The sequence below is a fragment of the Arthrobacter sp. ISL-69 genome, from assembly GCF_018613775.1.
Taxonomy (GTDB): Bacteria; Actinomycetota; Actinomycetes; order Actinomycetales; family Micrococcaceae; genus Arthrobacter.
Genome location: NZ_JAGGPO010000017.1, coordinates 56872 through 237035, shown reverse-complemented (window position 1 = coordinate 237035; position 180164 = coordinate 56872). Strand labels below are relative to the sequence as shown.

Sequence of the window (180164 nt, the reverse complement as noted above, 5' to 3'; positions counted from 1 at the left end):
CGGGCAATGTGTGGCTGGTGAAGCAGAACATGCAGCTGGTCAACAACTGGGACGACGTTGTCCCGCCCAAGAACCAGTCCAATGACCAGGACCAGGAGTCGGCGGACAACAACACCATCAACATCCTGCCGGACCGCACCAAGCCCAACCGGCCGCCGGAAACCAAGCCCGACGCCGTCGGCGTGCGGCCGGGGCGCACCACCATCCTCAGCATCCTGGACAACGACTCCGACCCCGACGGCGACGTTTTGACGGCGTCCGTCGGCAGTTCCGGGCCCACCTCGGGCACGCTCCAGAACATATACGGGGGCACGGCGTTCCAGATCACCGTGCCGGCCGACGCCAAACCCGGCACCGAAACGTTCAGTTACAACGCGGCGGACGGCCGCGGGCTCTCCGCCGGCGGACAGGTCGCCCTGAACGTGGTTGGTCCGGACCAGAACAAACCGCCGGTCTTCAAACGCGGCGATCCCACCACCATGCTGGTGGAGCAGGGGAAAACCGTCAGCCAGAACATCCTCACTGACTGGACCGACCCTGACGGCGACGACCTGGTGCTCCTAGACGCCAAGGCCGATAACGAACAGGACCAGGTCAAGGTCCGCCGCGACGGGCTGCTCACCTACCAGGATTCCGGGGCCGCGCCCGGCAAGAAAACCGTCACCGTGTCGGTTTGGGACGGCCGCGACACCACCACCGGCAAAGTAGTCGTCAACGTGCAGCCTCCCGGGGCGCTGGCGCCGGTGGTCAACGCCGACCACGTCACCGCCGTCGTTGGCCAGGATCTTGTGATCGCACCGCTGAAGAACGACGTCGATCCCAACGGCGGCGCCCTGCGGCTCGCCCAGGTGGAAGCATCCGGACCTGCCGAGCTCGGCCCCGTCACCGACGGCGGAACGTTCACCTTCCGCAGCGAAACCGCCGGCCCCGTCTACCTGACCTATATCGCCAGCAACGGTCCGCAAAGCAGCCAGGGCCTCATCCGCGTTGACGTGGAATCCGGCAAGGACACCGGCGATCCCGTGGCGGTCCACGACGTGGCGCTCATGCCGACGGGCGGAAGCGTCCTCCTCGACCCGCTGGTCAACGACTCCGATCCCTCCGGAGGAGTGCTGGTCCTGCAATCGGTCCAGCTTCCGGAAAACACCACCGCATCGGTGAGCGTGATCGACCACAGCGTGCTGCGGATTACCGACGTCCTCGGGACGAAGGATCCCTTCACCTTCCAGTACACGATGTCCAACGGCCGGAAGTCCGCCACCGGCAGCGTTTCCGTGGTGCCGGTGCCGGCACCCGCCGTCGTCGAGGCGCCGCAGCCCAAACCGGACGAAGTGAACGTCCGCGTCAACGACGTCGTCACCATTCCGGTGCTGGCCAATGACACCCACCCGCAGGGTGAAAAACTGACCGTGGATCCGGTGCTGCCGCAGGCAGTGGCGGAAGCGGACGGCAAGAGCTTCGTCTCGGAGAACACCCTCCGGTTCATCGCCGGACCGCAGCCGAAGACGGTCCGGGCCATCTACAACGCCGTTGACCCGCAGGGCCAGAAGAGCGCCGCGGCCGTCACCATCCACATCCTGCCGTTGGAAGGTGCCGAGAACTCCCGGCCGCAGCCAAAGAACCTGACGGCGAGAGTGGTGGCAGCCGGCTCGGTCCGCATCCCGGTGGAACTGGACGGCATCGATCCCGACGGCGACTCGGTCCAGCTCACCGGCATCGACAGCACCCCCAACATGGGCACCGCCACCGTCGGCAGCAACTTCATCGACTTCACCGCGGCGGGCGACGGCGCGGGCACGGACACCTTCCGCTACAAGGTGGTGGACCGGCAGGGCGCCGTCAATACCGGCACGGTCACCGTGGGCATCGCGCCGCGCGGCGACGCGAACCAGAAACCAACACCCGTTGACGACGACGTCCAGGTCCGTCCGGGACGCCAGATCGCAGTGGACGCCACCGGAAACGACACCGACCCCGACGGCGACCCCATCGGCATCGCGGGCGACGGCATCGAGGCGCCCGCGGAACTCCAGGCGACCGTGAGCAAGGCGAGCGGACGGATCATCCTGCAGGCTCCGGCCAGCGAGGGCACCGTCAACGTCCGTTACACGGTTGCCGATGACCGCGGCGCCTCGGCCCAGGCAACCATCCGGATGAAGGTCCGGAACGACGTGCCGCTGCAGGCACCGATCGCCAGGGATGACCGCGTGACCTCCGCCCAGACGATGGGCAAGACCGCCGTCGACGTTCCCGTGCTGAAAAACGACGAGGATCCTGACGGGGTGGGGGAGAACCTCAAGATCGCCACGGACGCCACCACCGCCCGGCCAGGCGCCGACGGCAACATGATCGTGGAACTAACGGAGCAGCCCCAGCTGATCCCGTACAGCGTCGAGGATGTGGACGGCCAGAAGTCGACCGCCATCATCTGGGTGCCCGGCGTCGGCCAGCAGGTGCCCACGCTGGCCAAGGACGAGGTCCTTGAGGTTATTGCCGGACAGTCGGTAGCTGTGGACCTGAAGGAATGGGTGAAGGTCCGCGACGGCCGTTCGCCGCGCCTTACCCAGACCGACCGGATCAAGCTGATCGGCGCCGACGGCGGTGACCCCGTGGCCGGAAACGGCACGGCGATCAACTACACGGCCGGCCGGGACTACGTGGGCCCCGGCTCCATCAGCTTCGAAGTCACCGACGGCTCCGGCCCGGACGACGCGGACGGCCTGAAATCGACCCTGAGCATCCGGACCAAGGTGCTGCCGGACCCCAACCGGAACAATCCGCCAACTCTGCTGGGAAGCGCGGTGGACGTTCCCAAGGGTGAATCTGCGGACACCGACCTGGGCCGGCTGACCGCGGACCCGGACCGGGACGATGTGGACAACATGAAGTACGAACTGGTGGGGGACAGCCCGACCGGCTTCAACGCCCGCATCGACGGGAAGACCCTGAAGACGTCGGTCGACGGCTCAACGGCCACCGGCACGTCCGGAGCGGTCCAGGTCAAGGCGAAGGATCCACGGGGGCTGGAAACCACCGCGACATTCCAGCTCGCCGTCACCGCGTCCAACCGCCCCAAGCCGGTGGCCAGTGACGATATCGAGCCCAACGCGGCCGCCGGCAAGACGGTGTCCGTGGATGTCCTCGCCAACGACGCCAACCCGTTCCCGGAAACACCGCTGAAGATTATTCAGGCCAGCACGGAGACAGGCAGCGGCAACGTGGAAGTCTCCGGCGGCGACCTCAACATCACTTCTGCCGCCGGTTTCACAGGAACGCTGGTTGTGGCCTACACGGTAGAAGACAAGACGGGGGAGACGTCCCGGCACGCCACGGCGAGGGTCCGGCTGACGGTGAAGGACAAGCCGCTGGCACCCGCCACGCCGCAGGCCCAAAGCGTCGGTGACCAGACGGCCCTGCTGAACTGGACTGCACCGGCGGACCGCGGGTCACCCATTACCAAGTACACGGTGTACGGCGAGGGCGGCTACCAGCAGGACTGCCCGGCCAACTCCTGCACCCTGAACAGCCTGGTCAACAACACCAAGTACCATTTCCAGGTCACGGCCACGAACGAGTTCGGCGAATCGGACAGGTCTCCGGTTTCCGGCGAGGTCCGCCCGGACGTCAAGCCCGACACTCCTGTTGCCCCGGCGCTGAAGTTCGGCGACAAGCAACTCACCGTTGCCTGGTCCGCGCCGGCCAGCAAGGGCTCGCCGGTCAAGTCCTATGACCTGGAGATCTCCCCGGCACCCGCCGGGCAGAACGCCCAGATCCAGAACCTGACGTCCCTCAGCTACGTCTGGAAGGGCCTGCAGAACGGCGTGGCCTACAAGGTCCGGGTCCTGGCGCGCAACGATGCCAAAGAACCGTCCGAGTGGAGCGCCTATTCCGCGGCGGAAACGCCGGCCGGAGTGCCGGTGACCCCGGCTGCGCCAAGCGTCTCCGGGGCCGGATCGGTGGGCAACCAGAGCCAGCTGCAGGTCAGCTGGAAGGCCCCGAACAACAACGGTGACGCCATCTCGGCCTACACGCTGACCACCTACCTCGGCGGTGCCGCCGTGGCCACCCAGCAGGTGACGGCCGGAACATCGCAGAACGTGACCGTCAGCAACTCTGAATCGAACTACACGTTCACGGTGTCGGCCACCAACAAGGCCGGCACCAGCGGCACCAGTGCGCAGTCGGCCCCCATCCGGGCTGCCGGAAAGCCGGGTTCGGTCAACAGCGGCACGGTGGCGGAAACCGGCGTCAGCGGCCAGCTGAAGGTGACGTTCACCGAACTGACTGCAGCCCAGCGCAACGGCTCCACGGCCGATGAGATTCGTTACAGCTACAGCGCCTCCAGCGGCCAGAAGGGCGCCATCAACCCCGGCGGCGGGAACATCAACGGGCTTCCCAACGGAACCAACGTGACCATCAACATCATCGCGACATCCATCAAGAACAACACCGCCGGCGATGCCAAGGCCATCGGCACGGCCAGCCCCTACGGTCCGCCGAACGCCCCGAACGTCAGTGGTGGGACTTCGGCGAAGGGCGATGGCCAAGTGCACTGGACCTGGAACAACCCGCTCACCAACGGCCGGCCGCTGGACCACTACCAGGTCAGAGTTGACAGCGGCGGCTGGCAGAACGTGGGCAAGGCCAACAACTTCGACGCCGCTGGCGGCGGCTGGAGCAACACTAGGACCCTGGAGGTACGTGCGGTGACCGTGGTGACCGGCCCGATAGGTTCTGCCAGGGCAACCTCCGGCGCAGATCCCGCTCCGCCGCCCGCGGTCTCCGAGATTCGGGCACACAACAGCACCTGCCCGGGTAAACCAAATCAGCCTGACTCATACAACCCGAGCGGTCCCTCGTGTGGTGTCGGCTGGGTGGAAAATTCGTGGGGCTGGCTGAAGGTTGACTGCACCAAGGAAATCTATGGCAACGGCACCGACTGGTACCGCCTGACGGAATCCGCGAAGAGCGGCTGGTACGTAAAGTCCACAACCGTGGACTTGAGGGGACCAAGGCCCGGCGGATGCTAACCCGCAAAACTGAAACAAATAGACTAATCGCTGGACGAAGCGGGCAGCGGCCCGAAGTTTCACCCGAACCCGGAAGAGGATTCACCCATGACTATGACAACTGAGCAGGCCGCCTGGTTTGCAGGAACATTCGAGAAGCTCGTTGCCAATGTAGGGCAGGCCGTGCTTGGCAAGGCCCACGTCATCCGCCTGACCTTCACGGCCATGCTGGCCGAAGGGCACGTCCTCTTCGAGGATGCGCCCGGAACCGGCAAGACCTCCCTGGCACGCGCCCTGGCCGCTACCGTGCAGGGGTCCAACAACCGCATCCAGTTCACTCCGGACCTGCTGCCCTCCGACGTCACGGGCGTAACAATCTACGACCAGAAGACGCAGAAGTTCGAGTTCCATAAGGGTCCCATCTTCAACAACATCGTGCTGGCCGACGAAATCAACCGGGCCTCGCCCAAGACGCAGTCCGCCCTCCTTGAAGTCATGGAGGAATCGCGGGTCACTGTCGACGGCACCACGTACGAAGCAGGCCGCCCCTTCATGGTGATGGCCACGCAGAACCCGATCGAGCAGGCCGGCACCTACCGCCTCCCCGAAGCCCAGCTGGACCGCTTCCTGATCAAGACCTCCATCGGCTACCCGGACCACGCATCCACTGTGAAGCTGCTCGGCGGCGCCAACCTCAAGGACCGGTCCAAGGAGATCACCGCCGTCATCACCACTCAGGCAATCGGCGACATGGCTGACCTGGCCGCAACCACCCACGTGGACACCGCTGTCCTGGAATACATCTCGCGGCTTTGCGAGGAAACCCGCAGCGCGCCCGAGACCCGGCTCGGTGTCTCTGTCCGCGGTGCCCTGGCCATGGTCCGTGCCGCCAAGGTCTGGGCGGCAAGCCAAGGCCGCAACTTCGTTCTTCCGGATGACGTGAAGGACCTGGCCAGCGTGGTCTGGACCCACCGCTTTGTGATGGACCCGGAAGCAGAATTCTCCGGCGCCACCGCCGAAGCGGTGCTGGCCCGCGTCCTGACCGAGGTCGCTGCCCCGCAGCAGCGCGCCGGCGTCTAAGCGGTGCCCGCTCACCATTCCGGCAAGACCCACGCGCGAACAAAGGCACAGATATGTCCAGCAGCACTCCGTTGACCCGGCTTGCTGAACGCCTGAAGAGGCCGTTTTCCGGTGAAGGGGCGGCGTCCCGCCTGCGCCCGGCCGCCATGTGGTCCGAAGCCGTCAGCACGGCAGGCCTTGCACTGGCACCCGCCCGGTCCAAAGTCCGCTGGGTCTGGCTTAAGTACGCCTGGCCGGTGCTCTCGGTGGTCAGTGTCCTGGGCTGGTCCGTCCTGGCCGCGTCCATCCTGCTTTGGAGCGTCGGCCAGGCCTATGGCTGGCAGGAGGCGAAGGCCGCCGCCGTGGCAGCCTTCGTCCTGTTCGTCCTCGCCGTCGGCTTCATTTTGGGCCGCTCCTCTTATGGCGTGGTGCTGGACCTCGCCAGGACCAGGGTTGCAGTGGGGGACAGCGCCGTCGGCAGCATCGCGGTGTCCAACACCTCCACGCGTCCCCTCCTGCCGGCAGCGCTTGAGCTCCCCGTGGGAGCCGCGACCGCCGTCTTCCACCTGCCGCGGATGAAACCGCAGCAGGTCCACGAGGACCTGTTCACGATTCCCACCGCCCGGCGGGCGGTAATTATGGTGGGTCCGGTGCGGTCGGTCCGCGCCGACCCCCTGCACCTGTTGCGCCGCCAAGTGTTGTGGACTGAGCCGGAGGACCTCTACGTACATCCGCGGACCGTTGCCCTGGCCGGTTCCGCCGCCGGTTTCATCCGGGACCTTGAAGGCATGCCCACCACGGACCTGTCCAGCGCTGACGTGTCGTTCCACGCCCTCCGCGACTACGTGCCCGGTGACGACCGCCGCCACATCCACTGGAAAACCACAGCGCGGACCAACAAGCTCATGGTGCGGCAGTTCGAAGAGACACGCCGCGCCCACCTTGCCATCTCGCTCTCCATCAACACGGACGAGTACGAGACCGAGCATGAATTCGAGTTGGCCATATCCGCTGCCGCGTCCATCGGCCGCCAGGCAATCCGCGAGCAGCGCGAACTCGATGTCCTCACCCAGAAGGGCCCCCTCCGCTGCGAGACCGGCCGGAACATGCTGGACGATATGACCCGGATCGTGGGTGCACCGCTGCGGAAGACCGCTGTTGACCTGGCCCGGTCGCTGGCGGACACCATTCCGAATGCTTCGGTGGTCTTCTTCGTTGTGGGCAGCCGGGTTACCCCCGCCCAGCTCCGCTCGGCGGCCGCCTCGGTAGCGCCGGGAGTGCGCAGCCTCGCCGTCCGCATACAGGCGGGGGCAGCACCGGCCCGCGCCAACATCGCGGACCTGACAGTCCTGACGCTCGGGGACCTGTCCGACCTCGCCATCATCCTCAGAAAGGCGGCTGCATGAGCTCCGCACCCGCTTTCCGGCCACGCAGGCATCCCGCGCAGCCGCAGCCGTCCGTCTTCAGCGACGGCCAGCCGGCCTGGCACTTTGCGCTCGACGCCGGTGCCCTGGTTGTCCTGCTGGGGCTCGGCGTCCTCGGGTTCAGCCTCAGCTTCGGCGGCGACCCGTATTATCTGATCGCCGGATTCGGCGGCATCCTGCTCGGCCTGGGCACTGCCGCGGCCAACGCCCACTTCAGGCTCGGGACGCTGATCACCGCGGCCGCCACGCTCGGCTCGTACCTGGTTCTGGGCACCCTGCTTGCCGTGCCGGATGCCGCCATCGCCGGTTTTGTGCCCACGCTGGAGTCGCTGCGGACCCTCCTGCTGGGCGTCGTCTTCTCCTGGAAGGACATGCTCACTGTCGGTGTCCCGGTGGGAACCGCCGGCGGGATGCTCATTGTCCCGTTCCTCAGCGCACTCATCACGGCGCTGGCCGCAGGGCTGATGACGTGGCGGCTGAAGAGCCCGTACTGGCCGCTCCTGCCCGTCCTGGTGCTCTTCGTTACCGGTATCGCGTTCAGCACCAACGCCGGTTTCCTCAACGTGGAGCGCGGCATCTCCCTGACGGTGGTGGCCGTGGCCTGGGCCACCTTCCGCCGGGACGCGCACCGACGCCGCGACACCCGCAAAGTGTCCGTCAACCGGCCGGAGTCGGACGCGGCCACCGCGCGCCGCGCCAAGGTCCGCCGGCTGGGATCCGCCGCCGGGGTCATCGCTGCCTGCGTTGCCATTACGGCCGTGGCGTCGCCGCTGGTCACCGCCAGCGACGACAGGACGGTCCTCCGCAACACGATCGTCCCCCCGTTTGACCCGAAGGACTACATCACCCCGCTGGCGAGCTTCCGCAACTTCGTCAAGGACAAGAAGGACGACAACCTTTTCGTCGTCAAGGGCCTTCCCCGGGACGGACGGGTCAGGCTTGCGGCGCTGGACGCCTTCAACGGCACCAACTACAACATGGACCCGGACAGCTCAGGAAACTTCAGCAAGGTGGGGGATGCCAAGTCCCTCAACACGCTTGCTGACTCCGACGGCATAGTCCCCAGCAACGACTACACGCTGGACATCACCATCGAGGACTACCAGGGGTACTTCCTGCCCGGTGGCCGCCGTACCACCGGAATCAGTTTCACCGGCGACTCTTCCAGTGCTGCGTCGGGGCTGTACTTCAACTCCGGGACGGACACCGCGGTCACCACCAAGGGCCTCGCGAAGGGCGATGCGTACAGCGTCCAGGTATCCGACCCCGCAAAGCTTGAGCATGGCCAGCTGACGCAGTACGACTTCGCCAAAGTGGCGCTCCCGGACGCTTCGGAAGTGCCGCCCGTGGTAGGTTCACAGGCCAACGATTTGTCGGCCGATGCTCCCACGGCGATCGACCGGGTCCGGCAGATCGAGGCCCATTTCCAGAAGAAGGGGGCCTTCAGCAACGGACTGATCGACGACGGTCAACTGCCAAGCGTGTCCGGGCACGGTTCAGCGCGCATCCGCAGCCTCCTGACCGCCAAGCAGATGCTGGGCGACGATGAGCAGTACGCCGTGGCGATGTCCCTGATGCTCCGGCACCTGGGTATTCCGTCACGGGTGGTGATGGGCTTCTACCCGGATCCGAAGAGCCCGGAAAACGGCGCCGGAGAAGTGAAAATCACCGGCAAGGACGTCCACGCCTGGGTGGAGGTCGCCTTTGACCGTGTCGGCTGGGTGTCCTTCGACCCCACACCGCCCAAGGACAACGTCCCGATCCCGCCGGACCCGGAGAACAAGTCCAAGCCCAAGCCCCAGGTCCTGCAGCCGCCGCCTCCGCCGCAGGAACCGGCCGACCTTCCCCCGGACTCTTCCCCGGACGCGCTTGACGCTGACCAGAAGAAGAACAACCCGTGGCTGTTCTGGGGACCCATCCTCACCGCAATCGGTATTGCCCTGATCCCCATCGGGATCCTGGCGTTGCCGCTGCTGCTCATCGCGCTGCTCAAGAGCAGGCGCCGCAAGGCCCGGTTCTCCGACGGGCACCCGGCCGAACGGGTTGGTGGCGGCTGGAACGAAGTAGTCAGCCTCGCAACGGACATGGGCGCCGCAGTGGACGCCCGGGCAACGCGCCGGGAGTCCGCCGTCGTCCTTGGCGAGGCATTCCCGGGAACGGTGGGCACCACCACGCTGCTGGCGCACCGTGCCGATGCCTCCATTTTCGGGGCCGGGCAGCCCAGCGAAGCGGACGTTCAGGAGTACTGGACGATCGTGGACGGCTCGCTCAGGGAAATGACCGCCACCGTGGGTTTCTGGGGTCGGCAAGCTGCCCGTTTCTCGCCGCGTTCCCTCCTGTCGGACGGCAGGACCGCACTCAAACTGAGGGGACTCCGGCCTGTCCGGCCGGCGAAAACGGACCCCGCGGGTAGGGTGAATGGCGGTCCGGCACCGTTGGGCCAGCCACCGTCGGGCCCGGCCGCGTCCGGGACGGACGACGAACAGACCGTGCTGCGGCGCGATTTGAGAGAGAACCGCAACGAACCATGATGCACGACGCCGAGCGCTGCCAGCGCTGCCAGCAACTGATACGTCCCGGAGCGACGTTCTGCCCGGCCTGTGGTGCCCCTCTGACCAACAGGGCCGCCCGTAACGTCCGGAACATCGACCACTCGCAGCGGGAGCTGATGGAGCGGGCCGCCGCGCATGGCGGCCCGATTCCCGGTAGTATCCCCGTAGCACAGGCGGGGGCGGACGCCGCCGGACCGGGCGCCTTCGGGCAAGCAGTCCACGGTCGGGGGATCCAGGTACAGGGAGCCCACGCACAAGGCGCCGACGTACAAGGGGGAGGTACCGGAATGGGTGGCAAGCTGGACTTGGTTCCCGCGGCGGCCGGCAGACGCCTTGGCGCCGCCGTGCTCGACTGGGTGGGTCCGGCCGCGTTGCTGGTGGTGATGCTGACCATCGGGTTCACCACGGTCACCCGCACCCAGAGCGGCGGCTTCATCGTTTATGACACGGCGATGCTGGTGCTTCTGGGCGGCATCGCCGTTGGCGTCACGGTGGTCTACATGCTGGTGCAGCTCGGGATCGAAGGCCGCTCCGGCAACACCATCGGCAACCGGCTCATGGGCATCCGCAGCACGGACCAGGACGGCTACGCCCCGGGCGGCGGAGCCGTGTTCCTGCGGGGCCTCATCACCGGGGCAGGCCTCCTCCTGACCGTGGTCGCAGCGGTGCTCGTGGTGGTCTTCAAGTGGTTCGAAGCCGCCCTGTGGATCCTTGCGCCCCTGGGCCTGCTCGGCATCGCCTGGGCATTCGCGGTAGTGGCTTCCAACTCCTGGGACAGGAACGGCAAGCTCAAAGGCTGGCACGACACTGCGGCCAAGACCCTCGTGTTCGACGTCAACGCCGGCCGCAACCCCATCACAACGGGGGGAATCCAGGGCCCGTACAGCTTCGCCCCGCTGGACCTCCCTCCCGTGCAACAGGTTTCCTCACCGATTGCGGGCGCGGCCAGCAGGCCGGCCCAAGGAATGCCGGCGCAAGCACCCGCGCAAGCACCCGCGAGTGGCCAGGTCATCAACCCCCAGGGCGCGCCGGTGCAGGGCGTCAACGCTCCTGTGGCACTTCCGCCGGCTCCCCTGAACCCGAACCAGTGGCAGCCTCCGGCAGCGCCCCAGCCGTGGGCCGGCCCTGCCGCCGCTGCGCCTGTTCCACCGGCGGCGCCTGCCGGACCCGCCCCGGTCCAGACCAGGCCGCTGCCGGACCTGGACGTCCAGGGCCCGGCTGCGCAGCCACTGCCGGCCCAGGATCTGACTGCGCGGGCACCGACAATGCAGGACCCGACAGCGCAGGACCCGACCATGCAGGCACCAGCGGCTCCGGCACCGGCCGTTCCGGCGTGGGCTTTCCACCCGGACGACGACCACGACCGGACCCAGATGCGCGGGCAAACCGTGCCGGCCCCGGTGGCTGTGCTGCGGATCAGGCTGGACGACGGCCGCGACTTCCAGCTTGACCGATCCGTCCTCATCGGGCGGAATCCGAGCGGCCTTCGGGGCGAACAGATCTCGCAGCTGCTCGCCGTCGCCGACCCCGGCCGTTCCATCTCCAAGACCCACCTGCACCTGCTCGAGGACAACGGCGGCGTCTGGGTTACCGACCGCAACTCCACCAACGGCAGCGCCGTCACCACTCCGGACGGCATCCGCACTGCTTTGCAGGCCGGGGAACCCGCCTTTGTACGCCCAGGGTCCACCGTGCATTTCGGTGACCGCACCTTCCACCTAGGACAGGCATGAATTCCCAGCCGGCAGCCGCCACCTCTGACACGGGCCGGGAGCCCGGACTCCAATTGAGCTGCGGCTACGGCACCGACCGTGGCCTGCGCCGGGAACTCAATGAGGATTCGTTCATCGCCTCGGATCCGGTGTTCGCCGTCGCGGACGGCATGGGAGGCCACGAAGCGGGCGAGATCGCCAGCGGAATCTGTGTCCGGACACTCGCCGGCATGCCGCAGCTGGCCACGGGGGAGCGGACGGCCACGGCCGCCGTCGTACAGCAATACCTGGTTAGTGCCGATGAACGCATCCGCACTGCAACAGGCTCGCGTGCCGGCACCACGCTCTCCGGTGTTGTGGTCGTGGAACAAATGGGGGTCCCGTACTGGCTGGTCATGAACATCGGCGACTCCCGGACCTACCGGTTGAGCCAGGGCGAATTCGTGCAGGTCAGCGTTGACCATTCCGAAGTGCAGGAACTTGTCGACGCGGGCGAAATCACCAAGGAGCAGGCGGCAGTCCATCCCCGCAGGCACGTCGTGACCCGCGCCCTGGGGACCGGCGGCGAGACAGAAGCCGACTACTGGCTGCTGCCCGTCGAGGAAGGGGACCGCATTATGGTCTGCTCGGACGGCCTGAACGCCGAGCTCACCGACGACCACATGTTCCGCATCCTGAGCACGGTGGGCCACCCCCAGGACGCCGTGGACGCCCTCATCCAGGCGGCGCTCCGCAGCGGCGGCCGTGACAACGTCACCGTGATCGTCGTGGATGCCAGGAATGTCATGAACGACGCCGGAACGGACACCGCGCCCCGCCCGGCGGTCGAAGACGAGGACACATTGCCGCGCACCGAAGTGCTCGACAGCGCCGCGGTGGACACGGAGGAACTTCCCGAGGTTCCCGGTTCCGCGCACCCTGCCGATGCGCCGGGCCCTGCGGACCAGGCTTCGGCCGGGGACGCTCCGGATGCCGTAAACGAAAACGAGGACCGCCACGATGGTCTCAAGTAGCTACACCCCGGGAACCTGGCTTGGGGTGGTCCGGTCCGGAACCGCTGTGCTGCTGGCGCCCGCGACGCCGCCTGCGCTTGTGGACTCGCTCTGGGAGTTGCTGGCCCGCGAGCCTGAAGTCCACGAAGTATTGCACGCGGTAACCAGTGCCTCCTCCGGTTCGCTGGCACGGATTCCGTGGTTCGGCATCGTGGAGTTCCGGGATTCCCTCCGGGTGTTCCTTCGCGGTGACATTGAGCTGACAGCCCAGCTTGCCGCAGGACCGGTGGAGCTGAACGGCAGCGACGTGACCACCTGGACCGAGCGCAGGCTCAGCGCACCGGAATCGTATAAGGTCTCGGTTCCCGGCGATGCGGCCGGGGCAGCCGAACTCCCGCTGGGGGATGGCGTTGTGCTGTTGCAGAGCCTTACGGTGGGACGCGTCGCCGCGGCCCTGGCGCCGATGCCGGAGACGCCGGAAATGTCCGGAACGGAAGCGGGCGGGCCGGCGGAAGTCCCACTCGCTGAAGTTCCCGTCGCGGAAGTCCCGATAGCGGAAGTACCGGTGGAACCTGTGCACGTCCCGGAACCCGTTCGCGAAGTGCCTGCCGAACATGGTGCGTCCGCCGAAACCGTGATGGGTCTTCCCGATGACGACCTCGAGTACACGAACGACGGAATGGCCGGCCTGCCGGAAGACGCCGGCACGGAAGACGCCGGCACGGACGACGCTGGCATGGAAAACGCAGGCATGGAAAACGCAGGCATGGAAGACGCAGCCGCGGAAGTTGCCGACGCCGCCTCCGGAATGGAGGCTCCGGACGCGGTTCCCGCGAACGAGCTGACGGGAAGTTACGACCATCTGTGGGACAAGACCGTCATGCGACGCATTGAGGACGCCGCGGTGCGGGATGAGCCCGAGGAGGAGCCGGGGGACCAGCCCGGTGTGGAACCGGCCGGCCCGGAGGAACCTGCCGACGGGCACGGCGATCAGCAGGAGGCAGCAGCGCAGGAACCGTCGCAAGTCGACGCCCAGCCGTCCTTTCGTGCACAGCTGCCCGTGCCCGCACACCCAGGCATGCCTGCTGCGCCACTGATCCCCTCCCAGCAGGGCGGGCTGATCGACTCTGTCCCGTGGAACACCGGCGGCGACATGCCGGCCCGGCCGGCCGGACCGCCGTCGTTCGTTCCGGAGTCGTTCGTTCCGCCGTCGTCAGGCGAAACGCCGGTCTGGCAAAGCCCGTCAGCGGTGCCCGCGCCGGAAGGCGACCACGACGGCGAAACGATCATGAAAAGCGACCTCGGGCTCGGAACCGCCCCGCAGGTGCCGGCCCCTGCCGCTGGAAGCGGCCCGGCCACCGGCCCCATGGTCCTTGCCCGTGTCTGCGCGCAGGGCCACGCGAACCCGCCGACGCACGCGCAGTGCACCGGCTGCGGCCTGGCCTTGGCTTCCGACGCCGTGCAGGTGCGGCGCCCACGGCTGGGGCGCGTTCGGGTGTCCACCGGTGAACTGATCGACCTGGACCAGTCGCTGGTGATCGGCCGCCAGCCTTCGGTGTCCCGGGTCCAGGGCGGCGGCATGCCGCGGCTCGTCCAGGTGGCAAGCCCCAGCGGCGACATTTCCCGGTCACATGTTGAAGTGCGCCTTGAAGGCTGGCACGTGATGCTGTGCGACCTCAAGGCCACCAACGGCACCGTCCTGGTCCGGGAAGGCCAGCCGCCCAGGCGTCTTGCCCAGAACGAGATGGCCATCCTTCTAGACGGCGATATTGCAGAACTCGGCGACGATGTGTCGCTGCGGTTCGAGGAGATTCTATGAGTTCCAAGCGGCCCGTAGCCCCGCCGCCGCCCATTCCCGGCTTCACGTATATCAGCCTGCTTGGTTCGGGCGGGTTCTCCGACGTCTATCTGTACGAACAGGACCGGCCTCGGCGCAAGGTTGCCGTCAAGGTGCTCCTGTCCGACCTGAAGACCGAGGGTGCCCGGCGCCGCTTCGAATCCGAAGCGAACCTCATGGCCCAGCTGTCCTCGCACCCGTACATCGTTACCATCTTCGAAGCCGAAGTCACCAAGGACGGCCATTCCTACCTGGCCATGGAGTACTGCTCCCGGCCAAGCCTGGACGTCCGCTACCGCCGGCAGCGGTTCAGCGTGGATGAAGTCCTGGCGGTCGGGATCCAGGTGGCATCCGCCGTCGAGACCGCCCACCGGGCCGGCATTGCCCACCGGGACATCAAACCGGCCAACATCCTGGTCACCGACTACAACCGTCCGGCGCTGACGGACTTCGGCATCTCCGGCACCCTCGGCAGCGATGCGGACGAGGACGCCGGGATGTCGATTCCGTGGTCCCCGCCCGAACAGTTCCGGGACGGCCCCGTGGACGGCGTGATGGTGGACGTCTGGGCGCTCGGCGCCACGCTGTACACGCTTCTGGCCGGACGGTCACCGTTCGTCCTGCCGGGTGCCGACAATTCGCAGCGCGAACTGATTTCGCGGATCACCAACTCACCCGTGCCCCAGCTGGGGCGGGCGGACGTCCCCGAATCACTTGAGCTGGCGCTCTCGACGGCGATGGCCAAGTCGGCCGTCTCCCGGTACTCCTCGGCCCATGCCTTCGCCCTGGCATTGCAGCGCACGCAGGCGGAGCTCAACCTTTCAGTCACCCCCTTCGAGGTCCTGGAGGAGGCTCACGGCGACGACAGCCACCCGGACGACGGCTTCGAGGAAACCAGGGTGCGGAGCATCGCCTCCGTGGATCCGGACCAGACAGGACACGCCCCGACATTCCCGGCCAGGGCACGTCCTGTGTCCCCGTCCGGGTTTACGTCCGTCGTGCCATCGGCACCTCCGGCAGGTCCTGCCCCGGGGCCCGCCCCAACATCACCGGGGCCGGCCGTACGCCCGGATCAACACGATGACTGGGCGCAAGGCACCATGCTGCGGGGCAGCCTCGCCGCAGCCCCGCAGGCCGGCGCCGGGAATGATGTCACCGATGACGCGACAGTCCACCGGGGTTCCCCGGCGCAGCAGGGAGGCTGGCAGGGCGGTCCGGCGGGCCGGGACAACCGCAGCGACGCCGACATCGCCGCCACGGTCAACAGGCCGCAGCCGGCGCGTGAGGTAACTGCGGAGGCCTCCGTTGACCACCCCAAGCGGAACCTCTGGTTGTCAGTGGCGGGCGCTGCCGTGCTGGCCGTCGCCGTCGTCGTGGGCATTGTCCTGGCAAGTTCCGCCGCGCCGAAGCCGGTCCCCACCGAAGCGGTGAGCAAGCCACCCGCGGATCCGCTGGACAGCGGCACTGTTCCCGAAGTCGAGGGACTTGCCGCGGAGCGTGATGAACCGGATGGGAGATTCATCGTCTTCAGGTGGTCGAACCCGCAGCCCAAACAGGGCGACACCTACAAGTGGCGGACCAGGACGGCCCAATCCGAAGGCACCTATGAGACCACACTCGCTACGAACACCTTTGTTTCCGGGCTTAAACTGCCCGTCTGCGTCCAGGTCATCATCGTCCGCGCCGACGGTTCCGCTTCACCGGGAGGGCCAGACTCCATTGCTTGCCTTGACTCGTAACCGGCACATGAAACAAACACACAGCCGACTAAGGGGGCACGGAAAATGGGGGATCTAGCAGTAGATTTCTGTGGCGAATGGTACGAGCCGTCGGACGAGGACGTCTTCAGCATCGGACGCGAGGGCGACCTGGAAGTCGACGACAACCCGTACCTGCACCGGCGGTTCCTCCAGATTGCCCGGTACGACGGCATCTGGTGGCTCAGCAACGTAGGAAGCATGCTGTCCGCCACCATTGCGGACGGCACCGGCGGGATGCAGGCATGGCTTTCGCCCGGCGCCCGGATTCCGCTTGTTTTCAGCCACACCAACGTGATCTTCACCGCCGGCCCGACCACATATGAGTTTGCCGTCCACCTAAAGACTCCCTCCTTCCGGCAGGAGGCCCCCGGTGAGGAGAGCGGCGGGGACACGACCATCGGACCGGTTGTCTTCACCGATTCCCAAAAAGCGCTCATCGTTGCCCTCGCCGAGCCCATGCTTCGGCGCGACGGCACCGGCTTCAGCGCCATCCCGTCGTCGGCGGCCGCCGCCAAGACCCTGGGCTGGGCGCTGACCCGGTTCAACAGAAAGCTGGACAACGTGTGCGACAAACTGGACCGCGTCGGCGTAGCCGGGCTCCGCGGGGGAGTCGGGAAGCTGGCCACCAACCGGCGCGCGCGGCTGGTTGAACACGCCGTGACGTCGCACCTGGTGACGGCGGACGACCTGGACCTGATCGAGCAAATGAGGGGGGTCGACGAAGGGTGAAAATCCGACTGACACTGCGCCGGGATCCGGCCGAGGCCAAAGACCTCGCCGTAACCGTTGACGGCCTGGCAACCGTGGCGGACATCGCCACCCAGCTGTGGGCCGCAGATCCCGAGCGGCGCGGGACCGAGCCGCCGGAGAACCTCTCGCTCTGCATCGATGAGGCATTCGTGGCCGGCGGGATGCGCGGCAACATCCTCAATCGCGCGGACAACCTGCTGGAATCGGGGCTCCGGCCCGGGTCCATCGTCTCGCTGACACAGGTCAGCGAGCAGTTTGCCGCGCCCGGAGCCAGCCGCGGACCCGCCGCGGCGACACTCCGTATTTTGTCCGGGCCCGACGTCGGGCAGGAATTTTCGCTGCCGTCCGGCACCAGCTACATCGGCCGGGACCGCGACGTCGACATCCGGCTATCGGACCCCATGACGTCCAAGCGGCACGCCCGCATCACGGTGGGGGAAACCGTGGAAATCGTGGACACGAATTCCGCCAACGGGCTGATCATGGACGGGCTACCAGTCACCCGCGCAACCCTGAACTCCTCGGACACAGTGACGCTTGGCGACACGACCGTTTCCGTTGTGGGGCTTGGCCACCATGGGGGTGCGCCGACGTCGCCGTTGGTGGACTTCAACCGTTCGCCCCGCGTCGTGCCGCGCTTCGCCCCACCCAAGCGCGTGCTCCCGGCCGGACCCAAACGCCAGGACCACCACCCGTTCCCTTACATCATGCTGATCGCGCCGCTCATGATGGGCGCTATTTTGTTTGCCGTCACGGGCAACGTGCTGTCGGTGCTGTTCATGATGATGATGCCGCTGTTCATCATCGGCCACTACGTGGACCATAAGATGCAAAGCAAGCGGGAACGCAAGGAGCAGCTGAAGCAGTTCCGCGAAGCGATGGCAGTGTTCCGCAAGGACATCACGGAACTTCAGCACATCGAGCGCTCCGTGCGCCTCCAGGAGGCTCCCTCCGTCAGCGACACGGTGGATTCCATCTACAAGCTGGGACCCCTGCTCTGGACGCACCGGCCCGAGCACAAGGGGTTCCTGGGCCTGCGCTTCGGGCTGGGTACGGCGCCGTCGCGCATTTCGTTTGAGGAGCCCGGCAACAACGAAACCGAAGCCGAGTACATGCAGGAAATCCAGGCCTGCCTCAAACAGTTCCAGGACATTGAAGGTGTTCCCATCGTGTCCCAGCTCCGCTCCTCCGGCGCCTTCGGGCTCGCAGGCGGCCGCGGCCTCGTGGACGATGTGGCGCGCGGGATGGTGCTGCAGACCGTGGGGCTGCATTCCCCGGCCGAAGTGGTGGTAACGGCAATCACCTCCGCCCAGTCCAGGGAGCGCTGGAACTGGCTTCAGTGGCTGCCCCACGTCGGCTCGGGGCACAGCCCGCTCAGCGGCGACCACCTCGCGGCCGGCCCTGCCGGCGGGTCCTCGCTGCTCGCCCGGCTGGAGGACCTCGTTGACCAGCGCGAAGCGGGCGCGCAGTCGCCGCGTCCCGCGCCTCGGCCAGGCGTCGACAGCGAGAACGGCGACATCCCCGCCCCCGTCCTGCCGTCCGTGCTGGTGATCGTCGAAGACGATGCTCCGGTTGACCGCGGCCGGCTGACACGGCTCGTGGAACGCGGGCCGGATTCCGGCGTCCACGTCATGTGGGTGGCAACCAGCGTCCAGTCGCTTCCTGCCGCGTGCCGCGACTTCATGGTGGTCGACGGCGACCATGGAACCACCACCGGGCAGGTCCGGCTGGGCCGCCACACCTACCCGGTCAGCTGCGAAAGCCTCGACGCCGAACTGGCCACCCAGCTGGCCCGGATGCTGTCCCCGGTGGTGGATGTGGGCAAGCCCGTTGACGACGACTCCGACCTGCCCCGCGCTGTGTCCTACGTGAGCCTGATCGGCAAGGACTTCATGGACAACCCCCAGGCGGTGGCGGACCGCTGGAAAGAGAACAACACGGTCCGGGCCACCGCCGTCGCCAACCGCAAGGACAACGGCACGCTCCGTGCCCTGGTGGGATCCAAGGGCGTCGAACCGCTGTACCTCGACCTGAAGAACGAGGGCCCGCACGCACTCGTGGGTGGCACCACGGGCGCCGGAAAATCCGAATTCCTCCAGTCCTGGGTCATGGGCATGGCGGCCGCGTACAGCCCGGACCGGGTGAGCTTCCTGTTCGTGGACTACAAGGGCGGTGCCGCCTTCGCCGACTGCCTGCACCTGCCTCACACCGTGGGCCTGGTAACCGATCTCTCGCAGCACCTGGTGCGCCGTGCCCTGACCTCCCTCCGGGCCGAACTGCACTACCGGGAGCACCTGCTCAACCGGAAGAAAGCCAAGGACCTCCTGGGCCTCCAGCGCGAGGCGGATCCCGAGGCTCCGCCGTACCTCATCATCATCGTGGACGAGTTCGCGGCCCTCGCCACCGAAGTCCCCGAGTTCGTGGACGGTGTGGTGGATGTGGCAGCCCGCGGCCGGTCCCTGGGCCTCCACCTGATCCTCGCCACCCAGCGGCCCGCCGGCGTCATCAAGGACAGCCTGCGCGCCAACACCAACCTGCGGGTGGCGCTCCGCATGGCCGACGAGGAGGATGCCACGGACATTCTCGGCGTCCCCACCGCGGCCTACTTCGACCCCTCGATCCCGGGCCGCGGTGCCGCGAAGACCGGCCCCGGCCGGATCCAGGGCTTCCAGACCGGCTACGCCGGCGGCTGGACCACGGAAAAACCGCAGGCCCCCCAGATGGACATCGTGGAAATGGCCTTCGGATCGGGGCCCAGCTGGGCCGCTCCCGCGCCTGAGAAGCCTGTGCGTGAGGAACCTGCCGGCCCCAACGACATTGCGCGGATGACGGCCAACATCATCAAGGCGGCCGAGGTGCTTTCCATCGCGCCGCCACGTAAACCGTGGCTCAACGAGCTGGCCAAGACCTACGATTTCTCCAAGCTGCCCAACCCCAGGACGGACGAACGCCTCCTCCTGGGTGTTGCCGACGACCCCGCCCACCAAGACCAGCCCACCGTCTTCTACGAGCCGGACAAAGACGGCAACATGGCCATTTACGGAACGGGTGGATCGGGCAAGTCAGCCGCCCTGCGGGGCATCGCCATCGCCGCGGCAATCACTCCGCGGGGAGGCCCTGTTCACGTCTACGGCATCGACTGCGGTTCCTCCGGACTGAAGATGCTCGACGGCCTGCCGCACGTGGGCGAGATCATCAACGGCGACGACGTCGAACGTGTCGGAAGGCTGCTCCGGTGGCTGCGCGACGTGGCCGACGACCGCGCCGCCCGCTATTCCGAAGTCCGCGCCTCCACCATTGTGGAATACCGGAAGTTGGCCAACGACCCGGAAGAGAAGCGAATCTTCATCCTGGTGGACGGCATGTCCAGCTTCCGCGAAGCCTACGAATACAGCCGGCTGTCCGCGCTGTGGGACATTTTCCTGCAGCTGGCCACGGACGGCCGGCCGTTGGGCATCCACCTCGTTGTCAGTGCCGACCGGACCAACTCCGTGCCGACCTCCCTGCTGGCGTCCATCCAGCGGCGCCTGGTCCTGCGGCTCTCGTCCGAAGATGATTACATTTCGCTCGATGTACCGAAGGACGTCCTGAGCCAGTCGTCACCCCCGGGCCGCGGCCTGCTCGGAGCCCATGAGGTCCAGCTTGCCGTGCTCGGCGGCGACTCGAACCTGGCACTGCAGGCGCGCGAGGTGCACAAGCTCAGCGAGGCCATGCTGCGCCAAGGCGTGGAGAAGGCGCCGCAGATCGAACGCCTGCCCGAACAGGTTGACCTGGACATCCTTCCGGCCGGCAGCCAGGACCTTCCGGTCATCGGTGTGGACGACGAAACGCTCCAGCCGGCCGAGATCATGGCCAAGGGCCCGCTGCTCGTTGCCGGTCCGCCAGGGGCTGGCCGGACAGTTGCACTGGTCACCATGGCCTACGCCCTGCGCCGGTCCAACCCCGGCGCCGAACTGATCTACATCGGCTCCCGCCGGTCCGCCGTGGCGTCGCTGAAGGTATGGAACCGGTCACTCGTGGGCTCTGATGACGTCGAAGAAGCCATTGACGGACTGGTGGACTACTCCGCGGAGAACCCCGGCAGGCTTGCCATCTTCATCGAGGGTCTCACCGAGTTCACGGACACCGGCGCCGAGTCCGGCATCGAGCGGCTTGTCACCACGTCCATCAAGTCCGATCAGTGGGTGGTGGGAGAGTCTGAAACCTCTACCTGGTCCTCCGCCTGGTCCTTGTCGCAGCCGTTCAAATCCGGCCGGCGGGGACTGCTGATCAATCCCGGCGACATCGAAGGCGACAGCCTACTCAACACCTCACTGGGCAAGATCAGTTCAGACTTCATTCCGGGACGCGGTTACATTGTGGGCCGGGGCAAGGTCCGCAAGCTGCAAATCGCGCTGCCCCCTGAGAACCGCAACCAGACCGAACCGGACCTGGGCCGTGTGGGAGCGGCACGGTGAGTGGTGCATGGGGAGCGGTGCCCATCGACGGTGGGTTGGGCCGCGGGATAGGTTCTAGGTAATGGATCTTCCGGATGAGCCGGGGGCCGCTGGGGAGCCGATCGGATCGGGTCCGTTGACTAAAGGAGATAACTAATGGCTATGTGGGGCGCAGACATTGCTCAGCTCAAGGCACTTGGAACCAAGCTTCAGGCTGGTTCGTCCGAGATTGAGAAGCAGAAGTCGCAGCTGTCGAAGGCTCTTGACGGCACTGACTGGAAGGGCCCGGACGCGGACAAGTTCCGCAGCGAGTGGTCCGGTTCGCACGTGACGGCCCTGGCCAAGGTGGCACAGGCGCTGCAGGAAGCCGGCAAGCAGGCTACCAAGAACGCTTCCCAGCAGGAACAGGCTTCCCACTAGGGAGGCCTCCCACAGGGAGAACATGCCGGATGCCCCGGACGCCACACAGCGTCCGGGGCATCCGGCTGTTAACCCGGCATTCGCCTTTGAGGGTGCCAGACAATGTCAGTGATCTAAGGCAGGATAGGTCTGTGAGCACAGGAAACACGGCAGCAGACACCGAAACGCAACGCAAGAATGACGCAAGCCCTGCCGGGTCAGCGCCGACTGAGGCAACAACAGCCCAGGCCAGCGCCGCAGGGGAACGGGTGCCGTCCGGTGCCGTGCGCGGGGAATACGAAAACCTGGTGGAAGAGGTGCGCAAACACCGCTTTGCCTACTACCAGGAGGACACGCCGACCATTTCTGACGCCGAGTTCGACGAACTCTTCCGGCGGCTCGAAACGATCGAAGCGATGCACCCCGAACTGGTATCCAACGATTCACCCACCCAGGAGGTGGGCGGCGAGGTGTCCGCCGCCTTTGCCGCCGTCGAACATCTCCAGCGGATGTACAGCCTCGAGGACGTCTTTTCCCTCGAGGAACTCGAGGCCTGGATCGCCAAGGCCGAGGCAGGCGTGGCCAAGCTCGGCAATGGCGCCGCCGGTCCCACCTGGCTCACCGAACTCAAGATCGACGGCCTGGCGGTCAACCTCCTCTACCGCGACGGCAAACTGGTCCGGGCCGCCACCCGCGGGGACGGCTACACCGGCGAGGACATCACCCACAACGTCCTGACCATCAAGGAAATCCCGCAGCAGCTGACCGGCGAGAACTTCCCGGCCGAAATGGAGGTCCGCGGCGAGGTCTTCATTCCGTCCCAGGCCTTCGCCGAATTCAACGAGGCGCTCATCGAGGCCGGCAAGGCGCCGCTGGCCAACCCGCGCAACGCCGCGGCCGGCTCCCTCCGCCAGAAGGACCCGGCGGAAACGGCCAAGCGCCCGCTGCGCATGTACGTGCACGGCATCGGTGCCCGCGAAGGGCTGGAAACGGCCAGCCAGTCGGACACCTACCGCCAGCTAGCCGCCTGGGGCCTGCCAACGAGCCCGTACTTTGAGCTCCTCGGCAGCCTCAAGGAAGTGCTCGCCTTCATCAAGCGCTACGGCGACAAGCGGCACAGCCTCACGCATGAGATTGACGGCATCGTGGTCAAAGTGGACGACTTCGCCACGCAGCGCGCACTCGGGTACACCTCTCGGGTGCCGCGCTGGGCTGTCGCCTACAAGTACCCGCCGGAGGAAGTCCACACCAAGCTGCTGGACATCGCCGTGAACGTGGGGCGCACCGGCCGCGTCACCCCGTACGGCGTGATGGAACCGGTGAAGGTGGCGGGTTCCACGGTGGGTATGGCCACCCTGCACAACCAGGACGTCGTCAAGGCCAAGGGTGTGAAGATCGGCGACATCGTGGTGCTGCGGAAAGCCGGGGACGTCATCCCGGAGATCGTGGGCCCGGTGCTTGCGCTCCGGGACCAGCAGGATCCGCCGGTACGGGATTTTGTGATGCCCACGGATTGCCCGTCCTGCGGGACGCCGCTTGCTCCCGGGAAGGAAGGCGACGTCGATATCCGTTGCCCCAATTCACGCTCCTGCCCTGCGCAGCTGCGTGAACGCGTCTTCCACGTGGCCAGCCGCGGCGCCTTCGACATCGAGGCTCTCGGCTGGGAAGCCGCCATTGCCCTCACCCAGCCCGCTGAGCCCGAAACTCCGCCGCTGGCCAGCGAAGCCACGCTGTTCCGGCTCACACGCGAAGACCTTGCAGATGTCCGCATCCGCCGTGAGAAGCGGTCCAAGGGAGTGGGCACCGGCGAATTCGAACTGGTGCCGTACTTCTTCAGCAAGGGCACGGCCAAGTCGCCTTCGAAGCCGACGGCCACTACCGAAAAGCTCTTCAGCGAACTGGAGAAAGCCAAAACCCAGCCGCTGTGGCGCGTCCTGGTGGCGCTGTCCATCCGGCATGTCGGGCCCCGCGCGTCGCGCGCCCTTGCCACGGCCTTCGGTTCGATGGAGGCCATCCGACAGGCCTCCGAGGAAGATCTGGCCCATGTCGACGGCGTGGGCCCGGTGATCGCGGCGGCGCTGAAGGAATGGTTCGCCGAGGACTGGCACCGCGAAATCGTGGAGAGCTGGGCTGAAGACGGTGTGCGGATGGCGGATGAGCGGGACGAATCCACCCCGCGGACCCTGGAAGGGCTGACCATCGTGGTCACCGGAAGCCTCGAAGGGTTCAGCCGGGACGAGGCCAAGGAAGCCATCCTTATCCGCGGCGGCAAGGCTGCCGGGTCCGTCTCCAAGAACACCAGCTACGTCGTGGCGGGTGAGAACGCCGGAACAAAACTGGACAAGGCCGAGCAGCTGGGCCTTCCGGTGCTGGACGAGGACGGCTTCCGGGAGCTCCTGGCCAACGGGCCCGCCGGCGGGACCGCCGGCGCTCCTGCCGGCGCTTCCGACAGTGCTCCCGGGGACGCGTCGGATGAAGCCGCCACCGACGGCGACGTTGCCGAAGACCACCAGGAAGAGCTGCGGGAATGAGTGTCACACCGGCAGACCTGCTCGAGGTGGCCAAGGAGGCGGCCGCAGCCGGGGCCGCGGTGCTCGCCACCCGGAACGCCGCGGAACTGGACATCAGCAACAAGGGAGACTCCGGGGACTGGGTCACGGCGTTCGACGTCGCCGCCGAGAACGCCGTACGTGCAGTCATTGCCCGCGCCCGGCCGCAGGACACCGTGACCGGCGAGGAACACGGCACGCTTAGCCGGGACAATCCCAGCGGGTACCGCTGGTCAATCGACCCGCTGGACGGCACCACCAACTTCATCCGGAACATCGTCTACTACGGCACGTCCGTGGCAGTGGCGGATCCCGACGGCGCCTGGCTGGCCGGCGTCGTCAATGCCCCCGCCCTGGGCCGCGTCTACTACGCATCCCGCGGGCAGGGCGCGTGGCTGGAGGAGCGCGGACAGCGGACCCAGCTCACCGGTCCCGTTCCAGGCCGCGCCGGGCAGATCCTGGCCACCGGCTTCAGCTACGATCCCGATGTCCGTGCCGAGCAGGCCGAGGCCCTGGGCGGCTTCATGGACGGTTTCGCCGATGTGCGCCGGCTGGGGTCCGCTGCCCTGGACCTGTGCCTTGTGGCGGACGGAACCCATGACGCCTTCGGCGAACGCGGTCTCAATGAGCATGATTTCTCAGCCGGTGCCCTCATCGCCGAGGAGGCGGGATGCTGGGTCCGCCGCCCGCGCCTCACCAGCCCGGTCGACGGCGGACCCTCCGACGAGGAACGCCTCGCCGCGTGGACATGCGCCGGGACGCTGGAGCTGTCAGGGAAGTTTCCGCTCTGACGGGCGGCGGGCGACGAGCGGCAGGGGCTCAGGCGCGGCTCAGGCGTGCGCGGCAGCCAGCCCGGCGGCACCGGAGTAACGGTTGAGCGGCCGCTCGAGCCCGTAGTGACCCCGCAGCGTATCTGCCGTGTACTCCGTGCGGAACAGGCCGCGCCGCCGAAGGACCGGCACCACGTGGTCCACGAAAGCCTCCAGCCCTGAGGGGAGCACTGCGGGCATGATGTTGAAGCCGTCCGCGGCACCGTTCTCGAACCAGAGCTGAATGGCATCGGCTACCTGCTCGGGCGTTCCCGAGAACGTGCGGTGGCCGCGGCCGCCGCCCAGCCGTCCGATCAGCTGGCGCACCGTGAGCTGTTCGCGGCGGGCAAGCTCCACGATCAGGGTGTAGCGGCTCTTGGCGCCCTGGACGGAATCCTCATGCGGAAGGTCTGCCGGCAGTTGCCTGTCCAGGGGCAGGTCGTCCGGGCTGACGCCCAGGGTCTTCGCCAGTTCGATGCGCGCATACTCGGGCCGGATCAGATCGTCGAGTTCGCGTTCCAGTTTCTTGGCCTCGGCTTCCGTGCCGGCCAGCACGGGCACAATGCCGGGCAGGATCTTGATGTCCTCCGGGTCGCGTCCGGCGGCTGCGGTGCGGGCCTTGAGGTCGGCGTAGAAACCCTGCGCGTCTTCGAGCGTCTGCTGCGCAGTGAACACAGCCTCCGCGTAGAGCGCCGCCAGGCCCTTGCCGTTTTCGGAGGATCCGGCCTGGACGATCAGCGGGTAGCCCTGCGGCGACCGCGGTACATTCAGCGGACCGCGCACCCTGAAATGCTTGCCGACGTGGTCGATCGGCCTGACCTTGTCCGCATCGGCCCAGACTCCGGCCTCCTTGTCCGCCACCACGGCGTCGTCATCCCAGCTGTCCCAGAGCTTGCCGGCGACGTCCAGGAACTCCGCAGCCCGTTCATAACGGGTGGCGTGCGCAGGCTGGTCATCGACGCCGAAGTTCCGCGCGGCGTCGGGCCCCGCAGTGGTGACCACGTTCCAGCCGGCACGGCCGCCGCTGACGAAATCGACGGAGGCGAAGCGGCGGGCAAGGTTGAACGGATCGTTGTAGGTGGTGGAGGCCGTGGCAATCAGGCCGATCTTCTCGGTGGCTGCGGCGATGGCGGTCAGCAGCACCGTCGGTTCGAGCTTTCCGGCCGGCCGGCGGCCCACGTTGCCGAAGATCACGGGCGAGTCCGCGAAGAAGATGGAATCGAAAGTGGCGCGCTCGGCAATCTGTGCCAGGTTGCGGTAGTGGCTGATGTCCGTGCTGGCCCGGGGGTTGCTCTCGGGCAGCCGCCACGAGGCTTCGTGGTGGCCGGTGCTCATGAGGAAAGCATTAAGGTGCAGGGTGCGCTGGGACGGTGCCATGGTGTGATCCTGTCGGTCGGGTTGTTGTCCGGGCGGCGTGTTGGTGATGCAAATCAACCACAGCCGCACCTGCCGCTGCCAGCCCCGCCGACCACTGGAGAAACGGCGCGAAACAGCGGGAAATGCCCGGAAATAGAGGGAAACACCCGGCAACGCCCGGACACGCGGCGCAACACAAGGCCATCCGGGCCCACTGATAGTTCAGTCACGGAAACAGCCATTTTGCGGGCTGCGGGACGCGCGCGCAATTAGCATGGATAAGTGCATCCGCAGATCCTCATTCGCCCCGCCATCCCGGCAGATTACGACGCCGTGGCCCGCATTACGCGGGACGCCTACCTTGCCGCGGGCTACTTCGCGAATGCCGACCACCCGTACATGCTGCAGATCCAGGACGTCGCAAAGCGGGCCGCCCAGGCCACCATCTGGGTTGCCGAGCGGGCGGGCCGCGTCGTCGGTTCCGTGACACTCGCCGTCGCCGGTGAGCCTTTCGCGGACATCGCGCTGGCGGACGAACTCGAATTCCGCATGCTGGTGGTGGACCCCGCGGTCCAGCGCAGCGGCGCCGGCAGGGCCATGGTCGATGCGATTATTGCCCACGCCAAGGCGCTGGGAGGCGTCAGGGCCGTGTCCCTCACGACGGGCCTCACCTGGGAAAGCGCGCACGGGCTGTACCGCAAGATTGGCTTCCAGCGCGTACCCGAGCGCGACTGGTTCGTGCCGGATACCGACATAAAGCTGCTGGTTTACCGGCTGGACGTCTAGCCGCCCTAAAGTGGTGCCGACTCAAGGCACCATCGGAAGGCAGACCATGCGCAAGACATTCGGCTCCGGCTCCACGTGGGAGCAGACCCTCGGCTATTCCCGTGCGGTGCAGGTGGACAACACCCTGTACATCTCCGCCACCGCGGCCAGCGGTGAAGACGGAATCGTGGGCGAGGATTTCTATGTCCAGACCAAGTCCATCCTGGAAAAGCTGGGCGCAGTCCTGGCCGAGGCAGGGTTCGAATACGGCGACGTGGTGCAGTCCAAGCTGTACCTGACCGACATCAGCAAGTGGGAAGACGCCGGCCGCGCCCATGGTGAAGTGTTCGGCGAGATCCGGCCCACCCTGTCCCTGGTCCATGTGCTGCCGTTCCTCGACCCCAAGATGCTGGTGGAGATCGAACTCGTGGCTCAGAAGAGCGCCAGCTAGCTGGCCGGGAGGCCGTAGCGGTGTTCGGGGCGGCCGGTGGTTCCGTAGCGGAGCTGGATGTCGACGGCGCCGTCATCCGCCAGCGAGGACAGGTATCGCTGGGCGGTGGCCCGGGAAACACCGACCCGCCCCGCCACCTCGGCCGCCGAATACTGTTCCCCGGGCACCAGGGATTCCAGCACTGCCGCCTCGGTGGCGGAGCGCGGCTTGGCCGATACCGTGGCGTCCCCGGGAATCAAGGACCTTTTGGCCCGCTCCACCGTGTCCTGGTCCAGCGCGCCGGGCTGGGCCAGGATCCGCCGGTACCGGGCATAGGAACGGAGCTGCTGGGACAACGACTCGGCCGTGAACGGCTTCAGCAGGTACCCCAGGGCGCCGCGCCGGAAGGCGGCGCGCAGCGAAACGGCGTCCGACGCCGCGCTCAGGATCATGGTGTCCACATCCAGCTGGCGGAGCAGGTCCAGGCCCGAGCCGTCAGGCAGGTACACATCCAGCAGCACCAGGTCCGGGCGCAGGCTGTGGATGGCCTGCAGTGCCTGGGACGCCGAACCCGCGGGCGGCAGCGCGAGGAAGCCGGCCACCGAATCCACGTAGGCCGCGTGCAGCTTGGCGACGTGGAAATCGTCGTCCACAATCAGCACCCTGAAATCCTCAGACATCCCTTTCCTCCCCGATCAAACTGTCGTTCCTGATGAGCTTGTCCTTTCCGGGCAGGTCGGCTGTGGTCCGCGGCAGCGTTGCCATGAAGACTGCGCCGGGGCCGCCGGGGGAGCCGGGCTCCAGGACCCGGACGTCCCCGCCGCGGCGGCGCGCAAGCTGCCGGGCAAGTGCCAGTCCCAGGCCCTGCCCGCCGGCGGCACGTGCCGGCCGTGCCGCCGTCGTGAATCCTTCGCCGAACACCGCCTCCGCCCCGCCGGCCGCCGTTTCGGGAGCCAGGCCGTCGCCGGAGTCCGCGACGACGACGTGCAGCGTCCCGCCGTCGGGCCCCGGTTCGTCCAGCAGTTCCACTTCAACCCAGCGGTCCTCCGCGGAGCCGGCGACGGCGGCGTTCACGGCGTTGTCGATCAGGTTCCCCAGCACCGTGGTGACGTCCTGCGGTTCGGTGACTTGGCCGCGCACCAGCGTTTCCGGGCCGATGCGCAGTGTCACGCCGCGTTCGTCCGCCTCCACGCCCTTGGCGCCGACGAAAGCCTGCAGGTACGGGTCCTGCAGGAGCTCGGCCTGGTCCACCGGGAACTTGAGCGGGCCGGTGGCGGCCAGGCGCGCCAGGTAGTCGCGGGCCTGCTGGTGCTGCCCGATGCTCATGAAACCGGCGATGGTGTGCAGCTGGTTGGCGAACTCGTGGCGCTGGGCGCGCAGCGCGGTGGACATGGTGCCCACGGCATCGAGCTGGCGGGTGAGCTGCTGCAGTTCGGTGCGGTCGCGGAGCATCACCACCCAGCCCAGGTCCTCCCGCCGGTGCAGCGCCTTGCGGGCGCTGGCCACCAGAACGCGGGCGCCGGCGATGATTTCGACGGCGTCTGCTTCTGCCGCGTCCGGCCGGGTCAGAGCCTTCAGCTGCTCCGGGATCGGGGCCTGTTCCCACGGTGTTCCGGCGAGATCGGGCTGGGCGAGGAGCCTCTGCGCGGCGGCGTTGAAGACGCTGATCCGGCCGTCGGCCGCTACGCCGATCACGCCGTCGTCAACGCCCTGGAGGACAGCCACCTGGTCATGGACCAGGGTGCTGATCTCCTCAGGTTCCAGGCCCAGCGTCAGTCGCTGCAGGCGACGGCGCAGGAGGAATGAGGCCAGGGCTCCGGCCAGCAGCGAACCGGCCGCGGTCAGTGCGATGGGCGTGATGTCGCGGGCCAGGCTGTGGACGATGCTCTCGGTGGAATACCCCACGCTGACCTCGCCCACCACAGTGTCCGAGTCCGGGCCGAAGACGGGCACCTTGGCTCCCGCCGAGGGTCCCAGCGTGCCGGTGTTCCGGGTGGTCACTTCCTTGCCCGAGAGGGCATCGGAGGGATCCGTGCTGACTTTTTCGCCGAGCCGGTCGGCGTCCGGGTGCGCGAGCCGCAGGCCCGTTTCATCCGTGATCACCACGAACAGCGCCCCGGTGCGGGTCCGTGCACCCTCGGCCGCCCCCATCAGGGGGCCGGTGAGCAGAACCGATGCCGGGGGAGTGCCCGCCTCGCGGCTGATGGCCTGGACCTCCCGCCGGACCGTGGGATCCGAGGCCACGGTGCGGGCCAGGGTGAGTGCCTGGTTTTCCGCTTCCCGGCCAAGCCGTTCGTACGTCAGCCAGGCATGCACGGCACCGCTGAGCAGCACAACGAGCAAAACCACTCCGAGCTGGAGCAGGAGGGTCTGAGTGGAAAACCGCAGGGGCTGCCTCGGTACCGGACGCTTCATTGCCCTCCTGACGGGGTTTTGGCCTGCTGAGCTAAATGAGCAAAATGCTCCCAATAAGCAGTATGCCAATCAATTGAGCCAAAGGCACTGCCGTGACGCGGGCCACTCTAACGTCTGTAGTACGCATCACACCGGGGTGGTGCTGAACACATAAAGGAGCCGGCCGTGCTGGTATTACTAGGATTCGCCATGATCGCGGTATTCATGGTGCTGATCATGACGAAGAAGTTGACGCCAGTGCTGGCGCTGATCATTGTGCCCACCGTCTTCGGGCTGTTCGCCGGGGCGGGGCTGGGTATCGGGGACATGGTGCTGGACGCGATGAAGTCCATGACCTCCACCGCAGCCCTGCTGATGTTCGCCATCATCTACTTCGGGCTGATGATCGACGTCGGGCTGTTCGACCCGTTGGTGCGGTTCATCCTCCGCAAGCTGGGCAATGACCCGGCCAAGGTGGTGCTGGGCACCGCCATCCTGGCCGCCGCCGTGTCCCTCGACGGCGACGGCTCCACCACCTTCATCCTCACCACGGCCGCCATGCTGCCCATCTACCTGCGGCTCAAGATGAGCCCCGTGGTCCTGACCTGCGTGGCCGGCCTCGCCAACGGCACCATGAACATCCTGCCGTGGGGCGGCCCCACCGCCCGCGCCGCCACCGCGCTCAAGCTCGACGTCAACGACGTCTTCGTTCCCATGATCCCGTCCCTCATCGCCGGCCTGGTCGTTGTCCTCGTCTTCTCCTGGCTGCTCGGCCTGCAGGAACGCAACCGCCTCCGCGCCACCGCACCGGAAATCTGGGGCATGCCGGATTCGGCAGAAGCGTTCTCTGCAGAGCCGTTCGACGGCGGCACGTCCGGCAGCGCCGGCGGCACCTCCCGCCGCGGTTCCGGCAGCGGTGCCGCACCTGTTCCCGCAACGGGCGGCCCCGCCGGCCTCTCCCCGGAGGGATCCTCCGTTGCCGTGCTGGAACGCACCGGCACCTTGGTTGAGGGAACAGTTGACGACCGCGACTCCGCCATGGCGGACACCGCCCTGGACCCAAACCGCAAGACCCTGCGCCCCAAGCTGCAGTGGTTCAACCTCGGCCTCACCGTCTGCGTGATGGTTATGCTCGTGGCCGACCTGGTGCCCCTGCCGTTCGTCTTTATGGTGGGCTCGGCCATCGCCCTGCTGGTGAACTTCCCCAAGGTCAAGGACCAGGGCGCCCAGCTCATCGCCCACGCTCCATCCATCGTGGCCGTCGTCAGTATGGTCATGGCTGCAGCAGTGCTCACCGGTGTCCTGAAAGGCACCGGCATGGTCGAGGCCATGTCCGCGTGGCTTGTGCAGATCATCCCCACCAGCATGGGCCCGTTCATGGCCGTCATCACCGGCGTCCTCAGCATCCCCATGACGTTCTTCATGAGCAACGACGCCTTCTACTTCGGCGTCCTCCCCGTGCTGAGCGAGACGGCCGCGCACTACGGCATCAGCGCCGCCGAAATGGCCCGGGCCTCCATCACCGGCCAGCCGTTCCACCTGCAGAGCCCACTGGTGCCCGCCATCCTGCTGCTCGTCTCGCTCGCCAAGGTGGACCTCGGCGACCACCACAAAAAGGTGCTGTGGCGCACCGCCGTTATCTCGCTGGTAATGCTCGGAGTCGGAATGCTGACGGGAGCCATCGGCATCGGCTAGGGTGAAGCTGCCTGCGGCCGCACGCTGCTTGCAGATGCGCTGTGGGCCGGTGCTGCCCGTCTGACGCCCGCTGGGGGTCGTCAGGCGGGCACACTGTTGCAACGTAGACTATTGGGGAAACCAAAACTACATTGCAGGGGAGATCCATGGCTGCGATCAACCGCGACGACGTCGCGCATCTCGCGCGTCTCGCGCACATCGAGATGAGTGCTGAAGAGCTGGACCGGATGGCCGGCGAACTGGCCGTCATCGTCGATTCAGTGAAGTCCGTAAGTGAAGCCGCCGGTGATGATGTCCCGGCCACGTCCCACCCGATCCCGCTGACGAATGTGTTCCGTGAGGACGTCGTGGGCCACACCTTCACAGCCGAGCAGTCCCTGAGCGGTGCACCCGACGCATACGAGGGCCGCTTCAAGGTTCCGGCCATCCTGGATGAGGACTGATAAATGACTGAACTGAACAGCACCGGCTCCAACGGCGCAAGCTCCGACAGTACAGCCCTGATCCGCCTCTCAGCGGCCCGGCTCGCCCAGAAGCTCGCAGCCGGCGAGGTCACCTCCGTCGAGGTCACCCAGGCTTACCTGGACCGCATCGCAGCGGTCGACGGCGGCCCGCGGGGAGTGCACGCCTTCCTGCACGTCAACACCGAGGAGGCGCTCGCCGTCGCCGCGGAGGTGGACGCCATCCGCGCCGCAGGCGGCGCCGCGGCAGCAGAACTCCATGAACTCGCCGGCGTTCCCATCGCCGTCAAGGACCTCATCGTCACCATCGGCCAGCCAACCACGGCCGGCTCCAAGATCCTCGAAGGCTGGCACAGCCCGTACGACGCCACGGTGGTCAAGCGCCTGCGCGACGCCAAGATGCCCATCCTGGGCAAGACCAACCTGGACGAATTCGCCATGGGCTCCTCCACGGAGCACTCGGCCTACGGTCCCACCCGCAACCCGTGGGACCTGGACCGGATCCCGGGCGGCTCCGGCGGCGGCTCGGCTGCCGCCGTCGCCGCCTTCGAAGCGCCACTTGCCCTGGGCACGGACACCGGCGGATCCATCCGCCAGCCCGGCGCCGTCACCGGCACCGTGGGCGTCAAGCCCACCTACGGCAGCGTTTCCCGCTACGGCGCCATTGCGATGGCCTCCTCGCTGGACCAGATCGGCCCCGTCTCCCGCACGGTCTTGGACTCGGCCCTCCTGCACCAGGTCATCGGCGGCCACGACCCGTATGACTCCACGTCCCTGCCGGACCCCCTGGAGGACCTCGTTGCGGCGGCAAGGCTGGGCAACGTGGACGGCATGAAGATCGGCATCATCAAGGAGCTCCACGGCGAGGGCTACCAGGCCGGCGTCGAGAACCGCTTCAACGAATCGCTGGAGCTGCTCAAGCAGGCCGGCGCGGAAATCGTTGAGGTGTCCTGCCCCAACTTCAAGTACGCGCTGGGCGCCTACTACCTGATCATGCCCTCGGAGGCTTCCTCCAACCTGGCCAAGTTCGACGGCGTGCGGTACGGCCTGCGGGTCCTTCCGAAGGATGCGCCGCTCACCATCGAACGCGTTATGGGTGCCACCCGCGCCGCAGGCTTCGGCGACGAAGTGAAGCGCCGCATCATCCTGGGCACCTACGCGCTCAGCGCTGGCTACTACGACGCCTACTACGGCTCGGCCCAGAAGGTCCGCACGCTGATCCAGCGTGACTTCGAGGCCGCGTTTGCCCAGGCCGACGTGCTGATTTCCCCGACGGCCCCCACCACGGCCTTCAAGCTGGGCGAGAAGCTGAACGACCCCCTGGCCATGTACCTCAACGACGTCGCCACGATTCCGGCCAACATGGCCGGCGTTCCGGGCCTGTCCCTGCCGGGCGGCCTGGCGGATGAGGACGGCCTGCCGGTCGGCATCCAGCTCCTGGCCCCGGCCCGCCAGGATGCGCGCCTGTACCGCGTGGGCGCTGTCCTTGAATCCCTGCTCGAGGCTAAATGGGGCGGACCGCTCCTGGCCCAGGCCCCGGCTCTGACCACCTCGGTGGCCGGGCCTGTCGAGAGCCTTGTCGAAGCCCAGGAGGCAAAATAATGAGCGTTGACGCAACCCTGAGCTTCGAAGAGGCCATGGAGAAGTACGATCCCGTCCTGGGGTTCGAGGTCCACGTGGAACTCAACACCAAGACCAAGATGTTCTCCTCCGCCCCGAACGTCTTCGGCGACGAGCCGAACACGAACGTCAACGAGGTGGACCTGGGCATGCCTGGCGTGCTGCCCGTGGTGAACAGGACGGCGATCGAGTCCTCCATCAAGATCGGCCTCGCGCTGAACTGCACGATCGCCGAGACCTGCCGCTTTGCCCGGAAGAACTACTTCTACCCGGACACCCCGAAGAACTTCCAGACCTCCCAGTACGACGAACCCATCGCCTACGACGGCTACCTGGACATCGAACTGTCGGACGGCACCGTGTTCCGCGTTGAAATCGAGCGCGCCCACATGGAAGAGGACGCCGGCAAGCTGACGCACATGGGCGGTTCCGCAGGCCGCATCCAGGGTGCCGACTACTCGCTGGTGGACTACAACCGGTCCGGTGTCCCGCTGGTGGAAATCGTCACCAAGCCGATCCAGGGCGCCGGCAGCCGCGCCCCGGAACTGGCTAAGGCCTACGTGGCCGCGGTGCGCGAGATCGTGAAGAACCTTGGCGTCTCGGACGCGAAGATGGAACGCGGCAACGTCCGCTGCGACGCCAACGTTTCGCTGCGCCCGCACGGCCGCGAACGCTTCGGCATCCGCTCGGAAACGAAGAACGTGAACTCGCTGCGCGCCGTCGAACACGCCGTCCGCTACGAGATCCAGCGCCACGCCGCCGTCCTGGACTCCGGCGAGCCGGTCATCCAGGAAACGCGCCACTGGCACGAGGACACTCGCTCGACGACGTCGGGCCGGGCCAAGTCCGACGCCGACGACTACCGCTACTTCCCGGAACCGGACCTGGTGCCGATCGTCGCTTCCCGCGAATGGGTCGAGGAACTGCGCGCCACGCTGCCCGAGCCGCCGGCCGAGCGCCGTAAGCGCCTGCAGGCCGACTGGGGCTATTCGGACCTGGAATTCCGCGACGTGGTCAACGCCGGTGTGATGGACGAGATCGAGGAAACCATCGCCGCCGGCGCCGCCGCCACGGTGGCCCGCAAGTGGTGGATGGGCGAGATCGTCGGCCGCGCCAAGAACGCGGACGTCGACCCCGGCCAGCTGGGCGTCAAGCCCGAAACCATCGTGGAACTGAACAAGATGGTCGAAGCCGGCAAGATCAACAACAAGATGGCCGCCGAAGTCCTCGACGGCGTCCTCGCCGGCGAAGGCACACCGGCGGAGATCGTGGAGAAGCGCGGCCTGGCCGTGGTCTCCGACGACGGCCCCCTGCTGGAAGCCATCGACGCGGCACTCGCCGCGCAGCCCGACGTCGCGGACAAGATCCGCGCCGGCAAGCTGCAGGCCATCGGCGCGATCGTGGGGGGCGTTATGAAGGCCACCCGCGGCCAGGCCGACGCCGGCCGCGTCAAGGAGCTGATCCTGCAGAGGCTCGGCGTCGAAGGCTAAGTCACCCGTTTTAACCCAACTGGGTCGCAGTTAATGTCGTTTTGATCGCTCATAACGACATTTACTGCGACCCAGTTGGGTTAAGGGGATACCAGGCCGGCCATGATGTCCTCCAGTGCCTCGCAGACCATCATCACTGAGGTCCGCTTGAGGTTTTCCGGGCGGGCCAGGATGTCGATGCGGCGTCGGGTGCTTATGCCCTGCAGCGGCCGCAGGACAATCTCCGGATTCAGCACCGGCCGTGCGGTATGCCGCGGCAGCAGCCCGATCACGCTGCCGGTTGCCACCAGTCCCGCCACGGTGGAGTAGTCGTTGATCCGGTGGACAATGTTCAGTTCCCTGCTGGACACGGCCGCGACGGCGGACAGCACATCCGCGGGGGAGTAGCCGGTGTGGCTGGTCACCCACGGTTCGCCGACGACGTCGTGCGCCGTTAGGATTTCCTTGCCGGCCAGCCGGTGCCCGGCGGACAACGCCACGTCCAGCGGCTCGTGTGCCAGCGGGATGACGGCCACCCGCTCCTCCGGCCACCGCGGGCTGTGGTCCATGCGGTGTGCCAGCACCAGATCGTAGCGTGCAGTGAGCGCCGGGAAGTCCTGCTGGGCCACATCCTCGTCCGAGAGCAGCACCCGGGGTTTGTCGGGTGAGTCCAACAGCCGGGCCAGCGGTGCGAACAGTGCCTGCCCGGCGCTGTGGAAGCCGCTCACCGTCACGGGGGCCACCGTGGAGCCGTGGTACGCACCGATCGCCATCCGGGCGTCCGCCATGGCGCTCACGACGGCGGCACCGGCGTCGGCCAGTGCCTGGCCGGCCTCGGTAAGCACCAGGTTCCGGCCCTCCTTGCGGGTCAGCGGCACGTCGACGCTTCGCTGCAGCGCCGCCAGCTGCTGGGAGACGGCGGAGGGCGTGACCAGGAGTGTTTCGGCGACCGCCTTGACGCTGCCCAGCGCGCCGAGTTCCCGAAGCATTTCGAGCTGATGGATTTCCATCCACCGATTCTATTGCTTAGAAATCTCTAAATCGTCGATTGAGAAAAATTCGGTTGTGCTAATGCTTCTTTGTGGTTCTAATGAAGGGAGTCACCCGCAACACCGAGAGTAAGGAAGCCAATGAAGGCTCTGTACAAGGCCGGCGCACACGCCGGATTTGAGCTGGTGGACCGCCCCGAGCCGGAAACCGGCCCCGGCGACGTGAAGATCCGCGTGATGACCACCGGGATCTGCGGCACCGACCTCCACATCCAGTCCTGGGACGCGTGGGCGCAGGGCATCATCCAGGCACCTTTGATTGCCGGCCACGAATTCTATGGCGAAGTGGTGGAAACCGGCGAGGCCGTCATGGACGTCAAAGTGGGCGACCGCGTCTCCGGGGAAGGGCACATCGTCTGCGGCATCTGCCGGAACTGCCGTGCGGGGCGCAAGCAGATGTGCATCCACACCGTCAGCGTCGGCGTGCAGCGTGACGGTGCCTTCGCCGAATACGTTGTTATCCCCGAGACCAACGTCTGGGTCCATCAGGACCCTTCAGTCACTCCCGAACTCGGAGCCATCTTCGATCCGTTCGGCAACGCCGTCCACACCGCCCTGAGCTTCCCGCTGGTGGGCGAGGACGTGCTGATCACTGGCGCCGGGCCCATCGGACTCATGGCTATTGCCGTGGCCCGCCACGCTGGCGCCCGGAAGATCGCCATCACGGATGTTTCGGCGCCGCGGCTGGCACTGGCCCGCCAGCTTGGCGTGGACCTCGCCATCGACGTGTCAAAGATGCGCGTCAAGGATGCCCAGCGCGAACTGGGCATGCGCGAGGGCTTCGACATCGGCATGGAAATGTCCGGGCACCCCACCGCCCTGCCGGAGATGATCGACAACATGAACCACGGCGGCCGGATCGCGATGCTGGGCCTGCCGAGCCAGTCCATCGACATCGACTGGGGCAAGGTGGTCACGCATATGCTGACCATGAAGGGCATCTACGGCCGCGAAATGTTCGAAACCTGGTACGCCATGAGCGCCATGCTGTCCTCGAACCCGGTGCTGCACGCCAACATCTCGGCGGTGGTGACGGACACCCTGCCCGCCACGGACTGGGAGAAGGGCTTCGAGGTTGCCCGCGCCGGCGTGGGCGGCAAGGTTGTCCTCGACTGGACCGTCTTCTAGCAGTTCCGCCACCGGCCGCCGTGCCGCCACCACCCGCATACTTCCACTTCCGCTGAGGAGCGCACCCATGTATTCAGCCATCAAGGACCAGCTGCAGAACGAGCTGGACGAGATCCGCACCGCAGGCCTGTTCAAGACCGAACGCCACATCGACTCGCCGCAGGCCAGCCACATCACGGCCGGCCAGATCGGCGAGGCGGGCGCCAAGGTACTGAACTTCTGCGCCAACAACTACCTGGGACTCGCGGACCACCCTGACATCATTGCCGCCGCGAAGGAAGCCATGGACGAGCGCGGCTTCGGCATGGCAAGCGTGCGCTTCATCTGCGGCACCCAGGACCTGCACCTGGCCCTGGAGGCGCGTGTTTCGAAATTCCTGGGCACCGAGGACACCATCCTGTTCTCCAGCTGCTTCGATGCCAACGGCGGCGTGTTCGAGTCCCTCTTCGGTCCCGACGATGCCATCATCTCGGACGCACTGAACCACGCGTCCATCATCGACGGCATCAGGCTCTGCAAGGCACAGCGGTTCCGCTATGCCAACCGCGACATGGCGGACCTCGAAGCCAAACTGATTGAGGCCACCACGCAGGAGAAGCCGGCCCGCCGGAAGATCATCGTGACGGACGGCGTCTTCTCCATGGACGGCTACCTGGCTCCGCTCGAGGCGATCTGCAACCTGGCCGAAAAGTACGATGCCCTGGTGATGGTGGACGACTCACACGCCGTGGGCTTCATGGGTTCCACCGGCGCGGGCACCCCTGAGCACGCCGGCGTCAGCCACCGGGTGGACATCTACACCGGCACGTTCGGCAAGGCTCTGGGCGGCGCCTCCGGCGGCTACGTCTCCGGCCGTGCCGAAGTGGTGGCCATGCTCCGCCAGAAGGCACGCCCCTACCTGTTTTCCAACTCCCTCGCGCCGGCCATCGTGGCCGCCACGCTGAAGGCCCTGGACCTGGTGGAGAACTCCGCCGAGCTGCGTTCGAAGCTCTTTGCCAACGCCCGGCAGTTCCGGAGCCGGATGGCGGCGGAAGGCTTTGAGCTTCTCGACGGCGAGCATGCCATCGTGCCGGTGATGTTCGGCGATGCCGTGATGGCCGCGAAGGTGGCCGACCGGATGCTCCACCATGGAGTGTTCGTGACCGCGTTCAGCTACCCGGTGGTGCCCAAGGGCGCCGCCCGGATCCGGGTCCAGCTCTCCGCGGCGCACAGCGCGGACGATGTCGAAGCCTGCGTCCGCGCGTTCGTCGACAGCCGCAACGCGGTGAGGTCCTCAGGTACTGACGTGACGTCCTGACGGGTGCAAGGATGGAGGCATGTCAGCAAATTACGATGTGGTGATTGTGGGCGGCGGCATTGCCGGGCTGTCCCTCGCCTCCGCCCTGGCCGGTAAATGCAGTGTGGCGCTCGTCGAGGCCGAACAGTCCCTGGCCTACCACACCTCAGCCCGGTCGGCCCGGCAACTGATCCCCAGCTACGGGCCCGTGGTGGTGCAGGAGCTGACCCTCCGCACGCTCGGGCTGATCGCGGCACGGGACGCGGAGCTGCCGGAGCCCGTCCTGTCGCCGCGCAGCTTCATGCTGATCGGCGACGAGGACACGGTCCGGGAGGAAGCCAGCGGGCACATGCACCGGATCCCGCATGCCGAGGCCCTGGAGCTGTGCCCGGTCCTGGATCCCGGATTCTTCACCGCCGCCGGCCTGGACACCGGTTCGTTCGCCTGCAACGCCCCCGTGCTGCTGGAGGACCACCGGCAGCGGGCCGAAGCCGGCGGGGTGGACATCATCACCGGGGCCAAAGTCCATTCCGCCCAGCGGCTCGGATCCGGCTGGGAGCTGGGCGCCGGCCAGGAGGCCTTCCAGGCAGGCATCGTGGTCAACGCGGCCGGGGCCTGGGCCGATGAACTCGCCGTGATCAGCGGCGTGGAGAAGCTCGGGCTCCAGCCGTACCGCCGCACGGCGGCGATTGTCGACGTCGAACGTTCCCTCCCCGACGCCTGTCCCATGGTGGCGGCTGCCGACGAGTCCTTCTACTTCCGCAAGGAAGGGGACGACGTACTGATTTCGCCGTCGGAGTCCGTGCCGAGCGGTCCGGAGGACGCGAAACCCTACCCCGGCGACGTCGAGGCGCTGGTGGCGCGGCTCAACGCGGTGACCACGATGGGCATCAGGGGCGTGAAGTCTGCGTGGACCGGCCTCCGCACCGAAGCCGCCGACGGCGTCCCGGTAGTGGGGTTCGACGCCGAAGCCACCGGATTCTTCTGGCTCGCCGGCCAGGGCGGTTACGGTTTCCAGACCTCGTCCGGCATTGCGGAACTGGCCGCGGAACTGATCCTGGCCGGCCCGTCCGTGGGGCAGCGTGCCTGGGACGAGGAAACCGGGCTAAGTCCGGCATCCCGGACAGCGGCGGCCCTGGCCGCAACCCGCTGGTCCATCCGGCACTGAAGAATGGACTCATGAGCACCCTCATCACCAACATTGCCGAGCTGATGACCCAGGACGCGGAACACCGCGTCCTCAACGACGCCGCCGTGGTGATCGAAGGCGAACGCATCTCCTGGATCGGGCCGGCCGCCGCCGCCCCTGCAGCCGACGACGCCGTGGACGCCGGCGGCCGGGCGCTGCTCCCGGGCTGGGTGGATTCGCACACGCACCTGATCTTCGCCGGCGACAGGACCGCGGAGTTCGAGGCCCGGATGGCGGGGGAGAGCTACAGCGCCGGCGGGATTGCCGTGACCACGGGAGCCACCCGGAGCACAACCGACTTCGACCTCACCCGGCTGGCGCTGGGCCGGGTGGCCGAGGCCGTCTCGCAGGGAACCACCTACCTGGAAACCAAGACCGGCTACGGCCTGGACCTGGAGAACGAGGCACGGAGTGCGCGCATTGCCTCCACGGTGGCTGACGAAGTGACCTACCTCGGCGCCCATCTGGTCCCTGCCGGCGCCGATGCCGACGAATACACTGACCTGGTGTGCGGACCCATGCTGGCGGCCGCCCGGCCCTATGTCAGCTGGGCGGACGTGTTCTGCGAGCAGGGGGCTTTCAACGAAGCGCAATCCCGCCGCGTCCTGCAGGCCTGCAAGGACGCCGGCCTGGGCCTGCGCGTCCATGGCAACCAGCTCGGCGAAGGCGCCGGCGTGCAGCTGGCCGTGGAGTTCGGTGCGGCCAGCGTGGACCACGTGAACTACTTATCCGCCGCGGACATCGAAGCGCTGGCCGCCAGCTGGGCCGGGTGGCAGGGAACAGGCGTTCGGGGAACCGTGGCCACGTGCCTGCCGGCCTGCGACCTCTCCACCCGCCAGCCGCTTGCCCCCGGCCGCGACCTCCTCGACGCCGGGGTGCCGATAGCCCTGGCCTCCAACTGCAACCCCGGCACTTCCTACACCAGCTCGATGGCATTCTGCGTCACCACCGCCGTGCTGCAGATGCGCCTCAGCGTCCACGAAGCCGTCCGGGCGGCCACCTACGGCGGCGCGCTTGCGCTGCGGCGCGAAGTGGGGAACGACGCCGACGGCGAACGGGCGGTGGGTTCGGTCGCCGTCGGCCACCGCGCGGACCTGCACCTGCTCAACGCCCCCTCTGCCACGCACCTGGCCTACCGGCCGGGCATCCCGCTGACCCACGCCGTCTGGCGGGCGGGCGTCCGCGCCCGCTGACAGCAGGGTCCGCGCTGGCGTCGGCGCGGCTAGAAGACCATGGGCGGGGCGTCCAGGACCGTCTCGTCCACGCGGCGGTCCACCCACTGGCTGAACGGCTTGTCCAGCTCATACTTGCCGACGTCCGTGCGCACCAGGGTCCGCACCTCGGCATTGTCCGGGTTGTTGAGGGACTCGAAATACTCCACGGACCAGTGGAACCAGCGCATGCAGAACAGGCGCATGGTGAGCCCGTGCGTCACGAACAGCGCGTTGGGGGCGTAGTTCGGTTTGGACCAGTGCCGGTGGAGTGTCTCCATAAAGGAGGAGATCCGGTCGTAGACGTCCGAGCCCGATTCACCCTCGCGGAACCGGTAGAAGAAGTGGCCGTAGGCGTTCCGGAGTTCCTTCTGGTCCTCGATCTCTCCGGCGATCTGGAAGTTCGCCCAGTCCTGTTCGCGGAGCCGGGGTTCCTCGATGACCCGCTCCACGAGGGATCCCAGGTTGAGCGCTTCGAGGCTCTGGTAGGCCCGGAGATAGGGCGAGACGTAAACACACACCCGCCGCCCGTCCAGTTCCCGCCGGACCTGCTCACCGGCGGCCTTTGCCTGTTCCAGACCGAGCTCCGTCAGCGGTATCCGGTAATCGGGCACCCGGTTATAAATGGAGGTGTCGGCATTGGCGGCGGACTGGCCATGCCGGATCATGATGATTTTTCCGGGCGCACTCATAAACTCCAAGCATAGGCCCGGCAGGGGAGCGGCCGCGGAGGGTCGGCACGCCGCGGACAGGAAAGAACCAGAAAGTGGAGGCAAGATAGGAACATGCTGGTTCCCTCCCGCCGTCGTCTGCGGATTGAAGTCTGGATTGTCCTGGGTCTGTCGCTGGGGCAGTCCGCCGTGTATTCGGTGGTGCAACTGCTGGACAAGCTGACGCGCGCACCCCTGGCGGAGGGCACCTCCACCCTTAACCGCTCGCAGAGCACCCGCGAATACTTCGACCTCACGTACCAGCTGTTGGACATTGTGTTCGCGCTGGTGCCGGTGCTGCTGGTGATCTACTTCCTCACCGAGCACCGGCCGGCAGGGGAGTCCGGTGCTTCGGCCTTCCGCAGACTGGGTTTCAACTTCGCCCGTCCCGGCAAGGACCTGCTGCAGGGGCTGGGCCTCGCCGCGCTGATCGGCATTCCGTCCCTGGGGCTCTACGCCGCCGGCCGGGCGCTGGGCATCACCACCGCCATCATTCCCAGCGCACTGGACGCCTACTGGTGGACCATCCCCGTGCTGATCCTGTCCGCCGTACGGCACGGCATCGTCGAGGAAGTCATCGTGGTGGGGTACCTGCTGGACCGGCTCGGCAAATTCGGCTGGAGCATGCCATTGGCCATCTTCGCCAGCTCCATGCTCCGGGGCAGCTATCACCTCTACCAGGGCTTCGGCCCCTTCATCGGCAACGCCGTGATGGGCGTCGTGTTTGCCTGGATCTACACCAAGACCCGCCGCGTTATGCCGCTGGTGATCGCCCACGCACTGCTGGACATCGTGGCCTTCGTCGGCTTCAGCCTCTTCGGCAAGGCCATCGGGCTGGGCTAGCCGTCCGTTAAAAGGATTCGGCCGCTATCGGTGGGTGACGTCCTTGGCACCCGCTGATAGCGGCCGAAGTTCAGGGGCAGCACGCTGCCCGTGGCCCGTAACGGACCACACGGTGGATCAGGATCAGATGATTACTGCCCCGGAGGCGGTTTCGAAAGTGACGGAGAGGATTCCCGGCGTCCCGTGCGGGGCGACCCAGTTCACTGCGACATCCTCCAGCGGCCTTTCCACCGGTTCGCCCAGCCACTCCGTGACCCGCTCCGCAGAGCCGGCAATGGTGAGGCTGGACATCTTGACGTTGCTTGGGTAGGCGTTGGACGGGTGAAGGTCCGGATCACCTTCCCACTTGAGCATGTACGGCACCTGCGGGTCCGCAATGAGGCCCAGGATGCCGATCTGCTTCCAGACGAGTTCGCGGCCGTCGGGGAACTTGCGGTTGCCGTTGACGGCTGAACGGCCCAGGCGTTCTTCGAACGGTGCCAGGTCGTCCACTTCGACGCACCAGCCCATCCAACCGCCGCCTGCTGCCGAGCGGGCCCGGACAGCCTGTCCGAAGGGAGCCTTGTCGGATGCCGGGTGGTCCAGGACCTCCACGACCTCCAGGTATTTGTGCCCGGCAAGCGGGATTATCATGTTGCGGGTGCCGAAACGGGGGTGCACCCCGCCCTTTACGGCTTCGACGCCGAGGGCGGACGAAATACGTTCGGTGGTGGCTGCCAAGCCATCCTGTTCACAGGCGTAAGAGACGTGATCCATGCGCATGCCCTCATCTTGGCACTTTGTGATGGAGCTCTCAGCTAAGGTTCCCCTAACCTTGATGGGATGTCCTCCCGGGCCGGCCTGAAGCGCACGAAATCGCACGGCTGACGTCCTTCGTCACAAAGCTGTTCGCGCATATTCACGTTCCTAGACTGGGCCCAGGTCATGAGCGCCAGCATTGAGCCCCGGCTTGCTGGCCGGCAACCCTCGTTCCGCGGTGGGGTGCCCCGGGTGAGGACCTGGCCCTCCGGCATCCGCCGGGCGGCAAGCGTGCCACCGGTGCCAGGGCGCTGCCGATCTACCAGACGACGTCGTTGGTGTTTCCGAGCGCCGAAAGTGCAGCCAACCGCTTTGCGCTGGCCGAGCTTGCGCCCATCTACACGCGGATCGGCAACCCCACCCAGGACGCCGTCGAACAGCGCGTGGCCAGCCTCGAAGGTGGCCCTGCAGCCCTCCTGCTCAGCTCGGGTCAGGCTGCCGAAACGTTCGCCATCCTCAACGTCGCCGAAGCCGGCGACCACGTGGTGGCCAGCCCCAGCCTCTACGGCGGCACGTACAACCTGCTGGCCCACACCCTGAAGAAGTTCGGCATCTCCGTGACGTTCGTGGAGGATCCGGACAACCTGCAGCAGTGGAAGGACGCAGTCCGGCCCAACACCAAGCTGTTCTTCGCCGAGGTGGTGTCCAACCCCCGCCAGGACGTCCTGGACATTGAGGGGGTCTCGCCCGCCGCCCATGAAGCCGGCGTGCCGCTGATCGTGGACAACACGCTGTCCACGCCGTACCCCATCCGGCCGCTGGAGTGGGGCGCGGACATCGTGGTCCACTCGGCAACGAAGTACCTTGGCGGCCACGGCAGTGCGATTGCCGGAGTGATCGTGGACTCGGGCAACTCACGTTGCCAACGCAGTGAGCGTCGCCGAATGGCTCGAAGCCCGGTCCGACGTCGAATCCGTCGCCTATGCGGGGCTGCCGTCCAGCCCCTGGTACGAGCGCGACCGCAAGTACGGGCCCATGGGCACCGGCGCCATCGTCTCGTTCAACATCGCCGGCGGGGCCGAGGCAGGCAGGCGGTTCGTGGACGCCTTGGAACTTCACTCCCATGTGCCGAACATCGGTGACGTGCGCTCCCTGGTCATCCACCCGGCGTCGACCACGAAAAGCCAACTGACAGCCGAACAGCAGGCCGTGGCGGGCGTGACGCCGGGTCTGGTCCGGCTCTCCGTGGGGCTGGAACACATCGATGACATCATCGCTGACCTCGACGCCGGTTTCCGCGCCGCCAAAGGCGCCTAAGGGAACGGCGGCGGCTGCGCGGGAGGGCCCGCCGCCGCAGTGCTGACCCCGTATGACTCCCGGCGCCTCGACGCCGGGAGTCATATTGGTGTCACAATCTTCGCCATTGCCGGGACGCATTTCGTAGACTCACTACAGGTCATGAGTGCCAGCGACAGCCCCGGCTTGCTGGCCGGCAACCCTCCTTCCGCGGCGGGGTGCCCCGGGTGAAGACCTGGCCTGCCGGCCAGTTGGCGGCGGGCAAGCGCGAAGAAGAGGTCCTCAGATGACGATTGCCGTCACCCGCAGCGGTGTACCCGAAACAAACGTTCACGAAGTGAAAACCAACACAGTTCCTGATGGCACCGTCAAGTTCCTGAGCATCGGCGGCCTTGACCTCGAAGCGGGAGGGCACCTGCCCGACGTTACCCTCGCCTACGAAACGTGGGGCACGCTGAACCCGGACCGCTCCAACGCCGTGCTGGTGCAGCACGCGCTGACCGGCAGCACCCACGTGACGAGGGGAGCCAGTGACGAGGAAGGCTGGTGGGAGCAGCTTGCCGGTCCGGGCGCGCCGGTTGATACCGACAAGTACTTCGTGATCTCCATCAACATCGTGGGCGGCTGCTACGGCTCCACCGGCCCCTCCACTCCTGCTCCGGACGGGAAGCCGTGGGGCTCACGCTTTCCCTTGGTCACCCTGCGGGACACGACGGCGGCCGAGGCGCGGCTGGCAGACGCCCTGGGCATCGGGAGCTGGTACGCGGTACTGGGCGGATCGATGGGCGGAGCCCGCGCCCTGGAATGGGCCGTCAGTTACCCGGACCGGGTCCGGCGCTGCGGCGTGATTTCCATTGGCGCCAGCAGCACCGCCGAGCAGATCGCCTTTGCCCAGGCACAGACCCTCGCCATCCGCCAGGACGTCAACTTCAACGGCGGCGACTACTACGGCGGCGCCGAGCCGGAAGCCGGCCTGGCCCTTGCCCGCAGGATTGCGCATATCACGTACCGCTCCGCGAACGAGTTCGAGACCCGCTTCGGCCGCAGTGCCCAGGGCGGCGAAGCGCCGCTCCAGGCAGTCTCGCTGGGGGATCGCGGCCGCTACCAGGTGGAGAGCTACCTGGACCACCAGGGCACCAAGCTGGTCCGGCGGTTCGATGCCAACAGCTACATCGCCATCACGGAAGCGCTCATGAGCCACGACGTGGTCCGGGGCCGCGGCTCGCTGACGGAGGCGCTGGCACAGTCCACGGCGGAGTTCTTCATTGCAGCCGTGGACACTGACCGGCTGTATTTCCCCGCGCAGTCCCACGAACTGGCAGCTGCGCTCCCGGGTGAAGTGCCGGTGCACGTGATCGAGGCGCCCATCGGCCACGACGGATTCCTGACCGAGATCGGCCAGCTCAACACCCAGCTTCGGCAGAACTTCTTCGCGTAGCCCGCCGGCTCAATGTGCATTTATGCAGAGCTGTCCTGCAGAAAAGGGCGTTGAGCCTGCGGCAATGTGAGCCCATACTCTAGGGGACCGACGCGTTGGTGGTGCACATCACACGCGTCCCTACGGAATGGTCCACATGGTGTCGACGGAGACGCCGAAGGAGTTCACAATGAGCACACAAAACTCTGCCGCAAGGCGCACGGATGAGACTGACGTCAAGGCCTCCGGGCTGAAGAAGGTGGTAACGGCCTCGATGGCCGGCACCGTTGTCGAATGGTATGAGTTCTTCCTCTACGCGTCCGCGGCCACCCTGGTCTTCGGCAAGATGTTCTTCCCCAATTCCGGCACGGAACTGGACGGGATCATTGCCGCCTTCGTCACGTACGCGGTGGGCTTCGTGGCCCGCCCCATCGGCGGCATCGTCTTCGGCCACTTCGGCGACAAGTTCGGCCGCAAGCAGCTGCTCCAGCTGAGCATCATCCTGGTGGGCGTCTCCACCTTCGCCATGGGCTGCCTGCCCACCTTCGCGCAGATCGGCTACTGGGCTCCGGCCCTGCTGGTGTTCCTGCGCTTCGCGCAGGGCTTCGCCGTCGGCGGTGAATGGGGCGGCGCCGTCCTGCTCGTAGCCGAACACAGCCCCAGCAAGTCGCGCGGATTCTGGTCCAGCTGGCCGCAGTCCGCCGTTCCCATGGGCAACCTCCTGGCCACCGGCGTGCTGTTCACGCTTTCCTCCACGTTGTCCTCCGCCGACTTCCTCGGCTGGGGCTGGCGCGTGGCCTTCTGGCTGTCCGCGGTGATCGTGATCGTCGGCTACTACATCCGCACCAAGGTCCAGGACGCCCCCATCTTCCTCGAGGCCCGCAAGGAAGTCACCGTGGAAAAGAAGGGTTACGGCGTTGCCGAAGTCTTCCGCCGCTACCCGCGCGGTGTCTTCACCGCCATGGGCCTGCGGTTCGCGGAAAACATTCTCTACTACCTTGTTGTCACGTTCTCCATCACCTACCTGAAGGTCGTGGTCCAGACTGACACGTCCAGGATCCTCCTCCTGTTGCTCGTGGCACACTTCATCCACTTCTGTGCAGTGCCCATGGTGGGCAAGATGTCGGACGCATTCGGACGCCGCCCGGTGTACATGGCGGGTGCGATCCTCGGCGGCACCTGGGGCTTCTTCGCCTTCCCCATGATGGACACCGGGAACGACCTCATCATCCTTGCCGCCATCACCATCGGTCTGCTCTTCCACGCGCTGATGTACGCCGGCCAGCCGTCCATCATGGCCGAGATGTTCCCCACCCGGATGCGGTATTCGGGCGTATCGCTGGGCTACCAGGTCACCTCGATCGTGGCCGGTTCGCTGGCTCCGATCATCGCCACCGCCCTGCTGAGCAGCTTCAAGTCCTCCACCCCGGTGGCGCTGTACCTGCTGGGCGCCTGCATCGTGACGGCGGTTTCCGTGTACTTCCTCAAGGAGACGCGCGGCATTTCCCTGCACGACGTCGATGCCGCGGACGCCCAGGGCACGGCGGACCTTCTTGCCTCCGGCAAGAAGTAAGAGCAAGGAAACAGCCTCCATGCGAGCGGCAGTCCTCTACGCCACGGTTCCCGCCGGAACCGGCTACACCGCAGCCCGTCCGCTGCTGATCCAGGAACTGGACCAGCCCGAACCGCGGCCGGGCGAGCTCGGCGTTGCCATCACCTACTCCAGCCTGTGTCACTCGGACCTTTCGGTGGTGGACGGCTCCCGCGTCCGGCCACTGCCGATGGCGCTCGGCCATGAGGCCGTGGGACGGGTGGTGGCCGTCGGCGAGGGCGTCGACGACGTCTCCGAAGGCGACCACGTGGTGCTGGTCTTCGTCCCCAGCTGCGGAAACTGCCGGGCGTGCCGTGCGGGCCGCCCGGCCCTGTGCCACCGCGCCGCGGAGGTCAACGGCTCAGGTGACCTCCTGCACGGTGAGGCACTGCTGCGGACACCGGCGGGGGAGCGGATCAACCACCACCTCGGGGTGTCAGCCTTTGCGGACTATGCCGTGGTGGCCCGGGAATCCGTCGTTGTGATCGGCGACGACGTCCCGGACACCGTTGCGGCCATGTTCGGCTGCGCCGTGCTCACCGGAATGGGAGCCGTGCTGAACACCGCGGCGGTCACCGCCGGACAGTCAGTGGCCGTTTTCGGACTCGGCGCCGTCGGGCTCTCCGCCGTGATGGCCGCGTCCCTGGCCGGCGCCGCCGCCGTCATTGCCATCGACCCCAACGAAGGCAAGCACCAGCTCGCCCTGGACTGCGGTGCTACGGCTGTGGGAACCCCGGGTGACGCCGCGCGGCTGGTCGCTGAGGCGACCGGCGACGGCGTGGACGTCGCCGTCGAGGCCGTTGGGTCCGCCGGGGTGATCGCATCGTGCCTGGACCTCGTAACGCGCGGCGGCGCCGTCGTCTCCGTCGGCCTGCCGAAACCGTCCGCGGAACTGACGGTGGGGGCCTTGCAGTTCGCCGGTGCCGGGAAACGGCTGCTCGGTTCCTACATGGGAGATGCCGTCCCCGAACGGGACATTCCGCTGTATCTTGACCACTGGCGGGGCGGGCGGCTCCCCGTGGAACTGCTGCACACGGACACCAGGCCGCTGGCCGAAATCAACGAAGGCCTCGATGCCCTGGCAGCCGGCGAAGTGGTGCGCCGGCTGTTCCAGGCGTAGGTAAGTGTCAGGCTGCCAGGATTGCCTGTCGGCCTGACACTTCCGCCTTGAGCGCATCCACCACGGCCCGGACGGAAGCCGAGCGCAGCGACTCCGGACGCGCCACCGCCCAGATGGGGAGCTGGCGCTGGAACAGCTCGGGCAGCACCGGCACGAAGTCCGGGTTGTCCGCCACCATGAAGTTCGGCAGCAGGCCGATGCCCGCGCCGCAGCGGACAGCCTCCACCTGGGCGAACACGCTGGTGGCCTGGAAGCTGGACTTGGGGGCGGGCAGCTGCGAGGACCGGTGCCCCAGCTCCGCGACCTGCAGCGCCGACTCCACGTAGGACACAAAGCCGTGATCCCGCACGTCGTCCAGGGCCGCCGGCAGCCCGCGGGACCGGACATAGTGCGGGCTGGCGTAGAGCCGCAGGAAATAGTTGGTGAGGAAGATGGGCTGCGCGTTGGTGACTTCCATCCGGCCCACCACCACTTCCAGGTCCACGCCGGACCTGTTCTGGCTGACCTTGCGGGTGGCGCTGAGCATCTCGACGTTCAGCAGGGGATTGGCCTGCTGCAGGCGGACCAGCGCCGGCGCGACGAATTCCGCCCCGAATCCGTCGGAGGTGCTGATCCTGACCAGGCCGGAGAGCGAAGCGTCGCCGTTGCTGAGGGCTCCGGCCAGCGACCCCAGCGTCGACTCGATCGCCTCGGCGGCTGCAACGGCCTGGCTGCCCAGTTCGGTCAGTTCCCAGCCGTGCGGGCTGCGCTCCAGGGTCCGTCCGCCCAGCTGCTTGTCCAGCGCCAGGATCCGGCGGGAAATCGTGGTGTGCGTGGTGCCCAGCGTCTCCGCGACGGCGTTGAACCGGCCCAGCCGGGCAACGGTCAGCAGGATCAGCAGATCATCCGGACTCGGCAGCCGGTTCAAATCCATGGTTCAGCCTTTTCGGATCATTGTGCATCAATGCACATGCCGTCTGTAATTTTTCCCCTTGATTGCACTGTAGCAGGGTGTGATGGTGGACACGGAACGTCGGCCGCATCGGCCGGCACACGAAGCAAAGGAGCTTTCGCCATGGCAGTAGTCGCTTGGATCGGTCTCGGGAACATGGGTGGGTCCATGTCGGCAAACCTGGTCAAGGCCGGGCATGACGTCCGCGGATTCGACCTCAATCCCGAGGCGGTGGCAGCTGCCGAAGCGGACGGCGTGAAGCCCGTGGCGAGCCTTGCCGCTGCGGTGGACGGGGCCGACGTCGTATTCACCATGCTGCCGAAGGGCGAGCACGCCCGTGCCGTGTACCTGGGCGAGGACGGCGTCCTGGCCCATGCCGATACCCGCACGCTGCTGGTTGATTCCTCCACCATTGATATCGCCTCCGCCCAGGCGCTGCACGACGCCGCCGCTGCCGCCGGCTTCCGGTTCGTCGACGCCCCGGTCTCGGGCGGCATGAGCGGCGCGAAGGCCGGAACGCTCACCTTCATGGTCGGCGGCGAGGCGGGCGCCGTGGCCGAGGCCACCGAATACATCCGGCCCATGGCCGCCAACGTCATACCCACCGGCGGCGCCACCACGGGGCAGGCAGCAAAAATCTGCAACAACCTGATGCTCTTCATCAACCTTGCGTCCACTGCCGAGGGAGCCGTGCTCGCCGAGCGCCTGGGCCTGGACAAACAGGTTTTCTGGGACATCGCCTCGGTGTCCTCGGGTGACAGTTGGGCCCTGCGGACCTGGTATCCGGTAGGCGGTGTGGTTCCCACCGCCGCCTCCAACAACGACTTCGCCCCCACTTTCACCACCGAGCTCGCCAACAAGGACATCGGCCTGGCCATCAGCGCCGCCCGCGACACCGGCACCCCGCTGGAAATCGGCGAGCACGTGCAGACCCTCTTCCAGCGCCTCATCGATTCCGGCCAGTCCGGCAAGGACTGCTCGATGATCATCAAACTCGTCGACGGCTCCCTCGAGACCTCCAACTAGCCCCAGCCGGCCTTACGAAAAGGACTTTTCCATGCAACGCATTCCGCACTTCATCAACGGCGCCCTGATCAGCGACGCTGACCGCTTCGGCCCAGTCTTCAACCCCGCCACCGGCGCCCAGGAAAAGGAGGTGGCCCTGGCCTCCGCCGCCCGCGTGGAGGAAGCCATCGACGCCGCACAGGCCGCCCTGCCGGGCTGGCGGGCCACCAGCCTGGCCAAGCGCACCAACATCTTCTTCCGCGTCCGCGAAATCCTGACACAGCGCAAGTCCGAGCTGGCAGCCATCCTGACCAGCGAACACGGCAAGGTGCTCTCCGACGCCGAGGGCGAGATCTCCCGCGGCCTGGAAAACATCGAGTTTGCCACCGGGCTTTCGCACATGCTCAAGGGCGAACGCTCAGAGCAGGTTTCCAGCGGCGTGGACGTCCACTCGGTTCGCCAGCCCGTGGGTGTGGTCGCCTGCATCACCCCGTTCAATTTCCCCGCCATGGTGCCGCTCTGGATGATCGGCAGTGCGCTGGCCTGCGGCAACACTGTGCTCCTCAAGCCCAGCGAGAAGGACCCGTCGTCGGCCGTTTTCATCGCGGAAGTCTTTGCCGAAGCGGGCCTGCCGCCGGGAGTCCTGAACGTGGTCCACGGTGACAAGGAGGCCGTGGACGTCCTGCTGGAGCACCCGGGCGTGAAGGCTATCAGTTTCGTCGGATCCACTCCCATTGCGCAGTCCATCTACAAGCGGGCGGCCGACCATGGCAAGCGCGTCCAGGCGCTGGGGGGCGCCAAGAACCACATGGTGGTCCTGCCGGACGCGGACCTGAACATGGCGGCAGACGCCGCCGTCTCCGCGGCGTACGGCTCCGCGGGGGAACGGTGCATGGCCGTCTCCGTGCTCGTGGCGGTGGGCAATATTGCCGACGACCTGGTGAACGCCATTTCAACCCGCATGGCGGATCTCAAGATCGGTCCCGGTACGGACCCGGCCTCGCAGATGGGTCCACTCATCACCAAGGAACACCGGGACAGGGTGGCTTCCTACGTGGCGGGGGCAGCCGATGAAGGCGCCACGGTTGTGGTGGACGGTCGCGAGCAGGTGTTCGACTCGGACGGCTTCTTCATTGGGGTCAGCCTGGTGGACCACGTGAAGCCGGGCATGAAGGTGTACGACGACGAAATTTTCGGTCCTGTGCTCTCGGTGGTCCGCGCGGACAGCTACAGCGACGCCGTCAGGCTGGTCAACGAGAATGAGTTCGGCAACGGCGTTGCCATCTTCACGCGCGACGGCGGGGCTGCCCGCCAGTTCGAGTTCGACGTCGAAGCGGGCATGGTGGGCGTCAACGTGCCCATTCCGGTGCCGGTGGGGACGTTCTCCTTCGGCGGCTGGAAGAACTCGCTGTTCGGCGACACCCACATGTACGGCCCGGACAGCATCCGCTTCTACACCCGCGGCAAGGTGGTGACCACGCGCTGGCCGGATCCGTCCACCTCCGTGATTGACCTCGGCTTCCCGCAGGTCGACTAGGCGCCAGGCAGGGCCGCTATTTTGTCAGTGCCTCTTGGCAGACTTCAGTCATGGAAGGCAACGGCGGGCCGGGGCAGGCTCAGGCAGCAGCGGGACGCGGGATCACGGTCAGGGACCTCAGCGGCCGGGCTGCAGGCCCGGGCCACGGTGGTGTTCGATGGCCGGCAGCGACATACCCAGGCTGAAGCCGGACTTGCACCTGATGAATTGGGCAAGGGAGTTGCCGCGCAGATCGCTTTGGCCCGGCGTGAATCCCCGGCCCGCGGCGGCCGGCTGCTGGGACTGGCCAAAGCCCTCGTAACCGAAATGCCCCACACCCTGGCTGCCCTGCAGACCGGGCAGCTGAATGAATGGCGCGCCACGCTGCTGGTAAAGGAAACAGCCTGCTTGTCCGCGGCCGACCGGCACGTGAGCCTGCGCCCGGCACCGGACACCATGACCTATCTGACTGCCCTGCTCCCGGTCACCGCCGGCGTGGCCGTCCACGCGGCGCTCAGCCGCCAGGCTGACACCCTGCGTTCGGGCGGGGATGGCCGCTCCCGAGGACAGATCATGGAACCAGCCCGCCTCCCGGGATATGGCGTCGTCCCGGCGTCCTGGGCAAGAGCGGCGGTCACACTGTTTAAGGAAGGCCCAAGCGGCGACACGGACTCCTCGGGTGGGTCTAACTCGGCGGGTCTAGCGCAGGCGGGTATTCGGCATGGCTCCGCCGGCTCTACACGGCCCCGGAGACCGGCGACCTGATAGCGATGGATTCCCGGGCGCGGCTCTTCCCGCCAGGGCTGCGCCGCTTCATCCAGGCCCGGGATGACACCTGCCGCACACCCTACTGCGATGCGCCGATCCGCCACCACGACCACATCGTCGCGTGGCACCTCGGCGGACCCACCAGCCACAGCAACGGCAGCGGACTCTGCGAATCCTGCAACCACACCAAGGAATCACCCGGCTGGCGCTCCGAACCACGCCCCGGACCCCGACACACCCTGCAAATCCACACTCCGACCGGGCATACCTACCAATCCACCGCGCCGCCACTACCGGGGACGCAGGGACTTGGGATGGAACCGGCGGCCTGACCACAACCGTTGCTATCCGGCCCGACCGGGGGCACCATCGAGACATGACCAAATACCTCATCTCCTTCCCGAGCGAAGCCATGGTGCTCACCGACGAGGAGTTCCCGATCGTCTTCGCCGAATCCCACGCTGTGATCGAGGAGGCGAAGGGCGCCGGCGTCTACGTATTCGGCGGTGGGATCGAGGAGGAAGCCGCTCCGGTGCTGGTCTCCGCCGACGGGTCGGTGAGCACCGAGATCTATCCGGGCTCCGAACTCAACGGTGGGTTCACCGTGCTGGAGCTGCCGACGCGCGAGGACGCGGTCGAGTGGGCGAGGAAGATCGCGGTGGCCTGCCGTTGCTCGCAGGAGCTCCGCGAGTTCGGGTATGACCCGGCGAGCTAGCGGTCCTGGCCGAGTACAACTAGCCCTTCATGATCTCGTCTAGCCCTTCATGATCTCGTCGCGCCGGGTCATGTATTCCTCCATGGCGATCTCGCCGTTGCTGTACTGCTGGTCCAGCTCGGCCAGTTTCCGCGCGCGGAAACCCTGCGGAGCCGACGGCGGCGGAGGAGTGGCCGGAGCGGACGGCTGCTGCGGTTCCGGGCGTGACTGGTTGGCCGGATAGCCGGGGCTGTCTTCGTACGGCACCTGTCCGGGGCCGCCCGGGGCCGGATATCCGGCGGGCGGGTAACCGGGGTTCTGGTAGCCGCCATTTTGGTACGGCTGGTCCAACGGGGGCTGCTGCGGGCCGCCGAGTTGGCGGAACCCGCCGCCGAAGTAGTCCTGCTGGGTGTAACCGTCGCGCGGCTGGTTGTTCGGGCGGTCCGGCTGCTGCCCGGGAAATTGGCCCGGGTACTGTCCATTGAATCCTTGGTTTTGGTTCCTGCCCCGGACGGACTTCCGGTACATGCGCATGGCAAAGGGAATCAGGAACGACAGAATGATGATCCAGAAGAACATGTTGCTCACGGTGGACGGCCTCTCAGAAGTGTCCCTTCAGTTTAACCCCCGGCTGCCAAGCCCGGCCCTGTCCGTCGCCGGCGGCACCCCAGCCCGGTAACTTCCGGGCCACTTATTTCCGGACCACCGGCATTTCCAGGAACTTTCCGTAGGCCTCAACTGCCTTGTCGACTGCACGGTCGGTGCCTGGAGTGGCGGCATCGCCGGGTTCCGGTCCGGTGCGGATGTCCAGCTCACAGCTACCGCCGGCCAGGACATGTCGCCAGGAACCGATCATGCGGCCATCCCGCAGCACCACGTGCATCGGAGAGTCCCGCTCGGGCAGTGCGGGGGCGGTGCCGCCCAGGAAGTGACGCGTGCGGGAATAGCCCATGACGTATTCGTCGTAGCACTGGATAAGGTCGATCCGGGGTTGTCCATCCGCCGCAGGTTCGCGCCGCGAGTCCGGCTTGAAATGAACCTCCACACCGTCCAGCGCGGCGGTCTCGAGGGCATCGGGGTCAATTTCCAGCGCCAGTGCCAGCCCGAGCCGGACGTCCGTGACGGTGAGCCCGGACCAGTCGGCACAGTCCTTGGCGGTGGCGGGTCCGCGGCTTTGGAAATAGCGCCGGACAAGCTCGGCCAGGGCCGCCGGACGGTCGGCGGGGCCAGTTGGTGCTGCCGGAACGCGCTCATCGAAGAGGGCATAGGTCTGGCGCAGCGCGCCGCCCTTGCTGCGGACGGGCGTTCCACTGGTCAGCACGCCGCTGATCTCCGCGTGCATGATCAGGTACGCCAGCTCCAGGCCCTTGCCCGTAAAACCGCTGCGCTGCAGTTCCGCGGAGAGCTCCTCCCGGGTCTTGTGGGCGCCGCCGGCCACGGCACCGGCGAGGACCCCGGCGCTCCGGGACGCCGCCGCGGCGTCGATGCCCGTCTGCCGGTACATGCCTTGGTTTCCCTGATGCAGCCGGGGTGCGGACAGCGCCATCAGCCAGCGGAGGTCGTCGCGGTGAACAAAGTGCCAGGTGGGCCGCAGGATGTGCGTCCTGAGGATCCGGCCGTCGGCCACCGCCTGTTCAACGTCAGCAGCGGATGCCCCTGCCGTGCGTTGCGCCAGGGACCAGCGGGCATAGGGGAACTCCTGGGACTGCACGGCCAGGAGGTTCTTCAGGGCGTCTTCCGGCGTAGCTGCGCGAGGCGCGCGCAGCTGCTGCCGTCTTAGCCTCAGCCTGACGACGTCGTCGGCGTCCACCCGGGCCCTACCTCCGCCCGGGCTCTAGTCCGGGGACCTCGCCTGAACCCAACGGCATGCCGGGACCGAAAACCGGACCCGGTGTGGGCCGTTTGGCAGTGACGCCGTCCCCGGAGGACTGGTGGCGCAGCCGGCGGACAACCCACGGAACAAAGTATTCGCGTGCCCACACCAGGTCGCCGGACCGCGCCTCGCGCCAGTTGCGCTGGGGGAGGGGCTTGGGGGAGAGCGGCTCCAGGGTGTGGTGGATGTTGAGGGAATCCAGCACCATGGCCGCGATGGTGTGGTGGCCCAGCGGCGAGAAGTGCAGGCGGTCCTGGTCCCACATCTGCGGGTCGCTGAGCTGGCGCAGCGACCACATGTCGGCAATGACGGCGTCGTGCCGTGCCGCCACGGTGCGCAGGTTCTCGTTGTAGATGGCGATCTTGCTGCGGAGCCTGCCGAGGACGGAGGATCCGGTGTCCGGGCCGTTGAACAGCACAACGGTGGCGCCGCCAAGGCTGAGGATATGCACCACCGAATCGAGCTTTTCCGCCAGCGCATCGGGGTCGCCGCCGGGCCGGATGAGGTCGTTGCCCCCTGCGGAGAGTGTCACCAGGTCCGGTTTGAGGGCCAGGCACGGTGCCAGCTGCTGGTCCACGATCTGTTCCATGAGCCGCCCGCGTACGGCCAGGTTCGCGTAGGCGAAATCAGCGTGGCCACGGCTCAGTTCCTCGGCCACCCGGTCGGCCCAGCCGCGGTGCCCGCCGGGGCTTCCGGGCTCCGGGTCCCCAATGCCTTCCGTGAAGGAATCGCCCATGGCTACATACCGGCCCCAGGGGTGGGCATCAACGGTGTCCTGCGGATTGGGAATGGCTTCAGTTTCGCTCACGTTTCCATCCTGCCTCGTTAGCCTCAAGCTACGCCACCGTAGGTTGTTACCCGGGGGTAACTGCAAGAATGGATCCATGACTGAAGCCGACGTATCCACTGCCCCTGTTGTCCTGTGGTCCACTCCTGGCGCAGCGCGCTCGGGAAAGCCTTTGCTGGTCCTGCTGCACGGTTACGGTGCCAACGAACAGGATCTGCTCAGCCTGGCAGATCTGCTGCCCGGCGATTTTGCGGTGGCATCCGTGCGTGCCCCCATCGCGATGGGTCCGGGCTTCACCTGGTTCCCCCTGACGGATTCCGCGGACTATTCCCTTGACGCGGTCAAGAGTGCCGCCAGCTTCGTGCTGGACTGGCTCGACGGCGTCAAGGGCGACCACCCCTCCGTCACGCTGCTCGGGTTCTCCATGGGCATGGCGATGGCCACGACGCTGCTGAGGCAGCGCCCGGCGGACTTCGCCGCCGTCGTCGGACTTTCGGGGTTTGTGGTGAATGCCGGCGGGGATCCGAGCTTCCGCGACGACGAACTTAACGGCAGCGTCCCGCTGTTCTGGGGCCGTGACCAGCAGGACCCCGTCATCACCCAGGACAAGATCGAATACACCATGGGCTGGGTGCGGGGCCACGTGAAGCTGACGAAGGTCCTCTACGCGGGAATGTGGCACGGGATCAACCAGCAGGAGATCGGCCACGTGTCCGAGTTCCTCACCCACGAGGTGCTGAAGAAGTAACTTCAGGAGCCGGCCGCGGGGCGCGGCCGGCCAGCCGGGGACAGTTAGGAACCGGCGGGGGTCGAAATCCGTACGGTCCTGCCATTCACGGTGACCGTGTCGCCGTGGTGGAGCTGCCGTCCGCGGCGGTCGTCGATTTCGCCGTTGACCTTGACCAGCCCGTTTTTGATCAGCTCCGTGGCCTCTACACCGTCCTCGACCAGGCTGGCCAGCTTCAGGAGCTGACCCAGGCGGATCATGTCGTCGCGGATGGGGATCTCTTCGATTTCCGGGTTGCTCATACAAGCAATGATGCCTGACGTAAGGTGAATCCAGTGACCCAAGCACCCCGTCTCCCACTCATTGCAGGACTACCGCTGGCTGTGGGCGCCGGACTCGCCATTCCCGTTCAGGGCCGGATCAACGGTGCTCTGGGCGCCCGCTTGAACGATGGCATAGCCGCCGCCGTGGTGAGTTTCACCACGGGACTGGTCGTGATGATCGTGGTTTCGCTGGTCGTGCCGAGGGGACGCCGCGGGCTGGCCCAGATCCTGCCGGCACTCCGGGAACGGCGGTTTCCGCCGGTCTATGTGATTGCCGGCGGCATCGGCGCGTTCTTCGTTTTTGCCCAGGCCTTCACCGTGGGCCTGCTCGGAGTGGCGCTGTTTACTGTGGCCACGGTCACAGGACAGACCCTGAGCGGGTTGCTGGTGGACCGGCTCGGCATCGGCCCCGCCGGCAAGAAGTCCGTCACCGGAATCCGGGTCCTGGGCACTGTGCTGACCATAGCCGCCGTCGCCTGGGCCGTGTCCCCGCGGTTCGGCGGCGCTGGGGCCGGCGGCCCCGCGGGAGGCGGCGCGGACCCGGCACGGCTGCTGCTGCCGGTGCTCCTGCCCGTCATCGCGGGCTTCCTGATGAGTTTCCAGCAGGCCATGAACGGGATGGCCACAGTGCACTACGGCACGCCCATCGCGGCGACCCTGGTGAACTTCATCTCCGGCGCCACCGTGCTGTGGCTCGCCTGGCTGATCAAACTCGCTGTCGCCGGAGCCGGCAACGGCCTGCCCGCTGAATGGTGGTACTACCTGGGCGGACCGATGGGGTGCGCGTTCATCGGCCTGGGCGCACTGCTGGTCCGGAGCCTCGGCGTGCTGGTCACCGGGTTGGGCATGATCGCTGGCCAGCTGTTGGGTTCGCTGGGCCTCGACCTGGTGCTTCCCGCCCCCGGCACGGTGGTTGCCCTGCCCACCGTCCTCGGCACGGTCCTTACCCTCGGTGCGATTGTCCTGGCCACCCTGCCGTGGCCGCGGGGCGCCCTCAAGCGGCAGCCGGGCCGGTAGGCTAGGACACGCAGCTTCCTGCACATCTTTCCTTCGTACCGCCCCGCCCGGCAACCAGCCGGGTACTGGGGCCTAGAAACCGCGCGGACCGCACCCAGCGGCCCTGTAGAAATTGGAGTTCCCCATGGCAGCAAAATCCGTTCTCGACCAGGTCATCTCGCTCTCCAAGAGGAGGGGCTTCGTTTTCCAGGCCGGTGAAATCTATGGTGGCTCCCGTTCTGCCTGGGACTACGGGCCCCTCGGCGCCGAGCTGAAGGAAAACATCAAACGCCAGTGGTGGCAGTCGGTGGTCCGCGGCCGCGAGGACGTGGTGGGCCTGGACTCTTCGGTGATCCTTCCCCGCCAGGTCTGGGAAGCGTCCGGCCACGTGGAGGTCTTCTCCGATCCCCTGGTGGAGTGCCTCTCCTGCCACAAGCGCTACCGGGCCGACCACCTCGAAGAAGAGTACGAGGAAAAGAAGGGCCGTCCGGCCGAGAACGGCCTGAAGGACATCGCGTGTGCCAACTGCGGCACCCGCGGCGAATGGACTGAGCCCCAGGAATTCTCCGGCCTGCTCAAGACCTTCCTCGGCCCGGTGGCCAACGAGGAAGGCATGCACTACCTGCGCCCGGAAACCGCGCAGGGCATCTTCGTGAACTTCAACAACGTGCTCACCACTTCGCGGAAGAAGCCGCCGTTCGGCATCGGCCAGATCGGCAAGTCCTTCCGCAACGAGATCACGCCCGGAAACTTCATCTTCCGCACCCGTGAATTCGAGCAGATGGAAATGGAATTCTTTGTCGAGCCGGGCACGGACGAGCAGTGGCACCAGTACTGGATGCAGGAACGGATGGACTGGTACACCGGCCTGGGCCTCAAGGCCGATAACCTGCGCTTCTTCGAGCACCCGCTGGAGAAGCTGAGCCACTACTCCAAGGGCACCACGGACATCGAATACCGTTTCGGTTTCCAGGGCTCCGAGTGGGGCGAGCTGGAAGGCATTGCCAACCGCACGGACTTCGACCTCTCCACGCACTCCAAGGCCTCCGGCCATGACCTGAGCTACTTCAACCAGGCCACCAACGAGCGCTACACCCCGTACGTGATCGAGCCCGCCGCCGGCCTGACCCGTTCCTTCATGGCGTTCCTCATCGACGCCTACACCGAGGACGAGGCCCCTAATGCCAAGGGCGGCGTGGATGTCCGCACCGTGCTGAAGCTGGATCCGCGGCTGGCTCCGGTCAAGGCCGCCGTGCTGCCGCTGAGCCGCAACGAGGACCTGTCCCCGAAGGCAAAGGCCCTGGGCACCCAGCTGCGCAAGAACTGGAACATCGACTTCGACGACGCCGGCGCCATCGGCCGCCGCTACCGCCGCCAGGATGAGATCGGCACGCCGTTCTGCATCACCGTGGACTTCGACACCCTCGAGGACCAGGCCGTCACCATCCGCGAGCGCGACACCATGAGCCAGGAACGTGTCTCCCTGGACAAGGTGGAGGGCTACCTGGCCGCACGGCTGATCGGCGCCTGAGCATGCCCATCGAATACCGTGAATGGCGCGAGGGCGACGACCTGGCGCTGCTGGAGCTTTGGGGAGGGCCGGAGACCGAACAGGCCCGGCAGTTCCGCGGCACCCTGGCCCCTTCGGGCAACTCGCCGTGGCGCCGCTGCATCGTGGCCGAGGACGTCGTGGATGGTGTGGCCATCCCGATCGGTGCGGCCGTGGTCCACGAGGCCTCCCTGCACCCGGAGCGGCTCTGGGCCTACATCGAGGTGGCGCGGGATCACCGCCGCGCCGGCGTCGGCTCCACCCTGCTGACGATGCTCCGACACGAGGCCGGCCAGGCGCCGTCGGGCGTTTCCAGCCTGCGGACCAAGGTGGAACCGGGCACGCCCGGAGCCGCTTTCGCCGAAGCTGCCGGCCTGGCTCCCATCCAGCGCTCACGCCTTGTTGTCGTGGAGCCGGGGGCGCTCAAGCTGCCAGTCTTCGGCGACGGTTCCGAGGCCGCGGCCTCCGAACAGATCGAGGATCTTGCCACCGGCTCCGTGGAGCTCAGCGACGTGGTGGGCCGGTACTACACGGCCGTTCACGGCTGGGACAGCCCGGGCGAGCTGGGCATCGGCACCGTGCAGCGGCTGTTTCTCGACGAGCTCAGCGGGGCGCACGGCGCCATTGTGCTGCGGGCCCCGAAGGCCAGCGCGTTTGGCCCGGGCGTCCCGGCCAGCAGGAAGGGCCGGCTCGAGGCGTTCGCCATCAGCTACGCGGAGCTTGCCCCCGGCGGGGAGAACGCGGCGGGCGGCGACGGGTCGGCGTCGGGCCAGCCCACGGACGTATTCGTCGGCCATGAGCCGAAGCTGTCCGAGGATGAAGCCCGCTTCGCCGTCCGCGACCTGCTGGCGCTCATCGCGTTCCAGCACCCCGTGGTGCTGGAACTGGATGACTCGATGGCTGCGCTGCGCGCCGTCGTCGAACCTTTGCTGGAGAGCGGCAAGGCCCGCCTGGGCGGTACCGAAACCCTGGTGGTTTCCGACCCCGCCTAGCCCTTAACCCTGCTGACCCGCAGCGGATGCCGTCCCAACGGCACCTGCTGCGGGTCAGCGTGGTTTAAGGGATGACCGGCGGAACGAACTCGAACGTCATTCCCAGCAGCCACACGAGCAGGAGCACCACAGGCAGGTGGAACACGAACTGCAGGAATGTGAAGCCCACCAGATCCCGGGCCCGCAGCCTGAGAACCGCGAGCAGCGGCAGCATAAAAAACGGGTTGATCAGGTTAGGCAGGGCCTCGGCGATGTTGTAGATCTGGACGGTCCAGCCCAGGTTCATGTTCACGTCCGTCGCAGCCTGCATCACGTACGGCGCCTCCACCAGCCATTTGCCGCCGCCGGAGGGAACGAACAGCCCCAGCACGGCGGTATAGAGGGCAATTACGACGGCGAACGCACCGCCGCCGCCGATGTCCGAGAAGAATTCGGCCAGGTGCGCCGAGAGGGACATCCCGCCGTGGCCGGTGGCCTTCGTGAGGATGGCGGCCATGGCTGCATAGAGCGGAAACTGCACGAGGATGCCGGCAGTCGCGGGCACGGCCTTGGTCACGGCCTGCAGGAAGTTCCGCGGAGTCCGGTGCAGCACCAGGCCCAGGATGAGGAAAACCAGCAGGTATCCGTTGAGGCTGCTCACCACTGTCAGGAACGGCTTGGAGAGGAACTGCGACACCACCCAGCCCAGGGTCAGGATCCCGGCGAGGACCGGCAGGATCATGCTGTATTCCAGCCATTCGCCGGGCCGGGACCGCGGCGCCGGTTCGCTGGGTTCGTCGTCGAGATCCACCCCGAGGTCCTCGGCAGTACGCACGGCGGCACCGCGCGGCGCCGAGAAATGGGCGATCAACGTGGTGAGCGCCATAAGGATCGCCAGGGTGAGCAGCGACTGCCACGTGAAAATCGTGGTGCCGAAGTCCAGGACTCCGGTGATTTTGAGCAGGGCAGGCGGCAGCGATGCAGCCGTGGCCTGCAGCTGGGCGGCCGAGGATGACAGCCCCAGTGCCCACACGGCGCCGAGGCCCATGAAAGCGGCCGCCCCGAGCGCGCGGTAGTCCACTGAAAGGTCCTTGCGGCGCGCGATGGCGCGTGCCAGGAGCCCGCCGAAGATGAGGCTGAGGCCCCAGTTCAGGAAGGACACGGACATGGAAAGCATCGCCACGAAGCTGACGGCGGTCCGGGCCGTCGACGGGACAAGCGCGAGCCGGTTGATGAGCCTTGCCACCGGCGGGGACGTCGCCACCACGTAGCCGGTGAGCACCACCATGGCCATTTGCAGGGTGAACGCGGTGAGGTCCCAGAATCCGTTGCCGAATGAATCGGCGATGGACTGCGGCGAGGCGCCGATGGCGAGGGCGGCCACGGCAATGAGGACCACCCCGGCCAGCGCGAAGATGTAGGCATCCGGGAACCACTTTTCGGTCCACGCCGCCAGCCGCTGGGCCAGGCGGGCCAGGCCGCGTTCGTCGATTTCGCTTCTTGTCAGGACTGTGTCTGCCACAGGAACGATCCCTCTCCATTGAGTGCGTGCGTATGTGTGCGTGCGTACCCATGGAGCCTAGCCACAGCGTGCGTTAGCCGGCCGAAGCGCGACGTCGGCCCGCGCGCCGCGGCCCCTCGGCCTCCTCCAGCCGCCGCCGTTCCACATCCGTGGGCGCACCGCCGCCCAGATGTGCGGGCATCCACCATACTCCGGGCCGGGGTGTGAGCGGGAAATCCGCAATGGCCGTGTCGATGCCGTGCTGCAGCACGGCCCGGAGCCGCGCCGTTGCTGCCGGCACGTCAGCATCGGCGCCCAGCCGGCCGGAGTCCGGCCGGAGCGGCTCACCCACATGGATCCGCACCGGCGCGCGCCAGGCGCGGCGCGGGGAGAACGCATGCTGGCGAGTCAGCAGCCGGTGCGCTCCCCACACCGAGACGGGAATGATCGGCACACCGGCCTCGGCCGCCATACGCACGGCCCCCGTTTTGCACTCCCGGACCGTGAAACTGCGGCTGACGCCCGCCTCCGGAAGGATCGCGATGTATTCGCCCTCGCGGAGTTTCGCGACGGCGGCGTCGTAGGCGCCCGAACCGGACCCGTAACCCACCACAACCTGCCCGGCGGCGCTGATGGCAGGACCCGCAAACCAGTGATCGGCCGCGCCCTGGGTGATCAGGTAGCGCATCTGGGCCCGGCTGTGCCGCCACAGGAGCAGCTCGGCAAAGGCGAAATCGAGGTACCCGAAGTGGGTGATGGCGACGACGGCTCCCGCACCCGGCACCGCTTGGCGGGACGGGCCGTTGAGGCGTCCGGCTGGCGGGAGGTGCTCCTTGCCCGTGATAATGACGCGGATCCGGAAGAGCCACCGCAGCGCCAGTCCGGTGCGGACAATGAAGCGGTAGAAGCGGTCATTCGGCTGCGGCCGCCACGCCATCTCAGTGCCTGCCCGCCGGCCGGCGCGGCGGCCAGGGGATAAAGCCCGACGTCGACTCGACGTATTCCTTGTAGCCCGGCCGGGCGGACATCGCCTTCTCCGTCAGCGGCTTCCCGGTTTTGCCTGCGAGGGCCCACACCATCAGGGCGGGGGACAGGACCGTGAGGATTCCGGGCCAGGAGTCTGCGGAAATAAGGAACAGGCCGGTCCAGGCGGCGGCGTCGCCAAAGTAGTTGGGGTGCCGGGTGTAACGCCACAGCCCCGTGTTCAGCACGGTTCCCTTATTGGCGGCGTCCTTCTTGAACTGTGCGAGCTGCCAGTCACCCACGGTTTCGAACACGAAGCCGATGACCCACAGCAACACTCCGAGGATCGCCACCCAGCCCAAGGCGCCGGTAGCGAACATCCCGACCTGCACGGTGAGCGAAACGAAGAACATCACCATGCCCTGGGGCAGGTAGACACGGCGCAGCGCGTAGGCATTGCGTGAGCCGGGTGCCGTACTGAGCATTGCCTCGTAGCGGGGGTCCTCATGGCCGCCGCGGGCGCGCCAGCCGATGTGCGTACCGAGGCGGAGGCCCCACACGCCCGTCAGCAGCAGGAGCAGGAGGCGCCTGCCGTCGTCGCCCGTTCCGGCGGATTGCAGCCACGACACTGCGGCAACCGCTACGAAGCCGGGTCCCCACGCCACGTCCATCACCGAGTGCCGCCGCTGGGCGACGGCCACGGCGAAAGTGACCGCCAGGACGCCGGCCACGGCCAGGGCTGTCCACGGCAGGCTGGCCAGGAAGTCGTTTATCGGAAATGCCGCCATGGTCACAGCACCACCGGGATGCCCGGCGCTGTTGCTGGCAGCAGGGCATCAAAGCGTGCCGGACCGCCCCCGATTTCCGCGCCCGCGGCTTCACCGAAGGCCTTGAGGACAAAGCCGGTGGCCAGCGTGTGCCACAGGCGGACCCTGCGGAACATGAAGTGGCCTGCCCCGGCCAGGGACACGTAGCGCAGCTCGTCGGTCAGGGAAGCGGCGCGCTGTGCAAATTTCAGCGATTCGGCCGGGCTCGTCCAGCGGTCCGCGGTGCCGTGCACGATGAGCACTTTGCGGCCGGCGACGGTCTCAGCGGGTGTCCCGGCGCTCAGCCACGGGGCCAGCGACACCACGGCGTCAACGAGCGGATCGTCGGCCACACAAATGGCGGTGAGCCCGCCCATCGAATGCCCCAGCAGGTACACGGGCACGCCAGGGTGCTGTTCATGGATCCGGGCCAGCGCCCACCGGGCATCCTGCAGCGGTGACATGTCCGGGCCGTTCCAGCCGCGGACGCTGTTCCGGAGCGTCCAGACCGCGAGTCCGTGCTTGCGGCCGGCGCGGTGCAGGTGCCTTGCGAAGGGCACCATGCGGGCGGGGCTCAGATGCCGCGCTTCCACTGGCTCGTAGCTGTGCGAGCGCCCGCCGTGGAGCACCAGGGCCACGCCGCGGGTGGTGCCCGCAGCCTCCCTCGCGGTGAGCACAGGCTTGGTGCTGACTTCGTCATTCCTGCGATTACCCATGCGGGCCTCCAGACTCCTCGTCCTACAGTTATAAACCCCGGGATGCCGGGGTTTAGTTCCGGGCGGAGCCGGGACTGCCAAGGCGCCGGACATTCCCGCGGTCATACAGGAGATTCGGAGCCGCGGCCCCCACCGATTGCCGCGTCGTGGCCGGCCCCGAAACTCCTTGACGGTGCCGGCGGACGGGTGTATCCCTGTCCCGTAAGCTCCGGTCGTTAAACCCGATGGGAGGCGAACCCCAACGGTCCGGATCCGAAGTCGAAGAGGATCGGTGGTACTGCAAATGAACGCAAAAACGCTCGACACCCTGCGGGAACAGGTGCGCGGGCAAGTGATCACCCCGGATCACGCGGACTACGACTCCGCCCGTGCCGTCCACAACGGAATGATCGACAAGCGGCCCGCAGCGGTATTGCGGGTTGCGCAGGTGGCGGACGTCATCGCCGCGGTCAACTACGCCAGGGACAACGCCATGGACCTCGCGATCCGTGGAGGCGGACACAGCGGGCCGGGGTTTGGCACGGCGGACAATGCGCTGGTCATCGACTTTGCCAACACCCGGGGTGTCCGGGTCGATCCGGCCAGCAAAACAGCCAGGAGTGAGGCCGGCGCAACGTGGGCCGACTTCAACCACGCCACGCACGCGTTCGGGCTGGCGACCACCGGCGGCATCGTCGGTTCGACCGGTGTTTCGGGGCTGACCCTCGGCGGAGGCATTGGCTACCTGGACCGGAAATACGGACTCAGCTGCGACAACCTGCTTTCGGCCGACGTCGTCACCGCGGACGGGAAGTTCCTTACCGCCAGCGAAAACGAGAACGAGGATCTGTTTTGGGCGCTGCGCGGCGGTGGCGGGAACTTCGGCGTCGTGACCTCGCTGGAATACCGCCTGCATCCCGTGGACATGGTCCACGCCGGCATCATCATCTACCCGCTGGAGCACGCAGAAACCGTCGCGAAGTTCTACCGCGAGCATCTGGCGGCAGCACCCGAGGAGCTGGGCGCTTTCCTCGCCTTCCACCAGGGGCCGCCGGTTCCGTTTCTTCCGGAGGAATGGCATGGGAAACCGGTCTGCATTGTGGTCGGCATGTGGACCGGCGACCCGGCCGAAGGGCCGGCCCGCTGGCAGCCGTTCCTCGACGCCGCGCCGGTGGCAGGGTCCATGGTGGGACCGATGCCCTATCCGGCCTTGAATTCGGCCTTCGACGGGATGTATCCCAAGGGGCTCCTGGCCTATTGGAAGGCGGCCTTCCTGTCCGAGCTCAGCGACGGTGCCATCAACGCGCACCTCGAGTACGGGAAGCTGGTGCCGAGCATCTCGACCGCCGTGCACATCTACCCGATCGACGGCGCAGTGCACCGTGTGGGCGTAACGGACACGGCGTTCCCCAACCGCAACGCCAAATTCTCCCCCGTCATCGCATGCCATTGGGAGGATCCCGGGGATTCCGAGGCGAACATCGCCTGGGTGCGGGATTACGCGGCGGCGCTGCAGCCCTACTCTGAGACCGCGGGGTACATCAACTTCCAGGACAGCGATGACTTGCCCCGGGTCGCGGAGAACTACGGACCGAACTATGCACGGCTCGCCTCGATCAAGGGCAAGTACGATCCGGGCAACCTGTTCCATGTGAACCAGAACATCAAGCCCCAGTAAAGTGCAGGTATGAGGTTTTACTGCTGATGGGTGCCGGACACTCCCACGGTCACACAGATGATTCGGATCCGACACCCCGGGCTCTCGCCGCCCGCAAACGGGCCAACTGGCTTCTCGCGGCGGTGCTGATTCCGCTGACGCTCCTGACCCTGGCGGCCATGGCCATGCTGTGGCCGTCCGGGAACAAGGCGGACCTGAAGCTGGCCAGCCCGTATGCGGCGGCACCGGGTGTGACCTTCGATACCGGCAAGATCCAGCGCGTGGTGGTGGAAAGCTGCATCCAGGGGAGCGCCCAGGGCGCCACGCCACAGCAGGGCGCACAGCCCGGCACAGGTCAGGAGGGCACAGGTCAGGAAGGAACTGGCCAGGAAGGCGCCGCCCAGCAGGGGAGCAACTGCACCTTCGCCTTCACCGAGCCGGACAAGGGCGGCAACCCAGTCAAAGTGGTGATCAACCCGGACGTGGTGAAATCCCACGGCGTCAAGGTCGGGGACAACATCCGGTACCTGAACCTCTCCAACGCCCAGGGCGCGTCCGCCGGCCAGGGCGCCCCGGGGTATATCTTCGTGGACTTCGTCCGCACCATGCCCATCATCCTGCTGGCCGTCCTCTACGCCGTGGTGGTGATCGCCGTCGCTCGCTGGCGCGGGCTGCGGGCACTGATCGGCCTCCTCGGCGCCTATGCGGTGCTGGTGTCCTTTATGCTGCCCGGGCTGGTGGAGGGAAAACCGCCGTTACTGCTGGCGCTGGTGGGATCCACGGTGATCATGATCGGGGTCCTCTACTTCGCCCATGGATTCTCGGCGCGCACCTCCACGGCGCTGCTGGGCACGATGTTCGGCCTGGGCATCACGGCGCTGCTGGCGGCATGGGCCACGGACGCGGCAAACCTGGCCGGGGTGGGCAGCCATGACGCCGCTACGCTGGCCAATATTTCGGACAACATCTCCATTTCCGGCATCATCCTGTGCGGCCTGATCATCTCCGGACTCGGCGTGCTGAACGACGTCACCATCACCCAGTCCTCCGCGGTGTGGGAACTCTACGAGCTCGCACCGGAGACAAGCTCCCGCCAGCTCTTCTCCTCCGCCATGCGGATCGGCCGCGACCACATCGCGTCCACTGTCTACACCATCGCCTTCGCCTACGCCGGCGCAGCACTGCCCATCCTCATCATCGTGATGCTGTACGACCGCCCCCTCGGCGAGGCACTGACCAGCGCCGAACTGTCCGAGGAAGTCATCAGGACGCTCGTCGGTTCCGTGGGGCTGGTGCTGGCCATCCCTGTCACCACGCTGATCGCGGTGCTGGTGGTCAAGGCCACGGGGATCAAACCGGCCACCGGCCTGCAAACCGGCGGCAATGCTTCCGGCAGTACCCCTTCCGCGCGTCCGCCCGTGACGCCCGACGACGTCGGGGACACCGGCGCGCTCGCAGCGGCAGCGGCGGTTTCGCGCGGTGGCCGAACGCGCGCGGCCGGTTCCCGCGCTTCCCGCGACGACAGGAGCGAAGCAGGGACCGAAGCCGTGCCCGGCGGCCGGCGCGCACGGCGGGCCGCAGAACGGGAGTAGCGGGCACCCGCCCCCCGTCGGACCGGTGTTCCGGCGCACCGAAGCGCACGTCTCGCCGATTTGCCCGGCTTTGAGACAATGAACGGGTGACTGTTGTAGCAACGCCTCCCGCCCCCAAGCTGGAACTCCCGCCCCTGAAGCTCGGCCCCATCACGGTGGACACCCCCGTGATCCTGGCGCCCATGGCCGGAATCACCAACTCCGCCTTCCGCAGGCTCTGCCGTGAATACGGCGGCGGCCTGTATGTGGCGGAGATGGTCACCTCCCGCGCCCTCGTGGAGCGAACTCCCGAGTCGTTGCGCATCATCTCCCATGACGACGATGAAAAGGTCCGGTCGGTCCAGCTGTACGGCGTGGATCCGGTGACCGTGGGCCAGGCAGTGCGGATGCTCGTCGACGAGGACCGGGCGGACCACATCGACCTCAACTTCGGCTGCCCGGTGCCCAAGGTGACCCGCCGGGGCGGCGGCTCAGCGCTGCCGTGGAAGATCGATCTCTTCACCTCCATCGTGCAGACGGCAGTCCGGGAAGCCTCCAAGGGCGGCATCCCGCTGACCATCAAGATGCGCAAGGGCATCGACGAGGACCACCTGACGTACCTCGACGCCGGCCGGATCGCCCGCGATTCCGGAGTCGCCGCCGTCGCGCTTCACGGCCGTACGGCCTCGCAGTTCTATTCCGGCCAGGCTGACTGGTCCGCCATCGCGAGGCTGCGTGAGGCTCTGCCGGATGTGCCGGTGCTGGGCAACGGCGACATCTGGTCCGCGGAGGACGCCGTGCGGATGGTCCGCGAGACCGGAGTGGACGGAGTGGTGGTCGGCCGCGGCTGCCAGGGCCGCCCGTGGCTGTTCGGTGATCTCCAGGCTGCCTTCGAAGGCAGCGACACCCGCCACAAGCCGAACCTGCAGCAGGTGGCGGAGGGCGTGTACCGGCACGCCGAACTCATGGTGGAAACCTTCGGCGACGAAGGCAAGGCCCTGCGTGAAATCCGCAAACACATGGCCTGGTACTTCAAGGGCTACGTGGTGGGCGGGGAACTGCGCACCAGGCTGGCCCTTGTCAGCAGCTTGCAGGGGCTGCGGGAAACGCTGGCCGAGCTGGACCAGGATTCCCCATACCCCGGTGTGGACGCCGAAGGCCCCCGCGGCCGTGCCGGTTCCCCCAAGAAGCCCGCACTGCCCAAGGACTGGCTGCTCAGCCGGCAGATGGACGTTGACCAGACCCGCGACATCGCCGCCGCGGAACTGGACGTGTCAGGTGGCTGAAACACGGACTGCAGCACCCGTTCTGCCGGGCTACGACGCCCACGACTCCGCCCGCTGGGTGGAGGAACCGCCCAAGACCACGTACCGCTCCGACTTCGAACGGGACCGGGCACGGGTCCTCCACTCGTCCGCGCTGCGCAGGCTCGGCGCCAAGACCCAGGTGGTGGCCCCGGACACTGACGACTTCGTCCGCACCCGGCTCACGCACAGCCTGGAAGTGGCCCAGGTGGGCCGCGAACTGGGGCGGACGCTCGGCTGCGACCCCGACGTCGTGGACACCGCCTGCCTCAGCCACGACCTCGGCCACCCGCCGTTCGGACACAACGGCGAATCCGCGCTGAACGAAATGGCGCACGGCATCGGCGGTTTCGAGGGCAACGCCCAGACGCTCCGGCTGCTGTCCCGGCTCGAGCCAAAGGTCCTGGCTGCGGACGGAACGCCGGCCGGGCTGAACCTCACCCGCGCCAGCCTGGACGCGGCCGCCAAATACCCGTGGTCCGCGCTGAACGCCCCGGTGATCCACGGCCAGCGCACCAGCAAGTTCGGCGCCTACGAGGACGACCTGCCCATCTTCGACTGGCTCCGCCAGGGTGCCCCCGAGCGCCGGTCCTGCCTGGAGGCCCAGGTGATGGACCTCGCCGACGACATCTCCTACTCGGTCCATGACGTCGAGGACGCCATCGTGGCCGGCCACTTCCAGCTGCGCTGGATGGACAACCCGGACCACCGTGCCCGCGTAGTGGGGTATGCCAAGCAGTGGTACCTGCCCCACAACGACCCCGCCGCCATCGACGCCGCCCTGGCGCGGCTCGAGGCCACTGACGTCTGGGTGCGCGAAGCGGACGGCAGCCGCAAGGCCATGGCGGCGCTGAAAGACATGACCAGCCAGCTGATCGGCAGGTTCTGCCAGAGCGCACTGGAAACCACCCGCACCGTCTACGGCCCCGAAAACCTGACCCGGTACAACGCCGAGCTGATGGTGCCGGACGAGACCGTGATGGAAATCGCAGTCATGAAGGGCCTGGCCACCACTTTTGTGATGACCACCGAGCACCGCCAGCCGATCTATGAGCGCCAGCGGGAGGTCCTGCACGCCCTGGTGACGGCGCTGAACGCCACCGGGGACCGCCACCTGGAGCCGATGTTCGCCGCTGACTGGCGTGACGCGGCCGACGACGGCGGCCGGCTTCGCGTGGTCATCGACCAAGTCGCGTCGCTCACCGACGGTTCCGCGCTGGCCATGTACGAGCGGTTGGTCGGCAGCCTGCCGTCGCTTTGGTGACATTGGACGCACCCGCCGTCCCGCCGCCGCCGGGCCAGCCGTCGGTGTCGCACCCGGGGACTAGGATGGCTCTGTGGCTGGGCTGATCAAACGCGAAGATATTGACGAAGTACGCCAGCGCACGGACATCAAGGAAGTCATCGATGGCTACGTGACGCTCAAGGGCGCCGGCCTGGGCTCGTTCAAGGGCCTGTGCCCCTTCCACGACGAGCGCTCGCCGTCGTTCACGGTCCGCCCCCAGGTGGGCCGGTACCACTGCTTCGGCTGCGGCGAGGACGGCGACGCCATCTCCTTCGTCCAAAAGCTGGACCACTCCTCCTTCCATGAAGCCGTGGAAAAGCTGGCCGCCAGGATCGGCTTCGAACTGCGGTACGAGGACGGCGGCACAGGTCCCAACCGGGAAGAGGTGGGCAAGCGCCAGCGACTCCTGGACGCCCACAAAGTGGCTGACGAGTTCTTCCGTGCCCAGCTGCTGACTCCCGGCGCCGCGGAAGGCCGGAACTTCCTCCATGGCCGCGGCTTTGACCGCGCTGCCGCCGAGCAGTTCGGCGTCGGCTACGCCCCGCAGGGCTGGGATGCACTGCTCAAGCACCTCCGCGGCCGCGGCTATACGGACGCAGAGCTCAGACTCACGGGGATGTTCTCAGAAGGAAACCGCGGGATCTACGACCGCTTCCGCGGGCGCCTGATCTGGCCTATCCGGGACATCGCCGGCGACACCATCGGCTTTGGCGCCCGCAAACTCTACGAGGACGATCAGGGCCCCAAGTACCTCAATACTCCGGAAACCACGCTCTACAAGAAGTCCCAGGTGCTCTACGGCATCGACCTCGCCAAACGGAACATCGCCAAGGACCGCCAGCTGGTGGTGGTGGAGGGCTATACCGACGTGATGGCCTGCCATCTGGCAGGAGTTCCGACGGCGGTGGCCACCTGCGGCACCGCGTTCGGCGCCGACCACATCAAGATTGCCCGGCGGCTGCTGTCCGACGACGGCACCGGGGGAGAGGTCATCTTCACCTTCGACGGTGACGCCGCCGGCCAGAAGGCCGCCCTGCGGGCCTTCGAGGAAGACCAGCGCTTCACGGCGCAGACCTACGTCGCGGTGGAGCCCACCGGCGCCGACCCCTGCGAGCTGCGCCAGGCCAAGGGGGACGCCGCTGTCCGGGACCTGATAGGTACCCGGCGGCCGCTGTTTGAGTTCGCCATCAGGGCATCCCTCAAGCGCCACAACCTGGACACGGTGGAGGGCCGCATCGCCGCGCTGCGTGAGTCGGCGCCGGTGGTGGCGCAGATCCGCGACGCCGGAATCCGGCCCGCCTACGCACGCGAGCTTGCGGGCTGGCTCGGCATGCCCGTCGAGGAGGTCAGCCGCGCAGTAGGCGTCGCCGCCAAGCGTGCCGCCCAGGGCGAATCGCCCGCAGGCCAGGGCGGGGCGCAGCAGCGCACAGGCGCGACTCCCGGCATTGCCGAGTTGCCGGCGTCGGGCGTTGTGCCGTCCTTCAACAGGCCGGATCCGCGGGACCCGGTGGCGTCCATGGAGCGGCAGGCGCTGGAGGTGGCGCTTCAGGAGCCCGCCATGCTCGCCGGAGAGACCTGGGACCGGTTCAGTGCGGCCGGGTTCAGGACCCCTGCCTACCAGGCCGTCCACGACGCCATGCGCGCCTCCGGGCCGGGCCTGACCGTTGATCCCGTGCGGTGGGTTGAACAGGTGATGCACGAGGTACCGGAGCCGCTCCGCCCGCTGGTCTCGGAGCTTGCCGTGGTGCCGCTGCCGGCGAGCAACGCGGAAGGCGTGCTCAAGTATTGCCGTGACATCCTGGCCCGGCTGTTTGAACTCCAGATCACCAGGGTCAAAGCGGACAAGATGGGACAGCTGCAGCGGCTCGATGCCTCGGCCCATCCAGAGGAGTTCCAGCGGCTGAACCGGGAGCTCATGGTGCTCGAAATGGAGCGCCGTTCGCTGCGGTCCGACGCCTGACTGCAGCCCCGCGAACCGGGTCCGGCGGAGTGCCGATCCACTCAATTTCGCTTACCGGGCGGGTGTTTGCTAGGCTAGTACCCGCTTCATTCCTCCTTAGCTCAATTGGCAGAGCATTCGACTGTTAATCGAAGGGTTGCTGGTTCAAGTCCAGCAGGAGGAGCGCGCAGTCCCCGTTCCGGGTCACCGGGACGGGGACTTTTTTATACCCGGGCGGGGTATTTCGGGCAGCTGCGGCAGCCGATTTCCCTTTGGGGCAAAACCTTTGCTAAGGTCATACCTGCTTCATTCCTCCTTAGCTCAATTGGCAGAGCATTCGACTGTTAATCGAAGGGTTGCTGGTTCAAGTCCAGCAGGAGGAGCGGACAGGCCCCGTTGCCGGCGAACAGCCGGCCACGGGGCCTTTTTTGTTTGGGCGCTAGACGAAGTCCATCTCCACCTGCAGGAAGCGCTCCGCCTCGGCGACGGCGGCCTGGAACGCTTCCTCCTCAGTGGGGGACTTCCGCGGCTCCCGGGGGTGCCACTCGTGCGGCGCGGAGTGCACCCTGGTGAAGCCGCCGTTCGGTGGGGCGTAGAAGATGCCGAACCGCTGGACAGGCCATTCAGGAGACGTTTCCGGGGCCACCAGGAGCGCGGCGTTGAACGCGGGGTTGAACCACTGGGCGATCGGGCGGCGCCGGTCCTCGGTGAACAGGCCGGCCGCGTACAGGGCTGCCGACTGGGCGCTGGTCTGAGTGCACAGGCGTTCCCACCACAGGGGCAGGATGCCGCCGTCGCATCGCTGCCACGTGGCCGGTAAGGGCTGATGGTGCTGCCAGTCGGGCACAGAACAACTTTATCGCGCGCTCAAGTCCGGGAACAGGGCCGTTAGGGCCGGTTCCAGGGGCCGGGATTGACCCGGTACAGCAGGGCCGAGCCGGCAATCGCGCCCAGAATGATGCCCATGGCCGGATTCCCCATGGCTCGTCCGGCGAAATACCCGGCGACGGCGCCAAGCACCGCGCCGAGGAACAGCCCCCTGCGGTTGCGGTGCGGTTTCCTGGCCATGGGTTCAGCGTACCCGGACGCCTCGGGAGCTAAGGATCGCGGAACTCCAGTGCACCGACGGGACGCTAGTGGATCGACGGGACGGTACGGGGCCGGACCACCAGCCACAGGGCGGCCGCGGCCAGCAGGATGCTCGAGGCCTGGACGCCGCCCATGACGGTGGCCGAGATGTCGCCAAACCAGCCGACCACGGGGGACACGATGCCGGCCATCATGAAGGTGGCGGCGCCCAGCAGGGACGCGGCCGTTCCCGCCTGTGCTCCGTGCTTGGACAGCGCAAGGACCTGGACACAGGGGAACGTGAAGCCGGTGCCGAGGATGTAGAACCAGAGCGGCACCATCACGCCCCAGAGCCCGAAGCCAAGCTGGTCGAATACGACGATCAGCACGGCCATCAGGAACATCCACGCGGTGGAACAGGCCAGGATCCACTGCGGCGGGACCCGCCTGATCACTCGGGAGCTGGTCTGGACGCCGGCCACGATGCCCAGCGAGTTGATGCCGAAGAGCAGGCCGTACTGCTGGGGCGTGAACCCGTAGACGTCCTGGAAGAGGAAGGGGGAGGCGGAGAGGTACGCGAAGAGTCCGGCGAAGTTCATGCCGCCAAGCAGCAGCAGGCCCACGAAGATCCGGTCCGAAAAGAGGAGCTTGTAGCGCTGCCCCGCAGTGAGGCCCGATTTGCCCCGGAGTTCGCGGGGGAGGGTTTCGCGCACCAGCAGGCTGGCGGCGATGATCACCAGCGTGCCGTAGCCGGCCAGGAAGTAGAAGATGCCCGGCCAGGGCATGATGAGCAGCAGTTGGGAGCCAATGACCGGTGCCAGGATCGGGGCCAGGCCGTTAACCAGTGCCATCCGGGAGAACATCCGCACCATGGCGTACCCGCTGAAAAGGTCCCGCACCATGGCCATGGCCACCACGCCGCCGCCGGCCGCGCCGATTCCCATCAGCACCCGGAAGAGTCCGAGCGTCGCCAGGTCCGTGGAGAGCGCTGCTCCCACTGAGGCGGTGATGTGCAGCGCGGTGGCAAGGATCAACGGAAGCCGCCTGCCGAACTTGTCGCTCAGCGGACCCACCACCAACTGACCCAGGGCGAAGCCCACGGTGGTGCCCGTCAGTGTGAGCTGGACTTCCGCTTCGGACACCTCGAGGCTGGCCTCGAGGGCGGGGAAGGCCGGGAGGTAGAGGTCGATCGTAAAGGGGCCAAGGGCCGTCAGGGCACCGAGGAGGAGGATGTACAGGAGTTTCCGGTTGCGGCTCAGGGAGTCGCCCGGATTGGCGGGGATGCTCACGGAGAACCATCCTATGGCCCTCAGATCATACTTTTACAGCGTTGCAGGGCGCGCCACGCGTTATTACCCGAAGGAGGGCCCGAACCTGAATGATAGTTTTGTCAGCGGGGAGTGTGTGAAGCCGCGCAGGCCCCCGGAATCCAGCGGAATCCGAATCAAAGATGGAACCAGTTAGGCGGGATCGATGAGCGGACGACACAGCGGGCGGACCAAGGGCGGACTGAGTATTGGGGCACTGCCCAAAACGCTGAGGCTGGTTGCCAAGCTGGCGCCAAGGCAGCTCAACGACGAAATTGCCCTCGCGAAGATCGAGATCAAGCGCAAGGGAATCCAGGTCGGGGTGGCGGCCGCGTTCTTCGCCGTTGCACTGGTGTTCGTAGCCTTCCTCGTCGTCGGACTCATCGTTGCCGCGATTATGGGGCTCGCCACCATCATGCCTGCCTGGCTGGCTGCCCTCCTGGTGTGCGCCGTTTTCCTTGTTATCGCCCTCATTGGCGCGCTGGTCGGCCTGCGGAAATTCAAGAAGGCCATGCCCCTTGTTCCCGAAGACACGATCCGCGGACTCAAGCACGATCTCGGCATCGTGAAGGAAGGCTCGGACTTCAACCCGGCCATTCTGGATCCGTCCTCCGAGCAGGCCAAGGCCGCCAAGGCGGCCAAGGAAGCGCAGAAGGCAAAGGACAAAGCGGAGAAGGAAGCAAAGGAAGCGGCAAAGCCGGACCTGGGACCCGCCCCCACGGAAGCCGAGCTGCGGAGCCGCCTGGACAAGCGCCGTCGCCACCTGACCGGCGTCCGCGATGAGCTCGGCGAGGAACTGGACGTCAAGACCCAGGCCCGGATCCTTCTGGGCGCCACCCAGGCCCAGCTGAAGACCGGCAAGGAACGCGCCGGCCAGCAGTTCGAATCCCTCGGCCGCTCTGCGTCCGGCTTCCTGAACCGGGCCAACGAGGGACAGGCGGGAGTGCGCTGGAAGCCGCTGGCGGCCCTGGCCGCCTCGGCCGCGGTCTTCGTTGTCCTGCTCCGCAAGCTCCTGAAGGGGTAGGACCCCCCGGCCACTACTAAGACAGGCCACACCAGGACAGGGCACTACCCGCAGCCACAACGGGAACGGAAGGAGGTTAGGGATGAGGTTCATCAACGCCGGCGAACGGCCGGGCCAGCGGCATGTGGATAGTGACGCAGTCTTCACCATCCCCAACGTCCTGACGGTCCTCCGGTTCATGGGTGTTCCCCTGTTCATCTGGCTGGTTTCGGCGCAGAAGGAGTATGCCCTGGCCGCGCTGGTACTGGTCATCATGGGCGGCACGGATTGGGTGGACGGATACATTGCCCGCCGCTTCAACCAGACGTCCCGGCTGGGCCGGATCATGGATCCGATAGCGGACCGGCTGGCGCTCATTGCTGTCGCGGTCACCCTGGTGATTGCCGGCGTCGTGCAGTGGTGGTACCTGACGGCCCTGGTGGTTCCGGATGCCATCCTGTTGGCCGCTTCGCTCTACTACTTCCGCAGCCACCCCGACCTCCCCGTCAGCCGCATCGGCAAGATCCGCACCGCTCTCCTCCTCGTGGGCACCCCGCTGTTGGTACTCGCCAAACTGCCTATTCCGCTGACCGAGGTCTATTTCGCCGCGGCGTGGATTTTCCTTGGCCTCGGGCTGCTGGGCCACTGGGTGGCCGGCTACAACTACTTCCTGGCTATCATCCGCAAAGGCCGGCTCAGGGCCGCCGCCGACGGCGGACCGGGCTGATGGTGTGGCTTGCCGTCTTCCTGGCGGTGCTGGGCGCCTTTTGCCTGGCCATCGGCGCACAGCGCCAGGGGAGTGCGGTCAAAGCGGACACCGGCGGCCTAGCGCTGAGCTCGCATGGCTTCCTTCGGCTGCTCCGGAATCCGCGCTGGGTGTTCGGGCTGCTGATGCTTTGTGCCGGCATGGCGATGAATGCCGTGGCCCTCGTATCGGCGCCGCTGACGGTGGTGCAGCCCATCGGTGCAATTGCGTTGGTCATCACCACGGTTGTCAACGCCAAGGACCAGGGCCTGAGTATCAACCGTGCCACTGTGGTGGCCATCTCAGCCTGTGTCACCGGCTCGGCGATGTTTGTCCTGCTGGCCGTGAACGTGACGGTGGAAAACCATCACGTGAGTTTCGACGACGAACTCACCATCGTGCTGCTGCTCACCCTGGCCGTGGGCCTCTTCGGCACCCTGGCGGTGGTGTTCAGACAGCGGATGAGTGCCTTCATCTACATCCTCGGTGCCGGCGTGCTGTTCGGCTTCGTTGCGGTGCTGACCCGCATCATCGGCAAACACCTGCTCGATCCGAATGGGCTGGCCCTGCTCAACGTGCAGTGGTATTCCGTGGTGGCCATCGCGGCTGCCGGCGGCCTGGGCTCGTGGTTCGTCCAGTCGGCATACTCCGGCGGACCGCCGGACCTTGTCATCGCCGGACTGACGGTCATCGACCCCATTGTGGGCATCGCCATCGGTATCGCCATCCTTGGCGAACTCCGGTCGGATGTCCACGCCGTATTGGCGATTGCCATGGGGGCGGCCGCTTCCCTTGCTATCGTGGGGGTAATCGCCCTCTCGCGGCACCATCCCGAAGTGACCAAGCGCAAGAAGGACGCGCGCAAGGCCGCTGGACGGGTGTCATAGGGCGAGTGCTATCCAGACTTCACCAGAAGTCCCGGCGCCACCGCGCCGAGGGACAACTGGCCGCTACAGCCAGTGCTGACCGCACCGTGACCACCAGGAGCTCTCCACGTGACCATGCCCGACAGCCAGCAATCACTCACCATCCTGATTGCTGCGGACACCTACCCGCCACACGTCAACGGAGCCGCACAATTCGGATACCGGCTGGCCAAAGGCATGACCGCGCGCGGACACGACGTCCATGTGCTCGCGTGCCGGCCGGACAAGGGCAAGAGCTTCACTGAGCTCCGCGCGGAAGGCACCGTGCACCGGATCCGTTCCCACTCCGTGCCCACGCACGAGTACTTCCGGATCACCTTCCCCTGGGAAATCAAGAAGGAGATCAGCCTTCTGTTTGACCGCGTCAAGCCAGACGTAGTGCACATCCAGAGCCACTACATGATCGGCGAGCACGTGCTCTACGAAGCCGAGCGGCGCGGCGTCCGGATTGTGGCCACCAACCACTTCATGCCGGAGAACCTGAACCCGTTCCTGCCGTTCCCGCAGTGGTTCAAGGACATTGTGGGACGCATCTCCTGGAAGGACATGGGAAAGGTGATGGGCAAAGCCGACGTCGTCACCACCCCCACGCCTCTGGCCGCCAAGGCGATGCACCAGCATGCCTTCCTGCGCAAGGTCCTGCCGCTCTCCAACGGCATTGACTCCGCTGCCTATGAGCTCCGGGACGGCGAAGTGATCAGTCGGCACCCGCATCCCACCGTGCTGTTCGCAGGCCGTCTCGCCGAGGAAAAGCACGTCAACATCCTCATCGATGCGGTCGCGAAAACCCCGGCCGAACTTAACGTGCACCTGGAGATCGTGGGGGGTGGCGAAGTACGGGCCGCCCTCGAGTCCCAGGTGGCGCGGCTGGGGCTGGAATCCCGGGTGAAGTTCCTGGGCCTGGCCAGCGATGCCGAACTGCGTGAGGCCTACATCAAGGCGGACCTGTTCTGCATGCCAGGAACGGCCGAGCTCCAGTCCCTGGTCACGCTGGAGGCCATGTCCGCCTCCACCCCGGTGCTGCTGGCGGATGCGATGGCGCTGCCGCACCTGGTGCGTGACGGAGAGAACGGCTATCTCTTCACCCCCAATGACAGCGACGACCTTGCCGCCAAGATCACCCGCGTGCTTCAGCTTCCGGCCGAGGAGCTTGCCACGATGGGAAAGGCCAGCCGCTGTATGGTGGAGCCGCACAGCATCCAAGGGACGCTGCAGACGTTCGAGGACCTCTACTACGGCGCCAGCTACGACGACAAAGTGGTGTAATCGCCAAGCGGTGCAATCGCCGGCGTCCAATCCGAGCGTGCCGCCGGCGCCCGGGGTGCTGGTGCGCGTAACAGGCGATTACTATTGCTAGAGTGTTTTTGCCCCGGAACTGCGGAGGCTCCCTGCGGAGCCGGCAGTCCGCGGGGCGCACGGGGCTATAGCTCAGCTGGTTAGAGCGCGGGACTCATAATCCTAAGGTCCTCGGTTCAAGTCCGAGTAGCCCTACGAAACTTCCAGGCCCAAGTCGGTCTGTGCCAAGGAGCCTGTGCCGAGGAGCCGCGGCCGATGTTCAGACATCGGCGCGGCTCCTTTTTCTTTTGCTGCAATGAGCCCCGTGCCCGCTTGCCCGACCGCTTCCGCTGCGGTATGTTACTCGTGAGTAACTTATGCTGGCTCGTCGCCCGGGACCTTTGGTCGCTGCTGATCACACGTGAAGGAACAACATGTCCAAAGCTGCAATCGACACCAACAACCTGCCGTACGCTGACGGCGACTTCTTCGCCTTCGAGCAGTTGCTCAGCGGCAAAGAGGGGGACCGGCTGGCCGAAGTCCGGGAGTTCCTGGCGCGCGAGGTCAAGCCGATCGCGGTCGACTGCTGGAACCGCGGCGAGTTCCCGATGGACCTGATTCCGAAGCTGGCCGAGATTGACCTCGTCAGCCCCGTTCGGCGCCAAGGCTACTCCAACCTTTTCGCCGGCATCCTGCACGCTGAGGTCACCCGTGCGGACACGTCCATCGCCACGTTCATGGGCGTCCATGACGGTCTGTTCACCGGGTCCATCGAGGCCCTCGCCTCGCAGGAGCAGCAGGAGGCATGGCTGCCGGATATCTACTCGCTTCGGAAGATCGGCGCCTTCGGCCTCACCGAGCCGCTCGGCGGCTCCGATGTCGCCGGCGGCACCCGCACCACTGCCCGCCGCGAGGGTGACAGTTGGATCCTCAATGGCGCCAAGCGCTGGATTGGCAACGCCACGTTCTCCGACTGGGTGGTCATCTACGCCCGCGACCTCGCCGACAATCAGGTCAAGGGCTTCCTCGTGGACACGGCGACCGAGGGCTACAGCGCCACGAAGATCGAAAACAAGATCTCCCTGCGCACCGTCCAGAACGCCGACATCATGCTCGAGAACGTCGTGGTGCCGGACTTCTTCAAGCTCGCCAACGCCAACAGCTTCCGGGACACCAATAGGGTCCTGAAGGTAACCCGGCTTGCCGTGGCCTGGCAGGCCGTCGGCCAGCAGCTCGCAGCCTTCGATGTCGCCAGGCGCTACGCAGTGGAGCGCAGCCAGTTCGGCCGGCCCATCGCCTCCTTCCAGCTGGTCCAGAACCAGCTCGTGCAGATCCTCGGCAACGCCGTCAGTTCGATGGGCATGATGGTCCGCCTGTCGCAGCTCGAAGACGCGGGCGAAGCCAAGGACGAGCAGTCCGCCCTCGCCAAGGCCTTTACGACGGCCAGAATGCGCGAAAGCGTGGCTATCGGCCGCAGCCTCCTCGGCGGCAACGGCATCGTCACCGACTTCGAGATGGCCAAGATCTTCTCGGATGCCGAAGCCATCTACTCCTACGAAGGCACGCACGAGATCAACACCCTGGTGACCGGCCGCGCGATCACCGGCATTTCGGCAATCGTCTAGCCCTACATCCTCATCCCGGCACCAGCAGGGGGAGCAGGATGGAGGGCCGCAGGTCTGTCACCAGGGACAGCGGATTGATGTATTCCTCGCCCCGCCGAACGCCCCAGTGCACGCACGGCAGCGCTGCGCAGTGGCCTGGCAGTACCGTCCCGAGGACGTCCCCCTTCGACACTGTGGCGCCGGTCGAAAGGTGGCCTTCCACCGGCTCGAAACTGCTGCGGAGCCCATTGCCGTGATCGATGGTGATCACCGGACGGTCCACCACCATGCCCACGAAGCTGACGGTTCCCGACTCCGGTGCGGTGACCGGGGCGTCGTCGGCCGCCGTCTGGAGATCCACGCCGCGGTGCCCGCTCATCCACGGCTTGTCCGGCGGGTCGAACGCGCGGAGCACTGCCGGCCTGGGCGTCAGGGGCCAGCTCCAGCCCGCTGTCGGAGCGGCGGAGGGTCCGGCCGCCGCACTGGAGGCGGCCTCGGTAACCGGGGCCGTCGCGGACGCGGCCAATACAAGGGTTGCCATCAGGATCCGGGTTTTCATTCCCTCACCCTGCCAGCGCCGCGCATTCGCTGACAGTGGCGCGTAGCGTTATGTGGACAAGCCGGAAAAGAGTCCGCAAAATGTCAGGGCGGCGGGCCCGGAAATGGTCCGATCCGGCGGGGCCGCTGTAGTACACTTGACGGAGCAGTTTGCTGTGCCCTCAACGATGCCCGGCCGGCGGTTCAAGTACTTTCGGGTCGCTTGGTCCTCCAAGCCGTTCTCGTCAGCACGTCTCATTCAGAGGTGTGGGGGAGCAGTGGCTGACTACGCGTATCCAGCCCTCCTCATGCGAAGCCAAAACTTCCGCTGTGAAGGACTGTGCCTCCTGCGGTCCGTGCCCTATGGCCCGGATGGGAAGCGCAGTGGATGCCAGGAGCAACGCCCGCCTGGGCGAAGCTAATCAACCGTCAACTATTGGCAGGGTAAGAGAGCCTTGGGTTCTCTCATGAATGACCTGCCGGAAGGAGCGTCGGCATGCCCGTCGTAACTATGCGCCAGCTGCTTGACAGCGGCGTCCACTTTGGACACCAGACCCGTCGTTGGAACCCGAAGATGAAGCGATTCATCTTTACGGAGCGCAACGGCATCTACATCATTGACCTGCAGCAGTCGCTGTCCTACATCGACCGTGCCTACGAGTTCGTGAAGGCCACCGTTGCACACGGCGGCACCGTTCTCTTCGTCGGTACCAAGAAGCAGGCGCAGGAATCCATCGCCGAGCAGGCCACCCGCGTTGGCCAGCCGTACGTCAACCAGCGTTGGCTCGGCGGTATGCTGACCAACTTCCAGACGGTCTCCAAGCGTATCCAGCGTATGAAGGAACTCGAAGAGATCGACTTCGACGACGTCGCCGGCTCGGCGTACACCAAGAAGGAACTGCTGCTCCTTCGCCGTGAACTCACCAAGCTCGAGACCAACCTCGGCGGTATCCGCAACCTGACCAAGGCACCTTCCGTGCTCTGGATCGTGGACACCAAGAAGGAACACCTCGCCGTTGACGAGGCCAAGAAGCTGAACATCCCGGTTGTTGCCATCCTGGACACCAACTGCGATCCGGACGAAGTCGACTTCCCGATCCCGGGCAACGACGACGCCATCCGCTCCGTCAACCTGCTGACCCGCGTTGTTGCTGACGCTGTTGCTGAGGGCCTCATCGCCCGTAACCAGCGCGCAACCGGCACCACGGAAGCTCCGGAAGAGCCGCTGGCCGAGTGGGAGCGCGAACTCCTCGAAGGCAGCAAGTCTGAAGAAGCTCCCGCCGCCGCAGAAGCTCCGGCTGCTGAAGAGGCTCCGGCTGCTGAAGAGGCTCCGGCTGCTGAAGAAGCTCCCGCAGCTGCAGAGGAGGCCCCGGCAGCTGCCGAGGCAACCGAAGCTGCCACCGGCGAAGCCGACGCTGCCAAGTAGGCAGACAAATAAATCTGGACCATCCCCGGCACTGTCCGCAGTGCCGGGGGTTTCTGACAGGATGGCCGCTCACTCGGTGAGCTGCCGTCCTGTCAGTCCGTACACCACACAAAATTTCTAGACAGAGGGGTTCACATGGCGAACTACACTGCCGCTGATATCAAGGCTCTGCGTGAGCGCACTGGCGCCGGCATGATGGATGTCAAGAAGGCTCTAGACGAAGCCAACGGTGACGCCGAAAAGGCCATCGAGATCATCCGCATCAAGGGCCTGAAGGGCGCTACCAAGCGTGAAGGCCGCTCCACCGCAGAAGGCCTGGTTGCTGCCAAGGTTGACGGCGGCGTTGGCGTGATGATCGAAGTCAACTGCGAGACCGACTTCGTGGCAAAGGCTGACAAGTTCATCCAGCTCGCCGACAAGGTCCTGGCCATCGCGGTTGAGTCCGGCGCTGCCGACATCGAGACCCTGCTGGCCACCGAGGTTGACGGCAAGTCGCTGTCCGAGGTTGTTGTCGAAGAGGGCGCAATCCTCGGCGAAAAGATTGTTGTCCGCCGTATTGCCCGCATCGAGGGCGGCACTGTCGACGCCTACCTGCACAAGACCTCCAAGGACCTCCCGGCCCAGGTCGGCGTCCTGTTCGCCGTTGAGGGCGAAGGCGACGCAGCCGCAACCGCAGCACACGACGTTGCTGTCCACGTTGCCGCAATGGCTCCGAACTACCTGACCCGCGATGACGTTCCGGCTGAGCTTGTTGAGTCCGAGCGCCGCATCGCCGAGGAAACGGCCAAGGCTGAGGGCAAGCCCGAAGCAGCCATGACCAAGATTGTGGAAGGCCGTGTTACGGGCTTCTACAAGGGCGAGGTGCTGGTTGACCAGGCATTCGCCAAGGATGCCAAGAAGTCTGTGGCGCAGATCCTCGACGAGGCCGGCGTCAAGGCTACGGCCTTCGCGCGTTTCCGCGTCGGTTCCTAGTTAGGCACGCAAAGGGGTGGTCACTTCGGTGGCCGCCCCTTTTGCATGCAATCGCAGCCTCAGGGCTGCACGTACGGGCCGGGGAAATGACACCTTTGGCCATCCGGCACGATAACCTAGCTCAGAGCTCATTTACGGGAAGGCACCATGGAAACCGTCAACAATTCTGTCCAGTCAGAGAAGAGCCGGCGTCGCGTCCTCCTGAAACTGTCCGGCGAGGTCTTCGGTGGCGGAAAGCTGGGCGTGGACCCTGATACCGTCCGCGGGGTCGCCAAGCAGATCGCCGCAGCCGTTCCCGACGTCGAGGTTGCGATCGTCGTGGGCGGCGGCAACTTCTTCCGCGGCGCCGAACTGTCGCAGAGCGGCATGGACCGCTCCCGTGCCGACTACATGGGCATGCTGGGTACCGTGATGAACTGCCTCGCGCTCCAGGACTTCCTGGAACAGGCCGGCGTCGAGACCCGCGTGCAGAGCGCCATCACCATGGGCCAGGTGGCCGAGGCGTACATTCCCCGCCGCGCCATCCGCCACATGGAAAAGAACCGCGTCGTGATCTTCGGCGCTGGCGCCGGACTGCCGTATTTCTCCACCGACACCGTTGCTGCCCAGCGTGCGCTGGAAGTCCACGCCGACGTCGTGCTGATGGCAAAGAGCGGAGTGGACGGCGTCTACACCGCCGACCCCAAGAAGGACCCCAGCGCCGAAAAGCTGGACCACCTCAGCTATGACGATGCCCTGCGCCGCGACATCCGCGTTATGGACCAGACGGCCATGACCATGTGCAAGGACAACAACCTCACCATGGTGGTGTTCGGCATGGAAGGCGAAGGCAACGTGACCCGGGCCATCCGCGGCGAGCAGCTGGGCACCGTAGTCACCCCCTAGCAACGGCTAGGATGATTTGAGGAAGGCCGGCCCGGTGGGCAGGCCGCAAAGACGGAACGTACCGTGCATTGTTCCGGCTAGCCGGAATGCACCAATTTCTGAGGAGAGACCGTGATCGAAGAGACCTTGCTCGAAGCCGGGGACAAGATGGACAAGGCAGTCGAGGTAGCCAAGGAAGACTTCGCCTCGATCCGCACCGGACGGGCAAACCCGGGCCTCTACAACAAGGTGCTGGTGGACTACTACGGCTCGCCCACCCCGCTGCAGCAGCTGGCTTCCTTCGCGATCCCGGACGCGCGCACCATCCTCATCACCCCGTTCGACAAGACGGCACTGCGGGATATTGAGCGCGCCCTGAGCGACTCCGAGGTGGGCGCCAACCCGTCCAACGACGGCAACGTCATCCGGATCACCATCCCGGAGCTGACCAAGGAACGCCGCAAGGAATACGTCAAGATCGTCAAGTCCAAGGGCGAGGACGCCAAGGTGTCCATCCGGAACATCCGCCGCAAGGCCAAGGAAACGCTGGACAAACTGGTCAAGGACGGCGAGGCCGGCGAGGACGAGGGCGCGCGCGGCGAGAAGGAACTCGACGCCATGACCAAATCGCACGTTGACGGCATCGACGACCTGCTCAAGCGCAAGGAAGCCGAGCTGCTCGAGGTCTGATGGATCAGGCACAGCAGGCACCCGGACACAGGGTCCGGGTCCGGGGGAAGCAGCGCTCCAACCCAACGCCCAAGGCCGGACGGAACCTTCCGGCCGCCACCGCTGTGGGTCTGGCAATGCTTTTCGCCGTATTGGGGGGTCTCCTGTTCCTGCCGCTGGGATTCGTCCTGGTCACCACCACCTTCGCGGTGTTCGGCGTCTGGGAGATCTTCCGGGCGCTCGAGGTAAGCGGCACCCGGCTGCCCATCGTCCCCGTGATGGTGGGCACCGTCGGGATGCCGCTGGCCGCTTATTTCGGCGGAGTGGAGAGCCTGCTGTTCGCCCTGTTGGCCAGCAGCGTGGCGGTGCTGTTGTGGCGGACCATCGAGAGCGCAGCCGGATCAGCGCGCAGCATCTTCGCGGGCGTGTTCACCTTGGCCTGGGTGCCGTTCTTCATCAGCTTCGCGATCCTGCCGCTGCATGCGGTGGGAAGCGTCACGCCGGTGGGCCTGTGGCCCGGCGGAGTGATTCCGCCCGGTGCGTGGCAGATCGCCACGATGCTCCTGCTGGTTGTTTCCAATGACACGTTCGGCTACCTCGTCGGGGCCTCCTTCGGGAAGCATCCCATGGCGCCCAAGATCAGCCCGAAGAAATCCTGGGAAGGCTTCGCTGGATCGATCGGCGGAGCCATTGCCGTGGGTGTCCTGGCGTGCCTCTTCCTGCTGGACAAACCCTGGTGGGTCGGTGTGGTGCTGGCCGTGGGCATGGTGGCGGCGGCAACCATCGGCGATCTCGCCGAATCCATGGTCAAGCGGGAGCTAGGTATCAAGGACATGAGCAGCATCCTGCCCGGACACGGCGGCGTCATGGACCGCCTGGATTCAATCGTCTTCGCCTCTCCGGCGGCGTTTATCCTGTTCACAGCTGTTTCCGGAGCCTGAGGCGTCCCGCCTGGCAACAGTTCGGCGCCTTAGACTGGTGCGGAGCAAAAACAGCTGAACAGCACTGAAGGAAGCATAGTGACAGTGGACATTCAACGGCAGATACCTGCGTCATTCGACCGTGTGCAGCGGAACGAATACGGCTACAACGCCAAGCAGGTGGACCAGTTCCTCCAGCGCGCACGGGTTTCGTTTGAGAATCCTGCCGCAACCGCCCAGATCATCAAGAGTGCCGACGTCCGGGCTGTCTGCTTCGATCCCGTCAAGGGCGGTTACGCCGCGGCCGGGGTCGACGCCGCCCTGGACCGCCTGGAAGACGCCTTTGCCCGGCGCGAGCGTGATGAACTGATTGAGGCACGCGGCGAGGACGCCTGGCTCCGCGAAATCGGCAAGCTGTCCGGCCTGCTGCGGGGCCGGCTCCACCGTCCCGACGGCGACCGGTTCCGCCGGCCGTCCGGCGGCCGGGGCCGAAGCTACAACACCGTGGACGTGGACAACCTGTGCCGCGACCTCATCGGGTACCTCGAAGAGGACCAGCCGCTCAGCGTGGACAATGTCCGCCGCGCGGTCTTCCGTCCGGCCAAGGGCAAGGACGGCTACGAAGAAACCCAGGTGGACGCCTTCCTTGACCGCGTGGTCGAGCTGATGGCCGCCATCGACTGACAGGCCCCGAGGCTCTCAGGCCTGCCGGCTCTCCTAGCGTTCGGTGGCCAGCGGACGTTCCGGTGTGTGCAGCCTGGTCATCACCTTCGTGAGCGTCCGCGGCACGCGGTCCTTGGTGGCGCGGGACACCAGGATCATCACGGCGAAGGCGGCCGGCACCGTCCAGGCGGCGGGCTGGGCCAGCCATTGCGGCATTGCGGCGCCGGACGCAGCCGGACCGGACAGTGCGCCGGCAACCAGGGCGCCGCCGCACAGGACACCCCCTGTCACCATTCCGGCGATGGCTCCGGCGTCGGTAAGGCCGCGCCACCAGATCCCAAGCAGCAGGGCAGGGCAGATCGTGGACGCGGTGAAGGCGAAAACGAGGCCCACGCTTCCGGCCAAAGCCAGCGAGTCCGTCATGAAGGCGAAGCCCAGCGGCACGGTGGCTGAAATCAGCGCAGCCAGCCGGAAGCCGCGGACACTCCCGCCCAGCACGTCCTGGCTGATCACGCCGGCGAGCGATACCACCAGCCCTGACGTGGTGGACAAAAACGCGGCGAACGCCCCTGCCACCACAAGCGCGGAGAGCATGTCCCCGGCCGGCCCTCCGATCAGCCGGCCCGGCAGCAGCAGGACCAGGGCATCCGACCGGCCGCTGTGGGCGAGGTCCGGAGCGAACATCCGGCCGGCCACTCCGTAAGCGGTGGGAAAGAGGTAGAAAACCGACAGCAAGCCCAGCACGATTAGGGTGGTGCGGCGCGCCGACTGTCCGTCAGGGTTGGTGTAGAACCGCACCAGCACATGCGGCAGGCCCAGTGTTCCGAAGAGCAGGGCAACCAGCAGCGAGATATTCTGGTACGGACCGGTCGGTGCCAGCCCGGTGGGGTTGATGTTGGCTTCGGCCATTGCCGGGGTGCCGTTGCCCGCCAGAACCAGGGCGATGAACACGATAGGCACCGCCAGGGCCGTCAGCTTGAGCCAATACTGGAACGCCTGCACGAACGTTATGGAGCGCATCCCGCCGGCCACAACCGTCAGGCACACCACGATGACCACAGCTACGGATCCCACCCAGGACGGAAGCCCCGTGGTGATGCGGATCGTCAGGGCCGCACCATGGAGCTGCGGCACAATGTAAAGCCAGCCCACCACCACAACTGCCAGGCTGGTGACCCGGCGGACCGCCCGTGAATCCAGCCGCACCTCGGTGAAATCCGGGATGGTGTAGGCGCCGGAGCGCCGCAGCGGAGCGGCTACGAACAGCAGCAGCATCAGGTACCCCGCGGTGTAGCCGATGGGAAACCAGAGCGCATCCGTGCCGGAGAGCAGGATCAGGCCGGCCACGCCCAGGAAACTGGCGGCCGAGAGGTACTCGCCGCCGATCGCGGACGCGTTCCACCATGGCCGGACCGTCCGGGATGCCACGTAGAAGTCTCCGGTGGTGCGTGAAATCCGCAACCCGTAGAACCCGATAACGGCCGTGGCCACGGACACGGCAGCGAACGCGGCGATGCCCACCACCGGGTTCAAGGCCGCCTCACCTGTCCTCCGCCAGGTCGCGGTACCGGGCCTCGTTGCGGGTGGCCGTCCGGATATACAGCCACGCACTGAGGCCGATCACCGGGTAGATTCCGGCACCGAGGAGCAGCCAGCCGAACGGGATGCCCGCGATCTTCGATTCCGCCAGCCCGGGAACCAGTCCCAGCATGAGTGGGAAGGCCAGCAGGATCAGCAGGAACCCGCCGGCCACCACCACTGCCAGGCGAAGCTGCGTGCGGATCAGGGACCGCACGAACACTTGGCCCACATCGGATTCCTCGGCGGCCTCGCGGGATTCCAGCACTGGCCTTGCACCGGACTGCGGGGCTGTCACCCTGACGCGCGTCATGCCTGCGGCCGGATCCGCGTAGTTTCGAGCTTCTCCCGGACAGATGGCAGGTGGCGGCGGCTGATGGGCAGTTCGGCCCCCGCCACGGTGACGGTCGGCCGGGCAGCGGCGAGCTTCATATGGCTGACGTGGTTGAGGGCGATGAGGTAGGACCGGTGTGTGCGGAGGAAACCGGCCTCGGCCCACTGCTGTTCCAGATCGGCCAGGGGGACGCGGATGAGGTAGCTGGCGTCGGTTGTGTGCAGCCGCGCGTAGTCGCCCTGGGCCTGGACATACGTGACGTCGTCGCGCCGGATCATCCGGGTGGTGCCGCCAAGATCCACCGTGATCATTTCCGGTGGTGCGGCGCCGTCCTTCATGAGTTCGCTGATCCGGCCCACCGACCGGGCCAGCCGTTCAGCGCGCACGGGCTTCAGCAGGTAGTCGACGGCGGCGAGTTCAAACGCTTCCAGTGCGCACTCTTCATCCGCGGTGACGAAGACGACTGCCGGGGGATTGCTGCTGCGCGAGATGGCCCGGGCGATGTCCAGGCCGGACAGGGCGGGCATGTGGATGTCGAGGAACACCGCGTCCACGGCTTCGGCATCGAGCACGCGGAGGGCCTCGGCACCGGACGACGCCCGGTGGATGGCCCCGATCCGGTCGTCCCGGCCGAGCAGGAACGCCAGCTCCTCGACGGCGGGGAGTTCGTCGTCGGCGACGAGGACGTTGATCATGGTTCTAGATTAGCCCTGCAGCCCGCCCCGCGACGGCCCGGACGCTCAGGCGTCGTGGCCGGGTTGTGACTTGGGGACACGCATGGTGATCAGCGTGCCCTCGCCGGGAGCCGTTTCGATGACGAGGCCGTGGTCCTCGCCGTAGACCTGGCGGAGCCGGGCGTCCACGTTGCGCAGCCCCACATGGTCGCCGTCGCTGTGTCCGGCCAGCATGGACCGCAGCTGTTCAGGATCCATCCCCACGCCGTCGTCCTCTATGGTGACCTCCGCGAAGGTGCCGGAATCATTCGCCGCAATGGTGATGTGGCCCGGACCTTCCTTGGCCTCCAGGCCGTGGCGGACGGCATTCTCGACGAGCGGCTGCAGGCTGAGGAACGGGATGACCGTGCTCAGCACCTCCGGGGCGATCTGCAGGCTCACCTGCACGCGGTCGCCGAACCTTGCCCGTTCCAGCAGCAGGTAGCGGTCGATGCAGCGGAGCTCTTCGGCGAGGGTGGTGAAGTCCCCGTGGCGGCGGAACGAATAGCGGGTGAAATCGGCGAACTCCACCACCAGTTCCCTGGCCCGCACGGGATCCGTGTTGATGAACGACGCGATGGCGTTGAGCGAGTTGTAGATGAAGTGCGGGCTGATCTGGGCGCGGAGGGCCCGGACCTCGGCCTCCATCAGGAGGGTCCGGGAAGCGTCGAGTTCGGCGAGTTCAACCTGGGCCGCCACCCAGTCGGCCACTTCGCCGGTGGCACGGACCAGCCCGGCTCCCGCTGACGGGGCGAAAGCCGCCACCACTCCCACAACCCGGGCGCCGGCCTTGATGGGGGCAATAACGACGGCGCGTTCCACGTCCTGCGGGATCGGTCCCGAGGCCGCGTCGCCGGCGAGCAGGTACAGCTCGCCCGCCGGGATCACGGCAGTGTGGCCGCCGTCGAGCACGTTGGCCGCGAGACCCATCAGCGCGGGCCGGAGTTCCTCGCCGGCGCCATCCCAGGCGAGCACGCCCGAGGTGTCGGTGATGGCCAGGGCATCGCAGCCCAGGATGGTGCGCAGCTGCCTGCTGGCTTTGGCCGCGCCAACGGGGTTCAGCCCGGTGCGCAGGTGTTGTCCGGCCCGTGAAGCCGCATGGAGGGTCTTGTAGGTGGCCCGCTCCGCGTCGGTGCCCAGCTCCCGGAAGGACCGCAGGACTTTGAGGCCCACGCCGACGACGACGGCGATCGCCATCGCGATCACGGCGATGGCGGCGGCGGTGAACAACGGAGAGTCCGGCATGGGCCCAGCGTAGCTTCGGGTGCCGTTTGGCGCAGCATCGGGACCGCTGAGCGACCGTCTGGCGGCTTCTCTGGAATGTAACCACCATCACGCGTCAGAGTGAGTGCAGTCACATTGGCTGGGACTGTTGTGGAAGAGCAGGGCAGCCGGTGTGGACGGAAAGTCTCAATGAGGAGGAACGATGGGTCACGATGCCCACGAAACGGACGCCGCGGCGGCCGTGGATTTCAAGGAAGTGCAGTCGACGGAGCGGTTCCAGGAACTACGCAAACGTCACCGCAGTTTTGTCTTTCCGATGGCCATTGCATTCCTGCTCTGGTACTTCGCCTACGTTCTGTTGGCCGACTACGCGGTCGGCTTCATGTCCACCAAGGTCTGGGGCAACATCAACATCGGGCTCATCCTGGGCCTTTTGCAGTTTGTATCCACCTTCGCCATCACAGGCTGGTACGTGAGCTATTCCAACCGGCGGCTCGATCCCATCGCGGCCGAGATCCGCCACGAAATTGAAGGCCACGAGTTCGACAAAGCCGGCAACCGGCTAGGCGGGACAACAAAATGATCGGAATGGTTCCTGCGGTCAACGTCGCCGCACTCAAAGACACCACGCTCCTGAACATGGGCATCTTCGGCCTGTTCGTGGCGGTCACCATGTTTATCGTGATCCGTGCCAGCCGCAACAACAAGACGGCAGCCGACTACTACGCGGCCGGACGTTCCTTCACCGGCCCGCAGAACGGTACGGCCATCGCGGGGGACTACCTCTCCGCGGCCTCCTTCCTCGGCATCACCGGCGCCATTGCCATCAACGGCTATGACGGCTTTATGTACTCCATCGGCTTCCTGGTCGCCTGGCTCGTCGCCCTGCTGCTCGTGGCCGAACTGCTCCGCAACACCGGCAAGTTCACGATGGCGGATGTGCTCTCCTTCCGCCTCAAGCAGCGTCCGGTCCGGATCGCGGCCGCCATTTCCACCTTGGCCGTCTGCTTCTTCTACCTCCTAGCCCAGATGGCCGGCGCAGGCAGCCTGATCTCGCTGCTGCTGGGCATCAGCGACTGGGGCGGACAGGCGCTGGTGATCATCGTCGTCGGCGCCCTGATGATCATGTACGTCCTGATCGGCGGCATGAAGGGCACCACCTGGGTGCAGATCATCAAGGCCATGCTCCTGATTGCGGGTGCAGCCGTCATGACGTTCTGGGTCCTGGCCATCTATGGCTTCAACCTTTCTGATCTGCTGGGCGGCGCGGTGGAGACGTCCAAGAACCCGGCAGTCCTGAACCCCGGCCTCCAGTACGGCAAGTCGGAAACGTCCAAGCTGGACTTCATGTCCCTGGGCCTCGCCCTGGTGCTGGGCACCGCGGCACTCCCACACGTGCTGATGCGCTTCTACACGGTCCCCACGGCCAAGGAGGCCCGCAAATCGGTCGTCTGGTCCATCTGGCTGATTGGCATCTTCTACCTGTTCACTTTGGTCCTCGGCTACGGCGCTGCTGCCTTGGTGGGCGCTGACACGATCAAGTCCGCTCCGGGCGGGGTCAACTCGGCCGCGCCGCTGCTCGCCTTCCACCTCGGTGGACCGCTGCTGCTGGGCTTCATCTCGGCGGTGGCGTTCGCCACCATCCTCGCCGTGGTGGCCGGCCTCACCATCACCGCCGCGGCATCCTTCGCCCACGACATCTACGCCAACGTGATCGCCAAGGGGAAGGCCGACGCCGACACGGAGGTCAAGGTGGCACGGCGCACCGTCGTGGTTATTGGACTCCTGGCCATAGTCGGCGGCATCTTCGCCAACGGCCAGAACGTCGCCTTCCTGGTGGCGCTCGCCTTCGCCGTCGCGGCTTCGGCGAACCTGCCCACGATCATCTACTCGCTGTTCTGGCGCAGGTTCACCACCCAGGGCGCGGTGTGGAGCATGTACGGCGGCCTGGCGTCGGCGATCATCCTGATTGCCCTCTCCCCGGTGGTCTCCGGAACGAAGACCTCCATGATCCAGACGGCGAACTTCGCGATCTTCCCGCTCAGCAACCCGGGAATCGTGTCCATTCCGCTCGCGTTCCTCCTCGGCTGGCTCGGCACCGTGCTGGACAAGAAGCTGGAAGACACCACCAAGCAGGCCGAGATGGAAGTCCGTTCCCTCACCGGAGTTGGTGCCGAGAAGGCGGTGGACCACTGACACCCGCTCCGCAAGGACACAGCTGACAAAGAAAGACACGGCTGACAGAAATCAGGAGCTCCCGTCACGACGGGGGCTCCTGATTTCTGTGGCGCTGTGGGCTCAGGCCGTCTTGGGCCTGAGCTTGATGTTGATCATCTTCATATCCCGATCGCTGTCGAAGCGGTAGGCCAGGTCCACTTCCTTGCCGTCGCAGCCGATGACCCCCGCGACGTCGGCCGTGTTGGTGCCGTTTTCGCTGCTCACCTTGAAGTCGTTGTACGCCGGCTTGCACGTGTCATTCAAATCGAGGCTTTGGACTCCGGCCGCGAATTCCTCCTTGGAGAGTTTTTCCTGAAGGGCCGGGTCGAGGAAGTCGTCATAGGCTTTGTCGGTGTCTCCGGCGATGACCAGCTGGGTGAAATCGTCAGCGAGGTTCCTGGCCTTGTTCGTGGCGCCGCCCACGAGGTTGAACACGAACATCCCTCCCGCGATGACAAGGAGCAGCACGCCGCCCGCAATGCCCAGCAATATCCATTTTTTGCGGTTCCGGGCCGGCGGCTGCTGGTCCGGTGTGCCGTACGGCCCCGGGGCAGCATACTGCGGAGCTCCGTACTGCGGGTTTACGTACTCCGGCTGCCCATACTGTGGCTGGCTGTACTGCGGTTCCCCGTATGGAGGAACAAGCGGCTGCCCCGGAGCGCCGGGTGCTCCGTACTGCGGTGCCGGCGGCTGCTGACCCGAGGGTGCATGGGGCGGGACAGGCGGTTGTCCTGGGACTCCTGGCTGGGGTCCGTACTGCGGAACGGGAGGCGGCTGCCGCCGGCGCCGCTCGCCGGCGTCCGGTTGGGCCGGCTGGTACGGTTCCTGAGGATTGCTCAAGATCAAGCCTTTCCGGCAGGCCGCTTGGCCATTGCCTGATTGCACGGGCCGTTCCCGGCCGCGATTCGTTCAACTGGACCCCAGCCTATAACCCCGGCCCACTGTGCCTGCTCATCCGACCGGGCACCGTCGCGCCCCGGTAGCCGGCCCGGGAGCCATCCGGTCCGGGCACCATCGGGCCGGGTCGAATGTTCATCCTTCGGCGGAGCCGCGCTCAAGCAGTGGCTGGATGCGAAAGGGGATGAGCTCTCCCATGGCAAGCGCTGTGTCCGTCCGGTCCACGCCTTCACAGGCCAGGATCTTGCCGTTGATGCGAAAAAGGTCCTCCGCGTCCAGCGCCACCACCCGCAGCAGCAGGTCCGCCGAGCCGGTCAGTCCGTAGCCCTCCAGGATTTCCGGAATGCCGGCCAGGTCCACTGCCAGCTGGCCGAGCTTCTGCTGCTGCACGTGGACGGAGATAAACGCCATGAGCGGGTATCCCAGGGCCGCCGCACTGATCCGCCGCTCGAAGGACAGGAAGACGTGCTTCTTCTCCAGCTGAGCCATCCTAGCCTGCACCGTGTTGCGGGATAGCCCTAGTTTCTGCGCCAGGGCCACCACCGTCCGCTTCGGGTCCCTTGCGAGGGCGGAAAGGAGCCGGGTGTCAGTGCCATCCAAAGGTTGCATAATGCGCAAGGCTAGCACGGCCGCGGGTCCTCAAACAGTGCATTCTGCTCAGTTTTTTTGGCAGTGGTTGTACCCATTGAGCATTGTGAGTATCGTCACAAATATCCGGGGCAACGGCGCCCGGGCGGCTGGCGTGCACGGGGATCACGAGTCCTTTGAGCGCTGGTGACACGACGTATGAAGGTTGCGTGCAACTGTGTTTACAGACGAGTTGGGTCAGGGCGGCATGGCCGCCGGCGGCCCGGACAACAGTGCAGGACATCACGGCGGGACAGGCGAGAGCCTGGTCCAACTGATCACTCCCGGGGGTGAGCGCGTCAGTCATCCTCAGTACGACGCCTGGGTCCAGGATGTCAGCGACGAGCAGCTGGGTTTCCTTTACGAGGACCTGGTGGTCATCCGGCGGATCGACACCGAAGCGACCGCCCTCCAGCGTCAGGGGGAACTCGGCCTGTGGCCGCCGCTCCTGGGCCAGGAGGCCGCCCAGATAGGCTCGGCGAGGTCACTCCGCGACGATGACTTCGTATTCTCAAGCTACCGCGAGAACGGCGTCGCCTACTGCCGCGGCGTGGATCTGACCGACATTGTCAAGGTCTGGAGGGGCAACGCCTCGGCGGGCTGGGATCCGTACACCGTCAACATGGCCACGCCGCAGATCATCATAGGCGCCCAAACGCTTCACGCTACCGGCTATGCCATGGGCATCCAGAACGACGGCGCCGACTCCGTGGCCATCACGTATTTCGGCGACGGCGCCACCAGCGAGGGTGACGTCAACGAGGCCATGGTCTTCGCAGCCAGCTTCCAGTCCCCGGTGATCTTCTTCTGCTCCAACAACCACTGGGCCATTTCCGAGCCGGTGCGCCTGCAGTCCCACATTAAAATCTCCGACCGCGCGGCAGGATTCGGGATTCCCGGCATCCGCGTGGACGGCAATGACGTCCTTGCCGTGATGGCAGCGACGCGCGAGGCACTCGAACGGGCCCGCCACGGCGGCGGCCCCACGTTCATCGAAGCAGTCACCTACCGGATGGGCCCGCACACGACGGCCGACGACCCCACCCGATACCGGGATGCCAACGAACTGGAAGACTGGGCGGCGAAGGATCCGATTGCCCGCGTCAAGGGTCTGTTGGAACGCAAGGGCCTGCTCACGGAGCAGCTCGAAGCGCGGGTGGCTGCCAAAGCCGACGCCGTGGCGCGCCAGATGCGGGCCGGCTGCATCAGCATGCCGGACCCGGAGCCCCTGGACATCTTCAAGCATGTCTACAGCACCCCCAATTCCTGGCTGGACCGCCAGGAGGACCACTACTCCCGCTATCTGGCTTCCTTCGGCGATCCCGCAGGGACCCACTCAGAAGAAGGTGCTCGCTGATGACGCAAATGACCTTTGCCCGGGCGATTAACTCCGGCCTCCGCAAATCCCTCGAAAACGACCCCAAAGTCATCCTGATGGGCGAGGACATCGGCACCCTCGGCGGCGTCTTCCGCGTGACCGACGGCCTGCAGAAGGACTTCGGCAAACACCGCGTTGTGGACACCCCGCTCGCAGAGTCCGCCATCATGGGCACCGCCGTCGGCCTTGCCTACCGTGGTTACCGGCCGGTGGTGGAAATCCAGTTCGACGGGTTCATCTACCCGGCGTTCGACCAGATCGTATCCCAGGTGGCCAAAATCCATTACCGGACCCAGGGGGCCGTGAAGATGCCCATCACCGTGCGCGTCCCGTTCGGCGGCGGCATCGGATCCCCGGAGCACCATTCGGAGTCTCCCGAGGCGTACTTCACCCACACGTCCGGACTGCGGGTGGTCAGCGTTTCCAACCCGCAGGACGCCCACACCATGATCCAGCAGGCCATCGCCTCGGACGACCCGGTGCTGTACTTCGAGCCGAAGCGCCGCTACCACGACAAGGGCGAGGTTGATGAGTCGATCGATCCGGCCACCGCGCTGTCAATGGAAAAGGCGCGTGTGGTGGCTGAGGGCAAGGACGTCACGCTCGTCGCCTACGGTCCGCTGGTCAAGACAGCCAAGGACGCCGCCCTGGCCGCTGCGGACGACGGCGTCTCGATCGAGGTCATCGACCTGCGCTCGCTGGCCCCGCTGGACTTCGCAACGCTGGAGGCCTCGGTGCGCAAGACGGGCCGCCTGGTGATCACGCATGAAGCCGGGCAATCCGGCGGGCTCGGTGCCGAGGTGGCCGCCAGCATCACGGAACGCTGCTTCTATCACCTGGAAGCCGCCCCCGTCCGGGTCACCGGTTTCGACGTCCCGTACCCGTACTCCAAGCTCGAATCGCATCATCTGCCAAGCCTCGACAGGATCCTTGACGGCGTGGACCGTGCCCTGGGCCGCCCCAACTCCCTCAGCGGGCTGGAAGGATGAGCGCCGCCATGATCAAGGAATTCAGGCTCCCGGACCTCGGCGAAGGGCTGACGGAATCGGAAATCCTCAGCTGGAAAGTTGCCGTGGGCGACACCGTTGCCCTGAACCAGGTCATTGCGGAAGTGGAGACGGCGAAGGCCGTCGTTGAACTGCCGTCGCCATTCGCCGGTGTGATCACCGCCCTGCACGAACAGCCGGGAACAGTGGTGGAGGTGGGCAAGCCGATCGTTTCCTTCGAGGTGGAGGGCGACGACCTCGGGCCCTCCGCCGGCGGTCCGGCTCAGGCGGAGACCGCCAAACGCGAGCCCAACCTCGTGGGGTACGGCGCCATCGTCGAAGCCTCCGGTCGGCCAACCCGGCGTGCCCGCACATTCGCTGCTCCGGCCGCTGCTCAGGCCGCGGCGCCGGCCGCTGCTCAGGTCCCAGCTCCGGCCCCGGCGCCGGTTGCCGGGCCAGTCGCCACCGTGGTAGTTGGACGCGTCGAACCCACGGCCCCGGCCGAAGCTGCCCCAACAAACGTCGACGAGCGTCCGCGCTCCACACCGCCAGTGCGGAAGCTGGCCAGGGACTTGGGCGTTGAGCTCACGGCCGTGACCGGCACGGGCGCCGGCGGGCTGATCACGCGCGAGGACGTGCAGAACTTTGCCGGCGGGGGAGACCGTACTGCGGCTGGTGCTCTGTCCGGGGCGGCGCCGGCAGCCGGCGTCGGCGGCGTCATCCAGGGTGAGCGTGAAACGCGGACGCCCATCAAGGGTGTCCGGAAACTGACCGCTGCGGCCATGGTGTCCAGTGCCTTCACGGCACCGCACGCCACGGAATTCCTGACCGTCGATGTCACCCCCACGATGGAGCTGCTGGCCCGGCTCAAGGCCAGCCGGGCGTTTGAGGGTTTCAAGCTGACTCCGTTGACCCTTGTGGCCAAGGCCCTGCTGATTGCCTTGCGCCGCCAGCCGTCGCTGAATTCGCGGTGGGAGGAAGCCAGCCAGGAGATCGTGCAGTTCAACTATGTGAACCTGGGGATTGCTGCGGCGACTCCCCGGGGACTGACCGTGCCGAACATCAAGGACGCCGACCGGATGTCCCTGACCGAGCTGTCCACGGCGCTTACGGGCCTGACGGAGACTGCCCGCGCCGGCAAGACCAGCCCGGCCGAGCTCTCAGGCGGCACCATTTCCATTACCAACATCGGAGTGTTCGGCATCGACGCCGGCACGCCGATCCTCAACCCTGGCGAAGCGGCCATCCTGGCCATGGGAGCCGTGCGGAAAATGCCATGGGAGTACAAGGACGAGGTCGCCCTCCGCCAGGTCATGACGCTCAGCCTGTCCTTCGACCACCGGCTGGTCGACGGCGAGCAGGGATCCCGCTTCCTTGCGGACATCGGGGCCATCCTCGCTGATCCCGGCATGGTCCTGGCAATGGTTTAGCCAGCGGACCTCGAGAAGCTGAGGCCAACTAAGCTGCCGGCCACCAGTTCCGAAAGGAAATGGCGGCCGGCAGCTTTCTTGGGTTGCGCCCTCCTCGGGCCGCGGCTTTCCTGCGCTGCGGCCCGCGGGCGCGGGGGTCGGCCGTCGTGGGGCACTTTGACGTTGATTTACGACGGCGGCGCCACAGTTTTGGGCGTGTCCGTGTCTAAGTGCCCCGGTTGGGCCGCGGGCCGGGGTGCCGAGGGGAACGGGCAGCTGGCAGCTTTGCGTCTACTCGCCGGGTACGGGGCTGGCCGTGACCAGGAGGGCCGCGAGGGCCATGCTCTCCAGCAGCGGCCGGGCGGACTTCACGGCGACGCGCCGGCCGTGGCTGCGGACCGAGTGCGGCGTGGAGTTGATGAGTCCGAAAGCCGCGTGGGCGCGCATCCGGAGTTCCGCGGTGTCCGTATCCCCGTGCAACTCCTGCAGCACTTCAACCCACAGCTCCACGTAGTTGCGCTGCAGGGTGCGGACCTCGGCCTGGTCGTTGTCGGAGAGATTGCTGAAGTCGCGGTCCTGGACCCGGATGACGTCCGGGTTGCTCAGGGCGAAGTCAACGTGGAACTGAACCAGGCGAGCCAGCGCCGCAGCGGGGTCGCCGGCATCTGCCGCCACCCGGCGCCCGCCTTCCAGCAGTTCCTGGCTCACGCTGAGCAGCAGCGCCCCCAGGACCGCCTGCTTGCCGGCGAAATGACGGTAGACGGCGGGGCCGCTGACGCCTGCTGCGGCGCCCAGGTCCTCAAGCGAAACGCGGTTGAAGCCGTTAAGGGCAAAAAGGGTGGCGGCTGAGGACAGCAGCGCCTGGCGCCGGCTCTCTTTGGCCTGGCTGCGTTGGGTTGTCTGAACTCGCTGGTCCGCCAGGCCGCGCCCGCTCGCCTGGTCGCGCTCGATGATCGGCACATTTCCTCCTTGGAACTGCAAATCCTAGCAATGCAAGCGCGTGTTGGACATCACAGTTAATAGAGACTAACCTAAATCTCAGTTATGCGGTACTAACCGAATCGCTTAGGACGGCCTTGCCAGGGCGTCCGGGAACGGAAGCAGTCAATGGAGACAATCGCCAGCCTGGTGGACACCGGCAGCGCAGCCTACGCCACCAACAGGCAAGCCCAGCTGGCACTTGCAAACGAGCTGAAGGACAGGCTCGCCCAGGCCGCGCTCGGCGGTCCGGAGAAGTCCCGGGAGCGCCATGTGGCCCGCGGAAAACTGCTGCCACGCGAGCGCATCGACCAGCTGCTCGACGACGGCAGCCCCTTCCTCGAAATCGCGCCGCTCGCTGCCACCGGGATGTACAACGACGATTCCCCGGGCGCCGGAGTGATTGCCGGGATCGGCCTGGTCCACAGCCGCCAGGTGCTGGTGATCTCCAATGACGCCACCGTCAAGGGCGGCACCTACTACCCGATGACCGTCAAGAAGCACCTGCGTGCGCAGGAGATCGCGTTGGAGAACCGGCTGCCCTGCATCTACCTGGTGGACTCGGGCGGTGCCTTCCTTCCCAAGCAGGATGAGGTCTTTCCGGACAAGGAGCACTTCGGCCGGATCTTCTTTAACCAGGCGAAGATGTCTGCCGCGAAGATCCCGCAGATCGCCTCCGTGATGGGCTCCTGCACCGCCGGCGGCGCCTACGTGCCCGCCATGAGCGACGAAACCGTCATCGTTCGCAACCAGGGCACCATCTTCCTGGGCGGTCCGCCGCTGGTGAAGGCCGCGATCGGCGAAATCGTGACGGCGGAGGAGCTCGGCGGCGGGGACGTCCATTCGAAAATCTCCGGCGTCACCGACCACCTGGCCGAGAACGATGAGCATGCCCTCCAGATCGTCCGGGACATCGTCTCCACCCTGCCGAAGCCGGCCGCCCAGGCCTGGGATATCGACACCGTCGTCGAACCGCTCGCGGACCCCGCCGAGCTCTACGGCGCCGTCCCCACGGACGTCAACGCGCAGTACGACGTGCGCGAGGTCATCGCGCGGCTGGTGGACGGCAGCCGCTTCCACGAGTTCAAGAAGAACTACGGCACCACCCTGGTCACTGGCTTCGCGAAGCTGCACGGCCACCCGGTGGGCATCGTGGCCAACAACGGGGTGCTCTTCAGCGAATCCTCGCTCAAGGGCGCCCACTTCATCGAGCTCTGCGACCAGCGCGGCATCCCGCTGGTCTTCCTGCAGAACCTCTCCGGCTTTATGGTCGGCAAGGACTACGAACAGGGCGGCATCGCCAAGAACGGCGCCAAGATGGTCACCGCCGTCGCCACCGCCCGGGTGCCCAAACTGACCGTGGTCATCGGCGGATCATTCGGCGCCGGCAACTACTCCATGTGTGGCCGTGCCTACTCGCCGCGTTTCCTCTGGATGTGGCCGGCCTCCCGGATCTCGGTGATGGGCGGCAACCAGGCCTCCAGCGTGCTCGCCACCGTCAAACGCGACCAGTACGAGGCCCGCGGCGAGGAATGGTCCGCCGAGGACGAGGAAGCCTTCAAGGCCCCCATCAAACAGCAGTACGAGGACCAGGGCAGCCCCTACTACTCCACCGCCCGCCTCTGGGACGACGGCGTGATCGACCCCGCGGACACCCGTACCGTCCTGGGACTGGCGCTCGACGTCGTCTCCCGCACCCCTCTGCCGGAGACCTCCTTCGGCCTGTTCCGGATGTGAGCCAGCCATGACCGATTCTTCGCCGACCACTCTTTCCACACACCGGCAGAAGCCGCTGTTCAACACCGTCCTCGTTGCAAACCGCGGCGAAATCGCCTGCCGCGTGATCCGCACCCTGCGTGCCCTGGGCATCCGTTCGGTGGCGGTGTACAGCGACGCCGACGCCGGTGCCCGCCACGTGCGCGAAGCAGACGTCGCCGTACGGATCGGCCCGGGGGCCGCCGCCGAGAGCTACCTCAAGATCGAGGCCATCATCCAGGCCTGCCGCGAAACCGGCGCCGAAGCAGTGCACCCCGGCTATGGCTTCCTGAGTGAGAACGTCGACTTCGCCCGCGCCCTCGAAGCGGCCGGCATCACTTTCATTGGCCCCGGCGTCGAATCCCTCAACGTGATGGGCGACAAGATCCGGTCCAAGAACCACGTCACCGGCTACGGCGTCCCGGTGGTCCCGGGCATAGCCGAGCCCGGGATGACGGACGCGCAGCTGATCGAGGCCGCCGCCGGTGTCGGCTTCCCGCTCCTGATCAAACCGTCCGCGGGCGGCGGCGGCAAGGGCATGCATGTTGTGGAAGGCCCCGGGGAGCTGGAAGCCACGCTGGCCACCGCCCGCCGGGTCGCAGCCAGCGCCTTCGGCGACGACACCCTCTTCCTGGAACGGCTCGTGCTCACCCCGCGGCACATCGAAGTGCAGGTCCTGGCTGACAACCACGGCAACGTCATCCACCTGGGGGAGCGCGAGTGCTCGCTGCAGCGCCGCCACCAGAAAGTGATTGAGGAAGCACCGTCGCCGCTGCTGGATTCGCTGAACGACGGCGGCGCCACCCGGGCGCGGATCGGCGAGGCCGCCTGCAATGCCGCGCGCAGCGTCCACTACAGCGGCGCCGGAACCGTGGAGTTCCTGGTCTCGGACAACGCCCCGGACGAGTTCTTCTTTATGGAGATGAACACCCGCCTGCAGGTGGAGCATCCGGTCACCGAGATGGTCACCGGGATCGACCTGGTCGAATGGCAGGTGCGGATCGCCGCCGGTGAGGAACTCACCGTCGCCCAGGACGACGTCGAGCTTACCGGCCATGCCGTGGAAGCACGCGTCTACGCCGAAATCCCGGAGCGGAACTTCCTGCCGTCCACCGGAACCGTGCGACTGCTGGACGAACTCCCCGCTCACGCAGATGGCAAAGTGCGCGTGGACTCGGCGCTGCTCGAGGGACTGGAGATCTCCTCCAGCTACGACCCGATGATCTCCAAGGTCATCTCCTGGGGCAAGGATCGCACGGCTGCCCTCGACACGCTGGACGCGGCGCTGGCCGGGTACACGGCGCTGGGCGTGGACACCAACGTCGAATACCTGCGCCTGCTCATCAACGACGCCGACGTCCGCGCCGGCCGCCTGGACACCGGGCTGATCGAGCGCAAGATGCCGGACTTCGCTTTCCGCCGCGTAGGCGACGTCGAGGTTGTTGCCGCCGCCCTGTTCGTTGCAGCGCGCGAAGCGGAGCAGGTGAGGCACGAACCTCCTGCGGGGGTGTGGCAACGGAAAGACGGGTGGCGGCCCGGTGGGCACGCGCCGCGCAGGATCAGCCTGGGAACGCCCGATGGCGGTGTCGCCACGGTGGCGCTGCGGCAGACAGCCGCAGGCGCGGGGGGAGCGGGTGAGCCGGCCGTGTCGGTGAACGGCGGCCCGTGGCGGACCGCCTCCGTGGACTTCTCAAGCCGCCGCCGTGCCGAGGTCACACTGGACGGGCAGGCGAGGGCCTATTCGTTTGCCCCGGTCTACAGCGGCCCCGCCACGCCGGACTGGAGCAACCCGGAGCCGGGCCTTCCCACGGAACTCTTCCTCGGCAACGACGGCTGGTCCTGCCGGCTCGAGGTCCTCACCCGCGAGACACGGCTGGCCCGCGTCCTTGCAGCGACCCAGCGTGAGGAAGGCGCGGCCGACCCCCAGGTCCGCTCACCCATGCCGGGGACAGTGGTGTCCGTCTCCGTCAGCGACGGCGACCACGTGGATGAAGGACAGGTGCTCCTTTCCGTGGAGGCCATGAAAATGGAACACCAGTTGGTGGCTCCCCAGGACGGGACGGTACACATCAGCGCGAAGGCAGGCGACCTGGTCAAGGCAGACCAGGTGCTGGCCACTGTCCACGTACCCGGCCCGCCCGTGGCGGAGGACGCGGTGGAGGAATCCGTCATCGCCATGGGCGCGGGAGACTAGCCCGCCCCGCAACAAAACCATTCACCACACCCGACAGACCCGTGACAAAGTCAAGACAAGGAAGTCCCAACATGGCTGATTTTGAGCTCAGCGAGGAATACCAGGACCTCAGCAACACCGTCCGCGAATTCGCCGACGAAGTGGTGGCCCCGGTTTCCGCAAAACACGACGAAGAACACAGCTTCCCGTACGAGGTCGTCTCCAAGATGGCCGACATGGGCCTCTTCGGCCTCCCCTTTCCGGAAGAATTCGGCGGCATGGGCGGGGACTACTTCGCGCTGGCCCTGGCGCTGGAGCAGTTGGGCCGGGTGGACCAGTCCGTGGCCATCACCCTGGAAGCCGGCGTCTCCCTTGGCGCCATGCCCGTGTACAGGTTCGGCACCGACGCCCAGAAGGAGGAATGGCTGCCGACCCTGGCTTCCGGCAAGGCGCTCGCCGGCTTCGGCCTCACGGAACCGGAAGCCGGTTCGGACGCGGGCGGGACAAAGACCACTGCCCGGCTCGAGGTCCTCGGAGGCGAAAAGACCTGGATCATCAACGGCAACAAGGAGTTCATCACCAACTCCGGAACCGACATCACCCGCCTGGTCACCGTGACGGCCGTAACCGCCAAGCACGAGCGCAAGGACGGCAGCATCAAGAAGGAAATCTCCACCATCCTGGTGCCCACCAACACGCCCGGGTTCAAGGCGGAGAAGGCGTATAACAAGGTGGGCTGGAACGCCTCGGACACGCACCCGCTCACGCTCAAGGACGTCCACGTCCCTGAGGCGAACCTCCTGGGCGAGCAGGGCCGCGGCTACGCGAACTTCCTCTCCATCCTGGACGAGGGCCGCATCGCCATCGCAGCCTTGGCCACGGGGGCGGCGCAGGGCTGCGTGGACCTGTCCGTGAAATACGCCAAGGAACGCAGCGCCTTCGGCCACAACATCGGCAAGTACCAGGCCATCGCCTTCAAGATTGCCCGCATGCAGGCCCGCGCCCACACGGCACGCCTGGCGTACTACGACGCCGCCGCGCGCATGCTTGCCGGGAAGCCGTTCAAGACCCAGGCGGCCATCGCTAAGATGGTCGCAGGTGAGGCAGCCATGGACAACGCGCGGGACGCCACCCAGGTGTTCGGCGGCTATGGCTTCATCAACGAATTCACTGTGGCACGCCACTACCGCGACTCCAAGATCCTTGAAGTGGGGGAGGGCACCACCGAGGTGCAGCTGATGCTGATTGCCCGCGAACTCGGCCTTTAGCCCGGCAGGGAGCGTAACCAGGAAGGATCGACGATGATTGACAAGGTTGTTGCCAGCGCCGAGGCCGCGGTGGCCGACATCCCCGACGGCGCGTCACTCGCCGTCGGAGGTTTCGGACTGTGCGGCATTCCCGTGGCCCTGATCGATGCACTGCACCGGCACGGAACCCGGGACCTGGAAACCGTCAGCAACAACTGCGGCGTCGACGACTGGGGGCTGGGGATCCTGCTGAAGGACGGCCGGATCCGCCGCACCATCAGCTCCTATGTCGGGGAGAACAAGGAATTCGCCCGGCAGTACCTTTCCGGCGAACTCGAGGTGGTGCTGACCCCGCAGGGGACGCTCGCGGAGAAACTGCGCGCCGGCGGGGCAGGCATCCCGGCGTTCTACACACCGGCCGGCGTGGGTACCCAGGTGTCCGACGGCGGCCTGCCGCAGAAATACGACGCCGACGGCGGCATCGCCATCGCCTCCGCGCCCAAGGAAGTCCGCACCTTCAACGGCGCCGACTATGTGCTGGAGGAATCGCTGACCCCGGATTTCGGCCTCGTTCACGCGTGGAAGGGCGACCGGCACGGAAACCTCGTCTTTCACGCCACGGCCATGAACTTCAATCCGCTGTGCGCCATGGCCGGACGGATCACCATCGCGGAGGTCGAGGAGCTGGTGGAGCCCGGCGAGCTGGATCCGGAGCACGTCCACGTTCCCGGCATCTTTGTCCAACGGGTGGTCGTCGCGCCCCAGGGCGAGAAGCGCATTGAGAAGCGGACGGTCGCAGTGGCCGCCGCCGGCAACCCCTCCCGGGGGACTGGCCAGCAAGCAACTGAGCAGGCAGGAGCATAGCCGTGGAATCGAACACCACACCGGGAGCCCCTCCCCGCCCCGAGGCCGTCCGCCACGAATACCGGCGGTCCGCCGTCGGGCATCCCGAGGACACCGGTCCGGAGACCAAAGGCTGGACCCGCAATGAACTGGCCGCACGCGTGGCCCTGGAACTTCACAACGGGCAGTACGTCAACCTCGGTATCGGGATGCCGACGCTGATCCCGAACTACATTCCGGCCGGCGTCGAAGTGGTCCTGCACTCGGAAAACGGCATCCTCGGCGTCGGGCCGTACCCCGGCGAGGACCAGGTGGATCCGGACCTGATCAACGCCGGCAAGGAAACCGTCACTGTCAACAGCGGCGCCGCGTTCTTCGACTCCGCAGCCTCGTTCGGCATGATCCGGGGCGGGCACGTGGACGTGGCCGTGCTGGGCGCCATGGAAGTGGCGCAGAACGGCGACCTGGCCAACTGGATGATCCCCGGCAAGATGGTCAAGGGTATGGGCGGTGCCATGGACCTGGTGTTCGGGGCCAAAAAGGTGATCGTAATGATGGAGCACGTGGACCGCAACGGAAATCCGAAAATCGTGGAGAAGTGCACGCTGCCGCTGACGGGCAAAGGGTGCGTGGACCGGATCATCACCGACCTCGCCGTCATCGACGTGGTCACCGAGGGCAGCTCGTCCCGGCTGGTACTGCGGGAGCTGGCTCCCAACGTCACCGCCGAAGACGTCGCCGCGGCCACCGGCGCCGAGCTCTTCGAGGAAGACCAGGAACTGACCGTATGACGGCGGGCAACCCGGAAGGTACGCCCCGCGTGATTGAACAGCGCGGCCTCTACTTCGACGAATTGGAAGATGGAGTTGTCTACGCCCACCGGCCGGGCCGGACGGTCACCGAAACGGACAATGTCCTCTTCACCACCATGACCATGAACACCCAGGCGCTGCACCTCGACGCGGCCTGGAGCGCCGGGCAGCCTTTCGGCCAGCGGCTGATGAACTCGATGTTCACGCTGGCCACGGTGGTGGGGCAGTCCGTGCCGCAGCTGACGCAGGGGACCATCATCGCGCAGCTGGGACTGACCGATGTGTCCTTTCCGCACCCGCTGTACCACGGTGACACCCTGTACACGGAGACCGTCATCACGGGCAAACGGCTGTCGTCCTCGCGGCCCGGGCAGGGAATTGTGACCATGCAGCACACAGGCCGGAACCAGGACGGCGTGGTGGTGGCTCTGGCCACACGCAGTTGCCTGATGTGGACGCGGGAGGCGCACGCAGCTGCCGAGGAAGAAACCGGGCAGAAAGAAAGCGCCGAAAAGAGGACAATCTAAGCATGACTTTCCTGATGGGTCCCGCCCTGCTGTTCTGTCCCGCCGACCGTCCCGAGCGTTACCAGAAGGCCGCTGAGCGTTCCGACGCCGTGATCGTGGACCTGGAGGACGCCGTCGCGCCGGCTGACAAGCAGCGTGCCCGCGGCGCCATCCTTGCCCAGCTTGGTGCCACCGGCGACGTTCCGGAGCTGGATCCCAGCCGCACCATCATCAGGATCAACCCGGCCGGAACGGACGAGTTCGAGAAGGACCTGCACTGCCTCAAGCACACCCCGTACCGCCACGTGATGCTGGCCAAGGCCGAAAACCCCGGCCAGCTCAAGGCGCTCGAGGGCTACAGCGTCATTGCGCTGTGCGAGACGGCCGCCGGCATACTCAACGCCGCCGCCATCGCCGCCGAACCCAACGTGGTGGGCCTGATGTGGGGTGCCGAGGACCTGCTCGCTTCCCTCGGCGGGACCTCCAGCCGGAACGACGACGGCGGCTACCGGGCAGTGGCGCTGCACGCCAGGTCAACCGTACTGCTGGCAGCCGGGGCCTTCGGCAAAGAGGCCATCGACTCGGTGTACGTCAACATTCCCGACCTCGAAGGGCTGGCCGCCGAGTCACGCGACGCCGTCGCCTCGGGATTCGGTTCCAAGGCCTGCATCCACCCCAACCAGGTTGCCGTCGTCCGGGGCGCCTACGCACCCGCGGAATCGGACGTCGCCGCGGCCAAAGAGCTCCTGGAGGCTGCCGCTGCAGCCGGGAGCGGCGTGTTCCAGTTCAACGGAAAAATGATCGACGGGCCCATCCTGAAGCACGCGGAATCCACCCTGCGGCGGGCAGTCCGCTAAGGCAGCCCGCTGGGGAGCGCCGCCGGGAACAGGCATTAAGTAATACCAGTGCTGAACCAAAGCAGAGGCCGGGAGTCGTAAGACGCCCGGCCTCTGCTTATTCAGCTGTATCGCTTAGCCCGCCTTTACCGCCAGCACCGGGCAGTCCGCTTCCAGGAGTATCCGCTGGGAGGTGCTGCCCATGATCAGCTTGCCGACGGGGGTGCGCCGCCGCAGCCCGATCACAATCAGGTCGGCCTGGTGTGCCTCCGCCGCCTCCAGGACCTCAATGGCGGCGTCGTGGCCGCGAACCGGCTGGAGGATGATGTGCTCGATGCCTTCCTTGCCGAGACGCTGGTCGATGCCCTCGATTTCGGTTTCCCCGGCATAGCGCTTGTCCACCAGGGCGTCGCCGCGGGAGGAATTGATGACCACCAGCTTGGACTGCGCCTTCCGTGCCTCCTTGATCGCCTGGTCAAAGGCGGCTTCGCCCTCTGGTGTTGGAACGTAGCCCACAACGATGGTCATGGTGTCTCCTTTTCGTCTGTGTTATCTGTACTTCCAGATTGGTGTGTTCCGGTGGTGGGCGGTGCCTGGGGAACTAGCCGTCGCCGTCGCCGTCGCTGGGCTCACCGCCGCTGCGGGAGCTGTGGCTGTGGCTGCCGGTGGCGTCCCTCGGCGCTGACGAGCCGGACTGCACCGGGATGCCTGCTGGCGTGGCGGCCGGGCGGTTCCGGCGGACCAGCTTGAACAGGAGGGGCCACAGCAGGATGAGCGCGATGAGGATGTAGATTCCGACGGCGATCGGCTCGCTCCAGAGGCCAGCGGGGTCGCCCGCGCTGAGCTGCAGCGTCTTCCGAAGCTGGCCTTCGATCCGCGGCCCCAGGATCACGCCAAGGATGAGCGGCAGCACCGGGAGCCCGAAGCGGCGCATCATGAACCCCAGGGCGCCGAGCGCCAGTAGGATGACCAGGTCGAATGCCTGAAGGTTCACCGAGTAGGCGCCCAACGTGGCGAAGAACAGGATCCCTGCGTAGAGGTAGGGCCTGGGCAGCTGCAGGAGCTTGGCCCACAGCGGTGCCAGCGGCAGGTTGATGAGCAGGAGCAGGAAATTGCCGATGAACAGGCTCGCGATCAGGGCCCACACCAGCGGCCCCTGGCTCGCGAACAGCTGCGGCCCCGGCTGGATGCCGTAGGAAGTGAACGCTGCCAGCATCACGGCGGCAGTGGCGTTGGTGGGCAGGCCCAGGGCAAGCAGGGGTGTCATGGTTCCGGCGGCGGCAGCGTTGTTCGCTGCTTCGGGCCCGGCCACACCCTCGATGGCGCCGTGGCCGAACTCCTCGGGGTGCTTGCTGAGGCGCTTCTCGGTCACATAGGAGAGGAACGTGGGGATCTCGGCCCCGCCGGCCGGAAGCGCGCCGAAGGGGAAACCGAACGCCGTTCCGCGGAGCCAGGGCTTCCAGGACCGTTTCCAGTCCTTCTTGCCCATCCACGGACGGCCTACCGGTATGACCTGCAGCGGGTTGCGGCGCAGGTGCGCGGCAACCCACAGTGCCTCGCCCACGGCGAAGATGGCCACTGCAACCACCACGATGTCCAGGCCGTCAGCCAGCAGGGGCTGGCCGAACGTGAGCCGGCGCTGGCCCGTCACGGAGTCGATGCCCACCAGGCCGATTGCAAGCCCCAGGCCCAGGGAGGCAAAGCCTCTCAGCCTGGATGATCCAAGGACGGCGGTCACCGCCAGGAGTGCAAGCACCATAATGGCAAAGTAGCTCGGCGAGCCAAGGCTGACGGCAAACTTCACCACGATCGGCGCGCAGACTGCGAGCAGGGCGGTGCCGATGGTGCCGGCCACGAACGAGCCGATGGCCGCTGTCGCCAGGGCCTGCGCGGCCCTTCCGGCTTTCGCCATCTTGTTGCCTTCAATGGCTGTGACCACCGAGGAGGATTCGCCTGGCGTATTAAGCAGGATGGAGGTGGTGGAGCCGCCGTACATGCCGCCGTAGTAGATGCCGGCGAACATAATGAATGCGCTGGTGGGTTCCAAGGCGTAGGTGACCGGGAGCAGCAAGGCAACGGTCATGGCCGGACCCAGGCCCGGGAGTACACCGACGGCGGTGCCAAGAAGCACTCCGATGACGGCGTAGAGGAAATTCATGGGGGTCAGGGCGGTAGCGAAGCCATCCATCAGGGAGGAGAAGACATCCATCAGAGAACCCCTTCCAGGAGGCCGGCGGGCAGCGGAATACCGAGGCCCAGGTAAAAGCCGTAAAAGGTCAGCACGGAGAGGGCCAAGGCAATGATGCCGTCACGGATGTAGTGCCGGCTTCCCAAGGCCCACGCGCTGCCCCAGAACAGGACAGTTCCCGAGATCACCCATCCCGCCCAGTCGATGAGCAGGATGTTGGCGACGAAGGCTCCCACCAGGGGCAAGACGGTCTTCCAGTCGGCGGGGTGCGTGAGGTCCACGTCCTCCCCGCCTTCGGCTTCGCCCTGCCCGCCGCGCAGCACGTTGACTGCCAACATGATCGCGCAGACGATCAGCAAACCGGCCACGAGGTACGGCAGGGTCTTTGGTCCCACCGGATCCGACTGGGAGTACGGGGTTACCAGGGCAATGGCGTCCACGAGGACCAGGACGCCCGCCGCTCCGAGCAGGAGGGCTACCCCCAGCTCGGAGCGGCCTTTGAGCCGCGAAGCCAAAGTTGGTGAAGAGCTCACGTCAGGCCAAGCTTCGTGAGTACGTCCGCCACCCGCTTGTCCTGCTCGGTCAGGAACGCCTTGAACTCATCGCCCGTGAGGAACGCATCGGACCAGCTGTGCGTTTTGAGGGCTTCCTTCCAGGCCTCGGTGCCGTGCATCTTTTCGAGGGCCGCAATGAGCTTGGCCTTGTCGGCGTCGCTGATTCCCGGAGGGGCCACCATGCCGCGCCAGTTGGTGAACACCAGGTCGATGCCGGACTCCTTCAGGGTGGGGGCATCCACGCCGTCCAGCCGTTCCTCGCCGCTGGTTGCCAGTACGCGGACCTCGCCGGATTGAATCTGCTGCAGGTACTCGCCGGCGCCGGAGGCTGCGAAGCCCACCTTGTTGCCCAGAATGGCCGGGAGGAGGTCTCCGCCGCCGTCGTAGGAGACGAAGTTCACCTTGGTGGCGTCGATTCCCACGGCTCCGGCGAGCTGCATGGGCAGCAGGTGGTCGGGGCCGCCCGGGGAGGAGCCTCCGCCCACGCTGATGGAGCCGGGGTTGGCCTTCCAAGCGGTGACCAGGTCATTGATGGTCTTGTAGGGCGAATCCTTGTTGACCATGATGGCGCCGGGCTCTTCAATGAGCTTGGCCAGCGGCGTGGTGTCCGTCAGCTTGGATTCGGACTTGTTGGTGTAGCTCGCACCCACCACGCCCAGCCCCATGAGCATGGCGAGGTCGCCGTTGCCCTTTTCGTTGACGATGCGGGCCAGGCCCACGGTTCCGCCTGCGCCGGCGAGGTTGAACACTTCGGTGTTGGTGGCGACCTTCTCGTCGTCGAGAACCTTGGCCGCGACGCGGGCAGTTGTGTCGTAGCCGCCGCCGGGGGTGTTGGGGACCATGATCTGGAGGCCGGTCAGCGGGCCGGCAGGGGCGCCGGAGGTGGCACCGCCGGTGGAGCTCTTTCCCGTGGCACCGCAGCCGGTGGCCATCAGGGCGATGCCGGCGGCGACGGCGGCAATTCGCAATGCGCGGATCTGGCGCATGGTGTTCCTCTTCTCAGTAAAGTTCTCGGTAAAGCAGGTCAGCAAAACTGACTGGTGATTTGATGCTAGGCCCGAAAGTGACGGGCATCACTCTTGTGTACGCAGAGAAAGTTAAGTTCATTTCGTTCACGTTTCCGGTTCTCAACCGTCGCGGAGCCTGCTGTGGAAACCCGGCCGGGTACCGGCATTCCGGGGTGGGGTATAGTTCAGCGCATCGCGGCGGATCGGGAGCCCCGCGGACGCACTCCGGCCTCTGTTTTCACGAAGCCGGCTGAACCGGCACTCAGAAAATAGGAAAGACGGCACGTGACTCGACGAAGAGGAATGTCCCTCGCCGGGCAATACCTGGTCCTGCAGTTGTTGATTGTCCTGGCCGTCCTTGTGGCCGTCGTCGCCATCTCCCTGGCACAGTCCGCTGCGGCCTTTGAACGAATCGAAGGCCGCCGCGCCCTGTCGGCCGCGGAAGCGCTGGGCAACAACCCCACCGTCCGTGCACTGCTGCCTTCTGCCGAGCCGCGCGGAGGCTCTGCCCTGCCGGCGGTCGCGGAGTCGGTCCGTACCGTCTCCGGATCCGCGCAAGTGGCCCTTGCCAGATTGGACCGCACGGTAGTGGCCTCTTCGGACCCCGGAATGCTGGGCCGTCCGCTGGAGCTGGGCGAGAGCCACGTGATGGAGGGGCGGGCGTGGACCGGCGTGGTGGACGGCAATGCCGCCCCGGTACTGTCCGCCCACGTCCCGGTCCTCGACGACGCCGGAAAAATGATCGGCATCGCCTCCATCAGCCGGGACTACCCGTCCACCTGGGAGCGGCTGGGTGACGCCGTACCCAACCTGCTCACATATCTGGGAGTGGCCAGCGTGCTGGGCGTGGCAGGCTCGCTGCTGCTGTCCCGCCGCGTCAAGCGGCAGACCCTGGGCATGGAACCCAGCGAAATCACCGGGCTGGTGGAGAACCGCGAGGCCATGCTGCATGGGCTGAAGGAGGGGGTGGTGGCTCTCGACCCGCACGAACGCATCACCGTGGCCAATGACAGTGCCCGCGAACTGCTGGGCCTGCCGGCGGACTGCGTAGGCAAGGTCCTGGCGGTCCTTCCGGTGGACCCTGCGCTGAAGGACGTCCTGACCCGGGAGCAGCCAGGTCCGGACCAGCTGGTGCTGGTGGGCGAGCGCCTGCTGGTGCTGAACCGCGTGCCCATCCGTTCCCGCGGCCGCGACATCGGCTCCGTCACCACCTTGCGCGACCGGACCGAACTCTCGTCATTGGAGCGCGAACTGGGCGCCACCCGGACCGCCACCGATACCCTGCGCGCGCAGGCCCATGAGTTCGCCAACCAGCTGCACGTCATTTCCGGCCTGATCCAGATCGGCGAGTACGATTCCGTGGTGCAGTTCGTTAATGGCGCCACCCTGGACCGGACCAGGCTCAACGATGAGGTGACCAGCCGTATCCAGGACCCGGCGCTGGCTGCCCTGCTGATCGCCAAGTCCAGCCTCGCCACAGAGCGGGGAGTCACCCTCCAGCTTGACCCGGAGTCTGCGCTGGAGCGGGTTGACGACGAGCTCGCCCGGGACCTGACCACGGTGGTGGGTAACCTCGTGGACAACGCCCTCGACGCCGTCACGGGGGCCGCGGAGGCGTCTGTCCGGGTCCTTGTCGAGGACAGTCCCGAGGAAGTGGTGGTTACCGTCCGGGACACCGGCCCGGGCATCGATGCTGCGGCTACCGAAGAAATCTTCCGGCAGGGCTTCACCACCAAAAAGCCGGGGCCCGCGGGCGGCAGGGGCTTTGGCCTGGCGCTCTCGCGTGTCGTGTGCCGGCGCGGCGGCGGAGAGCTTGCCGTGGCAAACGACGGCGGTGCGGTCTTCACCGCGCGATTGAAAAGGGCGCCGCTGAAACGGATGCCGGCCAAAGGAAGGGTGGCCAAGCCATGATCAATGTCCTGATCGTTGACGACGACTTCATGGTGGCCAAAGTCCATGCCGGCTTTATCCAGCGCACGCCGGGGTTTGCCGTCGTCGGGGTTGCCCATACCGGGGCCCAGGCCATGGCCGAAACCGCCCGCCTGCAGCCTGACCTGGTCCTGCTGGACATCCACCTGCCCGATATCAACGGGCTGGACCTCATGACCAAGCTGCGGGAGGCGGCACCGGAACTGGACGTGCTGGTGATCAGTGCCGCCCGCGAGGTGGAGACAGTCCGCCGTGCGCTGCGTGGCGGGATTGTGCACTACCTGATCAAGCCGTTTTCGCAGACGGACCTGCAGGAACGCCTGGAGCACTACCGCAGCGCGTACCAGGGCCTGGACCTCGCCAAGGACGTCGCTGAGCAATCGGACGTCAACCGGGTCTTCGGGCTGGAAACTGCCGAGCGCGAGCGCAGCGAACCCCGCCTCCCCAAGGGCTGTAGCGCGGAAACCCTCCGGCTGGTGGTCGACGTGCTCCAAACTGCCGACACTGACCTGGCGGCCGCCGAAGTCGCCGACCTGCTGGGCCTGTCCCGGGTCAGTGCGCGCCGGTACCTCGAATACCTTCACGACGAGTCGAGGGTGGAGGTGCGGCTCAAGTACGGTGCAGGCCGTCCCGAGCGCCGCTACGCCCTGAAACCTGTGTGACATCAGTGCCGTCGGTGCCCCGGGGGGAGGGACAGCGGCGGGATGGCTTCATACAGCAGGGTCCGGATCCAGCGCTGGCCTGTTTCGCGGTACTCCGCACGGCTCGCGAAGCGGTAGAGGTAGCTGTGCACACGCACCCACCGGGGGCGGGCGCCGTCGAACGGGTCCTGGCGCAGGAGCCGGAGCACCGGCTCGTCAGCTTCCAGCAGCTTGGCCAGGAAGGCGTAGAACCACTCCTCGTGCACGGTGCGGAGGGGCAGGAACCACATAAGCCAGTCCAGCCGGAGGTGATACGGGGCCCACTGGCGCGGCAGCCGGCGGACGTCCCCGGGCTTGCCGCGGAAACCGTACTCCCGCCAGTCGGAATCGTCGTCGGGCTCGGCGTCGAGGGTCCCTTCCACCACGATCTCGATCCGCATTTTGGTCACGGTGCCGAAGGCCCCGTACGTGTTGCCCAGCTGCCAGCGGTTGAAGCTGGCGTTCATGAGCTGCCGGTGCTGGAGGAGGTTCCGGACGGGCCAGTAGCTGAGGACCAGCAGGAGCAGCGTCACGGCGAGCACGACGGCGAGCCACCACACGGGGGCCTGCGCACCACCTGCTCCCGCACCGGCGCCCGCGCCGGAACCGGATGCGTGCCAGTCCAACGGGATAACGGGCAGCACCGCGTGGGCCACCGGATCACTGACGGCTGCGAAGGCCAGCAGGATGGCCATCCAGTTGAGCCAGGCAAAGTTCCCGCTCGCCACGAGCCACAGCTGGGTAAAGATGACGATGCCCGCGGCGATGCTGGCCAGCGGCTGCGGGGCGAAGAGGAAGAACGGGACCACCAGCTGCGCGAAATGGTTGCCCAGGACCTCCATCCGGTGCAGGGGCTTGGGGAGCAGGTGCGCCTGGCGGCTTAACGGTCCGGGCATCGGCTGGGTCTCGTGGTGGTAGTACAGGGCGGTCAGGTCGCGCCATTCGCTGCCTCCGCGGATCTTGATCATCCCGGCACCGAACTCAAGCCTGAACAGCAGCCACGCCAGCAGGATCAGGATGGTCCGTGGCGGGGGAGTCTGGTCCGAACCCAGGAACGCCACGATGAACCCGGCTTCAAGCAACAGCATTTCCCAGCCGAACCCGTAGAACGTCTGGCCCACGTTCACGATCGACATGTACAGCAGCCACAGGGACAGGAACGCGATCATTGGCAGCCATGGCGGCCCGAGCTGGGGGAGCCCCGCTACGATCGCGGCCGCGATGGCCATGCCGCTCCCGCAGACCCACCGCAACAGGCGGTCGGAGTAGCGCCAGAGGAACAGGCTGGGCCGCCGGCGCCGCCTGAAGCTGTCCACGTAGTCGGGGACCGGGAGCAGGCCGCGCTCGCCGAGCAGCGCGGGGAACTGGTTGAGGCAGGAGAGGAACGCCACGAAGAAGATCGTGGCAATGCCGCGCTGCAGCACCTGCCGGGCGAACTCATACTCCGGCGCGTCGAACCATGCGGTCCACTCCACGTTGTTCACGTTACGCCTGCAGTCCACGGCGTCAATGCGCCGCAGCACTAGGATCGAACCATGTTTGCGCTGGTGCTCATCGCTGTTGTCGCCGGGGCGATGGCCCAGCGTATTGCAGGCCTCGGCTTCGGCCTCCTCGTATCGCCGGTCCTGGTGGTGCTGCTTGGCCCCTTTGACGGGGTGATGATCATCAACCTCTGCGGCGCGGCGTCGTCGCTGCTGATCCTGTCCCGGGTGTGGCGGCACGTCAACTGGCGGCGCTACGCCGGCCTGGCCGCCTCCGCGGTGGTGGGCGTGGCCCCGGGTGCCTGGCTCGCCAGCAACGTCCCCGAGGCGCCGCTGGAAATCTGCATCGGTGTGCTGCTCATCATCGCCCTGCTCGCTTCCCAGCGGCTGACCCGGAGTTCCTGGCGCGCCAGCGGGCCGGTGCCCATGATGTCCCTGGGGTTTTCCAGCGGCCTGATGAACGCCGCGGCCGGCGTGGGCGGACCGGCGATCACTGCCTATGCCATTGCCACGCGCTGGGACCAGAAGAGCTTCGGCGCTACCCTGCAGCCCTATTTCGTCACCACGGGCCTGTCCTCGCTGCTGACCAAGTACTTCGTTTCCGGCGGGCATGTTCCCGCCCTCCAAGGCTGGCAATGGCTGGGGGTCCTGGTCGCCATGGTGCTCGGAATCGTCGCAGGCGACCTGCTGTCGGGGCGGGTGCGGCCGGCGGCCGTCCGCCGGATTGTGGTGGTGATCGCCTACACGGGAGCCGTATCCACGATTACCAAGGGCGTGGTGGAGCTGGCCTTCGGGTAGGCCGCGCAGGCGCCGGGAGGCCAGTCACGTGCGGGATACTTAACGGATGCAGCCACGCAGAATCGTTCTTCTCGGATCCACCGGTTCCATCGGCACCCAGGCGATAGACGTCGTCGACGGCGCCCCGCACCTTTTCGAGGTGGTGGCGCTGAGTGCCGGCGGCGGCAACCTTGGCCTCCTTGCCCGGCAGGCCGTGCACACGAAGGCGAAGGCCTTGGGCACCGCCAGTGGCGATGCGTCCGCCCTGCAGGAACTGATCGACGACGCCGCCCGTGCGGCCGGCGTCACCGGCTACCGCCCCGAGATCATCACCGGCCCGGATGCCTCCACCAGGATTGCGGAGATCGACGCGGACGTGGTGCTCAACGGCATCACCGGCTCCATCGGGCTGGCACCCACGCTGGCGGCCTTGAAGTCAGGCGCCACCCTGGCACTGGCCAACAAGGAATCCCTGATCGTCGGCGGTGCCCTGGTCAAGGCTGCCGCGCGCGAAGGCCAGATCGTCCCGGTGGATTCCGAGCACTCGGCCATCGCACAATGCCTGCGTTCCGGCACCGCTGCCGAGGTGGACCGGCTCATCCTGACGGCCTCCGGCGGGCCCTTCCGCGGCAGGACACGCGAAGAACTGCACAACGTCTCGCCGCAGGATGCCTTGGCGCACCCCACCTGGGACATGGGCCTGATGGTCACCACCAACTCCGCCAGCCTGGTGAACAAAGGCCTTGAAGTGATCGAGGCGCACCTGCTGTTCGACATCCCGCTGGATCGCATCGACGTCGTTGTCCACCCGCAGTCCGTGGTCCATTCCATGGTTCAGTTCGTGGACGGCTCCATCATTGCCCAGGCCTCGCCGCCGGACATGCGCTTGCCCATCGCCCTCGGGCTGGGATGGCCGGACCGTGTCCCGAAGGCGGCTACGCCGTGCGATTGGACCCAGGCAAGCAGCTGGACCTTCGAACCGCTCGACGCCGAGGCGTTCCCCGCCGTCGCGCTCGCCAAGGACGCTGCCAAGCAGGGAAGCACCTATCCCGCCGTTTTCAATGCTGCCAACGAAGAGGCCGTGATGGCCTTCCACTCCGGCCGGATCCGGTTCACGGACATTGTGGATACTATCGAAGCGGTGCTCAGCGAACACCCAGGATCTTCCGGGCTGACAGTTGAGTCCGTGCTGGATGCTGAAACGTGGGCACGAGCGCGCACCCACGAACGTTTAGCAGTGAGCAGTCTCTAGGAAGCAGCAGATCTAAGCATGAGTCCCGTCATTCTCTTCATCCTCGGTGTCGTCTTTGTGGCGATCGGCATCGCAATCTCCATCGCGCTGCATGAAGTGGGCCACCTGGTTCCGGCCAAACTGTTCAAGGTGCGGGTCACCAAGTACATGATCGGCTTCGGCCCCACACTGTGGTCCAAGCGCAAGGGGGAGACCGAGTACGGGGTCAAGGCCATCCCGCTGGGCGGCTACGTGTCCATGATCGGTATGTACCCGCCGAACAAGGACGACGGCACCGTGCGTCCGTCCAGCACCGGGATGTTCCAGACCCTCGCCACCGAGGCACGTTCCATGGCCCACGAGGAAGTGGGACCCGGCGACGAGAAGCGGGTCTTCTACCGGCTTCCGGTGTGGAAGAAGGTCATCGTGATGCTCGGCGGTCCCGCCATGAACCTGCTGATCGGCGTGGCGCTGACGGCAGTGCTGTTGATGGGATTCGGGATCAGCACACCCACCACCACCATTGCGGACGTCTCCAAATGCCAGGTCAAGGCCGGGGAGACCGTGGATCCGGATTCCGCCGACTGCAAGCCCACTCCCGCGGCTGCGGCACAGCTCAAGCCCAATGACATCATCACGTCCTTCGACGGCAAGGCCGTGACCAAGTGGGACGAACTCACCGGCTGGATCCGTGCCTCCGCCGGCCGGGAAGTCAGCATCACGGTGGAACGGGACGGCTCGCCCGTCACCACTACGGTGACCCCCGCTCTCTCGGCCCGGCCGGTCATCGGCGCGGACGGCCGGCAGGCCACTGATTCCAACGGCACCCTGCAGTACCAGGAAGTCGGCTTCCTGGGGATCGGCGCCCAGACCACCCTGGTCTCCCAGCCGGCGTCGTCCGTTCTCCCCATGGCGGGGGAAAACATCCAGCAGGTGGCCGGCGTCGTCCTGAACCTCCCCGCGCGGGTGGTGGGTGTGGCCAAGGCGGCCTTCAGCGAAGAGCCCCGCGATCCCAACGGACCCATCAGCGTGGTGGGTGTGGGCCGCGTGGCGGGTGAAGTGGCCGCCATGGAAGAGGTCCCGCTGCAGTCCAGGCTCGCTGCGCTGGTGGGGCTGCTGGCTGGCCTGAACTTCGCGCTGGCCGTGTTCAACCTGGTCCCGCTGCTGCCGCTGGACGGCGGCCATGTGGCCGGGGCGCTCTATGAAGGCGTCCGACGGCGGGTGGCCAAGATGTTCGGCCGGCCCGACCCCGGTGCGTTCGACATCGCCAAGCTCCTGCCGGTGACCTACGTGGTGGCCGCGCTGCTGATGGGCATGAGTGCGCTGCTGATCTACGCGGACATCGTCAAGCCGGTAAATCTCTTTGGATAATCAGCTTCCAGCGGCTTAGATTCGAAAATCAGCCTTTTTTGACTGATTTATATTAATCAGCCGAAAATGATTGATATCAGACAATTAGTCGATTATGTTTGCGGTATGTACGTACTCACGATCGACCAGCGGGGCAGCACGGGAGATAGCGACCGGGTGCCCGGCCTGCTGGCTGAGCTGCACCGCATCTCAACCGGCGGCCGCTTCGAACGCTCCGTCGGCGACGAAGTCCAGGGCGTGGTGGAACAGCCGGCGGAAGTAGTCGAAATTGCACTTCACTCCCTCCGGAGCGGCCAGTGGTACGTGGGAATCGGAGCGGGCGCCGTTGACCTCCCCCTGCCTGCGAGCCCGAGGGAAGGATCCGGGCCGGCGTTCGTTGCTGCCAGGCTGGCCGTCGAGAAAGCCAAGTCTGCTGCATCCCATGTGCCGTTGTCCGTGGTTTCCGGCGGTCTCCGCCGCGGTGGCGCACCGCTGCCGGCGGCCGAGCCCGGCATCCGGGCCTGCGCGAACGCCGAGGCGGTCCTCCGTCTCATCGGGCGCCTGGTGCAGGACCGTACGGACGCCCAGTGGAAAGTCGTGGACACCCTTCGGGTGCTGCAACAGGACACGCCCGCCAGGCATGGCACCCAGAAGCTTGCGGCCGCAAAACTTGGAATCACGGAGCAGTCGGTGAGCCGCTCCGTGCTGAGGTCCGGCTGGCAGGAAGAATGGGCGGCGAGGCCGGCCGCCGGGATGCTTCTGGCACTCGCCCATGACGCAGTCCTGGAAGGACAAACGTGAACGCTCTCTGGATTACGCTCGCCCTCCTGACGGCAGGCTTCGTCGGCTGGCCGGTCACGGCCCTGGTGTTCCGGCTGGCGCGGACCATCGACGACAAAGCGGATGCGGCCAGGGCCGCCGAAGACAGGGCTGCCGCCGACCGGGCCGCCGAAGGGTCGGCTGACGATCCCTCCGCCGACGTCACCGTGGACAAAAAAGCAGTGGACAACGTCACATCCGACAAGGACGCGACGGACAAAGTAACGGCGGACCGGGGGACCGTCGACGGAGAGATCACCGTTGCGGCGGACGAAACCCGGGAGGAAACGGGAAAGGCAGCCGGTTCGCCGGCGCACAGCACGCGGATCCTGCGCGGCGGTGCCATCATCGGCGTCCTGGAAAGGCTGGCAGTGTGCCTGGCCATCCTCACCGGCCAGCCCGTGGCCATCGCCTACGTGGTGGCAATCAAGGGCCTGGGGCGCTTCGCCGAACTGAAGGAGACACCCGTTGCAGCGGAGCGGTTCATCATCGGCACGCTGGCCTCCATGCTGTGGGCCGCCGGGGTTGCCGCCAGTGTCAGGGTCCTCTTCCTCAACTGAACCGGATACAAACTCAGGCGGACAGGGCGATAGGGTATCCGTATGACTGTTTTTGCTGTTGAGTACGTATACGCCCCCGAGTCCACCGAAGCGCGGAACGCCGCCCGTCCGGCGCACCGGGAATGGACCGCCCGGCTGGCCAGTGAAGGCGCACTCCTCGCCAGCGGACCCTACGGCGACGGAGCCGGTGCCTTGCTCATCTTCAAGGCTGACGACGAAAACGCACTGAACGGGATCCTCAAGCAGGACCCCTTCGCCGCCGCCAGCGTGATCGCCGGCACGCGCACCACCGAATGGGCCCCCGTGACCGGCCTGCTGGCCGAGCACGCCGCCTAGCCAGCCGGAACCACACACCATCGATACTTCGATCTAAATAGGAGTCCACGTGACCTCGGTCAGCCTGGGAATGCCGTCAGCACCGCCCCCCGTCCTCGCTCCGCGCAGGAAAACCCGTCAGATCAAGGTGGGCTCGGTGGGCGTCGGCTCAGATTCGCCCATCAGCGTGCAGTCGATGACCACCACCCCCACCACGGACATCAACGCCACCCTGCAGCAAATTGCAGAGCTGACGGCGTCAGGCTGTGACATCGTGCGGGTTGCCTGCCCGTCCGCGGACGACGCCGAGGCCCTCCCGATCATCGCGCGGAAATCGCAGATCCCGGTCATCGCTGACATCCACTTCCAGCCCAAGTATGTTTTCGCCGCGATCGAGGCGGGCTGTGCTGCGGTGCGCGTCAACCCTGGCAACATCCGTAAGTTCGATGACCAGGTCAAGGAGATCGCCCGCGCCGCCAAGGACCACGGCACCTCCATCCGGATCGGCGTCAATGCAGGATCCCTGGAGCCCGGCATCCTGAAGAAGTACGGCAAGGCCACCCCGGAAGCCCTGGTTGAGTCAGCGGTCTGGGAAGCCTCGCTGTTCGAGGAGCACGGCTTCCACGACTTCAAAATCTCCGTCAAGCACAACGACCCCGTGATCATGGTCGCCGCCTACGAGATGCTTGCCGAACAGGGCGACTGGCCCCTGCACCTTGGCGTCACCGAGGCCGGACCGGCCTTCCAGGGCACCATAAAGTCCGCCACGGCCTTCGGTGCGCTCCTGTCCAGGGGGATCGGCGACACCATCCGCGTTTCCCTCTCGGCTCCTCCCGTCGAGGAAATCAAGGTTGGCAACCAGATCCTGCAGTCGCTGAACCTGCGTCCCCGCAAGCTTGAAATTGTCTCCTGCCCGTCATGCGGCCGTGCCCAGGTGGACGTCTACACCCTGGCTGAGCAGGTCACGGCAGGACTCGAAGGCATGGAGATTCCGCTGCGTGTAGCCGTCATGGGCTGCGTCGTCAACGGCCCCGGTGAGGCACGTGAAGCCGACCTGGGCGTGGCCTCCGGCAACGGCAAGGGACAGATCTTTGTGAAGGGCCAGGTCATCAAGACTGTCCCCGAGAGCGAAATTGTTGAGACACTGATCGAAGAGGCCATGCGTATCGCTGAAGAGATGGGGGAGGCCGATGGCGAAGATGCTGTCAAGGGTAGCCCCGTGGTTAGCGTCTCGTAAGGAGAATGCAGGACCCGGCGTATCAATCCGGGTCCTGTCCGGGCCGGACACCGCCATGCTGCGGGAGCTGGCCCGGACCGACGTTGTGGCCAACGTCTTCATCCTGTCGCACCTGGCCGCGACGGGAAGCGCCGCGCCCACTTTGGGCGGGGCCAGTATCTTTGGCGTGTTCGACGGCGACGACCTCGTGGGCGCGTGCTGGGCAGGGGCCAACCTTGTTCCCGTGCAGCTGGACCCGGAACTTGCCGGACTCGTGGCCGAGCACGCGCACCGCTCCGGCCGCCGCTTCGCCTCCATCTTCGGCCCTGCGGATACGGTCCTGGCCATTTATGAACAGCTGGAGCAGCTGGGGCAAGCTGCCCACGAGGTCCGGGCGGACCAGCCGCTGATGACCATCACCGAGCCGCCCGCCGTACTGGCAAATACGGACCTGGGTTTCGGCCAGCTCGCCGACTTTGACCGGATCCTGCCTGCCTGCGCGGCCATGTTCGAGGAGGAAGTCGGCTATTCGCCGTTCCTTGGCGGCCGCGAGTTCTACAGCAGGCGCGTCGAGGGACTCATCCGGCAGGGCCATTCCCTGGTCCACCTCAACGCGGACGGCCAGGTCCTGTTCAAGGCCGAGCTGGGCGCCGTCACCGCCGACGTGACGCAGGTCCAGGGGGTTTGGATGAACCCTTCCTTCCGCGGACTCGGGCTCAGTGCCGGCTACATGGCCGCCGTCGTGGAACTGGCGCAGCAGCTCGCGCCCGTCACCAGCCTGTATGTCAACGACTACAACGCGCGCGCAAGGGCCACATACGAGCGTGTGGGCTTCCGCCAGGTGGGCACGTTCGCTACAGTTCTGTTCTAGCTGGCCGGTACCGGCCGGCATTCGAACTTATTGGGGGATAAATGAATACGTCTGTTCTGCGCTATTTCGGGGGATCTGCCCTCCTTGTGCTGGCACTTACAGCCTGTGGCGGACCCGCTAAGCCGGCGGACGCAGGGGGCGGTGCGGCCCCGGAAACCTCCGCCACAGCAACTCCAAGCCCCACGCCGACGGAAGACGCCTTCAAAATGCTGAGTTCCGATGAGCTCGCGGAGATCGCCGGAGGAGTGAAGGACACAGACAGCGTCGCTTTGGCCGTGATGCCCGCGGACAAAGTTTCCCAGGCGCTGGACCAGATGATGTCCCTCATGACCGAGGTCCAGGTCGAACCTGCCGAATGCAATTCCATCGCCACAGGCACGGCGCTGAAGCCGGACAGCAGCACCACCATGGCCGTTGGTGCGTCCACGTCCTCCAATGCCGAACTGACCCAGACGCTCTCTCTCCTCTCCGGCGTGGACAAGCAAAAGCTGGACGGGGCGCTTTCCGCGCGCGGCAAGGAGATTGCAGACTGCGGAAACCTCAGCATGAAGATCGGCGAGATGTCCGTGACAGCAACCACCACGGGGCTTGACAGCGGGGCTGACACCGCCGGCGCCATCGCCATGCAAACGGACGTCACGCTGCCCACTGGTGCCACGCAGAGCACGGTGATGACCTTCGCGGTCAAGGGCGGAGTCCTGATCGCGGCACAGGCGACGGGCACCGGCGTCACCTCGGCCGATCTGGCCCCGATCGAAGAACTTCTGGACCAGGCTGCCGCCCTCATTGACTAGCGGACCGTCTTCCACGGACCCCTGGGGTAACCGCGAGTCAACTGCAGAAAACTGCGTGACGACTCTTGTAATGGTGCCGTGGATCACATAGGTTCTACCTAGCCGCGCCGATGGGGTGTGTGCGGTCTCAGAGGGGAATCACCAATTGGTACTGAGCGTTGTCCTTCCCAGCAGGCACGCTCAGCGCTTCCTCCGGACTTGACGGTCTGACAGGCCGTAAGAGCCACGCCAAAACAGGATGACCAGCCGGCAACGGCCAGGGGCTTCCTCTTAGTTCTGGCGTGGCTCCTCCCCGTTAAGCGGTGCAGCAGGAACGGGCACAGTCGGCGGCAGGCTGCGGGGGACCGGGGCACTCGCCGCGTCACGGTAGATTAGTAACCAGACAGATCTGCCCCAGCCCGTCATCTGAACAGGCACCTCCCAAGAAACGGATTCCTACCCGTGGTCCTTCGACTTTCCAAGCTGTTCCTGCGCACCCTGCGCGAAGATCCCGCCGACGCCGAGGTGGCGAGCCACCGGCTCCTGGTCCGTGCCGGATACATCCGCAGGGCCGCGCCGGGCATCTACACCTGGCTACCGCTGGGCCTGAGCGTCCTGCGCAAAGTGGAGCAGGTCATTCGCGAGGAAATGGCCGCCATCGGCGCCCAGGAGGTTCACTTCCCGGCTCTCCTGCCCAAGGAGCCGTACGAGGCCACCAACCGCTGGACGGAGTACGGCGAGGGCATCTTCCGGCTGAAGGACCGCAAGGGCGGGGACTACCTCCTGGCTCCCACGCACGAGGAAATGTTCACGCTCCTGGTCAAGGACCTGTACTCCTCGTACAAGGACCTTCCGCTGAGCATCTACCAGATCCAGAACAAGTACCGCGATGAGGCGCGGCCCCGCGCGGGCCTGCTGCGCGGCCGCGAGTTCATCATGAAGGACTCCTACTCGTTCGACGTCGACGACGCCGGCCTGGACGCCAGTTACAACGCGCACCGCGCCGCCTACCTGAAGATCTTCGAACGCCTTGGCCTCGAAGTTGTCCCAGTGGCCGCCACAGCCGGTGCCATGGGCGGCTCCAGGAGCGAGGAGTTCCTGCACCCCACCGAGATCGGCGAGGACACGTTCGTGCGCTCGGCCGGCGGCTACGCGGCCAACGTGGAAGCCGTGACCACCGTGGTCCCCGCCGAGATCGACTACACCAACTCTCCGGCCGCGGACATCCGGGACACCCCGAACACTCCCACCATCGAAACGCTCGTGGACGCCGCCAATCAGCTGGTGCCCCGCGGGGAGAACGACGGCGGCGCCTGGACGGCCGCGGACACGCTGAAGAACGTTGTCCTCGCCGTCACCCTGCCCACCGGGGAACGCCAGATCGTCGTCATCGGCGTGCCCGGTGACCGCGGCGTGGACCTGAAGCGTGTTGAGGCCAACATCGGCACGTACCTGCCGGTCGCCGGCGAGATCACCGTGGAGGCCGCAGGCGAGGAAGACCTCGCCCGCAACCCGCTCATAGTCCGGGGATACCTGGGCCCGGGGATGTCGCTTGGCACGCCCCTGCTTGGCCTGGAAGGCGCCGCGAAGCTCCTGTACCTGGTGGACCCCCGCGTCGTCAGCGGCACCGCCTGGGTAACCGGTGCCAACATGGCCGGAAAGCACGTCTTCGGCCTCGTCGCCGGCCGCGACTTCGGCTGGGACGGCGTGATCGAGTGCACCGAGGTACGCGCCGGTGACGAAGCGCCGGACGGTTCCGGTCCGCTGGAGACCAAACGCGGCATCGAGATGGGCCACATCTTCCAGCTCGGCCGCAAGTACGCCGAAGCCCTTGAACTGAAGGTCCTGGACCAGAACGGCAAGCAGGTTGTGGTCACCATGGGTTCCTACGGCGTTGGCGTGACCCGTGCTGTCGCGGCCCTGGCCGAATCCAACCACGATGCCAAGGGCCTGATCTGGCCGCGGGCAGTGGCACCGGCTGATGTCCACGTCGTCGCTGTAGGCAGGGGCGAGGAGATTTTCGCCGCCGCAGAGCAGCTCGCCCTTGAGCTTGAAGCCAATGGACTTGAGGTCATTTACGACGATCGTCCCAAGGTTTCCCCCGGCGTGAAGTTCGGCGACGCCGAGCTTATCGGCGTGCCCACCATCCTCGCCGTTGGCAAGGGGCTCGTGGATGGCGTGGTGGAGATCAAGGACCGCCGCAGCGGCGAGGCGGAGAACGTGGCTGTGGACAAGGCGGTTGACTATGTGGTCAATGCCGTCCGCAGCAAGTAACTCCCCGCAGTCGAAGGAGTGATCTCCGGATTCGAGTCGCTGGAGCCCGCCACGCTGATCCTCATCATCGTGGCGGGCTTCGCCGCAGGATGGATTGACGCCGTGGTGGGCGGCGGAGGGCTCATTCAGCTCCCGGCGCTGCTGCTGGTGCCGGGCATCAGCCCGGTCCAGGCGCTTGCCACCAACAAGATGGGTTCCATCTTCGGGACCACCACCAGCGCTGTGACGTTTTACCGCCGCGTCAGGCCTGACCTGCGCACGGCCATCCCCATGGCGGTCATCGCGCTGGCCGGGAGCTTCGGAGGTGCTGTGCTGGCCGCCACCCTGCCCGCCAGCGTATTCAAGCCGATCATCGTGGCGGCGCTGGTCGCCGTCGCGCTCTTCACGGCCTTCAAACCGAACATCGGCGAGCTGACGGCGCTCCGCCACGACGGCAGGACGCACTATGTGGTGGCCTGCCTCATCGGCGCGGCCATCGGTTTCTACGACGGCCTGATCGGACCCGGCACGGGCTCGTTCCTGATCATCGCCTTGGTGTCCGCGATGGGGTACGCGTTCCTCGAAGCCAGTGCCAAGGCCAAGATCGTGAACATGGCCACCAATGCCGGCGCCCTGATCTTTTTCCTGCCCCACGGCTCACTGCTGTGGGGCGTGGGACTCGTGCTGGGGCTTGCCAACATGGCCGGCGGCTACCTCGGGGCCCGGACCGCGGTGAAGCAGGGCAGCACCTTCATCCGCAACGTCTTCCTCGCCGTCGTGGGCGCACTGATCATCAAGCTGGGCTACGACATCTGGCAGGACACCTTCGCCTAGCCTCCGTCCGATCCGGCAACCCGGCCGGGTCCGGATACCATGCGAAAGACCCTCCCGGACGGGCAGGACCCGGCGTAGCATGCTCCTATGTCAAAAGGGGACGAACCCTTCCGCGACGCCTTGGACGCAGCAGCCGGGCATGCCCGTGAATGGCTGGAAAGCCAGCCGACCCGCCACGTAGGGCCCCGGGCCACAGCCGCGGAGCTGGAAGCCGTCTTCGGCGGCCCAATGCCGGTGAGCGGCCTCCCTGCGGACGAAGTGATCGACTTCCTCGCCAGCAAGGCGGAACCGGGTCTCATGGCCATGCCTTCGGGGCGTTTCTTCGGGTGGGTCATTGGAGGTACGCTGCCCGCCGCACTGGCAGCGGACTGGCTCGTCAGCGCCTGGGACCAGAATTCGTTCCTCCGTGCCGCCACGCCGGCCGCCGCGGTCATCGAGGCGGCAGCCGGGCATTGGTTCCTGGACCTGCTGGGCCTGCCGGAAGCGGCCGACGTCGGCTTCGTCACCGGAGCGACAATGGCCAACTTCGCCGGGTTGTCCGCCGCCCGCTGGCGCGTCCTGGAGCAAGCCGGCTGGGACGTGAACACGGACGGGCTGACCGGCGCTCCGCCCATCCGCTGTTTCGTGGGCCAGGAACGCCATGACTCGATCGATCTCGCACTGCGGTATCTCGGCATGGGACGCCCCATCGTGGTGCCCTCGGACCGGCAGGGCCGGATTGATGCCGCGGAGCTGGACTGCGCCCTGGACCGTGCGCTGGGCGCTGCCGACGGATCGGCCCCGGCGCCGCTGCTGGTCTGTCTACAGGCCGGGAACGTGCATTCCGGAGCTTTCGATCCGTTCCTGCAGGCGGTCACCGTCGCGAAAGCACATGGAGCGTGGGTGCACGTGGATGGTGCCTTCGGACTGTGGGCGGCCGCGGTGCCCGAACTCGCCGCACTGACCGCCGGGCTCCACCTGGCTGACTCGTGGGCTACCGATGCGCACAAGACCCTCAACGTGCCCTACGACTGCGGCATCGTCGCCGTGCGGGACACCGAAGCCCTGCGCGCCGCGATGAGCGTCAACCCCAGCTACATGATCCGCGACTCAGCTGAGGCCGCGGACCCGTTCCAGCTCGTCCCGGAGCTGTCCCGCCGGGCCCGCGGCGTTCCCGTGTGGGCGGTGCTGAAGTCCCTCGGCCGGAACGGAGTGGCCGCACAGGTGCGCAACCTGGTCAGCCGGGCCTCGCAACTGGCGCACCAGCTGTCGGGGCTGGACGGCGTCGAAGTGCTCAACGACGTCGAATACACGCAGGTCTCGCTGGCTTTCGGTGATGACGCCAAAACGCGGGCCGTGACGGCACGGATCATTGCGGACGGGCTGGTGTGGATGTCGGGGTCCCGCTGGAAGGGACGGGATGTGCTGCGGATTTCGGTGAGCAACTGGACCACGGACGACGGCGACGTCCAAGTAGCCGTCGAGGCGGTACGAACGGCCCTGGCCGCGGTCCGCAGCTAGGAAACGGCCAGCCCTACGGCTTCCCCGGGGGCGGGGAGGTCGTGTGCCGCGGGGAGCCATGCGAGGGTGCGTCCCGCGAGCGTGCTTGCCACCCACAAGGACCGTGCGAGGTCGCCGCCATGGTGCGGCCGCGAGGCATACGAGAGGGCATTTTCAACTTCTCGGGCAAGGCTCCACTGCCGGGCCACTTCGGCATCCAGCCCTGCGGCCGTGCTGAAGTCCCGGCATCTGTCCAACAGTCCCTGCCCCGGATCCGTTCGGGGAAGGTCGCGGATGCGGTTCCAGAGGAGCGGGGCCACGGCGAACTCGGCCTCGCCAACCATCGGCTGAGGGTCTATGGCTGCAAAGCCGTTGGAGCGGCCGTTGCCGCCGGCGCCTGCAGTATCTGCGCCGGCGCCGGCAGCGGCTCGTGGCAGCGGCTGGTCCTTGAGCCGGGCCAGGATGTTCAGGTAGTGGAAGTCGGTGTTGACCAGAACGTCGGTCCCGGCACGGCGGCCCACGGCTCCGCGCGTCTGGCAAACCTCCAGGGCGGCCTCCAGCAGCCACCGCGGAAAGGGCCGGCCCAGCTGTTCCCAGTCCGCCGGAAGGTCATCGCTCCACTGTTCGGCGCGCGCCGCCACGTGGTCGAACTCCTTCCACTCCGGGCGGTGGTCCGGCGCCAGGCTCAACTGCCGCGTCAGCCCGCCCCAGACCTCCACTGCCGTTTCCAGCGGAACTTCCTGGAGCGAGCGGCCGGCGTCGAGCCTCTCCAGCAGCATCGAACACGTTCCCGCGTCGGACTCAAGCAGCCGGACCGCCCCGTGGCCGTCCCAGAGCCGCAGGGCGAAACGCTCAACCCGTGCTTCGTCATGGGGGTAGGCAACCTTCAGCGCAGCAGGGACACCTTCCCGCGTTACCGGGACAACCACACCGCCGTGGCCGTTCCACGGCAGCTGGCCGGGCTCGAGGTCGACCTCAAGCCCCCAGCGCTCCAGGCGTCCGCAAATCAACCCGTGCAGGGAAGCAAGCCAGGCACGTCCCGCGCTGCTTCCGCTGTAGCGGCGGCTGAGGTCGGGCGGGATCGGGACTTCTGCAGGGTTGCTCATCAACTCCAGACTAGTTGAGGCAGGGGCTTCCAGTGCGGACGTCAGACGATGCCGGTGGCGCCCAGGAGATTGCCAATGACGAAAGTCGCAGCGAGCGCCAGCGCACCGCCGATCACCACCCGAACGGCTGCCGTTGTCTTGGAGCTGCCGCCGATCCAGGCGCCAACGGATCCCGTCGCGGCCAGTGCCACCAGAACGGCAGCGAACGTCAGCGGGACCCGGATGTTCTCGGGCGGCAGGAGGATGGCCAGCATTGGTAAGACGGCACCCGCGACAAAGGCGATTGCCGAGGCGAAAGCGGCATGCCAGGGGCTGACGATGTCCTCCCGGTCGATGTTGAGTTCAGCCGACAGATGGGCGGACAGGGCGTCATGTGCCGTGAGCTCCCTGGCCACTACCTGGGCGGTGTCCGGGCTCAGCCCCTTGCTTTGATAGATGGCCGCCAGCTCGGCCAGCTCCTCTTCGGGCTCTTCTTCAAGCTCGCGGCGTTCTTTTTCGATCAGTGCCTTCTGGCTGTCGCTCTGGCTGCTGACAGAAACGTATTCACCCAGTGCCATCGAAATTGCGCCGCCCACTACGCCGGCCGCACCTGCGATGAGGATCGGGCCGGTCTGGGTGGTGGCACCGGCCACGCCCACCACAATGGCGGCCACGGAAACGATCCCGTCATTGGCCCCGAGTACACCGGCGCGCAGCCAGTTCAGCCGGTGGGCGACGTCATTGCCATGCGGCTCGTTCTCGTGCAGCGCAGGTGCTCCGGGGGTGTCCATGACTACAGCAAACCACCAGCGCCCGGGGGCGTGCCAGTAATACGGGACTAAGGAAGGCTAGGCATACTTTGCAGCGCCGGCTCAGGGTGTTCCGGGGGACCCTGTACCGGGGGACTCGGGCGCCGGGCTGGCGTCCGGCAGTTCGGGGAGCTGCGCAGTGTCCACCACGATGCCCGGCAAGGGACCGGAGTCGGCGCCCCAGAGCGCCGCGCGGCGTGCAGCGGCCAGTAGGCCTGAAATGGCCCATTGCCGGGTACTGCCGTCGCTCAACGCCACCAGGTCGCCGTAAACCGGCAGGGTTCCTGCTTCGAGGCTGCCCAGGCCGGCCGCGGGCGATTCGAGGAACAGGGGGCCCAGGGTGTAGCCCGCTTCCCGTGCCGGAATGTCCACGCACTGTGCCCGGCTCAGGGCTTCGGCCTCGGCAAGGACCGATTCATGCCGTGCCAGCAGCTGGGCCGCAGAGCCGGCGGCCGTGCCTTCGAGGCGGGCGAGTGCCACCTGGTAGCCATAAACGGTTTCGGCTTCCGTTTTGACTGTCATCGCGAGGGCGGTTGCCGGAGTTGCTGTTCCTTCACCCGCCCCGGAAGGGGTGGGGACCGGCGGGCATGAGCCTGCCGGTGCTGCCGACGACGCGGGTGCCGCTGCCGGTCCTGGAAGGGCAGGCATGTCCGGTGCTGCTGCCCCCACAGCCGTGGCCAGCGAAGACGCCTGAAGTAGCTGGGCGGTACCGACGGCGGCAAGCAGCCGGGCCATCCCGCCGTCGGACTCCTCCGCATCCGAGAGGCGCTGCCCGCCGCTCGCGGACAACGCGGTGATGAGCGCAGCGGGTGAGTCCGGTGGTGCGGCCTGCCCGCTCGAGGGAGCGGAGGTACCGGGCGCGGTGGCTGCAGGGGTGCCGACGGCAGGGCCTGTGGCTGACGGCGAAGGACCCTGATCGGGCCCGGTCAGCGCCTTGGCCTGTGTTGTCAGCAAAGTCACAGCGCGCAGCAGGCCTTGGCGTTCGGCGCCGGAAACAGCGTCGGCAAGTTTGCTGCCGGCGAGGCGCAGCTGCATCGTTTCGGCAAGGGCCGCGGACCGTGCCCGTTCGGAAAAGGGCGGTTCCGGCGCCTGCGGCGGCGGGCCCGGAGTCAGCGCCAGCCCAAGGCTGATGAACAGAACTGTCAATGACGCCAGGATGCCGTACCGGAAATATCGGCCCGGCCGTCGATTTTCCTTGGTGTCGTCTTTCACAACAGACCATGTTGTCATGCCCGGCAGCAAGCGAGTGCACCATGGCGCCCATAAAATCGCTACGCTAGTACACACAACATCATCTAGCGGGAGGCGGCCGGCATCGTGAGTAATGCAGAAGCCACGACTTCATCAGACCGGACCGGGACGGGAAAGGCTGAGGCCGAATCCGTGCACAACCCGGAAGCCGAGCGCGTCCGGGCGCTGATGGAACCCACGGTCCAGGCAAACCGGCTCTACCTGGAGGACGTTGCCATCAACATCCAGGGTTCCCACCGGGTGATCCACGTAGTGGTGGACCTGCCGCAGGAGGAAACCGGCGGAGTAAGCCTTGACGTCATCGCGGAGATCTCCAAGGAGCTCTCCGGAATCCTGGACAGCGACCCCAACTACGACAGCCGCCCCTACGACCTCGAGGTTTCCTCGCCAGGCGTCGGACGGCCCCTGACCGAGCCGCGCCACTGGCACCGTGCCCGCGGACGCATGGTCAAGGTGAACGTCATACAGGGGGAGAACCTGACCGGAAGGGTCCAGTCCATTGACGACGACGGCGTGACCCTGGTTCCGGAGATCGCGGCAAAAAAGGGAATGAAGCCCAAGCAGGGCGAGCCCGAGAAAATTCCTTTCGACAGGATCCGTAATGGAAAAGTCGAGATAGAGTTCAGCCACCTCGACGAGGTCGGTCTGGAAGACGAACACAATGGACCTTCTGAGGAGGCCTGATGGATATTGACATGAGCGCACTGAGACTTCTGGAGCGTGAGCGTGAAATTCCGCTGGACCTCCTGATCCCCACCATTGAGCAGGCGCTGCTGGTGGCCTACCACAAGTCTCCGGGAGCCTTCGAAAAGGCCCGCGCAGAGCTGGACCGCAAGAGCGGCCATGTGACCATCTGGGCAACCGAAATCGACGACGACGGTGCCCCCATCGGCGAGTTCGAGGACACACCGGCCGGCTTCGGCCGCATCGCTGCCAGCACCGCCCGCCAGATCATCCTGCAGCGCCTGCGCGACGTCGAGGACGACAACGTCCTGGGCGAGTTCAAGGGCCGAGAGGGCGAGCTCGTTGCCGGCACCATCCAGCAGGGCAACAACCCGCACATGATCCAGGTCAACCTGGGAACGGTGGAGGCGCTGCTGCCCCCGCCCGAGCAGGTACCCGGCGAGAAGTACATTCACGGCAACAGGCTGCGCGCCTTCGTGATTGACGTTCACCGCGGCACCAAGGGCCCCTCCATCACGCTGTCCCGTTCGCACCCCGGCCTGGTCCGGAAGCTTTTCGAACTGGAAGTTCCGGAGATCGCCGACCGCTCCGTGGAAATCGTGGCGCTGGCCCGTGAGGCCGGACACCGCACCAAGATCGCCGTCAAGGCCAACATCCCCGGCGTCAACGCCAAGGGTGCATGCATCGGTGAAATGGGTTCACGCGTCCGGGCAGTCATGACCGAGCTCAACGACGAAAAGATCGACATCGTCGATTTCAGCGAGGACCCGGCGGCCTTCATCGCCAGCGCATTGTCGCCGTCGAGGGTGAATTCCGTCACCATCACCGATGAGGCAACGCGTTCCGCACGTGTTGTTGTGCCGGACTACCAGCTGTCCCTTGCCATCGGCAAGGAGGGCCAGAACGCCCGCCTGGCTGCCAAGCTCACCGGCTGGCGCATCGACATCGTCTCCGACGCCGCGGTTCCGCGCGAAAACTAAGCCGCTTCGGCGGAGTGCCCCTCGGATTGTCCCGCCCGGTTTCGACCCGTCGTTTCGGGGCCGGGGCACCTGAGGGGCTAGAATAGACATGACCGCGCCTGATGGCCGGTATTCGTGCGCCTTGAGCGTGCCCGCAAATCTGCGTTCGTTACGAATGCGGTTTACGCAGGCGGGCTCGGGGCAGCAGATATGTATGGGCAGGAAGATACTCACCGTGGCACTAGTGCAACACCTTGAGAATCAGCCGCAGCGTACCTGCATCGGATGCCGGAAGAAGGGCGCACGGTCTGAGTTACTCCGGCTCGTCGCCGAAGGCAGCGGTTCCACCGCTGTCATCGTTGACGAACGACGCCGGATGGCTGGCCGGGGTGCATGGCTGCACTCCAGCGAAACGTGCCTGGCGCTGGCAATCAAGCGGCGTGCGTTCGGACGTGCCCTCCCGGGCACAACCGGAACTGCCGCTGTCGAACGCCGGATAACGGCGGGCACGCATGCCGTGGACACTCCGGTGGCTGCAGCAACAACCGTCCAACCTGAAAGCGGGTCAGAAAACTGATGGAAACCCGATGAGTTCCCAGCGATGAGTGCGCAACGATGACAACTTTGTTGCGCTCTGCAATGGGCCTTTCAGCTGCTATCGCGGCGAAGGTCCGCAGTAAGAAGTAGACGGTTCGTGCCTGGCTCGGTGCGGACCGAGACAGGAGAAATGTGGCCAAGGTCCGCGTACATGAGCTTGCTAAAGAGCTCGGTATTACTTCCAAAGATGCAGTAACCAAACTGCAGGAACTGGGCGAATTCGTTCGCTCTGCCTCTTCAACTATTGAGGCCCCCGTTGTGAGGAAACTCCGCAACGCTTATCCCGCCGCCGGCGCTTCGAAGTCCGAAGCTCCGGCTGCAGCGCCCAAGGCGCCCGCCAGCCCCTCGGCTTCCCGTCCGGCGCCCGCGCCGGGACCGGCAGCTCCCAAGGCTCCGGAACCCAAAGCTGAAGCTCCGGCTGCAGCCCCGGCCGCTCCGTCGGCTGCGGCTCCGGCAGCACCCGCTGCAGCAGCGTCTGCGCCTGCGGCGCCCGCTCCGGCTGCACCGTCCACCGGTGCCAAGCCCGGCGCACGCCCGGCTCCCAAGGCTGAGGCTCCGGCTCCGGCAGCATCTGCACGCCAGGGTTCAGCACCCCGTCCGGGCGGTCCCCGTCCCGGTAACAACCCTTTCGCCACGTCCCAGGGCATGCCCCGAGGCCGCGGCGGCGACAACGAACGTCCGCCGCGTCCGGGCAACAACCCGTTTGCTCCTTCCCAGGGCATGCCCCGTCCGGGCGGAAACCGCACTGAGGGCGAGCGCCCCGGCGGCCCGCGTCCGGCAGCCGGCGCCGGGGGTCCCCGTCCGGGTGCTCCCCGTCCCGCTGGCGCACAGGGTGCACGTCCGGGCGCTCCGCGTCCGGCCGGCGCTGCAGGTGCACGTCCCGGTGCAGGCGGCGGAAACCGTCCTACTCCCGGCATGATGCCTAACCGCACCGAACGTCCCGCACCCGCTGGTGCAGGCCGTCCCGGCGGCGGAGGCCGCGGTCCCGGACGCCCAGGCGGCGCACCGGGTACCGGTGGCGCTCCGGGTGCCGGTGGCGGTGCTCCGGCCGGCGGTGGCTTCGGCAAGGGCGGCCGCGGTCGCGGTGGCACCCAGGGTGCCTTCGGTAAGGGCGGCGCAGGCCGTGGCAAGCAGCGCAAGTCGAAGCGTGCCAAGCGCCAGGAACTCGAGCAGATGAGTGCTCCGTCGCTGGGTGGCGTAAGCGTGCCCCGCGGCGACGGCAACACCGTTGTCCGGCTCCGTCGCGGCTCGTCCATCACGGACTTTGCCGACAAGATCGAGGCGAACCCCGCTGCATTGGTGACCGTGCTCTTCCACCTCGGCGAAATGGCCACGGCCACGCAGTCGCTGGATGAAGAGACCTTCGCCCTGCTGGGCGAGGAGCTTGGCTACAAGCTCCAGGTCGTGTCCCCGGAAGACGAGGAGCGCGAGCTGCTCTCCGGTTTCGACATCGACTTCGACGCCGAGCTGGAAGCCGAAGGCGACGAGGAACTCGAGGCACGTCCTCCGGTTGTCACCGTCATGGGTCACGTTGACCACGGTAAGACCCGCCTGCTGGACGCTATCCGTAACTCCGACGTCGTCGCGGGTGAACACGGTGGCATCACGCAGCACATCGGTGCCTACCAGATCACCACTGACCACGAAGGTATCGAACGCAAGATCACCTTCATCGATACTCCGGGCCACGAGGCGTTCACCGCCATGCGTGCCCGTGGTGCGAAGGTCACCGACATCGCCATCCTGGTGGTCGCAGCGGACGACGGCGTTATGCCGCAGACCGTTGAAGCCCTCAACCACGCGCAGGCCGCCAACGTGCCGATCGTCGTGGCCGTGAACAAGATCGACAAGGAAGGCGCCAACCCGGAAAAGGTCCGCGGCCAGCTGACCGAGTACGGACTGGTTCCGGAAGAGTATGGTGGCGACACCATGTTCGTGGAGGTCTCTGCCCGCCAGAACCTGAACATCGACGAGCTGCTCGAGGCTGTCCTGCTTACCGCAGACGCAGCACTGGACATGCGCGCCAACCCGAACAAGGACGCCCGCGGTATCGCGATTGAAGCCAACCTGGACAAGGGCCGCGGTGCGGTTGCTACCGTCCTGGTTCAGTCCGGTACGCTCCACGTCGGCGACACCATCGTGGCAGGCACGGCCCACGGCCGCGTCCGTGCGATGTTCGACGACGACGGCAGCGTCCTGACCGAGGCCGGCCCGTCCCGCCCCGTGCAGGTGCTGGGTCTGTCCAACGTCCCGCGTGCAGGTGACACCTTCTTTGTGACCGCTGACGAGCGCACCGCCCGCCAGATCGCCGAGAAGCGTGAAGCAGCAGACCGCAACGCCGCCCTGGCCAAGCGCCGCAAGCGCATCAGCCTGGAAGACTTCGACCAGGCCGTCGCCGATGGCAAGATCGACACCCTCAACCTCATCCTCAAGGGTGACGTGTCCGGTGCCGTGGAAGCCCTCGAAGATGCGCTGCTCAAGATCGATGTCGGCGAAGGCGTCCAGCTCCGCGTTATCCACCGCGGTGTCGGTGCGATCACGCAGAACGACGTCAACCTGGCAACGGTCGACAGCGCCGTTATCATCGGCTTCAACGTCAAGCCCGCCGAGCGTGTTGCCGAACTGGCAGACCGCGAAGGCGTGGACATGCGCTTCTACTCCGTCATCTACGCAGCAATCGATGACATTGAGATGGCCCTCAAGGGCATGCTCAAGCCGGAGTACGAAGAGGTCCAGCTTGGCACCGCCGAGGTCCGCGAAGTGTTCCGTTCCTCCAAGTTCGGCAACATTGCCGGTTCCATCGTTCGCTCGGGTGTTATCCGACGCAACACGAAGGCCCGCATCAGCCGCGACGGCAAGATCATCGGTGACAACCTCACCGTTGAGACGCTCAAGCGCTTCAAGGACGACGCAACCGAGGTCCGCACGGACTTCGAGTGTGGTATCGGTCTTGGCTCGTTCAACGACATCACCGAGGGCGACGTCATCGAGACCTTCGAGATGCGCGAGAAGCCGCGCGTCTAGGTTGGTTGTTTGACGGGTCGGGGGCGTCGGATTTTTTCCGGCGGCCCCGCCCCTACGCTGGGCGGCATGGGATCTGCGATCCCTTGCCGCCCAGCTTCGGTAGGCCCGATGCCACTCCCTGGCCGCCGGATAAAATCCAACGCGGGTCCGTCGTAGACTCGCCTTAGGTGCGTGGCATCAAAACCCAACAGTTGTGCGGGCACCGTTCCGGCGCCGTCGTACATCCAAATATTTAGGAGTGGAAATGGCTGATCCGGCACGCGCTGCCAAGTTGGCGCAGCGGATTAAGGTTGTTGTTGCAGAGGCTTTGGGCCGGAAGGTCAAGGATCCCCGGCTTGAGGGGATTACCGTCACCGATGCCCGTGTGACCAATGATCTGCAGCACGCCACGATCTACTACACCGTGTTCGGGGACCAGGTTGTCCAGGCGGATGCCGCCAAGGGCCTGGAGAAGGCCAAGGGCGTCCTCCGGCAGGAAGTCGGCCGCAACATCACTGTTCGGCTGACCCCCACCCTGGAGTTCGTGGCCGACCAGATTCCGGTCAACGCGTCCAACCTCGAGGAACTGCTCCGCGCCGCCAAGAAGCGCGACGCAGAGGTGGCTGCCCTGGCTGCAGGCGCCAAGCATGCCGGCGACGCAGATCCCTACAAGAGCGACATTCCCGAGGACGTGGAAATCGACGAGGACGACTTCGACGAAGAGGATGACGACCTCCTCGACGACGAAGAAATCGACGAAGACAGCAACAAATAAGCGCAGCAACCAATAGGCGCAGCAACAGTGTGGCCGGACCCGCGAAGGGGCCGGCCACACTTGTGTGTTAAATCCGGTCAGTGGCGGGAATGCCCGTCCAGGTCCACGGAGACCAGGCGTCCGTTCGGAGGCTGGTTCGCCGCCGGCAGGGCATCCACAGTGGCATAGAGCGTCGAGTCCTCAAGGGCAACGTCCGCCGTGAGGACGCCGGCCAGCACCGTCCTTTGCCTGCTGTCGCCGTCGATCCTGAGCACGCCCTCGCCGAACAGGGACGCGACGTAAACGTCGCCGTTGTCGTCCAATGCCAGCCCGGTGGGTGACATGACCTCGTCAGCAAAGAGCCTGACCCTGCCGTTGTCCGGATTGACCCGGTACACGGCGCCGCGGGCACCGAGTGCGGGATCCTCCGGTCCGCCGGGGAGCACGGAGACGTACAGCCAGCCGTCGGGACCCACCGCGACGTCCGTGGGGACGGGTTCAAAGGCATAGGTTCGGCCCACAACGCAGTCAGGGAGCTTCAGGGTTGACGCCACCTCCGCAGTGATCCGGTAGGGCTGCGACGGAAGTACCGCCACCGTTTCTGTTTCACCTGACCGGATGTCCACGGACACCACGCTGTTGGCGCCGGCATCGGCAACGTAGATGGTGCGGCCGGCGACGGCAATCCCGTAGGGGTGGGAGTCGACGTCGCCGTTATAGGCAGCCTGCACCTCCGGCGGCAGTTGTGCCAGGCACGCGTCCGGAAGGTCCTTGAAGCCGTAGTGTTCGCCGCCATCGGCATTCTCTTCCGTCTCCAGTGCAGCAAAATCGCCGAACGTGCGCTGCGTGCCATCCTCTTGGATGGACCGGATGTGACCGGCAAGGGGGCGGTCATCAAAGGGACCGGCGCCCTGGCTTTCGGCAAAATACGTGGTCCCGCGGCGTTCGCCGCTACCGGCGACATCCCATGCGGGGTCCGAATAGAGCACCGACTTGGCGCCGTCCGAGCCGATCCGGGTCAGCCGGCCGGCGAATGACTCGCTGACCGTGACGGAACCGTCGCGGCCGGCGCTGGCATGGAGCGGGCCGACGAGCCCGTTTGCAAGGGTGACCGGTTCGCTCTGCGGCGGGGCTGCGACGCCTGCTGAGCCGGTTGCCAGGAAAACCGCGGCGGTGACAGCAGCCGCGGCAAGCGAAAAGTGCTTTCTCATGGTGGTCTCCAAATGGCCAATGATGATTACCGGGAATCATTGAGACCACTTATTCGGCTTACGGGAAAGACCGCCGCCCCCACTGGGCACATTCTATTTCTTTGCCTCCGGGTAAGTCGATGGATCCGGCAAACTGCGGCCGCATCCTTCACGTGGAGCGGGGGATAGCTGGCTATGATCGGAGCATGGACACCCAACCTTCAGCCGCTGACATCCAGGAGTTCCTAGGCCAGGCCGTAAACCTGGCCGTTCAGAATGTGGCCGACGGCGGTGGCCCGTTTGGTGCATTAGTGGTCACCGCAGACGGGAAGCTCCATTTCGGCGTCAACAGGGTGACGCGCGACAACGACCCCACGGCCCACGCCGAGGTCGTGGCCATCCGGACAGCAGCGGCCGAGTCCGGGACCTTCGACCTGAGCGGCGCCGTGCTCTATGCGAGCTGTGAGCCGTGTCCGTTGTGCCTGGCCTCGGCGTTGTGGGCGCGGATCGAGCGCGTGTATTTTGCCGCGGACAGGCACGGGGCAGCGGCCGCCGGGTTCGACGACGCCGTGTTCTACGAGTTTTTTGAGGGCACCCGGCCGGAACTGATGCCGGTCCGCCAGACCGACATTCCGACGTCGAACGTTCCGTTCGACGCGTGGCGCGACAACCCGGACCGCACAGAATACTGAGCTCCGGCCGCGGATAGGACCGGACTGCCGGGCCGGCGGGACCTTCGACTCTATCCGGCCCCGGCAGCCGGGCGTGCGATTAACCTATGGCTTCAGGCGCGACTGGAAGGCAGCGGGGAGCAGTGGAACCGAGATTCATCAGGTGTCCCGGCTGCGGTAAGACGAACAGGATCCCCGCAGCGGCTCCCGGCCGTCCCCTCTGCGGAAACTGCCGCCATAACCTGCCGTGGATCGTTGACGCCGGAGACGCTGACTTCAGGCACATCGCAGAGCAGTCAACCGTGCCTGTACTGATCGACTTCTGGGCCGTATGGTGCGGCCCCTGCCGGCTGGTCAGTCCGGTCCTGGACCAGCTGGCGACGGAGAAGGCGGGACGGATCAAGCTGGTCAAGGTGGATGTGGACCGCGCGCCGGGACTCTCCTCCAGGTTTGCCGTTCAGGCAATCCCCACGCTGATGGTGATCGTCAATGGAATGGTGATCGCCCGGCAGGCGGGTGCCGCACCGGCGCCTGAGCTCCGGACATGGCTGGAACACGCGCTGTCCTCGAGCCTGAGCTGAGCTACTGCGGCTGAGGTCCCGCGTTAGGTACGCCGGGACCGCCGGCCGCGCGCCCCCAGTCCTCCGAGCAAAGGTGATCCCATGCCCAGAAGGAAGCCGAAGTCATACCAGTTGCCGGCCCTGCCGGTGTTATAGAAGGGGAACTCCGCCCAGGCCCCGAACACGTGGGCAATGAGCACTATCCACGCCGTAATACCGTTCCAGAAGCCCCACAGCAGGTCCTGCCACCACATGATCTTCCTCTCCGGAGCCGCCCCTGTGGACAGGCTAGGGGACGACTGGCAACTTCACTAGGGGCTCTGTGCCCGAGTTGGGGAGATTGTTTCTTCAGGTGGGGTGCATCAGCTTCGGGAGGGCAGTTCCGCGAGGGGAGGATCAGCTTCGCGACGGGAGGCGGCCCAGGCCTTCCACGAGGTCTTCTTGGGCGGCGCACAGCGCGATCCGGATCCAGCCTTCGCCGATGGAACCGAAGGCAGTCCCTGGGGCGAAGGACACCCCGGAATCGGCCAGGAACGTCCGGACCCAGGACCGCACGTCGCCGCCGCTGACATGCGAAACATCGGCCCACAGGTAGAAGGCGCCCTGAGCGGAGAGGAAGGGGATGCCCTTGGATTCCAGTATCGCCGAGGCCGAGTCCCGGTTGGCCCGATAGTGTGCATGCGCGTGGCTGACGTAGTCCTGAGGGCCCGTCAGGGCGGCTATCGCGGCGTACTGGGACGGGGACGCGACGCAGGAAACAATCGACTCCATCACGTTGTTCATCTTCCGCTCCAGCCCGGGCGGGCAGACCAGCGCACCAATCCGCAGCCCCGTCAGGCCGTATGTCTTGGAGAGCGTCAGGGACGTAAAAACCCTCGCCTCCCCAGGCACATCACTGTCGAAGCGGGCGGGGCTGACGTGGGGAACATCGTAGGTGAACGCCTCGTAGCATTCATCGGAGATGATCCACAGGTCATGGCGCTGAGCCAGCTCCACCATGTTGCGGGTCAGCTCTTCGCCCAGGACCGCGCCCAGGGGATTGGACGGTGAATTCAGGATCAGCACCCGGGTCCGCGGCGTGATGAGTGCCTCAATGTCCTCGATCCTTGGCTGGAAGTCGTGCTCCGGGTAGAGCGGGTAGCCCACGGGAACTCCGTGCAGCAGACGGCTGGTCATTGCAAACGTCGGGTAACCGGGGTTGGGGATCAGGATTTCGTCGCCGGGGGAGAGCAGCAGGCTCATGGCCAAGTGGAGGCCCTGCTGGGCGCCGTCCACGATGTAGACACGCTCGGAACCGATGTCAACGCCATTGCGCTCACGGAACCTGGCTGCGAAGGCCTCGCGGAGGGCGGGGATTCCGGCGTTTGGCGTGTAGTTGGTTTCGTCGCGGTCCAGGCAGGCCATGCCGGCCTCGAGGACGTGGCGGGGGAGGGCGAACCCCGGTTCTCCGATGCTTAGCACAATGGCGCCGGGGGTGGCCCACGCGGCCTCAGTGATCTCGCGGATCTGGTTGACGGGAACGTCGCGGACATGTGCGGCAAGCTCGGGCATGTCTGCCATCCTAACTGGCCACCGTCGGGCGAAAAAGGAGAGCCGTCGGCGCGGATATACTGGGAGGCGTGCTTTCTGGACTGGTAATAGTGGACAAGCCGCAAGGATGGACCAGCCACGATGTGGTTGGACGGATGCGGCGGCTGGCCGGTACCCGGAAAGTGGGGCACGCCGGAACGCTGGATCCCATGGCCACGGGTGTGCTCGTGCTTGGGATAAACAAGGCCACGCGGCTCTTGACGTACATCGTTGGCACCTCCAAGACGTACACAGCCACCATCCGCCTCGGTGAGTCCACCGTGACGGACGACGCCGAGGGCGAGGTCGTCAGCACCCAATCTGCCGCTGCAGTCACCGAGGAAGCCATTCGGGCCGGCGTTGCGGCACTCACCGGCGAAATCCAACAGGTTCCCAGCAGCGTCAGCGCCATCAAAGTCAACGGTGAGCGCGCGTATGCCCGCGTCCGGTCCGGCGAAGACGTCAAGCTCGCCGCGCGACCGGTCACCATCCACCGCTTCGACGTCCACTCAGTCCGTCCGGAGCGTGACGGGGAAATCCTCGACGTGGACGTCACCGTGGAATGCTCTTCCGGAACGTACATCCGTGCCCTGGCCCGGGACCTCGGTGAAGCGCTGGGTACCGGCGGCCACCTGACGGCCCTTCGCCGGACGCAGGTTGGGCCGTACACCCTTGACCAGGCCCGGACCCTGGAGCAGCTTGCCGAGGAACTCGAAGTGCTGGAAATGTCCCTGGCCGCGCGGGCGCTCATGCCCAACCGCGAGCTCAGCGAGGATGAAGCCACCGAAATTTCCTTCGGCCGGCGAATCGCCGCAGGTGTGGCTGCCGGGACGCCGGATGCCGCCACCGCGGACAAACCTGCCGCAGGGTTCGCTCCGGACGGCTCTTTGGTGGCCCTGCTGGCCGATGCCGGAAGCTACGCAAAGCCGGTGCTGGTGTTTGCCCCGAGCAACGAACAGCAGGCCAAGTAGCTTGGACGCGTACTTTTACATCATCTTGGCCGTCGGGTTGCTTTCCACGATCATCTGCACTGCCGCGGGGATCATGAAGAAGGCTCCGAACGATGCGACCATCCTGTCCGTCGCCGCTGTGGAACTCGCGCTGCTGGTTTACCTGGTGGGTTCGATCGTCCGGGTGGCTTCGGGGGAGCAGATCGCCGGCGAAGCGTGGGAGTTCTGGGGTTACCTGGTGACTGCGCTGATTCTTCCGGTGGGCGCCGTGTACTGGTCCATCCTGGAGCGCACCCGGTGGAGCAACTTTGTCCTGGCTGCCGTGGGGGTCACCGCCCTTGTGATGGCCGCCCGCATGAACCAGATCTGGTACTGAGTGGAAGAAGCAGACGTGACTCCGCAAACCCCCGTCAACAAAGCAGAGAACGCGGCCTCAGAGGCCCAGCCTAAGGACACCCGGAATACCGGGCCCGGGCGCCTGCTGATCGCGGTCTACGCCGTTTTTGCCATCTCCGCCACGGCACGGGCTGGCTACCAGATCCTCACCAAGTTCTCTGAAGCCCCGTTGGCGTACCTGCTCTCCGCCTTCGCGGCGCTCGTTTATGTCGTGGCGACGGTTTCGCTGGCGAAGGCGGGACGGACCTGGTTCAGGGTATCCGTGGCTGCGGTCCTTGTGGAATTGGTGGGCGTGCTGGTGGTCGGGGCGCTGAGCATCTTCGACTCCGTCAACTTCCCGCACGAAACCGTGTGGTCCCTGTTCGGCCGCGGCTACGCTTTTATACCCCTCCTGCTTCCCATCCTGGGGCTTGTATGGCTGTACCGGCGGCGACCGGTCCCGCTTAAGGCATAGCGGGGCGCTCGATTCTTAGGACGGATCCTCGGGCGTAAATTGTCGCACCCCCTTGGCAGACTTAGTTCATGGAAGCCATGGGGGAACTGACAGCAGGAGGGGCGTTGCGGTGGGCCGAGCTGCCGGCTGCCGCTTCTGCCGTTCAGCTCCTTGCTGTTCATCCGCCTGCTGCGCGCGACCGGGGCCTGCGCAGTGTCCCCGCGGGGCACCAGTATCCGGATACTTTAGCGTCCGACGGCGGCGGGTCCGGTGATCTGGCGCGGTGCCTTGAGCTGCTCGGGACCTTGAGTTCGACGGCGGTCGACGACTCGGCGCTGCTGAGCTTCCGTGAGGCTGCTGACTTTGCCGACAATGTCGAGGAAGTCTCCCGGGCCGTCGATTATCTGCAGATCGTTGCGGCCGGGGCCGTGGACCGGAGCCGCCGGGAAGCCGCAGTGGCTGCGGGCTCGGCCGCAGTCGGCTCGGACCCGGGCTCGGGCGCGGCCATCGGATGGGGCGCAGATACTGCTGTAGCCTCCCAAGCTCCACGTCCAGCCGAATCTGAGCTGGCTGATGACGGGTACAGGAACGCCACCGAGTTCCTCCGTACGCGGCTGCGGATCAGTGCGGCCGAGGCCCGGCGCCGGATCAGTCTCGCCGCCGCGGTCCTGCCCCGGGCAGGGTTTGCGGGCCACACGGAGCCTGCGGAGCGGCCCGAGCTCGCCGCCGCCGTCGCTGCCGGGACCGTTGCCTCCCGGCCCGCGAGCATCATCACGGCGGCCCTGGACCGGGTCCGGCACCACGCCACCGGGGACACCACGGCCCGGATGGAACACGCCCTGACCCGCACCGCGGCCGAGTACGACACCGACTTCCTCACCCGGATCGCCCGCCGCTGGACCGACGCGATCGACCAGGACGGTTCGGAGCCTTCCGAGGAAGAACTCCGCCGCCGCCAGGGCGTCTTCCTCCGCCCGGCCCGCCGCGGACTCCACCACCTGGAAATCTTCGCCACCCCGGACCAGTACGAGCCCCTCCTGACCGTCATGAACACCGCCACCAACCCCCGCACCCGAGCCGGTACCACCGAGGGTAGTGACGCCGGCAGCGACGCCGGCAACGACGCAGACAGTGCCGCGGATAGCGGCGACGGGACCGGCGGCGGACCTGATGCCGACCTGGACCGGCGGACCCGGCCGCAACGGCTCCTGGACGGCCTGGTCGGTGCCTGCAAAGCAGCCCTGACCACCGGAACCCTCCCCACTGCCGGCGGGCTCCGGCCGCAGGTGATGGTCACCATCGACCACCGCGACCTCCTGGACCGCCTCGAACACACCACCGCCCAGGGACCCCGCTACCGGACCGCGGCCACGGGCACCGGCAGCGAATCCTCGGCCAACATCCCCGGCATCCCCGGCACGGGCTCGTTCACGTTCACCGGCCCGGTCAACGCTTCCACGGTCCGGAAAATCGCCTGCGACGCCGATATCATCCCCGTCCTGCTCGGCAGCCAGGGCCGCATCCTGGACATCGGCCGCACCACCCGGATCTTCCCGCCCCACATCCGCAAAGCCATCACCGCCCGCGACCAAGGCTGCGCCTTCCCCGGCTGCACCATCCCCGCCCCCTGGTGCGAAGCCCACCACATCAGTTACTGGTCACACGGCGGACCCACCAGCACGGACAACGGAACACTGCTCTGCTCCCATCACCACCACCTCATCCACAAGGAACAATGGACCATCCAGGTCAAAACCGGGATCCCCTGGTTCATCCCGCCACCACACATCGACCCACGGCAAAAACCACAACGGAACAACTACTTCAGACTCGAATGATGCTGTCTGGCATGCCCATGGCTAGCGGAACTGAGCGAACATGCTCAGCGGTTCGGGGCTGAAGTCCGAGCCGTCGGTGAATCCCAGGGCCTGATAGAAAGCACGCTGCCCGGGTCCGTTATCGGTGATGAGTACCGTCTGCCGGACATGCCTGTATCTGGACTGGATGGCTTCAAGCATCGCCCGCCCGGCGCCGGATCCCTGGAACGTAGGCGTAACCAGGATGTCCTGCACGTAGCAGATGGTGGCGTCGTCCGAAATTGCCCGCGCCAGCCGACGATTTCTCCTGCGCCGTCCCGGCAGGTCACCACAAAAGCTGAATTCCGGATCGCCCGGACCAGCACTTCGGGTTCCGCGGTGTAGGCGGTCCATCCCGCGGATTCGTACACGGCGATGACATCTGCGTCGGCAATCCCGCTGCCGACGTGAACGCTGAAATCAGGCATCGGACCAGTGTTGCATGGCAGAGCTCCGCCGGGGCCTGCTGAAATGCTGTCAGCAAACGAAGAATTCCATGGGTGCTATCGTGACAACTCGCCGGTGGGCAGTGTTTCAGGGGACACACGAAAGCGCCGGGCAACCAGGGGGAGCAAATCGTGAACAAGGCAGCCCAACAACACGGCACCGGAGGCTATTGCCGCACCGGCAAACGGACCAGCGCCAGCCAGGGTCCGGAGCGCGCGGCCGGCAGCACGGGAAAATTCTCATGAGCCAGCCCGCGGAACCCATCCCCAAAAGCCCGTCCCGTGTGCTCTTCTACGGTGTGACGGGCAGCGGCAAGTCTTCGGCGGCCCATGACTATGCGGCAGCGTCGGGGCTCCCGGAGTACTCCGCCGACGACGATATCGGCTGGCTTCCCGGCTGGCAGCAACGCACCGTCGAACAGCAACGCGAAATCGCGGCGGCCGTCGCTGCACGCGACCGCTGGGTCCTCGACAGTGCCTACGGCGTGTGGCGCGACATCGTTGTTCCCCGCGCGGAGCTCGTTGTCGTGTTGGACTATCCCCGTTGGCTTTCACTCTCCCGCCTGCTGCGCAGTTCCCTCCGGCGCGTCATCACCAGGCAACCCGTGTGCAACGGAAACGTGGAAACACTCGGGAGGCTCTTTGCGAGGGATTCGATCTTCTACTGGCACTTCAACTCCTTCGCCAGGAAAAAGCGGGTGTTCAGGCAGTGGCAGACCGATCCGGACATGCCGCCGGTGATGGCGTTCCGCCGGCCCGGGGAGCTGGACGAATGGCTTGCCACCGTGGCAACCGCTGCCGCGGGTCCGGTGCGCGCAGCTGACGACCCCTGCCCACCCCTGAGGTGAGCGTCGGGCGGCTATTTCTTTCCGAAGAGCCCGCCCAACAGGCCGCCGAGGCCGCCGCCGTCGTTCTTTTTCTCCTCTTTCTGCCCGGCCGTCCGGTCGTCGCGGAGGTCGACGTCGATCAACTCGCCCGGAACGGGCGCACCGCCCTGCGGTATCGGCTGACCCAGAGGCCCGGTCGGGGCTTGCGGCGCCGAATTGCTCACCCGTTCCGGGACTACTGCACCCCGGGACTGCTGCCCGCCCTGCGAGCCCCCACCCAAAATGCCGCCAAGAATATCCCCGAAGCCTCCGCCTTGGGCGCCGGTGCCGCCCTGCGGGCCGCCGCCAAGAATGCCGCCCAGGATACTGCCGAGATCGATCCCGCCAGCCTGGCCTGCGCTGTTGTCAGAAGGCTCGCCCGAACCGTCGCGGCCAGCCACCTCGCCGGCCCCGCCTCCCGCATTTTGTCCGCCGAGGATCTTCTTGGCGAGGTAGGACATCACAATGGGCGCGAGAATGGGCAGCAGCTTCCGGACGAGGTCGCTGCCAACGCCGCCGAGGTTGGCAGATCCAGCGAGCTGGGTTGCCACCTGGTCCTGCTGCCCGCCAAACACATGGCTCACAATCTTCTCGCCGTCGTGAGTGTCCACCTGCGAGGCGTCCACGCCGCCGTCCACGAGCCCGTCACGATGCTGGGCCAGGGCGGATTCCAGGGACGCGGCACCATCCGGCGCCTGTACGTTGCTCTGCATGCCGGCGAGGAGGGTGGGTACAGCGGCCCCGATGGCGGCCTGGGCAGACTCCCTGTCCGTGCCCAACAGCCCGGCAATCTGGTCTACCGGTATCTGTTCCAGAATCTCGCGGAGGTCAGTCATGGCATTCTCCTTCAGCCCGGCGGGCGGCCGAGAGCATCGTTGGACGCGGCGCGCAGCTGCGTCGCCGGGTGCTGCCCTTGCATCCTAGTCCGGGACGGAGACCCGCGGAAGGCCAGGCTGGGCACCGGCCGGGGCGTCGGTTGCTCTGGGCAATTGCGGGTAATCTTAGAGAGTTCCGGAGCCCTGCGCGGCACTCCGGACGAGTCAATGGCAGGCAGTAAAAGGCGAGGTTGATGGTCCACATCTGGAACGATCCGTCCGAGGTCCCCGCGGACTTCGGCCCGACCGTTGTCACGTTCGGCAATTTCGACGGCGTGCATCGGGGGCACCAGCAGGTGCTTTCACAGCTCATCCGTACGGCCCGACTCAACGGGGCGCGGTCAGTAGCGGTCACTTTTGATCCCCATCCTGCGCAGGTCCACCGGCCCGAGTCGGCTCCTGAGCTCATCATGGGCCTGGAGGACAAGCTTGTTGCCCTCGGCGAACTGGGACTGGATGCCGTCCTGGTCATGAAGTACTCCCTGGAACTCGCCAGCCTCACCCCCGAAGAGTTCGTGGCAGGCGTCCTCGTGGACAGCCTCAAGGCCAGCCACGTGGTGATCGGCCACGACGCCCGCTTTGGCCGCGGAAACTCCGGTGACCTTTCCACCATGCAGGAGCTGGGCGAGAAGTTCGGCTTCACCGTCCAGGTCATCAGTGAGTTCGGCTCCGAAGGGTTTCCCATTCACGACGACGGCGGCAAGGACCGCCGCTGTTCGTCCACCTGGGTTCGTGAAGCGTTGCGGGACGGCGACGTCACCACCGCGGCCGCCGTGCTTGGCCGCCCGCACCGGATGCGCGGCGAGGTGGTGCACGGTGCAGCCCGTGGACGTGCCCTCGGATTCCCTACCGCCAACCTGGCCTCTGAAGCCAGCGGTTACATTCCGGCGGACGGCATCTACGCCGGCTGGCTGGTGGACGAGATCGGCACAAGGTGGCCTGCAGCCATCTCCGTCGGTTCGAACCCGACGTTCGACGGGGTCAGCCGGCAGGTTGAAGCACACGTGATCGACCGCCCGGAAGAGCCGGTTGAAGACTTCGATCTGTACGGCCAGACAGTAGTGGTGGAGTTTGTGGCGCGGTTGCGGGGAATGGTGGCGTACCGTGGGCCGGAAGCGCTCGTCGAACAGATGCGCCTGGACGTCGTCCAGGCCCACGACATCCTGTTCCGGCGCTGACCACAGTCACTGGCAAGGAAGGCACCGCTGTGTCCGTTGATAAGAACACAAGGAAACTGGAAAAGGACATCGTCCGGGATTTCAGTTCGCGGATGAGTTACGCGTCCTACCTGCAGCTGCCCACGCTCCTGAGCGCGCAGCAGCCGGTCAGCGATCCCGAACACCACGACGAACTGCTGTTCATCATCCAGCACCAGACCACTGAGCTCTGGCTGAAGCTGGTCCTTCACGAGCTGCGCAGCGCGGCAGCATGGCTCCGCAGCGACGACCTCGGCTCCGCCTTGAAGGCGATTGCGCGCGTCAAGCACATCCAGAAGACCCTGACCGAGCAATGGTCCGTCCTGGCGACGCTTACCCCCACCGAGTACTCACAGTTCCGCGGCTTCCTGGGCAATTCGTCGGGGTTCCAGTCCAGCCAGTACCGGGCAGTCGAGTTTGTTCTCGGCAACAAGAACCGCAAGATGCTTCCGGTGTTCGAATCCGATCCCGAGGCCCACGAGCAGCTCCGCCGCGTCCTCGAGGCGCCGAGCATCTACGACGAATTCCTGGCCTACCTTCACCGCCAGGGCTTCGAGGTTCCGGCCTCCCTGCTGGAGCGCGACGTCACGAAAGCGCACGAGTTCTGCCCCGAACTGGTGCCCGTGTTCAAACACATCTACGAAAACGCGGCGGACAACTGGGGTGCCTACGAGGCATGCGAGGAACTTGTGGACCTGGAGGACAACTTCCAGCTGTGGCGGTTCCGGCATCTGCGGACGGTGCAACGGACCATCGGCATGAAAGCGGGCACCGGCGGTTCCAGCGGGGCCGCGTTCCTGCAGAAGGCCCTGGAGCTGACTTTCTTCCCCGAGCTTTTTGCCGTCCGGACGGAGATTGGCCAATGAGTACGGTTCACGAGACCCAAGACGTCCTGCTGCTCCGCGCCGTCGAACTCGACGCCGCGGACCCGCTGGCAGGCTACCGCGACCACTTTGTCGGAACGGACACGGACCTGTCCTACCTGGACGGCAACTCGCTGGGCCGTCCGCTCAAGCGGACCGTCACTGACATCAGCGCTTTCATCCAGGACAGCTGGGGCGGCCGGCTGATCCGCGGCTGGGACGAAGACTGGCTCCAGCTGCCCGAAGCCATCGGCGACCAGCTGGGCCGGGCAGTGCTCGGCGCGGCTCCCGGGCAGACCATCATCGCCGACTCCACCACCGTGGTCCTGTACAAGCTGATCCGCGCCGCCCTCGCCGCGGTCAAGGACCCCGCCAGAACCGAGATCGTGCTGGACACGGACAACTTCCCCACGGACCGCTACCTCCTGGAAGGCATCGCCCAGGAGGAAGGACTGACCCTGCGCTGGATCGACGCCGACCCGGCCGCCGGTGTGACGGTGGATCAGGTGACGGCGGCCCTTGGGCCGGCCACCGCCGTCGTGGTCCTCAGCCAGGTGGCTTACCGCTCGGGGTTCCTGGCCGATCTCCCGGCGATCACGTCGGCAGTGCACGACGCCGGTGCGCTGGTGGTGTGGGACCTGTGCCATTCCGCCGGGTCAGTTGAGCTGCAGCTTGATGACGCCGGCGTCGACTTCGCCGCCGGCTGCACGTACAAATACCTCAACGGGGGACCGGGTTCGCCCGCCTTCGCCTACGTCAATGCGCGGCACCTGCCGGCGCTGAACCAGCCGATCTGGGGCTGGATGGGCCGGAAGGACGCCTTCGAAATGGCCTCCGGCTACGAAGCGGCGCCGGGGATCCGCAGCTTCCTCAGCGGAACACCGGCAATTTTCGGCATGATCGCGATGCAGGGCACGCTGGACCTGATCGAAGAAGCCGGGATGAAGGCACTCCGCGAAAAGTCCCGGAAGCTGACGGCCTTCGCGCTTGAACTCCATGATGCGTGGCTGGCTCCGGCCGATGTCCTCCTGGCAACACCGCGGGACCCGGATCAGCGGGGGAGCCACATCACCGTGGACCACCCGGACTTCCGGGAGATGACGGCCGAGCTCTGGGAGCAGGATGTCATCCCCGATTTCCGGGCACCGCACGGGATCCGGATCGGGCTCTCACCGCTCAGTACGTCTTTCGCGGAGGTCTACCGCGGTGTCGCTGCGATCCGCGATCTGCTGGCACGCCCGTAGTCCGCGCCCGTAAGGCCGGACGGCATCTTTGATGAGTCAACACGGTGTTTCGACAAGATTGCGGCTGGGCCGGTAAACTAAACGTTGGATCCGGCTGCAGTCCGTGGCGGCTGGCTCTTGTTATGTGCAGGAATTCCCGGTTAGGTCGGGATTTTCGGTACAGGCACACCCGGCAGTGAGTTACTGATTCGGGCCTCACGGCACATCTCTAGGAGTTATTGTGGCACTTGAAGCCGCTGTAAAGCAGTCCATCATCAAGGATTTCGCAACGTCCGAGGGCGACACCGGTTCGCCGGAGGTCCAGGTTGCAGTCCTGACTCAGCGGATCAAGGATCTCACTGAGCACATGAAGGTGCACAAGCACGACTTCCACACCCAGCGCGGTCTGCTGGCCATGGTTGGTCGTCGCAAGCGTATGCTCACCTACCTCAAGAACACTGACATTGCCCGCTACCGTGCGCTCATCGAGCGTCTCGGCCTGCGCCGCTAGTCTGAATTACGGGGCGGCCCTTTCCTTCAGGGACGGGCCGCCTTCTTCAGTAGAAAACTAAACAGGAGGATCAACCGCATCACGCATTCGCGGTCCTCGGTAGTGATTCCCGGGAACGGCTTCGAAGAATGAAGCCCGGCCCGTGGGTCTCGATCGATGACCGGGTGCAGTGCAGGCCAGTAGACAGATGCTGGACTGGGTTGATGCGGCTGGACTTCCGTTAACCAAGAAACGGAGGTGACTCTCTTGGAGGGTCCCGAAATCCAGTTCTCAGAAGCCGTCATTGATAATGGCCGCTTCGGTAAGCGTGTAATCCGCTTCGAAACCGGCCGTCTTGCCAAGCAGGCAGCCGGCGCAGCCATGGTGTACATCGACGAAGACACCGCGCTGCTGTCCGCAACCACCGCCGGCAAGCACCCGCGTGAAGGCTTCGACTTCTTCCCGCTCACCGTTGACGTCGAAGAGCGTATGTACGCCGCCGGCCGCATCCCGGGCTCGTTCTTCCGCCGTGAAGGCCGCCCGTCCACCGAAGCCATCCTGGCTTGCCGCCTCATGGACCGCCCGCTGCGTCCGGCCTTCATCAAGGGCCTGCGCAACGAGGTCCAGATCGTGGTCACCGTCCTGGCAATCAACCCGGACGAGCTCTACGACGTCGTGGCCATCAACGCCTCCTCGATGTCCACCCAGCTCTCAGGCCTGCCCTTCTCCGGCCCGATCGGCGGCGTCCGCGTTGCCCTCGTTGCCGACGAGAACGGCTCGCAGTGGGTTGCTTTCCCGAAGCACTCCCAGCTCGAGAACTCCGTGTTCAACATGGTCGTTGCCGGTAGGACTGTGTCGGGAGCCGACGGAGACGACATCGCCATCATGATGGTTGAAGCCGAAGCCACGGACAACTCCTGGAACCTCATCAAGGAACAGGGCGCAACCGCTCCCACCGAAGAGGTTGTTTCCGAAGGCCTCGAGGCTGCCAAGCCGTTCATCAAGGCCCTCTGCGACGCCCAGGCCGACCTGGCTGCCCGCGCCGCCAAGCCGACCGTCGAATTCCCGGTCTTCCTCGACTACGAGGACGACGTCTACGCCGCTGTTGAAGCCGCTGCCGCTGAGAAGCTTGCTGCTGTCTTCCAGATCGCTGACAAGCAGGAGCGCGACGTCGCTTCCGACGAGCTCAAGGACGAAGTCACCTCTTCGCTCGCCGGCCAGTTCGAGGGCCGCGAAAAGGAGCTGTCCGCAGCCTTCCGCTCAGTCACCAAGCAGGTTGTGCGCCAGCGCATCCTCAAGGACCAGATCCGCATCGACGGCCGCGGCCTGACGGACATCCGCCAGCTCACCGCCGAGGTTGAGGTTCTGCCCCGCGTCCACGGTTCGGCTATCTTCGAACGCGGCGAGACCCAGATCATGGGTGTCACCACGCTGAACATGCTGAAGATGGAACAGCAGATCGATTCGCTGTCGCCGGTAACGCGCAAGCGCTACATGCACAACTACAATTTCCCGCCGTACTCCACCGGTGAGACCGGCCGCGTGGGTTCGCCCAAGCGCCGCGAAATCGGCCACGGTGCACTCGCAGAGCGCGCCATCGTGCCGGTACTGCCGTCCCGCGAGGAATTCCCGTACGCCATCCGCCAGGTGTCTGAGGCCCTCAGCTCCAACGGTTCGACGTCGATGGGTTCCGTCTGCGCCTCCACGCTGTCGCTGCTCAACGCAGGTGTGCCGCTGAAGGCTGCCGTTGCCGGTATCGCCATGGGCCTGGTTTCCGACCAGGTTGACGGTCAGACCCGCTACGCGGCCCTGACTGACATCCTCGGCGCCGAAGATGCTTTCGGTGACATGGACTTCAAGGTTGCCGGTACCTCCGAGTTCGTCACGGCCATCCAGCTGGACACGAAGCTCGACGGCATTCCGGCCTCCGTCCTGGCTGCTGCACTGAAGCAGGCACGCGAAGCCCGCCTGCACATCCTCGAGGTCCTGAACTCCGCGATCGACACCCCGGACGAGCTCTCCGAGTTCGCGCCGCGCGTCATTGCGGTCAAGATCCCCGTGGACAAGATCGGCGAGGTCATTGGGCCCAAGGGCAAGATGATCAACCAGATCCAGGAAGACACCGGCGCGGACATCTCCATCGAGGACGACGGCACCGTTTACATCGGCGCCACCAACGGCCCGTCCGCCGACGCCGCACGTTCCGCGATCAACGCCATCGCCAACCCGCAGGTTCCGGAAATCGGAGAGCGCTACCTGGGTACGGTCGTCAAGACCACCACCTTCGGTGCCTTCATTTCCCTCACCCCGGGCAAGGACGGTCTGCTGCACATCTCCGAGCTTCGCAAGATCGCCGGCGGCAAGCGCGTTGACAATGTCGAGGACGTCGTCTCCGTGGGCCAGAAGATCCAGGTTGAGATCACCAAGATCGACGACCGCGGAAAGCTGTCCCTGTCCCCGGTCATCGCCGAGGAAGAAGGCGCTGAAATCGCCGAAGTCGTCGAGGCAGCCGCAGAGTAGTCTGCAGCGCACTTCGTAAGACAAACACGACGGCGGGGCCGGTGGATCATCCACCGGCCCCGCCGCCGTTAAGATATGCCCGCCGCCGTCGTTAAGCCGAGCGATTGAACGGCCGTTCCTGGATCATAGGGGGAATGGTCCGCTGGTACGATTGCAGGCAGATTTGGCACCCGCTTCTTGAAAGGCCTTAATGACTGTCGTACCCCTGCCGCTAGTGCAGAACCAGCCCGGTGACACCCTGATCCACGGAGCCGACGGCGGGTCCGTTGTCCGCCGGTCGGTGCTCCCCGGCGGCGTGCGTGTACTGACGGAGGCCATGCCCGGCCAGCGTTCCGCGACCATTGGCTTCTGGGTTGGCGTGGGTTCGCGCGATGAAGCCCACGGGCAGCACGGTTCCACTCATTTCCTTGAGCACCTGCTTTTCAAGGGCACCAAACGGCGCACGGCGCTGGAAATCGCGTCCGCCTTCGACGAGGTTGGCGGCGAGTCCAATGCGGCCACAGCCAAGGAAAGCACCTGCTACTTTGCCCGGGTCCTGGATACCGACCTGCCGATGGCGATCGACGTCATCGCGGACATGATTACCGGCGCGGTCCTGGACCCGCAGGAGATGGAGCAGGAACGCGACGTCATCCTTGAGGAAATCGCCATGGACAGCGACGACCCCACGGACGTCGCCCACGAGCATTTCGTCGCCGCGGTGCTGGGAATGCATCCGCTGGGACGTCCGATTGGCGGAACCCCGGAGGCCATCCGCGCGGTGGCCCGAGATTCGGTCTGGGACCATTACCGCCGTTACTACCGTCCGGATGAACTCGTCATCACGGCCGCCGGCGGCCTGGACCACGACGTCGTCTGCGGGCTTGTGGTGGATGCACTCCACCAGGCGGGCTGGGCCCTGGAGGCTGGGGCCGCGCCGGTGGAACGGCGCTCCACCGAACGGGCAGACATCACCGGCACGGCCGGAATCCATGTGGTCAAGCGGCCCGTTGAGCAGGCAAACATCATCATGGGCTGCCCGACGATCGTCGCCACGGACCAGCGCCGCTACGTCATGAGTGTGCTGAATGCGGTGCTCGGCGGCGGGATGTCCTCGCGGCTGTTCCAGGAAGTCCGGGAAAAGCGCGGCCTGGTGTACTCCACCTACTCCTTTGCCTCATCCTATGCTGATGCCGGCTACTTCGGCATGTACGCAGGCTGCACGCCGTCGAAGGTCCGCCAGGTGTTGGAGCTGCTCGGCGCCGAGCTGGACAAGCTGGCAGAAGACGGCATCTCCGACGACGAGCTCAAGAAGGCCGTGGGCCAGCTCTGCGGCGGCATTGTGCTGGCACTCGAAGACACCGGTTCGCGGATGTCCCGGCTTGGCCGTGCCGAACTGGTGTCCGGTGAATACCAGGACATCGAGGAGACCCTCCGGCAGATCAAGGGCGTCACCGTGGAACAGGTGCGGGTGTTGGCGCAGGAACTGGCAGCAGCACCGCGGACGGTGACCGTTGTGGGTCCGTTCGAGGAAGACGAAACCTTCGGCCTCTGACCCCTCCCGCTCCGGGCATTGAAACGCCGCTGGTGGGCTGTGCGCTGTACATCCGAATGCTGGACATCCCAAGGTGGCGGCGTGATGATGAACCCGGGGCCACACTGGAGGAACGATGGACCATCCGCACCCGGGCACGGCGCAGGAGCTCGAGGTTTTCCTCGGCCATTGGACAGGCACTACCCATATTGAGGCTTCACCGCGCGGGCCTTCCCGGACAGCGGAGGCCGAAGTGGTGTTCACCAAGGCCGCCGGCGGCTATGCCGTGCTGCAGAGCTACCGGCACACGGAAACCGGAGGGATCCGGTTTGAGCGGCACGGCATGTTCACCCTGGATCCCGACCACCCGGACACCGTCTGGTACCACGTGGACAGTGTGGGCCAGCCGCGGGAAGCCCCGACGCGGTGCACCTGGCACGGCGGTGTGCTCACCGTGGAACGCCGAAATGGCCGGGCCACGTCACGGCACACCTTCAGGGTGGACGACGGCGTGCTGACGCATAAGTCCGAGGTCCGCCTGGCCGACGCCACGGCGTTCGCCCCGTTCATGACGTCCGTTTGCCGCCGCACCTGACAGCGCGAGCGGACAGTTGCGGCCTCCGCCACTCAAGAAAGGTTTCTCATGCCAGACTCCAGCGTCGAAGGGATCGCGCGCTCCTACATCCAGGCCGTTGGCTCCCACAATATGGAAGCCCTTGAAAACCTGCTCGGTGAGGATCTCCTAGCCACCTTCGCCGGCACGACCCTCGACAAGGCCGGGTGGACCACGGCAATCAAGCGCCTTCTCCCGGCGCTGGTCCGCAACGAGATCCGGGAGGTCTTCACCGCGCAGGACCGTGCCTGCGTCGTGTACGACTTCATCACCGATACGGCTGCCGGTGCCGTGAGGTGCATCGAGCTGCTCACCGTCAACGCAGACAAAATCAGCGAGATCGAACTTGTCCTGGATCGGGCCGCCTTCGCCCCCGTCAATGCGGCGCTGAAAGCGCGGGTGCCGCCCGCCCAATAAAGATCAGCGTCGACATCATCGAACAACTGTGCTCGAAGTACGGCGACGGCCCACATGATCTGGTCCCCCTTGAGCCGAAGGACTGGACACGGACGGCGTGAATCCCGTGCGCTAGTTATGCAGGACAGCGTCCGGGGGACGCGGTGTGATGACCGGGTCTGCGTGGCGATGCACCAGTGCCCAGGTGTCGCCCTCGGGGCGATAAACGCTCGTTACACGCAAATCAAACTGCGATATTTCGTCTCCTCCTCCAAGCTTTGCCTGCCAATGTTCTATGTCGAGGAAGACGGCGAGATCGGAAGTGACGTGCCTGGTGAGGGCATCAACAGCGGTGACCCGTCCATCCTTGAACCGGGCAGCGGCTGAATCGAGGGCCTTAGATACCCGATCCCAGCCGACAACCGGAGGACCCCAGGGATTCGCAAGGGACCCATCCTCGCCGTGGGAGAAAATGGCCTTGGCGGGTTCTGGGTCTCCTTGGGCAAAATCATTCATCGTTTGATGAAAGCGGCCGACGACCTCGTCAAGCTGCATGGCTCCCACCTTCTGACTGATTGCGGCGTTCCGAGTATCGAATCATACGCCGGGGGATCCCGCCCGTCACCAACTGCCTGAATCGGCGGCCCCGCGGGGCGCGAACGGACAGTTGGCGCCCCGCCGAGGACCCTTAGCCTGCTGATTGCACAATCCGTGTCCGCGGTGCCCCGTCCAGAGCGGGAGCCGCGGCAGGTGAATTCCACACCTTCTGCTGAAGGTTGGCCAGCAGCGCCTCGGCCTGTTCCCGGCTCGCAAGATCAAGTTCAACAACCACATAGTGCGGATCGTCCACCGGGCGGCTGATGCGATGAGCCAGCACGCCTGAGGCTGTCCGGTTTACCGGGTCCCGATCGAACGCAGCCTTCCACATGCCGAAGTCCTTGATTCCGTGCTCGATTTGCAGCGTGTACATTTCAATCCCTTCCTTTGTGGGCGCCTTCCCGGCGACCCTATCTCCCTGGCCGACAGCCAGATGTGCCTATAGCCACACGGTAGGCCTGCCCGGTGAGCGCGGGGTATCCCAGAAATCTGGGGCGGACCAGTCCAAACGTTCGGCGAAGGGCCGGGCCATACTGTCTCCATGACCACAAGTCGGGTTCCATGACCACGCATTGGGCACTGAGCCGGAGCCTGGAACGGATCGGTCATCTGTGCGGCGGATCCATGGAGGACCATGAAATGCGCGCGGCAGTGCTCGCCGAGCTGGGCAGCGTTGTTCCGTTCAGTTGGTTTGCCTGGCCCTTGGCTGATCCCGGGACCTGCACCGGCATGTCGCCCATGGCCCGAATTCCTTGTCCCGAAGAACTGCCCGCCCTGATCAAATTGAAGTACCTGACGGAAGCCGGCCGATGGACATCGCTCCTGGGCGGCGGCTCCCAAGCCGTCACCCTGCAGGCGGCAACCGGCGGCAACCCCGCCCTAAGTGCGCTTTGGGACGGCATCCTCCGCCGGTATCAGGTGACCGACGTGCTTTTCACGGTGTTCGGCGACAAATACGGCTGCTGGGGCTGGCTTGACCTGTGGCGGTCCGGTGACGGGGGACTCTTCACAGACACTGAATCCACATACCTGGCGACGGCGGCACCCGTCATCGCGGCCGGCTTGCGGCGGAACCGGGCCGCACAGATGAAGCGGGACGCCCGGCTGCGGCGCGGCGCGCGGCAGCCGGACGTTGAGGAAGGACGTCCCCGGCGCGGCCTGCCCGGACAGGCGGTGCTAACGCTGGACGCCGGACTCGGAATAACCGGCCGGAGCGCCTCCGCGGCTGACTGGATCCGCCTGTTGCAGCCGGGGCCCTCACCTTACGAGTCCGTCCCGGCCGAGGTTTTCAACGTCGCCGCGCAGCTGCTGGCCCGCGAGGCCGGGGTTGATGCCCACGAGGCATCGGCCCGCGTGCCCATCGGTTTCGGCCAGTGGGCTGTGCTCAGGTCATTCCGGATGGACGTGCGGAAGGACGGCGAAGCGCCGCTCGCCGTGACGATCCAGGAATGCCCTGCGGCCGAGAGACTGGAGGTATTTGCGCGGTGCTTTGGCCTGACGCCGAGGCAGCGCAGCCTGCTTGACCTGGCCGCCAGCGGGCTGGACACTGCCGCGATGGCGGCTGCCCTTGGCATCAGCCACTACACGGTGCAGGACCAGTTCAAAGCGGTCTTTGCCGCGTGCGGCGTCCGGAGCAGGAGCGCACTGTTGGCCCTGGCGTTCGGGACGGAGACCGGCGCGCCGTCTGTATGAAGGGCTGGCCGGCGGAATCCCGGCCGAGCGGCAAACTGCCTAGCCGCCGGCAAAGGGCGGCAGCACGTCCACCACGTCGTCCGGGCCAAGGACCACCGACCGGTCGCGGACAGCCACTTCGTTCAACAGGAAACTGCTTCGCGAAAGCAGCCGCGCAAGCGGAGGCGTCCCGGCGGGCGGAACCGGCCGGTCGACGTCGAGCACTGCGCTCAACAGTGCCTCCACCGTGGAGCCGGCGGGGAGCTCGAAGCGTTCCTCTTCGACCCCTGCTGCGGCGCGCGCGGCAGCGAAGTAACGTACGTTCAAGTTTTCAGCCTCCGATGGCGCTCATGCTGCGGTCCGGCTGGATGAAGTCCGGAGCATCCAAACCGACGTGGTCCATGCCGTGGGCCTTTGGCTTGATCCACATGGCGTCCTGCCAGCGTTCGGCGAGCTGCTGGTCGGTGGCGCCCTCGCGCAGCAGCCCCAGGAGGTCGACTTCCTCGCGTGAGAACAGGCAGCTCATGATCTTGCCTTCCGCCGTGATTCGGGTGCGGCGGCAGTCCGAGCAGAACGGTTCGGTGACGGAGGCGATGATTCCGACGGTTCCGAGCACAGGGCCGGCGGCTTCGGCGGAACCGGGGACCCGGCGTCGTACTTCGAAGCGTTCGGCCGGGGCGCCGTCGCGGTCCCTCGGATCGGCACTGAGCACATAGTCGACGGACAGCAGCGCGCGAATTTCCGCCGCGGTGATCATGTTCCGGCGGGTCCAGCCATGGTCGGCGTCGAGCGGCATCTGCTCGATGAAGCGGAGTTCGTAGCCGCGGTCCAGCGCCCACGCCAACAGGGACGGGGACTCGGCGTCATTGATTCCCCGCATCAGGACCGCGTTAAGTTTCACGGGACCGAGACCCGCGGCCCAGGCGGCGTCCACTCCGGCCAGCACCTTGTCCAGGAACGGGCGGCGGGTCAGCTTGGTGAAAGTCTCTTCGTGCAGGGAATCCAGCGAGACGTTGATCCGGGAGAGCCCGGCTGCCTTGAGCCCGGCCGCTTTTTTGTCCAGGCCCACGGCGTTCGTGGTCATGGAGATCGGCAGCTCGGGATGGGCCTGGCGCAGGGCGGAAATTATGGCGAGCAGGTCGGCCCGGACCAGGGGTTCGCCGCCGGTCAGGCGCAGTTCGCGCACCCCCAGCATGTCTACGCCGATCCGAACGATCCGGACGATCTCCTCGGCGGACATCACGGCCTGCTTGGCCAGCCATTCAAGGCCCTCGGCCGGCATGCAGTAGGTGCAGCGCAGGTTGCACTTGTCCGTCAGGGACAGCCTCATGTCCGTGGCACGGCGGCCGTAACGGTCCATCAGGCCGGCCGGCATACCCTCGGGACGCGACGGCAGCGGCAGTGCGGGTACTCCCGGATCGGAACCGGCCCCCTCCCGGGGTTGCGGCATGCCAAGCTGAACACTCATAAATTCAGGCTACGCCACCTTGGTGCCAACCATCACGCCTGTGACATCGGCGGATCTTACGGAATCCCTACGGATCGCCACAGGAGGCGGCAAACGCGTGTCCGGCCCTGGCCCCGAACCTATGCTGGAGGTGTGAACAAGTCCCAGCCCGCCCCGGTCCAGGCCGCGGTCGGAAACCGGCGGATACTCCTCGTCGAAGACGAACAGACCATCGCCGGCGTGGTCCGTGACTACCTTGTGCAGGCGGGGTTCCAGGTGGACCTTGCCGCGGACGGATTCACCGCCCTTCGTTTGGCCGCCGAGCGGAACCCCGACCTCGTCCTGCTGGACCGCATGCTGCCCGGCCTGGACGGCGTTGAAGTGTGCCGCAGGCTCCGCCAGACGATGAGCGTTCCCGTCATCATGCTGACGGCCCTGGGAACCGAGGACGACAGGATCCTGGGGCTCGAGGTCGGCGCCGACGACTACATCACCAAGCCCTTTTCGCCCCGCGAACTGGTGCTCCGGGTCCGGTCGGTGCTGCGCCGGAGCGTCCAGGAATTCAGCCCCGAACCTGCGGTGGAGGTTGCCGGCTTCGAGCTCAACCCGGCAGCCCGGACCGTGACGCACCACGGGGCTCCGCTCGCCCTGACCATCCGTGAGTTCGATCTGCTGGCGTTCCTGCTGCGCCGCCCCAACCAGGTGTTCAGCCGGGAGGAACTCATCAAGGCCGTGTGGGGCTGGGACTTCGGGGACCTGTCCACGGTCACCGTCCACGTCCGCCGGCTGCGCGAAAAAATCGAGGCGGATCCCACCCGGCCCGCTCTCCTCAAGACGGTGTGGGGCGTGGGCTACCGGTTCGACACTCCGGACGGAGCCTCCGGTGCAAACCTCTGAGCTCCTCGCCATCGTGGCCTGGGCGCTCCTGTGGGCTGTGGTCATTGGAACCGTGTCGCTGCTCCTGCTCACGCCACTCCGCAGGACGTCCATCGCCGTGCAGATCTGCATGGTGGTGCTCTCCACTGTGGCCGTACTGACCGCAGGCATGGTCAGCGCGTTCAACGCCATGTTTATTTCAGCCCGGGACCTCGAAGTCATGTGGTACGTCCTGGCCATCGCATCCGCCGTTGCACTGGCCATCTCCCTGGTCCTCGGAGCACGGGTCTCGCGCAACGCAAAACTGCTCGCCGCCGCCGCACGGAGCATCGGGCGCGGCGAAAGCCCTGGGCTGCCGGCACCGCTCATGAGCTCGGAGCTGTCCGAACTCGCGGACGAACTGGAACGCAGCAGCCGCATGCTGGCCGAATCCCGGGAGCGGGAGGCCGCCGTCGAGCGTGCCCGGCGGGAACTCGTCAGCTGGATCTCCCACGACCTCCGCACACCGCTGGCCAGCATGCGGGCCATGGCCGAAGCCCTCGAGGACGGCATGGCTGCAGACATCCGCGGCTACTACCGCAAGATCATCAGCCAGACCGACCAGATGGCCGTAATGGTCAACGACCTCCTGGAACTCTCCAAGATCCAGGCGGGCACCCTGCGCCTCAAAGCCGAGCCGCTGGATCTCTACGACCTCGCCAGCGACGCCATCGCCGACCTCGCGCCGCTCGCCGCCCGCCGGCAGATCACGCTCGACGGCGGCGGCCTCCGGGAGTGCCTCGCCCTGGCGGACGGGCCCTCGCTGGGCCGCGCGGTCCGCAACGTGGTGCTGAACGCCATTCTCTACAGCAAGCCCGGCTCTGCCGTGACTGTGGAAGTCGGCAGGGACGGGAAGGAATCGGTGGTTTCCGTGACAGACGGCTGCGGCGGAATCGCTCCGGAAGACATCGGGCACCTCTTCGACACCGGATGGCAGAAGAACCCGTCGCGCAGCCGCTCCGGCGGTGCCAACCTTGCCGGGCCGGAGCCAGGACGGGATCCCGAAGCGGCCCGGGATCCGGAGATGGCAGGATACAGCGGCGCCGGGATCGGGCTCAGCATGGTGGCGGGAATCGTCCGGGCCCATGAGGGCAGCGTGACGGTTGAGAATGTCGACGGCGGCTGCCGGTTCTCCCTTCGCCTCCCCGCCCAGGATCCGGCTGGCCCGGCCGACGCCCCGCGCAGGAGTGCGCTTACCACCAAGGACGCACCGGGAGCGGAGGTGCCCCGTGGGCTTTGATCTCCAGGGAAAGGCGTCCGTTGGCGCGGCCGCCACTCTACCCGGCACCGCCAGCCATCCCGGCCGGTGGGCGGCCGCCACAGGAGTCGTGGCCGTGGCCGCGGGGGTGGTGGTCGGCGAACTCGTAGCTGCCCTCGTCAGCCCGGCGCTTTCCCCCATGACAGGTGTGGGGGGTGCCGTCATCGACGCTGTACCGCCAGCCGTCAAGGACTGGGCGGTCGCAGTGTTCGGCACCGCTGACAAGTTGGCGCTGCTCGTCGGCATGGGACTGGCCATTGCGGCGCTGGCTGCGCTGGCAGGCCTCCTGGAGTGGCGGCGCCGCTTTGCCGGGCTTGCAGTCATCGGCATCTTTGGTGTGGTGGGGCTGGTGGCTGTCCTTGGCCGCGCCCAGGTGACCGGCAACGCCATTGCGTTGCCACCGCTTGCCGCCGCAACAGGAATCCTGGTGCTGCGCTGGCTGATGTCGCGACTCCGGGACTGGTCGACGTCGGCAGCGGCGGGGGAGCGTCCTGCGGCGGCCGCCGCGCCGGCCGCGTCACCGATCGCGGGAGGGGCCGCCGAACCAGACGACGGACCCGACCGGCGCCGGTTCCTCCAGGCACTGGGCGGGGGAGCCGTCGTCGCGACTGTTGGTGGAGCCTTAGCAGCAGGGCTGCGCGGAGCGGCTGCAGGCGTCAGTGAAATCCGGAGCAAACTTGCCTTGCCGTCCTCTGCTTCCCCGGCTTCGCCGGTTCCGGCCGGGGCTGAGCTGACGCTGGACGGCATGGATCCGCTGGTGACGCCCAACCGCGACTTCTACCGGATCGATACGGCCCTCACTGTTCCTGCGGTGGATCCGGACACCTGGGTCCTCAGGGTCACGGGCATGGTGGAACGGGAAATCGAACTGGATTTCGCTACGCTGCTGGCAAAACCCATGACCGAACGCCACGTGACCATCGCCTGCGTCTCCAACGAGGTGGGCGGGGACCTCATCGGCAATGCGCTGTGGCTTGGCTGGCCGGTCCGGGAGCTGCTGGCCATGGCCGGGCCGACGAGCGGCGCCGACATGGTGCTGTCCCGCAGCAAGGACGGGTGGACCGCCGGCACCCCGCTGGAGGTTCTCACTGACGACCGGGATGCCCTGATCGCCGTGGGCATGAACGGCGAGCCGCTGCCGCTGGAGCACGGCTTCCCCGTGCGCCTCGTCGTGCCCGGCCTGTACGGCTACGTTTCCGCCACCAAATGGCTCACTGAACTCAAAGTGACCCGGTTCGCGGACGACGTCGGCTACTGGACGCCCCGCGGCTGGAGTGAGCGCGGGCCCATCAAGACGTCGTCCCGCATTGACGTTCCGCGGGCCGGCCGCGCGGTGCGTGCCGGAGCGGTGGCGTTCGGCGGTGTTGCCTGGGCCCAGCACACCGGGATCAGCAAGGTGGAACTCCGCGTCAACCGCGGCGACTGGCAGACGGTGGAGCTTGCTCCCGGCATATCGCGGGACACCTGGTACCAGTGGCAGCTGTCGTTGCCCTTGACGCCCGGGCAGTATGAGATCCAGGTCAGGGCCACGGACCTGAACGGTGTGCCGCAGGTCGAAGAGCGGTCACAGGTCGCTCCGGACGGTGCCACGGGATTCCACACCATTAGAGTTGACGTGACGCCCTAGCGGGTCCCAGGCCCAGCGGGCCGCAGGCCCAGTGCGCCGAACTCGTAATACGACCGCATTGCAGTAAGCCCGGACCGAGGTAAGGAACGCATGCACCGCACCGACAACAAACACGGCACCGGCGGCAGCCACGGCAACAGGTCCGGCGACAAAGGCGGCCATCCGGCCCGCACTGTGGCGGCGCACCGCGAGGCCGTACGGGAGCTGCTGGCAGGCCTCGGTGGCCCCGGCCGCACCGAGCAGCTGCCCCTTCTGGAGGCGCTGGGACGCGGGCTGGCGGCGGACATCACTGCTCCCGTGGACCTGCCTCCGTTCGCAAACTCCCAAATGGACGGCTTTGCCGTCCGCAGCACGGACATTCCCGATGTCGGCAGGGAACTCAGGGTAGTGGACCCCATCCCCGCCGGTGCCGTGGCGGCGCCGCTTGAACCGGGCACGGCCGCCCCGATCATGACTGGAGCCATGATTCCCCCCGGGGCTGACGCCGTCGTACCCATCGAGAGGGCCGTTCCCGACTCCTTCCCCCGTCCCGGAACCCCTGCGTCGGTACGGCTGCCGGCAATGGAATCCGGCACCTACGTCCGCGAAGCGGGAAGCGACGTCCGGACTGGGGAGCTGGCGCTCGCCGGCGGAACCTTCCTGGGGCCGGGCCAGCTGGGACTGCTGGCAGCGCTCGGCATTACACGGGTCACCGTGAACCGGAACCTTAAGGTGCTCCTCGCCACGACCGGGGACGAAGTGGTGGAGCCCGGCGGGCCGCTGGAACCCGGCAAGATCTACGACGCCAACGGCACCCTCCTGGAAGCCGCGATGCGCCAGGCCGGGCTGGACGTCCTGCGGACCGCGATCTCAACGGACAACCCGGAGGAACTGACAGCACTGCTCCGGCAGCACGCCCCGCGGGTCGACCTGATCGTCACCACAGGAGGCGTCAGCAAGGGCGCCTATGAAGTGGTCCGGCAGGCCACCGCGGAACAGGACGTGGAATTCCTGCATGTGGCCATGCAGCCCGGCGGCCCGCAGGGCATCGGACGGTTCGACGGCGTGCCCTTCGTGGGTTTCCCGGGCAACCCCGTCAGCTGCCTGGTCTCCTTCGAGATGTTCCTCCGCCCGGTCCTCAGCGCGTTGCTGGGCGCACCGGCACCCCGCACGGCCATCCGGGCCAGGCTGGCGGACCCGGTGGATTCACCCGCGGGGAAACACCAGCTCCGGCGCGGCACCCTCCAACCGGACGGCACGGTCCGGCTGGAAGGCGGCGCGGGCTCGCACCTGGTTCATGCACTGGCCGGTTCCAACGCCCTGATCCATGTTCCGGTCGGGACATCTGCGCTCGCCGCAGGCGCGGAAGTGGAAGTATGGACGCTGTGAACAATGAAGACAACGCTGCCGGCCTGACGCATCTGCGCCGGGACGGAACAGCGCAGATGGTTGATGTTTCCGGCAAGGCCGAGACCACCCGGGAGGCCACAGCCACCGCTACGGTCCGCACCACAGCCGAGGTGCTGGCACTCCTGGGCGCGGGCGACCTGCCGAAGGGCGACGCCTTGGCGGTGGCCCGCGTGGCCGGGATCATGGCGGCGAAAAAAACACCCGAGCTCATCCCGTTGTGCCATCCGCTGCCCATCTCCAAGGTCACCGTCGACTTTGAACTGGGCAAGGATGCCGTCGCAGTGCTGGCAACCGTCAAGACCCGCGGCGTGACCGGCGTCGAAATGGAGGCGCTCACCGCAGCGTCGGTGGCGGCCCTCAGCGTGTACGACATGATCAAGGCAGTCGACAAGCATGCGGTATTGACCGACATCAGGGTGCTGGCCAAAAGCGGCGGCAAGAGCGGGGACTGGACAGCATGAGCAGCTTTGGACAGCAGCCCGAACCGCACCGCCACGGAGAGGCCACCGGCCGGAAGGCCGGCGTCGTGATTGCCTCCAACCGGGCAGCAGCGGGCATCTACCGCGACGAAACCGGCCCGGTGATCATCGACTGGCTGACCGAGCACGGGTTCGAAACGTTCCCGGCCATGGTGGTTCCCGACGGCGAACCCGTGGGAGCGGCACTCCGCGCCCTGCTGACGCAGCAGCCAGCCGTGATCATAACCAGCGGTGGGACCGGGCTCAGCCCCGATGACCTCACCCCCGAAATGACGGTTCCCCTGCTGGACCGCGAAATCCCGGGGATCATGGAAGGAATCAGGCAGGCCGGTCTCGCCAAGACGCCCATGGCCATGCTGAGCCGCGGACACGCAGGCGCAGCCGGGCGGACGTTCATTGTCAATCTTCCCGGATCACCCAAGGGCGTCATGGACGGCCTGAGCGTGCTGGATCCGGTCATCGGGCACCTGTGCGACCAGTTGGAGGGAGATCATGGGCACTGAAAAAGGCACTGAAACCGGCACCGCGGCGGGTACGGGCTCCGGATTCGAGATTGTGAATGCGGTGCTGAGCGCGGAACCCATTTCCGTGGCGCAGGCGATTGCCGCGGTGGAATCGGACACGGCGGGTGCCGTGGTCAGCTTCAGCGGCGTGGTGCGGAACCACGACGGCGGGAAGCCGGTTGAGCGGCTCAGTTACAGTGCGCATCCCACCGCCCACCAGGTGATGGCCGACGTCGTCGCGCAGCTGGTGGCCGAACACTCCGGCGACGCTGCCGCTGTTGCTGGCCCTGTTGGTGCCGCGACCGGCGGTGAGCCGGTACGGATCTGGGCCGCGCACCGGGTGGGCATGCTGGAAATCGGCGACCCCGCCCTGGTGTGCGCGGTGTCCGCCGCCCACCGCGGCCAGGCCTTCGAGGTGTGCTCGGAGCTCGTTGACCGGATCAAGGCGCAGGTGCCCATCTGGAAGGAACAGTTCTTCAGCGACGGAACCGTCGAATGGGTCGGGGCCGGCGCCTAGGAAGCCGGGGCCGGCCCCGAGGGCTGTCGGGTCGGGGCCGGCGGTAACCTGCCGGCCCCGTTCATCCGGGCGGGCGGCCCGACGGTAGGGTTAACTCCATGACCGAACAACTTGCCGTCGCCGTCCTGGGCGCGAACGGGCGCATGGGCGCCGAGGCCGTGAAAGCCGTCGAAGCGGCCGCCGACATGAAGCTCGTGGCGGCCCTCGGACGGGGTGATTCCCTGGCTGAGCTGGTCAATGCCGGCGCCCGGGTGGTGGTGGACCTGACCGTCCCCGAAAGCACCGAAGCGAACGTCCGCTTCGCCGTCGAACACGGCATGCACGCCGTCGTCGGCACCACCGGCTGGGACGCCGCCCGGCTCCATGACCTTGAGGAACTGCTTGGCCGGAATGCCGGCATCGGCGTCCTCATCGCCCCCAACTTCGCCCTCGGTTCCGTGCTGGCGTCGGCTTTTGCCGCCAAGGCCTCTAAGTACTTCGAATCGGTGGAAGTCATCGAGCTGCACCACCCGGACAAGGTTGACGCACCGTCGGGAACCGCAGTCCGCACCGCGCAGCTGATTGCGGCCGAACGCGCCGCCGCCGGCATCGGCGCCGGGCCGGACGCCACCACCACCGAACTTGCCGGCGCCCGGGGCTGCGATGTCGACGGCATCCGCGTCCACAGCGTGCGGCTCCGCGGCCTCGTGGCGCACCAGGAAGTCCTGCTCGGCGGACCGGGGGAGCAGCTGACGCTGCGGCACGACTCCTTCGACCGGGCGTCCTTCATGCCGGGCGTGCTGCTGGGAGTGCGGAACATCGCCGGCCACCCCGGGCTGACCGTAGGCCTGGACGGCTACCTGGACCTCGGAGTCTGACGGCCGTGGGCAATGTCCTCGCCGGCTTGAAGAAGAACCGCACCAAGATCTGGGTCGGCGCGGTGACGCTCCTGCTGGCCTTCTACCTGGTGGTGTCCTTCCAGCGCTCCGTGCTGCTCCTCACCGATCCCAATCCGGTGGCCAAAGCCATTGGCGCCGCCTATCTGATCCTGCCCGCCATCGGAGCCTGGGCGCTGGTCCGCGAGCTGCTGTTCGGTGCCAGGACGGAGCAGATGGCCAAGGTCCTCGAGGCCGAAGGCGGCCTGCCCGTCGACAACCTGCAGCGCACACCCGCCGGACGGATCGTGCGGGAATCGGCAGACGCCGAGTTTGAGAAATACCGGATCGAAGCCGAGGAAGCGCCGGATGATTGGCGTTCATGGTTCCGGCTCAGCTGCGCCTACGACGCCGCGGGCGACCGCAAACGAGCCCGGGCATCCATGCGCGACGCCCTGAAGCTGTTCCGCGAGGGCAGCGGCACCGCCTAGCGGATGCCGGCCCGCTGGTACCTGCCAACCTCGCTGGCGGCGTGGGCCACCCACTCGAGCGGCCCCCGCCAGTGGAGCGCCGCAAATGAACCTCCAATGAGGACCGCGGTCAGGGCCTGGGCGGCGTATACGCCTTCCTCGGTCCAGCCGACGGGGAGAGGCTGCAGGTACATCGCAGCCACCAGGCACACATGCGCCGTGTACAGGCTGAGCGTCATGGCGCCGGCACCACGCAGCGGCAGCAGCAGGTCCAGGTTGAGCCATTCACCCAGGCGCCCCAGGAGCAGGCAGGCGCCAACCACAGCAACGGCTACGGCTGACGTGTGCAATAGGTCCAGCGTTGTGCCCGAATGCGGCGCACTTCCCGCAAGCCACCACCACGAGCCCGATTGGTCGACGCCGGCCAGGTTCACCTGCAGCAGGCTGTCCAGCGGGTAGCGGGGGTCAGCCAGTTGCGCCTGCAGTGCGGCCTTGCCGCCCCACTCGTTCATCATCAGGACGCCCAGCCATTTGGCCAGCACGGCCACCACAGTGCCTCCGGCCAGCAGCAGGACCTGGACGGCCATCTTCGTCAGCGCCAGCCGGCCGATCACCAGCCCAATCAGCAGGTAGCTGAGCCACTGCAGGACGGGGTAGTAGCCGGTCAGGAAGATGTCCCCGAGCAGGCGCCCGGGCGTAACAAGGTCGTCCCAGTTGGGGTTGTGGCGCAGCTGCAGCGGCGGGGAAGCGGCCAGGAGCCACGGCCGCAGCAGGTAGGCGAGCACCGGCGAACCAATGACCCAGCCCGCGGCAAAGGCGCAAAGCGGCCTGATGCTGAGGCCGATGAACGGCAGGACACACAGGAACAGCACGGCGTAATGCACCAGGATCACCGCAACGTTGACTTCCAGCCCGCCGAGGAAGAGCCCGACGACGGCGATCACCAGGGCGCGCAGGGCGATGCCGCGGCGGGCACCCCACAACTCCCGGCCTTCCGGCGGACGCTGTTTCCCGGTGGACAGGGCCAGCCCGATCCCGGCCAGGACGGCAAACAAAGCCGCCGCCCGCCCGGAGAAGGTGAGGCCGATCCAGGTGGGCGTCAGTTGCGCGTCGGCTTCGAACGTGGGGAGCAGGTGGGTGGCCATCATGCCGAGCAGCGCCAGCCCGCGGGCGGCGTCGATTCCGGTGAGTCTCGTCGTCTTGGGGGTGCCTTTGGCGGTCCGCGAGGGAGAAGCAGTGCCACGGGAGGTCATGAGCCGATCGTCTCATATCCGGGCGGAACCCCTTGTGTTCGAATATATGTTCGAATAGGATCGCCTCATGAACAACGCACCAGAACGCGGAACGCCGGCTGGACCGCTCAAGGCGATGAGCCCTGGCGTGGTGGACTACCTCTTCCGCCGGCTGGTCGCCGGCGACCCGGCCGAGGACATTCAGTGGGGCAAGGAAGGTGTGGCGCTGTCAGCCCAGCCGCCCGGCGCGGAACTGGCGCGCAGGCTCTCTGAGTGCGACCTTGAGGCCCTGACGCCCACGGAGCTCTTCCACTACGTCCGCGCCGCCCAGCGGCTCGCTTCGTGGGCGGAGTCGCTCCGGGAGGAAGCCGTCAGCCGCTACTGCGGCATCCCCCGCCGGGAACCGTGTCAAACCCCTGAAAAGTGACGGCTGAAGGGCCGACTTTGACGATCATCACGCCGCCGCCATTGTCCTAACAAGGCGGGGACAGGGTAACGTTTTTCCTATGGCTGACACTTCCGCGAATATCCCTGCTTTTGGCACCCTCCTGACCGCTATGGTCACGCCGTTCACTGTGGACGGCAAAGTGGACTACCAGCAGGCGGCGGAACTGGCCGTGAAGCTTGTCGACGACGGCTGCGACGGCCTGGTCGTCACCGGAACCACCGGCGAAACCTCCACCCTCACCGACGACGAGAACGTGGGGATGTTCCGTGCGGTGAAGGAAGCTGTCGGCGGCCGTGCAGCGATCATTGCCGGCACCGGAACCAACGACACCGCACACTCCGTGCATCTTTCCCGGCTGGCAGCCGACGTTGGCGTCGACGGCCTCCTGATCGTCACGCCGTACTACAACAAGCCCAGCCAGGCCGGCGTGCGCGCCCACTTTGAGGCTATCGCCTCCTCCACCGATGTGCCCGTGATGCTCTATGACATCCCCGGCCGTTCCTCGATCCAGATTGCCCCGGAAACCATGATCCGTCTGGCAGCGCACCCGAACATCGTCGCGGTCAAGGACGCCAAGGCCGATTTCGCCGCCGCCACCCGCGTTATGGCAGAGACCGACCTGCTCTTCTACTCCGGCGACGACGGCTTGACCCTGCAGTGGATGGCGCTGGGCGCCGTCGGGCTCGTGGGCGTCACCACCCACGTTGCCACCCGCCGGTTCCGCGAGCTGATCGACGCCGTCAACGCGAACGATTTCGGCACCGCCCGGAAGATCAATTTTGAACTCGAACCTGTTATCCGGGCCACGATGACCCGCGTGCAAGGGGCCGTTGCGGCCAAGCAGATTCTTAAATGGCAGGGAGTCCTGCCCAACTCGGTTGTCCGTTTGCCCCTCGTGGAGCCGGACGAAACCGAGATCGTAACCATCCGCGAGGATTTGGCGGAAGCAGGAATGGTCTTTTCCTGATCGGCAAAGACCCCACTGTTCCGCCCGGAAAGTAGTGCATTATGACCCAAACCGCCCTTCCCGGCCTTGTCACGCCACCGAAACTGCCCCAAGGGACCCTGCGGATCGTGCCGCTCGGCGGCCTGGGGGAGATCGGCCGCAACATGGCTGTCTTCGAAATCGACGGCAAGCTGCTCATCGTCGACTGCGGTGTCCTCTTCCCTGAGGAGACCCAGCCCGGCGTCGATCTCATCCTGCCCGATTTCTCCTACATCGAGAACCGGCTTGATGACATCGTGGCCGTCGTCCTGACCCACGGCCATGAGGACCACATCGGTGCCGTGCCGTACCTGCTGCGCCTCCGCGCCGACATTCCCCTGATCGGCTCTCAGCTCACCCTTGCCCTCATCGAGGCCAAGCTGCAGGAACACCGGATTAAGCCCTTCACGCTCACCGTGACAGAAGGCCAGGTGGAGCGCTTCGGTCCCTTCGAAACCGAGTTCGTTGCGGTCAACCACTCGATTCCCGATGCCTTGGCCGTGTTCATCCGCACTGCCGGCGGCACCGTGCTGCACACGGGCGACTTCAAGATGGACCAGCTGCCGCTGGACGGCAGGATCACGGACCTTCGCCACTTCGCCAAGCTGGGCGAAGAAGGCGTTGACCTGTTCATGTCCGACTCCACCAACGCGGACGTCCCCGGTTTCACCACCGCCGAGAAGGAAATCGGCCCCACCCTGGACCGGCTCTTCGGCCAGGCCAGCAAGCGGATCATTGTCGCTTCCTTCTCCTCGCACGTCCACCGTGTGCAGCAGGTCCTGGACGCTGCGGCCAACCACAACCGCAAGGTTGCCTTCGTGGGCCGCTCCATGGTCCGCAACATGGCCATCGCGGCCAAGCTTGGCTACCTCGACGTGCCGGACGGCATCCTGGTGGACATCAAGAACATCGACAACCTGCCGGACAACCGCGTAGTGCTGATGTCCACGGGTTCACAGGGCGAGCCGATGGCTGCGTTGTCCCGGATGGCCAACGGGGACCACCGCGTCGTCGTGGGCAAGGGCGATACCGTCATCCTGGCCTCCAGCCTGATCCCGGGCAACGAGAACGCGGTTTTCCGCATCATCAACGGCCTGCTGAAGCTCGGCGCCGACGTCATCCACAAGGGCAATGCCAAGGTCCACGTGTCCGGCCACGCCGCGGCCGGGGAACTGCTGTACTGCTACAACATCCTCGAACCGCTGAACGCCATGCCGGTGCACGGCGAGACGCGGCACCTGATCGCCAACGGCAAGATCGCCCTCGAATCGGGCGTACCCGATGAGAGCATCCTGCTGGCTGACAACGGCACCGTCATCGACCTTCGTGACCACCAGGCCGACGTCGTGGGCCAGGTGGAAGTGGGCTTCGTCTACGTCGACGGCTCCAGCGTTGGCGAGGTCACGGAAGCCGACCTTAAGGACCGCCAGACGCTCGGTGATGAAGGCTTCATCTCCATCATTACGGTGATCCACCGCGCCACCGGCAAGGTGGTCTCCGGGCCGGAGATCCACGCCCGTGGCGTGGCTGAAGATGATTCCGTCTTCGACGAAATCATCCCCAAGATCAATGCTGCGCTGGAAGAAGCCGTGCTCAACCACACGGACCACACCACGCACCAGCTCCAGCAGGTTGTCCGCCGCGTCGTTGGCACATGGGTCAACCGCAAGCTTCGCCGCAAGCCCCTGATCATCCCGGTGGTCCTCGAGGCCTAGGCATCAGGTCTTGTGCCACCTGGGCCTTCCTCGCAGAAACGTAGCCGCCGCGGCAGCTGCCTGCGGGGAGGGCCCCGGTGTTTAAGCCGCTCGGACGGGTCAAGGGCGCATTATTTCCGCTGTCCCGTCCGCAACATGCAGCCCGGACTGCCCCGGAAATCCGCGGTTTTTGGCCCCACTTCGGGTACCGTGGCGGGTATGGCGACACGTACCTCCTCCGCGCCTAGAGGCAACTCAAGCGGTAAATCAGGCAGCTCTGCGGGCCGGGGCTCCGGCTCCGCTGCGTCCAAATCCAGCCGGACCGGAGGAACGTCAGGCGCGGCACGCACACGTCAGATGGCCGCCGTCGAACCCCGCCAGCCGTGGCTCGTACGGGTGGCCGCCGGGGCCTGGCTGGGCATCGGCCACGTCGTCGGCGGGGGCGTGCGCCGGATCGGCTACGACGTCAGCGACCTCGCGCCGGAAGACCGTCGGGACGGAGCTGCCCTCTTCAATCTCGCCCTTGGCGTGTTTGTTGCCACCTTCGCCTGGTGGGGCTTCACAGGATGGTTCCCCGACACTGTCTTCGCAGTCGTCAACGGGACCTTCGGCTGGATGTCCCTGCTGCTGCCGCTGATGCTTTTCGTCTGCGCCTTCCGGCTGTTCCGCCAACCGTCGGACGGGCGGGGCAACAACAGGATCGGTATCGGCTTCCTGATCATGACCTTTGCCGGCTGCGGCCTGGCACATGTCATCGGCGGCCAGCCCACAGTAGTGGACGGATTCGACGGCCTGCGCCGGGCAGGCGGAATGCTAGGCTTCTTGGCCGCTTCGCCGCTGGCCGCCCTGCACACGGCTGTGCCCGTGGCCGTCTACGGACTTCTTGCATTCACGTCCCTTCTGATCATCACCGCTACCCCGTTCGGCGCCATTCCCCGCCGGATCAGGGACGCCTATGAGCACCTCATGGGCATCGACCTGCAGGAAGCCGGCGACGCCCACGACCGCAGCTACCTCTACGAAAACTCCGCCCAGGCCGCGCCGAAGAAAAAGAGGCGCGGCCGGCTGTTCGGCAAGGACCAGGACACCGATCCCCGCCTCGAAGGCTACGTTGGGGACGAAGCCTTCGAACATGCCGTCATCGACGACGACGAGGCAACTGACAGCGCCAACGGCACCAAGGCAGGCGGCAAGGGGTCCCGCCCGGCACCCGGCGTCCGGCGGCCCACCCAGGCCGAGATCGCCGTCGAAAAGATCAAGGCAGCCCAGGGCCTGGGCACCAAGGGCCCGGAATTCAACGGCGAGAACGCCACAGAGGCCATTCCGCTCGTCACCCCTGGCATGGTCGCCGCCGGTTCCCTGAACCCCGTTGCCCCCGCCGCAGCAGGAGCTGTAGCAGCAGGGGCGGCCGCCGCGGCCGCGCAAGTGCCTTCACGCCCCGTCGCCCCGCCGCCACTGCCCACGCCGATCCCGCAGCGCACGGAGCAGCTTTCGCTCGCCGGCGACGTCACTTACACCTTGCCGTCCTCGGACGTCCTGGCACCCGGCTCCATCCCCAAGGAGCGCACCGAGGCCAACGACGCCATCGTGGCCTCCCTGACGGACACCCTGAACCAGTTCAACGTCGACGCGCAGGTCACCGGCTTCAGCCGCGGGCCCACCGTGACTCGCTACGAGATTGAGCTGTCCGCGGGCACCAAGGTGGAACGCGTCACGGCGCTCTCCAAGAACATCTCCTACGCCGTCGCCTCGAGCGACGTCCGCATCCTGAGCCCGATTCCCGGCAAGTCCGCCATCGGCATCGAGATCCCCAACACAGACCGCGAGACGGTCTCGCTCGGCGATGTGCTCCGCAGCCAGAACGCCCGCCGCACCGACCACCCCATGGTGATGGGTGTCGGCAAGGACGTCGAAGGCGGCTATGTAGTCGCGAACCTCGCCAAGATGCCCCACCTGCTCGTGGCCGGTGCCACCGGTGCCGGTAAGTCGTCGTTCGTGAACTCCATGATCACGTCCATCCTGATGCGTGCCACCCCGGACGAGGTCCGCATGGTCATGGTGGACCCCAAGCGCGTGGAACTCACGGCGTACGAAGGTGTCCCGCACCTGATCACGCCCATCATCACCAACCCGAAGAAGGCAGCGGAGGCCCTGCAGTGGGTGGTCCGGGAAATGGACGCCCGCTACGACGACCTCGCCAACTACGGGTTCAAGCACATTGATGACTTCAACAAGGCCGTCCGGGCAGGCAAGGTCCACCCGCCGGTCGACTCCAAGCGCGTCATCCGCCCGTACCCGTATCTGCTGGTGATCGTGGACGAGCTCGCCGACCTCATGATGGTGGCACCCCGCGACGTCGAAGACTCCATCGTCAGGATCACCCAGCTGGCCCGTGCCGCCGGTATCCACCTGGTGCTCGCCACCCAGCGGCCCTCCGTTGACGTTGTCACCGGCCTGATCAAGGCCAACGTGCCGTCCCGCATGGCGTTTGCCACGTCCTCCGTCACCGACTCCCGCGTGGTCCTGGACCAGCCCGGAGCGGAAAAGCTCATCGGCCAGGGTGACGCGCTCTTCCTCCCGATGGGCGCTTCCAAGGCCATGCGCGTGCAGGGTGCCTGGGTCACTGAATCGGAAATCCACAAGGTCGTGGAGCACGTCAAGGGCCAGCTCAAGGTCGACTACCGCCACGACGTTGCCCCCGAGGCGCAGAAGAAGCAGATCGACGACGACATCGGGGATGACCTCGAGGTCCTGCTGCAGGCCACTGAGCTCGTGGTGACCACCCAGTTCGGCTCAACCTCCATGCTGCAGCGCAAGCTGCGCGTGGGCTTCGCGAAGGCGGGCCGGCTCATGGACCTGCTCGAATCCAGGGGAGTGGTGGGGCCCTCGGAGGGTTCCAAGGCCCGCGACGTCCTGGTGAAGCCCGATGACCTCGCGGCGGTCCTCGCAGCCATGAAGGGCCAGGACGCCCCGGCCGCGCCGGATTCCCAGACCGCGGCGCTGAGCGACAACGCCAATGCGAACATCGCCCAGGGCGGCTATGCCGAGGACCTCGTGGCGGCGGACCTGGACAACCGCACCCAGAAAGCCGAATACTACGACGGCGCCGACGGCAACTCCGGTGACGACGAGGACGGCTCCGAGGACGCCTGGTCGCTCACCGGACGGTAGCCTAGGAGAGTGACTAGCACTGAAGCCAACAGCTCAGGCTCCTCCTCCGGGATCTGGAACCTTCCGAACATCCTGACGATGCTGCGGATTGCCCTGGTGCCGTTCTTCGTCTGGTTCCTCGTCGCGGACGCCCCGGGGCTCGATAGCCAGAACGGCGTCTGGCGCTGGGCCGCTGCCCTGACGTTTGCCGTCGCCATCTACACCGACAAGCTCGACGGCGACATCGCCCGCAGCAGGGGACTCATCACCAACTTCGGCAAGATTGCCGATCCCATCGCGGACAAACTGCTGACGGGCTCCGCACTGGTGATGCTGTCCGTCCTGGGCGAGCTGCCATGGTGGATCACCATCCTGATCCTGGTCCGCGAATGGGGCATCACTGCACTCCGGTTCTTCGTCATCCGCTATGGCGTCATCCCGGCGTCGCGCGGCGGCAAGCTGAAGACCGTTGTGCAGACCGTTGCGATCCTGCTGTATGTGATTCCGCTTGCATCGCTGGCGCCGTGGCTGGGTGTGGTCGCCTTCCTGGTGATGCTCGCCGCCGTGGCCGTCACCGTCTGGACCGGCGTCCAGTATGTTGTTGAAGCACTCAAGCTGCGGGCAAGCGGACGTCGTGCCGCCAGCCAGCGCGTTCAAGGAGAAATGCCGTGAGCAATCTGCACCGCATCGCCGAACAGGCAGTTACCGGCGCCATCTCGCGGGGACTGACCGTCGCCACCGCCGAATCGCTGACAGCGGGCATGGTGACGGCGGTCCTCGCTGACACCCCCGGCGCCTCGGGCATGCTCCAGGGCGGAGTGGTGTCCTACCAGAACGCAGTCAAGGCGGACGTCCTGGGCGTGCCCCAAGAGCTGCTCGACGCCGTCGGATCCGTCGAGGGAGCCGTTGCAGAGGCGATGGCGGCCGGAGCCCGAAGGGTCTGCGGCGCGGACGTCGGCGTGTCGACAACCGGCGTCGCCGGTCCGGAACCGCACGGCGGGAAAGCCGTGGGAACAGTCTTCGTCGGCATCGCCACCGCGGAGGGCACGACGTCGTTCGGTTACGTTTTCGAGGGGAACCGCGCCGACATCCGTGGACAGGCCTGCGCGGCTGCTTTGGAGCGGCTGCTTGAGGCGCTATCTTCCGAGGCTTACCAGGCGTAAAGTTGCCGGGAACAAAATTTGATTCCTAATAGTTGTTACATTGTGTCGCTTCCGAATCGCGGAGGCGCCTAGGATGAGTAAATAATTATGGTTCGCCTGATGAAGGCGGGCCTGACGAACGAGGGAGCAAGGCGATACAGATGGTAAAGCAGCCCGTATCCGTGAACGGCGTTGTCCGCTGGAAGGATGTGGGCCTCGCCGATCAGGCAAAGAGCGAACAGAAGGAGCGCAAGATGGTTGTACTTCGTCACGAAATCGGTGATGTTCTGCGCGACGTTCGCCAGCGTCAGGGCCGAACCCTCCGCGAAGTCTCACACAGTGCCCGGGTTTCCCTGGGTTACCTCAGTGAAGTGGAGCGCGGCCAGAAGGAAGCCTCTTCGGAGCTGCTGTCTTCGATCTGCTCGGCCCTGGACGTCCCGCTGTCCAGCATGCTCCGCGAAGTCAGCGACCGCGTTGCCGTCGCTGAGGGCGTTGCTGTTCCGGACACCGTTCCGCAGGAATTCTCGCAGCGTTATGGCCGCGACCTTGACCGCGAACTCAACACTGAACTGTCTGACGAACTGGCCAAGGGACTGCTCTCGGGCGCCCGCTGACCTGCGTCGTTCATACTCAGTCATACCAGACTCACACGAAGGGCCTCCGGCTAAGCCGGAGGCCCTTCGGCGTTAAAACCAGGGTTAAGTACCGGGCCGGTTGGCTTCGTCCTTCGGGAAGCCGTCGCGCTCATACGTTGCGTTGAGCTTCGCCATGTATGTGGCAAGGGTCTGAAGTTCTTCGACCGGCCATTCGCCCAGCCGCTCACGGAAGACCTCCCGCCGTGCGTCCTGGACCTGGTGCATCTTCTCCTCGCCCTTGGGGGTCAGTTGGATGGTCTGGGCCCGGCCGTCGAGGGGATCGGCCTCCTTGGACACCAGGCCGATGCTTTCGAGGAAGGCAATCTGCCGGCTGACAGACGGCTTGCCGACGCCGATGCATGATGCCAGTTCCGTGAGCCTGATGGGACCTTCCCGGCGGATGACAGTGAGGAGGCCGTACGCTGCCGGTTCCATGTCCGGGTGCACTTCCCGCGACAGTTGCTGGGACAGGGCGCGGCCACGGCGCCAGAACAGGCTGATCTGATGTTCCACGGTTCGCAGGGCCGCGTCGACGCTGTTTTCGGTGGCCCCTGGGGCATCGGGTTCCATGGCTGGGTTGCTCATGGCAACCATTCTATTGGCCGCAGCCGTGAGAGACTTTATCGGTGAGAATCAGCGACTTCTGGCGGCTAATGGACGATGAGTTCGGTGCAGGCTACTCCCGTGTCCTCAGCAGCTCACTGGTGCTGGCAGGTGTCGGCAGCCGGACAGCGGACCAGGCACTGGCAGCCGGTGTTCCTCCGCGGCAGGTCTGGCTCGCCATGTGCGACGTGCAGGACGTCCCGGCGGACCGGCGGCTTGGCAGGGACGTCAAGCCGTCCCGCAACTGATCCACGGCACCCTGACGCTGGATGGCTCCGCCCTGACACGCCGGGCAATTGTTCGAATATCTGTTCGGGTAGGGCTATGCTTTTTTCAGAGCGTTTTCCACATACGCAATGTCATCCGGCAAGAATGTCGGTGGGTGCCGTTAGCGTCGGTGATGACAGATAAAGGGCCGCTCAGGCCACTCCACAGCGAGAAAACTAGAGGTGTGAACCATGGCGGCAGCCCCGGATCGTCAGAAGGCGCTCGATGCAGCGCTTGCCCAGATCGACAAGCAGTTCGGCAAAGGCTCCGTCATGCGGCTGGGCGACGAAGTGCGTGCGCCCATAGAAGTAATCCCCACCGGCTCCATTGCCCTGGACGTTGCCCTGGGAATTGGCGGCCTGCCGCGCGGCCGCGTGGTGGAAATCTACGGCCCGGAATCGTCAGGTAAGACCACCGTTGCCCTGCATGCCGTCGCGAATGCCCAGCGCTTGGGCGGTATCGCTGCGTTCATCGACGCCGAGCACGCCCTGGACCCCGAATACGCCGCCAAGCTGGGTGTCGATACCGACGCGCTGCTGGTATCCCAGCCGGACACCGGTGAGCAGGCCCTGGAAATCATGGACATGCTGATTGGCTCGGGCTCCCTCGATGTGATTGTCATCGACTCCGTGGCCGCCCTCGTGCCCCGCGCGGAAATTGAAGGCGACATGGGCGACAGCCACGTCGGCCTGCAGGCTCGCCTGATGAGCCAGGCGCTCCGTAAGATCACCGGACGTTTGAGCCAGACCAAGACCACCGCCATCTTCATTAACCAGCTGCGTGAGAAGATCGGCGTCTTCTTCGGCTCACCCGAAACCACCACCGGTGGTAAGGCGCTGAAGTTCTACGCCTCCATCCGCATCGACGTCCGCCGCATCCAGACGCTGAAAGAAGGCGCTGATTCGGTGGGCAACCGCACCAAGGCGAAAATCGTCAAGAACAAGATGGCCCCGCCCTTCAAAATCGCCGAATTCGACATCATCTACGGCCAGGGCATCTCCCGCGAGGGCGGCATCATCGACATGGGCGTGGAGCACGGCCTGATCAAGAAGTCCGGTTCCTGGTTCACCTACGACGGTGACCAGCTGGGCCAGGGCATGGAGAACTCGCGACGCTTCCTGCGCGACAACCCGGAGCTTGCCTCGGAGCTGGAGCGCCTCATCAAGGAAAAGCTCGGCGTCGGCGTCAAGCCCGCCGAGGCCGAAAAGGAAGCGTCTCCGAAGCTCAAGGCCGTTGACGGTTTCTAGGGGAACTCGGCGGAGCGGGCCAGGATTCCGATCCCGGAAACCTGACCCGGCTGCGTTCGGCGATGCAGGCCAGGACGGGACCTTTCCCGCGGAGGCCGGACACGTGCCGGAGCCGGAAGCGGAACACGATGCTGAGCCGGATCCGGCCTCCGTGGCGCGGGCCATCGTGCTGCGGCAGCTGACCGCCTCGCCGAAAAGCAGGTTGCAGCTGGCCCGCAAGCTGGCCGAGCGCAATGTTCCGGAGGACGTGGCCGAGGCCGTACTGGACAGGTTCGAGGAAGTCCGGCTCGTGGATGACGCCGAGTTTGCGGACATGTGGGTCCGGAGCAGGTCCCAGACCCGGAAGCTCGCCAAGGGTGCGTTGCGGCGCGAGCTTGCGGACAAAGGTATTGAAGCCGACATTGCGGCCCGGGCCTTGGAGCAGGTCAGTGACGAAGCGGAGGAGTCTGCCGCCCGTGAACTCGTCCAACGCAAGCTCAAAGGCACAGCAGACCTCACGGACCGCGCCGAGCGGGACAAGGTCACGCGTCGGCTGGCCTCGATGCTGGCCCGGAAGGGATACCAGCCGTCGCAGGCCTTCCGGATCGCCGCGGAGGTCCTCGACACCGCAGCCGGCGGGCGGGCGGAAACGGAATTCCTATGAACCGGTACCCTTAACAGGTGAGTTTGACCATTCCCTCCCCAGCGTCCGGCACCAGCACTTCCGCCAGCCCGGATGGAGCCCCCGCAGCGGCGCCGCCGCGCACTTACCAGGTGCGCACTTTTGGCTGCCAAATGAACGTGCACGACTCCGAGCGCATGGCCGGGATGCTCGAAGGCGCCGGGTATGTCCCGGCGACCGATGAGCACGCCGACGTCGTGGTGTTCAACACGTGCGCCGTCCGGGAGAACGCCGACAACAAGCTCTACGGCAACCTCGGAATGCTGGCCCCGGTCAAAGCTGCCAACCCGGGGATGCAGATCGCGGTGGGCGGTTGCCTGGCCCAGAAGGACCGCGAAACCATCCTGAAGAAGGCCCCGTGGGTGGACGCCGTCTTCGGCACCCACAACGTCGGTGCCCTGCCTGCGCTCCTCGACCGCGCCCGTCACAACAATGAGGCGCAGCTCGAGATCCTGGAATCACTCGACGTTTTCCCCTCGACCCTCCCCACCAAGCGGGACTCCGTGTACTCGGGCTGGGTGTCGATATCGGTGGGCTGCAACAACACGTGCACCTTCTGCATCGTTCCTGCGCTGCGCGGCAAGGAGAAGGACCGCCGTCCGGGCGACATCCTCGCCGAGATTCAGGCACTGGTGGATGACGGCGCCATCGAGGTGACACTCCTGGGCCAGAACGTGAACTCCTACGGCGTGGAATTCGGCGACCGCCAGGCGTTCTCCAAGCTGCTGCGTGCCTGCGGTGAAATCGACGGGCTGGAGCGGGTTCGGTTCACCAGCCCGCACCCCGCTGCCTTCACTGACGACGTCATCGACGCCATGGCCGAAACCCCGAACGTCATGCCGCAGCTTCACATGCCCCTGCAATCGGGCTCGGACAAAGTACTCAAGGA

161 protein-coding genes, 3 tRNA genes, 2 pseudogenes and 3 riboswitches (1 of these 169 running past the window's edge) are annotated in these 180164 nt (G+C 66.4%); of the genes and pseudogenes, 121 read left to right on the top strand and 45 right to left on the bottom strand.

The features are described 5' to 3' along the window. From J7I79_RS12210 to J7I79_RS12150, 13 genes are all read left to right on the top strand, one after another. Positions 1–5030, top strand: a 5030-nt coding sequence (locus tag J7I79_RS12210; protein ID WP_214953475.1) for an Ig-like domain-containing protein, incomplete at its 5' end; no start/stop codon positions are given. Between the two features lie 87 nt (positions 5031–5117). Next, complete coding sequence (locus tag J7I79_RS12205) at positions 5118–6089, top strand: MoxR family ATPase (protein WP_214953473.1); 972 nt, start codon at positions 5118–5120, stop codon at positions 6087–6089. A gap of 53 nt (positions 6090–6142) precedes the next feature. Then, positions 6143–7474 carry a DUF58 domain-containing protein gene (locus tag J7I79_RS12200; RefSeq protein WP_214953471.1) on the top strand — a complete coding sequence of 444 codons (1332 nt, stop codon included), beginning with the start codon at positions 6143–6145 and terminating at the stop codon, positions 7472–7474. Continuing rightward, positions 7471–10023: a transglutaminase domain-containing protein gene (locus J7I79_RS12195; protein ID WP_214953470.1), complete on the top strand. Its 2553-nt coding sequence runs from the start codon at positions 7471–7473 to the stop codon at positions 10021–10023. The genes J7I79_RS12200 and J7I79_RS12195 overlap by 4 nt, the downstream gene beginning before the upstream one ends. Continuing rightward, positions 10020–11777: an RDD family protein gene (locus tag J7I79_RS12190; RefSeq protein WP_214953468.1), complete on the top strand. Its 1758-nt coding sequence runs from the start codon at positions 10020–10022 to the stop codon at positions 11775–11777. The genes J7I79_RS12195 and J7I79_RS12190 overlap by 4 nt, the downstream gene beginning before the upstream one ends. Further along, complete coding sequence (locus J7I79_RS12185) at positions 11774–12769, top strand: PP2C family serine/threonine-protein phosphatase (RefSeq protein ID WP_214953465.1); 996 nt, start codon at positions 11774–11776, stop codon at positions 12767–12769. Before J7I79_RS12190 ends, J7I79_RS12185 begins: the two co-directional genes overlap by 4 nt. Further along, entirely contained in the window at positions 12756–14567 is a 1812-nt protein-coding gene (locus tag J7I79_RS12180; protein ID WP_214953463.1) for an FHA domain-containing protein, read from the top strand. The genes J7I79_RS12185 and J7I79_RS12180 overlap by 14 nt, the downstream gene beginning before the upstream one ends. Beyond that, on the top strand, positions 14564–16324 hold the full coding sequence (locus tag J7I79_RS12175; protein ID WP_214953460.1) for a serine/threonine-protein kinase: 1761 nt from the start codon (positions 14564–14566) through the stop codon (positions 16322–16324). Before J7I79_RS12180 ends, J7I79_RS12175 begins: the two co-directional genes overlap by 4 nt. Before the next feature lie 45 nt (positions 16325–16369). Continuing rightward, the gene (locus J7I79_RS12170; RefSeq protein ID WP_214953458.1) at positions 16370–17074 is read left to right on the top strand and encodes a hypothetical protein; all 705 of its coding nucleotides are present in this window, start codon (positions 16370–16372) and stop codon (positions 17072–17074) included. Beyond that, on the top strand, positions 17071–21552 hold the full coding sequence (locus J7I79_RS12165) for an FtsK/SpoIIIE domain-containing protein (protein ID WP_214953456.1): 4482 nt from the start codon (positions 17071–17073) through the stop codon (positions 21550–21552). The genes J7I79_RS12170 and J7I79_RS12165 overlap by 4 nt, the downstream gene beginning before the upstream one ends. A gap of 135 nt (positions 21553–21687) precedes the next feature. Continuing rightward, positions 21688–21951, top strand: a complete 264-nt coding sequence (locus J7I79_RS12160) for a hypothetical protein (RefSeq protein WP_214953455.1) — start codon at positions 21688–21690, stop codon at positions 21949–21951. A 131-nt stretch (positions 21952–22082) separates the two neighbouring features. Beyond that, on the top strand, positions 22083–24461 hold the full coding sequence (ligA, locus tag J7I79_RS12155) for an NAD-dependent DNA ligase LigA (protein WP_396020196.1): 2379 nt from the start codon (positions 22083–22085) through the stop codon (positions 24459–24461). Beyond that, positions 24458–25270 (top strand): inositol monophosphatase family protein, encoded by an 813-nt coding sequence (locus J7I79_RS12150; protein WP_214953451.1) that lies wholly within the window; start codon positions 24458–24460, stop codon positions 25268–25270. Before ligA ends, J7I79_RS12150 begins: the two co-directional genes overlap by 4 nt. A 39-nt stretch (positions 25271–25309) precedes the next feature. On the opposite strand, the gene J7I79_RS12145 is transcribed toward J7I79_RS12150, so the two are convergent. Beyond that, positions 25310–26665 carry an LLM class flavin-dependent oxidoreductase gene (locus tag J7I79_RS12145; RefSeq protein WP_214953450.1) on the bottom strand — a complete coding sequence of 452 codons (1356 nt, stop codon included), beginning with the start codon at positions 26663–26665 and terminating at the stop codon, positions 25310–25312. A 261-nt stretch (positions 26666–26926) separates the two neighbouring features. Here J7I79_RS12145 and J7I79_RS12140 point away from each other — a divergent pair, with 261 nt between their 5' ends. Continuing rightward, positions 26927–27430, top strand: coding sequence for a GNAT family N-acetyltransferase (locus J7I79_RS12140; RefSeq protein WP_214953448.1), 504 nt, complete (start codon positions 26927–26929; stop codon positions 27428–27430). A gap of 46 nt (positions 27431–27476) precedes the next feature. After that, entirely contained in the window at positions 27477–27860 is a 384-nt protein-coding gene (locus J7I79_RS12135; protein WP_214953446.1) for a RidA family protein, read from the top strand. Here J7I79_RS12135 and J7I79_RS12130 read toward each other — a convergent pair. Both J7I79_RS12130 and J7I79_RS12125 read right to left on the bottom strand, forming a co-directional pair. Continuing rightward, on the bottom strand, positions 27857–28519 hold the full coding sequence (locus J7I79_RS12130; protein WP_214953444.1) for a response regulator: 663 nt from the start codon (positions 28517–28519) through the stop codon (positions 27857–27859). The genes J7I79_RS12135 and J7I79_RS12130 overlap by 4 nt on opposite strands. Beyond that, the gene (locus tag J7I79_RS12125) at positions 28512–30254 is read right to left on the bottom strand and encodes an ATP-binding protein (RefSeq protein ID WP_214953442.1); all 1743 of its coding nucleotides are present in this window, start codon (positions 30252–30254) and stop codon (positions 28512–28514) included. Before J7I79_RS12125 ends, J7I79_RS12130 begins: the two co-directional genes overlap by 8 nt. 165 nt (positions 30255–30419) lie before the next feature. Here J7I79_RS12125 and J7I79_RS12120 point away from each other — a divergent pair, with 165 nt between their 5' ends. The 4 genes from J7I79_RS12120 to gatB all read left to right on the top strand — a co-directional run bounded on the left by J7I79_RS12120 (position 30420) and on the right by gatB (position 35499). After that, positions 30420–31928, top strand: a complete 1509-nt coding sequence (locus J7I79_RS12120) for a CitMHS family transporter (RefSeq protein WP_214953439.1) — start codon at positions 30420–30422, stop codon at positions 31926–31928. Positions 31929–32074: 146 nt separating this feature from the next. Then, complete coding sequence (gatC, locus tag J7I79_RS12115) at positions 32075–32371, top strand: Asp-tRNA(Asn)/Glu-tRNA(Gln) amidotransferase subunit GatC (protein WP_028272567.1); 297 nt, start codon at positions 32075–32077, stop codon at positions 32369–32371. A 3-nt stretch (positions 32372–32374) separates the two neighbouring features. Beyond that, positions 32375–33991 carry an Asp-tRNA(Asn)/Glu-tRNA(Gln) amidotransferase subunit GatA gene (gatA, locus tag J7I79_RS12110; protein WP_214953437.1) on the top strand — a complete coding sequence of 539 codons (1617 nt, stop codon included), beginning with the start codon at positions 32375–32377 and terminating at the stop codon, positions 33989–33991. Further along, a complete protein-coding gene (gatB, locus tag J7I79_RS12105) occupies positions 33991–35499 on the top strand; it encodes an Asp-tRNA(Asn)/Glu-tRNA(Gln) amidotransferase subunit GatB (protein WP_214953435.1) in 1509 nt (502 codons plus the stop codon). Before gatA ends, gatB begins: the two co-directional genes overlap by 1 nt. 80 nt (positions 35500–35579) lie before the next feature. Here gatB and J7I79_RS12100 read toward each other — a convergent pair whose 3' ends face one another. Continuing rightward, on the bottom strand, positions 35580–36488 hold the full coding sequence (locus J7I79_RS12100) for a LysR family transcriptional regulator (protein WP_214953433.1): 909 nt from the start codon (positions 36486–36488) through the stop codon (positions 35580–35582). Positions 36489–36608: 120 nt separating this feature from the next. Here J7I79_RS12100 and tdh point away from each other — a divergent pair, with 120 nt between their 5' ends. The 4 genes from tdh (at position 36609) to hutI (ending at position 41313) form a co-directional block, all read left to right on the top strand. Then, on the top strand, positions 36609–37655 hold the full coding sequence (tdh, locus tag J7I79_RS12095; protein ID WP_214953431.1) for an L-threonine 3-dehydrogenase: 1047 nt from the start codon (positions 36609–36611) through the stop codon (positions 37653–37655). Positions 37656–37722: 67 nt separating this feature from the next. Continuing rightward, positions 37723–38952, top strand: coding sequence for a glycine C-acetyltransferase (locus J7I79_RS12090; protein ID WP_214953429.1), 1230 nt, complete (start codon positions 37723–37725; stop codon positions 38950–38952). A gap of 19 nt (positions 38953–38971) precedes the next feature. Then, positions 38972–40099, top strand: a complete 1128-nt coding sequence (locus J7I79_RS12085) for an FAD-binding oxidoreductase (protein ID WP_214953427.1) — start codon at positions 38972–38974, stop codon at positions 40097–40099. 11 nt (positions 40100–40110) lie between these two features. After that, on the top strand, positions 40111–41313 hold the full coding sequence (gene hutI, locus J7I79_RS12080) for an imidazolonepropionase (RefSeq protein WP_214953425.1): 1203 nt from the start codon (positions 40111–40113) through the stop codon (positions 41311–41313). 29 nt (positions 41314–41342) lie between these two features. Here the strand turns inward: hutI and J7I79_RS12075 are convergent, their stop codons facing one another. Continuing rightward, the gene (locus J7I79_RS12075; RefSeq protein ID WP_251042698.1) at positions 41343–42023 is read right to left on the bottom strand and encodes a histidine phosphatase family protein; all 681 of its coding nucleotides are present in this window, start codon (positions 42021–42023) and stop codon (positions 41343–41345) included. Between the two features lie 93 nt (positions 42024–42116). On the opposite strand from J7I79_RS12075, the gene J7I79_RS12070 reads away from it, so the two are divergent. Next, complete coding sequence (locus J7I79_RS12070) at positions 42117–42884, top strand: CPBP family intramembrane glutamic endopeptidase (RefSeq protein ID WP_104172606.1); 768 nt, start codon at positions 42117–42119, stop codon at positions 42882–42884. Between the two features lie 123 nt (positions 42885–43007). Here J7I79_RS12070 and J7I79_RS12065 read toward each other — a convergent pair whose 3' ends face one another. Beyond that, positions 43008–43646: a VOC family protein gene (locus J7I79_RS12065; RefSeq protein WP_214953423.1), complete on the bottom strand. Its 639-nt coding sequence runs from the start codon at positions 43644–43646 to the stop codon at positions 43008–43010. 158 nt (positions 43647–43804) lie between these two features. Continuing rightward, positions 43805–43920: riboswitch (SAM riboswitch) on the top strand. A gap of 40 nt (positions 43921–43960) precedes the next feature. Here J7I79_RS12065 and J7I79_RS12060 point away from each other — a divergent pair. The 4 genes and pseudogenes from J7I79_RS12060 (at position 43961) to J7I79_RS12045 (ending at position 49046) form a co-directional block, all read left to right on the top strand. Next, positions 43961–44939: pseudogene (locus tag J7I79_RS12060) on the top strand (O-acetylhomoserine aminocarboxypropyltransferase/cysteine synthase family protein). Between the two features lie 137 nt (positions 44940–45076). Beyond that, positions 45077–45192: riboswitch (SAM riboswitch) on the top strand. Between the two features lie 12 nt (positions 45193–45204). Next, on the top strand, positions 45205–46356 hold the full coding sequence (locus tag J7I79_RS12055; RefSeq protein WP_214953421.1) for a homoserine O-acetyltransferase: 1152 nt from the start codon (positions 45205–45207) through the stop codon (positions 46354–46356). 169 nt (positions 46357–46525) lie between these two features. Then, on the top strand, positions 46526–47908 hold the full coding sequence (locus J7I79_RS12050) for an MFS transporter (protein ID WP_214953419.1): 1383 nt from the start codon (positions 46526–46528) through the stop codon (positions 47906–47908). Between the two features lie 19 nt (positions 47909–47927). Next, the gene (locus tag J7I79_RS12045; protein WP_214953417.1) at positions 47928–49046 is read left to right on the top strand and encodes a zinc-dependent alcohol dehydrogenase family protein; all 1119 of its coding nucleotides are present in this window, start codon (positions 47928–47930) and stop codon (positions 49044–49046) included. 7 nt (positions 49047–49053) lie between these two features. Here the strand turns inward: J7I79_RS12045 and J7I79_RS12040 are convergent, their stop codons facing one another. Then, a complete protein-coding gene (locus tag J7I79_RS12040; RefSeq protein WP_214953415.1) occupies positions 49054–49959 on the bottom strand; it encodes a LysR family transcriptional regulator in 906 nt (301 codons plus the stop codon). A 141-nt stretch (positions 49960–50100) separates the two neighbouring features. On the opposite strand from J7I79_RS12040, the gene mmsB reads away from it, so the two are divergent. The 4 genes and pseudogenes from mmsB (at position 50101) to J7I79_RS12015 (ending at position 53981) form a co-directional block, all read left to right on the top strand. Continuing rightward, complete coding sequence (mmsB, locus tag J7I79_RS12035; RefSeq protein ID WP_214953413.1) at positions 50101–51003, top strand: 3-hydroxyisobutyrate dehydrogenase; 903 nt, start codon at positions 50101–50103, stop codon at positions 51001–51003. 31 nt (positions 51004–51034) lie between these two features. Beyond that, the gene (locus J7I79_RS12030; protein WP_214953411.1) at positions 51035–52519 is read left to right on the top strand and encodes a CoA-acylating methylmalonate-semialdehyde dehydrogenase; all 1485 of its coding nucleotides are present in this window, start codon (positions 51035–51037) and stop codon (positions 52517–52519) included. A gap of 18 nt (positions 52520–52537) precedes the next feature. Then, a pseudogene (locus J7I79_RS24230) lies at positions 52538–53598 on the top strand (HNH endonuclease). Between the two features lie 44 nt (positions 53599–53642). Beyond that, positions 53643–53981: a YciI family protein gene (locus J7I79_RS12015; protein WP_214953407.1), complete on the top strand. Its 339-nt coding sequence runs from the start codon at positions 53643–53645 to the stop codon at positions 53979–53981. A gap of 39 nt (positions 53982–54020) precedes the next feature. Here J7I79_RS12015 and J7I79_RS12010 read toward each other — a convergent pair whose 3' ends face one another. The 3 genes from J7I79_RS12010 to J7I79_RS12000 form a co-directional block, all read right to left on the bottom strand. After that, positions 54021–54539 (bottom strand): hypothetical protein, encoded by a 519-nt coding sequence (locus J7I79_RS12010; RefSeq protein WP_251042737.1) that lies wholly within the window; start codon positions 54537–54539, stop codon positions 54021–54023. A gap of 112 nt (positions 54540–54651) precedes the next feature. Beyond that, positions 54652–55770, bottom strand: coding sequence for a winged helix DNA-binding domain-containing protein (locus J7I79_RS12005; protein ID WP_214953403.1), 1119 nt, complete (start codon positions 55768–55770; stop codon positions 54652–54654). A gap of 7 nt (positions 55771–55777) precedes the next feature. Beyond that, a complete protein-coding gene (locus J7I79_RS12000) occupies positions 55778–56569 on the bottom strand; it encodes an SGNH/GDSL hydrolase family protein (protein ID WP_251042735.1) in 792 nt (263 codons plus the stop codon). 148 nt (positions 56570–56717) lie between these two features. Here J7I79_RS12000 and J7I79_RS11995 point away from each other — a divergent pair, with 148 nt between their 5' ends. After that, entirely contained in the window at positions 56718–57368 is a 651-nt protein-coding gene (locus J7I79_RS11995; protein WP_214953399.1) for an alpha/beta hydrolase, read from the top strand. Positions 57369–57412: 44 nt separating this feature from the next. On the opposite strand, the gene J7I79_RS11990 is transcribed toward J7I79_RS11995, so the two are convergent. After that, positions 57413–57649, bottom strand: coding sequence for an RNA-binding S4 domain-containing protein (locus tag J7I79_RS11990; protein ID WP_104172593.1), 237 nt, complete (start codon positions 57647–57649; stop codon positions 57413–57415). Between the two features lie 33 nt (positions 57650–57682). Here J7I79_RS11990 and J7I79_RS11985 point away from each other — a divergent pair, with 33 nt between their 5' ends. The 3 genes from J7I79_RS11985 (at position 57683) to J7I79_RS11975 (ending at position 61207) form a co-directional block, all read left to right on the top strand. Next, positions 57683–58687, top strand: a complete 1005-nt coding sequence (locus tag J7I79_RS11985) for a DMT family transporter (RefSeq protein WP_214953397.1) — start codon at positions 57683–57685, stop codon at positions 58685–58687. Positions 58688–58811: 124 nt separating this feature from the next. Next, positions 58812–60197 (top strand): glycine--tRNA ligase, encoded by a 1386-nt coding sequence (locus J7I79_RS11980; RefSeq protein ID WP_214953395.1) that lies wholly within the window; start codon positions 58812–58814, stop codon positions 60195–60197. Between the two features lie 2 nt (positions 60198–60199). Then, on the top strand, positions 60200–61207 hold the full coding sequence (locus tag J7I79_RS11975; RefSeq protein ID WP_214953393.1) for a GNAT family N-acetyltransferase: 1008 nt from the start codon (positions 60200–60202) through the stop codon (positions 61205–61207). 64 nt (positions 61208–61271) lie between these two features. On the opposite strand, the gene J7I79_RS11970 is transcribed toward J7I79_RS11975, so the two are convergent. The 4 genes from J7I79_RS11970 to J7I79_RS11955 form a co-directional block, all read right to left on the bottom strand. After that, positions 61272–62708, bottom strand: coding sequence for a short-chain fatty acid transporter (locus J7I79_RS11970; protein ID WP_214953391.1), 1437 nt, complete (start codon positions 62706–62708; stop codon positions 61272–61274). 73 nt (positions 62709–62781) lie between these two features. Beyond that, positions 62782–63624 (bottom strand): 1-acyl-sn-glycerol-3-phosphate acyltransferase, encoded by an 843-nt coding sequence (locus tag J7I79_RS11965; protein ID WP_214953389.1) that lies wholly within the window; start codon positions 63622–63624, stop codon positions 62782–62784. 1 nt (position 63625) lies between these two features. Beyond that, a complete protein-coding gene (locus J7I79_RS11960) occupies positions 63626–64438 on the bottom strand; it encodes a DUF1295 domain-containing protein (RefSeq protein WP_214953387.1) in 813 nt (270 codons plus the stop codon). Positions 64439–64440: 2 nt separating this feature from the next. After that, positions 64441–65172: an alpha/beta hydrolase gene (locus tag J7I79_RS11955; protein ID WP_214953385.1), complete on the bottom strand. Its 732-nt coding sequence runs from the start codon at positions 65170–65172 to the stop codon at positions 64441–64443. A 283-nt stretch (positions 65173–65455) separates the two neighbouring features. Between J7I79_RS11955 and J7I79_RS11950 the strand changes: the two genes are divergently transcribed. The 7 genes from J7I79_RS11950 (at position 65456) to J7I79_RS11920 (ending at position 73290) form a co-directional block, all read left to right on the top strand. Next, complete coding sequence (locus J7I79_RS11950) at positions 65456–66829, top strand: FAD-binding oxidoreductase (protein ID WP_214953383.1); 1374 nt, start codon at positions 65456–65458, stop codon at positions 66827–66829. A gap of 26 nt (positions 66830–66855) precedes the next feature. After that, positions 66856–68400, top strand: a complete 1545-nt coding sequence (locus J7I79_RS11945; RefSeq protein ID WP_214953381.1) for a YibE/F family protein — start codon at positions 66856–66858, stop codon at positions 68398–68400. 86 nt (positions 68401–68486) lie between these two features. Next, entirely contained in the window at positions 68487–69665 is a 1179-nt protein-coding gene (dusB, locus tag J7I79_RS11940; RefSeq protein ID WP_214953379.1) for a tRNA dihydrouridine synthase DusB, read from the top strand. Further along, the gene (locus J7I79_RS11935) at positions 69658–70947 is read left to right on the top strand and encodes a deoxyguanosinetriphosphate triphosphohydrolase (protein ID WP_214953377.1); all 1290 of its coding nucleotides are present in this window, start codon (positions 69658–69660) and stop codon (positions 70945–70947) included. The genes dusB and J7I79_RS11935 overlap by 8 nt, the downstream gene beginning before the upstream one ends. A 73-nt stretch (positions 70948–71020) precedes the next feature. Further along, positions 71021–72928 (top strand): DNA primase, encoded by a 1908-nt coding sequence (gene dnaG, locus J7I79_RS11930; protein ID WP_214953375.1) that lies wholly within the window; start codon positions 71021–71023, stop codon positions 72926–72928. A gap of 90 nt (positions 72929–73018) precedes the next feature. Further along, positions 73019–73091, top strand: a tRNA-Asn gene (locus J7I79_RS11925). A gap of 126 nt (positions 73092–73217) precedes the next feature. Next, positions 73218–73290: transfer RNA gene (locus tag J7I79_RS11920), tRNA-Asn, on the top strand. Between the two features lie 56 nt (positions 73291–73346). Here J7I79_RS11920 and J7I79_RS11915 read toward each other — a convergent pair. The 3 genes from J7I79_RS11915 to J7I79_RS11905 all read right to left on the bottom strand — a co-directional run bounded on the left by J7I79_RS11915 (position 73347) and on the right by J7I79_RS11905 (position 75264). Continuing rightward, complete coding sequence (locus tag J7I79_RS11915; RefSeq protein WP_214953373.1) at positions 73347–73754, bottom strand: hypothetical protein; 408 nt, start codon at positions 73752–73754, stop codon at positions 73347–73349. 41 nt (positions 73755–73795) lie between these two features. Next, a complete protein-coding gene (locus J7I79_RS11910; protein WP_214953372.1) occupies positions 73796–73975 on the bottom strand; it encodes a complement resistance protein TraT in 180 nt (59 codons plus the stop codon). Positions 73976–74040: 65 nt separating this feature from the next. Further along, complete coding sequence (locus tag J7I79_RS11905; RefSeq protein ID WP_214953370.1) at positions 74041–75264, bottom strand: multidrug effflux MFS transporter; 1224 nt, start codon at positions 75262–75264, stop codon at positions 74041–74043. Positions 75265–75448: 184 nt separating this feature from the next. Between J7I79_RS11905 and J7I79_RS11900 the strand changes: the two genes are divergently transcribed. The 6 genes from J7I79_RS11900 to J7I79_RS11875 all read left to right on the top strand — a co-directional run bounded on the left by J7I79_RS11900 (position 75449) and on the right by J7I79_RS11875 (position 80856). Further along, the gene (locus tag J7I79_RS11900; protein ID WP_214953369.1) at positions 75449–76306 is read left to right on the top strand and encodes a phage holin family protein; all 858 of its coding nucleotides are present in this window, start codon (positions 75449–75451) and stop codon (positions 76304–76306) included. Positions 76307–76388: 82 nt separating this feature from the next. Next, positions 76389–77012, top strand: coding sequence for a CDP-alcohol phosphatidyltransferase family protein (locus J7I79_RS11895; RefSeq protein ID WP_214953367.1), 624 nt, complete (start codon positions 76389–76391; stop codon positions 77010–77012). Continuing rightward, a complete protein-coding gene (locus J7I79_RS11890; RefSeq protein WP_214953365.1) occupies positions 77012–77917 on the top strand; it encodes a DMT family transporter in 906 nt (301 codons plus the stop codon). Before J7I79_RS11895 ends, J7I79_RS11890 begins: the two co-directional genes overlap by 1 nt. Positions 77918–78031: 114 nt before the next feature. Further along, entirely contained in the window at positions 78032–79222 is a 1191-nt protein-coding gene (locus J7I79_RS11885) for a glycosyltransferase (RefSeq protein ID WP_251042728.1), read from the top strand. A gap of 151 nt (positions 79223–79373) precedes the next feature. Next, positions 79374–79447, top strand: a tRNA-Ile gene (locus J7I79_RS11880). Positions 79448–79665: 218 nt separating this feature from the next. Continuing rightward, positions 79666–80856 (top strand): acyl-CoA dehydrogenase family protein, encoded by a 1191-nt coding sequence (locus J7I79_RS11875; protein WP_214953362.1) that lies wholly within the window; start codon positions 79666–79668, stop codon positions 80854–80856. Between the two features lie 10 nt (positions 80857–80866). Here J7I79_RS11875 and J7I79_RS11870 read toward each other — a convergent pair whose 3' ends face one another. Further along, entirely contained in the window at positions 80867–81394 is a 528-nt protein-coding gene (locus J7I79_RS11870; RefSeq protein ID WP_214953360.1) for a M23 family metallopeptidase, read from the bottom strand. Positions 81395–81868: 474 nt separating this feature from the next. Here J7I79_RS11870 and rpsB point away from each other — a divergent pair, with 474 nt between their 5' ends. From rpsB to J7I79_RS11840, 6 genes are all read left to right on the top strand, one after another. Continuing rightward, the gene (rpsB, locus tag J7I79_RS11865; RefSeq protein WP_214953358.1) at positions 81869–82798 is read left to right on the top strand and encodes a 30S ribosomal protein S2; all 930 of its coding nucleotides are present in this window, start codon (positions 81869–81871) and stop codon (positions 82796–82798) included. A gap of 135 nt (positions 82799–82933) precedes the next feature. After that, on the top strand, positions 82934–83770 hold the full coding sequence (gene tsf, locus J7I79_RS11860; RefSeq protein ID WP_214953356.1) for a translation elongation factor Ts: 837 nt from the start codon (positions 82934–82936) through the stop codon (positions 83768–83770). A 147-nt stretch (positions 83771–83917) separates the two neighbouring features. Further along, positions 83918–84655 carry a UMP kinase gene (gene pyrH, locus J7I79_RS11855; protein WP_104172550.1) on the top strand — a complete coding sequence of 246 codons (738 nt, stop codon included), beginning with the start codon at positions 83918–83920 and terminating at the stop codon, positions 84653–84655. A gap of 111 nt (positions 84656–84766) precedes the next feature. Further along, a complete protein-coding gene (gene frr, locus J7I79_RS11850) occupies positions 84767–85324 on the top strand; it encodes a ribosome recycling factor (protein ID WP_104172549.1) in 558 nt (185 codons plus the stop codon). Next, on the top strand, positions 85324–86244 hold the full coding sequence (locus J7I79_RS11845; protein ID WP_104172548.1) for a phosphatidate cytidylyltransferase: 921 nt from the start codon (positions 85324–85326) through the stop codon (positions 86242–86244). The genes frr and J7I79_RS11845 overlap by 1 nt, the downstream gene beginning before the upstream one ends. 78 nt (positions 86245–86322) lie before the next feature. Continuing rightward, positions 86323–86907 (top strand): DivIVA domain-containing protein, encoded by a 585-nt coding sequence (locus J7I79_RS11840; RefSeq protein WP_104172547.1) that lies wholly within the window; start codon positions 86323–86325, stop codon positions 86905–86907. A gap of 33 nt (positions 86908–86940) precedes the next feature. On the opposite strand, the gene J7I79_RS11835 is transcribed toward J7I79_RS11840, so the two are convergent. Genes J7I79_RS11835 through J7I79_RS11820 form a run of 4 tightly spaced genes read right to left on the bottom strand, consistent with a single transcriptional unit; the run spans position 86941 to position 90756 of the window. Further along, entirely contained in the window at positions 86941–88419 is a 1479-nt protein-coding gene (locus tag J7I79_RS11835) for a cation acetate symporter (protein ID WP_214953354.1), read from the bottom strand. Between the two features lie 7 nt (positions 88420–88426). Continuing rightward, on the bottom strand, positions 88427–88777 hold the full coding sequence (locus tag J7I79_RS11830) for a hypothetical protein (protein WP_214953352.1): 351 nt from the start codon (positions 88775–88777) through the stop codon (positions 88427–88429). After that, entirely contained in the window at positions 88774–89493 is a 720-nt protein-coding gene (locus J7I79_RS11825) for a LytTR family DNA-binding domain-containing protein (protein WP_214953349.1), read from the bottom strand. Before J7I79_RS11825 ends, J7I79_RS11830 begins: the two co-directional genes overlap by 4 nt. A 45-nt stretch (positions 89494–89538) precedes the next feature. Then, positions 89539–90756: a sensor histidine kinase gene (locus J7I79_RS11820; protein WP_214953347.1), complete on the bottom strand. Its 1218-nt coding sequence runs from the start codon at positions 90754–90756 to the stop codon at positions 89539–89541. 181 nt (positions 90757–90937) lie between these two features. Between J7I79_RS11820 and J7I79_RS11815 the strand changes: the two genes are divergently transcribed. Both J7I79_RS11815 and J7I79_RS11810 read left to right on the top strand, forming a co-directional pair. Continuing rightward, a complete protein-coding gene (locus J7I79_RS11815; RefSeq protein WP_214953345.1) occupies positions 90938–91318 on the top strand; it encodes a DUF485 domain-containing protein in 381 nt (126 codons plus the stop codon). Then, the gene (locus tag J7I79_RS11810; RefSeq protein WP_214953343.1) at positions 91315–92931 is read left to right on the top strand and encodes a cation acetate symporter; all 1617 of its coding nucleotides are present in this window, start codon (positions 91315–91317) and stop codon (positions 92929–92931) included. The genes J7I79_RS11815 and J7I79_RS11810 overlap by 4 nt, the downstream gene beginning before the upstream one ends. 102 nt (positions 92932–93033) lie before the next feature. On the opposite strand, the gene J7I79_RS11805 is transcribed toward J7I79_RS11810, so the two are convergent. Then, entirely contained in the window at positions 93034–93441 is a 408-nt protein-coding gene (locus J7I79_RS11805; protein ID WP_251042697.1) for a DUF3887 domain-containing protein, read from the bottom strand. Between the two features lie 543 nt (positions 93442–93984). Beyond that, entirely contained in the window at positions 93985–94458 is a 474-nt protein-coding gene (locus tag J7I79_RS11800; RefSeq protein ID WP_214953341.1) for an Lrp/AsnC family transcriptional regulator, read from the bottom strand. A 196-nt stretch (positions 94459–94654) separates the two neighbouring features. On the opposite strand from J7I79_RS11800, the gene pdhA reads away from it, so the two are divergent. The 3 genes from pdhA to J7I79_RS11785 are packed head-to-tail and all read left to right on the top strand — an operon-like array spanning position 94655 to position 98270. Continuing rightward, the gene (gene pdhA / locus J7I79_RS11795; protein WP_214953339.1) at positions 94655–95833 is read left to right on the top strand and encodes a pyruvate dehydrogenase (acetyl-transferring) E1 component subunit alpha; all 1179 of its coding nucleotides are present in this window, start codon (positions 94655–94657) and stop codon (positions 95831–95833) included. Beyond that, positions 95833–96843 carry an alpha-ketoacid dehydrogenase subunit beta gene (locus J7I79_RS11790; protein WP_104172538.1) on the top strand — a complete coding sequence of 337 codons (1011 nt, stop codon included), beginning with the start codon at positions 95833–95835 and terminating at the stop codon, positions 96841–96843. The genes pdhA and J7I79_RS11790 overlap by 1 nt, the downstream gene beginning before the upstream one ends. Continuing rightward, on the top strand, positions 96840–98270 hold the full coding sequence (locus tag J7I79_RS11785; RefSeq protein WP_214953337.1) for a dihydrolipoamide acetyltransferase family protein: 1431 nt from the start codon (positions 96840–96842) through the stop codon (positions 98268–98270). Before J7I79_RS11790 ends, J7I79_RS11785 begins: the two co-directional genes overlap by 4 nt. 270 nt (positions 98271–98540) lie before the next feature. Here the strand turns inward: J7I79_RS11785 and J7I79_RS11780 are convergent, their stop codons facing one another. Further along, on the bottom strand, positions 98541–99209 hold the full coding sequence (locus J7I79_RS11780) for a TetR/AcrR family transcriptional regulator (RefSeq protein WP_396020195.1): 669 nt from the start codon (positions 99207–99209) through the stop codon (positions 98541–98543). 147 nt (positions 99210–99356) lie between these two features. On the opposite strand from J7I79_RS11780, the gene J7I79_RS11775 reads away from it, so the two are divergent. The 7 genes from J7I79_RS11775 (at position 99357) to J7I79_RS11745 (ending at position 107420) form a co-directional block, all read left to right on the top strand. Continuing rightward, the gene (locus tag J7I79_RS11775; protein ID WP_214953335.1) at positions 99357–100964 is read left to right on the top strand and encodes a carboxyl transferase domain-containing protein; all 1608 of its coding nucleotides are present in this window, start codon (positions 99357–99359) and stop codon (positions 100962–100964) included. A gap of 7 nt (positions 100965–100971) precedes the next feature. Beyond that, the gene (locus J7I79_RS11770; RefSeq protein WP_214953333.1) at positions 100972–103176 is read left to right on the top strand and encodes a biotin carboxylase N-terminal domain-containing protein; all 2205 of its coding nucleotides are present in this window, start codon (positions 100972–100974) and stop codon (positions 103174–103176) included. 71 nt (positions 103177–103247) lie between these two features. After that, complete coding sequence (locus J7I79_RS11765) at positions 103248–104423, top strand: acyl-CoA dehydrogenase family protein (protein WP_214953331.1); 1176 nt, start codon at positions 103248–103250, stop codon at positions 104421–104423. Positions 104424–104456: 33 nt separating this feature from the next. Beyond that, entirely contained in the window at positions 104457–105266 is an 810-nt protein-coding gene (locus tag J7I79_RS11760; protein WP_104172533.1) for a CoA transferase subunit A, read from the top strand. Between the two features lie 2 nt (positions 105267–105268). Next, positions 105269–106036 carry a CoA transferase subunit B gene (locus J7I79_RS11755; RefSeq protein ID WP_311380568.1) on the top strand — a complete coding sequence of 256 codons (768 nt, stop codon included), beginning with the start codon at positions 105269–105271 and terminating at the stop codon, positions 106034–106036. Further along, positions 106033–106584, top strand: a complete 552-nt coding sequence (locus J7I79_RS11750; RefSeq protein ID WP_214953330.1) for a MaoC family dehydratase — start codon at positions 106033–106035, stop codon at positions 106582–106584. Before J7I79_RS11755 ends, J7I79_RS11750 begins: the two co-directional genes overlap by 4 nt. 2 nt (positions 106585–106586) lie before the next feature. Continuing rightward, the gene (locus J7I79_RS11745) at positions 106587–107420 is read left to right on the top strand and encodes a CoA ester lyase (RefSeq protein WP_214953328.1); all 834 of its coding nucleotides are present in this window, start codon (positions 106587–106589) and stop codon (positions 107418–107420) included. A gap of 114 nt (positions 107421–107534) precedes the next feature. On the opposite strand, the gene J7I79_RS11740 is transcribed toward J7I79_RS11745, so the two are convergent. The 4 genes from J7I79_RS11740 to J7I79_RS11725 form a co-directional block, all read right to left on the bottom strand. Next, entirely contained in the window at positions 107535–107927 is a 393-nt protein-coding gene (locus tag J7I79_RS11740) for a universal stress protein (protein WP_104172529.1), read from the bottom strand. A gap of 73 nt (positions 107928–108000) precedes the next feature. After that, positions 108001–109608, bottom strand: coding sequence for a tripartite tricarboxylate transporter permease (locus tag J7I79_RS11735; RefSeq protein WP_214953326.1), 1608 nt, complete (start codon positions 109606–109608; stop codon positions 108001–108003). Then, complete coding sequence (locus J7I79_RS11730; protein ID WP_104172527.1) at positions 109608–110120, bottom strand: tripartite tricarboxylate transporter TctB family protein; 513 nt, start codon at positions 110118–110120, stop codon at positions 109608–109610. Before J7I79_RS11730 ends, J7I79_RS11735 begins: the two co-directional genes overlap by 1 nt. After that, a complete protein-coding gene (locus J7I79_RS11725) occupies positions 110117–111127 on the bottom strand; it encodes a tripartite tricarboxylate transporter substrate binding protein (protein WP_214953324.1) in 1011 nt (336 codons plus the stop codon). The genes J7I79_RS11730 and J7I79_RS11725 overlap by 4 nt, the downstream gene beginning before the upstream one ends. 324 nt (positions 111128–111451) lie before the next feature. On the opposite strand from J7I79_RS11725, the gene J7I79_RS11720 reads away from it, so the two are divergent. Together J7I79_RS11720 and J7I79_RS11715 are read left to right on the top strand one after the other, a co-directional pair. Continuing rightward, a complete protein-coding gene (locus tag J7I79_RS11720) occupies positions 111452–113059 on the top strand; it encodes a sensor histidine kinase (RefSeq protein WP_214953497.1) in 1608 nt (535 codons plus the stop codon). Further along, the gene (locus J7I79_RS11715) at positions 113056–113739 is read left to right on the top strand and encodes a response regulator (RefSeq protein WP_214953322.1); all 684 of its coding nucleotides are present in this window, start codon (positions 113056–113058) and stop codon (positions 113737–113739) included. The genes J7I79_RS11720 and J7I79_RS11715 overlap by 4 nt, the downstream gene beginning before the upstream one ends. Before the next feature lie 2 nt (positions 113740–113741). Here the strand turns inward: J7I79_RS11715 and J7I79_RS11710 are convergent, their stop codons facing one another. Then, a complete protein-coding gene (locus J7I79_RS11710; protein WP_214953495.1) occupies positions 113742–115232 on the bottom strand; it encodes a lipase maturation factor family protein in 1491 nt (496 codons plus the stop codon). Between the two features lie 60 nt (positions 115233–115292). Between J7I79_RS11710 and J7I79_RS11705 the strand changes: the two genes are divergently transcribed. From J7I79_RS11705 to J7I79_RS11650, 12 genes are all read left to right on the top strand, one after another. Beyond that, a complete protein-coding gene (locus J7I79_RS11705; protein ID WP_214953320.1) occupies positions 115293–116036 on the top strand; it encodes a sulfite exporter TauE/SafE family protein in 744 nt (247 codons plus the stop codon). Positions 116037–116082: 46 nt separating this feature from the next. Further along, complete coding sequence (dxr, locus tag J7I79_RS11700) at positions 116083–117267, top strand: 1-deoxy-D-xylulose-5-phosphate reductoisomerase (protein WP_214953318.1); 1185 nt, start codon at positions 116083–116085, stop codon at positions 117265–117267. A gap of 18 nt (positions 117268–117285) precedes the next feature. Then, positions 117286–118617: an RIP metalloprotease gene (locus J7I79_RS11695; protein ID WP_214953316.1), complete on the top strand. Its 1332-nt coding sequence runs from the start codon at positions 117286–117288 to the stop codon at positions 118615–118617. Positions 118618–118722: 105 nt separating this feature from the next. Beyond that, positions 118723–119397, top strand: coding sequence for a MarR family transcriptional regulator (locus J7I79_RS11690; protein WP_214953314.1), 675 nt, complete (start codon positions 118723–118725; stop codon positions 119395–119397). Beyond that, the gene (locus J7I79_RS11685; protein WP_214953312.1) at positions 119394–119975 is read left to right on the top strand and encodes a hypothetical protein; all 582 of its coding nucleotides are present in this window, start codon (positions 119394–119396) and stop codon (positions 119973–119975) included. The genes J7I79_RS11690 and J7I79_RS11685 overlap by 4 nt, the downstream gene beginning before the upstream one ends. Positions 119976–120017: 42 nt before the next feature. Continuing rightward, positions 120018–120311, top strand: coding sequence for a YciI family protein (locus J7I79_RS11680; protein WP_104172518.1), 294 nt, complete (start codon positions 120018–120020; stop codon positions 120309–120311). 49 nt (positions 120312–120360) lie between these two features. Next, positions 120361–121527: a flavodoxin-dependent (E)-4-hydroxy-3-methylbut-2-enyl-diphosphate synthase gene (gene ispG / locus J7I79_RS11675; RefSeq protein WP_104172517.1), complete on the top strand. Its 1167-nt coding sequence runs from the start codon at positions 120361–120363 to the stop codon at positions 121525–121527. After that, on the top strand, positions 121490–122377 hold the full coding sequence (locus J7I79_RS11670) for a GNAT family N-acetyltransferase (protein WP_214953493.1): 888 nt from the start codon (positions 121490–121492) through the stop codon (positions 122375–122377). The genes ispG and J7I79_RS11670 overlap by 38 nt, the downstream gene beginning before the upstream one ends. 41 nt (positions 122378–122418) lie before the next feature. Further along, positions 122419–123171: a hypothetical protein gene (locus tag J7I79_RS11665; RefSeq protein ID WP_214953310.1), complete on the top strand. Its 753-nt coding sequence runs from the start codon at positions 122419–122421 to the stop codon at positions 123169–123171. A 441-nt stretch (positions 123172–123612) separates the two neighbouring features. Beyond that, positions 123613–125424: a proline--tRNA ligase gene (locus J7I79_RS11660; RefSeq protein ID WP_214953308.1), complete on the top strand. Its 1812-nt coding sequence runs from the start codon at positions 123613–123615 to the stop codon at positions 125422–125424. Between the two features lie 18 nt (positions 125425–125442). Beyond that, positions 125443–126237 carry a TSUP family transporter gene (locus J7I79_RS11655; RefSeq protein ID WP_214953306.1) on the top strand — a complete coding sequence of 265 codons (795 nt, stop codon included), beginning with the start codon at positions 125443–125445 and terminating at the stop codon, positions 126235–126237. 87 nt (positions 126238–126324) lie between these two features. Next, entirely contained in the window at positions 126325–127737 is a 1413-nt protein-coding gene (locus tag J7I79_RS11650; RefSeq protein ID WP_214953304.1) for a pyridoxal-dependent decarboxylase, read from the top strand. Here J7I79_RS11650 and J7I79_RS11645 read toward each other — a convergent pair. The 3 genes from J7I79_RS11645 to J7I79_RS11635 all read right to left on the bottom strand — a co-directional run bounded on the left by J7I79_RS11645 (position 127734) and on the right by J7I79_RS11635 (position 130756). Next, complete coding sequence (locus J7I79_RS11645) at positions 127734–128822, bottom strand: aminoglycoside phosphotransferase family protein (RefSeq protein WP_214953302.1); 1089 nt, start codon at positions 128820–128822, stop codon at positions 127734–127736. The two genes, J7I79_RS11650 and J7I79_RS11645, sit on opposite strands and share 4 nt — an antisense overlap. A gap of 41 nt (positions 128823–128863) precedes the next feature. Further along, the gene (locus tag J7I79_RS11640) at positions 128864–129592 is read right to left on the bottom strand and encodes a VIT1/CCC1 transporter family protein (RefSeq protein ID WP_214953300.1); all 729 of its coding nucleotides are present in this window, start codon (positions 129590–129592) and stop codon (positions 128864–128866) included. 81 nt (positions 129593–129673) lie between these two features. Continuing rightward, a complete protein-coding gene (locus J7I79_RS11635; RefSeq protein ID WP_214953297.1) occupies positions 129674–130756 on the bottom strand; it encodes a ferritin-like domain-containing protein in 1083 nt (360 codons plus the stop codon). Positions 130757–130927: 171 nt separating this feature from the next. Between J7I79_RS11635 and rimP the strand changes: the two genes are divergently transcribed. The 5 genes from rimP (at position 130928) to rbfA (ending at position 136879) form a co-directional block, all read left to right on the top strand. Then, on the top strand, positions 130928–131545 hold the full coding sequence (gene rimP, locus J7I79_RS11630; protein WP_214953295.1) for a ribosome maturation factor RimP: 618 nt from the start codon (positions 130928–130930) through the stop codon (positions 131543–131545). Next, positions 131545–132525, top strand: a complete 981-nt coding sequence (nusA, locus tag J7I79_RS11625) for a transcription termination factor NusA (RefSeq protein WP_214953293.1) — start codon at positions 131545–131547, stop codon at positions 132523–132525. The genes rimP and nusA overlap by 1 nt, the downstream gene beginning before the upstream one ends. A gap of 88 nt (positions 132526–132613) precedes the next feature. Further along, complete coding sequence (locus J7I79_RS11620) at positions 132614–133081, top strand: YlxR family protein (RefSeq protein WP_311380567.1); 468 nt, start codon at positions 132614–132616, stop codon at positions 133079–133081. 152 nt (positions 133082–133233) lie between these two features. Further along, on the top strand, positions 133234–136125 hold the full coding sequence (gene infB, locus J7I79_RS11615; protein ID WP_214953291.1) for a translation initiation factor IF-2: 2892 nt from the start codon (positions 133234–133236) through the stop codon (positions 136123–136125). Between the two features lie 244 nt (positions 136126–136369). Beyond that, the gene (gene rbfA, locus J7I79_RS11610; RefSeq protein WP_104172504.1) at positions 136370–136879 is read left to right on the top strand and encodes a 30S ribosome-binding factor RbfA; all 510 of its coding nucleotides are present in this window, start codon (positions 136370–136372) and stop codon (positions 136877–136879) included. A 77-nt stretch (positions 136880–136956) separates the two neighbouring features. Here rbfA and J7I79_RS11605 read toward each other — a convergent pair whose 3' ends face one another. Beyond that, positions 136957–138069, bottom strand: coding sequence for a ScyD/ScyE family protein (locus J7I79_RS11605; protein WP_214953289.1), 1113 nt, complete (start codon positions 138067–138069; stop codon positions 136957–136959). A 185-nt stretch (positions 138070–138254) separates the two neighbouring features. Here J7I79_RS11605 and J7I79_RS11600 point away from each other — a divergent pair, with 185 nt between their 5' ends. Next, positions 138255–138740: a nucleoside deaminase gene (locus tag J7I79_RS11600; protein WP_214953287.1), complete on the top strand. Its 486-nt coding sequence runs from the start codon at positions 138255–138257 to the stop codon at positions 138738–138740. Between the two features lie 86 nt (positions 138741–138826). Further along, on the top strand, positions 138827–139300 hold the full coding sequence (gene trxA / locus J7I79_RS11595; RefSeq protein ID WP_214953285.1) for a thioredoxin: 474 nt from the start codon (positions 138827–138829) through the stop codon (positions 139298–139300). Positions 139301–139323: 23 nt separating this feature from the next. Here trxA and J7I79_RS11590 read toward each other — a convergent pair whose 3' ends face one another. Both J7I79_RS11590 and J7I79_RS11585 read right to left on the bottom strand, forming a co-directional pair. After that, the gene (locus J7I79_RS11590) at positions 139324–139533 is read right to left on the bottom strand and encodes a hypothetical protein (RefSeq protein WP_104172500.1); all 210 of its coding nucleotides are present in this window, start codon (positions 139531–139533) and stop codon (positions 139324–139326) included. A 142-nt stretch (positions 139534–139675) separates the two neighbouring features. Continuing rightward, positions 139676–140830 carry a pyridoxal phosphate-dependent aminotransferase gene (locus tag J7I79_RS11585; protein WP_214953283.1) on the bottom strand — a complete coding sequence of 385 codons (1155 nt, stop codon included), beginning with the start codon at positions 140828–140830 and terminating at the stop codon, positions 139676–139678. 68 nt (positions 140831–140898) lie between these two features. On the opposite strand from J7I79_RS11585, the gene truB reads away from it, so the two are divergent. The 4 genes from truB (at position 140899) to J7I79_RS11565 (ending at position 144465) form a co-directional block, all read left to right on the top strand. Further along, positions 140899–141819, top strand: coding sequence for a tRNA pseudouridine(55) synthase TruB (gene truB / locus J7I79_RS11580; protein WP_214953281.1), 921 nt, complete (start codon positions 140899–140901; stop codon positions 141817–141819). A gap of 1 nt (position 141820) precedes the next feature. Next, positions 141821–142174, top strand: a complete 354-nt coding sequence (locus J7I79_RS11575; protein ID WP_214953279.1) for a hypothetical protein — start codon at positions 141821–141823, stop codon at positions 142172–142174. Between the two features lie 15 nt (positions 142175–142189). Beyond that, positions 142190–142648, top strand: a complete 459-nt coding sequence (locus J7I79_RS11570; RefSeq protein WP_214953277.1) for a hypothetical protein — start codon at positions 142190–142192, stop codon at positions 142646–142648. A 68-nt stretch (positions 142649–142716) separates the two neighbouring features. Then, complete coding sequence (locus J7I79_RS11565) at positions 142717–144465, top strand: HNH endonuclease signature motif containing protein (protein ID WP_214953275.1); 1749 nt, start codon at positions 142717–142719, stop codon at positions 144463–144465. Positions 144466–144486: 21 nt separating this feature from the next. On the opposite strand, the gene J7I79_RS11560 is transcribed toward J7I79_RS11565, so the two are convergent. Continuing rightward, positions 144487–144837, bottom strand: a complete 351-nt coding sequence (locus tag J7I79_RS11560) for an N-acetyltransferase (protein WP_251042696.1) — start codon at positions 144835–144837, stop codon at positions 144487–144489. 819 nt (positions 144838–145656) lie between these two features. After that, positions 145657–145768, top strand: a riboswitch (Fluoride riboswitch). A 20-nt stretch (positions 145769–145788) separates the two neighbouring features. Continuing rightward, positions 145789–146631, bottom strand: a complete 843-nt coding sequence (locus J7I79_RS24610) for a DUF937 domain-containing protein (protein ID WP_214953271.1) — start codon at positions 146629–146631, stop codon at positions 145789–145791. Between the two features lie 233 nt (positions 146632–146864). On the opposite strand from J7I79_RS24610, the gene J7I79_RS11545 reads away from it, so the two are divergent. The 8 genes from J7I79_RS11545 (at position 146865) to J7I79_RS11510 (ending at position 155505) form a co-directional block, all read left to right on the top strand. Continuing rightward, positions 146865–147848, top strand: coding sequence for a bifunctional riboflavin kinase/FAD synthetase (locus J7I79_RS11545; RefSeq protein ID WP_214953269.1), 984 nt, complete (start codon positions 146865–146867; stop codon positions 147846–147848). A gap of 29 nt (positions 147849–147877) precedes the next feature. Next, on the top strand, positions 147878–148732 hold the full coding sequence (gene kynA, locus J7I79_RS11540) for a tryptophan 2,3-dioxygenase (protein WP_214953267.1): 855 nt from the start codon (positions 147878–147880) through the stop codon (positions 148730–148732). After that, positions 148729–149973, top strand: coding sequence for a kynureninase (gene kynU, locus J7I79_RS11535; protein ID WP_214953265.1), 1245 nt, complete (start codon positions 148729–148731; stop codon positions 149971–149973). The genes kynA and kynU overlap by 4 nt, the downstream gene beginning before the upstream one ends. Before the next feature lie 220 nt (positions 149974–150193). After that, positions 150194–150463 (top strand): 30S ribosomal protein S15, encoded by a 270-nt coding sequence (gene rpsO / locus J7I79_RS11530; protein ID WP_104172489.1) that lies wholly within the window; start codon positions 150194–150196, stop codon positions 150461–150463. Positions 150464–150709: 246 nt separating this feature from the next. Continuing rightward, positions 150710–152962: a polyribonucleotide nucleotidyltransferase gene (locus tag J7I79_RS11525; protein WP_214953492.1), complete on the top strand. Its 2253-nt coding sequence runs from the start codon at positions 150710–150712 to the stop codon at positions 152960–152962. A gap of 190 nt (positions 152963–153152) precedes the next feature. Continuing rightward, on the top strand, positions 153153–154496 hold the full coding sequence (locus tag J7I79_RS11520) for a pitrilysin family protein (protein ID WP_214953263.1): 1344 nt from the start codon (positions 153153–153155) through the stop codon (positions 154494–154496). 115 nt (positions 154497–154611) lie between these two features. Then, positions 154612–155070, top strand: coding sequence for a DUF1579 family protein (locus J7I79_RS11515; RefSeq protein WP_214953262.1), 459 nt, complete (start codon positions 154612–154614; stop codon positions 155068–155070). 48 nt (positions 155071–155118) lie between these two features. Next, on the top strand, positions 155119–155505 hold the full coding sequence (locus tag J7I79_RS11510) for a nuclear transport factor 2 family protein (RefSeq protein WP_214953260.1): 387 nt from the start codon (positions 155119–155121) through the stop codon (positions 155503–155505). A 111-nt stretch (positions 155506–155616) separates the two neighbouring features. Here the strand turns inward: J7I79_RS11510 and J7I79_RS11505 are convergent, their stop codons facing one another. Further along, a complete protein-coding gene (locus J7I79_RS11505) occupies positions 155617–156039 on the bottom strand; it encodes a nuclear transport factor 2 family protein (RefSeq protein ID WP_214953258.1) in 423 nt (140 codons plus the stop codon). 133 nt (positions 156040–156172) lie between these two features. Continuing rightward, positions 156173–156454: a hypothetical protein gene (locus J7I79_RS11500; RefSeq protein ID WP_214953257.1), complete on the bottom strand. Its 282-nt coding sequence runs from the start codon at positions 156452–156454 to the stop codon at positions 156173–156175. A gap of 188 nt (positions 156455–156642) precedes the next feature. Here J7I79_RS11500 and J7I79_RS11495 point away from each other — a divergent pair, with 188 nt between their 5' ends. Continuing rightward, entirely contained in the window at positions 156643–157773 is a 1131-nt protein-coding gene (locus tag J7I79_RS11495) for a helix-turn-helix transcriptional regulator (RefSeq protein ID WP_214953255.1), read from the top strand. Positions 157774–157812: 39 nt separating this feature from the next. Here J7I79_RS11495 and J7I79_RS11490 read toward each other — a convergent pair whose 3' ends face one another. After that, positions 157813–158079: a MoaD/ThiS family protein gene (locus tag J7I79_RS11490; RefSeq protein ID WP_104172485.1), complete on the bottom strand. Its 267-nt coding sequence runs from the start codon at positions 158077–158079 to the stop codon at positions 157813–157815. A gap of 4 nt (positions 158080–158083) precedes the next feature. Beyond that, the gene (gene moaA, locus J7I79_RS11485; RefSeq protein WP_214953253.1) at positions 158084–159220 is read right to left on the bottom strand and encodes a GTP 3',8-cyclase MoaA; all 1137 of its coding nucleotides are present in this window, start codon (positions 159218–159220) and stop codon (positions 158084–158086) included. Between the two features lie 132 nt (positions 159221–159352). Between moaA and J7I79_RS11480 the strand changes: the two genes are divergently transcribed. The 9 genes from J7I79_RS11480 to J7I79_RS11440 all read left to right on the top strand — a co-directional run bounded on the left by J7I79_RS11480 (position 159353) and on the right by J7I79_RS11440 (position 167232). After that, a complete protein-coding gene (locus tag J7I79_RS11480; RefSeq protein ID WP_214953251.1) occupies positions 159353–160096 on the top strand; it encodes a response regulator transcription factor in 744 nt (247 codons plus the stop codon). Beyond that, a complete protein-coding gene (locus J7I79_RS11475) occupies positions 160083–161354 on the top strand; it encodes a cell wall metabolism sensor histidine kinase WalK (RefSeq protein ID WP_214953249.1) in 1272 nt (423 codons plus the stop codon). Before J7I79_RS11480 ends, J7I79_RS11475 begins: the two co-directional genes overlap by 14 nt. Before the next feature lie 157 nt (positions 161355–161511). Continuing rightward, positions 161512–162999, top strand: coding sequence for a molybdopterin-dependent oxidoreductase (locus J7I79_RS11470; protein ID WP_251042715.1), 1488 nt, complete (start codon positions 161512–161514; stop codon positions 162997–162999). A gap of 90 nt (positions 163000–163089) precedes the next feature. Further along, positions 163090–164367: a gephyrin-like molybdotransferase Glp gene (gene glp, locus J7I79_RS11465; protein WP_214953247.1), complete on the top strand. Its 1278-nt coding sequence runs from the start codon at positions 163090–163092 to the stop codon at positions 164365–164367. Further along, positions 164355–164849: a cyclic pyranopterin monophosphate synthase MoaC gene (gene moaC, locus J7I79_RS11460; RefSeq protein ID WP_104172480.1), complete on the top strand. Its 495-nt coding sequence runs from the start codon at positions 164355–164357 to the stop codon at positions 164847–164849. Before glp ends, moaC begins: the two co-directional genes overlap by 13 nt. Further along, a complete protein-coding gene (locus J7I79_RS11455; RefSeq protein WP_214953245.1) occupies positions 164846–165370 on the top strand; it encodes a MogA/MoaB family molybdenum cofactor biosynthesis protein in 525 nt (174 codons plus the stop codon). The genes moaC and J7I79_RS11455 overlap by 4 nt, the downstream gene beginning before the upstream one ends. Then, on the top strand, positions 165360–165887 hold the full coding sequence (locus J7I79_RS11450) for a molybdenum cofactor biosynthesis protein MoaE (RefSeq protein ID WP_214953243.1): 528 nt from the start codon (positions 165360–165362) through the stop codon (positions 165885–165887). The genes J7I79_RS11455 and J7I79_RS11450 overlap by 11 nt, the downstream gene beginning before the upstream one ends. Positions 165888–165985: 98 nt before the next feature. Next, positions 165986–166744, top strand: coding sequence for a 4-hydroxy-tetrahydrodipicolinate reductase (gene dapB / locus J7I79_RS11445; protein ID WP_214953241.1), 759 nt, complete (start codon positions 165986–165988; stop codon positions 166742–166744). Positions 166745–166749: 5 nt separating this feature from the next. Beyond that, positions 166750–167232, top strand: coding sequence for a hypothetical protein (locus tag J7I79_RS11440; RefSeq protein WP_214953239.1), 483 nt, complete (start codon positions 166750–166752; stop codon positions 167230–167232). Here the strand turns inward: J7I79_RS11440 and J7I79_RS11435 are convergent. After that, positions 167229–168464, bottom strand: a complete 1236-nt coding sequence (locus J7I79_RS11435; RefSeq protein WP_214953237.1) for a heparan-alpha-glucosaminide N-acetyltransferase domain-containing protein — start codon at positions 168462–168464, stop codon at positions 167229–167231. The two genes, J7I79_RS11440 and J7I79_RS11435, sit on opposite strands and share 4 nt — an antisense overlap. 67 nt (positions 168465–168531) lie before the next feature. Between J7I79_RS11435 and J7I79_RS11430 the strand changes: the two genes are divergently transcribed. The 7 genes from J7I79_RS11430 to J7I79_RS11400 all read left to right on the top strand — a co-directional run bounded on the left by J7I79_RS11430 (position 168532) and on the right by J7I79_RS11400 (position 176476). Then, positions 168532–168870 (top strand): hypothetical protein, encoded by a 339-nt coding sequence (locus J7I79_RS11430; protein ID WP_251042695.1) that lies wholly within the window; start codon positions 168532–168534, stop codon positions 168868–168870. 79 nt (positions 168871–168949) lie between these two features. Further along, entirely contained in the window at positions 168950–169858 is a 909-nt protein-coding gene (gene dapA / locus J7I79_RS11425) for a 4-hydroxy-tetrahydrodipicolinate synthase (protein WP_214953235.1), read from the top strand. Positions 169859–169899: 41 nt separating this feature from the next. After that, positions 169900–171591 carry a ribonuclease J gene (locus tag J7I79_RS11420; RefSeq protein ID WP_214953233.1) on the top strand — a complete coding sequence of 564 codons (1692 nt, stop codon included), beginning with the start codon at positions 169900–169902 and terminating at the stop codon, positions 171589–171591. Between the two features lie 198 nt (positions 171592–171789). Further along, a complete protein-coding gene (locus J7I79_RS11415; protein ID WP_214953231.1) occupies positions 171790–174741 on the top strand; it encodes a DNA translocase FtsK in 2952 nt (983 codons plus the stop codon). Positions 174742–174750: 9 nt separating this feature from the next. Then, complete coding sequence (pgsA, locus tag J7I79_RS11410) at positions 174751–175392, top strand: CDP-diacylglycerol--glycerol-3-phosphate 3-phosphatidyltransferase (protein WP_214953229.1); 642 nt, start codon at positions 174751–174753, stop codon at positions 175390–175392. After that, positions 175389–175883: a CinA family protein gene (locus J7I79_RS11405; protein WP_214953227.1), complete on the top strand. Its 495-nt coding sequence runs from the start codon at positions 175389–175391 to the stop codon at positions 175881–175883. The genes pgsA and J7I79_RS11405 overlap by 4 nt, the downstream gene beginning before the upstream one ends. 140 nt (positions 175884–176023) lie before the next feature. Then, positions 176024–176476 carry a helix-turn-helix domain-containing protein gene (locus tag J7I79_RS11400; RefSeq protein ID WP_078026444.1) on the top strand — a complete coding sequence of 151 codons (453 nt, stop codon included), beginning with the start codon at positions 176024–176026 and terminating at the stop codon, positions 176474–176476. A gap of 84 nt (positions 176477–176560) precedes the next feature. On the opposite strand, the gene J7I79_RS11395 is transcribed toward J7I79_RS11400, so the two are convergent. Beyond that, positions 176561–177082 carry a MarR family winged helix-turn-helix transcriptional regulator gene (locus tag J7I79_RS11395; protein ID WP_214953225.1) on the bottom strand — a complete coding sequence of 174 codons (522 nt, stop codon included), beginning with the start codon at positions 177080–177082 and terminating at the stop codon, positions 176561–176563. 41 nt (positions 177083–177123) lie between these two features. On the opposite strand from J7I79_RS11395, the gene J7I79_RS11390 reads away from it, so the two are divergent. The 4 genes from J7I79_RS11390 to miaB all read left to right on the top strand — a co-directional run. Further along, positions 177124–177348, top strand: a complete 225-nt coding sequence (locus tag J7I79_RS11390) for a DUF3046 domain-containing protein (protein ID WP_104172468.1) — start codon at positions 177124–177126, stop codon at positions 177346–177348. 210 nt (positions 177349–177558) lie between these two features. Beyond that, positions 177559–178614, top strand: a complete 1056-nt coding sequence (gene recA, locus J7I79_RS11385; protein ID WP_104172467.1) for a recombinase RecA — start codon at positions 177559–177561, stop codon at positions 178612–178614. Between the two features lie 103 nt (positions 178615–178717). Next, on the top strand, positions 178718–179257 hold the full coding sequence (locus J7I79_RS11380; protein WP_396020194.1) for a regulatory protein RecX: 540 nt from the start codon (positions 178718–178720) through the stop codon (positions 179255–179257). A gap of 17 nt (positions 179258–179274) precedes the next feature. Further along, positions 179275–180164, top strand: the 5' portion of a protein-coding gene (gene miaB, locus J7I79_RS11375; protein WP_214953223.1) for a tRNA (N6-isopentenyl adenosine(37)-C2)-methylthiotransferase MiaB. The gene runs 679 nt beyond the window's last position; 890 of the gene's 1569 nt are visible here — the first part of the coding sequence; the start codon lies at positions 179275–179277; its stop codon lies beyond the right edge, outside the window.

Coding starts and splice junctions, on each gene's coding strand:
- J7I79_RS11590 (WP_104172500.1), bottom strand. CDS start 139,533: ATGTGGTGGCAGGACCTGCTGTGGGGCTTCTGGAACGGTATTACGGCG.
- J7I79_RS12000 (WP_251042735.1), bottom strand. CDS start 56,569: ATGGGCGATTCCTTCACGGAAGGCATTGGGGACCCGGAGCCCGGAAGC.
- J7I79_RS11960 (WP_214953387.1), bottom strand. CDS start 64,438: ATGGCGGCATTTCCGATAAACGACTTCCTGGCCAGCCTGCCGTGGACA.
- J7I79_RS12090 (WP_214953429.1), top strand. CDS start 37,723: ATGTATTCAGCCATCAAGGACCAGCTGCAGAACGAGCTGGACGAGATC.
- J7I79_RS12100 (WP_214953433.1), bottom strand. CDS start 36,488: ATGGAAATCCATCAGCTCGAAATGCTTCGGGAACTCGGCGCGCTGGGC.
- J7I79_RS11705 (WP_214953320.1), top strand. CDS start 115,293: ATGTTTGCGCTGGTGCTCATCGCTGTTGTCGCCGGGGCGATGGCCCAG.
- J7I79_RS11545 (WP_214953269.1), top strand. CDS start 146,865: ATGGTCCACATCTGGAACGATCCGTCCGAGGTCCCCGCGGACTTCGGC.
- J7I79_RS12150 (WP_214953451.1), top strand. CDS start 24,458: ATGAGTGTCACACCGGCAGACCTGCTCGAGGTGGCCAAGGAGGCGGCC.
- J7I79_RS11670 (WP_214953493.1), top strand. CDS start 121,490: ATGCTGTCAAGGGTAGCCCCGTGGTTAGCGTCTCGTAAGGAGAATGCA.
- J7I79_RS11605 (WP_214953289.1), bottom strand. CDS start 138,069: ATGAGAAAGCACTTTTCGCTTGCCGCGGCTGCTGTCACCGCCGCGGTT.
- J7I79_RS12190 (WP_214953468.1), top strand. CDS start 10,020: ATGATGCACGACGCCGAGCGCTGCCAGCGCTGCCAGCAACTGATACGT.
- J7I79_RS11825 (WP_214953349.1), bottom strand. CDS start 89,493: ATGATCAACGTCCTCGTCGCCGACGACGAACTCCCCGCCGTCGAGGAG.
- J7I79_RS11420 (WP_214953233.1), top strand. CDS start 169,900: ATGACCCAAACCGCCCTTCCCGGCCTTGTCACGCCACCGAAACTGCCC.
- J7I79_RS11645 (WP_214953302.1), bottom strand. CDS start 128,822: ATGAGCAACCCTGCAGAAGTCCCGATCCCGCCCGACCTCAGCCGCCGC.
- J7I79_RS12135 (WP_214953446.1), top strand. CDS start 27,477: ATGCGCAAGACATTCGGCTCCGGCTCCACGTGGGAGCAGACCCTCGGC.
- J7I79_RS11815 (WP_214953345.1), top strand. CDS start 90,938: ATGGGTCACGATGCCCACGAAACGGACGCCGCGGCGGCCGTGGATTTC.
- J7I79_RS12185 (WP_214953465.1), top strand. CDS start 11,774: ATGAATTCCCAGCCGGCAGCCGCCACCTCTGACACGGGCCGGGAGCCC.
- J7I79_RS11640 (WP_214953300.1), bottom strand. CDS start 129,592: ATGGACACCCCCGGAGCACCTGCGCTGCACGAGAACGAGCCGCATGGC.
- J7I79_RS11775 (WP_214953335.1), top strand. CDS start 99,357: ATGGAGACAATCGCCAGCCTGGTGGACACCGGCAGCGCAGCCTACGCC.
- J7I79_RS11965 (WP_214953389.1), bottom strand. CDS start 63,624: ATGGCGTGGCGGCCGCAGCCGAATGACCGCTTCTACCGCTTCATTGTC.
- J7I79_RS11895 (WP_214953367.1), top strand. CDS start 76,389: ATGAGGTTCATCAACGCCGGCGAACGGCCGGGCCAGCGGCATGTGGAT.
- J7I79_RS11740 (WP_104172529.1), bottom strand. CDS start 107,927: ATGACCATCGTTGTGGGCTACGTTCCAACACCAGAGGGCGAAGCCGCC.
- J7I79_RS11505 (WP_214953258.1), bottom strand. CDS start 156,039: ATGCAGCTTGACGAGGTCGTCGGCCGCTTTCATCAAACGATGAATGAT.
- J7I79_RS12070 (WP_104172606.1), top strand. CDS start 42,117: ATGCTGGTTCCCTCCCGCCGTCGTCTGCGGATTGAAGTCTGGATTGTC.
- J7I79_RS11450 (WP_214953243.1), top strand. CDS start 165,360: ATGGGCACTGAAAAAGGCACTGAAACCGGCACCGCGGCGGGTACGGGC.
- J7I79_RS12195 (WP_214953470.1), top strand. CDS start 7,471: ATGAGCTCCGCACCCGCTTTCCGGCCACGCAGGCATCCCGCGCAGCCG.
- J7I79_RS11945 (WP_214953381.1), top strand. CDS start 66,856: ATGGGTGCCGGACACTCCCACGGTCACACAGATGATTCGGATCCGACA.
- J7I79_RS12145 (WP_214953450.1), bottom strand. CDS start 26,665: ATGGCACCGTCCCAGCGCACCCTGCACCTTAATGCTTTCCTCATGAGC.
- J7I79_RS11760 (WP_104172533.1), top strand. CDS start 104,457: ATGATTGACAAGGTTGTTGCCAGCGCCGAGGCCGCGGTGGCCGACATC.
- J7I79_RS11910 (WP_214953372.1), bottom strand. CDS start 73,975: ATGGCCAGGAAACCGCACCGCAACCGCAGGGGGCTGTTCCTCGGCGCG.
- J7I79_RS12050 (WP_214953419.1), top strand. CDS start 46,526: ATGAGCACACAAAACTCTGCCGCAAGGCGCACGGATGAGACTGACGTC.
- J7I79_RS24610 (WP_214953271.1), bottom strand. CDS start 146,631: ATGACTGACCTCCGCGAGATTCTGGAACAGATACCGGTAGACCAGATT.
- J7I79_RS12205 (WP_214953473.1), top strand. CDS start 5,118: ATGACTATGACAACTGAGCAGGCCGCCTGGTTTGCAGGAACATTCGAG.
- J7I79_RS11990 (WP_104172593.1), bottom strand. CDS start 57,649: ATGAGCAACCCGGAAATCGAAGAGATCCCCATCCGCGACGACATGATC.
- dapA (WP_214953235.1), top strand. CDS start 168,950: ATGGCTGACACTTCCGCGAATATCCCTGCTTTTGGCACCCTCCTGACC.
- J7I79_RS12055 (WP_214953421.1), top strand. CDS start 45,205: ATGACGATTGCCGTCACCCGCAGCGGTGTACCCGAAACAAACGTTCAC.
- J7I79_RS11830 (WP_214953352.1), bottom strand. CDS start 88,777: ATGACGCGCGTCAGGGTGACAGCCCCGCAGTCCGGTGCAAGGCCAGTG.
- J7I79_RS11415 (WP_214953231.1), top strand. CDS start 171,790: ATGGCGACACGTACCTCCTCCGCGCCTAGAGGCAACTCAAGCGGTAAA.
- J7I79_RS11785 (WP_214953337.1), top strand. CDS start 96,840: ATGAGCGCCGCCATGATCAAGGAATTCAGGCTCCCGGACCTCGGCGAA.
- J7I79_RS11395 (WP_214953225.1), bottom strand. CDS start 177,082: ATGAGCAACCCAGCCATGGAACCCGATGCCCCAGGGGCCACCGAAAAC.
- J7I79_RS12085 (WP_214953427.1), top strand. CDS start 38,972: ATGTCAGCAAATTACGATGTGGTGATTGTGGGCGGCGGCATTGCCGGG.
- dxr (WP_214953318.1), top strand. CDS start 116,083: ATGCAGCCACGCAGAATCGTTCTTCTCGGATCCACCGGTTCCATCGGC.
- moaC (WP_104172480.1), top strand. CDS start 164,355: ATGGACGCTGTGAACAATGAAGACAACGCTGCCGGCCTGACGCATCTG.
- J7I79_RS11585 (WP_214953283.1), bottom strand. CDS start 140,830: ATGCCCGAGCTTGCCGCACATGTCCGCGACGTTCCCGTCAACCAGATC.
- gatB (WP_214953435.1), top strand. CDS start 33,991: ATGAGCGTTGACGCAACCCTGAGCTTCGAAGAGGCCATGGAGAAGTAC.
- J7I79_RS11400 (WP_078026444.1), top strand. CDS start 176,024: ATGGTAAAGCAGCCCGTATCCGTGAACGGCGTTGTCCGCTGGAAGGAT.
- J7I79_RS11560 (WP_251042696.1), bottom strand. CDS start 144,837: ATGGACCGCCTACACCGCGGAACCCGAAGTGCTGGTCCGGGCGATCCG.
- trxA (WP_214953285.1), top strand. CDS start 138,827: ATGGCTTCAGGCGCGACTGGAAGGCAGCGGGGAGCAGTGGAACCGAGA.
- gatA (WP_214953437.1), top strand. CDS start 32,375: ATGACTGAACTGAACAGCACCGGCTCCAACGGCGCAAGCTCCGACAGT.
- J7I79_RS11680 (WP_104172518.1), top strand. CDS start 120,018: ATGACTGTTTTTGCTGTTGAGTACGTATACGCCCCCGAGTCCACCGAA.
- J7I79_RS11520 (WP_214953263.1), top strand. CDS start 153,153: ATGACTGTCGTACCCCTGCCGCTAGTGCAGAACCAGCCCGGTGACACC.
- J7I79_RS11845 (WP_104172548.1), top strand. CDS start 85,324: ATGGATCAGGCACAGCAGGCACCCGGACACAGGGTCCGGGTCCGGGGG.
- J7I79_RS12045 (WP_214953417.1), top strand. CDS start 47,928: ATGCGAGCGGCAGTCCTCTACGCCACGGTTCCCGCCGGAACCGGCTAC.
- J7I79_RS11435 (WP_214953237.1), bottom strand. CDS start 168,464: ATGACCTCCCGTGGCACTGCTTCTCCCTCGCGGACCGCCAAAGGCACC.
- J7I79_RS11870 (WP_214953360.1), bottom strand. CDS start 81,394: ATGAAAACCCGGATCCTGATGGCAACCCTTGTATTGGCCGCGTCCGCG.
- J7I79_RS11515 (WP_214953262.1), top strand. CDS start 154,612: ATGGACCATCCGCACCCGGGCACGGCGCAGGAGCTCGAGGTTTTCCTC.
- kynU (WP_214953265.1), top strand. CDS start 148,729: ATGAGTACGGTTCACGAGACCCAAGACGTCCTGCTGCTCCGCGCCGTC.
- J7I79_RS11470 (WP_251042715.1), top strand. CDS start 161,512: ATGACAGGTGTGGGGGGTGCCGTCATCGACGCTGTACCGCCAGCCGTC.
- J7I79_RS11810 (WP_214953343.1), top strand. CDS start 91,315: ATGATCGGAATGGTTCCTGCGGTCAACGTCGCCGCACTCAAAGACACC.
- J7I79_RS11620 (WP_311380567.1), top strand. CDS start 132,614: ATGACCGCGCCTGATGGCCGGTATTCGTGCGCCTTGAGCGTGCCCGCA.
- J7I79_RS11980 (WP_214953395.1), top strand. CDS start 58,812: ATGGCAGCAAAATCCGTTCTCGACCAGGTCATCTCGCTCTCCAAGAGG.
- J7I79_RS12175 (WP_214953460.1), top strand. CDS start 14,564: ATGAGTTCCAAGCGGCCCGTAGCCCCGCCGCCGCCCATTCCCGGCTTC.
- rpsB (WP_214953358.1), top strand. CDS start 81,869: ATGCCCGTCGTAACTATGCGCCAGCTGCTTGACAGCGGCGTCCACTTT.
- J7I79_RS11750 (WP_214953330.1), top strand. CDS start 106,033: ATGACGGCGGGCAACCCGGAAGGTACGCCCCGCGTGATTGAACAGCGC.
- J7I79_RS11735 (WP_214953326.1), bottom strand. CDS start 109,608: ATGGATGTCTTCTCCTCCCTGATGGATGGCTTCGCTACCGCCCTGACC.
- J7I79_RS11790 (WP_104172538.1), top strand. CDS start 95,833: ATGACGCAAATGACCTTTGCCCGGGCGATTAACTCCGGCCTCCGCAAA.
- J7I79_RS11665 (WP_214953310.1), top strand. CDS start 122,419: ATGAATACGTCTGTTCTGCGCTATTTCGGGGGATCTGCCCTCCTTGTG.
- J7I79_RS12130 (WP_214953444.1), bottom strand. CDS start 28,519: ATGTCTGAGGATTTCAGGGTGCTGATTGTGGACGACGATTTCCACGTC.
- tdh (WP_214953431.1), top strand. CDS start 36,609: ATGAAGGCTCTGTACAAGGCCGGCGCACACGCCGGATTTGAGCTGGTG.
- J7I79_RS11565 (WP_214953275.1), top strand. CDS start 142,717: ATGGAAGCCATGGGGGAACTGACAGCAGGAGGGGCGTTGCGGTGGGCC.
- gatC (WP_028272567.1), top strand. CDS start 32,075: ATGGCTGCGATCAACCGCGACGACGTCGCGCATCTCGCGCGTCTCGCG.
- hutI (WP_214953425.1), top strand. CDS start 40,111: ATGAGCACCCTCATCACCAACATTGCCGAGCTGATGACCCAGGACGCG.
- J7I79_RS11885 (WP_251042728.1), top strand. CDS start 78,032: ATGCCCGACAGCCAGCAATCACTCACCATCCTGATTGCTGCGGACACC.
- J7I79_RS12075 (WP_251042698.1), bottom strand. CDS start 42,023: ATGAGTGCGCCCGGAAAAATCATCATGATCCGGCATGGCCAGTCCGCC.
- tsf (WP_214953356.1), top strand. CDS start 82,934: ATGGCGAACTACACTGCCGCTGATATCAAGGCTCTGCGTGAGCGCACT.
- J7I79_RS12180 (WP_214953463.1), top strand. CDS start 12,756: ATGGTCTCAAGTAGCTACACCCCGGGAACCTGGCTTGGGGTGGTCCGG.
- J7I79_RS11690 (WP_214953314.1), top strand. CDS start 118,723: ATGTACGTACTCACGATCGACCAGCGGGGCAGCACGGGAGATAGCGAC.
- J7I79_RS11890 (WP_214953365.1), top strand. CDS start 77,012: ATGGTGTGGCTTGCCGTCTTCCTGGCGGTGCTGGGCGCCTTTTGCCTG.
- mmsB (WP_214953413.1), top strand. CDS start 50,101: ATGGCAGTAGTCGCTTGGATCGGTCTCGGGAACATGGGTGGGTCCATG.
- J7I79_RS11495 (WP_214953255.1), top strand. CDS start 156,643: ATGACCACGCATTGGGCACTGAGCCGGAGCCTGGAACGGATCGGTCAT.
- J7I79_RS12015 (WP_214953407.1), top strand. CDS start 53,643: ATGACCAAATACCTCATCTCCTTCCCGAGCGAAGCCATGGTGCTCACC.
- J7I79_RS12010 (WP_251042737.1), bottom strand. CDS start 54,539: ATGTTCTTCTGGATCATCATTCTGTCGTTCCTGATTCCCTTTGCCATG.
- J7I79_RS12170 (WP_214953458.1), top strand. CDS start 16,370: ATGGGGGATCTAGCAGTAGATTTCTGTGGCGAATGGTACGAGCCGTCG.
- J7I79_RS11695 (WP_214953316.1), top strand. CDS start 117,286: ATGAGTCCCGTCATTCTCTTCATCCTCGGTGTCGTCTTTGTGGCGATC.
- J7I79_RS12030 (WP_214953411.1), top strand. CDS start 51,035: ATGCAACGCATTCCGCACTTCATCAACGGCGCCCTGATCAGCGACGCT.
- J7I79_RS11995 (WP_214953399.1), top strand. CDS start 56,718: ATGACTGAAGCCGACGTATCCACTGCCCCTGTTGTCCTGTGGTCCACT.
- J7I79_RS11720 (WP_214953497.1), top strand. CDS start 111,452: ATGTCCCTCGCCGGGCAATACCTGGTCCTGCAGTTGTTGATTGTCCTG.
- J7I79_RS12065 (WP_214953423.1), bottom strand. CDS start 43,646: ATGCGCATGGATCACGTCTCTTACGCCTGTGAACAGGATGGCTTGGCA.
- glp (WP_214953247.1), top strand. CDS start 163,090: ATGCACCGCACCGACAACAAACACGGCACCGGCGGCAGCCACGGCAAC.
- J7I79_RS11765 (WP_214953331.1), top strand. CDS start 103,248: ATGGCTGATTTTGAGCTCAGCGAGGAATACCAGGACCTCAGCAACACC.
- J7I79_RS11715 (WP_214953322.1), top strand. CDS start 113,056: ATGATCAATGTCCTGATCGTTGACGACGACTTCATGGTGGCCAAAGTC.
- J7I79_RS11725 (WP_214953324.1), bottom strand. CDS start 111,127: ATGCGCCAGATCCGCGCATTGCGAATTGCCGCCGTCGCCGCCGGCATC.
- J7I79_RS11500 (WP_214953257.1), bottom strand. CDS start 156,454: ATGTACACGCTGCAAATCGAGCACGGAATCAAGGACTTCGGCATGTGG.
- J7I79_RS11975 (WP_214953393.1), top strand. CDS start 60,200: ATGCCCATCGAATACCGTGAATGGCGCGAGGGCGACGACCTGGCGCTG.
- J7I79_RS11430 (WP_251042695.1), top strand. CDS start 168,532: ATGAACAACGCACCAGAACGCGGAACGCCGGCTGGACCGCTCAAGGCG.
- J7I79_RS11800 (WP_214953341.1), bottom strand. CDS start 94,458: ATGCAACCTTTGGATGGCACTGACACCCGGCTCCTTTCCGCCCTCGCA.
- J7I79_RS11820 (WP_214953347.1), bottom strand. CDS start 90,756: ATGCCGGACTCTCCGTTGTTCACCGCCGCCGCCATCGCCGTGATCGCG.
- nusA (WP_214953293.1), top strand. CDS start 131,545: ATGGATATTGACATGAGCGCACTGAGACTTCTGGAGCGTGAGCGTGAA.
- rbfA (WP_104172504.1), top strand. CDS start 136,370: ATGGCTGATCCGGCACGCGCTGCCAAGTTGGCGCAGCGGATTAAGGTT.
- J7I79_RS11650 (WP_214953304.1), top strand. CDS start 126,325: ATGTCAAAAGGGGACGAACCCTTCCGCGACGCCTTGGACGCAGCAGCC.
- J7I79_RS12160 (WP_214953455.1), top strand. CDS start 21,688: ATGGCTATGTGGGGCGCAGACATTGCTCAGCTCAAGGCACTTGGAACC.
- J7I79_RS11955 (WP_214953385.1), bottom strand. CDS start 65,172: ATGGGTAATCGCAGGAATGACGAAGTCAGCACCAAGCCTGTGCTCACC.
- moaA (WP_214953253.1), bottom strand. CDS start 159,220: ATGAGTGTTCAGCTTGGCATGCCGCAACCCCGGGAGGGGGCCGGTTCC.
- J7I79_RS12040 (WP_214953415.1), bottom strand. CDS start 49,959: ATGGATTTGAACCGGCTGCCGAGTCCGGATGATCTGCTGATCCTGCTG.
- J7I79_RS11770 (WP_214953333.1), top strand. CDS start 100,972: ATGACCGATTCTTCGCCGACCACTCTTTCCACACACCGGCAGAAGCCG.
- J7I79_RS12125 (WP_214953442.1), bottom strand. CDS start 30,254: ATGAAGCGTCCGGTACCGAGGCAGCCCCTGCGGTTTTCCACTCAGACC.
- J7I79_RS11510 (WP_214953260.1), top strand. CDS start 155,119: ATGCCAGACTCCAGCGTCGAAGGGATCGCGCGCTCCTACATCCAGGCC.
- recA (WP_104172467.1), top strand. CDS start 177,559: ATGGCGGCAGCCCCGGATCGTCAGAAGGCGCTCGATGCAGCGCTTGCC.
- J7I79_RS11745 (WP_214953328.1), top strand. CDS start 106,587: ATGACTTTCCTGATGGGTCCCGCCCTGCTGTTCTGTCCCGCCGACCGT.
- J7I79_RS11455 (WP_214953245.1), top strand. CDS start 164,846: ATGAGCAGCTTTGGACAGCAGCCCGAACCGCACCGCCACGGAGAGGCC.
- pyrH (WP_104172550.1), top strand. CDS start 83,918: ATGGAAACCGTCAACAATTCTGTCCAGTCAGAGAAGAGCCGGCGTCGC.
- J7I79_RS12200 (WP_214953471.1), top strand. CDS start 6,143: ATGTCCAGCAGCACTCCGTTGACCCGGCTTGCTGAACGCCTGAAGAGG.
- J7I79_RS11950 (WP_214953383.1), top strand. CDS start 65,456: ATGAACGCAAAAACGCTCGACACCCTGCGGGAACAGGTGCGCGGGCAA.
- dapB (WP_214953241.1), top strand. CDS start 165,986: ATGACCGAACAACTTGCCGTCGCCGTCCTGGGCGCGAACGGGCGCATG.
- J7I79_RS11600 (WP_214953287.1), top strand. CDS start 138,255: ATGGACACCCAACCTTCAGCCGCTGACATCCAGGAGTTCCTAGGCCAG.
- J7I79_RS11900 (WP_214953369.1), top strand. CDS start 75,449: ATGAGCGGACGACACAGCGGGCGGACCAAGGGCGGACTGAGTATTGGG.
- J7I79_RS11875 (WP_214953362.1), top strand. CDS start 79,666: ATGTCCAAAGCTGCAATCGACACCAACAACCTGCCGTACGCTGACGGC.